A 230,686-nucleotide genomic window follows, 5' to 3' on the forward strand; every position below is an offset into this window, starting at 1 on the left:
GTAGAAAACAAACAAACCGACGACAGGGACAAGATGAGAAAAACATACAATATAGACCCTCGCGCGGTCTTTTTTATCATCCCGATATAATAGCACAAAAATCAAAATACAAGTATAACGGAAAGTGAAATCAAACAACGTTTCTTCGAAACGGCCGTAATCCATTCCGGGAGAAAACACATGAGCTGGCTACCTCGCATTAAAATTCGGGAAAACCGCAAATCCGGAGGGAACGCGCAGGACGCGATCGAAGCAAAGCCGGACGACATACTCATACCCTCGTCCCGCAGGCTCGGTTCCTGCATCACGCACCGGCCGGACATTGTCTGGATTGATAGCGATTCGACCAGGGAAGCGATACTCGCGAAAATCAGGGAATATCCGGGATACCATCATTTTCCCGTCTGTTCGGGCACCATCGATTCGGTTATCGGAGTTCTTCCGGTCCGCGATTTTCTGGATTCGCTGCTCATGGCCGAATGGCCCGCGCTGAAAACCCTCGTCAGAAAGCCGCTGTATCTTCCGGAAACGGTCAGCATCCGCAAAGCCCTGCTGCTCCTCCAGGAATCCCGATGCAGGATGGCCTTCATCATCGATGAATACGGCGGGATCGAGGGACTGGTCACGAGAAACGGACTTATCAGCGAGCTTATCGAAGAAACCTCGGCCGATCTAACCGCGAGCGACCCTGAAATACATGAAAGAAGCGACGGAAGCTACCTCATCGGCGGCCAGGTGCGTATGGAGGAAGTGTCGTCCGTCATCGATCTTCCCCCGACCGCGCGGGAAGGCCACGAGTACTATACGCTCGCCGGATACATACTCTCCCTGAACGGGAGCATTCCCAAAACGGGAGACATCATCGAATCGGGGGCCTGGAGATGCGAAATCGTGGACATGGACGGCCACCGCATCGATAAGGTGCTGATCTCGAAAATTCCCGGCTTCGACGGCGAAGAGGATGTGCCGGAATAAGGCCGCTACAGCTTTCGCTGGCGGAATCGCGAAACAAGGCGGGCAAGGGACGAGGCGATAGCGATGCCTACCGCTATGGATGCCGCTGCGGTAAGGGTGCTGAACGCTTTCTGGGCGGCCGCGTCCCCATGGCCGAGCACCACCTCGAACATGGTCTGATACATCCCGCCGCCGGGTACGAATGGAATAATACCCGGCACGATGTACACAGTCGCCGGTTTCCGCGCTACGACCGCGGTGAATTCCGCGCAGAGCCCGACTATGAGCGCCCCTGACAGATATCCGGCAAACTGATTTCCCAATTCATGAGACACGAACAAATACACGATCCAGCCTGCCGCTCCGAATAGGGCCGCCCACAGAATGTCGTAGCGGGTTATATGGTAAAACCAGGCGAAAGCCGCCGTCGCGAGAAAGGCCAGGGCGAAGGAAGCCGGAGGCGCCGTAAGATAGGTCAGATCGGAAACTCCCGGAAGCGAGGGAATGAGAAGCAAGCCGCCTGCCGCTCCGAGGGAGAGCGCTGAAGCGATGACGAAGGCTTCCAGAAGCCGGGCGGAGCCCGCGACAAGGTCCCCGGATATGATGTCCCGAATCGCGTTTACAATGGCGAGGCCGGGCACCAGGGTCATCAAAACCGAAATGCTCACGTTGCCCGCCCCGGGAACCAGCGCCGAGAGGGCGGCGAGGCCGGAAGCGAGAGACACCATCAGACCGCCGATGATGGTGACGATGAAGCTCGAAAGCCTGAGGCTGTTCAGGGCGAACAGAAGAACGCGCAAGCAGGCGCCGATTACAAACGCGCAGGCTGCCTCGGCCGGAGACCCGTTGAACATGAACGAAAAACAATAACAGGAGAGGGCGGTAGCGAAGATGACTCCCGCCTTGCCGTGGAGAGGTTCGTTCCTGATTCGCCGAAGCACCGTTTCGGCCTTTCTCAAATCGGCCGGACGGTCCCGATGATCGACAAGGCGGTGCGAAAGTTCGTTCACGCGGGCTATGCGGCCCAGATTGATGGAGCGGTCCTGAACCCGTTCGATCCGGGTGCGGCTTTGATTGCGAGAATCCACGCAGGTCAGCATGACGACAGTGGGCGTTACGAAGGCAGAAGCATGGGCCGCCCCGAGAGAACAGGCGACGGTTCCCATCGTTTCCTCGGCCCGATAGGTTTCGCCTCCGCTTTGAAGGATAATCAGGCCGGAGTCGAGGGCTATATCCAGAATTCTGTCTTCGTTAGTGCGAATTCCGTCGGTTTGAGCGGAGTGCGTATCTGTATCCGTGCGCGTAGTTTCAGGCATGGTTATTTTTACGCCGAGCGGCAGGCTCGGGTCAATCGGGTTGATCCTTATACATCGCGCCGATTTCCCTGAAAACGGTCTCGACTTCCAGAAAAGCCGTTACTACGTCCGGATCGAACTGGGTTCCGCTTCCTTCGCGGATGATCGAAACGGCCAGCTCGTGGTCGTAGGCATGCTTGTATACCCGAACGGTCGTCAACGCGTCGTACACATCCCCAATGGCCATAAAGCGCGCTTCAAGCGGAATGGCGGTTTCGCGCAGCTTTTCAGGGTAGCCCCGCCCGTCCCAGCGTTCATGATGGCTATATACGATGGCGAGAGCCGTCCGCATAAAAAGCGGGTCGCCCATCTCGACATCGACTCGCTCGAGAGCTTCCTTCCCGTATACGGTATGCTTTTTCATTATTTCAAACTCTGCTTCGCTCAGTTCTCCGGGCTTCAGGAGGATGTGGTCGGGAATGGCTACCTTTCCGATGTCGTGAAGAGGAGCGCACTGCACCATCAACGCGACATAATTGGAATCGAGCCGGCGGTCGGGAAAACGCTTCATATACGCATTCGCCAGCACGTCGATGTATTTTTGCGTGCGCAGAATGTGAAGGCCGGTTTCATTGTCCCGCTTTTGCGCCAGCGACGCGAGACTCGAAACCACCAGAAATTTCGTTTTTTTCAGCTCGTCATGTTCCCGGTGGATAGCTTCGACCAGATTATTGTAGCGATCCTGAAAGTCGGCCAGTTCGCCGGCGCATTCGACGTATATCCGGGACGGATCCGCGGAAGAGCCGGATATTTCCAGGGCGAGAGACATGGTGCGCAGAGGAATCAGAACCCAGCGCCGGGTAACGAAGAGAGCGACGAAGAAGGAGAGAAACAAAACGCCGCTGAGCAGCAAAAAACGCGCGCGCATGACGGAAGAGACTTCCGACTCGACGGCATCAAGCGGAAGCCATGCAGAAAGACGCCCCAGCGGTATGCCGACTTCAAGAGAAAATCTGTACCACTCCTCGTTCTTCTCTATTTTAAACGGACCCGAGGACGAGAGCGTTGCGAATCTGTCGGATACACCATCCATTCCGGAACGGGAATCGTTTCCCGATATCAAGACCGTATTCTGATGGTCGGTAATCTCGAGAAAACCGCCATGAGGAAGAAACTGTTTTTTAACGCGGCGCGACAGCTCCTCCAGGGTTACGTCGATTCCAATTACGCCGAATACGGTCCCGGTCGAATCCTGAAGAGTCCTGACGACTCCGATGTTCACGTCCGTATTCGTTACCGATTGATACGGCCGAGTGAAAACGACGACTCCCGGCTGTTCGACGGCGCTCCGATACCAGGGACGCGAGCGCGGATCGTAACGGCTCGTTCTGGTGCGGGGATGAGAGCGGACGAAGGCGCCGTTTTCGCGGCCCATATACACGGAACTCACGGCGGGATGGCTCGACTTCCAGGAGGAAAAGGTTTCTATGATGCTTAATTCAGCCTGCGAATACTCGTACTTGAAAGTTTCAGGATCGGCGTAGAGAAAAGAAGTGAAAGACTCGTCGTTTCTATTTCGTACGGCGGGGCAGGACGAAAGGAATTGCAATCCTTCGGCGAGGGATTTGAAGAAAAAATCCATATCGGTCCGGGTATCTTCCAGCTGGGTAACATACTGGTCCGAGTAACGGGAAAACACCTCGTTCCGCACAGATACATCGGTTTGGATGAACAGAATTGCGGTTAAAAACGCATACGACAGAATAAAGGCCGCCATGAGACGGATATTGAGCGACTGCTGTTTATTTATTTTCATTCTGCGTGAAGTATTGTCCGGTCCGCCCGGGTTGTCAAACCTTGCCGAAGGCCGAAGATTCCGGTACACTCGGAAAAACTGCTGCGAAAACTCACTTACACAAGGAATGCATGATGGCCAAGATTGCGATGAAAAATGCTATCGCCGAACTTGACGGCGACGAAATGACCCGCGTCCTGTGGGGCGTCATAAAAGAAAAGCTGATACTGCCTTTTGTCGATCTTAAGGCGGAGTACTTCGATCTCGGCCTGAAGGCCAGGGACGATTCCGACGACCGCATCACCTACGAATCCGCGGAGGCCATCAAACGGCTCGGAGTCGGCGTCAAATGCGCTACCATCACCTCGAACGCCGCGCGCGTGGAAGAATACAACCTCAAACAGCTTACCCCCAGCCCGAACGGAATCATCCGGGCTGAACTTGACGGCACCGTATTCCGCAAGCCCATCCTGGCCGCAAACATCAAGGGAACCGTTAGCTGCTGGCAAAAGCCGCTCGTACTCGGCCGCCACGCCTACGGCGACGTCTATAAAAACTGCGAAATGTCCGTCGACGGCCCGGGAAGGGCAGAACTCGTGTTCACCGCGCCCGACGGCACGGTAACCCGGAAAACCATCATGGAAATGAAGGGGCCGGGAGTGCTTCAGGGCATGCACAACCTCGACTCCTCGATAGAAAGCTTCGCGCGGGCGTGCTTTTTCTACGGGCTTTCCGAAAAGATCGACGTCTGGTTCGCGACGAAGGACACTATTTCCAAAACCTACGACGGCAGATTCAAGGAAATTTTCCAGAAAATCTACGACGCTGAATTCAAAGCCCGCTTCGAGGCCGCCGGAATCGAGTACTTCTACACCCTCATCGACGACGCCGTCGCCCGCGTCATGCAGTCGAAGGGCGGCTTCCTGTGGGCCTGCAAGAACTACGACGGAGACGTCATGAGCGACATGGTCGCCTCCGCCTCGGGCTCTCTGGCGATGATGACGAGCGTCCTGGTCTCGCCCGACGGAAAGTTCGAATACGAGGCGGCTCACGGCACTGTTCAGAGGCATTACTATAAATATCTCAAGGGCGAAAAAACCTCGACGAACCCGGTCGCCCTCATATTCGCCTGGACCGGAGCGCTCGCGAAGCGCGCAGAGCTCGACGGCACCGCAGACCTCGCCGATTTCGCCGCGCGACTCGAGAAAGCGACCCTCGGATGCATCGAAGACGGAATCATGACCGGCGACCTCGCGAAGATCGCCTCTCCGGCTGCAACGGAAGTGCTGGATAGCTGGCAGTTCATCGACCGCATCGCTGATCGCCTGAAGTAACAGGAGTTTCCGGCCGCCCTATTCTATCTCGATATCAGGGCCTTCGGGCCCCGGAAACACGGTAACCTCGCAGGCTTCCATGCACACATTCTCGAGGAAAAACTCAAGATCCATCGCGTCGCCTGAAAACAGATCCTCCGGATGCCAGGAAAGCTGCAGGCGCGAGGTTTCGCCTTCCGCTAACGCCCGGGTCCAGGCGCCGTTGAGGGCTACAATGTCCGCCATGAGATTCTCCAGCGACCCCTTCCCTTTTTCCCTCAGCTTCGTTCGGCAGAATTCGATTTGCATCGCTTGGGCCTCCGCATGAGAGTATTCGCGGCTTCCGTCGTCGCCCGAGGACGCAAGATAGGCGCTGAAGTCCTGGAAGAACTGGGAGGGTTTGAGCTTCAATACGCGGAGAAGGGATAAAAACCAGGTGACGGCGCGGCCCTGCGAGTAAAAAACGTCGCAAGCGCGGGCGAGAGAAGCGGCCTTCGCAAGATCCTGAGGCGCGCATTTCGACGTGGATTCGACCGAATACGGCGGATCCTTTTGAAAAACCAGGCCGAGGGCGGAAGCGTCGTCGTATAGCGCGGTTCCGGGAAGAACGGAAAGCCTGAAAATTTCCAGATTGTTGGGATACAGGGATATTGCGTAATCGAGCGAGGTGCGGAACGAGGAAAGAGTGTCGCCGGGGAGGCCGTACATAAGATCAAGGCCGAAGACAACGCCCGAGTCGTTGAGCATCGCTATGCGGCGGGAAAAGGTCTTGAGATCAGAAGGGCGGTTCACCGCCTTCAAAACATCGGGATTCGAGCTCTGAAGACCGATTTGCAGGGAACAGGGAATACGAGAAAAGGCGTTCACCAGATCTTTGTCGAGGAGCTCCGCGCGCACCTCGAAATGGAAATGAATCCCGCTTGTCTTTTTTTCGATCAAATCCAGCAATTTGAGCGCGCGGTCCCGCGAAGCGTTGTAGGTGGGGTCGAGCACGAACACCCGTTCGACTCCGTTTTTCGTAAAATGCTCGAGTTCCTTTTCCAGCCGCTCCAGAAGAAAGGCCCGGATGCGCTTTTCTCCGCGGGACTCGTAGCAGTACGAGCAGGAATACGGACAGCCGCGGGCGAGCTCCCAGAGAGCGCCTCGATGCGCGGAAAAGCCTTCGCAGGCGGAAAGGGTTCCGTCGAGCCAGGGAGAAGAAAGCTTCGCGGGATCCGTTGCGACGCAGCGGTTAGGCGCGAGGACGGACTCGGAAACGGATTCGCTTTTTCTCCAGGCGGTTAACAGGGCGACCGCCGAGGACTCGCCTTCTCCCGAAAGAAGATAGCGGAAGGGATGCTTGAGCGAGGCGACAATTCCCGAAGTCACCTCCGGACCGCCGGCGAACAGCAGAATGTCGGGACGGAGGGAGGAAAGCGCGCGAGCGGCCGCTTCAAGGGCGGGCCGGCTCCACACATAGAGGGAAAAGCCGACTGCCGCGGGAGTACCGTCGTTCGGCAGGAGGGAAGCTAAGGATTCCGCGATGAGAGCGCCCTGCTCTGCGGCGGTTTTACCTGCCAACTGAGGGCTTTCCATGCAGAAATCGCTCAGAACTGGATGAACGCAACCGGATAAAAAGGTGTCGGCCTTTACGGCGGAAGCGATGCAGGCGGCTCCCAGGGGGAGCGCCTGAAACGAAGATTGGACTTGCAGCGAGACAAAGGCCGCGACTGCTTTCGGGGTTGCATTCATGGCCTGAGTCTACACCGGAAGAGAGCGTTTGGAAAAGATCACAACAGGGGGATGCCCGCCTGAGCGCAGGAGTCCTTCATCTTGTCCGGCCATACGGAAACCTGGGTTTCTCCGATATGGGCCTTCCTGAGGAAGAACATGCACAGCCTCGACTGCCCGATGCCGCCGCCGATGGTGAGAGTCAAACCGCCGGACAGAAGGGTTTTATGGAACCACAGCTCGGCGCGTTCAGGGCAGCCGCGGTATTCAAGCTGTTCCTTGAGCGTTTCGGGGCTTACCCGGATGCCCATCGAAGACAGCTCCAGCGCCTGTCCGTGGACCTTGTTCCATACCAGCAGGTCGCCGTTCAAACCGCGATTGCCGTTCCCGGTCTCGGTAATCCAGTCGTCGTAGTCGGGAGCGCGTCCGTCGTGGAGGCTGCCGTCCGCCAAAGCGTGTCCGATGCCGATGATGAAAACGGCCCCGTGCTTGCGGCAGATTTCCGTTTCCCGTTCCTTCGCCGTCATTCCCGGATACATCGCGAAAAGATCCTCGGCGTGGATGAAGGTTATTTCCTCCGGCAGCTCGGGCGCGATGCCCGAATAGTTATCGTAAATAAAGAACTCGGTCCGTTTGAGACAGCGGTATATTTTCCGTACGACGTCGCGAAGGAAATCGATGGTACGATCGGTTTCGTTCAAGGCCATCTCCCAGTCCCATTGATCGACATAGAGCGAATGGATGTTGTCCAGCTCCTCGTCGGCCCGGATGGCGTTCATGTCGGTGTATATGCCGAAGCCGCGCGGCAGGCCCATTTCGGTGACCTTCACCCGCTTCCACTTCGCCAGCGAGTGGACGATCTCCAATTCCTGTTCGTTCATATCCTTGACGGGAAAATGAACCGGTCGCTCCACGCCGTTCAGGTCGTCGTTCAAACCCTTGCCCTTCGGCACGAATAAAGGGGCGGTCACTCGGGTGAGATTCAATTCGGTCGACAACGCAAGCTGGAAAAAATCCTTGATCCTGACGATGGCCTGCTCGGTTTCCTTGACGGAAAGAAGGGGTCGATACCCGGCGGGAACAAACAATTGCGACATACAATACACCTCGATAAGAAATTGGATACAGAGCTGGTATTCTACCGCACAGATTCGGGCTGAGTCCAGTGATCTTGCCAATTTTCACGGCTGCCTTTACACTGGATTCTATGTACACACCACAGATTGACCCGTTTGCAACCCTTGATCTGCCGGAGACCCATCTCAACCTGCCGGTAATATCCTTTTTCAGAAACATAGTCACCCCCTACGCGCGTTCGCTGAAATTCAACGAACCGGAAATACTCCATCCCGAACGCCTCCTTTCCGCATGGAAAGACTTTTCCGATAAAAAAACGCGGCTCATACTCGGATTTCGCCACGCCTACGGTGATGATCCGCAGATGATGGTATACACTATCCACCATGTTCTTCCGAAGCTCGGGCGGAAAAACCGCGCCCGACTGCCGCGCCTGACGCACGCGCATTTTATTTACGGGTCGGAGGTTCCGCTCTGGTCGGGGCCCTTCGTACGCTGGCTGCTTCCGCGGGCGGGAGCCGTGCCCGTGGGGCACGTCCACATGGACTCCAAGGGCATGACCCGCATTCGCAAGATGATCAGCGGAGCCGACTTTCCGATCGCGCTCGCACCCGAGGGCCATGTGACTTACGCGAGCAAACGGGTGCTCGAACTGGAAACAGGAACCGCGCGGTTCGGCTTCTGGGCTATGGAGGATTTGGAAAAGCAGGGAAGAACGGAAGAGGTATGCATTCTTCCGGTATCGACGCACTACCGCTACGCCGATTCCAGCAGGAAAATTCTGTCGCGCTATATCGCCGAAATGGAGAAAATCTGCGGCCTCCCGTGCCGAAGCCGGGATCGCGAACCAGCTTCGCTCGCAGAACGGCTGAGCGGCCTGGGAAGCGCGATCGAAACAAGGCTTCGCTCATGGTACGGCAAGACGGCGCCTCTGCCGGAAGGCGCCGAGCAGAAGGATCTCAGGGACGCGGCGCTCGCTCAGGCTGAGCATATTCTGAGAATCGAAAGTCCGCAGGGCGAGCGCGCGATGGCGAGGCTGTACCGCATACGGGCGAAGGCATGGGACGGCATATTCCGCGAAGACCTGGACGGAATGGACGGCCTTCAAAGGGAACTGGCGAGGCGAACCTGCGGCGAAGCATGGTTCGCCATGCGGCACATGGAGCTCGCCGAACTCCTTGAATACGTGCCGCTTTCCGGAGTAAGCCCGGAGGCGCCGCTCGAAGACCTGTGGGAGACCGCTGACAACTTCCGGGACTACCTCGAGCGGATCAAGGGCGGAACCCTCCGCAACCGGGCGCCTCGGGCCATGAGAACTCCGGTCATCGTTCCGGGAGAGCCCATCCGCATCAACGACTGGGCAGAACTCTACGCAAGGGATAAAAAAGCGGCGCTTCAGGCCGTGACCGATAGAATAAAAGAAGAGTATGAAAAATGCATAAAGGAGTACCTGCATGAGTTCGGCTAAATTATCATTGCGAGTAAAGGCCGGTTTCGGCATCGCGGATCTGGGGGGAAACCTCTTTTTTACCGCGATGGGCTTCTGGGCCCTGAATTACCTGACCGACACGGTCGCCCTTCCGGCCGCCGCCGCGGGCTTCGCCATCATGATCGGAAAATTCTGGGACGCCGTTACCGACCCGCTCGTCGGCTTTCTTTCCGACCGCACTAAAAGCAAAATGGGAAGACGGCGGCCGTGGATACTCTTCGGTTCGATACCGATGGCCCTGTCCATGTGGTACTTTTTCACCAAGCCCGGCGTCTCCGGCGCGACGGAGCTCACCGTCTGGGCCACCTTCGCCCTCTGCCTCCTGAACACAGCCTACACCCTGGTGAACATCCCCTACTCCGCCCTTACCCCCGAACTGACCGACGATTACCACGAGCGCACCAGCCTCAACGGCTTCCGCTTCGGCTTCGCGGTCGTCGGAACGATACTCGGCGCGGCCATCGTGCTGCCGATAGTAAACGCGCTGCCGGACAAGGCTTCGGGGTTCTCTGCCGCGGGAGCCGTGATGGGTTTCATCATGCTCGCGACCGCCCTCGTCACCTTCTTTTCGGTAAAAGAGCCGTCGCACGAAACGCGCGAAATTCCGGCTCAGGGTTTTCTGAAAACCTACCTGGAAGTATTCAGGAACAAGGCCTTCGTCGTTCTCATCCTCGCTTACGCCTGCAACATCATCGCGATCAACTTCCTGCAGGGAATTCTGGTGTATTACTTCAAGTACGTGTACCTGGCGGAATCCAGGACGACCGCGGCGATGGTGATACTGCTGGTGATTGCCATGTTTTTCATCCCGGTTTCGGTACCGGTCTCGAAGCGCATCGGTAAAAAGCTTACCTACCAGATCGGCCTTGCCGCGCTCGCGGCTACCTGCATGATCCTCTTTTTCGCCGGCCACATTCTCGGCATGAATTTCTTCATCGCCATGATGGGACTCGCGGGAGTCGGGCTCGGGCTCACCTACGTCGCGCCCTGGGCCATGGTGCCGGACGCGATCGAATGGGACGCGGTCAATACCGGAAGCCGGAAAGAGGGTTCGTACTACGGAATGTGGACCTTTCTTTCTAAATGCGGCCAGGCTATTTCCATCGGAGCTTCCGGCCTTATTCTCGGGCTGAGCGGCTACGCCGCCGAAACAACGCTCGGACCGAAGGCCATCTTCGCGATACGGCTGATCCTCGGCCCGGTTCCCGCGGCGGTATTCATCGGAGCGATCCTCATTCTTTCCGCTTACCCGATCACCGAGAAAATCTATAATGAAATGATGAAAAAACGCTCGTCCTAGATGTTTCCGCAGTATACGTAGCGCAGGTTCTCGCGGGCAATGTCCGCGAGAGCCATCAGAGCTGGAGCCTCTATGCTTCCCGGAGCGGCCATCTTCCAATCCGGATGATGGCGGTTGAGATGGAGAGGTATGCCGCTCCCGAGAGAGGCGACCCAGGCCGAAAGCGCGCGTATCTCCTCGGGATCCGAGTTGTGTCCGGGGATAACCAGGGTCGTCAGCTCCAGATGGCAGCGCGGAGACGAACGGGCGACCGCTTCGATGGTCTTTTTCACCGGAGACAGCGCTCCCCGGCATATAAACCGATAAAACGAATCGGAAAAAGCCTTGAGATCGATATTCATCGCGTCTACCAGGGGAAGAATTTCGGCAAGCGGCTCCGGATTTATGTAGCCGTTCGTCACGAGAACAACCTGAAGCCCCTTTTCGCGGGCTAACACCGCCGAATCCCTGACATATTCGAAATTGACGACCGGCTCGTTATACGTGAAGGCAAGCCCGATGTTTCCCCGGGATTGAAGCGCGAGAGCCTCGGAAACTAGATCGCCGGGACTGAGCCTCGTCGACCCGGGAATGATCGGAGCAGCGAATCCTTCATCTTCCTGAGCCTCTATCCAATCCCGCGAAATCGCGTGATTCTGGCAAAAACGGCACTCAAGATTGCATCCCCACGAGCCTGCCGAAAGTATTTTCGATCCCGGGTAGAACCGGGCCAACGGCTTCTTTTCTATAGGATCGAGGGCGAGCGCCGATACGCGGCCGTAGCCGAGCGGCTCCAAATCCCCCGACCGGTTGAAGCGCACGCCGCAGAACCCGGCCGAACCGGGAGGAATCCTGCAGCGGCGCGGACACAGAGAGCATTCCACGGTACCGTCCGGAAGGGTTTCCTGCCAGGAGCAGGATCGATGCGCGCTGTCGCCGTTCATCAGCGATGCCTCTCAACGGTGAAGCGCTCCATATCGAAGTGCTCGTCCGGCCCGATTCCCGCCTTCCGGCACGCGATCGCCAGCTGTTCCTCGACTGTGTCGACTCCTTCGAGATCGGGGAGCAGAAGACCGCGTTTATAGCCTGAAGACACGATTACTCCGTAGCGGGACGGATCGAGCTGAGAACGCGAAGCGATTTTTTCGGGTTCGGACAGAATATCTACGCTGATTTCCAGCTCGGCAAGCTCTTCCGGCCGCACTGGATCGAAGCGGGGATCCTCCGAGCACGCGGAGACCGCGTTTCGCATTATTTCGGATTGAAGGGTCTCGCGTACGGGCGAAATAGTGCCGATGCAGCCGCGCAGGGCTCCGTCTTTTTTCAGCGACACGAAGCAGCCGGCCCGCGCCGGAAATTCTCTCTTCTCAAGTTTCAGAAAGGCCGAGGGGTCGGGGCAATTCCCCGTGCGCACAAAGGATTCTATGGTCGTCCGGGCAATGCGGACAGGATCCGAACAGCTTGCTGAAGACAGGCAAATCCCGGCTACGGCATAGCCGATGCCGAAGGGCGCTTCGTAGGATGACAGCGTCGAGCGCAGGCCTTGAGGGAGCGAATCGGAGGGCGAAAGTCCGTTGTCGGCATAGAGGGCTCCGAGAGCCGTGAGAAGGGAATCAAGCCCGCATTCGGCCGCCGCTTCCCGGAAAGACGAGGGGAGATCAAGAAGCCGGGAAAAGTCGCCCGACTCGAAGGCGCCGGTTACGAGCCGGTCGAATTGCTCGCCTTCGGCTGCCATGCCGTACGGGCTTTCCGCGGAAACCTTGTGCGAAAGATCGCCGCTCGCTATGACGCATACCCGCCTTCCGGCCGAACGGGCGGCGGCCGCGAGAGCGCTTCCGGCCTTCCAAACCTGCCGGGGCGTGCCGAAGGCCGGAGCGATCGCGACAAGGGCGGCCGAGGGGCAGGCCTTCCTGAGCCAGTACAGCGGAACCAGAACTCCGTGATCGAGAGACGCCCCTCCGTCTATCCGGTCCATCAATTCCTGCCCGGGCCAGCCGGAGGCGATGCCGAGCGACCGGAATTCCCCGACGCACTCGCGAAGATACTCGGTGTCCTGAAACGCCGAAAGAGCGAGCGCGGGAGCGCCGAAGCGCTCGAAGGTGCCCGAAAGGATCCTGTTGTCGTAGGCGAAAATCCAGTCGGAAAACCGGGGAGCGTGCGGGGAAATAATGACGATCGTTTCAGTATCAAGAGATGCCGCAATGCCCGCCGCCTTGCGGCATGCGTCGATGGTCGCCCGGGCCGCTTCTTCCCGGCCGTTGCCGATCTCCCGCAGGATCACCGGAGGATGAGGGAAGAGAAATACTGCGCTTATGCGGCCGTTACGGTCGTCGACACGATCTTTCATATCTCAAGTATATGATACCGACAGAAAAAAAGTGACAAGAGCGAGGAAAAACCGTACAATCTGTGTATGACCGGCTCATCAGATATTCTTGCTCAATTCAACCGCCTCGAACAGGCCGGAGCGATAGACACCCTCGGGGAACTCCGCAGGGAGAACAGAGAGCTCGACCGCATCATCACCGACGCGGCGCTCATGGTTTCCTACACCGACGTAAACTCCATGCTTTCGTTCGTCATCGGCCGCCTGCTCGACCACTTCATACCCCAGTTTCTGGCCTTTCTGGTCCATCCTCCCCGGGGCGAAAAGCTGAGGCAATACTGCTACCGCAATCTGAAAGAAAGCGAGGATATGATAGATCCCCTGTACTACAATCTCATGAAGGAACGCTTCACGAGGAACCCGGCGCCGGCTACCTTCGCTGAAATCGCGGAGGAATTGGGGCAGGACCTCTTCGGAGACGATATCCGCTCCCTCGGCCCCGATCAGATTTACCCGATGGCCGGCATCGGCGGAGTCTGGGGCATCGTCATCCTGGGAAAAAAGGTCGTGGGAGACTCGTGGACGGAGCTCGAGATGAAATATCTCGATCGCATGTTCCGCTTCCTTTCGGTTTCAATGCAGAACGGGCTTCATTACGAAAGCTCGATAACCGATCCGAAAACCGGCCTGTTCACCCATGATTACTTTGTGCGCCATCTCGATGAAACCGTCGCCCTGTGCCAGCGCCATAAACGAACCGCCGGCATTCTGATGATGGACGTGGATCATTTCAAGAAATTCAACGACACCTGGGGCCATGTAACCGGCGACGTCGTTCTCATGCGGATGGCGAAAGTTCTCAAGCAAACGACCCGGGCAGAAGACTGCGTAGCCCGCTTCGGCGGAGAAGAGTTCTCCGTGCTGATCTCCGAATGCACCACCGAAGGCCTCATGACCGCGGCGGAGCGCATCAGGACAGCCGTGGAAGCCCTGCGCATCCATGTGGACGGCCAGGTTCTTTCGGTTACCATCAGCATCGGCGCGAGGCTGATAGAGCCTGCGGGCGACACCGGATCGCTCATGCTCATCGGGGACGCGGACAAGGCCCTCTACGTATCGAAGTCAGAAGGACGGAACCGCTCGAGCCTCTACATGAGCGGGCTGCTCGACCGGGCAGACTACATCAGGACCTTCAAGAATACTATTTGATCGGAGCCGAACCTTCCGCCCGGACGGCGCATTCATGCGCGCGTTCATGGATTCGCCTATACTCAAGGTACGGATGGAACCATGAATAAACGTCAATTCGAAGGCGAAGTTTCCCAGATCGTCAGGATGCTTTCCGAGCACGCCTATCTTCAATATTCCCCCGCATCTCAAAAAGAATACTCTCAAAAAATCGCCGCGGCCTGGGTGCATTTCCAGGAACTCATGCTCCGCGCCACCCATGTGCTTCTGCCCGAAGACCTCGAAGCGGCAGAAGATTTTTCCCTTGTCCGCAAGGGAACGGCCCACGAAGTGTATCGGCTCTTGAGCCGCGCGGCCGGACGCCATGGACGGAAGGGCGAACAGGAAACGGAAGCGCTTTTCAGAACGGCCGAAGAGCGGTTGAAGCTGATGCGCTGAACCAGCCGTTTTTTTGAAGGAAAGAAGCCCTCGGGAGCCCGGGTGCGCTATACTCTGGAGCATGAAGTATTCAGAGTTTCATCAGTTTTTCCGCAAATTCTTGTCCGAGTGCCCGGAAGAAGAACTTGATCCGGCGCGATCCTACGTCTTTCTCAGCGACCTTCACATGGGGAACGGCGGCTCCCGCGACGACCTGGTCCGCCACCGGGCCCTGATGGAAAACTCGCTCGCGAAGTGGTACCTGGAACAGAACTACATACTGGTTTTGAACGGAGACATCGAGGACAGCAACAAATTCCCGCTCCACTCTATACGAAGCGCCTGGAAGGACCTCCTCGAGATATTCGGTGAGTTCGCGAAACGGGGAAATCTGCGAAAAATTGTCGGAAACCACGACTACGAGCTGTTGGTCGAAAGAAACTACCCATGGAAATTATATGAAGGACTGGTATTCAAGTTCGGCAGCCGTAAAATCTTCGCCTTCCACGGCCATCAGGCGTCGAACCTCTATGTGGCCTTCGACTTTCTCTCTCGCTTCCTTATACGCTGGTTCCTGCGCCCTCTGCACATCAGAAACATCACCGTTTCGCGCGATTCGCGCCGGCGCTTCAGAACCGAGAAACGCATCTACCGGGCGGCGCTTGACTCGGGAATCGTGGCGATAGCGGGACACACGCACCGGCCGCTGTTCGAGTCGATGTCGAAATTCGACCACCTGAAGCTCCTGCTTGAAAACCTCTTGAGCGTGTATGTGAACGCGCCGGAAGAGAAAAAAGAAGAACTCGAACGGCAGATTCTCCTGTACCGAAGGGAGATGGAGGAGCTTGCCCGCGTGAAGGAAAAAAAGAGGAAAACGCAGAGCCTGTACGGCGACGGACCATTCCTCCTGCCGTGCCTGTTCAATTCGGGAAGCGCGACGAGCAAAAACGGATTCAATGCGCTTGAAATCCGGAACGGGATCATTTCTCTGGTGTACTGGACAGAGGGTCGGGACAACAGACCGTATATTCTGGAAGAGAGCAGGGAAAGCGGAACGGTGGACGGAAGGTTTTTCCGCTACACTCTCCAGTCGGACGCCCTCGAGGCGGTATTCACCCGGCTCGAACTCCTGGGGGATTTTCCCTCCGGAGCCGACGAACCGGGAGAGTAACGAACGGACCGGATCGCGTTTTCTGCGATCGGCTGCCGAACAGCCGATCGTCCCGGCAAACTGCTTACCGGCTGCCCATGCCCGGAAAACCGCCCATTCCGCCCATCTGATTCATGAGCTTCTGCGCGAGGCCCTTGTTCTTGGCGAACTTTCGCATGGTAAGGCGGGTCTTTTCGAACTGCTTCAACAATTTATTCACTTCCGCGACCGAGGTTCCCGAGCCCTTGGCGATGCGTTTACGCCGGGAAGGCCCGATGATCAGGTGATTGTTGCGTTCTTTTTTCGTCATGGACTGGATGATCGCTTTCTGGGCCTTCATCGCCTGCGTGTTGATGTCGGCTTCGCTGATCTGGCCGGCCATGCCGGGAAGCATATCGAGCATAGACTGGATCGAACCCATCTTGCCCATCTGCTCGAACTGGTCGAGCATGTCCTGCAGGGTGAAATTCTCGCTCGCCATCTTCTTTTGAAGACGGGCGGCTTCCTCGAGGTCCATCGTCTCCTGGGCTTTTTCGACCAGGCTGACGATGTCGCCCATGCCGAGGATGCGGCTCGCGATGCGCTCGGGATAAAAGGGTTCGAGGTCCTCGGTTTTTTCGCCGACGCCGACGAAAAGGATGGGCTTGCCGGTGATGGTTTTAAGCGACAAGGCGGCGCCGCCCCGGGCGTCTGAATCGAATTTGGTCAGGATGACGCCGGAGAGCCCCACCTGTTCGTCGAAGGATTTCGCGATTTCGACGGCGTTCTGGCCGGTCATGGAGTCCGCGACCAGAAGGGTTTCCACAGGATCAACCGCTTTCTTGATGCGGCCGATCTCGTCCATCATCGCTTCGTCGATCTGGAGGCGGCCGGCGGTATCGACGATCAGAACGTCGTGGCCGTTCTTCTTTGCGAAGGCGAGAGCGTTCTTCGCGACCTTCACCGCGTCCTTCGTGTCCTCGCGGTAGACGGCGACGCCGATCTTCTCTCCGAGTATCGAAAGCTGTTCGACGGCGGCGGGGCGGACCAGGTCGCACGCGGCGAGCAGGGGCTTCCTGCCCTCTTTTAAAAGGCGGGCGGCGAGCTTCGCGGCGCTGGTTGTCTTTCCGGAGCCCTGGAGGCCCAGAAAGAGGATGACGGATTGGGTGTCCGGACCCTTCAGACGGAGATCGGTTTTCGAATCTCCCAGGAGGGCGACCATGCGGTCGTGGACGATTTTAACGAACTGCTGGCCCGGATCGACGGCGCGCAGAACCTTTTCGCCCTTGGCTTCTTCGATGGTCGCGTTGACGAACCGGCGCACGACGCGGAGATTTACGTCCGCGTCGAGAAGAGCCATTTTTATTTCTTCAACCGCGTCCTCGATATTTTTTTCCGTGATGGAAGCCTTGCCGCCGATCTTTCTGAAAATATCGCTGAACGCGGTGGTGACTTTTTCGAGCATCGATTAAATCTCCATTCCGTCGAGAATTTCCTGGATGAACTGGGCAGGCTGCATTTCCTTGTTCAAAATACGGAACAGGCCGTTGCAGATCGGGAGGCGGAGGTTCCGCTCCTGCGCGATCTGATGCACGTATTTGCAGGCGACCGCTCCTTCCGGGAGGTAGCCGATTTCTGAAATGCGGGCGATAAGATCGTCGAGATCGGAGAACTTGTCGAGAATGTTTTTCTGGATGATGTCGTGCCCGAATCGGCGGTTTCTTCCGTATTTGCTGCGGCAGGTAACGTCGAGGTCGCCGACACCCGAAATGGAAGTAAAGGTTTCAGGATGGGTCGCGCCCATCGCCCGGCCGATGATCTGAATTTCGTTCAGGCCGGCAGCTAAAAGGAGGGACTCGGTGTTGTCGCCGAAAACGTCGGACTTTTCCGCGATCGCGTCCAGACAGCCGAAGGCCACCGCGACCACGTTTTTCGCGGCGGCGCAGATCTGCACGCCGATGACGTCGAAGCTGGAATACACCAGGAGGCCCTTCGAGCGGAGCGCCTCTCGAAAGCGGATCGAATTGCGGGGATTTTCGCAGGCGGCGACGAGGCCGGTAACCTTGCCCATCGCGACTTCCTCGGCGTGGCTCGGACCGGCGATGTACACCAGATTCTTCTTGTAGGATTCGGGGAGGACGCCCTCGAGCGTTTCGAGAATGAGCTTGGGAGATCCCTCCGAGGGAATGAAGCCCTTGGTGAGGATGCCGATGCAGGTAGAGCCGTCCGCGATGTTCGGAACATCCAACAGCCCTTTCATGGTTCTCGCGAGATAGAGCGACGGGCTCGCCAGGATGAGAAAGTCCTTCCCGGAGGCGACTTTCTTGATGTCGGCGGAGGCCGTCAGATTTTCCGGAGCGATAAATCCGGGGAGGAATTTCTTGTTTTCGTGAACAGTATTGATAGACTCGACGACGTCGGCTTCAAGAGCCCACAATTCAACTTCCTGGCCCTTTTTCGCCAGGGAGATGCCCATGGCGGTACCCCAGGCGCCCGCGCCGATAATTCCGATTTTTTGGCTCATTTCATGACTCCTTCTCTAGTTCAAAACAGCGCGGTCAATACCACGCCGCGTTTCCGTCATCCCAGGAGACGATTTCATTCGGCTGGAAGAACAGCTTCAATTCGCGTTCCGCGCTCTCGGGAGAGTCTGAGGAATGGATGATATTCAAGTTCGTATGCAAACAAAAATCCCCCCGGATGGTTCCCGGAAGCGATTCGCAGACGGCGGTCGGCCCGCATATTTTACGCACCAGCTGGACCGCTTCGTCGCCTTCGATCACCATAGCGACGACCGGACCGGAAATGATGTACTGAATCAAACCGTCGTAAAAGCTCTTTCCCTTGTGCTCGGCGTAATGAGTCGCGGCGAGAAGGGGCGGAATGGTAAGAATCTTCATTCCTACGATCTTCAAGCCCTTCCGCTCGAAACGCGCGAGCACTTCGCCCACGATCCTGCGCTGAAGCACGCCCGGCTTCAGCATGGCAAAGGTTCTTTGAATTGCCATTTCTATAGTCCTCCAAAATAATTGTCCTACTGTATTATATTCTGCGCGCTTTGAGAACCGTCCGGGCCGCGATGGCGCCCAGAATGATCGCGCCGCCGGCAACCGCGCGGGTACCCGGCAATTCGCCCCAGAACAGGGCCACCCACACCGGGTTCATAACCGGTTCGATCATGGTGATCAGGGAGCAGGAAACGGCCGATACGCCGCATATTCCGCGCGAGTACAAAATGGAGGGAATTCCCATCTGAAAAACGCCGAGCAGGGCGAGGCCGAGCAGTCCGGCGCCGTCGGGAGGGCCGGAACGGATCATGAACGGAAGCGACACCGCGAAGGTGATCAGATGCGCCAGCATGAATGAATCGGCGGGCCGTTCGTTTTGCTGGCGGCGCATGAAAACCGCCGTCATGGCGAAGGTTACTCCCGACGCGATCGCGAGCGCGTTGCCGAGGGCGGAACCGGGAGCGAGATCGTCGAAAAAGAAGAGCACCATGCCGCCGAGCACCGCGGCTACGGCGAACCAGTCGAAGCGGGTAACTTTTTCGTCGGGCAGCAGCCAGAGGCCGAGCAGGATGATGTACACCGGTTCCACATACTGCAGCAGCACCGCGTTCGCGGAAGTCGTCAGCTTGTTCGCCGTAACGAAGAGGATCATGGTGGCGCTGTACGAAAAAGCGGCGAGGATCTGGTTCGCGGAAAACGTGAATTTCGGGCGCTTCAGCAAAATGAGCATGGTGACGAAGCCGAACAGGCTCCGTCCGCCGGCTATCGCGAACGCGTCCCATTGGACGAGTTTTATTAAAATCCCCGCGGTGCTCCAGAGAGCCGCGCAGAGGACGAGGGATCCGATCGCGGACCCCCTTGTCTCACGCATCATAAAAAACTCGGTCCGCTTCTTACTTCAAAGCCCGGGCCGAACGGGCCGCGGAAAGAGCGTACTCGAGAGCCTCGTCCAGAAGATCCTGCGGAACCTGGGGAACGGCGCCGGAGTTTTCGAGCATGCGGCTCACCGAGCGGGCGGCGTCGATATCGGCGCGGGCGCGGTCGTGCACCTCGTCCCAGCTCATCGTTACGCGTGCGACGCCCTCTTCGATCGCCTTCATGGCGACGTCGGCCGCTTCCACGGCGAACACTTCCGTGTCCTCCATGGTCACTACGATATGCTCTGTGTCTATGCCCTTTTTCTCCGAATAATCGGCGATCGAATGCGCGCAGGCGATTGCCATTGAATCGGTGATTTTGCGGCTGCGAACCAGCAGCGCCCCTTTGAGGATTCCGGGGAAGCACACCGAGTTGTTCACCTGGTTCGGGAAGTCCCCGCGGCCGGTGGCGACGATGAATGCGCCCGCTTCCTTGGCCTCGTGCGGCCAAATTTCCGGAACTGGATTCGCGCAGGCGAACACGATGGATTTCTCGGCCATCGAAGCGACCCACTCCTTGCGCACGGTTCCCGGTCCGGGAGTTGAAAGCGCGATGAGCACGTCGGCGCCCTTCACCGCTTCTTCTATCGAAGAAACGCGAGCGGGGTTGGTGGAGAGGCAGAGTTCCCACTTCCGGTAGTAGCGCGTGTCTTTTTCTACGTCGACGCGGCCGGCATGGAGCGGTCCGCGGGAGTCGCAGATAATCATTTTAGCGGGGTCCCCGCCGTCCGCGAGGATGAGGCGGGCGATGGTAGTGTTGGAGGCTCCCGCTCCGAGGAGGACGATTTTCGCCTGGGAGAGGGTTTTACCCGCGAGCTTGAGGGCGTTTAAAAGGCCGGCGAGCGTGATGCAGGCGGTTCCCTGAGCGTCGTCGTGCCACACGGGAATGTCGCAGACTTCGCGGAGCTCGTCGAGCACCTTGAAGCAATCCGGCTGGCTGATGTCCTCGAGATTGACCGCTCCGACCGACGGCTGGAGCATGCGCACGAATTCGATGATTTTATCGGGATCCTGGGAGCCCGCCTTCATGCCCTTTTTTTCGGCTTCGTCTGCACGCACCTTCGAATCGACGCAGAGCGCGATGGAATCGACGCCGCCGAGGTATTTCATCAGCATCGCCTTGCCTTCCATAACGCCGAGTCCGCCGGGCGGAGTGCAGTCGCCGTCGCCGAGCACGCGGGTCGAGTTGCTGACGACCGCGACGAGGTTGCCGCGGTTCGAAAGAGTGAAGGATTCGTCGTTGTCGTCGCGGATCGCCGTAGAGACGGCGGAAACTCCGGGGGTGTACCAGACGTTGAACCAGTTGAATCCTGAAAGCCCGCATTTGGGAACGGTTTGCATCTTCCCGCCGTAAAAACGGTGAGCCAGCAGGGATAGCCGCTTCAGGAACAGGGTTTTTGCCTGGGCTTTTTCAGCCTCGGAAAAGTCCGCCGGAAATACATCGGAAAGATTATTCAGGGTTGGTTCGAGTTTCATGCCGGACAGAATAGCATAGAAACCGTTCTTACTTCAACTGAGAAAGCGTTTCGTTCATGGCGGCTCCCGAATCCTTCATCGATTCGGCCTGCTGCTTGAATTCGCCCATTACGTCCTTCAAACCGTCGAGCATGAGGGACAACGCGGTAACGCCGTCGAATACGCGGCTGGAAATCATGTCGAGTTCGCGCATCGAATGGGCGATTGCCCCGGCGCCTTCGGACATGCTGCCGGCGTTTTTCGTCACGTTCTGCGACACCTCGCCCAGCGTTTTCATGGTGTCGCGCACCTGCTTGCTGTCGCGATCCGAACTGACGAGGGCGTCGGCGAAGTTTTTAATGGTGCTGTACACGATGCCGATATGCGACGCGATGTCTTCGAAGGCCTGTTCCAGGTCGCCGCTCGAAGAGGCCATCTGCGTGATGTTGTCTACTATTTCTTCTATTGAACTGCCGATTTCGCGGGAGCTTTCCGAGCTTGCCTCGGCGAGCTTGGTGATTTCCTCGGCGACTACTGCGAAGCCCTTGCCCTGGTCTCCGGCGTGGGCGGCTTCGATGGCCGCGTTGAGCGCGAGCATGTTCGTCTGCTCGGCGATGTTCTCGATGACGGAGGCCATGCCGTTTATGCGCGAAATGCTCTCGCTGATGAGGGTGATTTTCTGGTAGGTCGACGAGAACAGCTGCTGGCCCTGGTCGGATGAGCGTACAAGATCCTGTATGACCTTTTCGTCCCGATGAAGATCCTCCGCCATGTCGCTGATCACGCCGATCATGCCGTCCACCGAGGACATCGAGCCTTCCACTACTTCCTTCTGGTTCATGATGCCGGCGTCCAGACTGTTGAGCCCGGTGGTTACCCGGTCGAGGCCGGTTTTCACGATCTTCACCTGCTCCTCGAGGGTGATGACTTCGTTTCGGATGCTTTCGATGAAACCGTCCACCACCTCGAAGGTCGAGGAAGTGTTGTCCAGGGACGACGAGAGATTCGTGCTTGTTTCAAGCGTGCGCGAGGCCTCGGCCTTTACCGAGGAAACAAGGCGATGCACCGATTTGACGAAGTCTCCCATGCGCGAGACGGCGTCGTTTCCCGGCTTCTCCGACAGCTCGACGGCGCAGGAGCTGAAGTCGCCGTTGGACATGCATTCAAGCAGGGAGGTTACCTGCCTGGTCGCCCGGGAGACCGAGCGGGAGAGAAGCCATACGGCGAACAAACCCAGCAGCCAGGTCGAGACGATGATTCCGGCGGACACCATGAAGGAGAGAATCCGGTAATCGAGTATGCGTTCGTTCAAGGCCGCAAGCGCGTCTGCGAGAAGGCCGCGGAACGAATCGATGCGCGACGAAAGGGCGTCCGCGGACAGGTACCAGGACGCGCGAAGGCCCTGGTCGGACGGATCGCCCGAAAGATCCTCGTAGCCGGGAAGCACGCGCGAGGAGCGCGACAGAAGGTCTGCCAAATCGGCGGACGAGGACAGTTCGGCTATAAGTGCTTCGTTGCCGAAGGCGAGAAGATCGCCGGGAGAAGCGAGGCGGGAGGCGGAATCCTGCACGGATTGCAAGGAGGCCGCGAGGGCTTCCCGGCGGCTTGGAGCGGGGGCCGAAACCGAGCGGTAGAGCTCGGTCTGAAAATCCGAAAGGGAGCCGTCGAGCGCGACGAGAACATCGTGCGAGCGCTGGATGCGGTTAGCCGGAGACACGACGAGAAGAAATGCCCCTGCCGTACAGCACAGAAGAAAAATAAGCGAAACAGAAAAGAGCGTTATCTTAAAACCGGTTCTCATACGCCAACCCTTTACAGAAAGCTGCTTTGTTTTTACAGTGTCGGTATGAAACTGCTCCATACCGGCGACCTGCATCTGGGAAAGACCCTACATGAAACTCCGCTGATCGACGATCAAAAAAGCATGCTCGAGCAGCTCATCGCGGAACTGGCCCGGGACGACTACGCCGCCCTGCTGATCGCGGGAGACATTTACGACCGGACGATTCCGGGCGCGGACGCCGTCGAACTGTTCAGCTCGTTTCTGGGAAATCTGCGGACGCGCTTTCCGGATCTGGCGGTATGCTTTATCCCCGGAAACCATGATTCCGCTCAAAGGCTCGGCTTCGCGGACACCATCCTGAAAACCCGGAACATCCATGTCGTAAGCGACCCCGAACAATCCTTCCACCCTCTTATTATAACCGGAAAAACCGGCGAGCGTACAGCTCTATTTCTGCTCCCCTTTCTCGCGGCGGGAACCCTCTCGCCTGAAAAGCTCAAAGAAGAAAACGGCGAAGCCGCCGACGCACAGCAAACAACAAGAATCGCGCATGCCGCGACGGAACCGAAAGCCGGGGAATTCGACTTTGGATCGAAGGACGACGATGCAAGCCGGACACGGAGCGACAGCGGCGCCGGTAACGATGAACATCAGGCGTTGATGAGCCAGGGGGAGCTTGCCGCCGAAGCCTCCCGCCGTTTTTCGCGCGTCCTGTCCACGCCTGAAATGAAACAAGTCCCGACGGTCCTGGTCGCCCACCTGTATACGCAGGGAGGACTCCAATCCGATTCCGAGCGGGCGTTTCTGGGAACCGCGGAGCGGGTATCTCCGGAACTCTTCAGGGATTTCAGCTACGTCGCGCTGGGGCACCTCCACCGCCCGCAGAAGGCCGCCGAGCGGATGTACTACGCGGGCTCGCCGCTCGCCTACTCCTTCGACGAGGCCGGAGACAGGAAGGCCTTCCTGAAGGTGGAAATCGACTGCGCCGCGCCGGGTTTTCCGGCCACGGTTACGCAGATTCCCGTAAAGCCCGATCGGGCCGTGGTGCGTCTTTCCGGAGCCTTCGAGGATTTCTATTCAAAGACGACGCACGACCGGCACGCGGCCGATTACCTTGAAATCACATTGACGGACGAGGGAATGGTGGCGAACCCGATGAACCTCCTCCGTCCGAAGTTCCCCTGGCTTTTGAGCATCCGGCAGGGACAGTGCGCCTCCGGTGCGCAGGGATCGAACGGAGACGGTGACGCAGGAAGGGCGGAACCGGCGGCGGCCGAAGCGAAACGGGACCCGGCGGCCGACTTCGACGCTTTTCAAATCATGCTCAGAGGGGAAGCGGACCAGCAAAAAAGCGGTCTATTTCGAACCCTTTTAAAGGAGGCTTCCGATGAGGCCTGAACAGCTTACCCTCGTCAACATCGGGCCCTTTCAGGGAACCCATCGCATCGATTTTTCGGTTCTCGGAGACATCTTCCTGATATTCGGCAAAACGGGGGCGGGCAAAACGACGCTCTTCGACGCGCTTTCCTACGCCTTTTACGGAGACGTTCCCGGAGCCCGGAGCGGAAATCCGAGATCGATGCGGAGCCACTTCGCCCTCGACGGCGAGGAAAGCTCGGTCGAACTGATTTTCTCCCTGAGCGGAAAAAAATACCGCATCACTCGTATTCCCCCGAACGAAAAAATCGGGGTGAGGTCCGGCAAAATTCAGGCGGTTCCGGAAGAAGCCGCGCTCGACGAATGGAGGGACGGCGGATGGATGAGCCGGACTTCGACGAATAAAAGCGACACGGACAAATCGATTCTTTCGCTCATCGGCCTTTCGGCGGAGGAATTTTCCCGGATAGTGCTCTTGCCCCAGGGCGAGTTCGCGCGCTTTCTCAGGCAAAACTCGGCGGAGCGCAAGGAGGTGCTTTCAAAGCTCTTCCCGGTGGACTCGTACGCCCGCGTGATCGAGATCGCCCGTTCGCGCGCGCGGGACGCGGCGGCCGCCCTGAAAGAAACGGAGCAAAACCTCGCTTCGCTCCGGAAGGAGGAAGACGCGCTCCCGGAGGGCCGGTCGAAGGAACAGGCCGCAGAAGCCCTGGCGTCGCTGCGGATCGCGCGCGACGCTTTGCGCAGACAGTACGCCTTGCGTTCGGAAACGGTAGCGGAGGCCCGCGCGGCTTCGGAGCGGAAGCGCCGCATCGGGGAGCTCGAAGAAGAGAAAAAACTCCTCGATTCGCGCAAGGACCTGCTCGACGGTCTGGCCGCGCGCGTCCGCTCGTCGCGGAAAGCCCGGCCGCTCGCTGAGACGGCAGACCGCCTGGACGGCGAAAAAAAGAAGGGAGCTGAGCGGGAGCGGGAGATCGCGGAAACAGAAAAAGAATTGATCAAAACTGCCGAGATCCTTTCCGGCCTCGAAGGCAGGGAAGCGGAAACCGCCCGGCTCGCCGCCGAGCGAGAAGAGCTCGCGCTCAGAAAGGAACGCCTGCGCATCGCGATCGATATCGCGGAAAAAATAGAAGAGTCGGGAGCATCCCTCTCCGAAATGAAGGCGGCGCTCGCACAGGCGAAAAAAGACGAAGAGGTCCAAAAGACCGTTCTCGATGACATAACGGAAAAACTCGCGCTATTAGAAAAAGACGCGGGGAACCTCGACCGGTACGCGCAGGAACTCCAGGACGCGCGCGACGCCCTCGAAGAAACGAGACGAGCGAACGCGCTCGCGGAGGACTGCGAACGCGAGCGGAAGGCCGCAAGCGCGCATCAGGCGGCCTATGAGAAGGTGCTCGCCGAGCTGGAAACTGCCCAGCGCGACGCGGAAATCGCCCGCGCGGAACTCGACGATCTCAGAGAGGGAGCAAGACGCGCAGAGAGGGAGAGCGCGGCGGAACAGCTGGCGGAAAACCTCGCTCCCGGGATGCCCTGCCCCGTGTGCGGCTCGCTCGAGCACCCTGCTCCCGCCGCGAAAAAGGCCGCCGCGATTCCCTGGGCCGAGCGGATCGCCGCCGGAGAGCGGAGACTCGAAGCGCTCCGGAAAAAACTGACGGAACTGCAACGGGAAACCGCCGCGCGTGAGGCTGGAATGAAGGCCGCCCGCGAGCGGCTCGGCGAACTGCTTCCCGGAAACGCGTCCTGCGCAGCCCTTCCCGCCCCGGAAGAAGCCGCGAAACTGCTTGCCGACGCCGTTACCCGGGCGAACGCGGCCGCCGAGCGCGCGGGAAAGGCGCGTACAGCCTGGAGAGAAAGCGAAGCCCTCAGGCAAAAAAGAGAGGCCGCCCAACGGGAAGCGGAGCGGATCGGCGCCCGTAAAACAGACATTAACGCCCGCGCCGCGGAAGCGAAGGCCGCCCTCGAGGCGGCTCGCGGACGCTGGAAAGAAGCCGGGCTTGAAGAAGGAACCGACGCCGGCGAAGCCTTCGAGCAATGCGCCTCGCGGATGCTGGAAATAGAACAGGAAATTTCGTCCCGCCGGGAACGGCTCGAGAACGCGGGAAAACGGAAAACAAGCCTCGAAGCCACCCGTGAAGCCCTTAAAAAGGCGATGGAAGAATCCCTTCCGGAAATTAAGCGGCTGGAAACGGACTTTGCCTCCGCGGCGGCTGCAGCCGGTTTTCCGGACGGCGAAGCCGTGCGAAACGCCCTGTTGTCGCACGAAGAAGAAGAACAGGCGGATCGCGAAATCGCCGCGTGGAACGAAAAGAGGCACTCCCTCGACGGCAGCCTCGAGCGGCTGAAAACCGAGCACTCGCTGTGGAAGGGTCCGTCCGAGGCGGAGGCTCTCGCCGCCCTTGGAGAAACGGAACAGGCGATGCGGGAGGCCGACCGGGAATTAGAAAAAAACACCGCCGCCCTGGCCGCCCTCGAAAACCTCGAACGGCGCAGGTCGGTTCTGGAAGCCGAACGCGCGGAACGCTCGCTCACCGCGGGCCGCCTGCAATCCCTTTCCGACGATCTTTCCGGCAACAATCCGGCGCGCGTGAGCTTCGACGCGTGGATTCTGGGAATGTATCTCGAAGAAATCACCGCATACGCGAACCTCAGGCTCGAGCGAATGAGCGAAGGCCGCTACCGCATCCAGCTGAACGGCTCCTACCGCAGGGGAAACGCCCTTTCGGGCCTTGAACTGGAGATCGTCGACGCGTGGACGGGAAAGGTCCGCCCTTCGGCAACGCTTTCAGGCGGAGAAACCTTCATGGCGTCCATCAGTTTGGCGCTCGGACTCGCGGACTCGATCCAGAGCCGCTCGGGCGGAATCCAGCTCGACGCCATCTTCATCGATGAAGGCTTCGGCTCCCTCGACGAGTCGAGCCTTGAGCGGGCGGTGACCATATTGGACGAAATCAGGGGAAGCCGCATGGTCGGCATCATTTCCCATGTATCCGAATTGCGCACGCGCATCCCCGCCCGGGTGGAAATCGTCAAGACCGGCACCGGATCGCGGATAGAACAGGGAGAACCGGAATGAACGCGAATCCTCTTTTTACCGATTTTTATGAACTGACGATGGCCCAGGGATACTGGAAAAAGGGCTTGAACACGCAAACGGTCTTCGACATGTTTTTTCGCCGCCCTCCCTTCGGCGGCGGGTTCTCCGTATTCGCCGGACTCGATCCGCTTCTGGACACGCTGGAAAACCTGCGTTTCGGGACGGACGACATCGAGTACCTTTCCAGCCTCGGGATCTTCGAGCGGGGATTTCTCGACTACCTCTCCGGTTTCCGCTTTACCGGAGACGTGCTCGCGATGAAGGAAGGCTCGCTCGCCTTCCCGAACGAACCGCTCGTGCGCGTCCACGCCAACGCGATCGAGGCCTCCGTCATCGAGGGGCTGCTGTTGAACATCGTCAATTTCCAGACGCTGATCGCGACCAAGACCGCGCGGATCTGGCTCGCGTCGCGCCGGGGCTCGCTGATGGAATTCGGGCTGAGGAGGGCTCAAGGCTTCGACGGAGCCATGAGCGCAAGCCGCGCGGCGTACATCGGAGGGGCCGCGGGAACGAGCAATACGCTCGCCGGGAAAACCTGGGGCATTCCCGTTATGGGCACCATGGCTCACGCCTGGGTGATGAGCCACCCCGACGAGAAAACAGCCTTCAACGCCTATGCCGAGCAGTATCCGGACAAGTCCGTCTTCCTCAGCGACACCTACGACACCCTCGGTTCGGGGATAGAAGCCGCGATCGACGCGGGAAAAAAGCTTGCCGGGAAGGGAAAAAACTTCGGGGTGCGCCTCGATTCCGGCGACATCCAGTATTTGAGCGTCGCGGTCAGAAAGGCCCTCGACGAGGCGGGACTGACGAAGGCGACCATTACCGTATCCAACGAGCTGACCGAAGAAATCGTCGAGTCTCTGGTATTGAACGGCTCTCCGATCGATTTCTGGGGAGTCGGCACCCACATGGTGACCGGCGGAAGCGAATCGTCCCTTACCGGAGTCTATAAGCTTTCGGCGAAGACGGGAGCCGACGGACGACTGGAGCCGGTCATGAAGCTGTCGGAAAATCCGGAGAAGGCGACGAATCCGGGAGTCAAACAGGTATGGCGGCTCTACAACGAGGACGGCAGCATGGAAGCGGACATCCTCGCGCTCGAAGGCGAAGAGATTAAAACCGGCCGCGAAATGCGATACTTCCACCCGACGAATCAGGGGCAGAGCTTTACCTTCGCCCCGGCGAGCGCGGAAGCGCTTCTCCAGCCGGCGATGCGCGCAGGCAAACGGCTCCGCGCTCCCGCCCCGCTTGCGGAGATCCGGGCCTGGGCCGGAGCTCAGTTCGACCGCATCGACCCTACCTATCTCAGGATACTCAATCCCCATGTCTACAAGGTATCGCTGACTGAAAACCTTCGGGACATGAAATGCGGATTCATCGCGGAATACGGCAGGCAAAAATGACCTTGTTTCCCGGTTTTAAACGTCCTATACTGTAATGATATGGAAAATCTAAAAAGCGACGCAGCTGAAAAAGTCATCGATCCTGAACTCATAAAAAAAATCGAGGAATTCTATCTTCCGCGCCATCTGGTAAAGGCGATATACGACATAGGAGACATACCCGCTTCCTCTCAGGAAACCCAGGTAGGAGTCGGCTTCATCGACATCGCCGATTACACCCGCCTTTCCCGCTATCTCAGCCCCAAGGAAAACCAGATCCTTCTCAACGGACTCTACACCGCGTTCCAGATCGTCCTGGTCCGCCACGGCGGCTTCCTCAACAAGATCGAGGGAGATTCCATGATGTTCCAGTTCGACGACATCCTGGACAAAAAGCTCTGGGACAAGGACAGAAAAGAGCGCATCGCCATCGTCGCGAGGGAGCTCTTCTACACCTGCGTCGAAATGCAGCGGGTGTGCATCCTGTTCAACCAGGCCCACGACGACTTCCTCGAACAGTACGCGACTCCCGAGGCGAAGCAATGCCTCGACGAAGCCTTCAAGATCATCACCCAGCTCAGGTGCAAGGACGATATATCGTCGACCCTGTTTGCGTTTTTCCAGATCCGCATCCGAATCGGCGCGAACATTGGCGAGGTGACGATCGGAAACTTCGGCCCCGAGGGCGCCAAGCAGTGGGACGTGATCGGAATGCCGGTCATCAACGCGAAACGGATGGAAAGCACCGCGCCGATCGGCGGCTTGCGGATATCGGACGAGTTTTATCAGATACTGGAAGAAAACGGCATCACCGAGGACTACTGGATCCATTTCCGCAAGGAAGCCGAACGGATGCACAGCGTCTACCGCGACATCGAGCGGGATGAACTGTTCAAATTTCGCGAAGTGGTCATCCACGAAAAGCACGGGGCGATCTACCGGACCTACAGCGTCCAGGTGTACCCCGGATTGCCGGAATCCCTGAGCCGCCAAACCATGGCCCTTCTCAATCACGGAGAAAAGGGAGTGGCAGAAATCGTCGAGTTCTTCCGCTACTACCGGGCGAACCATTTCATCATCGACGAGCTCGAACGCATGCTCGCGGCCCAGGGCGTGGTATTCCGCAAAAAGGAGATCATCGACCTCATCTTCTCCAAGCTGAATAAAAGCACCAAGCCCAAGAGCGAGCTGAGCCTTTTCAAGATTTTCTCCTACATGGACCGCTATCTGGACTTCGTGCAGAAAAAGCCGGAATCGCAGGATTTCCCGGACTTCATCAGCTACGGCCAGTACACGGCGACCCTGAGGGAGCAGTTCATCGAGAATTTCGAAACCCAGAAACGCATCCAGCTCCAGAGAAGCTGGTTCATCGGAGTCGTCGTCCCCCTCGCCTACGCGAGCCTCGAAGCATCCTTGCTCGAATTCCAGCACCGCAGCGAGGAGCTCGAGGAAGCCGAAGAACTGCTGGACGAGTGAACGGACCGATTACGGCAGGTAGGCGGGTTTTACGTTGCGGAGGGCTTCGAAGAGGCGGGTTTTTTCGGCGTAGCTGCCGCCGGTGAGAGCGTCGAGCTTGCCGCGGGCGGATTTCCGGCCGGAGTTATCCTGATACTCGCAGGTGCAGGTGCTGGAAATGTAGCCCGATTCCGTCGCGTGGCGGACGATCATGGGGATGTCCGCGAAGCATAGCGGCCGGATCACCGTGACCGGATATTTTTCGTATTTCAGACGGGGCGGCATCGTGGACAGCTCGCCCTTCTGCAGGGCGTTCATGAGCAGGGTTTCCAGAATGTCGTCAAGATGATGGCCGAGGGCGATCTTGTTGAAGCCTTCGCGGATCGCGTATTCATTGAGTTCGGTGCGTCGCTGGGTCGCGCACCACCAGCAGTTCATCTTTCTGCCGGGCTTGAGCCGGCCCAATACCGACACGTCTATCGTATGTAGAGGAACGCCCCACGCGCGAAAACGCTCGACGAGCTCGGGAGCGAGGGGCGAGCCTATCTCCGTCGCGACGTGGACAGCCTCAACGGAAAAGCGCGGCCCGCCGTGGCGCGCGAGGCGCAGCAAGCGGGAGCCGAAGTATTCTACGAGGGCGGTGGAATCCTTTCCGCCGGACGCGCCGATCAGGATGCGGTCGCCGTCTTCTATCATGTCGTATTCGGCGACGCCGTGGTCGATGACGCTGAAGAGTTTTGGATTAGCCATGAGCCGACTATAACAGAAATGACGGCCTTCCGTCTCGCTCTTCAGTCCTCCACGCTCTCCGGGACGTCGCCGGAGAACTCGGTCGCCTCCGGGTCAGCCTCGTCCGCCCCCGAGGAAGCGGCTTCGTCCCGCCTGCGGTACCTGACGGGAGAAGAGCCGAACAGCACGCCTTCCCGGGACGCGAGAATTTCAAGAGACAGGCATTCCCGCGCTACGGCGAGCACGCCCCGCTCGTCGGTGGGCATCAGGACGGACTGGTTTTCCAGAGCGAAGCGTTTGCGCAGGAATACGTAGTTTTTCCACAGGGATTGCTTGATCTTCCGGGGCTCGGAGGGAGTGCGAAGGAGATCAAGGACTTCAGTTTTAAGAGACTCCCTTGCGGCGGCGTCGAGCGTATTGACGGCGGCGATCCTTCGCCCGATGCCGTCTGCCTTCGAACGCGAGAGTTCCTGGCAGAGGAATTTGAGCACGTGCCAGCTTTCCACGACAACGGAGGGGCCGGTCTTTTGATCGGAGAAATCCCTGGATTCGAGCCACACCCAGGCGAACATCCGCCTTCGCCAGTCCCACCAGCGGAGGGGGCTTTGCATATCCTGGGCGGGAATGAGGAAAAAGCCGCGCGAGAGGAGGAGGGAGCCGAAGATTCCCGGCGGGTGGCCGAGGCGCTTGTTTTTCAGCGAGGTGCGGTAGACTCCGCAGCTGGGGCTTCCTTCCATGAAGACGAACACTTTCACGCCGCCGCGGACGAGGGTGTCGAGGCAGGCGGCGCAGCCGGCCTTCATTTCGGAGCCGACGTCGCGGCCGCCGCGGGTTTTAAGGGAAGCAGTTCCCTTCCAGAAATCGTCGCCGTTGCCGCCGCGAAGGCTCACGGGGCTGCGGGGAACTCCGAGGCCGCTCATCGCCTCCGGGCACACGGGATGCCACACGAAGTCGCCCCGCTCCCTCCCGATGAAACGGGTCGAGTCGAGGCCCTTGCCGTTATAGCGCACCGGAGCGCCGAACTGGCAGGCGGAAATGCCGATCTGGATTTTTTCGTCGATGAGAGGTTCCATGCTCAACTCCTTTTTTTCCGTTCAGGTTCTTTAGCGACCAGATTCCTGGTCGCGGTTTTAAAGAGAAGGCCCGCGGTGTCCACGAGCATCGAGCGGGTTTCCGGATCGACGTTCTTGAAGGTTCTGATCATGGTGCGCGTGTGCTTGAGCCAATCGGAGGCGAAATCCCGCAAGGTGTGGGCCTTGGTGACTGTGACGATCTCCCAGAGGGAATCGATGAACAGCTCGCGTTTTTCCGGATCGACGGCCGCAAGCCAGTCGCGTATGGTGCGGTCTATGAAACGGCTCGAATCGTCCACCGTATCCACGCGGACGAAGTCCGGCCCTTCCACCGACCATGAGTACGGATCGTGCTGGAGGATGCCGGAGACGCTGCTCGAGACGATCGTATATTCTTCCTGATGCTCCAAAAGCATGCCGATGATCGAAGACTCGGGAACGAAGGCAAAAAGCCGGTTTTCTAATCGTTTAAATCCCGGGCTTGAGAGAACCGACGCGTCGAAGCCGGGGCCGTCGTTGTTGTAGACGCTGTGTATCCGCTTCTGGATGCGGGGATGCGCGAAGGCTGAAGAATACACGGCGAGGTTTCCGCCCTTGGAGTGCCCGCCGACGTAAAGGGGACCGCGGTAAGAGGAGGCGACCCGCTCAAGGTACGACAGGGCTTCCGTCTGGGCGGGTACCGGGCACATGAAGCTCATGTTGAAGTCTTCCTTCCAGCCGACCAGGGAAAGATCGGTTCCCCGGAAGGCGGCGAAAACGCTTTTTTTTCCGAAGCGGAAGCTGATGGCGGAAAACTGTTTTTCCTCCGCGAGGTCTGTACGGTTTACATAGGCGAAGGGAACCGTTTGGCCGAAGCGCCGGGAGAGGCCGCATACGCGCAAAAGCTCAAGATCCATTACGCTGCGGATTTTATCCTTCGGCACCTCCCGCCGCTGAAATTCGCGGGCGATCTCCGACAGGTCGGCGTCGGCGCGCTTGGAGCCGGAATCGACGAGGCCGTCGAAGGGGAGATAGGCAAGGACGCTGAAAATGAGGGCGTCTACGGGATTGAGGGGAGATTGTGAAAAGCTCAAATCCCCCCGCCAGCGCAGGTAATCGAAAATCGTCGTCATACGGTAAAAGCCTCCCCGGCTTCAAGTATACTTCACAAATCGCTGATTTTGTTAAAAACACGACGAGGCCTTCCCTTGACGAGGGCGGAGAAAGCGGATAGGTTTGCGGTGGTTCATTTCAAAGGAAGGGGGTGAAAATCCCCCGCTAAACCCGTAACTGTGAATGGGGACGATTCCGTCGAGGAAAGCCACTATCGCCGTTGCGACTCGAAGCCGTCGGCTTGCGGGACGCGACAGGATGGGAAGGCTGCACGGAAAAGGACGCCGGGAGAAACCCTCCCGCAGACACCCATGAGCCAGGAGACTTTGGTGACCGACCAGCAATTTCAGATCCGCGGGCATACGGAACTGAATGGAGACACCATGAAAAAGATCTCTTCCCTCCCCCTTGTTCTGGCAGCGGCCTTCGTCGCCGCGCTCAGCTTCGCTTCCTGCTCGTTCGACGCGAACACGGACGATCCGATAACCATTCCCGGAGCGCTTGAAGATTTCCCCGCGCTCGTCGGAACCTGGAACGCCTCGAGTTCATCAGACAAATACGTGTTGACGGACTCGACGTTGACCTATCACGATTATTCCGCCGGCGCGCCGGTCGCGTATACAGCCGATATCGAAAACCTCCGTTTTATCGATACCGAAAAAACAAGCGGCTATCTGACGGTGAAAATAACGGATGTAAACGAAGAGCTTACCTACGTATGGGACGGGGTTTCGTATCCGTCCTACACGCTTGAGGTCGGCACATTCATTTGCGTGTATTGGAAGAATCTTGATTCTGTTGCCGGTTCGGTGCAAATGGCGACGCCGTATAAATACGGCAGCAACTGCGACGGACTCGACACGACAGCGGAAGCTGAGGCCGAATACACCGTGGAGAACGAATACTTCGGAATGACCGGCGCCTACGTCCGTGCGAATGATTAAAGTCCGAATGCCCCGCCTCGCGCGGGCGGGGCTCTGTATTGGTTTTTTAATCGCCGCGCCCGGCTTCGCCGAGCTTAGCGAAGCTCTGCCGGCCGGCGATTACACTTCCGGAAGCGAGATTTTCAACGAAGAAGATTTTCCGCTTATATACGGCGACGGCCTGACGGTCGTGAGAAAGGCTCAGGTTACCGAAGACGCCCGGGTCTTGAACGAACAAGAGATACGCGAAATCAAGGCGGCAGACCTGGGAGAGCTTTTGGAAAAAGGCTTATGTATTGCGATCACGAGGAACGGCGGCTACGGCATGGTAAGCACGCCGAACCTGAGGGGATTCGGGTCGGGGCGGGTCGCGGTGCTCGTAAACGGAATCCCGGTAAACTCGGCCCAGAACGGATCCTTCGATCTCTCTTCTATAAATCCCGCCGCCGTCAGAAAAATCGAGGTTTCCCGGGGCGGAACCGACTCGCGCTTTACCGCGAGCGGGGCGATCGGCGGAACAGTGAACATTATTACGGGAACCGGCAACGACCCGGCCGCTCCGGACGGCTCGATCGGATTCAGAGCGGGAGCGTCGAACACGGCCCAGCTGCCGGCCGGAGAAACGGAAGACTACGCCGACACTCAGAATATCAATGTCGCGGTAAACGGAAAAAGCGGAAGACTCGAGTGGTCGGCGGACGCCTTCGCGAACAAGGCGGGAAACCATTACCGCTACGCGGACTCGCTGGGAAGGACGCTCCGCCTTGAGGGGAGCGAGGTTCTCGACGCGGGATTCCAGGGACGGGCAGATTTCAGAGCGACAGGAGCCGCGCGGATAACCGCGAACGGAAGCCTGTACTTCGCGGACAAACACAGCGCGGGGAAAATGAACAACGCCGATTCAGGCATTCAGGGAGACGCGCAGAGCCGGGAATCGGTTTCCGCCTCGCTCATCGGCTTTCCGTTCGCCGCAGCGGACACCGAAGCGACCGCCTCTCATGCGTGGACGCGCATGGACTGGGAAGACGGGTCGGGAAAATCCCGGCACGACCTAAACACCGCGTCTTTCATAGCGCGGCTGGCATGGTACGCCCGGGAAACGACAACCATTCACTTCGGAGCCGAGCTCGCGGGCAACGTTCTGGACTCGACGAATCTGGGATCAGGAATCAGCGCGATAGACGGAGCCGTCTGGACGGGAGGCGAATGGAAGCCGGAGAAGGCCTTCCTTGCGCATCCGTCGCTCAGGCTCGCGTACAGCGCAGGCGACATTGTGCCCATACCGAAAATAGGACTGGCCTGGTTCGGCGACAGCGGCTTCACGCTGAAAGGGAACGCGTTTCGAGTCTACAAAAGTCCCTCCTTCAATGATCTATACTGGTCTTCCGATGTCTGGGCCGAAGGCAATCCGGATCTCAAGCCGGAACACGGAGCGGGTGCGGACGCGGTAGTCGAGTATGCGGGGAATTCTGGTTTCGAGGCGGAAGCGAGCGCGCACGTTTCGCGGCTTTCCGACGCGGTAATATGGAGCCCGGAGGGGACAAAATGGAAGCCGATGAACGCAGGCGATGCGGTGTACTGGGGGCTCGACGCGCGGGCTGAATGGAAGGCGTCAAAACGGTTCAGGTTTGCCGGCGACTATTCGTACCTCGATTCGCGGGTGCTCACCGACGGCAGAAGCTTTTCCGACGGCAAACGCATGCCGTACCAGAGCAGGCACCGGGGCGGCGGAGAAGTCAGAGCGCAGTTCGCGCGCTGGTCGGGTTCGGTACGCGGAAACTGGCTGGGGAGCCGCTTCACCGCCATCGATAATCTGACGGAGCTGCCGGGAGTGTTCACGGTTGATTCGGGAATTACGGTGAAGGCGGGAAACGGGGTCGAGTTCTCCGTGACGGGGAGGAATCTCGGAGGGGCGGAATATGTTCTGGTGGAGGGATATCCGTTGCCGGGGAGAACAATAACTCTTGGGGTACAGTATACCTACCGGTAGGTATAGAAAGCCAGCTTGACATATATTTCCTTCTATACCTACCGGTAGGTATAGAAAGCAAGCTTGACATCTATCCCTCTATACCTACCGTTCGGTATAGAAAGCAAGCTTTACTCGCCCTCCCCCAACGGAACGCCCGCCCTCGAAGGATCGACATGGCAATACCCCATCGGATTCTTCTCAAGATACCGCTGATGATATTCTTCCGCCGGATAAAACTCCCCGGCGGGAGCAACTTCGGTTGTCACCTCGCCGCGGAACCGCCCGGCAGTTTCATACCCCGCTATCAACTCCCGCGCTATCCCCTCCTGCTCGCCGTCCAAAAAGAACACCGCCGACCGGTACTGCGTCCCGCGGTCGTTCCCCTGGCGGTTCAGCGTCGTCGGGTCATGGATCCTGAAAAAGTGCCTCAGCACATCCCGATAACTCAGCGCCTCAGGATCGAAGCGGATTCTCACCGCCTCCGCATGCCCCGTCTCCCCCGAACAAACAGACCGGTAATCAGGATCATCCGATCGCCCGCCCGTATAGCCGACAGCAGTATCCAGCACTCCCGGAACCCGCCTGAAATATTCCTCCAGGCCCCAGAAGCATCCCCCGCCACGATCGCAGTCCCTTCAGCCTCCGGCACGAACCGGAGCGCCGCCGAATTAATGCAATACCTCAAGCCCAGCGGAACCGGCCCGTCGTCGAAGACATGGCCCAAATGCGAGCGCGACGAACTCGACACCACCTCGGTCCTGACCATTCCATGCGAATAATCCGGCTTTTCGCTCAGCGCGTCCTTGAACGCCGGCTGCGAAAAACTCGGCCACCCGCACGACGACTCGAATTTATCGTCGGACGTAAACAGCAGCTCTCCGCTCAACACGTCGAGATAAAAACCCTTCTCCTGATTATTCCAATATGCGTTGCTAAAAGGCGGCTCGGTGCCCTGCTCCCGCGTCACGCGGTATTGCTCGGCAGTCAGCCGCGCGCGAATCTCCTCATCGGAAAGCGAAAAAGTCTTTCTTCGCCGATCGCCCTTGTTATCCATAGCTTACTCCTCAGAGCGTAATATACTGAGAAAATCGCAAAAAGAAAGCGTTAATAAAAAAGGGGAAGAACCTCGACCCGCTGAAGTGCGAAACCTGAGCCTACGCGTCTTCCCCTCCGCGCGCACACGGTCGCGCGCTACCCTATCTTTGAAAAGTCGAAGCCGATGCAGTACAGCGTTTCATTCGCCGTGAACGAACAATTCCCAGAGCGAATAGCCCCACTCCGAACTTCTTGCCATGCCCCGTATGCGGAGGTACCGAGCCGGCACGGGAGAGAACTCGACGCTCTCGATTCCGCCTTCGCCGCCGTTTTTCTCGAAGGCCAGCGACCAGGATTCCCCGTCGGCGGATACCTCTATCGCATAGCGCTTCGCATACGCCGTTTCCCATACGAGTGTGGCTCCCGACACCGTATGAACGGAGCCGAGGTCGACCGTAAGGCTCTGGTCGTCAGTCCAGCCGCTGCTCCACCTCGTGAAAAAATCTCCGTCGACCGCATACCGCGCTTCGTATTGTTCTTCCTCGGCCTTTGTCGAAACAGCTCCCGCGGCGGGAATCATCGAGGCATTCCCGCCCGCCGCGGCGCCGCCTGACGCGGGAGCTGTTATCAGCACGAAGGGATTGAGGGTCGAACTCGCGGCCGAACCGTCGTTCAGATACGCCTTTGCGCTGAGCCGGTGGACTCCGCGCACCGCGGGCGTCCACTGAAAAGCCCACGGTTTTGATTCAACCGAGCCGACGAGGCTCCCGTTGGAAAAATACGAAACCTTTTCCACCGACTCGGCGTTTTCAAGTTCGCACTCCAGCTCGACAGCGCTTCCGAAGCCGAAAGCGACCGGAAGCGATTCGGACCGCATGCGGATACGGCTTGGACGCGGGGGATGGTTGTAGAAAAAATCCGCGATCATGTCGCTCGCAAGACGGGGCCACTGGTGCCCGGCGGCGGGATAAAAAAGACTCGCCGTATCGCAGCGCTCTCCCTTCCAGACAGTCCCCTCGATGCCGTGCGCGTCATAAAATATGACTGGACCGTCCGACACGCCGTTTACGCGCTTCCAGAACTCGACGGAATCTTGAGCGGAAAGCATGTTCCACTCCCCGACCCCGTCGAAGGGCACGTCCTCGTCGTTCCGCGAATGGATATGCAAAACGGATACCGGCTCGAGGTCATCGCGCGGAGCGTCGGAGAAAACGCAGCCGGCGACCGGAGCGATCGCCGCGAATTTTCCGGGAAGACAGGCGGCAAGCTGGTACGCTTTGATTGCTCCTGCGGAATGACCCGCGGCATATATCCGTGCGGAATCGATGGAATACTTTTTCTGAAATTCGGAGATCATAGAGTCGAAGAACGCGGTATCGTCCGGCGATTCCCATCGCCTGTTCTTCCCGTCAGGATACACCATGATGAATTCGAGATCCTCGGCCATAGCGTCGAACGATGCAGTCTTCCGCATCGAGGCCCCGGTACCCGAAGCTCCGTGCAAAACGAACACGAGCGAATACGGCCTCGTTCCGTCATAGAGAGGAGGCACATGCATCGCGCCCCCTCTTCTCCTGCCGTTTACCTCGATCTCGAATCTGGTGGCGTTCTCCGTCACGGACAAACCGGTAAGTGCAGGTTTCCGGGCGCAGGAATAGAAAAGACTAAAAGACAACGCGAGACAAACGGAACAGAGCGTCCTGAAGAGAGAGCCATGAACCGTTTCCGGGCGGCGGATTTGCGCTGCATCATGGGACATATTCATCTCCTTTTTTTTTCGATCCGGGAGCGCTGAAGATCAAGGGTTCCTGAAGCCTTCGTTTTCATTCTCCCGCGCTGACAGTTATTCTTACGCTCGACGAACGTCCGTTCGAGTCGACCGCGGTAACCAGATGCGTTCCGGCGGCCGGAAGCCAGAACAGTTTTCGGCCCGGCTCCGCGCGGCCGACGAAGACGGAATCGGCGAACCAGAACAGTTCCGAAGAGTCTGCGTCGCAGGCCGCATGGAGGACGAGCGTTCTTCGAGATTCGCCTCCCGAACGGATCACGTAGGCGGTATTAGCCAGCGGAGAAATAATATCGGGGGGGAAGCCCGCGCCTCGCGAGTCTGATCCGGAAGAGCCGGGTTCGTAGGGAGGAGGAGAAAGCCGCGGGAGGCCGGCTTCGGCGAAGAGGGACAGAAGGTCGCTCGGCCAGAATTCGCGGACTTCGCGGACAACCGGCCCGCCTTCCCCGGCGTCGGTTCTGTAGCCGGTCCGCGTATCGATATTGATCGCCCGGTGAATCCTGCATGCGGCAATGGGCGAAACGCCGGGGATGTACCAGGAAGAAACAGTTTTCGGGCAATCGGGACCCGGAAGAGCGCCCGATACGGGGCATACCTCGACTCGCGAAACATTTTCAGGATAGGGCTCGGCGAACAACCTTTCTTCCGGAGGCAGGGCGGCGAGCAGGGCGTCTGCGATGTTGAACAATAGAGGCGCCGCCATGCTGCGGCCCAAAAAGGCTGAATTCCCCTGCCCGTCGAAATTGCCGATCCATACCGCGATAACGAAGGGACCGGCGACCGCGACGCTCCAGGCGTCCTTGAATCCAATCGATGTGCCGGTCTTGTACGCTACCGGAACGTCAGCGGCGGTGAGCGACCTCGAGGCGACGGGAAGTTCGTTGCTCTCGAGCATCCTCAACGTGATGAAGGCCGCTTCTCCGGTAAAAAGAGGTTGTCCGTCCGAAGCGCTGCGAGCCGGAAATATTGACGGGGTTCTGAATCTGCCGCCGTTCGCGAGCGCTCCGTACAGACCGGCCAGTTCGTTCATCGTAAGCTCGGCGCTGCCGAGGACGAGAGACAGGCCGTAGTAGTCCCTCCCCTTCAATCCGGAAACGCCGGCGCGTTCGAGCAATCCGTAGAGGTCGTCGTCGCGCGGACCGCCTTTTCCTTCAAGCAAATCACGGGCAAGAGAGATAGCCGGAATATTCCTGCTGTCGGTCAGAGCCTTTTGAGCGCTCACCGGTCCGGCGAAATCGCCGCGGAAATTATCCGGAGTATATTCGTTAAAACCCGTCGGCGTGTCTTTGAGCATTGTCGCCGGATGAACGAGTCCGCGGTCGAGAGCCAGGGCGTACACAAAGGGCTTCAGGGTCGAACCGGGAGAACGCTTGGAAAGCGTTCCGTCGACCTGTCCTGAAATCGCGTCGTCGGACCATCGGGCCGAACCGGCCGACGCCCTTATTTCCATCGACGAACGATCCGCTACAAGCACCGCTCCGTTCGAAACTCCGATCGCTCTATTGCGCTCGATCCAGCGTTCAAGCTCGCGTTCAGCAGTCTTCTGCATGCCTGAATCGAGGGTGGTTCGAACCAGGCCGGAAGTCGAAGGCGCTCCCCGCTTTCCCGGAAAAGAGCCGGCTTCCGCGGAGCGCTGTTCCCGATACGCTCGTTCCGCGAAGTGCGGAGCGGAAAACGGAAAGGCGCAGACCGCGCGGACGGGCAAATCGAGTGCGAACCGGGAATCGGCGTCTTCAGGATGATCGCGAATCCAGGAGTCGAAAAGAGCGTTCCGGGCGGCGAGGGTTTCTTCCGGAACGAACCCGCTGCGCGGCCTGCGGTCGACCGGATCCTGCGGGAGCACCGCAAGGATGAGAAGTTCCGAGAGGTCCAGGGCAGACGCTGGTTTTCCGAAGTAGAACCAGGAGCCTGTCTGAAAGCCCTCGATGTTTCCGCCGACCGGCGCGAGATTGAGATAGGCCTCGAGTATGCTTTTTTTGCTGTAGCAGAGATCCATGGCAAGGGCCGATGCGATCTGCCTGAGTTTCCCGGAAACCGTATCCGTTTTGATGCCGTACGCGAGACGGACGACCTGCATCGTGATGGTCGACGCTCCCATGCGCCTGCTTTTGCGTAGCCAGGTTTCGCGGGCGGCGCGAACAAGGGATACGGGATTCACGCCCGGATGCGCGTAAAAAAAGCGATCCTCCTGCAGGAGAATCGCGTCCACGAATGCCGGCGGAAAATCCGCGACCCGCGTCCGTATGCGATATTGGCCGTCCGCCGAAGGAAACACGCGCAGCAGAGCGCCGTCCCGGTCAGCGTACGCGCGCGAGAACGCGGTGTTTTTCAGAATATCGCCGGAGATGCGTTCGCGCGCGACGAATGCGGTTGCAATGAGCGCGCAGAACGCCGCGGCGAAAACCGCGACGCGAGCCGCTCGACGCGGCGCAAACGGAAAGCCGCGCCGCGCGGGGTCGCGTCGCGCGGGGTCGCGTCGCGCGGGATCGCGTTTGCGAATCCCCTTGCTATGGGAATCAGCGCGCACCGATTTCAATCGGCGGCTGGCTCTTGTACGCCGTCACAGACCGGTCGTACATTGCTTCGGCGAACAGCGGAGGAACGGCGAACTTTCCAGGATTAACCGCGCGAACAGAATAGACGAGGGTTTTGAGGCCGCCCTCGACGGTGCCGTAGAAGACAACCCGATCCTCGCGAATATCGGTATAGTCGGGTTTCCAGGTCGAAGCGAGCGACGGTTGCCTGACGGAGGCGATGTCGGGCTCGAAGCCGGCGGGCAATAGATCAACAATCGCCACGTCCCGGACGGTTTTTCCGTTCGTCGTGCGCAGGCTGATCTTTACGCGCACTTCGTCGCCGGTTTTAATCGAAGTCAGCTTTGCTCCCTTCGCGTCGACGAACTCGCGGAGAATTTCGAGGCCTTCTTTCACCTCGGAAGAAGGCAGGGTTTCGTCGAAGCCGGCGGTCGTCGCCTGATAAAAGAGCGGCTGCTTTCCTCGGTTCTCGATTTCCAGCTCGGCTGCGTTCGGCGGATAGGCGGCGCTGCGCAGAATGTCCCCGGCAAGCTCCAGAGAGGATCGCGCCTTGTCGGCGTCGAGCCAATCGACGGTTACCGAGCCGCTTTCGGCCGAAGGCATCCGATCGAGATAGCTTTCGATCGCCATGAGGGCGTGGTTGGCGGAAAGCGAAGAGGCTTGTTTATGCGAAAGATCCGCCGCGATCGCCTCCAGAAGTTCAGGACCGATGTCTTTCAGACGCGCGGGGAAGTGGCGAGCCGTGATATCAAGATAAACGGACCGGTAGCACAGGGAATCGGCATACAGCGAATCTTCCGGGTTGCGGAGTTCTTTTTTGACTGCGGACAACAGACGGCCCGCTTCGAGATCCTGCCGGAGAATCGCGGAGGTTCCGGCGAGGAAGAGACCGGCGTATCCTTCGGCAGCGTCCTTGTCGGCCTTCATGTCCTTGCGCAGTTTTTCAATATACGGGGTCGCGATGGTGCCGCTCCGCGCGAGCAGATAACAGGCGAACGAACGGTTCGCAAGGGCATACCAGCCGGTATCGCTCGAATTCGCGACCTGAGCTACGCCCCTGAGCGCGGCGTTGTACAGCGTGTCGCTGACGTAGTAGCCGTGGTCCCGCGCATCGATGAGGAAGAGCGTGCAGTAGTTGTTGAGATACAGCTCCGTCGCAGATTCCGACGTCCACACGCCGATGGTGCCGTCCTCGCGGAGGCGGGACTGCAGAACGGAGACGGCCGCGTCGATCTTCGACCGCGCCTCTTCCGGATTAAGGCCGAGCTCTTTCACGAGGTTCGGATACAGGAAGGGCCAGGTCGCGCTCGCGATCTGCTCCGAACACATGTACGGATAGTTTTCCAGATAGAACCACAGTCCTTTCGCGAGACCCGTCGGCAGATACGAAACGCTGGCGTCCCGTACGGCGAATTCGTCGCGCACTCTGCGTTCGAGCTTGACCCGCTCTGTGCCGCCGCGGACTACTCCGGTAATCACGCTGGTCCGGTAGGGCACCGCAGGCCGTACGCTGAGAGAGGCCGCGGCGCTCGAAGTTTCTCCGGCGCCGGAGGCGGTAAAGACGATTTCCGCGTTTCCGCAGACGTCGAGGGCTTTGACGCGGAACGAAACGGTCTCGTCCCCGCCTTCGGGAATCGCGAGGTCGAAGGACGTTTCTCCTGCGACGGCGAGTCCGGATTCAGGGTGGGCCGTAAGCCGAACCTTCGCTCCGCTTCCCGAACCGTCGACCGTATTCGTAACGGTAACGGATACGCCGAACTCGTCGCCCGGAGCCGCCATGACCGGCATGTTCGGCACGACGACGAAGGGAGCCTTCACGGTGAGTTTCTGCTCAGCTGAACCGATGGTGTCGCCGGAGACGGCCACCGCCATGACGCGCACGGTGCCGTTGAACCAGTCGGGAACGCGATAGACGAGAGAGCGTGTCTCGGGCCCTGAATCGACGATCCCCGACCAGTAGGCGACGGGAACGTTCTTTCTGCGCTTGAAGGGATTGAGGTTTCTGCCGAGTTCTTCCGCCATGGCGTCTCCCCCGACCGCGCCGATGGTGCGCAGGATGTTGAACTCGGGAAGCACGAGATCCATGATCTGCTGAGTGCCCACTTCGAGGGCCCGCTTGCGGAAGAAGAAGGAAAGGGGATCGGGTGTCTTGTGGCGGCCGACCTGCAGGATGCCTTCGTCGACAGCCATGATCGCGATTTTTCCTGTCGAAGAAGTCGAATAGTCGATTTTCAGGTCCTCGCCGGGGCGCATGGTCTCGGGCAGTCCGAGCGTAATGCGGTTCGTGCGCTTGTCACGGCTCACGGAGAACGGAACGCTCGCGTAACAGAGCGGACTCATGAAAATTTCATCCGAGGAAATCGAACGGGCCCAGGTAACGGTCACATAGGCATTGCCCTCTATCCCCTCGGGAACGAGAATGCTCTGAACGGTCGAGTTTCCCTTCGAAGAGAACCAGGCGTGGGTATACACCCGGTCGCGCTCGATCGTGATGAGGCCGGATCCCGCGTACGGAGCTTTGATGAACAGTCGCACGTAGTCGCCGTTGCGGTAATCCGCGCGGTCGAGTTTAACGTCCAGTTCGGCGGTCCTGTCGAGGCTGCGCTGGATATTCTTGCCGCCGATTACCGACCAGGCGATTTTCGCGTATTCGAGGCCGTCGACTCCGGAGAGGGTAAGCTCGAAATCTCCCTGTCTGGACGTGGGGATAGCCCATGAAAGGCCGTCGGCGGCGATTTCTACCGGGAAGGACTCAACCGGTTCGCTCTTCTTTACCGATTGGTATTTATACTCGCCGTTGGGCTGCTTGACGAGCATGGAAATATATTTTATTTCCGCGATGTTCGCGGTCAAGCCCTTGACAGCCAGCGCCTTCGCGTCCGGACCGACGGCGATGAGGGAGAGCGTCCGTTCGCTTTCCGCGTTGATATAGCCGAGATCTCCGTCGGCCTTCCAGCCGACGAGATATTCGAGGGGAGAAATCCAGACGGATTCTTCGGTTCTCACAGAACGGCCGGACTCCTTTTCAAAACCTTCCGCGAAAAAGGTCATGCGGTAGGTTGCCTTTTCGAATTTCGCGAGATCTATCGGGAACGAACAGGTTCCGTCAGCGTCGGTTTCGATTAAGCCGAGCGATTCGGTGTAGACTTTTCCGTCGTCCCAGGGATCGGAGAAGCGGTACTCTTTCCATGCCGGGAACGACTGAGCGCCGGGCCGCAAGCTGACGCTCGCCTGAACATCGTTGCCGGCGGCGGCGTTGCCGAAGAGATTTCTCAGCGTCACCCTGCCTTCGATCGCTCCCGGCTTGATCCAGCCGGCGGCGGCGGACGGAGCAAGGCTCGCCCGAATGTTCAGGGTGTCCGGGAGAAATTCTTCTACCTTTACGGTTTCAGAGCCGAGAAACGCGAGCTTGCGTTTCGATTCGTCGACAAGATGATAGAGGGACACGGTGTATTCGCCGGTCGGAGCCCAGTCTTCCGTCTTCCATTCGATTTCCTGAAAGCCCGAGGCCGAGGCCGAAAGATTTTTCGTGAACACCTCGGCGCCGTTCGGATTGACGACGGCGCACACGAGCGGAGTGCGCTCAAGATTGACGCTCCAGTCTCCCGATTTGAGGATCATGCCGATATGCATGGAGTCGCCGGGCCGGTAGATGCTCCGGTCCGAAAAAAGAAAGGCGTTTATTTTCTTCGGGTCGGTCGCTCCCATGACGCCGCCGGTGTCGAAATTCGACAGATCGAGGCTGCGCCCGCCGGCGGCATAGGGCATGAACGAAAGGTCTTCTCCCTTGCGCACAACCCAGGCGACCGGCTGCTTTTCGCGCTGAAAGCCGGATACGTCCGCGAACTCGACGCGGCCTGAAGCGCCGGTGTTCGCCGTAAGGAGGGCGTTCCCGTTGAGTCCTACGACGGAGACTTCCGCTCCCGAAACCGCTTCGCCCGAGCCGATCGACTGCACGAATACGGTATTCGATCCGTCGTAGTTCTTTTTAACATAGAAGCCCAGATCGCTGACCAGGATGAGCCTGCGGTCCTTGAAACGGCGGGTTCTCTCCGTGTCTCCTTCGGCGGAGAACACGAAGAGGCCGTAGCGGAGATTCTTCGAAGGTATCGAGGAAAGGTAGCGCGAAAAGTCGAAGGAGAACCACGACGGGGCGCCGGCCTCGGCGGGAGCAACGGTTGTTTTTTCCGCGTACTGTTCGGTAATATTGTATTCGTTGAAATTATAGTTGTCGAAACTGAAATTGTTGAAGTCTCCGTTCGACTGCGAAATGAGATGGTTGATGTCGTCCGGCCTGACGCGGCCGATGTTGAATTTAACGCCGCCGACGCCGCGCGAATACAGCGCAAGCCGCTTGCTTCCAGTCATCGGCACGATAGAGCCTTCCGACAGGATGCGAATTTCGCGGGGGAATTCTTCGACCCGGAAAAGCGATTTACGCTCTCCTTTTTGCCGATACGAACCGTAGAATTCGAGGCCGTCGTCCACGCGGACGAACACATGGCGTCCTGCCGGAGCTTCGAACGAGAAGCTGTTGACCTCGTTGTTTTCCAGCGCATTCGGCTGCGGCACGAGTTCGAGAGGTTCCGAAACATCGAGCACTGATTGGGTGACGAGATCGATCATGCCCCAGGAAGAATTCTTTTCGCCCTTGATGCCGGGAAGATCGGGACGGTCGACGGGCAGAATCCATGCGCGGGTCCGCTTCGCGATTTCCTTCGCGGAAACCGCGCCGTTTCCCGACAAAACGATCACTCTCCGGTAGCGTTCCTCCGGAGTTTTCACCAAAGCGGTTTCTATGGAATATATTTCCATGAAGCCGACCATGCCGGGTATGGTCGTACTGGCCTGAGAGTCCTCCGCGGTTTTATTTCCTCCGAAGGACGAAGCGATGCCTTTCTTCGCGGAGACCGTCATCGTGACGGAGTCGACGGGCATGCCGACCGGTTCGGAAACGATATACGCGTTCAGCCGGTCCTTGTCGTAGGAAACGCTCGCGCGGTATTCGCGGTTCGCGAGCGTACCCGAGTCGGCCTTCATGTCCGGCTTGATGACGATGTTTTTTTCGACTGTTTCAGGATCGAGCGGCCAGTTCGCGCTGACGGTGGCCAGCACCCGCTTCACCTCGGCGTTTTCAGGATCGATATGGAATTCGCAGTCGCGGACGGAGATTCTGAATTCTTCGGTCGAGAACTCGACTGTCCGGGTTATTTTAAAGTGATCGGGAAAATAATTCTTGGCGAACTCGACTTTGAATGTCTGACCGACAGGCCAATCCTGGTCTGGACGGAAGGACAGCATGCTGTCGCTTACCCAGGTCCAGACTCCCGGGAGATCGGGAGTAAGCGTTATGCCGTCTTCGACCGTGTTCCCCTCTTCACCCGCGGGCACGGCGGAGCCGGAAAAAGAGAAATACGCCGCGGGCACCGGATCGTCCCAGTCGGTTCGGGTATCGGGACCGTCGACCTCGCACGAAATTTCCATCAGTTTCGGCTGTCTCGACTGCCACAGGGAAAAAGCGAAAAAGCCGGCCGCGAGAAAGGCGAGCGCGGCTGCGATGCCGAAGCCTGCCTTCCGGTTTCGGACCAGAAATTTTCCGGCGGCGCCGAATGCGCGGGAAACGCCGTTTGAAAGAAACCTGATGTAGGGAGGCGGAGTCCAGGTTCCGAAAACGAGGGACAGGTTGATTTTTTTCCGTTTGTTTTTTTCTGTATCTGACATAATCATTCCTTTTGAACCATCATAGTATACCGTTCGCGGAGGCTGTACAAGAAAAAAGCGCCCCTTATTTTGTATGGAAAGTTTCCGTTCCGTCCCACTCGGGAGGAGGAGGATTTTTAATATATGCGGCCGCCTGCGAGCGGTACCAGGAGAGCGCCTTGTCCTGCGCGGACGGAGGGAGGTCGGACCAGAGTTCCAGGGAGGCTTCGAAGGCGCGGCCCTGGTAGGCGGCAAGTCCTTTTTCAAAGAGGGAGGCGGAAGCCAGGAGGAGGGGGTCTACCGATCCGGAGGGGCCGAGAACCTCGTAGATGCCGAGCGCCCGGGACTTTCCCTTGGGCCTGATCCGGCCGAGGCCCCGGAAGCTCCAGTCGGGGACGGCAGAGGCAAGGGCTTCGCCAGAGAGAAAGCGGACGCCGAAAAAGCGGGTGAGGCCTTCAAGCCGGGAGGCGACGTTGACGACGTCGCCCATGAGGGTATATTCGAGGCGCTCGCTCGAGCCGATGGTTCCGGCGAGAACGCCGCCGATCTCCGCGCCGAGCGCGACCGCGAAGCCCTCGATCCCGCATTGACGTGCGAGAATCTCAAAATCCGGAATGGCGGCGATGATGCCGTTTCCCGCCTCCAGAACCCGGCGGGGAAAATCGGGAACGGGAGATGGCGCGTTGAAGATGGCCATAAAGCCGTCGCCGAGAAATTTGTTGATGACGCCGCCGCGCGCGGAAACGATGGACTGGCAGCGGGTGAAAAAAGCGTTCAAAAACTGCACGATCTCCACCGGAGACAGGCGCTCCGCCTGGGCAGTGAAGCCGACCAGATCGACGAAGAGAATTCCGGCCTCTCGAAGCTCTCCCTGAGCGCGCCCAGAAAGCGACATGAGATGGTCGCGGACGCGCGAATCCACGGCGCGGCCGAACCGGTCGGTCAGGGTTTGATTGCGCAGCGCGGCGGCGAGAGACGGGACTAGGTCCGCGAGAAAGCGCTGATCGGGCGCGGATAATTCAGCCGGAATGGAAAGGAGCAGGCTTCCCGAGTATGTGTCTCCCTGAACGATGGGAAGATTGTAATGAAAGAGACGCGTCCCGCTTTGAAAGCGGAGAAGAGCGGCGGATTCTTCGTCCAGGGCGATGAAACCCGTACGGGAGAACACTTCCGCGAAACCGGGGTGCTCTATTGCTTCCTCGCGGGAGCTCTGCGGCAGGGTGATCGCGAACGAGTTGTTTCCGCGGTACGCGAGGAGCCGCAATTCCGCGTCCGTAAAATAGAGGGAAAGAAGATCCAGAATCCGGGGCAGAATGCTTTCCTGTTCCAGATTGGAGCCGACGACGGAGCTGATGCGCAGCGTCAGCCTGTTCCGTTTTTCCGCGTCTCCCGCCTGAGTGGCCTGCCTTCGCCACGCCTCGTCGAGGGCCTTGCGCGAGTTCGCGCGCTCGCGGCGGAGCAACAGGGCGAGCGCGGCGGCCGCGAAAACGGAGAAGCAGAAAAGCAGGGCGAAAATCGATTCCTGGTTCATGGTATGAAAGATTGTAACACGACAGCCCTGTTTGAACCAGTTTCGGGCGCGGCACAGGAACGCGGGATCAGATCGGCTCGCAGCGGCGTGCGCTTTTTTTTTATTCTTCTTTAATAAACGGGAGCCTCCCGATATACTCTTTCCATTATGGCAATAATCGAAGCAACAGCTCTATCTAAAACGTATCAAAACGCGGTTAAGGAAGCGGGACTGGCCGGAGCCCTGAAACACTTTATCAAACCGGTATTTACGGAGATTAAGGCTGTAAGCGAGGTACGCCTCTCCATCGAACCGGGAGAAACCGTCGCCTACGTCGGACCCAACGGCGCGGGTAAATCGACCACCATCAAAATGCTTACCGGCATCCTCAAGCCCTCGGGCGGACAGATACGGATAAACGGCATGGATCCCTACCGCGACCGGCTCGAGAACACGAAACGCATGGGCGTCGTTTTCGGCCAGCGAACCCAATTATGGTGGGACATCCCCGTGTCCGAATCCTTTACCCTGCTGAGAGACATTTACGCCATACCCCCGAACCGCTACAAAGAAAATCTCGCATGGCTTTCCGACATGCTCGGCCTCGGCCCCTTCATGGGCTCTTCCGCCAGAAAACTCTCGCTCGGCCAGCGCATGAGAGCAGACCTCGCCCTCGCCTTCCTGCACGATCCGGCGGTCGTTTTTCTGGACGAGCCGACTATCGGACTCGACGTCGCCGTGCGGGAGCGCATCCGCGAATTCTTGAAGCAGATCAACCGTGAGCGCGGAACCACCATACTTCTCACCTCGCACGACCTGGACGACATCCGCGACGTGTGCGACCGCCTCGTGGTCATAGACCGTGGAACCATAATTTACGACGGCAAGCTCCAGGCTCTTCTGGACCAGTGCGTACGCTGCCGCACCATGCATCTCCGCCTCGCCTCCGACGGCCGGGACTTCGCGAAAAAAATCGGCAAGCACCCGGACCTCGAGGTAATCGCCTCGGGACCCTGCGAAGCGTCCATCGAATTCGACCGCTTCGCGCTTTCCGCAAAGGATATCATCAACCTGGCGAATAGCACCGGGGAGGTGGTCGACTTCCGCATCGACGAGCCGGATATCGAGCGCTTCATTAAAAACGTGTACGAAGGAAAGCTCGATATTTCCGAGAACAGGGGACGGGCATGAAAACGGCCCTGAAAAAATACTGGCGGCACACCGCCCTTGCCATGCAGGAAACTCTTGCGTACCGGGTTACCTACATCGTCAACATGTTTTCGATGGTGGTGACCTACACGGTCATCTTTTTCGTATGGTCGGCCGTATACGCGGGGAATCCCGATCTTGAAGGCTATCAGTGGCAGGAAATGAAAAGCTATCTCATCGTTTCGCTGTTCCTGAGTTCGCTCGTTTCGATGTCCAGCGAGTTCAGGATATCCCGGCAGATACGCACGGGGAACATCGCCGTAGAGCTCCTGCGCCCGGCAGACTATCAGAAGGCAAGCCTCGCGATAACGCTGGGGTATTCCATCAGCGAAGGCGTATTGATCGCCGTCGCCTGCCTTGGATTCGCCCTTGCAACCGGCGCGACGGTCGTCCCCGGCAACGCGCTTGCATGGCTTCTGTTCATCGTATCGGTTCTGTTATCGATGGCGACCAAATTCCTCATGGTATACGTATTCGGCCTCGCAAGCTTTTGGACGACGAGCCTTATGGGAATAAGCTGGCTCAGGAGAGGGCTCACCGACTTCTTCTCCGGAGCGCTCATTCCCCTCGCCCTCTTTCCGCCGACCTTGCAGACGGTGACCGACTGGCTTCCCTTCAAGGCGATCGTTTCCATCCCGGCGAACGTATTTACCGGGCGTCTGCACGGCGAAGCCCTTGCCCGCGATTTTGCCGTCGCCTGCATCTGGATAGCCGCGCTCTGGCTGCTCGGCAGGTTCGTCTGGAGCAGGGCGATGCGAAAAGTCACGATACAAGGAGGCTGAGCAATGGACATGCTGACCCGAACGCGGCGCGCGCTTTTTTTGTTTTTCCGCTTCCTCGCGCAAAACACGAAGATCAAGCTCGAATATAAAGCGGATTCGCTCATCCTGTTCTTTTCAGGAGCGGCCCTTCAAGGAATCGGATTCCTGTTTCTTTCGGTGCTCTTTACCCGCATACCCTCGATTCAGGGATGGAGCAAATGGGAGATCGTTTTCATGCTCTCCCTCATCTTTTTTTCCGAGGGTCTTGTCTCCTTCGCTTTCGAAGGCGCCTGGCAGATGGCCTTTCTCATAAACATGGGGGACATGGACCGAATCCTGCTGAGGCCGGTATCGCCGATACTGCAGATACTCACCTTTACCATGGGCATTCACGGAATCGGTAATATGGTCATGGGAGCGGTGCTGTTCGTTCTATCCCTGTCCAACACCCTGATCGCCTGGAGCGCGGCGAAAGCGCTGTTCGTGCCGGTGTTCATTCTCAGCGCATGCGCGATACGCACGGCGATTTCCTTTGCGGCAAACTGCAGCGCGTTCTGGATAAAGGCGATGAGCAACGCAATACCCCTGATGGTCTTTCAGTTGGCGGATTTCGCCAAGTATCCCGCGTCCATGTTCGGCCGGGCTATAGAAAGCGTTATCATCTTCATCGTCCCATACGCTTTTATCAGCTACTTCCCCGCGGTGTATCTGTTCGACAAGGCGCCCTGGGGAGCGATCGCCTGGCTTTCACCCCTTGTCGCGCTCTGGCTTGCCTTCGTCGCGAAAAAGATTTTCTACATCGGCCTTTCTCGATACGAAAGCGCGGGAAACTGAACGACTGCCGAAGGCGTACGTCCGTCATTCATGGGAAGCCGTTCCGACGACGCGGTTGCGGCCCTGTTCTTTGGCTTGGTACAGGGCCATGTCCGCCTGATGTATCCATTCTTCCTGGGTCCAGCCTTCGCTCCAGGTTACGACGCCGAGGCTGATGGTCAGGGATTCGACCGGGAAATCGGAACTGGTTTCCACGAAAAGTCTGAGTTTTTCTGCCGTAAGCAGGGCGTCCTCGTAACCGGTTTCGGTTAATAGAAGCAGAAATTCCTCGCCGCCCCAGCGGAAGCAGAAGTCGCTCTTGCGGACCTTTGCCTGGAGCAAAGCGGCGAGCTGAACCAGCACCTTGTCGCCGGTTAAATGACCGAACCGGTCGTTGATCCGCTTGAAGTGGTCGATATCGACCATGACCAGGGTGGAAGGATTTCCGTATCGCGACCAGCGGAAAATCTCGTGTTCAAGCATTTCGGTCAGCTTGTGCCGATTGAAGAATCCGGTGAGCTTGTCCTGGGCCGACAGGCGCTCGAGCTCTCCGTTCACCTTGAGCAGCTGATCCTGGATCAGGCTCAGGGTTTCGTACTGAGCGTTTTTTTCCGCAAGCAGAGCCTGCATCTTCTGTTCGATTTCCTTGCGGACGGTGATGTCCAGCACCGAGGTGACCACGTGGGGTTCGTCGTCTATTACGATGAGGCGGCCGGAGGTAAGACCGACGAAGGAGGCGCCGTCCCGCCGCCTGAAGGCGAACTCCCGCTGGTCGACCTGGCCTTCCCGGCCGAGTTCTTCCATATACGAAGCGCGGTCTTCCGGCGTAGTCCATAGATCAAGATCGATTATCTTTTGCCCCAGCGCTTCATTCCTGTCATACCCGGTCAGGTTGACGAGCTCGTTATTGGCGTCGACCAGGAGGGAATCGGACATGCGGGTGATCAGCTCGGCCTGGGGACCGATGTTGAAAATAAGGCGCAGTTTTTCCTTCTCCAACTGGACATCGCCGTTCAACCGCTGATTAACCAGCAGTATCAATCCGTAGGTCCACAGCACGCTGCTGATGATCGGCGCGATAAAATTAAGAAGCGCGATCGGATCTTCCTTGACCTGGGAGTATTCTGAATAGCGCGACGGAAGACTATTTGATAGAAGGATTATGAACTCGATCAGGCCGAAAATGAAAAAGACGAGGGCCGTAAAATTGGCCGCGCTGGCGAACTGAGGTTTTTTGCGGCGAAACAGATACGCCGCGGTTGCGAGAGCCAAAAATCCGATAAACGCGTTGAACACCGCCGTTCGGGCGGAAAGATTAGCATCGACGAACAAAAACCAATAGTAACTGATCACGAACGAGGCATATATTGCAGAGAGCATTCGCACAGGAACCGGGCGGTCCAGGAATTTTAGAATGCCGACAATGAGAAAAATCTGGCCGAGATACATGAGGGGATTTCCGAACATGGCAAGCACGTAAATAGGGGGGAACATCACCGCCAGCATGGTCCAAAAACCAACAGACTGGACGATTACCGCGATCAGCCACCACCCCATGCCCCGATACGCCTTGCCGATGCGATATTGGACGATGAGGGCGGCGGTCTGGCAAAGCCACAAAAGCGACGTAACAAACACCAGAGTACCGATATCAAGTTTCAATTTGTCCTCTATTGCAAATAGTATAGTACATCATGTTCGGCCCCGTAAGAGTACGGAACGGTTTGTTGTCGATTTTTAACAATCCCGTGTACAATTTCCGGATTTTGCTTGTAGAATAGTCCTATGAACGATGCACTCGATCAGCGCGCGCTGGAAAGCGTCACCACAATCGGCAGGGAGTTCTATAAGGGAGCCGTCTTCGGCATCCGGACCTCGGACCGGCCCGAGTTGCTGGAGGACGCGTACGGGCAGGATGTATACCAGATCATCCTGATTACCGAAGGAAGCGTCATTCTCTCCGACGGGGATGAAAAAACGGCGTTGCTGCCTCCACAGCTCGCCTGCCTGAGCTACGCCAATCCGATGAAAAAGCTCGAAATTGCCGGCGCGAAGGGATTCAGCATTTTCTTCATTCCCAAGGTGATTAATTACGGACTGTTCAACAGCTTTCCGCAAGCTGCCGGAGAAGGAAGCGGACAGGACGACGCGCTCCTTGCCGAACGGCTGCTGATAAAACCGTTCAAACAGGGCGAAATCAGCAATCCCTTCCATATCGCGGTGAACCCCGCGCTCGAGGAGCGGGTAACCGACATGTACCGGGGACTCCGCGACCAGTTCAGCCTCCAGCCGAACGAATTCTGGCCCTGCCGGGGCAGATCGTATTTTCTTGAACTTTTGATGCTTCTGCAAAACCTGTACGCCTTCGAAGGCGATACCGACCTGAAGCTGGCCCTGCCCACCGGCGATGAGCTCGCGGAACAGGCGGTGCGGCAAATGCTCCTTTCCTATTCCGATTCGCGCCTGAAATGCAGCTCTCTCCGCGGAGAGACGGGACGGTTCGCTTTTTCCGCGAGGTTCCGCACGGCCGCTGGAATGCCGTGCAAAGAGTATCTGAAGAGCATTCGGCTGACGGTTGCGGCGAATCTGATGCGGAACACGATGCTCCCGCCGACCGATATCGCCGAGCGCACCGGATACGCAGACCGCGCCCGCTTCGAACGGGATTTCCGGAAGCGGTTCGGGAAAAAACCGGCCGAGTACCGCGCCGATTTTCCGAACCCCTACGGCTGACGGGCGCGCAAAAGATCCACTCGTAAGCAGCTCATCGCACAGCACGATCAGACTCCTCCCCTGCCGCCTCGTTCGAACGCGGGGGCTCCGCGCGTCCCGATCCCGCGCCGGCCGGCCCTCCCTGCCTCGATTTTGATTCCCAGAAAAAACACAAAACAGACTCAGGAGCGGCAGACGCAGGAATACGGCATCAGGTGCGACGCGAGAGCGTGTCCTGGACCTTTTTTTCGTCGTAGCGAAGGAGGAGGAGGACGCCGGCGACGCAGAAGCCGAGGGCGCAGATTGTGGTGAGCCTGACGCCGAAGACCCCGACGACTTCTCCGTTCGAGGCGGAGGCCCCGAGCATGACCAGGGAGGGGAGAATCACCGCGCCGATGGATTGGCCCATTTTCGACATGAAGGTGCGGAAGCCGAAAAAGACGCCTGCCTTGTGCTGGCCGGTTTCTATCGCCCAGGCTTCGGCCATGTCGGAGATCATCGCGTTCGGGAGAATGCCGAAGACGGCCAGGGGTATGGCGGCGAGAAGCGAGGCGATGAGAGCCTGGACCATGGGGGGAAGCGGCATGATGCCGAAGAGGGATGAAAAGGCGAAGAGCAGGCCGAAGAGGCAAAAGGCGATGATGAGAAGGCGTCGGCGGCCGACCCTGCGGGCGATGATGTTGACCGGCACATAAAAGAGGAAGCTCACGAGGAACATGACGATGAAGAGGAAGGAGTAGGTTTCCTTCGGCAAACCGAGCAGGACGGTGACGTAGTACATGAGGCCGTTGTTGATGAAGTACAGGCTTATCCAGTAGGCGAAGTCGGAAAGCGTGAAGATGAAAAAGTTTTTGTCGGAGATGACGGTTTTAAGAGACGTGAAAAAGCCTTCGTCGCTGGGGACCGATTCGCAGTAGCGTTTTTCGTTTATAAAAATCACCGGCAGGATCATGAGGACGAAGGAGACGACGCCGAAGGCCACCATGGTGAGCTGGAACGAAGTTTGGGCGCTTTTTCCGGAAAACTGGAACATTCCCTGAAAGACGGGAGCCTGGGCTCCGAGCATGGCGCCCACCGCCCAGGTGATGGAAATCATGGTAGAGAGCTGAAGGCGCTCGTCCGGGTCGTGGCCGAGTTCGCTCATCCAGGCGAAGAATGGCGTGACGTACATGGTCATGAACCAATACAGCAGCGTGATGCAGACGAACAGCCACACGCCGTTCGCAGCGGTGTTCGCATCCGCGCCGCTGCCGAAGAGGGGCACGAAGCAGAGGACGGCGAAAAGGGCGAAGGGAGCGGCGGCGACTGCCATGAAGGATCGGCGGCGGCCGAGGCGGGACTTCGAGCGATCGGAGAAGACGGCGATGAGCGGGTCTGTGACGGCGTCGAACACGCGGCCGAACCAGAGGGAGAGGCCGATGACGGTGAGCACGCCGATTACGTAGCCCTGATGGATCATTTTGGGGTAGAGGGCGGCGCCGTTTTCGCTGAAGGGCAGATAGTACTGGTTGAGAAAATTCGCGGCGCCGTAGCTGCCGAGGGACCAGCCGAGCTGGCCGAGGGCGTAGACGATCTTCAGGCGGAAGGGAAGCCGTTCGGCTCTTTTGCGGACGCCGGAGGCGGCGATTGTCGTTTCTTTCATTGAGAGTCTCCTTTGTATTCGATTCCCGCGGCAAGCGCGACGCATCGGTAGGCGCCGGAATACACGCCGGCTTTGTTCGCGTTCAGGATGGAAGCGTTCATCAGGGAGAGGGCTTCCGGGTGTTCGAGCAGAACTGAGAGCATCTGCACAGCCTGTTCCGGGGTCGGGCATTCGATGGTTCCGTCGCCTACTTCGGCTGAGCGGACGGCGCCCCAGGCTTCATGCCCGCCGACGCGGCGGATGTGGAGCTTGGGCACCGGGTAGAACGCGAGTTCGCTCGGCTTGGTGACGAGGATGTCGGACGCGCGCATGAGCAGGTTGGTGATGTAGACGGCTGAGAAAATCTCTCTGTTGTGGAACACGTGCATTCCGCGCGCCGGGCCGTCGAGCGCTTCGCGGGCGTAGGCGGCGGCGTCGTCCCAGTCGCCGTCGTGCAGATACGCTCCGTGGAGCTCCGGCACGTCGCGGAACAAGCCTTCCAAAACGGACTTATGGTCTCCCACGTTGATGAAAAGGGCGACCTTTTCCTGTTTCGCGAGCGGAACGAGGCAGCGCAGAAGGGAGGCGTAAAAATCGCCCTGGGCTCCGGCGCCGCCGACGGCGAGCAGGATGCGCAGGGGCTTGCCCGACGAGAGGCGGTCGATCCGCGCCGCCGTATCGGCTTTGAGGTTCGAGACCAGTTCATGGTCGATGTAGTGTCCCGTGTGGACAAGAGAGCCTTCCGGCATGGGGGCGAGTATGCTCTTCCCGCACATACCGTTGAGGGTTTTGTAGCCGAACCAGGCCGAGGGGGTCTGGACGGCGTGAATCGCACCTTCGGAGAGATGGAGGGCCATGGGCCAGTTGTCGGGGACCGCGTTGACGACGCGGGAGATTCCGGCGTGGACGGCGGCCTGGGACGGCCATACATGGGTCGCGATGAAGGGGATATCGCGCGGCAACAGCGAACAGGGGGTTGCCATGAGCTCGGCGGTTTTCTGGTCGCAGGCATTGTAGGCAAGCTTGCGGAAGCCTTCCGAGTTGAGGGGCTCCCAATAGAAGCGGTTAAAAAGCGCGGATTTCTGGGAGAGCCGGGATCCGAAGGAATACAGGGCGTTGAGCTTGCCGATTATTTTACCGCCGGTGGTTTCCTTGAACGAATGAAGATCGAAGAGGTAGGGAGTAAAGCCCATCGAACGGGCGGCGCTCGCCATCGCTATGGCGATGCGGTAGTGGCCGAAGCCCATGCGGATGTTTCCGATTACCATAGGCTTTTCGCCCGCCGGGAATTCGAAGGCGGCGGGCGAAGAAGACCCGGCGGCGTGTGTTCCGCGCGGCTCGACCTTGAGGTTGCGAATCCCGAGCGCGGCGAGTTCAGGGATTTCCTCCGACGAAAGACAGAAGCCGTTCGATCGGTCGTCCCCGAATTTTTTGAGAAATGCGTTTTTCTGTTTCACCGCCTTGCGGCAGGTAGCTTCACCTATCCTGTTTCCGAAAATGGTGCGCGACCGGTCTCTTGTTTCCGACATGTCGATGTCCTCCTGGATTTCAGTGTCTCATCGATCGAGGGATTAGCGGAACAGGGTATTTTTACTCTTGCGGAGAGTATAATTACCCGCCGCCGAGCATGAAGGATACGAGGGCGGACCGGGACGAGGCGCCGGTTTTTTTCAGCAGGGCCGAGACTCGGTTCGATACGGTTCTGGGCGAGCAGCCGAGGTTCGCGGCGATTTCCTTATCGCCGAGGCCCTGGATCAACAGGGGGACGATGTCCCGGTCGCGGCCGCTGAGCGACAACGAGTCGGCGCGGACCCGCCAATCAAAGGCCGCATTTCCGGAGGAGGCGTCCGACGAATCCCCGCCGAGCGCCCGCTCGACGCGGGCTTGCAGACGCCGGCTTTCCAGGAGGGAGAGGGACGCGAGCGATTTGATCTTCGCTTCAAGCTCGTCGACGCTGAAAGGTTTGCCGATGTAGTCGACAGCTCCGCCTTCGAGGCCGGCGAGCCGGTTGCGGGAGTCCGTTCTGGCGGAAAGAAAAAGAAAGGGAACGGCTGAAAGATCGGGATCCTGCGCGAGGCGGCGGCGGAACTCGAAGCCGTCCATGCCGTCCATCATCACGTCGCAGAGTATGACCCGTGGACGGAAGCCTCCGGAAAGAAGGGAGAGAGCTTCTTCTCCCGAGCACGCGGAGCGGAACGCAAAAACCGGGCCCAGCATCTCCGCCAGAAAGGAGACGATGTCGGGGTCGTCGTCGATAAGCAGCACCGATACAGCGTTTTTCGCCGCCGCGCCCGCGAGACCGGAGGCTCCTGCGGGTTGGGCCGCAGGAGCGGTCCCGGTCGAGCCGGCTGTCACGGGCGAGCCGGCGCCGGAGGAAGTCGCCGCGACTGGCGAGCCTGATGCAATGCCGGCGGCTGAGGAAGTCGCCGGGACCGGCGAGCGCGCCGCCGGCAAAAAGACGGTGAACAGAGATCCAGCGCCGACCTCGCTCGAGACACGGATTTCGCCCCCGAGAGCGCCGACGATTTCCGCGGCGAGGGGAAGGCCGATGCCGAAGCCGGTATGGTCGCGGCAGCTTTCAAGGCCGGCCGCGGCGAAGCGTTCAAAGAGGCGGGGGATGCGCTCTTCCGGAATGCCCCGGCCGCTGTCGCGGACGGAAAAAAATACGCGCCGATCTTCTGCGGCGTTCCCGGCTGCTTCTTCTATTCCGCAATCGACGACGATCGATCCGTCGCGCCTGGTGTATTTGAGAGCGTTCGACAACAGATTCATCGCGGCGGTTTCAAGAAGAACCGGGTCGGTTTCCGCTGCAACAGGCGCGCCGCTGTTCGCGCAAACGAGGGAGATTCCCCGGCGGGCGGCTTCAGGCGCGAAAAGTGCCGAGCAGTTTTCCGAAAATTGTGAAAGGTTCACCGGACGGAGGGAGGGGGCGACGGTTCCGGAGTCCAATCTGAGCAGTTCGAGCAAGCCGTCGGCCAGGCGGCGCAGGCGGTCGCAGTTGCGCTGAATAAGCGTAAACACCGGAGCGTCCCGGGGAACCGCATCGCCGTAGCGGCCTTTCATTATCGCCTCAAGGGGAGCGGCGATGAGGGTGACCGGGGTTCTGAGTTCGTGGGAGCTGGCGGTGAAAAAGCGGGTTTTCGCCTCGTCGATCGCCTTGAGTTCTTTCGCGATGCGCTCAAGATCCTCCGAACGCCTGCGTTGCCTCGAAAGAGTTCCGGAGAGCACCCAGAACTGAAACAGAATAAAAACAATCTGGCCGAGCGGCGTGAGAATGGGAGTCGGGATGTAAAAGCGCGAAACCAGAATGTCGTTCACGCCGGCGGCCGCCAGCAGCAAAAACGAAAAAAGCATGAGGCGGGCGTCCTGCCGTCCGTCCCCGTTCGCGCGGGCGATGAGATATCCGGTAAGGAAAAACTGGAGAATCCAGTAGATCTGCACCGGCACGAGGGTGGCGATGAACAGGGGCACGGGAAGTATGAGCGCGCATGCGACCGAGGCGAGGCCGAACACCAGCATGGCGGCGCGGACTTTTCGCAGGGCATCGCTCGGAAAAAGCCGGGCGAAAAAGGCGGTGTACGCGGGAGCGAGACAGTACAGGGTGAGATATTCGATGCGAACCAGAACAGTCCAGGGAAGAGAGGGAAACAACAGAGCAAGAGGCTTTTCTCCGGTAGCAAGCTGGCGGAAAAAGAAGCATGCGCAGACGGCGGCGAACAAAAGAGAGGAAAGATCCGCCGGACGGCTGAAAAACAGGGCCAGATGGTAGAGGGCGATCACGCAGAAAATGCCTGAAATAAAGGCGTCGCGGATGAGGGCGGCGGAGCGCTCGCGTTCGACGGCCGCCGCAGAACCGATATACACCGGCCCCCAGAGCCCTCCTCCGTTGGAATCTTCGAAATTGGACACCTCGAGAACGATCTCCAGGCGGCTCTCCTCCGGGGGGAGAAGAACGCGGAGGGGAATCACGCGCGGAACGCTTCCCGCCCGAGCCCCGGAGACCTTGCCGAGCCTGGCGGTTTCAACGCCGCCGCAGTAGACGGCCAGAGCGGTTCCGGCCTCCCCTATTTTCAGTGCCAGATCCCCGCGGCGTTCGGGAAGCAGCAAGGTCGTTCTGAATACTCCCCTGCCGAAGGGACCCGAGCGGAAGGCCGAGCCGTCCGCGCCGGAAAAGTTTCGGGCGTTCCAGTTGAAGGGAATCCGCGCCGGCATCCCGGAGGAATCCTCATACGAAAAAAGCCAGCCTTCGCCGAGGCGGATAAGCGAATCTGAATCGAAGGAAGCGGAGCGGAGATCAATGACGCCGGGTTCGGCCGATCCGGCTGGTTCCACGCGGTCTTGCGCCGGTAGAGAACCGAGGCAGGAAGCAAGGGCAAGAGAGAGGAATACTAATGACGCCTGTCCGAGGCGATTACCGGAGAACCGGCGAACAATGCGTGAAAAAGCCACAACAAGCCTCCCTCAAGATGCGATGACTCTACTCTATCATAGTTTCGGATCAGGTCAAAATAAAAGCCGTATAACAACTCAAGCCGGATATGCTATACTATTTGTTCAATGATCGAGACGAAAGACACAGCCCTGGACGCACAGCCGGCAGAGCCGGACACCTCTCCCGTATATCTGCGCATCGCCCTTGACATCGCCCGCCGGATAGCACGGGACGATCTGCATGAGGGAGAAAAAATCTACGGCCGCTCGATTCTTTCCTCCGAATACCGGGTATCTCCGGAAACAATACGCAGAGCGCTCAAGCTTCTTTCCGACATGCAGGTAGTCGAGGTAAAGCATAACAGCGGAGCGGTCGTGCTCTCCCGCAGCGCCGCCAGCGCATATATCGAACGATTCGACGAATACGCCGGAGTCCAGGCGCTCCGGAAGAAACTCAAAAAAACAATGGAAGAACACGCTGTCTTAAGCAAAAAAATCGTTGAACTCGCCAGCGATATTTCCGGCATGACCTCCAGGGTTGCAGAAGGCAGCCCTTTCAGAAACTATGAGATCGACGTGCCCGGCGGCTCCCCCGTCTGCGGACAAACCGAGGACGAACTCAATTTCTGGCAGAAAACCGGAGCCACCATCATTGCCGTCCGCCGCGCGGGCCGACTCATACTATCGCCGGGACCGTATTTTCGCTTCGAAGCCGAGGACGTCATCGTTTTCATCGGCGACGAACCCTCGATTTTCGGCGTTCAGAGCCTTCTCTCCAGCCCTCAGTAATCTTCGCACGCCCGCAAAATCCATTCCCTCACAAGCCCTCTTTTTGCATCAGGCCCGACAATCATCTTTCTCCATGGGTTGACAACTGACAACTTGTTCGTTATTTTTAGTATGTCGGTACTGACAACCTCTGCATTTATTTAAGTATGTCAGTTTAACTCTTTCTATAGACGCCAAGTCTTATTCCTCTGGAGGAAACATGAAAATCGTAAAAACTCTCATTACCGGGGCGGCTCTGTTCCTGATTCTTACCCTGCCGGCAGCGGCGGGCGGAAAAAAGGACGCCGCCGACTCCATTTCGTTCGCCGGCTCGGGCGGATATCCGCCGTTTAATTTCCTTGTGGACGACGGTTCTGTCGACGGATTCGACGTTGACGTCGCACGGGAAATCGCGAAACGTCTCGGCCTTGAAATGAACTACGTTACCACATCCTGGGACGGCATCATCGAAGGCCTGCGCGCGGGCAGGTACGACGGCATTCTGGGCAGCATGGCCGTTACGGAGGATCGTTTGAAAGTCGTCGACTTCTCCGATCCCTACTACTACTCGGGCCCCCAGCTCATTGTGCGGAAGGATTCGGGCCTTACGGACATTTCCCGATTCGGCCCGTCGAATACGGTAGCCCTGGTAACCGGAACGACCTTCGAGAAGGACGCCGCGAACGCGGGGCTGAAGGTGAAGCTCTATGAAGACGACAACCAGACCCTGATGGAACTGCTCAACGGACGGGTCGACGCGGTGATGACCGATCGCATCGTCGGACTGAACGCGATAGCCAAGATGAAAAACGGCGGCGACCTTACCCTCGCAGGCTCAGTCCTCCGCACCGAATCCATGGGAATCGCTTTCAAGAAAGACAGCGATTTGACGAAACGGGTGAACGCGGTCCTGGCCGAAATGCGGGCGGACGGAACGCTTAAAGCGATCAGCGAAAAATGGTTCCCCGGCCAAGACATTACGGTAGAGTAAGGAGCGACCATGGGAGATATTTTTCCATGGGACCTGGCCGTCATCCCGTCGAAGTTTTTTTTCTTCGCGGAAGCGGCCGGATACACCCTGTTCATTTCGGCTCTGGGAATACTGACCGGCATCGTCAGCGGACTGATAGTATCCCTGGCCCGGATTTCGCGTTTCAAGCCGGTATCAAAACTCGCCGGCCTCTACATTTTCGTCGTGCGGGGAACCCCGCTCCTGCTGCAGCTGTTCGTCATCTATTACGGATTGATCGCTCTGGTCACCATCCCGCCGCTTCCCTCGGCGATCATCGCCCTGGGATTTCATAACGGCGCCTACATCGCCGAAATTTTCCGCGGAGCGATCCAGTCGATCCATTACGGACAAATGGAAGCGGCGCTGAGCCTGGGAATGACCCGATCGAAGGCGATGGTGCGAATAATTCTTCCGCAGGCCTTCAAGCGGGCGGTTCCTCCGCTCGGAAATCAATTCATCATCGCGCTGAAGGACAGTTCCCTCGCGAGCACCATCGCGGTGCCGGAACTCCTGCTGCGCGGCCGCCAATTGGGAGCATCGTCGTTCATGTATATGGAAATGCTCATCATCGTCGGCATCTGGTATCTGCTTATGACGGGAGTATTCAGCTACGTCATACACAGAATCGAAAACAAACTGAAAGTGAGTGATCGTGGATAATACAGCTATCGGAAATGAACCCATCCTCAGGATGTCTAAAATACACAAATGGTTCGGAAAGCTTCATGTCCTCAAGGATGTGAATCTCGACGTGAAAGAAGGCGAAGTGATCGTCATAATCGGCGCCAGCGGTTCGGGGAAGAGCACCTTTCTGCGGTGCATCAATTTTCTGGAAGAAGCTGAAAAAGGCGTCGTTCAGTTCCGGGGAAAACCGATTCTGAAGAACCGGAATCTCACGGGAATCCGCAAGGAAATCGGCATGGTGTTTCAACACTTTAACCTGTTTCCCCACATGAACGTGCTGCACAACGTCATGGAAGGCCCGGTGCACACCAGGCATATGAGTCCCCATGACGCAGAAAAGCTCGCCCGCGGACTTCTGGAAAAAGTCGGATTATCCGACAAGGCGAAGGTGTATCCGTCCACCCTCTCGGGAGGGCAAAAACAGCGGGTCGCGATCGCTCGGGCGCTCGCGATGCAGCCGTCGGTGCTTCTCTTCGACGAACCGACGAGCGCCCTGGATCCCGAGCTGGTGGGAGAGGTCGTGTCGGTCATGAAGGACCTCGCGAACGAAGGAATGACCATGATAGTCGTTACTCACGAAATGTGGTTCGCCCGCGAAGCCGCGGACCGCGTAGTGTTCATGGACGAAGGAACGATAATCGAAGAAGCCCCGCCGGAAAAAATGTTCAGCGAGCCCGAAAACGAGCGCACAAAACAATTCCTGAAACAGATACTCAATTCGTCTGACTAAGAAATTCTCCGAGCTCCCGCGCGTACAGTCCGGGAGCGGTAACGAGGCTTCGTCCGTGGCCCGCGTCGGGAACCAGAAGCAGGCGCTTGACGCCCTGCTTCGCGGCGAACAGATCTTCCGACATTTTCGGAAGTATGTAGGAGTCGGCCGAGCCGTGAACGAGAAACAGGGGAACGTTCGGCATGCCGCCGGCTTGCTCTATCGCGCGGATCGGAGAAACCTGCTTCCAGGCGAAGCCGCAGCGGAGCCGGGCGATAGCCGATGAAAGCAGGAGGAAGGGTTCGCGGGGAAGCCCGTAGCGCGACTTCAGATTCCAGGCGAGCTCGTCCGAAAGATCGGAAAAGGGACAGTCCGCGACGACGAAATCCGGCAAAACCGATGCGCCGCTGCTTGCAACGGCGCTGTTGCTCGCAACAGCACTCTGCAGGATAACCGTCGCGGCTCCCATGGATTCTCCGTGAGTGCCGATGCGGCCTGAAAAGCCGGGACGGGAGCGTTCAAAGGCGATGACGGCCGAAAGGTCGTCTTTTTCGAAATAGCCCATGGTCACGCGCTTTCCGCCAGAGTCCCCGCTCGAACGGTTATCGTAGATAATCGCGTCGAAACCCTGTTCCAGAAACAGCTTCATATACTTGATGCTGCCGGCGAGGCACCACCCGTGGCCGTGGCAGAGAACCACAGTGCCCTTCGGGCTTTCCCCCGAGCGGACGCGCAAACCCTTGAGTTCGTACCCGTGCGGAGAAGCGATTGATACCGGCTCCTTTTCCAGCCCTTCCCACCAGGAAAGGGAGAAACCGGCATAGGCCGCTTCGGCTTCCAGCTCGTTGTGCCAGCGATGGCGCGGCCGGTCGGTCACCTGAAGTGAAAGAACGAAACTCACGCCGAGGACGCACAAAACGGCCGCTGTCAGAAAATACGCGATCAATACATTCATGCTTACTTTTTCTCCGGATAGGTTGAGATAATCATTTCCGCGCGGCTCCACGACGCCTTCTCAGGCGATGAAAGGGCTGAGTCGAGGGCTTTAACGAAAAAACCGCGGGTGACTGCGGCGAGGCCGGGAGACGCTCCGTTGACCTCCAAAAGCGACGAGAAGGCGCTGTGCAAGCTTGACTCCTCCGTGCAGGCGATGGCCTCGATGCGGTCGTCTCCCCACGGTTCGGTCGCGACCAGGGCGAAGGTCGACTGAGGCGGCGGAATGACGACGGTCTCTCCAGCGCGCACGGCCGACCCCTCGTGGTAGGAATTCGGAAACAGGAGAATAGTGGTTCCGTCGCTCTGATGGTCCAGAAGGATCAGATGGCAGTCCCGGTCTGCGGTCACCGCGAATGAAATCGTTTCGCCGCCTACGACCACGGATCTCCCGCTTACGGGAGCGAGACTGAGCGAAAATTCCCGCGGAATCTTCGCTTCGATTTTTTGAAGATCCTGAACCGAAGAAAGAGAAGCCTCCCAACGCGTCAAAAGGAGCTGCTGTTCGGAACGAGGGTAGCGGACCATCACCCAGGCCTTCCAGTTTCTGCCGAGAAGCTCGGTGCCCCGATCGGTGATTTCGCAGGAAAGGAGCGCAAACTCCCGGGGAGGCACGAGGCCTGCCTCGCGGATCGCCGGCGTAATCCCGATGCGGTTCATCAGCATGGAACGGGCCGCGTCGAACGCCGCGGCCACCGCTTCCTGTTCGGTTCTATAGCCAGACGCCGACGCCGGTTCGTAGAGATACAGGTCGTCGTCCCGGTGAGGGCTGTCCCACCACCACGGCTGTCCGGCCTGTACTGGAGCAGTATATAGAGCGAGTAGAAAAACGATCAAGGGAATCGCGCTTTTTTTCATTGATCTGCATCTCCCGGATTTTTTGTGTGATTCGAGTATACAACGGTTTCGGGGCGAGTTCCATACGCAAAGCGAAGGGAGAAGTTCGTTCGGTTTCTCTATACCTACCGGTAGGTATAGAGAAACACCGTACAAATTCCCCAACAAGGTCTCGTCCCCGGACTCGCCTCCCGGATTTCCGGGCATTTGAGCTGAAAAATAAAAAAAAAAGACTGTTTCAAAAGAAACAGTCTTTTTCGTGGGCAATACTGGGATCGAACCAGTGACCCCTACCATGTCAAGGTAATACTCTAACCAGCTGAGCTAATTGCCCGGGTCGCGCCGGAAGCCGAATCTCGGCTCCTGAATGCTTGAACACTATATCCAATCGCATTTTTTTGGTCAATACCCCGGGCTTAAAAAAATCACTCCATTGCGGGAACGTCGAACTGGGCGATCCCCTCGCGGGGAAACCGCTCCCGGACCGATGTTACCGCCTTCCGGGCAGCGGGAAAATCGTCGTCTGAAAGATAGGCGATCAAAATGAAATTAAGCTCGGGCCAGGTGGAGGTTCCCAGTTTTCTGTCGCGCTCTCCCCTTCCCTGCGCCTGCGGAATGACCGTATACGCAAAGCCGGGAACCGCGAGTTCAAGAGCCTCTTCCAGCTCCTCCCTGACCGACGCGTTCGCAATGATTTCAAGCCTGTGCATGGGAAGCCTCCTGTGCGCCCGCTTTAAAGGCGCGATTGTTTACTATCGAATAGAGCACCGGGATGAAGAACAGAGTGATGAGTGTCGCCGACGCGAGGCCGCCGAACACCGCCAGCCCGATGGGCTGCATCATCTGGCCGTTCGCCGATGGAAAAAACGCAAGCGGAAACATCCCGAGCAGGGTCGTCAATGTCGTCATCAGAATCGGCCTGAGGCGCGAAACCGCCGCGTCGACGATGGCCTGCCGCATGGGAACTCCGCGGGAGGCGAGCAGATTCGTCTGGTCGACGAGAATGATTCCGTTGTTTACCGCGATTCCCACGAGCATGACGAAGCCGAATGCGGTGAACATCGACAGGTTCTGCCCGGTCAGAATGTATATCGCGACTACTCCGATAATCCCCAAAGGAATGGTGAACAGATTGATGAAGGGATCCCGGAACGATTCGTAGGTTCCGGCCATGACGCCGTACACCAGCAAAATCGCCATGACGATGATGACGAGGAATACCGACCCGGTCTCCCTCACGCTCTTCCACGAGCCCTCCCAGGAAAGAGAAACGCTTTCGGGCAAAATAAGGGTTTCGTCGATGGCTTGTTTAATCGCTTCTTCTACCTGATCCGCCCGGCTGTCGGACAGAATATCCGCGGTGATATGAATCACCCGCTGCTGATTTTCCCGGTTGATGCTCACCGGACCGACTCCCTTTTCCAAACGGGCGAAATTCGCTACCGCGATTCTTCCGGAAGTCCCCTGTACGAAGATGCGGTCGAGGTCGGGAATGCTCGAGCGGTCTTCGTCTTCCAGGACGAGCGTGACCGAATATTCCTTGCCCTCCGATCGATATACCGTCGCCGTAATTCCCTGCACGCTCGCGTTGATTTCGTTCGCGACCGATGCGACGTTCACGCCGAACGAATACGCCCGATCCCGGTCGATAACCACTTCCACCTGGGGAAGGCCTTCCGTCAAGTCGATGCTCGCCTCGGAAACCTCGGGGATTTTTTCCTTCATGAGGGAGGCTATGGAGCGGGCTGCCGCCAGGCCGATGTCAAGATCGTCGGTTCTCAGCGCGATGTCGATGTCCGAGCCGGTCATCTGCCGCATCATTCCGGCGGAGAAACTGAAAGTAACGGACGGATATTCGTCGAAATGAGAGCGGAGCTTTGCCGTAATATCGTCGGCCGAATCGATCTGTTCGTCGGCGTCGGGAAGCTGCACGGACAGGCTTCCCTTATAAGAAGCGTTTCCGGAAGAAAACCCTCCGCCCGAGCCGACGCTCGTCACGATGGACTCCCATCCTTTTGTTTCCTCGCGGACTATTGTTTCAAAAGCGCGAAGCACCGCGTCGGTTTCCTCGAGCTTGGTGCCGATTGGAAGGCTGACGTTCAACGTGATTCCTTCGTCGCGCATATTCGGCATGAGCACGAGATTCAGCTTCGTCGTGAACGCAAGCGAAACCGTCAACAATCCCGCGACGACTATCGCCGTAGCTTTGCGGCGGCTCAACAGATGCGACACCGCGCGGCCGTACCACAATCCGAGCTTCGACAGAATTTTTTCGATTGACTCGTCTGCAGCCTTGAGCACTGGATTCGTCAGCGGTTTTTCTTCCCGGGTCGCCGGCGGAAGAAATTTTCCGGCCAGGACGGGAACCAGGAACATCGCGACGAAGAGGCTCGAAACGAGGGCGAAGATGATGGTGAAAATAAGATCGGGAATCATCTGGCCGATCATCCCCAGTTCGCTTTGAAAAAGGATGATGGGAATGAACACGCAAACCGTCGTGAGGTTTCCGGCGACGACTGACGACAGCACTTCCTGCGTTCCCAGAACCGCCGCCACGGAGGCCTTCGTTCCGCGCTCACGGTACTGATGGATGTTCTCCAAAACGACGACGGACGAGTCCACCACCATGCCGACGCCGAGAATCAATCCCGTCATGGTCATCATGTTCATGGTGATTCCGGCGAACTTCATCGCGAGCAATGTGATGAGTATCGAGAAGGGAATCGAAATTCCCATTATGAGCGTGCTCTTGAGGTTCCGCAGAAACAGCATCAGAACGAGCATCGCGAGAATCGCTCCCTGCAAAGCCGATTCTATCAGAGAGTTCACCGTGTTGCGAACCTGTTCCGAGTCGTCGGAAATGACGTCGAGGGAGATGCCCGCCGGAAGTATTCCGCGAATCTCCTCGAGCTTCGCGTAGACCGCGTCCGCTACGTCCACCGTGTTCGCCGAGCTTTGCTTCGTAATCGACACGTAGACTCCGCTTTCTCCGTTCACATAGGCGTAGGAGCTTACGTCCCCGTATCCTTCGAACGCGCGGCCCACGTCCCTCAGGCGGACCACGTAGCCGTTCCTCTCCGCCACAATCGTATCGTTGATCTCGTCTATGCCGGAAAATTCCCCGACAGTCCTGATGATGTAATTCTTGGAGCCCTCGCCGATCTTTCCGCCGCCGAGCTCCAGGTTCTGCGTCGCGAGGGCGGAGGCCACCGAGGTCATGGTAAGCTCGTACGCGTCCAGCCGATTCTGAGAAATCTCGACGCGGACGATTTTATCGCGTCCGCCTGACACGCTCACGTTCCCGACGCCGGAAGCCTGCAACAGCCGGTCCTCAAGATAATTCTCGGCAATCTCCTTGAGGTCCTCCGGACTCCTGTCGCCCCGGACGGCGATCTTCATAATCGGCATCATGGAAGAGTCGAACTTCATGATGGTCGGCGTTCCCGCTTCGTCGGGGAGCGCGCCCTTCACCCGGTCGAGCTTGTCGCGCACGTCGTTCGACGCGGACTCGAGATCCGTCCCGTAGTCGAACTCGAGCCTGATCATGGAGGATTCCTCGCTCGAGGTCGAGGTGATCGCGTTAAGACCGCTCACCCCGGAAAGGCTGGTTTCCAGCGGCGAGGTGACGGATTTCTCTACGGACTCGGGGCCCGCCGAATCGTAGCTCGTGGAAACCATGAGCACCGGCATCGTCATCTCGGGCATCAACCCGATGGGAATTCCCGATAAGGTAAAAATGCTCATGATTCCGAGAAGGGCGAATACGATGAGAGAGAGAACCGGGTGTTCAGATACTTTTCCGGAAAAACTCATGATTCGCCTCCCAGGGAAGAAGCCGGGTCCCCGATGACTTTTACGGAAGCACCGTCGGAAAGAGAAACGATTCCTTCAACCGCGACGCGCTCTCCGGCTTCGAGCCCGGAAGCGACGACGGCTCTTCCGTCCACCGTTGCGCCGACGGACACATCCCGCCGCGATACGGTGGAATCGGCGTTGACCACATAAAGATAGTTTTCGCCTTCCCCGGCAAGGAGGGCGCTTTCGGGGACGACCACCGCGTTTTCGTTCACCGTGGTATAGAGTTTGACCCGGGCGAACATTCCCGCGTTGATGCGGGCGTCTACCGAATCGAACGCAAGACGGATTTCCTTCGTGCGGGAAACAGAATCAACCAACGGCGAAACAGAGGCCACAGTCGCGGCGAAGATTTCTCCGGGATAGGCTTCCACTGAAACTTCGGCTTTCAGCCCGTTTTTAAGCATGCCGACGTCGCGCTCGGGAATCCTGGCGCTCACCTCAAGCCGGCTGATGTCCCCGATCACGGCGACTACGCTCGAAGCCGAAACCGTCGAGCCTGCGGTAAGCGGAAGGGATGTCACGGTGCCGGAAATCGGCGCGAGAACCTGGCTGATCGCATAGCTCGCGCCGGGCTTCGACGGATCAATTTCAGCGATCGCGTCTCCCTTGCGAACGAACGATCCCAAACCGGCCCGCAGAGATACAAGCCTTCCGGCGATGTCTGGATACACCTCTACGGTGTTGTCCGCTTCCACGTCGCCGTTTGTTTCAATATACGAACGCACATCCGCTATTTCCGCGGCAACGGCGGTGATCCGGAACGACGACGCTCCGGCGGCCGCCCTCGCTCCTGACGGTCCGGCTCCGGGCCGCGTTCCCGCTGCGGATCCGCTTCCCGCAGGTCCGCCGGCGGAAGCGCCGCCGTTTTTCGGCATCACGATAACGAGGGCCGCCGCCGCGGCGAATGCCGCGATCAATACGATGTTTTTCAGTTTCATTTATTTCCTCCCCAGGGTTCCGAAGGGAACTCCCGATGCGTATTCAAGTTCAAGAACAGCCGCCAGGAGCGCATAAGACTGTTGCTTCAACGAGGCCTCAGCCTCCTTCAAGGAATCAGCTGACGACTGCAGGCTTAAAAGATCCTTCGCGCCTTTGAGGTACGCTTCCTCCGTCAATTGATAATTCCGCTTTGCTAGTTCCACGGCGGATGCGCGGGCCGAAAGACTGCTTTTCGATTGGGCGATGCTGCGCAAGAGAGACGAGAGCTCTAGTTCGGCCGAGAGCCGCTCATCCTCGAGCTGAATTTCAAGATCCGCCTGGGCATCGGCCGCAGTCCTGATCTGCTCCGCCCTGGACGAAAACGGCAGGAACGAATCCAGGGAAAGGGAAACCGATGCCGTCAAAGAAGCAGACTCGGTCCATTCGGCGCCCGACGACAAAACCCTGCTCGGATTCATAAGCGCCGAAAGCGAAACAGACGGTAGCCGATTCGTCATAACCGCGCCCTTAAGAGCAGATTCGGCCGCCTTCACGCTGTTTTCGAGCAAGGCGACAGAGGCGGACTGCGCGTCGAGGCCGTCCGCATCGATGTCCCCGATGCCGAGAGCTTCGTCGAGGCCGCCTTCAAGCGCTATCTCATCTGCAGGGTCGATGCCGATCGCCTGTTTGAATGAATCGAGAGAATTCGCGTAGCTAGTCTTGGCGGCTTCATAGTCGGGGACGAGAGATTCGAGCTCGACCCGGGCGGAAAGGGCGTCCACCTCGGGAACCAGGCCTGCATTGCGCTTTTCCAGAGTTTGCTCGTACCGCGCCCGGGCAGTTTCGATAGAGCCTGAAAGGAGTTCAAGATATTCTCGCTGATACAGAAGCGAATAAAAGGTTTTCCTCACCGCGAGCTCGACGTCGCGAAAAGCCTTTTCGCGCGAAATGCGCCCGGCCTCAAGATCGAGCTTCGTCTGTTCAATATCCGCAAAAAGCGCAGGCGAAAGCGTCAACGAAGCAGAAGCGGTCACGCCGACGACCTCCGCAGAGTTCGCCGCGTTTTCCGTCCATGAAGCTCCGACGGACGCCGTAGGCAGAAATTCGTTCCATGAGTTCGCCTCTTTCCGCTCCGCCGCCTGCAGGGAAAGGGCGCTCCGCCTGACCGACGCGTTGTTTTCAAGCGCCGACGCCACCGCGTCCTCAAGGGTCAACGTACGTTCCGCGGAAAATAAAACCGCTCCGGCAAACGCGATTGCCGCCGTAAAAATCAGTTTTTTCAACTGAAACCTCCTGTCGTTAGTACGCGGTAAACATACCCCGGACGACAGGAGAACAGAATGAACAGAGCCTGAACGCTGAATAACTTTTTGTTATATACGGGTTTCCGGGCAGGCAGAAAGATTGCGTGAAAAGAGAAGTTCAGTATACTGAAGGAGTGAAAACAAGAATACTTATAATAGAAGACGTCGCCGAACTCGCGGAGCTCGTCAGCCTTTACCTTGAAAAAGAAGGCATGGAAACCCTGCGTTGCGAATCGGCGGAAGAAGCTCTTGAACGCCTCGACGGATGGAAGCCGGATCTCGTCGTCCTCGATCTGAATCTGCCCGGCATGAGCGGCTTCGATTTCCTGAGCCGATACCGCAAGACTAACTCCGGTCCCGTCCTCATCGTCTCTGCGAGAAACGCGGACGAAGACATAATAGAAGGATTAAGCGGAGGAGCCGACGAGTTCGTCTCGAAACCCTTTTCCCCCCGCGTCCTCGTCGCCCGCGTTCGAGCGATGCTCCGCCGCGCACAGGATTCCGGGACGGAAGCGCGGAATGCCCGCGAAATCTCATTCGGACCCTTCGTCCTCGATGCCGACGCGTGCATCCTCAAAAAAAACGGAAAACGGATTCCCCTCTCGGCCAAGGAATTCGACGTGCTCTTCTGCCTCGCATCCTCTCCCGGAAAAGCGCTCTCCCCCGAACTGATCTACCAGACCGCCTGGGACAACGCCTACGGGGATCTAACCGCGGTCGCGGTCTACATCCAGCGGCTGAGGAAAAAAATCGAGGACGGAAGCGGGATGCGCTTCATCGAAACGGTGCACGGCAAAGGCTACCGCTTCGCGCCGGAAGGAGACGGAGAAGAACAATGAAAATACGGACGCAGTTCGCGGCACTTATCATCGGCATCATTCTGGTTCCCTTCTCGATCATGGTGGGAGCCCTCGTCTTCAGCTGGGCGCGGGAACCGGAAAGAATTCTTATTCCCGGCTATAAGGAAATAAGCGAAATAGCCGGAACCGACATCGATCCGGAGCAATGGAGGGAGCTTGCGAAGATTCTTGAACGGAGGCCGGCAGCGATCGAGAATCTCGTACTCGGAGCGAACCAGACCATCCTCTATTCCGGCTTTGCGCACTACGATGCCGGCCGAACCTTCGGCTACGAGGATTTGTTCAATCTGATGCGGGATACGAGCCATCAATATTTTTATCAGCTCGACCGCCCGACAGAAAAAGGAACCGACGAAGAAGCTTCGAACTTCCTCGTCGTATCCCGCGTCATGCGGAAGGAACGCCGCCCGCCCGACCATATCACGATTCTGTTCAGGGGAATGTCCCTTGTCTTTTTTTCCATACTCGCCTTCTCCCTCGCCATGAGCAGCGTAATCGCGAGATCCATCACCAGATCCGTCACCCTCCTGGACGAACACACCCGGCGCATCGCCTCCGGCGAGCTCGACCTCGCGCTCGAAGCACGGGGAAGCAATGAAATCACCTCCCTTACCGATTCCTTTAACAGAATGCGGCTTGCCCTCAAGGACGCCCAGGTCCGGCGGAACCGATTCATCATGGGAGTCAGCCACGATTTGAAGACTCCGCTCGCCCTCATCAAGGGATACGCCGAAGCCATCTCGGACGGACTCGCGGAAGAACCGGCAAGCAGGGCAAAAGCCCTGGAAATCATCGGAACGAAGGTCGCGCAGCTTGAAGGCATGATCGACGACCTCATCGGCTTCGTAAAGCTCGACTCGGGGGAATGGAGGCAGAATCTCCGCCTCCAGAGCGTCGGCCCCCTTCTCAGGGATTTCGCATCGCGGTTTTCGTCCGACGCGGAGCTTTACCACCGCACGGCGCTCGCGGACATCAACATTCCGGACGACATCCGCGTTCCGCTGGACGATCGGCTATTCGTCAGGGCGCTTGAAAATCTTGCCGGCAACGCCCTCCGCTTTACGGAAGAAGGCGGCACCATACGCATAGACGGACTCGTCTCGAAAGGCCTCGTCAAAATCAGCGTCTCAGACGACGGCATAGGCATTTCGGCGGAAGACCTTCCCCGCATCTTCGACCTCTTTTATCGCGGCACCGCCTCGCGCAGGGAAGAAGGCATGGGCATGGGGCTCGCGGTAGTGAAGACGGTCGCGGACTCCCACGGATGGGAAATCCGCGCCGCCTCCGAACCGGCCAAGGGAAGCGTGTTTACGATCGAAATTCCGTACGATGCCTGATCTCCGGATCAACACGCCGGCAAGTTCGCCCTATGCAACAAATCGCTCGCGAATCGCCATCTTTTATTTGCCTTGCGGCGGAAAAACCCGTAGACTAACTATATGCGCTAAAATAACGCGCGAAAGCCCAATACCCCAACCGTTAAAAAGGAGAAGAAAATGAGCACAGAACCGAAATTCTACATCTGCAAACACTGCGGAAACCTGGTGGGAGTCATCCATGAATCAGGCGTGCCGATAGTATGCTGCGGAGAAAACATGACGGAAATCAAGGCGAACACCGTAGACGCCGCCAAGGAAAAACACGTACCGGTCATCACCGTATCAGGCTCCACCGTCACCGTGGCTGTCGGCTCAGTCGAACACCCCATGACCGCCGAACACTACATCCAGTGGGTCTACATCGAAACCGAAAAAGGCGGCCAGCGCAAATCCTTCAAGCCCGGCGACAAGCCCGTCGTATCCTTCGCCCTCACCGCCGACGACAAAATGGTTGCGGCCTACGAATACTGCAATCTCCACGGCCTGTGGAAGGCGACCGTCTAACAGAAAAAAGGAAAAAGCAGATGCGGGTTTTTCGATTTTCGGGAAACCCGTATTGACTTTTTTTTTGCCCTTTGATAAGTTATCACCGTTGACGGAACGCAAGTTCCTGACGCTGAATGCGGCGATGGTGGAATTGGTAGACACGCTAGCTTGAGGTGCTAGTGGGGCGACCCATGGAAGTTCAAGTCTTCTTCGCCGCATCCACTTAAAAGTCCTTGCTTTGCAAGGACTTTTTTATTTTTTGCCCAAAACCTGCAATCCGGACAAGAATCAAGGCCGAGGCAGGACGCATCACGATCGGCGGAATGCAACGCGCGGAGCCCCCGCGTACGAGAGTCCTTGCAGGGGCGACTCCCAGTTCGCCGGCATGAGGCGGCGAGACGGATTGCGACCGGCTTACTGCAACCCTGTCGTTTTGGAAAGAAACAACTGCAGCTCGAACACGTTGTCCATGGCAAGTACGCGTTCAAACTTGTTGTAGTCCTTTCCGGACAAAACCGCTACCGGCTTGCCGCGCAAGCGAATTTCGGCCGTCTTGTCCTTTAGTTTCTTGTACGTAAAAGGTTTCTCGGTAAAGAGGGGATTTGTATCGTTCATGAGGCTCCTTGTCCCGAATCCGCAGATCGCTCGGCATCGGATTGAGTATACACCGGAAACAGGATTCAGGCACCGGCCTGGTCTGTCCGTGTTTTCGCTTTTGCTTCAATCTGTATTCTTTTTTTCTCCCCGCTGTTCCTTCTTCCAGAGAATCCACGAGTAGAAGCTTGTAGCGCCGATGAGTACGGCGAGGCCGAAGATCAGGGAGACGAAGCGGGCCGTGGGTGATATGAATACGCCGGCGACAAGAACGAGGCCGACTATCATAAAGAGGGCGCCGCCGAAACGGTGGGTTTTGGTCCACACCCGTTCGCTTGCGAGCGTCCAGGGGAGCCTGATGCCGAGGGTGTAGTTGTGCCGCACGCGGGGAAGGTAGTTGCCGATCACGATGAACAGTACGCCGATCGCCGCGGGAACGACGCGCGAGACGTCGGGATTCCAGAGATCGAGAGAGATCGCGATCGTCATCCAGTAGAGGCCGGCCATCAGGATCGTAACCATCGCCATGATGAGACGGTAGGACGGCCAGTGGCGTTCGTAGTTTTCGGATTTCGGGTCGAGCCGGGGAATGACGGCCGCAAGAACGATCATGACGAGCGGAAAGGCCGCGAGCAGGATGGACCAGGGTCGGCTCGCCCAGTTGTCGACCTGGCCCGAAGCGTTCCAGTGGAAGGGTATGGTTTCCGGAAGCGACGGGCAAATAGCGATCGAGGCCGCGAGCTGAACGATGGAGAGAGCTCCGAGAACCGCAAAAACCGGATCAATCTTTTTCATTTTACGTCTCCTTTAATCGAGTAAATCCATTCCAGCACATCCTGGAAAACAGTTGTGTTCAGGCTGTACACGCGCTGTTGGCCTGATTTCGCGCACTGGACGAGTCCGGCCTCCAGCAGAATGCCGAGGTGATGGCTCATGCTCGCGCCGGTGATCCCGAAGTGCGCGCCTATCTCGCCCGCGTTGAGGTCGCCTTCGCGCAGAAGTTCGAGCACACGCCTGCGGGTCGGATCGTCGAGGGCTTTAAACAGCTTGTTCATTGTCAGCGCCTCCTGTATTGCGTCTTTATATTTAGAAGATAATCTAAATATCTAAATAAAACAAGAGATTTTTTCTACTATCAGATTAAATTCCGGATATAAAACGTACGCATTGCCGGTTTAAACCGTACGTATTATACTGATAGAGATGGAGGATTATATGCAGTATAGCGCTACACGGTTGCGGCAGAACCTTTACGCCATATTGGACAGCGTGCTCGAAAACGGGCAGAGCATTGAAATTGAGCGAAAGGGCCATATTCTTCGCATTGTCCCTGAAGAGCGGCGTTCTATCTGGGACCGTTTGGAAGAGCGTAAAATAGTCAAAGGCGACCCGGAGGATCTGGTTTCAATGGACTGGACCGATACCTGGTCGGGAGTTGCCGAGCCGTGATTTTTATAGATACCCACATCGTCGTCTGGTTGTATCAAAAAGACAAGAACCGCTTCTCCGATCTTGCCCTACAGCTGTTGGAAAGCGATGATCTGCGCATTTCGCCTGCCGTTGCGCTCGAGATACAATATCTGTTCGAGACAGGACGATTAACCGAGCGCAGCCGGCCGATACTGGCATGGTTGGAGAGAACAATCCAGCTCAAAGAAGATCAAGCCGCTTTCAGCGCCGTAGTAGAAGCGGCTCTGGACGAATCCTGGACGCGAGACCCGTTCGACCGGCTGATTGTCGCTCACGCGAACCTCTATGGCGCGCCGCTTCTATCCAAAAACCGAACTATCAGGGAACGATACCGTCATGCCCGCTGGTGACGCGTATCCAGCCGTACCCTTCCCTCTTCTATTGCACCATCAGGCCGAGTATGCGCTCGGCGAGTTCCCGCAGTTCTCCGCAGCGGGACTCGGCCTCCGCGGCGCGGCCTTCGCCCTTCATCGCGAACAATTCGCCGGCGAGGCGGTGCGAGCGGGAATGCAGTTCCTTGATCGAACAAGCGGCGGCTTCGGACGGGATGTCTTCGGATTCGCGAAGCAGTCCGCAGAGGCGGCAGGTCTCATGGTCGAATAGGGATTGATCTTCGGCCGTTCCGGAGATGCGGCTTTCTACGGCGGAAGCCCATGAGCGGTGCTCGATGGCGGCTATCAGGTACGGAATGCGGTTTTTGGGCAGCTCCTTCAGATTTTTCCATGCAGGAGGGGCCTGCCAGGTTCCCATCCAGCCGGTAAAAGCCGCGGCCGGCATCGGACGGGAGATGGCGTAGCCTTGCGCCAGCTCACATCCCATGCACAACAGAATTTCCCCATGAGCCACGGTTTCCACGCCTTCCGCTATCAGATTCCTGCGGAACGCGGCCGCGAGCGCGACGACTCCGTCGAGAATCGCGATGTCTTCAGGATCGTCCAGAATATCCCTGATGAAGCTCTGATCGATTTTTATCATCCCCGCCGGAAGCTGTTTCAGATAGAGCAGAGACGAGTATCCGGTGCCGAAGTCGTCGAGGGCGAAGCCGACCCCGAGAGAGCGGCAGGTTTCCATCAGCGCGGAGACGATGCCGATATCGTCGAGGGCGCTCGTCTCGAGTATCTCGAGTTCAAGGTCGCCCGGAACGGCGCCGGGGTGGGCGGAGATCAGATCACGAAGCCGCGGCGCGAAATCGGGGTGCTGCAGCTGGAGGGCGCCGACGTTTACGCTGACGGGGATGCGCAAACCCTCCGCGCGCCAGGCTTCTATCTGGCCGAGAGCGGTGTCGATCACCCATTCTCCGAGCTCTATCGATAAGGGATGGTTTTCGATGATGGGAAGAAAATCCGACGGAGGCACAAGGCCGAGTTCCGGATGCTGCCAGCGGATGAGAGCCTCGGCTCCGATCAGCGCACCGGTATGCATGTTGACTTTGGGCTGGTAATACAGAACGAATTCGCGTGCGGCCAGGGCGTTCTGAATCCGCTTGAGGCTTTCATACCGGCCCCGGACGTTCCGGTCGTGTTCGGAGTCGAAGATATGGAACCTGTTTTTGCCCGACTGCTTCGCCTGGTACATCGCCTGGTCCGCCTGCCTGAGCAGCTGGTCGGCGTCGACTTCGTCCCGTTGCGGGAATACCGACACGCCGAGGCTGGCTGATACCCTCAGCGTGATATCGCCGACCGTTACCGGCTGCGCGGCGGCTTCGAGCAGGCGCGTCAGTATCGGAAGGCTCGCGTCTATCCCGTTCAGATCGACGAGAACCGCTACGAACTCGTCTCCTCCGAGCCGGGCGAGGGTGTCTCCCTCGCGAAGGGCCTGGGTCATCCGGGACGCGAGGGCGGCCAGCAGAAGATCGCCGGTTTCGTGGCCGTGCTCGTCGTTGACCGCCTTGAAGCCGTCGAGATCGAGATAGACGATGGCGATGTGCAGAGCCCGGCGCGGAGCCTGAGCCATGGCCTGCGTCATCCGGTCGGACAGCAGAAGCCGGTTCGGCAGCCCGGTAAGGGAATCGAAATGGGCTATTCTTTCCAGCTGGCTCTGGTATTCCTTGAGCGCGGTGATGTCGGAGAATTGCGCGATATAGTTGCCGGTTTCGCCGGAAGGAGAGCGCACGGAGCTGATGGTCAGCAGTTCGCAGAACACCTTTCCGTCCTTGCTTCGGTTCCACACCTCCCCGCTCCAATGTCCCTCTTCCGCAAGGGAACGCCACAGAGCCGCGTAGAATTCAGCGCCGTGGCGGCCCGATTGCAGCATCCGCGGATTTTTTCCGAGCGCTTCCTCGCGGCTGTACCCGGTAATTTCGGTAAACGCCGGGTTGACCTCGACGATGACTGCGTTCGAGTCGGTGATCAGGATGCCTTCGCTCGAATGGGTGAACACATTGGCGGCGAGGCGAAGCTCGTCTTCGGCCTTCGCAAGCTTGCGGTTTACGTCTATCGATTTGAAGATGCGCCCGACGACGGGAGGAAGCCGGTCGATGAGCTCCGTATCCTTGATGAGATAGTCGGCCGCGCCGAGCTTCATGATCGATACCGCCAGCTGTTCGTCGCCCTGGCCGGTCATCATGACGAACGGAAGCTCCGAGCCCGAGTCCTTGAGACGCCTGACCAGGTCTTCGCCGGTCATGTCCGGAAGACGGTAATCGAGAAGCATGAGGGCAGGATTCAGCCGTTCTATCGCGTCGAGGGCGGAGCGTCCGCTGCCGGCGGTTTCTACCAAGTATCCCTTCCGCATCAGGGCGCGCGAGGCAAGCTCGCAGAGGCCCTCGTCGTCGTCGACAATGAGAATCCAGTCGATCCGCGAATCTTTGCCGCTAGTCTCCATTATACCCTCTCAATGGCATCGATTGCTCTTCTTTATCGGTCGCCATGTACGCCGTTCAAGACGGGAACCTGAACGACCATCAAAAAAAGGCCGAGCTGGCGAACCGCGTTCACGAATGAATCGTATTCTACGGGCTTGGTTATATAGTTGCTGCATCCCAGGGCATGGCAGTTTTCAACCTCGCGGGGATCGTCCGTCGTGGTGATCATGACTACCGGCAATTTGCGCAGTTCCGGATGCGTTTTTATCTGCGCGAGCACTTCTGTTCCAGACATCTTCGGCATGCGGATGTCGAGAAGAAGTATATAGGCTTTGCCCGGTTCGCGATGCGCGCCTTCTCCGCGGCGGAACAGAAAATCGGAAATCTCCTGTCCGTCGCTGAAGCGCAGCACCGGATTTACGATTCCGGCCCGGGCAAGATTCTTCTTGATAAGATCGGCATGTCCGTCGTCGTCTTCCGCGATCAGAATTACTACTTCCTGATTCATTGCATTCTCCCCGTGTGCTGTTTTCATTTCACCCTTTGATTAATCGCCTTCGTTCTTGCGCGCCGGAGGCAGGGAAACGATGAAAACGCTTCCCGTGCCGAGCTCCGATTCGGCGCGGATCTCTCCGTACATCCGGCTCAAGGCCTGTCTCGCGATCGTCAGTCCGATGCCCTCGCCTTCAGATGCATCGGGATCGAGCCGGTGGAACAATTCGAAGACGTGCTCAAGATGATTCTGCGCGATTCCGACGCCGTTGTCCTCGACGCTGTATGTTGCCCGGTCTCCGGCGATGGTTCCGCTGATGCGAATTTTCAGCGGCCTGGCGGGATCCCGGTATTTTATGGCGTTGCCGATCAGGTTCGAAAAAACCTGAGTGACCTGCACCGCGTCCGCCCTGCACGGAGGAAGATTTTCCACGGTCAATTCGACGCCCAGATCCGCAATGGTGTAGGAGAAGGTTTCGATCAGCCGCTCCATGCAGCGGTTCATGTCGATATTCTCGAACTGCAGAGAAGCCCTTCCCTGCCGTGAAAGACGAAGCAGCCCTTTCAGAAGCTTATCCATCTGAGCCGCGCTGACCCTGATCCGGTTGATCGAACTTTTCATCTCCGGAAGTCCGGCGCTCAAGGCCTTTTCGAGCCCGTCCGAGCCGGTTTCCAGCGCGGTTTCAATATCTGCGAGGGAATATTCAAGTTCGCGGCTGTAGCCGTCGACGTTTACCAGCGGAGACCTGAGATCGTGCGACGCGACGTATACGATCTGCTCGAGCTCTTTATTCTTCGAGTCTATGATCGCCTGTATCCGCTTGGATTCGGAAATATCGGTCGTGATGGTCGCGAACCGGTTCTTGCCGGGCGAGACCACCGATACGGCGAAATGCTTGTCCATGGGAGGGAAGTACGTCTCGTAGTGGTAGGGTTCGCCGGTAACGGCCACGCGGGCGAACTCTTCCAGGTACGGCGGCGCTCCGGCTCCGTACACTTCTGTCGCGAGCCTGCCGACGGCCCGTTCCTTCTTGATGCCGGTAATGCGGGTGTACGCGTCGTTGCAGCCGATGATGCGATAATCGACCGGGTTGCCGGATTCGTCGAACACGAGCTCATGAAGGACGACCATTTCAGCCATCGACGCAAAAAGCGCGGCCAGCTTGGCTTCGCTCTCTTTGAGGGCTTGTTCGGCGATCTTCCTGCCGACGATTTCCCAGGTGACGTCCGCGAGGAAGGAAACGGTGCGTACGTCTTCGTCGGTGTAGTCGGACGGTTTATTGCCGATTCCGAGAATTGCGACGATCTTTTGATCCTTGATGACCGGAACGACGAGCTCGCGGACAACCGGCGCATGGCCCTCCGGCAATCCCTTCCGGTGCGGAAGCGAGGCGTAATCGTTATGCACGACCGGTTTGCGTTCGCGCACGCAGTCTACCCAAACGCCTGCGCGGTCGACGCCGTAGTGCATCCCATGGCCTTCGGTCCGGCAGAATTCCGCGAGCGTGCGGGTTGACCAGGCCTGCAGAGAAAGAGTCTTCTGGTCCTCTTCGACGAAGTGATAAAAACCTATCGGGCTCGCCGTCAGTTCACTTACTTCGTCGAGGGCCTTCTGCAGCACTTCTTCAAGCGAGTGGTTCAGGGAATACTCGATCAGGAGGATGCGAAGGTGCAGCATTTTCTCCGATCGTTTGCGCTCGGCGATGTCGATGCCGATGCCGGCGAAATACTGTTTTCCGAAAAGGGTCATCGGCGAGGCGGTAAAGTACATCGGGATCTTCGATCCGTCTTTTCTCTGAAGTTCGGCTTCCGCCTCGCCGAAGCCGGTTTCCATCGTCGTTTTGATGCCGGCAAGGACTGCCTGTTGGCTCTGTTCATCGTCCTTATACCAGTCGAGCAGCGTTTTGCCGGCCATTTCTTCCGCCGTATAGCCGGTCATCGCCTCGTGCTTCCGGTTCCATCTGACGATGCGCCCCTCGTAATCGTAGAGATACAATAAGCCGGGAACGCTGTCGAACACTGCGTCGATGAACGCTTTCTCGCGGACGAGATCTTCTTGGGCTCTCTTGCGCGCGGTTATGTCGTGAAAACTGACGAGGCTCGCCCATACCCGGCCGTCGACGTCGCGGATGGGAGCGCCGAATACCTCAAGCCATGTTTCTGTGCCGTCCGGCCGTTCCACGATCATATCGTCTATGTGCGATGACTCACCGTACATTCCCCGGATGATGGGCATTTCTTCCACCGGGTACGGCTCGGCGTTTCCCGGCTTATGTGCGCGGTATACGTCGGAAAGATTGTGCTTCGAGGCGTCGGCCAAAATGCCCCGACCCAGAAGGCGCTGAGCCGCCTGGTTGGCGATGATCGGTTTTCCGCTCTCGGCTTCTACCATGAATACGCCGCTGGAAAGGTTGTCGAGGAGCGTATTGAACAATTCCAGCTGGCGGTTCAGCGCGGACTCTCGTTCGCCGGCTCGCCGTTTTGTCCGCACGAATAATGCCAGCATCGCAGCGATCAAAAAGACGCACAGCAAGGCAAGGGCATACAAAAACGCTGTAACGGGAGAACCGTTGAAGCTGTCTATATTCATTGATTAAAGTATAGGGATTTTTTCACGCTTGTCGAACGACATTCGGGGGGGCGAAACTATTTTTTATAGATGATGAGCGAATCTTCGCGCCAGGGATTGCAGCGAGTATCCTTGCCGCGAAGCGGGAAGATACTCGCGGAAAGCCCGGCCGCGCCCTGAAACGGGCGCGGCGGCGTCCTGAACTGTTTGAAGTTATCAGGACGCCGGTTTCAGACTACCAGTCGAGGTTGTCGAGATAGATGGTTTCGCTGGAGGCGGAGGCCGCGTCGTTCTTGATCGCGATGATGCTGACTGCGGCGACCTTGGCGACGTCGAAGCCGTCCTCAGTATAGTCGGATGGATTTCCGAAAGCATAGCTCACGGCAGTCCATTCGTCCTTCACGGCGACAGGATTTTCCTTGCCCTGGGACTGTTTTCCGTTCGAGTCGCGGAGCACGAGCTTGACGGCGGTGAGGGCGCTGGAGGCGGGAATGTTCGCCTTCACCGATACGGTTTTTCCGGTCAGATCAACCGGGGCGGAAACTCCGGCCTTGGCGAGATCGACTTTAAACGAGAACTGGGCGACGTTCGTGCTGTATTGGTTCTGGAGCACGGTGGCGGTTACCTTGAGGCTCGCCGCGCCTGAGCTTACCGTTGCGGAATCGGCGCTGAAGGCCATGTCCGAGACTGCCGCGCCGCCGGTAGAAGCGTCGCCCCAGGTTGCGCGGACGTCGCCGGTTTCGGCGGTGAAGCCGTCCGATGAAAGGGCGGCGATATTCGCGGATTCAAAGTCTACCTTGCCGACCAGCACCGGAGCATCCGGCGTATCAGGGGTTTCCGGTGTTTCAGTTGCGTCGGGTTCCGACGAATTTCCGGTGTCGCAAGCCGCGAACGGCAGGATGAACAGGGCCGCAACTGCAAACAGCACCGCTCCGTTGATGATTTTCTTTTTCATGTATCTCTCCTTCGAAATGTGTGTCCGGGGTTTTCGCCCCGGTTTCCCAGTATAAAAGCGATATCCGGGACCGACAGATTCCCTGGGGAGGGTTTTGACCGGTACTAAAGGTACTGGCCCGAGGAGAGCATGTTCGAGCAATAGGCGAAGAAGTCGCTGAAATCCTTTTCGTAGAGAGTGTTTTTTTTACAGGCGAAGGTAAAATCATGGACGATGGAGAAATCCCGTACGTCGATGCGGGCAAGCGCGCCTGAGCGGATCTCCTGTTCGACGGAAATCTCGTACAAAACGGCAATGCCGCATCCCCTTCGAACCAAATCCTTCGCCGCGCCGATGCTCCCGATTTCGAGACAGCGGCTGAATGATTTCAGGGATAAATTGCGCGAGCCGAGGAAGTCCTCTACGAGCATGCGGCCGCCGCTTCCCTGCTCCCGCGCGATGAAGGTTTCGGAAAGCAGCTCTTCGATCTGCGCGCTCTTCCGCGCGAGAGGATGTTCGGGAGGGCACACGAACGCCATGGGGGACGAACACAGGGTGCGCGCGGTATAGGAATCGCGGTCGAAGCGGCCCTCGACGCAGAGAAAATCAAGGGTACCGCGGTCGAGCTCGCGCAGCAGGGCGTCCGTATTATCGACGGCGAGCGACGCCTGCGAGTCGGGATAATCCGCGAGCCATCGGGCGATGAAGCGGGGCATCAGAAATTCGCCGATCGTCCGGGTCGCGCCGAAGCGCAGGTCCTTTCGGCTCTGGACGGCAAGCATGCGTTCGCGGGTGCGCCGGGCGTCGGCCTCGACGGATTCAGCATAGTCCTTCAGGATGCCGGCGGCCTCAGTGGGCCGCACGGTTCGCCCCTTAACCTCGAACAGTTTCACCCCCAGTTCCGCTTCAAGATGCCTGATATGCTGGGTGACCGCAGGCTGGGTTACGAACAAAGCTTCGGCGCTTCGGGTAAAACTGCGAAGGCGGTACACGGAGAGAAACGTATGAAGCCTGAAATCGATCACTGGAACGCTCCTTTTTTATCATAAATTATTCTTATGGATAGATAATAATATATAAATTGTTATTATGCATACCGCTCGATATACTGCGAAACCATGAAATACATACAAACACGATTCGCGCGCCTTTCGCGCCTCCTTCCGGGGATAGCCCTGTCGTTCGCCGCGGGAATCCCGGCCTGGTTCGCGGGAAAAACCTTTCCCATAATAGGCGGAGCTGTCTTCGCGATCATTGCGGGGATCATCGCCGCTGCCGCACTGCGGCCTCGGGCGGGCAAGCCCGGCATCGGCTTCGTATCGAAGAAATTCCTCCAGTGGTCGATTATTCTTCTTGGTTTCGGCATGAACATCGAAACAGTGGTGCGGGTCGGAAGCGGTTCGCTGATCGTTATGGCGTTTACGCTGAGCGCATCCTTCGCAACCGCCGCTCTATTCCGGAAAATCCTGAAGATTCCGGGAAAACAAGCGGCGCTGATCGGAATCGGGACCTGCATCTGCGGAGGCTCGGCTATAGCGGCGGCGGCTCCGGTAATCGGAGCGGACGAACACGATGTCGCTCAATCCATTTCCACCATTTTTCTGTTCAATATCGCCGCAGTATTCCTTTTTCCCGCCCTGGGGAGGCTCATCGGCTTGAGCGATTTCGGCTTCGGCCTGTGGGCTGGAACGGCGATCAACGACACCTCGTCCGTGGTCGCGGCGGCTTCCGCCTGGAGCGAGGCTGCGGGAACCGGGGAAGCCCTCGAATTCGCCGCCATCGTAAAGCTCACCAGAACGCTGTTGATCATTCCGGTGACCGTAGCTCTTTCGGTCTATATGGGAATACAATCGCGCAAAGGCGGAACGCGGGGGGAATTCAACTTGATGAAGATATTTCCCTGGTTCGTCGTCGGGTTCCTCGCGGCCGCTCTGACCGCTTCGTTTTCCGGCATCGATCCGGCGATTCTGAAGCAGCTCGAGGGCGCCGGCAAATTCATGATCGTCGTCGCGATGGCGGCGATCGGACTTTCCACGGACTTTAAGCGAATCGCGCACAGCGGCTGGAAGCCGATCGCCCTGGGCCTCGCGTGCTGGTTCGCGGTTTCGGCTGTCTCTCTGGCCGTGCAGGGGTGCAGCGGATATCTGTGAACCTGAGGAAAGTCTCATGCCGCGATTTATTTTATTACTATTTCCCTAGCTATTCTGCTCCGTTCTGGTATAATGCAGATATGGTAGCACACACGAAAAAAGAGGCCTGTCGCCGCCTTGCGCTGACGGGTATTTTCACGGCGGCTCTGGGCGTTGCCTCGTTCGCGAGTCCGAACGGGACGGGCGCCGTACCGGAGGGATATATGGATTCAGCAAAACACTACGAAGCGATGCTCGAGCGGTCTTTGATGTCGGCGGGCAACAACGCGCGCATGAAGGCGGCGATCGCGAAGGCGGAACGAGGCGAAGACGTGCATATCGCCTATATCGGCGGTTCCATAACTGAGGGAGGAAACGCGTCCGAACCGGAAAAGTCGTGGGCCTATCTTTCCTTTAAAGCCTTTCGCGACCGGTATGCGCCGGCTTCGCCCAATACAGTCCATTACGTAAACGCGGGAATGTCGGGAACCCCGTCCGCGCTCGGCATGATACGCTACGAACGCGACGTCCTCGAGCGGATCGAGAACGGGCCAGACGTGCTGTTCGTAGAGTTCGCCGTGAACGACGGGGACGACCCCACCCGGGGAGCGGCCTACGAAAGCCTCGTCCTCAAGGCCCTGAAGACCGAAAATCCGCCGGCGGTCGTTCTCATGTTCAGCGTATTCAAGTCGCGCTGGAACCTGCAGGACCGCCTCGCACCGATAGGCAGGCTCTACGGCCTTCCGATGATCAGCATCAAGGACGCCCTGGTACCCGAACTCGAAGCGGGCCGAATAGCGGAGGACCAGTTCTTCGCCGACATCTACCATCCCGGAGACTGGGGGCACGAGCTGATGGCGGCCTGCGTAAGTCGCTACTTCGACAAGCTCGACGCCTCGGCCGCGGACTCAGGGATTCCGCTACCGGACGGCATTGCCGTCGGGGACCGCTTCGCCGGTGTGAAGATGATCGACTCGTCTTCCGTGCCGAAGGGCGTAATAATCGATAGAGGAGCCTTCTCCGCAACCGATGAAAACCTGGGAACCTTCATCTACGACCGGAGCCGCAAAACCTTCCCGGACAACTGGCACAAGGCCGGGGGCGCCGGTAACCAACCCTTCACGATGACCCTCGCATGCAAGAACCTTTTGATCGTGTACAAGAAAGCCTCCGGAGGATCCCCCTTCGGCCTGGCAGAAGTTTCCATAGACGGCGAGTTCTACGATGCGTACGACGGCGTCCCTTCAGGCGGATGGAACAACCCGTGGACCTCGGTGCTCATAGACGAAGAAGCGCCGGCAACGCACACGATCACCGTACGCATGGCCGAGGACTGCGCGGATTCAGCGTTTACGATCCTCGCGTTCGGCTACACGGAAAACTGACGAGTCCCTCCAGGGAAAACAATAGGTAAAAATCCTGATGTACGGCAATCGGTAGTCGGTCAAGAATAGCATGATCGGCATAGCCGACTGATTTTGCGGCGAACGCTTTTGTGCGCTGCAGCCGCGCATACGTTCTCTGGAGGAAAAAATGGGTTTCAGGAAAACGAATCTCTTTCTCGCGCTGACGATCTCCTTGATCGCGGCCTTCTCCGCGTCCGCCGCGGACAAGCCGGTCAAGGTGAATTTCTGGCACATCGGAACGGCCGCTACCGACAAGGGCTACTACCAGGGCGTCGCCGACGCGTTCATGAAGGCGAATCCGAATGTGACGATCGAAATGACGATTCTCGAAAACGAGGCGTTCAAGAGCAAGCTGACGACCGTCATGCAGTCCGGCAATCCTCCGGACATTTTCCACAGCTGGGGCGGCGGCGTTCTCGCCGAGTACGCGAAGGCGGGACTGCTGCGCGACATAACCAAATTCACCAAGGGAACCGCCTGGGGAAAATCGATGGCTCCCGGAGTCTGGGACATTTACGCGTATAATGGAAAGCAGTACGGAGCACCCTTCGACATGGGCGCGATCACCTTCTGGTACAACAAGGATCTGCTCGCCAAGGTCGGCTATACATCATTCCCCGCCGAATGGTCCGACTTCCTCAACCTCGTTAAAAAACTAAAAGCAGCCGGAATCGTTCCGATCGCCCTCGGAGGCGGAGACAAATGGCCTGCCATGCACATGTGGACGTATCTTGCTGCCCGCGTCGGCGGCAAGGAAGTTCTCGTGAACGCTGCTCAGGGCAAGGGAAAGGGTTTCAACGATCCGGCCTTCGTCAAAGCCGGCGAAATGCTTGTGGAGCTCGTCAAGCTCGGCGCCTTCCAGGACGGCTTCCTGGGAGCGACCTATCCTGACGAAGCGGCCCTCGTAGGTAACGGAGTCGCGGCCATGGAACTGATGGGACAGTGGGCGCCGAACGTCCAGGTCGATTCATCGGTGAGCAAGAAGGGCATCGGCGATTCTCTCGCGGCCGCACCTGTTCCCGCTGTCGCCAAAGGCAAGGGAAAGGTTACCGACGTAGTAGGCGGCGGAAACGGAATGGCGGTCGGAAAGAACGCTCCCGACGCGGCAGTAGAATTCCTCAAGTTCCTTACCAATGTGGAGAACAACGCCGAGTATGCGCGTGTTGCGGGAATCATCCCGACCGTTAAGGGCGCGGAAGTCGGAATTCCGTCGAACAACGGAAAGATGGTGAAGCAGATCGTCGACAAGACCGAGTTCTTCCAGCTCTATCTCGACCAGTTCTTCTCACCCGCGGTAGGCGGCGCGGTCAACGACGCGGTGCAGACCATCCTCGCGGGAACCGCTACGCCGGCCCAGGCCTGCAAAGCGATCCAGTCCACCTTCGAAATGGAACAATAAACCTGACGACCCGGGACGAGAGTCCCGGGTTTTTCACTTCATCAACAGGAAACAACCAACATGACAAAGAAACCAAGCAACATTCCGCTTTTAACATTCCTGCTTGCTCCGGCTCTGCTGCTCTTTACCCTGTTCGTCGTCATACCGGTTTTCCAGGCGATGTTCTTCAGTCTCTTCAAATGGAACGGGCTCGGACCTCTCGCCGATTTTCGGGGCTTGAACAATTTCAGGCTTCTCTTTAAAAACGCAGTGTTCCACAAAGCGCTGACGAACAACCTCGTCATCATCGTCGTGTCGCTCGCCGTGGAAATACCGATCGCACTCTACGCGGCTCTCATCATCAGCAGAAAAGATTTCAAGCTCGCCGTTTTTTTCAGAACCTTCTTTTTTCTTCCGTACGTTCTTTCGGAGGTAATCGCGGGCTTGCTGTGGCAATTCATCTATCATCCCCAGTACGGTTTGGTAAAGGCGCTATTCGCCTTCTTCGCTCCCGGAACCGACGCGCCGGCATTGCTCGGCGATCCGCGAACGGTTCTCGGCGCCATCATGGTTGCCGTAATCTGGAAATATTTCGGCTTCCACATGTCCATACTTATAGCCGGGCTGCAGGATATTAACGAAGAAGTAAAGGAAGCGGCAAAAATCGACGGGGCCTCGGAGGGCCAGACGACACGTCTGATCATCCTCCCCCTGCTCAAGCCCACCATTATGATATCCGTCTTTTTTTCAATCATCGGCTCCTTCCAGGTATTCGACGTTATCTGGGCGATGGGCAAGGGAGACCCCGTCAACGCGGCGGAAACAATGGTCACCTATCTCTATAAATTCGGCATTCAGCGTTTCAACATCGGCTACGGAAGCGCGGTCGCGATCACGATATTCGGGATCTGCCTGGCTTTCAGCCTCATGTACAACCGGCTTCTCATGAAAAGCGAGGGGGCGAACTCATGACACTAAAATCGGCTTCCATGCAGCGCGCCGTCCTGCGCCTGGCTCATTACGCGTTTTGTTTTCTTCTTCTGGCCGTCGTGCTGGTGCCGATACACATCGGCGTCTTCGGCGGGTTTAAATCGATGGGCGAGCTCATGACCGATCCGCTCGGATTCCCCTCCCCCTTCGACCCGTCGAAGTATCTGGATCTCTTGACCGGCGCGCAGGGCTCGTTCTGGAGGGCTTTGACCAATTCCCTCGTAATCGCGATGTTCACCGTAGCGCTGACTCTCGCCGTATGCGTCATGGCCGCCTTCGCCCTTGCCCGCATCCAGTTCAGGGGAAACGCGCTGTTCAGGAATTACTTCATGCTGGGGCTCCTCTTTCCGCTTGCGGTCGCCATCCTTCCCCTCTACCTGCAGATACGTAACATGCATCTGCTCGACAAGTATCTGGGGGTCATCCTTCCGCAGACGGCATTCCAGATTCCGATGAGCGTCCTGCTGCTCCGCGGCTTTTTCGTCGGAATACCGAAGGACCTGGAGGACGCCTGCGCGATCGACGGATACGGGCCGCTCGGCTTTTTGACCAAGATGGTGCTGCCGCTGTCGACCCCGATTCTTTCGACGGTTGCTATCCTCGTGCTGGTAGCGAGCTGGAACAATTTTTTCCTCCCGCTCCTGATCTTCAACGCCAACATAAAATTCACCCTTCCCATGGGAGTCATGGAATTCCAGGGCCAGCACGCTTCCGAATGGAACATGATCCTGGCGTATCTGATTCTCGCGATGATTCCCGCCGTCGCCCTCTTCGTCGCCGGCCAGAAATACATCGTGGCAGGGCTCACCGGAGGCGCGGTAAAAGGTTGACGTTTCGCCCGGCTCCGGCGGATTCGTCCCGGAGCCGCCGGCGCGCGGCTTTGCGCAATCGAGCGGATTTTTTCTCCCAACTCGCCGGAATCGTGGTATCATTTCGATCATGCCGCGCTCATCGATTATCATCGTCGACGACCACCCCATCTTTTCCAAAGGGCTTGCACAGCTGCTCGGATCGGAAAACTTGTACGACGTTTCCGGCACGGCTACCGATTGCGCGGGGGCGCTGGCTCTCGTGCGGGATGCGAATCCCGATCTGGCGATAGTCGATTTGAATCTCGGCGACGAGGACGGCATCAACCTCATAAAAGACATTAAGCTCGTCAAGAAAGACATCAAGATACTCGTGCTCTCGATGCATGATGAGCGCTATTACGCGGAACGGGCGCTTCGCCAGGGAGCGCGCGGCTACATCATGAAGGATGAAAACGTCTCCAACGTGCTCGAAGCGATACGAACCATACTCGCCGGAAAAATATGGCTCAGCGCGGCCGGCAGGGAACGCCTTTTCGAATACATGAGCAATTGCGATTCGTCGCAAAACGTTGAAAACCGCTTCGCATCGGTCAACAGCCTCTCGAACAGGCAGCTTCAGATATTCAGAATGATCGGAAAGGGACTGGGGACAGCCGACATCGCGGCGCGGCTGAGTTTAAGCCCGAAGACGGTAGACACCCACAAGGAGCACATAAAGCTCAAACTGCACTGCAACACCTCCCAGGAGCTGCGGCAGCTCGCCATTGAACGGGGCGGGGACTAGAGAGGAAGGCGGATTTCCACGAGAGTCCCGTCCTTTGCGGATGAGCGGAACAGATACTGCGCTCCGATCTGATGTGCGCGGTATTCCATAGATTTGAGCCCGATTCCCACATGGGGTTTTTTCTTCGGCCGGGCGGGAGTGTCTCCGGATATGCCCGTGCCGTTGTCGCGCACGCGAATGGCGAGAGCGCCGTCTTCCAGGCGAACGGAAATATCCACCCGGGTGGCGCGGGCGTGCTTTACGGTATTGTGAACCGCTTCCTGGATTATCCGGTACAGATTTATCTCCTGCGCATTGGCGAGCCTGATATCAGCGCCGGCTTCCCAGGAATACCCGCACGCGCAAAGCGTCTGCTTTTGAACCGAGCGGCACAGGCTCGCGACGGCCTCGTTAAGCCCGAGGCTGTCGAGTTCTACGGGAAATGAATCATGGGCGTACTGGCGGGTGCGGTTGAGCGTTTCGTCTATCATTTCAGAAAGTTCGCCGAGATCGCTTCCGCTGTCGAGGCTTTTGCTGTACATCGAAATGCCGGCAAGCCGCTGGCAGATATCGTCGTGCAGGTCGAGGCTGAACCGAAGCCGCTCCATCTCGCTGATATGGAGAACCTCTGCTTCGACCTCGAGCCTTCTCTTCGCCTCCGCCTTGAGCTTCCGGTTGCTTTCAACCAGATCCTTCGTACGCAGAAGCACCTCGCGCTCGAGCTTCCGAGAGCGTTTTTTTTCGTCTTCCAGAATCATCAAACGCCTTACGGTGTTGGCGATGAAGATGGCCGCGCTGCAGAGGTGGGGGTGCGCATAGTCGTCGATTTCATAAACGATGATGCCGAGTTCGTCCGTGCCGGAGGTAAGATTATGGATGCTGGCTGAAGCGGGAATTTTTTCATTCTCGCGGAAAGTCGAGCTGAAGAATTCGGCGAGCGTCGTTCGTTCCCTCCGGTCGGCAAAGGATTTCTCCTCGTTCCTGAACCGCCGGTAAATCAGTTCTATGTCTCCGTTCGTCGCCGTATCGCTTTGGGGAAACAGCAAAAAGAAAAACGTCTTGACGTCGTTGCTGTTGAGAAAGGCCTGGAGATAGCGCACAAGCTCGTGCATCGAACCGACGGTCGTCAACAGCTGGCCGAACGAACTGACGTTCCGCAGATGCTGTTCGGAGAGAAAACTCTGATACTGCACCCGCGACAACACCGCGTCCGGAACTAGGGCCGCGTCGGGCTCGGGCGAACGGCAGCCGCATGAATTGCGGATGACCGGGACCGAATCGAGTTCGCAGATTTCAGGCGCTTCCTTCTTTTCGATAAGGGCATGAATCGTGCGGACTGCGAGGCGGCCCAGTTCCTCCAGCGGCTGCTGCACGGTGGTCAGGGCCGGAATTTCGAGGCGGGCCTGGGGAATGTCGTCGAAGCCCGTCACCTTGCACGACTTCCACCGGGGATCGGAGGCGCTGCGCAGAACCTTGAGGGCGCCGATCGCCATGCTGTCGTTCGCGGCGACGACGGCGTCGAGGGGCGAATCGGGGTGGGTGGCGATATACTCGCGCATGATGTCGATGGCGTATGATTCCCAGAAGCCGCCGTTCCTGACGACTCCCTCGAGGCCGGGAAATTCCGAAGAGCGATTGCAGAGCGTCTCCCTGAATACCGCCTCGCGGACGCTATTGTCCGGATGGCCGGCCGGTCCGCTGATGAAAAGCAGCTTCCTGCAGCCGTGGAACGCAACCAGGTGATCCATGATTTGTTCCATCGATTTTCTGTTTCGTATGCTGATGGAGGGGATTCCCTCGAGGTTATTGCCGATCGAGATCCAGGGAGTCGAACCGAAATAATTCTTGATCGCCGGTATGTCGATGTCGCTCATTTCGGCGAACAAGGCGGATGTAAGGAGCAAGACTCCGTCTACCGGAAGAAATTTTCCCGGAGAGGATAAGCCGCCCTGCATGCAGAAAAGGTCTATGCCGACCCGGGCGGCTTCGGACCGGATTCCCTTGAAAACGGAGATTTGATATTCCTCGTCCAGATTTTTTAAATACAGGCCGACTCGCATACTACAGGTATATCCCATCTTTCCCGGGGTGTAAACGAAAATAAAGCGGCTAGGGAAAATCCCCTACTCCGCCATCGGGTTTTCTTCGGATATGCAGGGGAACCGAATGAATTTAAAATATAAGCACAGGAGCGCGAATACCATGAACGAGAGTGCGAATGCGGCGAGCGCGACCATCGTCCTGATCGAGGACCATCCCATATTCTGCAAGGGCCTGACGCAGCTGATACACGCGAACAAAGAATTCTCGGTCGTGGGCGAAGCCGCGAATTCTCTCGGCGCGGTCAGACTGGTGGAAGAAAAAAAACCGGATCTCGTTCTCGTGGATCTCAATCTCGGGGACGAAGACGGACTCGAACTGATAAAAAACCTGAAGGCGCTTTTTCCCGACCTTCTGATGCTCGTTCTTTCGATGCACGACGAGCGGAATTATTCTGAACGGGTTCTGCGCGCGGGAGCCCGCGGCTACATCATGAAGGAAGAGGCGGGAGACAGAGTCGTGGAAGCGATTAAAACTGTCCTGGCCGGAAAAATCTGGCTCAGCGAATCCGAACGGGAACGCCTGTTCGACTCGCTTTCCGGCGGAGAAGAGTCGGGGGAGGATCGCGGCGATCAGGATTCGTTAAAAGCGCTTTCGGATCGTCAGCTTCAAATATTCTCTTTGATCGGCAAGGGTCTCGGCACTCTCGAAATAGCCGCTAAACTGGGAATAAGCACGAAAACGGTCGGCACGCACAAAGAACACATTAAAACAAAAATGAACTGCGCGTCGCTGAAAGAATTGCGGCAGCTCGCCGTCAGGTTTACGAACCTGTAAGACGGCCGCCGCATTCAGGTCGTTCGTTCTACTCCCAGACCCGGTACCTTCCGCTCAGGGCCAGAAAGGCGAAAAGATACAGGCAATTATCGTAATACCGCCTGTCGCCGGTTCTCAACGGCTCGTTCCAGAATCTTTCGACCCACTCGGCAGCCAGCGCTTTCACGGGATTCGAATCGCGCAGGGAAAGAGGACCTTCAACCGCGAGGGAAGCCTGGGCGGTGGTAGCAAGAATCGCCACCGGATGAAGCGCGCTCTGATCCAGGGGCGTGCCGTCCACCTCGTAAATTCTGTACGGATTGTCCTTGTTGACTACGCCGAGCGCGTATTGCAAGCGTTCTACGGCAGAGCGCTGCCCTTCGTCTTTTTTGCACCATTCATAGTCGAGGCCGATGTTCGCGGCGGTGCGGTAGGCGTCGCTGTAGAACCAGTCGTGCCGGTCCGCCGTCCAGGGGAGCTTCCTGCTCATGGGAGAGCCGTCGAACTCCGCGTATTCGGCGTTCATTCCGGAAACCGGATGGCAGGCCTTGCTCAGATATTCCCTGCTGGCCACGGCAGCCTGGGCGAAAAATTCACGGTCTTCTTCGTACGCCCATTCGGCGAAGCATTCGTAAAAATGCGGCAGATGATACGACGGATCCGTAAAGTCGCTGCCCGGAACGAACAGAATCTGCTTGTTGCCGAGATTCCACATCGGCGTTCCGAATCTGCCGCCGCTTCCCTTGTGCAGGCACGCGCGCAGGATCTCCTTCGCCTCATGGGAATACGCAAAAACGCCTTCGCCGTCGCCCCATCTATGCGACGCGAAGAACAGGGCCAGGGCGAAGTACTCTTCGCCGTCGGGTGCCGGACCGTCGGAATTGCGCACGCCGTTCGTAGCGCAGGACCAGGCGAAATAGCCTTCGTTAAAGCCCTCTTCCATGAACATGTAGGTTTTCGACCATTTCCAGATTCTGTCGAATTCTTCCTTCATATCCAGCTGGACGCACATCATCATGCCGTAGGACATTCCTTCCGTGCGCGCGTCGTGGTTACCCGTATCTTCCAGATAGCCCATGTCGCACCCCGCTGTGAAATATACTTTGTCCGGACCATAAAAAAATTCGTCGACTATGCATCGTAATCTCTGTTCAATTTCCTTTTCGCTCTTCCCGATCTCCGCGAACACGTTGCGATACCTGCGTTCAGTTTTCATTCCTTCACTCCCCCGATGTTCACGCCGACGACGAAATACCGCTGCATGAACGGATAGATGAATAGTATCGGAGCCGATGCGATTACGGTTATGGCGGCGCGGATGCTTACCGGCGTTACGAGGCTCGACGTTTTCGCCAGGGCCATGGCGCCTACCTCGCCTGAACTCCGCGCCTGCGACTGGCTCGACTGCAGATATTCCATGAGCTTGTATTGCAGCGTGTGCAGGTTGACCTTCGAGGAAGCGTAGATGAGCGTATCGAACCAGGAGTTCCAGGAACCGACAGCCACGAACAGGCCGACCGTCGCGAGCACCGGCATGCTCAGCGGAATGATCATGCTGAAAAAGATTTTCAAGTCCCCGCCGCCGTCCATCCTGACTGACTCGATCACGCTTTCCGGGATGGTTTTCAGGTATGTCCTGATGACCAGAAAGTTGAACGCGTTCACCATGCCGGGAATGACATAGACCCAGAACGAATTGAGAAGGCCGAGATTCTTGATGAGGAAGTAGGTCGGTATGAGGCCTGCGTTGATGTACATGGAAATCACCAGAATCATCGTAAACGGTTTACGAAACATGAAATTCGGCCGGGACAGCACATAGGCTATCATCGCGGTCAAAAACACGTTGACGAACATGTTGATCGACGTTCGCGCGACCGAGACGAAAAACGCATGGAAAATGGTACCGGTGGAAAAAACCATTTTATAGTTCTGAAGGGTGAAGCGCCGCGGATACAGCGTAACGCCGCCCCGCACAGTGTCCACCGCCTCGTTGAAGGAAACGGCCACGGTGTTCCAGAACGGATAGAGCATCAGAACGGAGAAGGCGATCATAAAGGCGGTGTTCAGCGAAGTGAAAATCCGCTCCTCGTAGTGTCTTTTTGACGCGATCATATCAGTCGTTCCTCCCCTGCGCGCTTGGCGAATTCATTCGCGAGGAATATCAGCGAAATATTCACCACATTCTTGAAAAGACCGGCGGCTGTAGCGAGCGAATAATTCGACCGCTGCAGGCCGTACATCAGCACGTATATGTCTATCGTATCGGAAACATCCTGGACGAGACCGTTGCGAAGCAGGTATTGCATTTCGAAACCCGCGTCCAGTATATGTCCGACGCTCATAATCAACAAAATGATAATCGTCGGCTTGATGCTCGGCAGCGTGATGTGCAGCATCTTTTGCCAACGGTTGCATCCGTCTATCTCGGCCGCTTCGTAGAGGGTCGGATCGATGCCCGAGATCGCCGCCAGATAGATGATGGTGTTCCATCCCAATTCCTTCCACACGTAGGTTCCCCCGACGACGCCCCAGAAATAGTTCGGCTCGGACAGCCACAGGATGGGTTCGTCGATCAGCTGAAGATACATGAGAAGATTATTGAGCGCCCCGTCTTCCACGGAGAGCATCGTAGAAACCAAACCGGTTACGATAACCCACGACAGGAAGTGGGGAAGATAGGAAACAGTCTGGACAAGGCGCTTGAAGGAAATATTCTTGAGCTCGTTGAGGAGCAGCGCGAACGCTATCGCGGAAATAAAGCCGAGCGTCGTATTTATCAGGCTCATCATTACCGTGTTCCGCACCGTCTGCAGGAATACGGGATCAGAAAAAAGAAATTTGAACCATCTCAGGCCGACCCATTCCTGGTTCAGGAAGGATTTCGCCGGGCGGAAATTCTGGAAAGCCATAGTCCAGCCCCACAGCGGAACATAAGAAAAAAGGATTACATAAAGAATGATTGGAACCGACATTATCAGCAATTGGCGTTGCGTCCCCGCGGTTTTGATCAGTTTCTGGATTCGTATCGACGGAATAATGTGCTTTTGCATGGGACCTCCGGAGTGTATTCCCGCGATAAGATGCGAGACAGGCTGGCGAAAAAGAAAACCCGTACGGGGAGGAGATTCCCGTACGGGCGGAGATTGGATTACTTGGCGCTCCAGGCGGCAATGCGCTTGGAAACCTGATCCTGCATATAGGCTTCGTAGATTTCGATTCCGTTGGCCTTCATCTGGGCGGCGTATTCAGCCCAGACGCCTTCGAACTCGGCGGGAGAAGCAAGAATAACCTTCGGCAGATACTTGCGCATGGTCTGGTCGCAGCGCTGGAGGGCGATCTGAGCGTCCGATCCGTCGGGAGGATTGGGAAGATTCCAGGTGGGATACCAGATGTCGTTCGGCGGAGGATTCTTGTCCATGAGTTCGGCGTTGCTCGTCACGCCGTACGCGGCCCACAGTTCCTTGTCTTCCGGGCGGGCAAGAGCCTCGCGCTCGGGATAGTAGTTGACCAGGTCGGCCGGATAACCGTCGTTGAACGAACCTTCCCAGGTCGGGAATACGTCGCGAATGAGCAGGGCGCGATTCTGTTCCTGCCAGGTGACATTATCCCAGTTGGCGCGCTGCTCGGGAGTGCGATAGGGTTCGCCCTTGTCGTTGCGCTGCCAGTCCTCGCCTTCGATGCCCCATTCGATGGTGCGCTGAACTTCTTCGCTCATCAGGTCGTTCAGGAATTGCACGATGCGGACGGGATCCTTCGCCTTGACGCTGATGCCGACTCCGCGTCCGAGATTGGGCACGGGCACGTCGCGGTAGCGGGGCTTGATGTTTTCGTCGAATACGATCGGAAGCGGAGCCATGGTCCGGTTGTATTCGCCGGAATCGCGGAGGGCGTCGTCGGCTGTCTGGAACTGCCAGCGCTGGTCATGAATGCCGAGCACGCGGCCGGAAGCGATCTTCGCCAGATACTGGTCGTAGTTGTCGGTGAAGGACGCCTTGTCGACGAAGCCCAGGGCGTTCAGTTCGTTGAGCTTCTTGAACCAGCGCTTGGACATGTCCTGTGTAAAGAAAGTCTTGTACGCATGGGTCTTGGGATCCACGACGCCGTTTCCGTCGTTCGGATTTCCGGCGAGGAAGTTCGGCGGGTTCCACATGCAGAACGCGTGCCAGTCGTAGGTCAGAATGGTAAAGGGGATGGTTTTCTGTCCGTTGATGGTCGGATGCTTTTTCGCGTAGTCGATGATCAGATCGAAGTACTGATCCATCGTCTTGATCTTCGGGTATCCGGCTTCCTTCAGAATTTCCTTCTGGATCCACATGGCGGATGCGCCGTAGTACGGGCTTTGATCCTTGTTCCGGGTGATTCCCCAGTTCGTCAGATAGTAGATGTGGCCGTCGGGAGAGCGAAGCTTTTCCCATTGATCGCCGAAATGAGCCTTCACGTTCGGAGCGTATTTCTCAACCAGATCCTCGAGGGGGATCAGGGCGCCGGCATCGATGAACTGGGTTTCGTTGATCTGTATCAGGTCGGGATAATCGCCGCCGGCGATCATGACGCCGCGCTTCTGCGCGATTTCTCCGACGAGGATGTCCCACTCGAAGGTAACGCCGAGTTTCTCCTGCAGATACTTATACACCTTATTGTCGGCGTTCGGCTGCTGCCGCGCGGCCTCGGTGAATACCGTCAGCGTGATCGGCTTCTTCTCGCCCGCCGCGGCTGAATCGGCTTTTTTCGCGCAGGAAACGCTTGCCAACGCCAATACGGCGGTTACGCACAGGAGCGTCTTTTGCAATGTTCTTTTCATTTCATCCTCCTTAAAAAACTCAAAAAATCCGTGTATCGGAACAAGGGCTATTTTACGATCGAATATTTCCGCTTCATATCGGATATTTTACCTATCCTTGATTTTTTCCAACACCTGCGCGTTTTTAGCCGTAGTATATGTATATGGAAACGATGAGGAACGCTTTGCGCATGCGTGTACGGCGTTTTTCGGCGAAGGCGGCAAAGCCCTCGCCTATCGACAGTAAACAACCGGCAAGGCCGGAAAAGGAGTTTTATATGGGAAAGAAAATCATCGCATCATGGATCATCGGATGCGCGGGCATCGCCTTCCTCGTCGTCATGGCAGGCGGCGCCGGAAAAATACCGGCCTTCATCGATTTGCCAGGCTTCATGATCGCGGCGCTGCTGCCGTTCGCAACTGCGCTCGCCTTGTTCGGTACGGGAAAAACGGGAACGGCGTTCTCTGCTCCCTTTAAGCAAGCTGCGCTCAAAAGCGAACTGGAAACCTCCGCGGCGTTCTTTAAAACACTCATGGGTTTCATCGCCGCGTATTCTACGCTCGCCTTTACCGTCGGCTTCGTCATGATCATGATTTACGCGGCGGACGGCGCGAGCACGGGACAGATCGGTGTAAACCTCGCGATCGCCATTCTCAGCTTTTTCTATGCGTCTGTTTGCGCGATTATCGTCGTGCTGCCCCTCTCGGCCGCCGCGCGGATACGGCTCAGCGAATGCAGAGCCGAGGAAGCCGGCGCATGAGCGGAATCACGGATTTGGAAACCCTGCTCGCCTCCCTCGATCCGGTGCTCTGCCCGGCTCGCTACGCCTTCCGTTCATGCGGAAAGGAGGAAGCGTCCGCTTTGATGGCCGCGGATGGAAACGATGAAGAGCCGTTCGCCTTCATCCGCGAGGAGGAAGGCTGGACAGTCATTCTGCCGCTCGGAGAAAATCATCCTGCGGCTGAAGCCGACTCCGCTTCCGCCGCCGCGATGAAGCGAATCACGCTCAACGTCCACTCGAGCCTCGAAGCGGTTGGACTGACGGCCCATGTCTCGCGGGTTCTCGCCGGGCGGAACATCAGCGCGAACGTGGTCGCGGGATTTTACCACGACCACATATTCGTGCCGGAAGACCGCGCCGAAGAAGCGCTCGCGGCGCTTACAACCTAGCCATCATGTCGTGGAGGCCGCCGCCGTTTTCTACGTTGGTAAAACCCATCTGCGCGAGAACGCGGCGCGCGTAGGCGGAGCGGGCCCCGGAAGCGCAGTAGACGATCACTTCCCTGTCCTTCGCGCCGATCAAGTCTTCCGCCTTGTAGGGAAGATCGTCAAGCGGCAAACTGGTTGCGCCGGGAACGGCGCCCATGCTGAATTCCTCCCAGGTGCGCACATCGAGAATAAGAGGGCCCTCGGAAGAAACCTCTCCGGCGTCGCCCGAGCCGTCTTCGCTTCCGGCCGCTTCCGAGCGTTCGTCTTCCACGCTTTTTTTCTCGACCGGAAAGAGTCCTGCTCCGAGCCGGGCGAACGGCAAAGCCCTCGCATGGCGCTCAAGAGAAATATATCCGCCAGAAAGATTGAATACCCGGTCGAATCCCGCGGCCTTGAGCATCCGCAGCGACACATGGCCCTTCTGGCCGTCCTCGCTGATCAGGAGGATGGGATGGTCTTTCGGCAGCTGATCGTAGTTCTCCCGCAAAATGTTCTGGCTCAGATTGTTCGAGCCTTCGAGATGCGCCTTGCGGAACGATAGAGGATCGCGGAGATCGATGACCAGCGGCTCGTTTTCGATCACGAAGGATTCAAGATTCTGAGCCAGCACGGACGGGCTGAATCCGCTGCGATGGTTTTCGCCGGCGAAAGCCGCCATGTGAACCGGGCCGTTGGGACTATTGAACGGAGGAGCGTAGGCAAGATCGAGTTCTTCCAGATCGGAAAGAGCAAGGCCTCCGGCGATCGCCGTCGCGAGCACGTCTATCCGCTTATCCACGCCGACCCGGCCCGCCGCCTGTGCGCCGAGAATTTTTCCGGATTCTTTTTCGAACACCAGCATCAAGCTCACCTTGGAGGATCCCGGATAATACGAGGTGTGGCTTGCCTTATGGACAACCACGGCGTCTGCGTCGAAACCGGCGTCGCGCGCCTGCTTCAGATTAAGGCCCGTGGAACCGGCGACCGCGCCGAAAAGCTTCACAACGGACGTACCGCTCGCGCCTTTATAGCGCTTGTTTCCGCCGACCGCGTTCTCTCCCGCTATCCGTCCCTGTCGATTCGCGGGGCCGGCGAGCGGAATGCGCGTCTTTCGCCCGTTCACGCGATTTTCTATTTCAACCATATCGCCGGCGGCGTAGATATTCTCGTCGCTGGTTTGCAGGCGGTCGTCCACCAGAAGGCCTCCGGCCGTTCCGATCGCGAGCCCCGCGTCCTGAGCCAGCTTGAGGGTCGGACGAACTCCGACCGAAAGCAGCACCATATCGGCGGGGAGAATGCTTCCGTCGCTGATCTTCACACCGTTTTTTTCAATCGCCTGCAAGCCCTTTCCCAGATGCAATGTCACCCCGTAATCGAGGAGCTCCTTCTCCAGAAAGCCCGCCATCTCCGCTTCAAGGAGGGGCATTATCTGAGGGGCCATCTCGACAAGCTGCACCTGCATGCCCCGTTTTGCCAGGGCCTCCACCATTTCAAGGCCGATAAAGCCGCCGCCTACGACGACCGCCGTGCGGGGAGAGTTTTCCTTGATGAAGGAATTGATTTTATCCATATCGTCGAGGGTCCACAGCTGAAACACGTTTTTCCTGTCCACCCCGGGCAGCGGCGGAACAATGGGGTTTCCGCCCTGGGCCAAAATGAGCGCGTCGTATTTGAAAGTCAGTTTCTTTCCGTTCTTTTTATTGACCGCGCTTACCGATTTCGCCGCGCGGTCTATCGCGGACACTTCCGTCGCGGTATGCACGTTCACGCGATACTGATCGTGAAACGTCTCGGGGCTTGCGAGAATCAGATCGGAACGGTTTTTCACGTCGCCGCCGATAAAATACGGCAGCCCGCAGTTGGCGAAGGAAACATCGTCCCCTGCTTCCAAAAGGGTTATATCCGCTTCGCCGTCGAGCCTTCTGGCCCGGGCCGCGGCAGTCGCTCCCGCCGCCACGCCGCCGATGATCAAAATCCGTTTCATGGTGCATCTCCTCTCAATACGTACATCATACGGAATCATGCGGGGCGCTTCAGTGATAAAGTCACCGCAAAGCGGCGCGCTCTTATTGTTTACGCAAACCGCTTCATGATAAACTGCCGGGCATACACAACCCGGCAGAGAGGTAAAAATAATGGCTGTTTCAATACGCGACATCGCGAAAAAAGCAAACGTATCCGCCGCGACGGTATCGCTCGTGCTCAACGACTGCGCAGGAGTCTCGGACGCCACGCGCAAACGCATAAAGGAACTGATCGCGGAGTCAGGCTACGTGCCCAACGCCCGCGCGCGATCCTTCTCCGTCGGCAGGGCCGGCGTCGTCGCCCTCATCACCCCGCCCTGGCAAGCCGCCCTCTCCGACCCCTATTACACCGAAATGATCCGCGGGGCCCTGGAAGCAGTCCGCGAACGCGACCAGCAGCTCATCCTAGAAATCTGCGACCGCCGCTTCACCGAACACAAACTCTGGAAAAGCCTCTTCGACTCGAAAAAAATAGACGGCATGCTCATCGCCACGCCCTACCTCGACCAGGACTATCTTCCGGAACTCTATCGCCTGGGCTACCCCGCCCTCCTCATAAACGGCGAACGCCCCGATCTTCCCCTCATGCCCTGCATCGGCTACGACGACTTCCTCTGCGGCGTGGAGGCAACGAATTTGCTGCTCCAGCTCGGCCATACCCGCATCGCGCACATATCGGGACCGGCGAACCAGGCTTCCGCCATATACCGGGTGAAAGGGTACCGGCGGGCGCTCGACAACGCCGGCGTCTCGATTCCCGAATCCTACATCGCCGACGGAAACTACATGCCCCTGGAAGCCAAGGCGGCCCTCATCCCCCTCCTCGAACTTCCCGCCCACCAACGCCCCACCGCCTTCTTCTGCGCGAACGACACCATGGCGGCTTCGGTCGTCACGGCGCTGCAGGAAAGAGGATTCCGCGTTCCGGACGACTTCTCCGTAATCGGCGTGGACGACAACCGCGTCGCCCGCGAAATCAAGCCCGAACTCACCACCTTCCGCCAGGACATCTACAGCCTCTCGCACAAAGCCACCAACATCCTGCTGGACGCCATCGCCTCCAAGGACCCGACCATCCAATCCACCCGACTCCCCATGGAACTCGTCCAACGTAAATCCTGCGCGAGAAACAGGTAAAAAGTTTTCAAGGACTCAAGGCCGAGGCAGAACAGGCCCCGGCCGGCGCGGGCGGGAAGGCCGGAGCCCCCGGCACGGAGGTCCCTGCAGGGGCGTATCGTTTCGTAATTTTTTCTTCTCAAAACCCGTAAAGCGGGTTACTCTACATTGATTGAATCCGGAAACAAACTTCGCTTCAAGGAGACACAAATGGGCAATCGATTGCAGAGGGCGGGACTGCTCGCGTTATTCATCGCGGCTCTCGCGGCGCCCGCGGCCGCTGAATCGCAGACTATTCAAGTTCCTCCGGGGAAACCCGGCGAACTCGCGTACATCCCCTATCCGGTTACTATAACCGTCGACGGAAACACCTCGGAGTGGGCAGGAATTCCCGCGTACACCGTCGATACAGGCCCCTACGTTTCCGGCGATACAACGGATAACGGACAGTTCGTCTGGTCCATCTGCGCCGATATGCGGAATATCTACATCCGCATGGAAATGCCGGACAAGAAAATCATTGCAGGCAGGCACGGACAGAACTTCTGGAACGAGGATTCTTTCGAATTTTACTTCAACCTCTCCGGAGATCTGGACGCCGCGGCCTACGGCCAGGGAATCGTGCAGGCGAACATCAACGCGACGAATATCGGCAAGGACGATCCGACCGGACTTTCCCTCACCGGAGTCCGCTTCATCGAGGAGGGCTACGATGTATCGGGCTACGCGTTCAAAACGGACTCGGGCTGGGGAGTGGAACTGGCAATGAAACTCGACAACAATCTCGCTCCCTACCATGGATTCACCATCGGCATGCAGTTTCAGGCGAACGGCGCGACGGCTAAAGACCGCGACTCGAAGCTGATCTGGTCGATCTACGATACGGGCGACAACTCCTGGAAAAATCCGAAGCTCTTCGGGACCGGGGTGTTTTATAAACTCGGAAGCGCCGACATTCCCGAACCCTCGCGGAAAAACCTTCCCAAAATCGTCGCGAGAAAGAACCAACCGCTGGACAAGCTCCCGAAAGTGCGGGTCAACCAGCTCGGATACCTCCCCAAGGCGGCCAAGTGGGCAGCGGCGGTCATCGACGCGGCCGAGCCGGTCGACTGGGAGCTCGTCGACTCGAACGGCAAGATCGCCGCGAGCGGCAAAACGATTCCGCTCGGAATCGACTTGAGCTCGAACGACCCCCTGCATAGAATCGACTTCTCCGCCTTCAAAAAAGAAGGAACCGGCTACGTGCTCAAGGCAGCGGGAGCGGAGAGCTTCCCCTTCGACATCGCGGCGGATCTCTATCACGGCCTTTCCAAAGACGCGATGCGCTATTTCTATCTCAACCGTTCGGGAATCGCCCTGGACGAATCCCTTGCCGGAGAGTGGGCCCACGGGCCCTGGTACGCCTCGGACGCGGAAACCAGGCCGTTCTCTGGGAAGGACTCGTTCGGAGTCGAATGGCCGGAGCGCGGCTATGTTTTGAACGCCTCCAGGGGATGGTTCGACGCGGGAGACTACGGCAAGTACGTCGTGAACGGCGGAATCTCGGTCTGGACCCTTCTCAATATCTACGAACGCAATCCGAGTCAGTTCCCCGACGGATCGCTCGGAATTCCCGAGGCGGGAAACAAGATCCCGGACATCCTCGACGAAGCCCGATTCGAGATGGACTTCATGCTCGGCATGCAGGTTCCCGAAGGCTATGATCAGGCGGGAATGGCGCACCACAAGCTCCATGAACCGGTGTGGTCGCCGATGCCGCACCGGCCGGCCGAACGGACGGACGACCGCTTCGCGTTCGCTCCCTCTACCGCGGCGACTCTCAACCTGGCCGCGAGCGCGGCGCAGATGGCCCGCCTGATTAAACCCTTCGACGACGCCTATTCCGCGCGGTGCCTCGCCGCGGCAGAACGCGCCTGGAAGGCCGCGAAGGAAAACCCCGAGTTCAAATACGGCCGCATTCCGGGAAACGGCGGCGGCAACTACGACGACTTCAATCTTGAAGACGAATACTACTGGGCGGCCGCCGAGCTGTTCATTACAACGGGAAGCGCCGTCTACAAGGACGAAATCGCGAAGGCTCTCGGAAGCGACAAGATTCTCGCCGCTCCGATCGGTCCGAACGGACCGATGTACTGGGGCGGAGTCTCGACGCTCGGACACCTCTCGCTCGCCCTCAACGGCGATGCAATCGGCGAAGCGGAACGGGCAACAATCGGTTCGTTGATTATTAACGGAGCCGATCGGTATCTCGGACAAATCAGGGACGAAGGATACCTCGTTCCAATGTTCGAATACGAATGGGGCTCGTCTTCCAGCGTGCTTAATAAAATGATTCTCATGGCCTACGCCTACGACGCGACGGGGACGAAAGAGTATCTCGACGGATTCGCGATATCGATGGATTATCTTCTGGGGCGCAACGCCCTCTGCAAGAGCTTCGTCGCCGGCTACGGCAAAAATCCCGTCCATTATCCCCATCACCGCTTCTGGGCGGACGATCCGGACTCAGGCTATCCGCCGCCCCCTCCGGGAGCGCTTTCAGGCGGTCCCAACGAAAAGGCCAACGACGACGCGACGTCCTTCATGGTCGCTAAAGTTGCACGATCCAAGCGCTACGCGGACGACATCCGATCCTTTTCGACCAACGAGGTCGCCATCAACTGGAACGCCCCGCTCGCCTGGGCCGCTTCCTATCTGGACGAACAATACAATCCGGCCTCCGGCATCAAACCTGCCGGCAAGAAAACCGCATTCCCGGCAGCCGGGGCGATCATCGGAATAATCGGAGCGCTTGCCGCGATCCTTCTCGCAGCCGCCGCCGTCGTTATAAAAAGAAAAAAATGATTGAAAGCCCGGCGCCGTTATAGCGTCGGGCGTATCTCTGCGAATTTCTGATTCTACTGAGTTTATACCCTGAATTTAGACGAGTACACGAAAATTTCCTGGCGGTTGTGGGCCAGCTGGACGCACTGCAGATTTTCGAAGCCGATCTGGCCGAGGCGCTTGAGAAAGAACGGGATATCGGAAGCGTATTTCCAGTCGTTCAGCTTCAGGGTCAAAAATCCGCGGCGGACGGCGAGTTTTTTTCCGTGAATATCGCGGAGCAGGCCGATCACGTGGGAAAGCTCGCCGAGCGCGTCCTTCGGGGGAATGCTCATGTCCATCACGATCCAGTCGGGATTAACGCCGGAAAGATCCGAAGCCTCGGCGTAGCGCGCGGGTTTACGGACGTGGCGGAAGCCCTTGCGCGCCGCGACCGATTCCGCCATGAACTGGGGATCTATCCCGATTACGCTGAAACCGCGGTCCAGAAGAGCAGTCGTCGCGCCGCCGGGCGCGCAGCCTATCTCCAGGGCCTGCCATCCGCTCTGTACGACGGGATTGAAACGGAGAAGCGCTTCTTCGATCTTGAACCAGGCGCGCGAAGGCGAATGGGCCGGCAATTCAAGGGGCGGAATGTTTCCCGGAAAGGGCGAGAGACGGGCCGAATGCAGGTGGCGCCCCAAAAACACATGAAAATCGTCTATCCATATCAGATCGTAGACCCGGTCGCCGGGCGCAAGAGGTGCCGAAGGCGGAAGCTTGCAGCGGGACGCGAGAAAGGCTGAGACTTCCGCAATGGACCGGATTTTCTCGTCAACGGCGTATCCCTCGATTTCGTCTCCCGGAACGAAGCGGTCGCGGTCGAACGCGTGCACGGCAGCTCCTTCGGGAACGCGTGCGAGCAGGGCGGAGAGGGCGGCAGGGTAGCGAGTTTGATCGACCGCTTCCCCCCACAGCCGGGCAAACACCGGCGCCGGCAGGACGAGGGCAGGAGATTCGGCCGCGGAGTCGGAAAGCTCCTCCTTAAAGGTAACGAAGCCCGGCCGGGAAAAGGCGAAGCGGAGGGAAGGATGAACTGAAAGAACCTCTGCTTTCAAAGCCTTCTCGGCTCCGATCTGGCAGGTGGAAAAATAAAAACGTGAATTCATAGCGCGACTATACTCCACTCCGTGGTATCATTACCAGCATGAAAACACTCGACGCGCTTCTCAAAATCGGTTCTTCAAAAAAAATCGGATCCTCCGCGATACCGGAGTGTCTCCCCTTCTCCATCGATCCGCCGGGAGCGACCGAAGCAGTCCTCCTCCTCCACGGCTTCACCGGAAACCCCGCAGAGCTGCGGGCGATCGGAAACGCCCTCGCGGACGCCGGATACGCTGTACACGCGCCCCGGTATCCGGGCCACGGCTCGAACCGCGCGGACTTCCTCGGGACCAAGGCCGCCGACTGGGTGCGCCGCGCCTTCGACGCCAGAATGGAACTCGGAGCGAAGTATAAAACGGTGCATGTCGCGGGCCACTCGATGGGCGGGGTCATCGCCTCGGTCGTCGCCTCCGCCTTTGAAACGCCGCGGCTCATCCTGTTGGCGCCGGCCTTCGTGCTCGGCATCAAGGGAACGAAACTCACCCCATTCATCGCGCCCTTTAAAAAGGTGGGAATTCAAAACCGCCCGCCGTCGCCTGCGGACAAGGATCATCCCGTCCGCTCGGTTCTCCACCGCGAATACTGGATGGACGACATGATCGGCCCGAGCGCGGAACTTCTGGAACTGTCGAAAAAAGCGAAAAAAAATCTTGAACGCATCGAATCGAAGGTGCTCGCTATTCTCGGCTCGAACGACGCGACGGTGCCCCTGCCCGTACAGGACGTGCTCAAGGATAAGCTGATTTCAGCCGCATCGCTCGACATCAAAGTGATCGAAGGAGCCGGCCACCTCTTCCCCTTCGACGAAAGCGCCGCCGAAACGGCTTCCATCGCGGTCAAGTGGCTAAAGAGCTGATGAGTCTTTAAAATCGAGGCAGGGAGCCGGACGGAGGGCGAAAGGGCTCCGCGCGGAGCCCCCGCGTTCGAAAGAAATATCAGGGGTCGATCTTCGTTCCGGCGAACAGGGCTTCCACCGCGGCAAGGTAGGCCTCGGGCGTTTTCGCCTTGAGGATTCCCGGAGGAGCCGCGCCTCCGCGGGGCGCTCCCGAATAGCCGAAGGAGTGGCCCAGATAGCTCCAGATTTCCTTCATTTTGTCCAAGAGGTGTCCCGGGCCGTAGAGATCGCGCCGATACCTGGCGTAGAGCCCTTCGTGATAGGCGCGGAGCTTGGCGAGCTCGTCCTTCGGGCGGGAGCCCGTTTTTATCTGCTCGGGTAAAAATGGATCCATGAGCGCCCCGCGTCCGATCATCCACGAATCTATTGAAGGAAAACGAGAGCGGAGAGACAGAAATCGTTCGTAGTCGAAAATGTCGCCGTTGTAGACGGTTTCGTGCGCGCACAGCTCCAGAGCCTCCGCGAAGCCGTCGAGGTCCACCGTTCCGCGGTACATCTGCTTACCGACCCGCGGATGAACGATGACGCGGGAAAGCGGGTAGTCGTTCAGCACCGGAAAGAGGGCTCTCATGTCGCGCTTGTCCTCGAGTCCGAGCCTGATTTTCACCGAAAGCTTGAACGTCCCTGCGGAACACAGCACGTCCAGGATTGAACGAACAGCGGAGGGATCGGCAAGCAAACCCGAACCCCTGCCCTTCTTGGCGACCATCGAGTAGGGGCAGCCCATGTTGAGGTTGATCTCGTCGTAGCCGAGCTCGACGATGCGCGCGGCGCATTCAAGGAGGGCGTCCCGGGAGCCGGCGAGTATCTGTGGCTCGACTGGAACGCCGGACTGGGCGTCCGGCGCGATGTCCCGGAAATGCTTCGCCTCCGGGCGCGAAGCCGCGGCGGCCGGAATAAAGGGCGCGATCGCCCGGTCGAAACCCGTAAAATGCGAAAACCATTCGTTCCGCACGGTTTTGTTCGTAACCCCGTGAAGGGGAGCTAAATACAATGTCATACGAAAAATGAGTGTATACTAATTGCATGAGTATGACGATAGAACAAAACATTCAGGATTTTCTGCGCGGAGAGGGAAACAACTCAGGTCTCGCGGACGGGTTGTTGATCGAAGAACGGATCTATCACGGACCGCTCATCCTGAACGCCGATCGGCTGGAGCGATGCACGGGGCCGGAGCCGCACATGCGGTATCGGACGGACGCGGAAAACTTTGAAAGGCGGGTCGCGGGAATCATGGACCGCGTGCGGAACGGGGGGAACCTCTTTCCGCTTTTGGTCAATTACGAGCGCGGCCGCTTCACGATCAACGACGGGAATCACCGGCTCGAGGCCTATGCGCGGATGGGAATACAAAAAATCGAGGCGATAGTCTGGATCACCGCCTCGGACGAAGCCTCCCGTTCCGCCTGGGAAGCGGAGACCGCAGCCTTTCTGTGAAGGCGTTCACACGTGAGCTTCACACTCCGGACGGGTTGCGGGGACTATGCTTTAGGCAAGAGAAGGACGATCCTGTATGAAGGATCGCCCTTCCCGAAGGAGCGGCTATGAAAACCATGATTGATTCGATCGATGGAGAGCTCTGCCTCGAGGCAGGCTCGGGATGGATGAGCAGGTTCGAAGCGTCTCAGCTTGCATCGGGCGACGTGGTGCTGTGCGACAATCTCGCCGGACAGGCGATGACGCTCAGCTTCAACGGGTCTTTTTTCGCCCAGGCGGATCTGGTGATTGCAGATCTGGCGGTAGCTGATCCGGCGGCGGCTGATCCGGCGGTAGCTGATCCGGCGGCGGCTGATCCGGCGGTAGCTGATCCGGCGGCGGAACCCGGCGGAAGCCGAAACGCGAATAAAAAGGCGGTGTGCGCCGCGCGCATCAGAAGCTTGACGCCGAACGCTTGGAGCGCGCCGGTTCCCGACCGCGGAAGCGAGGCCTGCGAACTTGTGCCGTTTACGATACGGCTCGCCTGCGCGCGCTACGCGCTGAAAAGCCTCGAGGGCTCAGGAGAGGCGACACTGGTGCACATGAACACGGCGTACACGGAAGAAGGAAACGCGCGGCTCTATATTGCCGGCTTTCCGGCTGCCCGGGGAACGCTGGTCGTGAGGGATGAAAACTGGGGAATCAGGATAGACGAAGCCGAAGGAAGTCTCGCGGCGGGAAGCGAAATCCGGACGACCTCGGCCTATCTCCGCGCCGGAGGCGAGGCGCAAAAGGCGAAAACCTACGACGCCCGCAGGCCCGACTTCGTGACCAAGCCGATGCTGGATCTGTTTTCTGCTGTCCACGAGGAATTCGCGCGGTCGCTCCGGGCGGTGTACCCGGCGGCGAAATCAGTCCGGCTGGTCTCGACCGACCAGCTCGCCTTTTACGAATGGGTTGAACCGAAATCCGGCGCAGAACAGGCGGTCAGCATGCTTTCGATGCGCCCGACCGGCCGGACGGCTCAAAACGAGGCGGCAGGAGAGCTTCCCGCGAAACTCTGCGTGAATCCCGAAATTCGTGCGATTTCGCGCGATACGGGCGATTGCGCGGACTGCGGGCCGGAAGCGGCGCTTCCGCTGTTCGACGACGCCTTCGAAGCCGATTACCGCGCCTGGTGGCGGAACCGCTCGCCGGGAGAAGACGGCTGCTTCTGCCTCTTGAGCTCAGGTCACGCGCTCGCGCGGATCTTCCCGGACGCCGAGGACCGCCAGCAGTTCGCCGCCTGCCTGCGCAACGGCTGGAAGAGATGCCTCGACGCGCGCTTCGCGGAACTCCGGGAATTCCCGGCCGCCGGCGCGTCAAACAATGAGGGAAAAAGCGCGACAGACAAATCGGCCGCCGGCGCGACAGACAAGTCGACCGCCGGCGCGATAGACAAGTCGACCGCCGGCGCGCCTGGATGGAAAAAAGAAGACCTCTACGAAGTTCTCGATGCATGGGCGATGATTCTGACGGCGGTATTCGCCGTGGCGACAGATACCGGGGAGGAAACGTTCGAGCTGGCCTATCCGCTTTCCGCCCTCCAGTCTCTGTGCCCGCGGTTCAGGGCTTAGCAGTGGAGCGGTTCATGACGGACGGCGAAATTCTGGAGCTCGCTGCTTCGCTGTACGGCGAAGCGGTGCCGGGAAAAGAACTCCTGCGCTGCGGAACGCCCAAGACGCACCGGGCGGGGCGCGTGCTCGCCTGCCAGGGCGACGAGGCGACTGAAGCCCACCTTGTGCTCGCCGGCAGGTTCTTCTGCCGGAAATACCGCACGGACGACAGCCTCATCCCCCTGCCGGCGCTCGAGCGGGGCGCCTGGTGCGGAGCCGCGGAATGCGCGGACGGAGGAGCCTACCTCTACGAAGCGATCGCGGCGGAGGAAAGCGTGACGCTCTGTTTCGCGCGGCCCAACTTCGCCCTCTTGCGGCGGAGATGCCCGCTCTTTGATTCTGTCGCGTTGATTCCGTCCCTTTCGCAGGAGCTCAGGCGCCTGCATTCCCGCCTCGCGGACTCAAGCCCTCTCGACCGCCTTGTGAGCTACCTGTTAGCCCAGCGGCGGAGCATCGGAGGCGTGGAAAAGCAGCGGGTTTCGATTACGCAGGCGGAGCTCGGGGCTGCTATCGGCTGCACCCGGGAGACGGTAAACAAGTACCTGGGGCTGCTCGCCGGGCGGGGACTGATCGAACTGGAGCGGAGCTCCGTCGTCGTGCCGAGCTGGGAAAAACTGGCGGATTACCAGTAGAAAAGTGGAAGAGCTTTCTTTCTTCGGGCCAGGGATAGAAGCAGAGACCCCGCAGCGCGGTAGTTCCGCGCGAGGAGTCGCCGCGGATAGCCCGGCGACGAAGGGCCGATGCGGCTGCGCGGAGCGCAGGCGCGGCGGAACTTCGGCGGGACCCCTGATCTTGATGGTATATTATTTGGTGCGGGCGATTTTGCGGCGTTCGACTTCGCTCAACACGATTTTTCGCACGCGCACCGATTTGGGAGTGACTTCGACCATTTCGTCCTCGTGGAGGAGGAGAATCGCGCGCTCGAGGGTCATCGGCTGGATGGGCGTGAGGGTCAGGGCTTCGTCCTTGGTGGTGGAGCGCATGTTGGAGAGCTTTTTTTCCTTTGCGGGATTGACCACCAGGTCGAATTGCAGATTGTGCTGGCCGATGACCATGCCTTCGTATATGGGTTCGCCGGCTACGATGAAGAGCTGGCCGTGGGGTTCGAGGTGGAAGAGTCCGTAGGTGACGCTCGCGCCGTTGTGGTCGGAAACGAGGAAGCCGTTGGAGAACTCGTCGAAGTCGCCGCGGTATTCTTCGAATCCGGTGACGATCGCGTTCATGATTCCGGTTCCCTTGGTGTCGGTGAGGAACTGGTCGCGGTAGCCGATGAGGGCGCGCGAGGGAACCGAGAATTCAAGGTGGACGCGGCCGCCCTGCTGGCTGAGGTAGGAGAGCATGCGGCCCTTGTGGCCTGCGAGCTTCATGGTGACGTTGCCCGCGTACACTTCCGCGCAATCGATGTACACATGTTCGATCGGCTCCATTTTTTTCCCGTCTACGTATTTAAAGATCACCTCGGGCCGCGTTACGCCGAGTTCGTAGCCTTCGCGCCGGAGCGTTTCGATGAGGATGACCAGCTGGAATTCGCCGCGGCCGCGGACGAGAAAGCCGCCGCCGATGTTTTCTTCGTCTACCAGGAGGGAGACGTTTTTAAGCGTTTCCTTTTTCAGGCGTTCGAGCAGCTGGGTTGAGGTGGGGTTCTTGCCTTCGGTTCCTGCTATGGGAGAGGTGTTCACCGAGAAGCGCATGGACACGGTCGGCTCGTCTATGACGATGCGCGGCAGGGCCTTGGGCGCGTCGCGCGTGCACACGGTGTCTCCTATTTTAACGTTTTCGATCCCGGAAAGCACGATGATGTCGCCGCTTTCGGCCGTTTCGGTTTCGACAAGCTTGACGCCGTCGTAAGTTTGCAATTTGGTTACGCTGAGGTTCTTTCTGACGTCCCCTTCGCCGATGCAGGCGAGAGCGTCGCGGGCGTGGGCTTTTCCGTTGATCACCTTGCCGATGGCCTGGCGGCCGAAAAAGTCGGAATAGGAAAGATCGGAGACGAGCATCTGGAAGGGTTCGGCGCTGCTGAAGGAAGGAGCGGGGATTTTCTCGAGTATCATGTCGAAGAGGGCCGAAAGGTCGCCGGTTTCGTAATCGCCTTCCAGGGTCGGCCGGGCGATGCCCCGTTTGCCGACGGCGTACAAGAGGGGAAAATCGAGCTGTTCGTCGTTCGCGCCGAGATCGATAAAGAGATCGTAGACGTCGCTCAAGACAGCGGCGGTGCGCGCGTCGGGGCGGTCGATCTTGTTGACGACCACGATGACCGAGCGGCCGAGGCCGAGGGCTTTGCCGAGCACGAAGCGAGTTTGCGGGAGGGGGCCTTCGGAAGCGTCGACGAGGAGGACGACGCCGTCGACCATGGAAAGCGCGCGTTCCACTTCGCCGCCGAAGTCGGCGTGGCCGGGGGTGTCGAGGATGTTGATTTTCACGTCTTTCCATACTACGGAGCAGTTTTTCGCCGCTATCGTGATGCCGCGCTCGCGTTCAAGATCCATGCTGTCCATGAGCCGCTCAGGCACGTCCTGGCCTGCGCGGAAGGTGCCCGACTGGCTGAACATGGCGTCCACCAGAGTTGTTTTGCCGTGATCGACATGTGCGATGATGGCGATGTTGCGGATTGCGGGGTTCGATGCGTCTGCGTTCTTCAATATAAAACCTGATTTCTCGTATGAGGAGGGTAAAGATTGCTGAAGACTACCCTTTCCCGGCAGAAAAGTATACAGCACCGGCAGCTAACACGCGGGTCGGCGGCTTGCACGCGGGGTGGCGGCTTGAGCCTCGCCGGCGGCTCACACGCGGGCCGGCGGCTTGCAGGCGGGCCGGCGGCTTGCACCCGGGCCGGCGGCTGACACGCGGGCCGGCAGCTAACACGCGGGCCGGCGGCTTGCACGCGGGTCGGCGGCTTCCACGCGGGCTGGTGGCATGCACGCGGGTCGGCGGCTTGCACCCGGGGTGGCGGCTTGCACGCGGGGTGGCGGCTTGCACGCGGGGTGGCGGCTCACACGCGGGCTGGCGGCTTGCACGCGGGCTGGCGGCTTGCGCCCGGGCTGGCGGCTCACACGCGGGCCGGCGGCTTGCACGCGGGGTGGCGGCTTGCACGCGGGTCGGCGGATTGAGCCTCGCAGACCGCTTGCCCGGGAGCCGGCCGATATGAGAAACTGGGGGCGATGAAAACGAAAGCCGATGATTTTGCCTCTCTGCTGCGCTCCTGGGGCGCAAGCGATGTTTCCTGGACGCGAGTAAGCGACGGACCCGGAGGGCTTCCCTGGGCGGTATCGATCGCAGTGAGGCTCTCGGACGCCGTAATTGACGAAATAGAAACAGAACCCACCTATACGTATTTCCATCACTACCGGACGGCTAACGCCTTTCTCGACCGCCTCTCTCTGCAGGCGGGCCTGCATGTACAGGCTGAGGGGGCGAGCTACATCGCTGTCGCGGCGTCGCAAAGCTCGCCCGACTCGCCGTTCGAGGGCCGTTACTCGCACAAGAAGGCCGCCTGCCTGGCCGGGCTCGGCTCGATGGGGCGCAGCGGACTCTTCCTCCACCGCCGATGGGGTCCCCGCGTAAGGCTCGCGACCCTTTTCACCGACTGGCCGGAGTTGGCCGCGCCTGTTGCGGTAAGAGGGCACAGTGTCGTGCACGGCGACGCGGAGGCGGTATGCGGACACGCAGGCGGGAGCGCAGAATCCGCAAGTGTAAGCGGGCACGCTTTTGCGGCTAGTTGCTCGGAGGCGGTAAGCGGACACGCGGGCGGGAGCGCGGAATCCGCAAGTGTAAGCGGGCACGCGGGCGGGAGCGCGGAATCCGCAAGTGTAAGCGGGCACGCTTTTGCGGCTAGTTGCTCGGAGGCGGTAAGCGGACACGCGGGCGGGATTCTCGCCGAAACGTGCACGCACTGCAGGCTCTGCGTGGATGCCTGCCCGGCAGACGCCATCGGATTCGAATCGGATCGAGCCGTATTCCATCCGCAAAAATGCAGTTCGTGGATGAAAAAGGCCTACCAGCATATCGGCCGCGGAGCCGTCTGCGGAATTTGCATGAAAGTCTGTCCGGCGGGTCGCTGATATCGCGCGCCTGGAAGAGTGCTCTTGCCGGTTCGGCCGAAGCGCATATACTTAAATTCTGATGAATAAAAGATTTGCCCTTTTTTCAGCCATGATCGTTCTCTCGGCGTTCAGCCTTTCAGCCCAACGGTTGTTTACTATCCATGCGCTCAAATACCCTCCGTTTCTGGGAAAAAATCTTCCGGGCCAGGGCATAACGATGGAGATAATCAGGGCAGCTCTCGCAGCGGAAAACGCCCGCGCTGAATGCGTGTTTATGCCGGTCGCGCGGGGAACCGCGCTTATGAAAAGCGGCGAGATACCCGTCGGCATTTTCGGCTTCCAGCTCGACGGTTATCCTCATCTCAAACCGGTCGGCCTCGGTAAGACGAGGGTCAACCTCTATACCTACAATAAAGATCCTCAGCTCGTCTGGAACGAAGCGCTAGATCTTATCAAGTACCGGGTCGGCAGCCTCAGGGGACTCCCCTCGCTTTCAAAACTAACCGACGCAGGAGTCGCCGTCGATATATCGGAAACGCCTGAAGTCCTCATCAAAAAGCTGAGACTCGGCCGCATCGATATCGCGATTCTCATAGACGCGACAGAATTCCATCTCACGACTTCGCTGTATCCGGCAGAGCGGAATTTATTCCGTCCGATGAAAAAAACCTGGACCGAAGTGACGTACGGAGTCGTCTCCAACATCGAAACCGCAGAAGGCAGAGCTTTTTTCGACGCGATGGGCCGAGGAATGAGAACAATAGTCGAAAATGGAACATATCTGAGAATTCTCGAGCAAATCTACGGAAAGGGTCAGGTTCCGCCGGATATGAGAAACCCGCCGGAATTGTGAACGACCGGAAGATCTGAATATTTCGCAGACTCTATGATATTAAGCAAATGAAAAAAATCAAGATTTGAAAGGACCGCAATGGAAAACGACATCCGCTGGATTCAACGATTCGAGAATTTTAAAACGGCTTTCGCGGCTTTGACTGAAGCTGTCGAACTCACCAATGCCCGGGAACTTTCAAAGCTTGAAAAGCAAGGACTCATTCAGTCATTCGAGTTTACGCATGAAATCGCATGGAATGTACTGAAAGACTATCTTCAATGGAAAGGAATTTTCGGCATCGTTGGATCGAAGGACAGCACGCGGGAAGCCTTTAAAAATGAATTGATTTCGGCCGGGGATATATGGATGGAAATGATTACAGCCAGAAATCTCGCTTTCCATACATACAATCAATCCATCGTCGAAGCCGTGTACGCCTCGATCACGCAATCCTTCTTTCCGGCTTTTTTTGAATTTTTGCAACGCTTTCAAGCAATAGCCGAACAGAGCTCCGATGAATAACGACTTTGGTTTAAGCGTCGAAACGATTGCAAAGATTCGCTCGGTTTTTGCCGCGCACCCCGAAATCGAACAAGCTCGCATTTACGGATCAAGAGCAAAGGGAAATTACAGAACGGGATCCGATATCGACGTATGCCTGAGCGGAAACAGCGAACTTATACATGCAAATTTCCACACGCTGCTCAATGAGCTCGACGACGCAATGCTTCCCTACACGATGGATATATCGATATACGATTATATCGAAAATCCGGCCCTGACCGAACATATCGATCGGGTCGGACAACTGTTTTATTCAAAATCAGGCATAGAGTAATTCGCGTCGTCCGAACGAAGCTTCTTTCATTTTCTCGAGGGCGCTCCGGCGGACGCGCTCCTGATGTCGTCGATGACGATGAAACCGGCAGGATCTATCTTGCGGGCGAGAGACTGGATTTTCGAAACATCACGCCGTTTCGCCTGTAGGAACAGAAGAGATACGGCGCCGTCGCGGCCGGAGCCTTCGAACACGGTAACGCGGTATCCGGCCTCGCGCAAGGAAGCGGCCGACTCCTCGCCCTTCGCGGAGAAAATACGAATAACCTGGTCGCCGATCTTGAAAAGGTTTTCGATAGTCATTCCGCAGAATGTTCCCGTCGCGAAACCGAGCGCGAACGCCACGGCGGTCAGGGGATCGCTCATGTCCTTCAATACGCGGGACACCGCGAACACCCAGATAAGCGACTCGGCAAACGCGGCGAAAAAGGCGGGAAGCTTTCTCCCCCGTATCACCATCGCGTGCCTGAACGTTCCGAGAGACACATCCGCCACGCGGGCGATGAAAATCGTCAAAGCTAATAAAATCTGCGGCTGCGAAAACAAGAAAACACCTCGGTGCATGAATTTTGCCGGAGCAATACACATAATATACTCAATCCTCGCCGGCCGGACAAATCCTCGCCAAGCGGAGGCCGGCGGCCGCGGCGATCTCGTTCGCGTATTTCAGCGCGTTCAAATCCTTTCGCTGGTCTTCTTCGGAAAGCGACTCCCAGGGAACAAGATTCGCGTGGAGATGATACTTAGCTTTGAACGCCGAGTACCGGCTATCGGATGAGTCCGCGTACGGCAGATAGCCGGCAAGGAGTTTCTCGGCGGCCCATCGATTATGCTCCATCCTTCCGAGCTGTTCTAAAATCTTCCGCGGATAGGATTCAAGTTCGAACTTCTCGCCGCCATCGCCGCCGGCGGAACCGGAAACAAAGTGCCACCCCAGGAATCTTAGCTTTACCAATAGATGCCGGGCGGCATACCGGTTGGAATCGCGCAGGACGTCCGATAGCCTATCCCATTCCGCATCGATGAGTTCCGAATCCCACCTCATAGATTCGGATGCAAGCCAGCTGAAGTGGATTCCCTTCGCGAGCACGTCGCAGTCTTCCGCGCGGCGCATGATGTCCAATCCGTTCACAAGACCATCGCTGTCGACCAGAACGATGTCCTGGCTGCGAAGATAGCCGCCGCAGCACTCCTCCGACGGGTACGAGCCTTCCCGGCCCAAAGGCGGAATCACAATGATTCTGGTCTGTTTGCCGGCAAGAACGGAAAGCTGCCTCAATACGCGGGCAGTCTCCAAGGCCAGCGACGAATCGTCGAACGAGATGAACGCGACGTCCGGAAGTTCGTTTGAAAAGACATTCTTCCATTGCGATGCTTCGACAACCTCCGCGGAAGCGGCGGCGTCGAAGCCGGGATGCCTCGCCAGAAATTCATCGAACGAGGCCTCGATTCCGCGATCGCAGAGCGAAATGCGCGGAAGAGAGAGATCTCCGAAGTGGGCTGTCTGCGCGATTTCAAATGCGATAGCCTGTCCTATCCCCGCGAATCCGAATACGGCGGCGCGAAGCATTTCGGGATTCGGGAGCGAGCCGAGCACGTGCGTATCAACGATTGCGCGAGCAAGATGAAGTTCAGGATTGAATCTGAAAACCCGAACTGATTCCGATCTTCCGTCCGGGGTATTCTCTGCGGCTTCGTCGAATTCCCGCGCGATCCTGAGCGCGGATTCGTCGGAATACCCGACGAAAATCGAAGGCAGTCTTTTGAGTCCGCCCGCTTTCCTGGATCTCCGGATATTCCGCAAAAAGTCCTCGGCTGATCGGGAAGCTTCCTGAGCCAGGACGTCTGATTCCGTCATGACGAAAAGGCAGCGAGCCCGGCGCAGACCGCACGCGATGAAGGACTGAGAAAAGGCGGATTCCTCGAAGATCGATGCGGCTCCCATTTCAGCCGCGCGCATCGCTTCTTCCGCTGAGCGGGCGATGCACAACACCTTGCGTTCCGCCGAAATATCGGAGGCAAGAGCAGCGGCGCGCTTGTCGAAGCCGTAAAAAACGGCGTGGCCGCGCATCGCGTATCGGGCCGAAAACGCCTGCATGCGCGAACGGAAAAAACTCATCGCGACGAACACCACCGTGCCCGCGACCGCCAGGGGAGAGAGAAAGCGCGCAAGATCTAGAGCGAGGGGAACTCCCGGTTGGTCGAAGCTCGCGTTCACGGTGAAAAGGGTCAACAGCCGGTACGCGACATCTGTCCAGGTGAGGCCGGAGGCGCTGCCCAAGTATTCGATCCAGCCGACGGAACCGAGAACGGCGCTCGATGAGACCAGCAAAGATACGATGATGCCGCCGTAGAAGCGGTCGGAAAACCTTTTCCCTTTTTTCATAAATACGTGTTCGATTCGAGCCGCTGCCGGTACGAACGGGTGAGGAGCACGGCAAGAACGGTCGGTACGCAGGTCATCGTGAGGCAAAAATAAAAGACGGCCGCGAGAGCCGCTTCGTCCGACGCGTTGTATCCGATTACGAGGAACAGCACCCAGCACGCAAAAGAAAAGACGTACAACAGGCGGCCCGTCACGAGCTTCCAAGTCTGCTTTTCAGGCTTGAGATAAAAACGCCCTTCGGCGTCGATGCCGATTTTGTCTTCGCCGTAACGGACTACTATCCTCGCCGCCTGCTGGCTCGCGGTGTCGAGTCTGATTTGCGCGGCGGCCTCGGGGTTCGCCCATCGCGCGGCTGAAAGTTCCTTTCCGGTTTTGAAGAAGAAGCGGCCGGCGAAAAAGAGGGCGGCGACGAGAAGGAGCAGCATGACGACGGAAGAGCTTCCGTGCTCCATCGCGAAGGTATCGTACAAACCGTGGATGAACACGGCAGCGGCGAAACCCTTGAGCACCAGGACGGCAGCGGTCCGCCGGTCGGCGGCGAAGCGCGCGCGCCCGACATAGGCGCCCATGATGACGCCGCAGAACGTATGCAGGGGGATCGCGGTAATCGAACGGGCGACGGCAGTGGCCAGTCCGCCCGAGAGTACGTACAGCACGTTTTCAAAAAGCGCGAAGCCGATGGAGCTCGCCGTAACGTACACGATGCCGTCGTTCTCCTCGTTGAAGTTGCGATTCTTCCAGACGAACAGAAGGATGACCGCGAGCTTGCAGCCCTCCTCCACCGGCGCGACCTGGATGAAGGAGGTTCTGATTATGGCTGGAAGATCATGCTCGCCGAAAAACGGAAGATACGCGAGCAGACCCTCGATGAGAGAAGCCGGAAAGGTGGAGATCACTCCGAGCGCGAGCGCGAACATGAGCATGCCCAGGGGTTCGGGTTCGACGCGGTCCGTCTTGATCAGGTAGGCGAAAAACATCATCGGCGGAGCTATCGCCAGCAGAAGCAGAATAAGCGTGTACATGGTATCTCCCTTAAAATGATAGCGCAACAAATGCACAAAAGTATGCCACGAAACGGACCGAAAAAAAAGAGAATTGACACATTCACGTCGCTGATTCATCATCCGGTGCAAACGCTATGAAAACCGAACGAAACCGATACGTCGACAATCTCAGAATTTTCTGCATCCTCCTCCTCTTTCCCTTCCACGCGGCGATGTGCTTCAACAGCTTCACGCTCGCGTCGGGAAAACCGGAAGGCTTCTACGTCTGGCTCGGGCCCGTCGAATGGTGCTCGCATATCGTGGTAGCGGTCTATCCCTGGTGGATGGCCCTCCTCTTCGTTCTCGCGGGCATATCGACTCGCCGGGCATTGCAGAAGCGGAGCGCGGCGGACTACGCGAAGGAACGCGTCGCGCGGCTGCTGGTTCCCCTGCTCGCTGGACTCGTTCTCGTCGTTCCTCCGCAGGCCTACATCGGCGATGTATTCAACAACGGCTACTCAGGCGGCTTCTTTTCCCACTATCGCAAATTCTTCACGACCCTCACCGACTTTTCCGGAAACGACGGAGCGTTCACGCCCGGGCATCTGTGGTTCATTCTCTATCTCTTTATCATCTCGATGGTTTTTCTTCCGCTGACCTCCCGGTTCGCGAAGCGGAATCCAGAAAGCGGCCCGGGTCGAATCCGGCTCCCGGCCGGGATGTCCTTGCCCGCGCTGACCGCCGGAGGATTTCTGTTCCTCGGGATTTTCTCGCTCGTCGGCAGAATCGGCAACAAGGGGCTCGGCGAATATTCCGCTTGTTTTCTGCTCGGTTTCTTCGTCCTGAGCCGCGCAGAGGTTATTGAAAAAATCTCGAAGAAATGGGCTGTTCTCTCGATCGCCTGGGCCGCCCTCGCCGCGCTCCGCTGCTGGATGTGGGCAGCGCGCTTCCAGGGAGACCTCGCGTGGAATATCGGCTACACAGCGTTTGAATGGATCGGAATTCTCGCAACCCTCTCGCTCGGCTCGCGCTTCTTGAACGTCGACGCGAAACCCCTGCGCTATCTCTCCCGCGCGGCCTTCCCGCTCTACTATTTCCACCAGACGCTTCTGCTCATCGTCGCGTTCGTTCTCTCTTCGCACGTCGCGCGCCCCGCTCCCTTCATCCTGTTGACGACGGCCGCCAGCTTCGCGCTCAGCCTTGCGGCCTACGAACTGTTCCGCCGCTTCCCGATGTCCCGCATCCTCTTCGGCATCAAGAAATAGAATAAAAATCGAGGCCGGAATCTTGAAGCGGGGCGAACGTCCCGCGCCGGAGCCCCCGGCAGGGAGAGTCCTTGCAGGGGGGTGATCTCTATCGGCTGTCGCTAGGAAGAACGAACGATGAAAAATCCGACGGTATCCTTCATGCTTTCAGCCTGGCTGGAGAGTTCCTCCGCCATCGATGAAAGTTGTTCAGAGGCCGTAGCGTTTTGCTGGATTATCTGGTCGAGCTGGTTCAACGCGTCGTTGATTTGTTCTACTCCGGTGTTCTGTTCGTTGCTCGACGCGGCGATTTCCTGAACAAGATGGGCAGTCGACTTGATGTCGGGGATGATCTCGACGATCAGCCTGCCGGCGCGCTCGGCGACTTCTACGCTGGAACCGGAAAGGGCGGTGATTTCGCCGGCGGCGAGCTGGGACCGTTCGACGAGCTTGCGCACTTCCGCGGCGACCACGGCGAAGCCCTTCCCCGCTTCTCCGAGCTCATCGGAACGCCTCCGCATTTTATCAAGAAGTCCGAAATCGTAACCGTCGAGCTTGAAGTCGCCGTCAGCTCACGTCATGAGCAGGGTCGAGAGGCGGGCGCGGGCCTGCTCAAGGCTGATGCTCTTGCGTTTCGCGTAATCTTCCGCCTGGTCGGCGCCGATCTTTCCCACGGTAAAATAGCGGGCCGCGGGATTCGCGTAATACCAGCCGCATACGGAGGCGGCGGGCATCATCATCCAGCTTTCAGTCAGCGAGATGCCGGTATTTTTTTCCGCGCCGAGCAAGGCGAACAACGTCTCTTTCTCGGAGTGCTCGGGGCAGGGAGGATAGCCCGGAGCCGGACGGATGCCAGAGTATTTCTCGCGGAGCAGAGCTTCCTTTCCCAGATTTTCTTCCGGCGCGTATCCCCAGAACTCGGTCCTGACGCGTTGATGGAGCCGCTCGGCGAAGGCTTCCGCCAGGCGATCGCACAGGATCTTCGCCATGATGGAGCGGTAATCGTCGTTCGCGAAACGGGATGAGTACTCGTCGAGGCCGATTCCCGCCGTCAGGGCGAAGGCGCCGATGTAGTCGGTCCTTCCCGAATCATGCGGCGCGATGAAATCCGAAAGCGACAGATACGGGGGAGTCGGGTTCGTCTGCTGGCGCAGATTTCGAAGGAGATATGTAGCGTCTCCGTTATGCACGGCGATGTCGTCGTCCCCGACCGAGTTCGCACGGAAAATGCCGAACACCGCCCGCGCGCGGACAATGCCGGCGGCCGCCATGTCGTCGAGTAGTGCATGAGCGTCGTCTACAACAGAGCGGGCTTCCGAGCCCTTTTCAGGATCGGAAAGGATATCCGGCCACACGCCGCCGATCCCCCACTGCTTGAGGAAGAAACTCCAATCGATATACGAAATCAATTCCGCAAGCGGATACCCGTCGAAGGATCGAATCCCCAGGAATTTCGGGACGGCGATCTCCGCGGTTTTCCAATCGATCGAAAATTTATTGCGCCGGGCGTCATCAAGAGAAGCGAGGGTTCGGGTATTCTGCAGGGCGGCGTGATCTTCCCGGATCTTCCGATACTGCTCTTTGGTTTCTTCGAGAAAGGAGGCCCTGCGCTCTGAAAGCAGGAGCTGAACAACCGGAGGCGTTTTGGAGGCATCCTGCACATGTACGACGCCGAAGGGATAGGCCGATTCGATTCTGAGCGCGGTGTGGAGCCGGGAAGTCGCCGCTCCCCCGATCAATAACGGAATCGTCAAACCCGCTCGATGCATGGCCGCCGCGGTTTCCTTCATTTCGTCCAGCGAGGGGGTTATAAGGCCGGACAGGCCGATCATATCGGCTTTCGCTTCGACGGCCCGCTCGATGATCGCAGAGGCGGGAACCATAACGCCGAGGTCTATCACCTCGTAGCCGTTGCACTGCAAAACCACTCCGACGATGTTTTTGCCGATATCGTGGACATCGCCTTTGACCGTGGCCATCACGATGACGCCCTTGGACGCGATCCGGTTTCCGGCGGCGTTTTCGGCGTCTATGTACGGGGCGAGATGGGCCACCGCTTTTTTCATGACGCGCGCGGATTTAATCACTTGGGGAAGGAACATCTTGCCGGAGCCGAAAAGCTCTCCGACGCTTTTCATACCGTCCATCAGCGGGCCTTCGATGATTTTAAGGGCCTGGGGGTACTCAGCGCGCAGTTCTTCTATATCGTCTTCTATAAACGCATCGATGCCCTTGACCAGGGCGTGGACTACCCGCGCCGCGGGAGCTTCCGCGCGCCAGAGAGCGGCGGTCTTGGGATCTTTTTTATCGTCCGCGACGGACACGGCGGCTTCGAGCAGACGCTCAGCGGCGTCCGGCCGAACATCGAAAATAACGTCTTCTATAATGGTTCTCAAAGAGCCTGGTATTTCTTCGTAGATAGGGAGGGCTCCGGCGTTCACGATGCCCATATTCAGCCCGGCGCGGATCGCGTGATAGAGAAATACCGAGTGGATGCTTTCCCTCAGCGCGTTGTTTCCCCGGAAGGAAAAACTGACGTTGCTGATGCCGCCCGATATGGGAGAACGCGGAAAACGGCCGCGGAGAGTCCGCACCGCGTCGATAAAATCGGCGCCGTACCGGTTGTGGGCTTCGATCCCGGTCGCCAGAGCGAACACGTTGGGATCGAAGATGATGTCCGCGGGATCGTATCCGGCCTCTTCGACGAGCAGGCGGTGAGATCTCGCAAGGATCGACACTTTCCGCTCCGCCGTTTCTGCCTGACCGGTTTCGTCGAAAGCCATCACCACGACCGCCGCGCCGAGCCGCTTGATCAGCCGCGCCTGCGCGAGAAACTCGGGCGCTCCGGCTTTCAGGCTGATCGAGTTGACGATCGCTTTTCCCTGAATGCACTTGAGGCCGCGGATGATCGCGTCGAAGCGTGATGAGTCCACCATGAACGGAACGCGGGCGATATCGGGCTCGCCCGCGCAGTATTTAAGAAAGGTTTCCATTTCGGCGCCGGCGTCTAGCAGGGATTCGTCCATGTTCACGTCGATGATCTGCGCGCCGTTTTCGATCTGCGCGCGCGCGACGGCGACTGCCGCTTCGTAGTCCTTCGCCTTTATAAGCTCGGCGAATTTTTTCGAGCCGGTTACGTTCGCACGTTCTCCGACGTTCACGAAAAGCGAACCGCCCGATATTTCGAACGGTTCAAGGCCGGATAGCAGGGTCGACTCCGCGGGCGCGCAGGGAATCCGCGGAGGGATGTCCTTCAGGGCGGCCGTTACCGCCGCTATGTGTTCGGGAGTCGAGCCGCAGCAGCCCCCTACGATGTTCACGTTCGATGTTTCAGCAAGCTCGCGCAATACGGCCGCCATCGATTCCGGCGAGTCGTCGTATTCCCCGAGAGCGTTCGGAAGTCCCGCGTTGGGATGCATGCTGACGAGGCACTCGCAGCGAGAAGAAAGTTCCCTGACGTAATCCGCCATGTCGCGCGCGCCGAACGCGCAGTTGAAGCCGATGCTGAACGGCTTTGCGTGCCTGAGAGAGGCGTAGAAGGCCGTTGGCGTCTGGCCGGAAAGAGTTCTCCCGCTTTTATCGGTGATGGTTCCGGAAATCATCACGGGCAGGGAAAGGCCCGAATCGGAGAAAAAACCGTCGATCGCGAAAAGAGCCGCCTTGGCGTTGAGGGTGTCGAAGACGGTTTCGACCAGCAGAATATCGACGCCGCCCGAGGCGAGCGCCTCGACCGAGATCCGGTAGGCGGCCGCCAGTTCGTCGAAGGAGATATTCCGCACCGACGGATCCATTACGTCCGGCGAAATCGAAAGCGTCTTGCTTGTCGGGCCGATAATTCCGGCTACGAATTTTACTTCGCCGCTGGCCGCAGTCCACTCGTCCGCTGCTTCCCGGGCGAGCCGGGCTCCGGCGAAAGAGAGTTCCGCCGACAGGCTTTCAAGTCCGTAATCCGCCTGCGAAACCGAGGTCGAATTAAAGGTGTTCGTTTTTAAAATATCGGCGCCGGCCGCAAGGTAGCGGTCGTGGATGGAACGGATTACGTCGGGACGCGTGAGGGACAACAGATCGTTGTTTCCCTTCAGGGGCACGGGATGATCCGTAAAGCGGCGGCCCCGGAAATCATTCTCGGAGAGGCCTTCCTTCTGAATCATGGTGCCCATGGCTCCGTCGAGAAACAGGATTCGCTCCCGGGAGAGTCTCAGGAGGTTTTCCGCGGACTGCTTGTTCATGTGTCGCTCCGCCCGCGGGCCATCAGAAGCTTTCCGCTTCGCACGCTCTCGAGTATGCCGTATTGTTCGAGCATCAGCTGGAAGGCGTTGAGCTTCGCCGATTTTCCGGTGGCTTCGAAGGTAATTGAATCGGCCGTCAAATCCACGCTGCGCGCAGTAAAGTGTTCGGCGAGCTGCATCAGTTCGGTTCTTTTCTCTACCGGACAATCCACCTTGAAGAAGGCTATTTCGCCTTCGATGATTTCTTCCCCGGTATGATCGGCCGCGTGGACTACGTCGACGAGCTTGTCGAGCTGCCGGATGACCTGTGCGAGAATTTCCCGATCGCCCGAGGCGACGATGTTCATGCGGCTGAAAGCCGGGCGATGAGTCGGGGAAACCACGACGGAATCCAGATTGTAGCCGCGCCGGGCGAAGACCTCGGCGATGCGTATCAGGACTCCGGGACGATTCGACACCAGCAGGCTGATGCTGTGTTGTTCTTCTTGGCGATTCATCAGGTGCTCCCTTTCGGTTTTTCTACGGGCCCGTCCGGTCGGGACAACAGCATGGCGCTGTATTCGGCGCCGGCCGGAATCATCGGGAAAACGTTGTCCTCGCGGGACACTTCGGCATGGATGACGCAGGGGCCGTCGTGGTTGAGCGCGGCGGAGAGAATCGAATCGACTTCGTCGACGGAGGAAATCCTGAAGCCCTTCATGCCGTAGGCTTGGGCGAGCATCACGAAGTCCGGATTATTGTCCATCGTTACGCCCGAAAGCCGGTTGTTGAAGAATATGTCCTGCCACTGTCTGACCATTCCGAGGTATTTATTGTCGATGATCAAAATCTTTACGGGCGTTTTTTGAAGCATAGCGGTGGAAAGCTCGAACTCCGTCATTTGAAAGCCGCCGTCCCCTACGATCGCGACGACGAGCTCTCCGGGACGGGCAAGCTGGGCGCCGATCGCGGCGGGAAAGCCGAAGCCCATCGTTCCGGCGCCGCCGGAGCTGATCCAATCCCGGGGAGAACGCGTTTTATAGAACTGGGCGGCCCACATCTGATGTTGTCCGACGTCGGTGGTTACGACGGCGTTTCCCTTGGACAAGGCGTGGATGCGGTCGATGACCATGCGGGCGGATAGCGCGTCCTTCGGATACTCGAGCGGATAGTCCCTCTTGAATCCCGTCACAGTCTCGATCCAGGCGGACGTATCTCCGGGAGAAGCGAGCGAGAGAATCGCCGCGGCGGCTTCTCCGGCGTCAGCGTGAATGAACACATCTACCTTCACCTGGCGGTCCTGTTCCGAAGCATCGATATCGACATGGATCTTTTTCGCGTTCTTGCAAAAGGTTTTCGCGTTCCCGGTAATCCGGTCGTCGAAGCGGGAGCCTATCGACATGATGAGGTCGCAATCGCGGACTGCCATGTTCGCGTACGCGGTACCGTGCATGCCGAGCATTCCCAGGGACAGCTCATGGTCTTCCGGGAAGCAGCCCTTCCCGAGGAGGGTCGATACGACGGGAATCCGCAGCTTTTCCGCGAGGCGGCGGATTTCATCCTTCGCCCCGGAAATCAGCGCGCCGTGGCCGACGAGAAGGACGGGGCGCGAGGCGGCGCCGAGCAGTGCGGCCGCTTTTTCTACAGCGGCTTCGTCGTATCCGCTTTTTACGCGGTAGCCGGGCAGATCCATGGGAACTGAAAAATCGGCATCGATGAGGGCTGCCGATACGTCCTTGGGAACATCGATGAGCACGGGGCCGGGCCTTCCGGTAGTCGCGAGATGGAAGGCTTCTTTCATCACCGCGGGAAGGCTCGAAGCTTTTTTAACGAGATAGGAGTATTTAACGACCGGGTAGCTGATTCCGGAAACATCGGCTTCCTGGAAGGCGTCCAGGCCGAGATTCGCGGTGATCGTCTGCCCGCAGATCACGATGAGGGGAACCGAGTCCATGTGCGCGGTCAGCAAGCCGGTGACGGCGTTCGTAGCGCCGGGACCGCTGGTGACCAGAGCGACGCCGACTTTTCCCGAAGCGCGGGCGAAGCCGTCTGCCATATGGACGGCGCCCTGCTCATGGCGGGACAGGACCAGCTTGACCGGCGAATCGATCAGGGCGTCGAACATCGGAATGTTCGCCCCGCCGGGATACCCGAAAATATGAGTCACTCCGTGCTGTTCGCAGGAAGCAAGAATCGCCTGCGCGCCGGTCATTCGTTGAGCGTTCATCCGGGACCTCCCGCCTGATTCAAATACGGTATGCGGGAGGCGGTCCGTCCGATCTCATCCCTGTGCGAAAGCAGTTCAGCGAGGGTGTCCCAGCTTCCCGAAAGAAAATTGCTGCGGTGCGAGGGGGGCATCGAAACCGGAAAAGACGACGAACCGTAGGACACGGTCATGGAAGCGAGATTTACGGAGATCTCGAGCTTCGGGTCGGCTTCGATCGCCGACTGGAGAGCCGCGACGTCGGAAGCCGCCGCCGTTACCGCCGGCACGCCGATTGCTGCGCAATTTCCGGCAAAAATATCGGCAAAGGATTCCCCGATAATCGCCCGGATTCCCCAGCGGGCAAGAGCCTGCGGAGCGTGCTCCCGGGAGGAACCGCAGCCGAAATTTCGGTTGACCGCGAGTATTCCGGCTCCCGCGCGGGAGCTTTCGTTCATGGGATGCTTTTTTTCAGCGCCGTCGGCATTGAACCGCTCGTCTCTGAAAGCCTGTTCGCCCAAGCCGTCGAACGTCACGCAGCGCAGAAAACGGGCGGGTATGATTCGGTCGGTATCGATCTCGTCGCCGCGCAGGGATATGGCGCGGCCGGTGACTGTTGCTATCTTTGTATCCAGATTCATGGCATATACTCCCGTACATCGCAGATTTCGCCACGAACCGCCGCGGCCGCGACCATGGCGGGACTCATCAGCATGGTTCTACCCGAGGCGGATCCCTGCCTTCCGATGAAATTGCGGTTAGAAGACGAAGCGGAAAGCTCTCTTCCCGAAAGCCGGTCGGGATTCATCGCGAGGCACATCGAACACCCGGCACCTCTCCACTCGAAGCCCGCGTCCATGAAAATCCGGTCGAGGCCCTCGAGTTCAGCGGCGGCCTTCACCTGCTCCGAGCCCGGAACGACGAAGGCGCGTACTCCGGGCGCGACGCGGCGCCCCTTGAGAATTCCGGCGGCGGAGCGGAGGTCTGAAAGCCTTCCGTTGGTACAGCTGCCGATGAAGGCAACGTCGATCTTTGTTCCTATTATCGGTTTGCCTGGAGTTAATCCCATATGGGCATAGGCGGCGCGGGCCGTTTCGGCGCCGTCGGGAAAGGACTCGGGAAAGGGAAGAGAAGCGGTAACCGCGATTCCCTGCCCCGGATTGATGCCCCAGGTAACCTGAGGCTCGAGGCTTGAAACGTCGATAGACACCTCGTCGTCGTAGCAGGCGTCCGGATCGGACGCCATGGAAAGCCAGAACTCGGCGGCTTGTTCGAAGGCCGGCCCCGAGGGAGCGAAGGGCTTCCCGCGCAGATACTCGACGGTAACGCGGTCGGGATTCACGTATCCGCATTTAGCGCCGCCCTCGATGCTCATATTGCAGAGCGTCAAGCGCCCCTCCATATCCAGGGCTTCTATCGCCTCGCCCGCGTATTCATAGGCGTATCCGATGCCGCCGTTCACGCCCAGCCGGGCGATCAGGGCAAGGATATAGTCTTTCGCGCTCACGCCCTTGCCGGGCGCACCGGTGAACACAATCCGCCGGACCTTGGGTTTTCCGACCGCAAGAGTTTGAGTCGCCAGAACGTCCCGTATCTGGCTCGTCCCGATGCCGAAAGCGATGGCGCCGAAGGCTCCGTGGGTCGCCGTATGCGAATCTCCGCACACGATGGTCATGCCCGGCTGGGTGAGGCCCTGCTCGGGACCTACGACATGGACGATTCCCTGTTTGCCGCTTCCCCAATTGAAAAAACGGATTCCGTTTTCCGCCGTGTTCCGTTCAAGGGCGCGCAGCATCTCCTCGGCAAGCTCGTCTTCCAGCGGGCGCGAGACGCTCCGGGTCGGCACAATGTGATCGACGGTCGCGACCGTCAAATCGGGACGGGACACGGCGCATCCGCGCTCTTGTATCATTGCAAACGCCTGCGGCGATGTTACTTCGTGAATCAAATGAAGACCGATGAAAAGCTGATCTTCTCCCGACGGCAGCGTCGCCGTGCGATGAAGATCCCATACCTTATCCAGAAGGGTTTTTCCCATTCATTTCTCCTCTACAGGCCGAAGTTTGCGGCTGTCGGGAGCCAGCCTTATAGTAAGAATACATGAAAAAGTACGTGATTGTCTCGTTTCGGCGCTAAAAGAAATCCTGAAAACTCAGGATGTCACCGGACTACCGCGTCAGACGCGAAACCTGCCGGGATCATTACCGAATCGCGCGCATCGGGCAGTACTTAATGCATTTTCAGCACCGGATGCAAAGCTTCTCGTCAATAACCGGAAGCCCAAAACCCGTTTGATGTATCGCCCCTACAGGGCAGATTCGCGCAGCGGGACATACATGATTCCCCGGGCATCGTCGTTCGTCAACATTCATACGTTTCTCCTTGGATTTACTATTCATCGATTGTATCTTGTTTCAAGGCAAGCTTCCGTGACGAAATCACACAGCTGCGAATGCATAAGCGCATCACTGCTACTTGAAATTTGTTTCTAATGTCACCATATTACCTGTAAGAGGTAGCTTAAAAGAGTCCAATACCGCCGCTACCGCACGACTAGCGCATATTGCTGCGATATTCACCTTCGAGAAGATTGCCAGCATCGAGGCGGTCGGCCAAGCTGGAAAGGCCGGGATGCGGGAATGCGACATAAAAAAATAAAGGGGACAACGGATATGAATAAACCGCTTGAAGGAAAAACAGCGCTCGTAACAGGATCGAGCAGAGGGGTCGGCAGACTCATCGCGAAGGGGCTTGCCGAACTCGGCTGCAGTACGGTGTTCTGCCACGGAAGGACAGAGGGCGCATGCGAAGGAGTCGCGCTCGATGTAAAGAACGCAGGAGCGCGCGCAGTCATCGCCGCCGCTGAACTGTCGAAACCGGATGAGGTCGAACGACTCGCGCAATCGATACTCGCCTCCGGCGGAGTCGATATATTGTACAACAACGCAGCCGTCATGCACCCCTGGCGCGAAAGCGTAGGCGAATTAACAATGGAAGACTGGGCATGGTCGTTCCAGGTGAACGTCTTCGCGCCGGCGCGCCTCACCGCTGCCCTGCTCCCGCCCATGATTGAAAAAAACTGGGGACGCATCGTCAACCTCACGTCCGGAATCGACAAAACGCCGCAGCTCGCTTGCTACGGCGCGTCGAAGCATGCCCTCGACAAGTGGACCGACGATCTTGCGGCAGCCCTCACGGGAACGAACGTCATTGCGAGCCTCCTCGATCCGGGCTGGCTGAAAACCGACCTTGGAGGAGCGAACGCGGACAACGAGCCGGAAACGGTGTTGCCCGGCGCCCTCGTTCCGGCTTTGCTGCCGGACGGCTCCGAATCGGGACGTTTTTTCCGCGCGCAGGAACTCCGCTCCTTTACATTGCCTGAATAAAGGAGCCCGGAAAACGTATCACGGCGTTGCTTACGCCGCGAGCCGCGAAGCATGGTTGCCGCGCCGCCGCTCGCGCAAGCGGCGGCGTCCTGTGTTACGACTCTCCGGGAAGGCGCCTGACCGCGCCCTGGTCGGCGCTTTGAGCGAACAGGGCGTACGCCTGCAAGGCGCGGCTGACTGTCCGATCGCGGGAGACCGGGGTAAAAGCGGCAGATCCCCGCGATTTCTCTTCCGTTCTGCGCTTCGCAAGCTCTTCGGAGTCGACCATAACTGCAAGGCGCCGATCGGGAATCGAAATATCAATGAGGTCGCCGTCACGGATGAGGGCGATGTCTCCGCCGGCTGCGGCTTCCGGACTCACGTGGCCGATGGAAAGGCCGGAGGTTCCGCCTGAGAAGCGGCCGTCCGTTATGAGGGCGCAGGCTTTCCCGAGGCCGCGGCTTTTCAGGTAGCTCGTGGGATACAGCATCTCCTGCATCCCCGGCCCGCCTTTCGGCCCTTCGTAGCGGATGACGACGACGTCCCCCGCCTGCACCTTGCCGGAGAGAATTCCGCCCACGGCGTCTTCCTGGCTTTCGAACACAACGGCAGGGCCTCTGAACGAGAATACCGACGGATCCACACCCGCTGTCTTCACGATCGAGCCGCGCTCGGCGATGTTTCCCGACAACACGGCCAAACCGCCGTCCGCGTAATACGCATGCGCGATATCGCGGATGCAACCGCCTGAACGGTCGGTATCAAGTTCCGCATAGCGCGAATCCTGGCTGCCCAGAACGAGATTGAACTTCCCCGCAGGCGCTGCCTTGTAAAATTCGCGGGCGGCGGGATTGGAGCCCGCGATCAGATCATAGTCACGGAGCGCTTCCTTGAGCGACGGATAGTCTACGCGCGAAACGGAGGCATCGAGGAGACCGCCCCGATCCAGCTCCGCCAGTATGCCCATGATGCCGCCGGCGCGATGAACGTCTTCGATATGATAGTGAGAGTTCGGCGCGACCTTGCTCAAACAGGGTACTTTTCGGGAAAGATGGTCGATGTCTTTCATCGTGAAATCGACTTCGGCTTCGCGGGCTATCGCAAGGAGATGCAGAACCGTATTGGTGCTGCCGCCCATCGCGATATCCAGGCTCATCGCGTTCATGAAAGCCGCCCGGGTCGCGATGCCCCGGGGAAGAAGCCGCTCGTTTCCGGTTCTGTAGTATTCCTCGGCCAGATCGCAAATACGCTCGGCCCCGCGTTCGAACAGCCGCGCGCGCTCCGCGTGGGTAGCCAAAACCGTTCCGTTGCCCGGCAGCGCAAGGCCGAGCGCTTCATTGAGGCAGTTCATGGAATTGGCCGTGAACATGCCCGAACAGCAGCCGCAGGTAGGGCATGCGCTTTCTTCGACAGCCGCGACCTCGGCGTCGCCGATGCGTTCGTCCGCGGCCGACACCATCGCGTCGATGAGGTCCAGAGCCCGGCCGCCCGAATGGCCGGCTTCCATCGGACCGCCTGAAACGAAAATGGTCGGTATGTTCAGGCGCATGGCGGCCATCAGCATGCCGGGAGTGATTTTATCGCAATTCGATATGCAGATCAGGGCGTCGGCCGTATGCGCGTTAACCATGTACTCGACGCTGTCGGCGATCAAATCCCGCGAAGGGAGGCTGTAGAGCATGCCGGAATGGCCCATCGCGATTCCGTCGTCTATGGCGATAGTATTGAACTCGGCCGCGAAAAAACCGCGCGCTTCGATGATCGCTTTCACTTTCTGGCCGACGTCGTGCAGATGCACATGGCCGGGAACGAACTGGGTAAAGCTGTTCGCAATCGCGATGACGGGCTTGCCCATATGAGCGGCCTGCATGCCGTTTGCCCGCCATAAGGCGCGGGCTCCGGCCATTATGCGTCCTTTTGTGGTGACGTCCGATCGTAATGATGGCATAGCGTGACTCCTTTTGTTCTCATAAAAACTGGCGACTATAACCCTTACGGGAATTCGTCATATGAATACCTATCAAACGCCGTTCAGCTTAACGGCGAGCTCGTTCACTTTGGCAGAGGGAGCGAGAACGTACAAGATGTCGTTCGCTTTGACGACAGTGCTTCCCTTCGGGAGAACTATCTGGCCGTCGCGGACGATGGAGCTGATGAGCAGATCCTTGTCGAGATTCATCTCCGAAATAGGGCGGTCGATACAGGGGGAGTTTTCATCAACTCGTACTTCCGCCATTTCGACATTGCTCGAACGCAGGGAATGCAATTCTATCGTGTGCGGGGACTCGAGCCTTCTGCGTTCAGTGAACGAAAACGCCTTTGCCAGCAATCCGAGCGTAGTTCCCTGGATGATGCAGGAAAGAAATACGGCAAAAAAAATGACGTCGAAAATGAAGCCGGACGAATCGAGCCCGGACGCGAGAGGATAGGTCGCGAGAACGATAGGAACCGCACCCTTTATGCCGCCCCACATGAGAAAAACTTTTTCCTTAGCGGAATATTTGAACGGTATGGTCGAAATAAAAAGCGCGAACGGGCGGGCTACGAACATCATGACCGCGACAATGATGAGCGCTTCCTTCCAGACCGCGGCGAAGCGATGGGGAAAGGCAAGAAGCCCGAGCATGATGAAAAGCGCAATATTGAACATGGCGGCAATGCTTTCGAGAAAACCGCTCACGCTGCGCTTCGCCGGGAAGTTCGCGTTGCCGAGCCAGTATCCCATGAAGAAAACAGCGATGATTCCGTTCGCCTTAAGCGCGTCGGAAATTCCGTAGGCAAAGAGAATGCACCCCAGCATGAGAATATTATAGTTGCCCCTGCTCTCCGAATTAAGATGATGGAAAACGAACATTGATATCCTGAACGCCAGGTATCCGATGATGATCCCGCCGGCGAACTGCCACAAGAGAGAGAGAATCGCGATCAGGGGGGACCGGAACGACTGCATGGCGATCTGTATGAATGTTACTGTAAGGATGATCGCCATCGGGTCGTTCGCGGCCGATTCAATATTAAGAGTACTCGCGAGCTTCGATTTGATGGGATTGCTCCGGGTAATCATAAAAACCGCGGCGGCGTCTGTCGATGAAATGATAGAGGAAATCAGGAGAGAATAAATAAGATCGAAGCCGAGCGCGAAATGGATGATCAAACCGAGGATTCCGGAAGTAAGGGCGACTCCGAGCGTCGCGAGCGTAAGCGACGGCCCGGCCACGCTGCGAAATTCTCCCCGCGTAATGCGGAATCCTCCCTCGAAGATGATGAATATCAACAGAATGTCCGCGACGCGTTTCGTCAGATCAGCGTTGTCGAAATACACGAGATTGAGAACATCGCTGCCGACGATGATTCCTATCAGTATGAATCCGATGAGAAGCGGAAGCCCAAAGCGCGAGCTCACCTTGGAGGCCAGTATCGACAGAATTATCAACAGAGAAAGAAAGAGAACCATCGGGCTTTACAACGCCCCCAGTATCGCTTCGAGAATCTCGGGGGAATACCAGGAGCCCCCGACGCGGTTGTAGAAGCCGTAGAGCTCGGAGAAGGAGCCGGAGGAGGGAACCTGGTGATTTCCGTTGTCCCACAGCACGACGGGCATGCCGTAGCTTGCGGCCTTCCCGACATAATACGAGAACCACTCGACCCGGGCGGCGAGGTTGTTCTTGTTCGTCGCGCCGTATTCACCGATGATGACCGGAATCCCGCGCTTCGCCGTAAACGAATCATTGAGATTAGCCATGAAAGTGTCGATATCGGAGCGGTGCTTATCAGTGAAGATTTTCTCGCCGGGATCTTCCATCGCGAAGCTGTAGGGAGTATATGCGTGAACGGAAAGGATGAGCTTGTCTTCCGCCGAATCCTCGGGAACGACGAAACGGGATGAAAGCGCGGCCCAGGGAGATGCGACGTAGGGAGTGATCATCACGTATCGATTTTTGTTATTGCTTCCGGAAGCGCGGACGACGTCCAGGGCGCTCTGTTCGAGTTCCCCGATTATAGAAGCGGCTTTCGTCAATGCAGAATCGGAATCGCTCCAGCCCCATTCGTTCGCGTAGCCCACGAGGCGGGGCTCATTTAAAAGTTCGAATATCAGGTTTTCATCGTAATTGCGGAACGTAAGCGCGATTTGCTTCCACACGCGCGTTACGAAAGCGAGCGAACGCTCTGCGTGTTCGGCGTCGGGAAAGTAATATTCTTTTTCGTTATCGTGATGAATGTTGATGATGACCCGAAGATCCTCGGCAAGCGCGTAGTCTACCACGGTTTTTACCCGCGCCATCCATTCAGGATCGATGGTGAAGGCCTCGTCTGCATGGTTGTGCCAGGATACGGGAATTCTGACGAGATCGATGCCGGAAGCCTTGAGGTTTTTCATCATATCCTGAGTCGTACGCGGTTGGCCCCACGAAGTTTCGCTCGCAAGGCCGGTTGTGCCGTAGGCGTCCAGGGTATTGCCCAGGTTCCAGCCGGTTCCGAGTCCGGATACGAATTCGCGGGCGGACAGGCTGAAATCCCCAGGAAGGGGATCGCCGGGAGTTTCCGGATATGAAGGCTCAGGGGGAATCGAATCTCCTAGCGCCGGCTGGTTCGACGAACAGGATGAAGCAATGACTAAAACAAAAAGCACAAAAGCCGCGAAGGCCGCCGCTAGAAATTTCTTATTGTCCGGCACATGCATATTCACGTAAGTATCCTCCAAAAATAGCGCGAATGCTCACGCGCGTGAGCGAGTATAACATACCAATGGTTTTTTGCTAAAGCTCGTCGTAAGAAATCGTGAGGATTTAAACACTCGGGAAATGAAACGCAAGGATACACACGACCGGCGAAAAAATGACGCAGAAGCAACCCTAAGCGTTCTGCGAAAGCTGTGTCGAGGACTGCATCGACGACGCCCCTGATGCATCTTCCGCTTGAGGGGGCTCCGAAGAAGGACGATCGCTGAAGCGGTACTCCCTGCCTCAATCTTGATTACCTGTATACCTGATAGTATACCTACCGGTAGGTATAGAAAGCGCGCTTTACGCTACCTACCGGTCGGTATAGAAAGCTGACTTTACACCCCCCGATGTTCCTGCAACCATCGACCCGGGGTCGCCCCCGTCTCCCTTTTGAAACAGACCGTAAAATAACTCTGCGACGAAAAACCCAGATGGGCCGCGATGTCCGGTATCGCCAAAGACGAATGGAGCATCAGCCGGCACGCCTCGCGGACACGCTCGCGGCGGAGCCAGATCGTGAACGCGAACCCGGTTTCCCGGCGGAATTTTCTGCTCACATGGGTCGGGCTCAGGTTAACCGCGGCGGCGAGCGCGTCGAGCGTAATATCTTCCGTCAGATGTTTGGAAATGTAGTCGACGCAGCGGGCGATTTCTGCGGATAGCGGCCGCGGCGTGCGATAGCGGCGGACAAGCAGGGCAAAATCGACGAGGCTCTTGCGCTTGAAATCCCGCACGGCATCGTCTGTTGAAAGATTTTCCGCGGCGTTGATCGCTTCGTCGCTGAGGGTGTAGGCATATTCGACCGGAACCCCGCCTTCCACCGCTGCCCTCGTGGCAAGCGTTACAGATGCAATGAAAAGGTTTTTTTCCTGCCGGACATCGGTCTTCGCGATCCGTCCGATTCCCCAGGATTCGAAGCTTGGAGAGCGCTGCCGCAGCGATTCTGCGTCTCCGCGGCGAACCAGGTTCCACAATTCTTGTTCGCTTTCCCAGCTCATGTGAAAGCTGCTGAGTTCCCGTTGAGTGCTCGATTGTTTCGGTTCTTTCGCATTCATGTCGCCATTCTAGCGCGCTTTACCGCGAAACGCAAGAAATTGATATAAAAACGCAAAATAGTAATATAGAAATAAGTTCACCCCAAGCAATACTGGATACAGATTCATAAGAACGCGCAGACTGTAAGCGATGAGGAGAAGATGCTATGGCGAGAGATATTTCGGAACTGGTTTCAAAACTGACGCTGGAAGAAAAGGCGAGCCTCTGTTCGGGGCTGGACTTCTGGCATACCAAGGCAGTCGAGCGGCTGGGGATTCCCTCGGTGATGGTGAGCGACGGCCCTCATGGTTTGCGAAAACAGGATATGAAGGCCGATCATCTGGGGTTCAACGAGAGCATCAAAGCGGTGTGTTTTCCGGCCGGCTGCGCCCTCGCCTGCTCCTTCGACCGTGATCTCGCCCGGGAGCTGGGGGAAACGCTGGGCGACGAGTGCCAAGCCCAGGACGTCGCGGTGCTTCTCGGTCCGGCGGTCAACATAAAGAGGTCCCCCCTCTGCGGGCGGAATTTCGAATATCTTTCCGAGGATCCCTTCCTCGCGTCGAGAATAGCCGCGAGCCATATTGCGGGCGTGCAATCGAAGAATGTGGGAACCTCGATCAAGCATTTCGCGGCGAATAATCAGGAATATCGGCGGATGACCTCGTCCTCGGAACTGGACGAGCGAACGCTCAGGGAAATATATCTGGCGGCCTTCGAGGAAGCGATCAAGGAAGGAAGGCCCGATACGGTCATGTGTTCGTATAACCGGATCAACGGGGTGTTCGCCGCGGAAAACGAGCGTCTTTTAACGAAGATTCTTCGCGACGAGTGGGGTTTTTCAGGGTACGTGATGTCGGACTGGGACGCGGTGAATAATCGGGTTGAAGGACTCAAGGCTGGGCTCGATCTTGAAATGCCGTCTTCTAACGGAGTTACCGACCGCGAAATCGTCGAAGCGGTCCGTTCGGGGAAACTCGCCGAGCGGGTGCTGGACGCCTCTGTTGCACGAATTCTCGAAAAAGTGTTCAAGTTCGCGGACAACCGGAAGGAAAGGAACTTCGACCTTGAAAAACACGACGCGCTCGCCGGGCGAATCGCGGAAGAAAGCGCGGTGCTCTTGAAAAACAACGGCCTGCTCCCCCTCGACCCCGCGAAGGCAGGCGAGGTTCTATACGTCGGTCAGTTCGCGAAGAAACCGCGCTACCAGGGAGGAGGCAGCTCGCACATCAACAGCTTCCGGGTTACCGGAGCCCTTGAGGCCTCGGCGGAAATCGCGCCCGGAGTCCGCTGGGTAGAAGGATTTAAGACCGACTCCGATGCGGAAGATCCCGCGTTGGCGGCGGAAGCCCTTGCAGCCGCGAAACAAGCGAAAGCAGTAGTGATCTTCGCGGGCCTCCCCGATTCCTACGAGTCGGAAGGCTACGACCGCGCGCATATGAGGCTGCCGGAAAACCAGAACAAGCTGATTGCCGAGATCATGAAGGTCCGGCCTGAAACTGCCGTAGTCCTTCATAACGGATCTCCGGTGGAGATGCCCTGGGCCTCCGGCGCGGCGGCGATTCTGGAAGCCTATCTCGGCGGACAGGCGGTCGGCCGCGCGACGAGCCGGATTCTCTTCGGCCTCGCGAACCCTTCAGGAAAACTCGCCGAATCCTTCCCGCTCAAACTCGAAGACACGCCCTGCTTCATCGATTTTCCCGGAGACGGCAAAACGGCTCAGTATAAGGAAGGAGTATTCGTCGGCTACCGCTGGTACGACAAGCGGAAAATGGATGTTCTTTTTCCCTTCGGACACGGACTGAGCTACACGAGTTTCGCCTACTCGGGACTCAAAACCGACAAAACCTCGATCACCGAGGGGGAGACGCTCTCTGTAAGCGTCGATGTCGAAAACACCGGAAAACGCGAGGGCAAGGAAACCGTTCAGCTCTATGTCCGCGACACGACGGGTTCGGCTGTCAGGCCGGTCAGGGAGCTCAAGGGCTTCGCCAAGGTTCATCTGAAGCCGGGAGAGAAGAAGACGGTCTCGTTCGCGCTGGATAAGAGGGCCTTTGCCTGGTACTCGCAGGAGCTCGGCGATTGGTACGCCGCCCCGGGGGAGTATGCGGTTGAGATCGGCAGGTCGAGCCGGGATATAGAGGCGTCTGTTTCCGTGATGTGGAACACCTCGCAGCGGCTTCCGTTCCATGTGGATCTGAACACTACTATAGAAGAGATTTTGGCCGACGAACGGACGGCCGCAGTTCTCAAGCCCATGCTCGATAAAATGGAAGAGATGTTCAAGGGCGGCGGCGGAGAAGCGGCGAACGAGGCAATCACCCCGGCGATGATAAATGCGATGATTGCGAACTTTCCGCTGAGGGCGCTGCGCTCCTTCTCAGGCGCGGGGAACGAGGAGATAGAGGGATTGTTGAAGGCGCTGAATCAAGCGGCTTCGGGAAGATAGTATAGTATACCTACCGGTAGGTATAGCAAGCACGCTTTACGCTACCTACCGGTAGGTATAGAAAGCCACTTTTACATCCCCGCCCTCCCGCTGGACACTCCCGCCCCGGCGGGTACATACTCTCCTCCATGAAAACGCTCACCCCGGCCCCGCGATTAAACCTCATCCACCTCGCCTGGCCCATGTTCATCGAAGAACTCACCGGCGGCATAACCAGCTTCGCCGACACCTGGTTCACCAGCATGATCTCCGACGAAGCCGCCGCGTCAGTCGGCATACTCGGCCCCATCCTCATGCTCGGCTACTTCATCCTCCCCCAGTTCACCTCGGCGGGAACCAGCGTCGCCTCCCAATATATCGGGGCCGGCGAAAAACACAAGATCATCCCCACCTGGGTCGCCAACATCCTCATCAGCACCATATCCGGCACCGTTCTCGCCGCAGTTTTATTCGCATTCTCCGGCAGCATCGGACTCTGGCTCGGCATGACCGAATCGCAGAACGCCCACGCCCAGGCATACCTTTCGGTAATCGCCTTCAACTTCATCATCGTCGGCCTCAGGAATTCCTACGCCTCGATCCTCGCCTCGCAAACCCTCACCCGCTGGAACATGGTCGCTTCGATCGTTACCAACCTCATCAACGTGCCGCTCAACTACGCGCTCATGAGCGGCTGGGGAATCTTTCCGGAAATGGGACTCCGCGGCATCGCCCTGGCGACCGTCATCTCCTACTTCATCGGCTTCCTCATCATCTTCTTCATGGTCCACGTCAAGCTGGGAATCCGCTTCCGCGAAGAAGGCATGGGGAAACGCATCCGGGAAGTCGTCCCGCCCATTCTGAAAGTCGGCATACCCACTGCAATGGAACCGTTCAGCTACACCATGCAAAGCTTCGTCGTCTCGATGATCATCATCCGCCTGGGAACCGTCTCGATGGCGGCGAATACCTACGTCAACAAATTCATCTTCCTCGACCAGGCGGCGTCCTGGGCCCTCACCATGGGCGGCCAGATTCTCATCAGCCACCACCTGGGAGCCAACCGCATCGAAGACGTCAGAAAGGAATTCTGGCGCATCGCCGGAATCATAGCCGGGTTCGCCCTCCTCATCATGCTGCCGATCTTTCTCCTTCGCGGACCTCTGCTCGCATTCTTCACCCGCGATCCTGAAATTCTCGCGCTCTCGGCCGTCCTCCTCGGCTTTTCCGTCCTCATGGAGCCCATACGATCCATGAACATCCTCGGAGGAGTCGCCCTGAAAAGCGTCGGCGACGGAGTTTTCAGCGTCGTCATCAGCCTTGTGTTCATGTGGGGCCTCGTACCCCTGCTCGTACTCGCGGTTTCCGCCGGCTGGGGCATCGTCGGAGTATGGAGCTGCCTCCTCCTCGACGAAACCGTCAGAGCCCTTATCAACGCCTGGAGGTGGAAGAGCGGCCGCTGGATCGGCAAGCGCGTCATCGATGAAAAAGGAAACTAGCATGGAAGAAACTCAAGATCGAGGCAGAACGTCCCTGCCCCTTCGCGATTCAACGGGCGGAGCCCCCGCCGGCGGATTTAAAAGCAGGGGAGCTATCGTCTTCCGCTTTCGTGTCGCCGCGGCGGTACTCGTTGCGATCGCCGCTTTCGGTTTTCTGTTATTGCGCATGCCCGCTCCGTACTCGAGCGAGTGCGATCTCTCCTACTGGCCCAGCGCGAAGCTCGTCTCGGGCGAGTGGACCTGGGCGCGCACGCCCTCGGGCATCGACTATAACCTCTACATTCCCTCCGGCGTCGACATCGAGGACCCGGGCGCGGAACTGCCGCTGATCGTCGTCCTCCACGGTTCGACCGGCAAAGCCATCTCAAAGGACAGATACGGAAGACTCTTCACCCGCGCGGACGCGCAAGCCGCTTTCGGACCAAAGGGAGCCGCCGTAATCGCGCCCCAATCGCGCATCGAATATTATACTGATCCCGATTCGTACGCCCGCTTCATCTACAATATATTGATCGCCTATCCCTGCATTTCCCGGAACCGTATAGCCCTCTGGGGGCATTCGCAGGGGGCGGCCTTTTCGCTCGAGCTGGGGGCGGCGCATCCGGGACTCTTCCGCGCGATCGCTCCGGGAAGCTCGTATTACAGCGCGTCGCCGGCGGAACTTTTCCGCCTGGCCCGGCTCAAGGTCTGGTACGCGACCGCCCGCAACGACTCAGGGATCTGGGAGCAGGGGCACCTCACCGGCCGCATCCTCGCCGCGATCTGCCCGGACTCGCGCTATCTCGAATACCCCACGCGCGGCCACTTCTACATCGAAAACGCAGACGCCTACCCGCCCGGCGATCCCGGCGCGGAAGAAACCTTTATTTCCTGGCTCGTCCGCGCCCTGGAAGACTGACTTTCCGCCGAAACACCGGCCGAGCTCGTCTATCTCTTAAAAACCCCTAACCGCCAATTCATGCCTGAGCGCCGCCGAAAGGGGCGTTCCGGCAGCTTCGCTTTCGTGTGCAAGCCGGGAAGCCTCGCGGAACCAGGTGCCGGCTTCCTCTTCCTTCCCCGAATCTGAAAAGCACAGAGCCGCCCGCAGATAACAGCGTGCGATATCTTCTGCGTTTCCGGAATCGATCGACCGCCAGGCGGCGGCCGCCGCGAGAAAGTCCGAAGCTCCTTGCGAGCGTTTTCCGAAGACCATTTCCGGAATCGCGAGAGAAACGTTTCCCCGGCAGAGCCGCGCCGCAAGCGTTTCGGCGGGAGTCTCTGCGGTTTCTACAGCGGCGTCCAGATAGACATAGGCGTCCGCGATGATCGAAACAGCGGCGAGCGGGGGCGCGTCGGCTCCCTTAAGGGCGAGCAGGGCTCCCTTATAGGCCTTCGCCGGCGAAGAATCATGGCCCCGCGAAAAAGCCTCGTCGAGCGCCGCTTCAGCTTCCGCTCTGAAATCCGCGCGGAAGGCAGCCCCGGCTAAGGCTACAAGATCCTCCGCATCGTTTGATTTCGCGTCGAATGATTCCTTCACGGAAATCCACTCAGCACGGTCTTTCTCGCGTTGCAGCCGTTCCTCTTCGATCGAGGCGAGCCGAAGGAGCTCCGCAGTTTCAGAATCGTACCGCGCCGAGGAACCGGATCGCCCCGGGGAGGCCTCGTCCTTTTTCCGGGAACGCCCGCCCGCCTGAGCCGAACCGGAGTTTCCGCTTAAAGAAACCGCGATCGGAAGGATCCGGGCAGTTTCGAAGTTTTCTTCGTCGAATGAGGAAAGCATCTCCTCCTGCAAAGCTTTCGTAGGAGACGCGATGTCGAATACGGCGGGAGTAAAGAAGGAAGCAGCGCCTCCTATGCGGTCCGAGGCAGCTCCGGCGCCGGCGCTCATGATCGAATCCCTTGACCAGGGAGACCATGCTGCGACATACACGTAGTGGCGCGTCATGGCGGCCGCGTAGAGGAAATGAAGGCGCCGGTCGCGCAGCGGTATACGGATTCTCAGCGTCTTTCCCCCGTCCAGGGCGGACGCTCGGATCGGAATTTCGATTTCCCCGTCGGCCGAGAAAAATACGCCCTCCGCGCCCGAAAGAGCGAACGCGTAATCCCAGGGATGGGAGGGATCGAAGGCGAGGCCTTCCGAGCCGCTTCCGCGCGGTTCGGTCAGGCCGGAAGCGTCTCCGTCGACGTCGATATAGACGCGGACCGCCCGAACAGCTGCGGGCCCCGAGGCGAAGGAAAGAACGAACTGCCAGTATTCGCTTTCCTCCTGCCAACGCGCTCCCCACACCGGCTCATGAACGGTGTAGCGCAGAAGGTCGAGCGAGCCGGGACGGAAATCCCGGTGAGTCGGATAGACAAGGCCCCCGTAGCCGGAATCGTCCCCCGCCGGATCGTAAAAGGTGTGCGCGATTTCTCCGCCCGTATAGCTCGGGTCGATTTCGGGAGACAGAACCGAAGCAAGAGAACGCGCGATAATATCCGAATACATCATGAATGAAGTCGCGCCGCAGAGCGCGGAAGCGAGCATAAGCATCCGGACGGCGTACCAGGAAGCTCCCCCGGCCGCAGGATTTCGCTTCATCTGGGACCTCCGAACGCGATTGAGGCGATGCGGATAAAAGCGTCGGGAATGAATTTTCCCGAGACGATTACAGAGAAGGTGAACGCGGTAAAAACAAAGAGATATTGGGGATCGAGGATTGCTTGAAAATAGGCGCCGAAACGATTTGACGGAGCGTTCTTGGGAACAGGGGAGCAGCCCTTCGCGCGGATGCGCGCGTCCGAGACGGCCTGAAAAGAAAACTGGTAGCGTATCGCCCCCGTCGGACAGACGGACAGGCATTCTCCGCATTTCGCGCAGGTGAGCTCGGGCCGGCCTTTTTCTTCGCGTATCGTTTCCCGATCGATTGCGCAAAAAGAACAGGCTTCGGCGCACTTCATGCAGCCGACGCATTTGTCGACGTCGATGACGACCCTATAAGAGGAGAAGCGGTCCATGAGGGACTGAAAGGCTCCAAAGGGGCACAGGGCGCTGCACTGGGTTCGCTTGCGCGTCAGCAAAGGAAGAACGATTACCAGGCCGAGGAAGAGGCCGATGAATATCACCGTCGCGATCAGGCTCGGAAGGTCGGAGATCTCGGCATACTCGGTGACCAGTTTGAAAGGACAAAACCATTCGCAGTAAACGGACGACATGAAGCCGAGCGACATGAGAACGACGAAAAACAGAAAAGCGAACTGGAATGAGCGAAGGTCCTTATTGCGCGACAGGAGGTTGACCCGCGGCTTTTTCAGAATCCGCGAAGCGCCCTCCTCCCAGCCGCCGTAGAAGCATACCCAGCCGCACCAGCCCCTGCCTATCGTAACGGTCGCGATGAACCACAGCAGTATCATCCCCATAACGGAGGCAAAATGACCGGTCATCCGCGCGGGAAAGATAACCCTGCCGGTCAGGGCGAACGGCGCGATGATCGCGGGAATCACGATTTGGCAGAACGGCACCTCGCCGCTTTGAACCGTATCCTGAGTCAGGCTCATGCTTCCCCGTTCGTCGTACAGGATGCCGATGAATGAAATCATGAAAAGAAGGGCGAACGATACCTGGAAGACCCTGCGCCAGCGGGAGTAGGCTCGGGTATGAATCATAGCCGCGAAAACAGCCAGCATCGAAATCGCGTATATCCAGTGGGCGGGAGAGCCCATGTTGCCGGAAAGGGAAAAAAAGAAAACGACGACGCCCATGAACGCCGAGAAAAACGCTGTTACAGCCATAGCCTACCGTCCAAAGGCAAGCGGAATGAATCCCGCGAATATGATGAAATACGCGCCGATCAACAGCTGCGTTGTCCGGGCTATCCTGCGTAGGCTTTCTCTCCGCGCAGACGCAAAGGGGACACCGGCCAGGGGAAGAAAAAACGGAAGTGTGCCGATATAAAAAAGCGAAAAATAGAGAACGCCCCCTGCGGCCGAAGGCGAAGCGGCCGAGCGGAAGGCGGCTGTCCAGAATGCCGGGCAGATATGGAAGCCTACCGACATTCCTGAAAGAAAGGACACCCGCCGGTCGCCTCCGCCGATCAAGAGCGCCGCTGCCGCGAGCGCGTTTCGGCGCGGATTGAGATTCGATTCAAATTCTGTCGGGAACCCGGGGCGGCGCGAGCCGGTTTGTACGGCGGAATCCGGGGAGAGCGCCGTTTTGCAGGATGCGCAGCGGCCGGCGTAGATTCCTGAAGCCAACACGATGCCGCAGACAAGATAGGCCCCTGAAGAGAGCCGCCGTGCGAGCACCGGATCGAAATACTCCATCGCCAGCAAACCGAGCCGGGACAGCGCGAATCCGATCGCCCCGTAGGCGGCCAGCCGGCCGAGCAGAAAAAAAGCGATCAGGAGAGAGTTCTTTTTATATCCGGATTCATCCCTTCCTAAAAGAAAGGGAAGCAGGACCGGAACGCAGTACATGGCGCACCAGGTCCCGGTGGAAAGTCCAAGGGCAAGAGGCTCGGCGAACGATGAAAAAAACACTTTCATGTTATTCCTCGTATCGGGACAAAAGCATTTCGGCTTCCCGGGCTTCCGCCGAGCCGGGAGACGCCCTTACGCATTCGGAATAACAGGAGACGGCTCCGTCGATGTCCCGCGAACGCGCCAGATAGTGGCCTTCATACAGATACAACGATCCCTGCCATTCAGCGGAAAACTCCGAACGGCGCGCTTTCAGCCAATCGATGTCTGTTTTCATTTCCTTCCAGCGCTTTACCGGTGAATCGCTGCTCACCCCGTAGCTGTTGATCATCCGCAAAAACCGAAGATCGACGTTCTCCGGATCCCGTCTCACCGCTTCGTCGATGAGCTTGCCGGATTTCTTTAAAAGGCCAAGCGCCTTAAGTCCGTTTTTTCCCTCGGCGGCGACCGCCGCCTCGAGGCTGATCGCGCTCCCGTAATAACCGAGCGCGAGCGGATCGCTTTCGATGAGCGGTTCGAGCAGAGCCTTCGCTCTTTCGATTTTTCCCGCGTCCGAGGCTCCCCGCGCTTCGTCGTGCAGCCGGACTCCTTCAAAGAAATCAGCGCTTCGCTCCGCAGCGGACGCGTACATCGCGACGGAACACAGGCAGCAAACAAAAAACGTTCTCATATTCATCGTCGAACTCCTTAATGGAAAAAAATCTTGTTCATTACAAAACCGATCCAGCGCGACCTCGATAATGCGCGCGAAACGTCTTAAAAGCCGGCCGTACCCCACAGGATGAACCGCCCGTCTCCCTCGGGGTTCATGCCCCAGGAAGCGGAGAAATACGCGAACACGGGGCTGTCGAACAGGAGGCGGACAGCCGGTCCTGCGGCGAACCGGGAATCCCGAACCTCGTCGCCGTTAACGGCGGCGTCGCAAAAAATGAAGGGCACTATCCTGCAGTCCAATCCGGGACCGAAGGCCATTGCGGCAACGGAAAGCCGCAACTCTGCGGAGGCGAGCAAAAAAGAGGGAAAAGAAAGCTCATCCCTCCCGTAACCGGATCGAACGGAGCGGTCATCGGCGGAAAAGAGATCGAAGCCGAACATGCCTCTTGAAAGCCCTCCGCTCGCCTTCACGTTGAAGGAGGCGCGTTCCGTTGCATTCCATTTCAGGGCGAAGGAAGCTTCGGCCTTGGCGCTGCCGTCCTGAGGGAAATAATAGATCCTTGCATCGCAACCGGAAAAAACAAAATTTGAACCCTGCCCGCTCAAATCCGGCGCGTCCGATGCTCCCGTCAGACGGGGACTCCGGTATCGGAAATACGGCTGGAGCGAAAAAATACGTTCGCCTGAACGGTCGAGTCCCGTCTGAAGCACGGCTGCGCCGACTCCGATTTGATAGTCCGGCGCGGGCGAATACCCCAGCGTGGCGACAGCTTCAGCGGAGGGTTGCCCTGCCGGCAGTCCGGTCGCGGCGAGCATTCCGCTCCATTCGCCGGGGGCATACAGGGAAACGGCGACACCCGCGAGAATCGGCAGTCCCGCGGCGTTTTCATGCAGAATCTCGGCGCCGTTGCGGTTCCAGCCGGCATAACCGCGCAAAGACAACCGTTCGCCCGAGAGTGCCGAGTAGCCGAAGTAGCCGAAGGACGCGCCGCCGCCGAACCGCCATAAAAAACCTGATGTCAGCGATACCAGGACGGTACGTCCTGCGCAGCCCTTTTTCGAGGGAAGAACAACTGCCTGCGCAGCATAGAAAAGACCGCTTTCCAGAAGCCGGATTTCCGCGTCGCGGCACCGGGATTCCAAATCCGCGGCAATATACAGCCGGCCCGGACGCAGGGCCAAAAAAGACGCTACGATTTGCGGCTTTAACCTCGCAGGCGTTTCGCCGTCGGGTTTCGTTTCCGTTCCAGCTGCAAATTCCGGGCCGGAGCCGTGTTGATTTGCAGAAAAACCGTCGGCAGACCAGTTGAACATTCGTCCGTCGATTTCAATGCGCACAGCCGAAAGGAGAACCCGTTCCTCTTCGGCGGCCGACGCGCCCGGCGCAACCGCGAAACAAAAAAGCGCGCACAAACCGGCGCGAAACAAATCGAATCGCGAACGCATCGCTCGTGAAGCGGCGCGTCCTGCCTCAGGCTGAAACAGGACGCTCATACCTCTGCGCGCACCGAGCCCCATGACGCGATCATCCAGGCGTAGGACGCTTCCATGAGAGGCCATGTCAACAGGCCGACCATCGGCATCCATGCCCACAGAACATTGAGAAATAAATCAGTTCCGAAAAAAGCCGCGTTGACTCCGAAGCACGCAATAGAAATCGCCGCCCAGCCCAAAAAGGCCAAACGCACGGATTCCTTCCTGTCGATAGATATCATCGCGGCGTCACCCGGTTTGGATCGATAGCGAATCCATGCCGCTCCTGCGGGCACCGCATAGCCGAGCCAGCCGGCGGCGGCGACGAACGCGGCGCGGAAGCCGAAACCATGAAACGCGAACCAAATGCCGACTGCGATCATAAACAGGGTTCCATACGCAAGCCCGCCGGCCATCATGACGGCATCAGTCTTGCGGATGAAAATTTTCCGTTTCTGTCCGGACATGGTTTCCATCAATTCTTCCAAATCTCCGAGAGACGCAACCGCGCGGTTGAACGCTTCGTCGAAAGACGATCCGGACGCCGTCTCGTCGGCTATCCGTTCCGTCATATGAGTTTGCAGCTCTTCGCGCTGCTCTGCGATGCGCGGAGTTTCCTGCATGCCGCGAAAAAGTCCGCAAACGTAATAGCGAACGGCGTCCGTCGTTTTTGAATCCATTTCTCTCACTCCCCTATCAAGCGATCTATTATCCGCCGGGCAACAAACCACTCCGCGCGGAGACGATCCAGCGACGCTCTCCCCTCTGCGGTGAGCGAATAGTATTTCCGCCTTCCGCCCTGGGTTTCTCCGCCCCAATACGACGAAACCCAGCCAAGCCCTTCAAGGCGCCTGAACGCCGAGTAGAGCGAGGGTTCCTTAAGTTCGTACTCGCCGCCGGAGCGGCTGAGCACTTCCTTGTACACTTCGTACCCGTACCGATCCTGATCGGACAGCAGTCCGAGGATGATGGTATCGATGTGGCCCCTGATTATTTCTTTGCCGATTAATTCTTCACTCATAGTACTATGTCTGTAATAGTATTATGAGACATTTTTTTTGTCAATCTTTTTTAGTACACTCTTGCCCCGAACGACGCCGACACCGTATATTCCGTCTATGGAATCATGGAAACGCAAAACGGCATTTTTTCTGGCCGGCCAAACCGTATCCCTTTTCGGTTCGTCCCTTGTTCAGTATGCCCTGCTATGGCATCTCACCCTTGAGACCCGCTCGGGAGCCGTGATGACCGGATACATCATCTGCGGTTTTCTTCCCGGACTTGTCCTTTCGCCCTTCGCCGGCGTGTGGGCGGACCGGTACGACCGAAAAAAGCTCATCGTTCTGGCAGACGCCTTCATAGCCCTGGTAACCCTCGCCGCCGCCGTAGCCCTCTTTTCCGGCGCTCCCGAGATTCCGCTTTTCTTCGCGATGGCGGCCCTCCGGTCTGCGGGAGGAGCGGTGCACCAGCCCTGCGTCGGAGCCTTTCTGCCGTCCCTGGTTCCTGAAGAACAGCTCACTCGGGTGAACGGCATAAACGGCGGCATTCAGAGCGCGCTCATGATAGCATCCCCGATGGCGGCCGGCGCCCTCCTCGGCTTCATGCCGGTGTCGGCGATTTTCTTCATCGACGTTTTTACCGCGCTCATAGCCATCGCGATTCTGGCCTTTCTGGTTCCCTCTACCCATCCTCAAACCGGCGCGGAGGCGCCCTCCGGAGGCTATATCGAAGAAATAGCCGCAGGCATGAAATATATACGCGATCACCGGTTTTTGAAGGAATTATTCATTTACATCGGGATTCTCTACGTGCTGGTGTCTCCGGCCGCTTTTCTCACCCCCCTGCAGACGGCGCGCAGCTTCGGGCCGGAATACTGGCGGCTGACGGCGATAGAAATAGCGTTTTCTCTCGGGATGCTGCTGGGAGGAGCGGGGATCGCAATGTATCCGGGACCGAAAAACCGAATGAAAACCATTCTAGCCGCGAACGCCGTAATGGCCGCTTGCACTATCGGCCTCGCGTTAAGCCCCGTGCTTCCCCCTGCCGCCTCATTTTCCGTCTATCTCGGTTTCATGGGTCTGTTCGGCGTGAGCATGCCGTTTCTCAACACGCCCTCTACGGTGCTGATCCAGGAACATGTAGACAACGCCTATCTGGGAAGAGTATTCGCGGTGTTCGGAATCCTCTCGGGTTCGCTCATGCCGCTGGCCATGCTGGTGTTCGGCCCGCTTTCGGACGCCCTCAAACTAGAACCGATCCTCGCCGCGACGGGCGCCGCCATGTTCATCCTCGTTCTTCTGGTTCCGTTGAACCGCCGGCTCAGAAATCCCGCTTCAGCGGAAGAGCGCTGATTCGCCGGCCGCTCTGGAATTGAAATAACCCGGTCCCCGTGCAAAGCACTGGTTTTTTTACTATACTCGAAATGATGAACGCAAAAAACGATCTTGCCCGCGAATTGGAAACGCTCCGATCAGCCCATAACTATCGCGCCTTCATGGCCTTAAGCGGAATGCTTTTCCTCAGCTGCGCTCTATTTCTCGGCCAGCATCTCGTCATGCCCGACTCCTACCCCGAGGACTGGATTCCCCGATTGTACGTAACGCTCTACGCGGGATCCATGGTCTTCGCTCTGGTTTTCAGCGCGCTTTTATACCTCGCCAGAAAAAAAGATTCGCGGACTCTCATACTCGCTCTATCGTTCGTCTTTTCCTTTCTTGCAGTTTCGCTCGGCCTTGCCTTAAGCTTTCTGGATTATCAATACTCGGATAATTTAACAGCCGTGTACATCGCGTCGATCGGAATCTCGGTGATGCTGAGCGCGCCGTACATCCTTCACCTCATTCTGCAGCTTTGGCTCGTTGCATGTTCAAGCGCGGTCTACTTTCTATTCTTGAAGGACACAGCCAATCCCAGCCTCATGATGTCGTTCATCTTCCTCGGAGGTTTAAGCCTCGCCTTCGGCTATTACACCGAGCGGAGCCGATGGAAGACGAATCTTGCGACCATTCAACTGAAGGCCCTGACTCTTCACGATCAGATGACCGGCGCCTACAACCGCATATTCCTGAACGAGTATATGACGAAGCTGCTGGACGCCAAACATCGATACGGAACGCCCCTGTCGTGCATACTTATCGACGTCGACCATTTTAAATCGGTGAACGACACTCACGGACACCTGGCGGGCGACAGGGTGCTTGTCGAACTGGTTCGCCGCCTGAGAGATACCGTCCGCAGCGCGGATATAGTGGCTCGCATGGGCGGCGAGGAATTCCTCATCGTTCTCCCCCAGACTACGCTCGACAAGGCCCTCGTCGTCGCGAACAAGCTTCGCCTTGCCGTAGAACAGACGCCCATAGCGAATCTGTCGATCACCGTGAGCGCGGGAGCGGCGGAAATAGACGATTCGGAAACCTTCGAATCGGCCTTCCACCGCTGCGACGAAGCCCTCTACCGCGCGAAAAAATCGGGCCGAAACCGGGTCGAGGCGAGCATACTGTAAAAATACGTAAACTGCCGGAGACTCTCCTGTACAGAACGCTTTACTCCCCGTATACTATGACGGCTATGTTCATGATGCACCGCCGGATGAAATCGCCATCACTGAAAAAACAAAACGACCTCATGTTCAGCATAACCTTGAGCGTTTCTCTCTTTCTCGTTATTACAATATGTTCCGTAGTAGCAAGCTACTTTTATCTCGAAGAAATCGGAAACCAATCTGATTCAATCATGCGGGAGGTAAACTCCCTTGCGATAGAACTGCAGAAAACGCCCGCCTACGCGGGGGAAACTACGAAAGAGGCCTGGAAAAGGGTCGTTCAACGACAGGAGGAAGCCTCCCGATTTTTCCGTTTCCGCGCTGTTTTAAGCGAACCCCGTTTCACGAACGCTCTCGAAGGAGAGCAATATCGCCTCGAAATGCGTGCCTTCGCCTCGAGAATCAGCTTTAACCGCGGCAAGATATTCCAATGGAACCAGATCATCAATCTGGTGCTCCTTGCAATTTCCTTTTCCGGCATCGTGTTCCAGCTCACCCTCGTCGCTTTGAACCGGAGATCGCTGAAAACCTTTCTTTCCGCGATGGAGCAGGGAATCTCGTCGATAGACGACCTGTTGCAGTTCAAACGGATACAACGGAGCGAACATCCCGGTGAGCGCTTTCCGGAGCTCATAGATCTGTTCACGCGCATCGACCGGGTTACCGCCCTCATCAATCTCGATCACGACATGGGGCGGCTGTCCGGTCTCGGGAATATGGATTTTCTGGTCGACGGCCTTTCTGAGACGATCAATCAGTTCATGCCCTGCCAGCGCCTGGCCCTCGCCTTCAGAACCTCGAATTCGGTCATCACCGCGGAAACGGTGAAAGCGGACTATTCCGACCTCCACCTCGTGCCGGGCCATTCCGAAAGAATAGACGCAGGGTCCCTGCATCAGATAGCGGAACACAGGACCCCCCGGATCATCAATAATCTTCCGGAGTACGCCCACACGCGCGAAGTATCGGTTGCCACGAAGCTTCTGCTGAAAGAGGGAATATTCTCCAGCGTTACGGCGCCGCTCGTCTTCCGTGATAAATGCGTCGGCTTCATTTTTGTTTCTACGCGCGAAAATATCGAGTATCACAGCGATCACGCCCGGGAATTGGCGCGCATCGCGTCGGCGGTGAGCCATACCCTGTACACGGAGTTCCTCTTTCAGGAAACGGTTGCCGAAACGACGCGGGCCTTCGTATCCCTCATGAGCGAGAAGGACAATGAAACAAGCCAGCACCTGGTCAGGATGGCGCGGTATTCGTTCATCGTGGCCCGCAAATATAATCAGACGGTGCGGCGCCTTGAACCCGCTCTGCTGCGCGAGATTCTCTGGTTCGCACCCCTGCACGACATCGGTAAAATCGGAATCACCGATCTGATTCTGCACAAAACCGGGCCGCTCACCGACGATGAAAGAAAAACGATGCAAACCCATGTGTTCATCGGAGAACGGGTGCTCCGGGAGATGGACGCCAGTTTGAAGCAAGTACTCTCCGAATCCCTTCTGAAAACCGCGATCGAGATAATCGGCGGCCACCATGAAAAATTCGACGGTTCAGGATATCCGCGCAGACTTGCGGGAGAGAATATACCGCTCGCCGGAAGAATCGTGGCCGCTGCCGACGTATTCGACGCCCTCACCTCGAAGCGGCCCTATAAGGATGCTTGGCCGGTAGAAAAGGCGGTGTCGTGGATGAAAAACTCGATGCCGGGACATTTCGATCCCGAGGTGTTCGGCTGTCTGGAATCCTCTATAGAAGATATTCTGACGGTCTACGAAGAGCTCAAGGAAGTGTAGACGGGGTTTCTCCGCAGGCAAGCTCGTCCATGCGCCTGAGCCTGCGGGCCAGATCGCGCGCGAGATTCATCATGAACACCGAATACAGCCGCGTATCCAGCTTATAGAGGGCGTACAATCCGGCGTGGCTGAGGCAGGCGGCTGTTGCCGGTTCGAGAGCGGCGATGGTCGCGGCGGAAGGGCGGGTGTCCAGCATTTCGATTTCGCCGAAGCTGTCTCCCTCCCGGAAGTCGATCAGAACAAGGCCCCGGCGGGTGACGCGAACCGAGCCCGAGAGCAGGAAGAAAATCTGATTGTTCGGTTCGCCCTCGGTAAGAAGGAGATCGCCGGCGGCAAACGATTTCGGCTCGAACAGATGCGCGACCTTCGCAAGATCGTCTTGCGAAAAACCGCCGAACAGCGAATGTCTGTTGAAACCCGAAGCATCGATCATAGTTCTAAGAATCGGCCCGGAAGGGCCGATTGTCAAGAAGCGCCGTTTCTAGCGTTTTTTTTCCTTCGTCAAACTTGAAAGCATCAAACTCCAAAAACACAGGGCTATGTTGAATAGCGGAATCTGAAGATTCGACGGCATCGCGTAGATGATGCTGACCATCGGAATCCACACGCCCCAAGTGGAAATGAGGATGGAGAGCACGCGGGGGCCGATGGACGACCACAGCGCGCGGTCCGCAAGAGAAGCGGGGCGGAAGGAGTTTTCAAGCCACCAGTAGGCGAGAATCTGCGTCCAGGCGGCCCAGACGGGATTGTACACGAACTGATCCATCAGCACCTTCGGAATGATCTTCGACGCTTCGGCACCGGCGCCGAACAGGATATCCTGGAAGCGATAGAAAAGATCCACCTCGACTCCCTTCCATGCCCAGAAAGCCGCGAGAAAGAGGCCTGCCTGCCAGGGACGCACCGGCCAGGACGACTGGCCGCTTTTGCGGTTCATCGCGGAGCGCCAGAAAAAAGGAATCAGGCCGCCGAAAATCGCGGTCGCGATCGCCGAATACAGAAATCCTCCGCGGGATTTCAGGGCTCCCAGGGTTTCCAGAGCGTCGGTGACGGGAGAAAAGAAATAATACCCGAGGACGACGGCCATGGCGACGAGCCACAAAACAAGGCCTGGAAGAGCGTTTTCGCGGGCTGACGAGAGTCCGGCGCGGAGAGCCGCTGAAAGGGAAAGACGGGGTGTCGGGAGCGAATCGGTTTCATTCATGATGCGCATCAGTAAACTAAAAAAAACGATTCTAGACAAGATCAACGGGACTGTATCGGTTTTTACAGGAATAAAAAAACCGCGTACAAGAGCGATGCTCGTACGCGGTTATCAAGAGCCGCCGGATGGTTCCCGGGAACCGGGAGGCTCTCCGATCATGACTTGGCGCGCTCGGAGAACGATCCGTCCCGAGTGTCGAGAAGAATGCGGGTACCCATTTCGCAGAACAGGGGAACCTGGACTTCGTAGCCGGTGTCGAGGGTGGCGGGCTTGGAAGCCTTTCCGGAAGTGTCGCCGCGGATGCCGGGTTCGCAATAGGTGATCTCGCGCTCGACCAGGATGGGGAGGCTTACGCCGACGGGCTTTCCGTTATAGAAAGTCAGTTCGACGATGAACTCGTCGCCGTCTTTGATGTAGTTCGCGTTGTCGCCCAGGTCTTCCTTGGAAATTTCGAACTGTTCGTAGGTTTCTTCGTCCATGAAGACATAGTTATCGCCGTCGAGGTAGGACAGTTTTACCTTGTGAAGCTCAAGATCCGCTTCCTGGAATTTCTCGCTTGAGTCGAAACCGACGTCCATCGTCTGGCCGCTGACGATATTCTTGATTCTCAGGCGATACACCATCGAACCGCGGCCGCTTTTGTTGCCCAGCATGCGCTGGACGATCATGGGGTCATTTCCGTTCATGAAAACGGTGCCGACCCGTAATTGGGAAGCTGCTAACATGTTACACTCTCAAAAAATTGCTCTATGCCGCACAGGACGGCCATTGATTCTAACCTGAATCGAGGAAAAAAGTCAGCAGGTTGGCCGCCAGATTTCCGGTTTTTCCCGCTTCCGCAGCCATTTTACGGAACGATTCGCTTAAACTCCGGCCGCAATCCGGTTCGGAAACCGCGCAGGATCTGAAAAACCTGATCAAATCCTCCTCCCCGGGAACCGCCGCGTTAAAATCCCATAGAATTCTCTCCCACAACGCAAAGTCGGCTGTAGCGAAAAAGGGGCGGGCAAAGTCGAGAAATGCTTTAATCTTGGCATGATGGCCGTCTCCGCCGAACGGGTAACACTCCCAGACAAAGGGTTTCCCCGACAATATCGCGCGCGACCAGCTCTCCTCGCCCCGCACGATCAACAGGTCCGCCGAATCGAAAACCGAATCCCATTCGAGCTGGGGAAGCATGGGAAGTTCTTCGACCGGGAAGGGACGGCCCGAACTGTTCCATGCGTCGAGAAAGGGCGAAGCGCTTCGCCCCGCCGCGAGAAGAACGCGCACCGGCCGATCGGCGTGAAAGGCCTTCAAGGCCGACGCAAGCGAAGAAAAGTCGTGCTCGTAGCTGAATAATAGAATTCTGAACTCGCTGCCGCCCGCGTGCAAGCTGCCGTCGGCGTGCAAGCTGCCGCCGGCGTGCAAGCTGCCGTCGGCGTGCGTTCTGCCGCCGACGTGCAAGCTGCTGTCGGCGTGCAAGCTGCCGTCGGCGTACAAGCTGCCGTCGGCGTGCAAGCTGCCGCCGGCGTGCAAGCTTCCGCCGGCGTACAAGCTGCCGTCGGCCTGCAAGCTGCCGTCGGCGTGCAAGCTGCCGTCGGCGTGCAAGCTGCCGCCCGCGTGAGATCTGCCGCCCGCGTGCAAGCTGCCGCCTCCGTGAAAGTCGTCCTCGCTGCGAGGCGCGCTTTCCTCCGAAGGCAGAAGCCCGCCGGTTCCGCTGATGAAACCGGGCATGAACACGTATTTGCGAACTTGAGGAGACCGCGTGAGAGACGGCAAAAGATGGAAATCCCGCGCCCAGCTCTCGGCGGTTAGGTACTCGAGATTCAGCAGCACGCGAATGCCGTCGTCATCTGCATCGAACAGTATTTCCTCGAACCACTCGGGCCTTCCGCACGCGTAGCACTCCAGAATATAGCGCGGCCGCCGGGCGCTGAACTCTGCCAAAGCCTCGGGACCCGGATCGTTCCAGGATGCGACTAGCCAATCGGGAGAGCCGGAGTCAGGCGCCGGGACAGTCTGGAAACCGAACCCTGCGCGAACAGCCGGATAGAGAGCTGAAAAAGCCGCGAGATCGTCCACTATCAATCTGAGACGGAGCGGATCGCCGGCGCCGCCGGGAGTTCCTGAGCGGGCGCGGCACAACGCGCGGGAGAGCCGGTATACGAAGCCGATATCGCCGAGATTGTCGACTACGGAGCAGAGAATATCAATCGTCACGGGAAGGATTCATCACGGCGCCGGCGAATAAAACCATGCCGGTTTGTCCGGCCCGGATACAGAACACGTAGGGCCTGTCGAGAGTCAAAGTCTCGTCGCCGGGACCCGCCGTTCCGTCAACCTGTGCGACGGTGACCGCATACGCAACAGTGCCCGCTTCGTCCGCGATAAGCCCGGCGCGATGTCTCACCCCTGACAGAAAAGCGCCCTGATCCGCGAACATACGCGAAAGGGGATTTCCTTCCGCGTTAAAAACCCTGGTCATCCCGAGCGTTTTTAAATACTCGGTAAGGACGGTGTCTGCTTCATATGAAAGTTTCGGCATCTCGAGTATTCCGTATGCGTAACTGCCCGTCGCAAACCCATCCTCTGCCCGGCCGTCATCGGAGGCGAAGGAATCGCGCCGCGCGACTGTCTCACGCAACGCAGCGTCCAAATCTCTTTTAATGAAATCCGCTATGGAAACGCCTTCGTCGGGGAGATAGAGATCCATATAAAAATAATCGGCCTTATTCGTTCCGTAGAAGATAAGGGCGTTCCGGTATCCCTCCCCTTCGCGTACGAGATGGCGGTACTCGGATCGCATCATGTCCGCGTCGACCAGAGTCCCGTCGGATAATAAGAAGGGCTGGCGCTTCGTTTGGGTACAGTCGAAGGGAGACGCCCAATCGGCCTTGAAAAAAACGGCGTTCGCGATGAAGGCAAGTGTATCGGATGTTATTGAATCGGGTACAATATAGTCTTTTATGTATCCGCCGGTATTTGTCTCGATCCACTCATTCATCACGCCAGCGGCCTCGGTCTGATTACCGAAGCCCAAACCCTCGACCCAGGCGCCGAAACGGGTCTTCGCTCCGTCGGCGAATCCTTCGGCGAGCCTAAGGGAGTTCCTGAAAAATACCGCGTCTGCGGAATTGAAGACGACGCTGCCGTCCGCGGTTAAAAGCTCCCCGAGGGCAGAAGCCGCGCCGCTGACCGCCTCAGGACCGCCGAGAACGTCCAATATTTGGGCTTTGGCCTGATCCGACGCTCCTTCCGACACCAAAGCCAGACAACGGCTCGCGCTGAACGGCGATATCAGCAGGTTGGTCCCCGGATACTCGCGATCGGAAGCGATGAGAGACAATAGATCGACCGCAAAAGCATTTACTCCCTCGGCGTATCCTTCTGAAATCATCCTATCCTGTCCGTTCTGAGGAACAGCATTGTAGATAAAAAGAGTACGGTCCGAAGCAAGAGAACCGGTTTTTGGTTTTGCCTTGTTCTCCGTCGGTCCGGAGATAATACCGGAACAGGACGCAAAAAGGGAGACAAGAATACAGCAAAACATACAGGGGGAAAAACATGCGGCCGCGGCCGATCGGATAAAGCGGTGCTTCAAGCGGAGCCTCCGGCGTCCAGTATAGCACCGTCGGGGATTCGGAGCAAGAAAACGCCCCGGAACGTTCAAGATCCGGGGCGTATGCGTGTTCAATACGCGATCACTTCCTTGATCATGAATTCCCGCCCGCCCAGCAGTTCGAAGCGCGTATCCCCGCAGGCAGGGCAGGATTCGCCGTCAGTCGGCGGATGGAACACCTTTCCGCACGCGGTGCAGCGGCCGTTCGCCGGGAGCACCTCGATGCGGAGCTTGGTGTCCGCAAGGAGGGTTCCGTCGACTGCCGCAGGATAGCATTCTTCGATGAATCGGGGAATCATGGAAGACAGCTCGCCGATCTGGAGAACCAGGGTATCGATCCGCATGAGAGAATTCTCCCGCGCGAAATCCTCAACTGTTTTCACTACTTCTATGACAACGCCGAGTTCATGCATCGATTCTCTACCGCCTTAGGCCTTGCCGTCCGGACGGGGCGCGTTTTTCTCCGAAGGAACGAAGAATGTCGCCGCGGCCTTGAAAGGCTTTAGGGCGACGAGTTTCAGGGCTCGCTTGACCGCATGCTTCTTTACCGCCGGGCGGATCTCTCTGAGCTCGAGGCCCGCCCCGTCGTATACGCGGGTCAGGCTGATCGCGTCGAACTTGCACTTCTGGGTGCAAGCTCCGCAACCGATGCACATGTATTCGTCGACTACGGTAGCGCCGCAGGACAGGCATCGTTCGGTTTCTTTTTTCACCTGCTCCTCGGTGAAGGTGCCGCGGAGGTCGCGGAAGGTCGCCTTGCCGAGATCCCCGTCCACATGGCCGGTTTTCTGGCGGGGAAGGCGGTCGTAGCTGTCGAGATCGAGGCTGTCGCGGTCGAAGGCCTTGTAATCGCGCTTGATGCGTCCGATGACGAGGCTCTGGCCGCGATGTACGAAGCGGTGGATGGAAATGGATCCTTCCTTGCCCTGCGCGATAGCGTCGATCGCGAACTTCGGTCCGGAACAGGCGTCTCCGCCGGCGAAAATATCGGGTTCCGCAGTTTGGAAGGTCGTCGGATCGGCTTTCACCGTCCGGTTGGGATTGAGCTCGACCTTCGTCCCCTCGAGCATGGTGCCCCAGTCGATTCCCTGACCGACGGTTACCAGAACATTGCTCGCCGGAACCGTCATGGTAACGGAATCGTCGAACTTCGGGCTGAAGCGGCGGTTTTCGTCGAAGACCGAAAGACACTTCTTGAATTCCACTCCGGTAGTCCTGCCGTTTTCGGTCAGAATCCTTACCGGACCCCAGGAGTTGCAGATCTCGATGCCTTCTGAAAGCGCTTCCTCGATTTCTTCCTCGAGCGCGGGCATTTCGGTTCGGCTTTCAAGGCAGAACTGCTTCACGGAAGCGGCGCCCGAGCGCATCGCTACGCGGGATACGTCGATCGCGACGTTTCCGCCGCCGATCACGACCGTATCGCCGGAAAGTGAGGGTGCGGAGGATTTGCCCGAACCGGAGAGATTCACGCTTCGGAGGAAGTCCACGCCGGTCATGACTCCGGCGGCGTCCTCGCCGGGAATATTGAGCTTTCGGCCGCTCTGGGCGCCGATCGCGAGATAAAAGGCTTCGTAGCCTTCGGAGCGGAGACCGGGGATGGTAACGTCCTTCCCTACTTCGACTCCGGTGCGAATTTCAACTCCGAGCTCCTTGAGAATCTCGATTTCCGCGTTCACGACCTCTTTTCCCAGGCGGAATTCGGGGATGCCGAGGGTTAGCATACCGCCGGCGAGCTGTTCTTTTTCGAATACGGTAACCCGGTAGCCGTCGAGGGCGAGATAGTATGCGCAGGCGAGTCCCGCGGGTCCGGCGCCGACTACGGCGATCTTGTTTCCGTAGCTATGCCTCTTCTCCGGAACGAAACGGTGCTCCGCGTTCAAATCCTGCTCCGCGACGAATTTTTTTATCTCGTCGACCGCGAGGGGCTCGTCGATTGAGTTGCGGGTGCATTCGCTTTCGCATTTTCTCGGGCAGATTCGGCCGCAGATAGCGGGGAAGGGATTCTCGCGCTTGATCAGCTCGAGCGCTTCCCGGTATTTCCCCTGGGAGGCTTTCTTTATGTATCCCTGGACCGCGATGTGCGCGGGGCAGCCGGCCTTGCAGGGAGCGGAGCCCCCGTCGGCGACTACCTGCCGGTTCGTCCGGTATTCGGGATTCCACTTGTCGCTCGTCCACTTGGTGTCGCGCGGAGTCTCATATTTGGGCGCCTTCAGGGGCTTGTCGTTGCAGAGCTTCCGGCCGAGCTTGAGCGCTCCGACCGGGCAGACTTCCACGCATTCGCCGCAGGCTACGCATTTTTCAGGATCCACTTTGGAAACATAGTTCGAGCGGACCATGTCGTTGTTCTTGAACATGGACGCGGTGCGCAGGGAGAGGCAGGAACAGCCGCAGCAGTTGCAGATGGCGTGCGTTTTCCCGGGACCGTCGGTATTAGGAATCTGGTGCATGAGGCCGTTTTCCTCGGCCCTTTTGATGATTTCGAAGGCCTCTTCCTTGGTCACCTCGCGGCCTCGGCCGGTGCGGATGTAGTATTCCGCCGCGTGTCCCATCTGGATGCACATATCCTCTTTGAGGTGGCCGCAGCCCTCGCCCATGGATTCCCGGGCGGTGCGGCAGGAGCAGTCCGAAACTGAAAAGAGGGTATTCTCGTTCAGGTACTTTGAAATTTCTTCGTAGGAAGCGCGGCGGGTTTCGCCCATGATGGATTTTTCTATCGGAATGACCCGCATGAGGCCGACTCCGACCGGAAACAAACCGGCGGTTTTCGGTCCGCGCACGCGGCCGTAGGCTTCGAAGGATTCGGCAATCTGGGGATACTTGCGGACGTTCTCCTTGTTGTTGGTCATCATTTCCATGACGCCGGGAACCCAGGTGTCCAGCCAGAATTTGTCCACTCCGTCGATCTTGTTTATAAAGCAGACGCCCGCCAGGGCGAGCTCCCACAGGAGTTCAGCTGCCCGGTCGGCCGGCATGCCGCAGAGCGCGGCCGCTTCCTCGGCGCTGCGGGGAGTCCTGAGCGCGAGGCAGAGCCCGATTTCGGCCATTTCCTCGGTCACTACCGGCTCGAGAATGCGGTATTCCGGATCCGTTCCGAGAATTTCGCCCTTCGTTCCGCGCTTGGAGCGGTTGATGTGGTTCGCCAGATCGAGAACGCGCTCCTTCACGGGCGCCGCTTTTTTCTCGCCGGCTCCAGCCGCCGCGGCCTGTTCAACGGATTTCAGTTCTGCTTCGCTCATCATATGTTCTTCCTCCATTCGGAAATTTCAGTTTTAAGCCATTCGGCCCATTCGGGGATTCCCTCGCCGGTCTTCGCGGACACCGGAATAATCCGGATATCGGGATTCAGCGCCTTCACCCGCTCCTCGAGCGCGGACAAGGAAAAATCGAAATGCGGCGCGACGTCTATCTTGTTCACCAGCAGGACGTCGCACACTTTAAAAATATTCGGATACTTCAGGGGCTTGTCGTCGCCTTCCGGCACGCTCAGGATCATGACGTTGCGCGCGGCTCCGGTGTCGTAGTCCGCGGTGCAGATCAGGTTCCCGATGTTCTCGAGCACCACGCAATCGATCCCCGCAAGGCCGGCAAAACGGTCGCCTTCCGCGGTGCCGCCGGCGGTTCCGGGCGCTCCTGAAGCAAGGGCGTCCAGCCCCTGACGCGTCATTTCCGCGTCCAGATGGCACATGCCCCCGGTATGAAGCTGGACTACGCGGGCGCCCGCCCTGGAAACGGTGGCCGCGTCCACATCGGAGTCGATATCGGCCTCCATCACGCCGAGCGCGACCGAGCCTTCAAGGGCCTCGATGGTGCGCACCAGGGTCGTCGTCTTGCCCGAACCGGGAGAAGACATGAGATTCAGGAGAAACACTCCCTTCTCTTCCAGTTCCGAGCGGAGAATCGCCGCGTTGCGGTCGTTCCCCTCCCAGACGCTCTTTTTAATCTCGATTACGCGGAACGCGTCCATGAGACCTCCGTGCTTATTGAAAAATCGGAAACTAGCCTGATCCCACGATATACCAGGTATTCTGGCATGTCAATAAAAATTGCACGATATATACGTAAAATCATGTTATATAACTATTTACAAAGTCAAATTTCTGGTATTATACTTCTGGTACCTGGTCATACCAGTATCAGCGCATGGAGAACGGCTGCAAAAAGGCCGACTCCCCGAACGCGCGCTTAACGCACAAAAAGGACCCGCTATGGACTTTCCGAAACTCAACGCGCCGAGCCTCAAGGAGCTGTTCGTACGCGAACTTGAGCACATGATACTTTCCGGCAAGCTCGCCGTCGGCGTAAAACTGCCGAGCGAACGGGAACTCGCCTCCAGCATGCAGGTCAGCCGGGCGGTCGTGAACGCGGGCTTAAGCGAAATGGCCGCCAAGGGCTTCGTGGAAATCCGCCCGCGCGCCGGAGTCTACGTTGCGGACTTCCGCCGCCGCGGCACCATCGACACCCTTCTTTCCATCATGCGCTACAACGGCGGCGTTCTGCGCAAATCGGAAATCCGCTCCCTTCTGGAACTCCGCCTCGTAATGGAAAACCTCGCCATGGAGCTCGCGATCCCCCGTCTGACCCAAGACGACGTCCAGCGCCTCGGAACCCTCTGCGACAGCTTCGGCGCCTCCGAGGACGATCCCGAACGCGCCGCCGGCTTCGTCTTCGAATTCCACCACGAACTCTGCGTACTCTCCGGCAACACCCTCCTCCCCCTCATCTTCTACTCCTTCCGCGAGCCGGTCATCTCCCTGTGGGAACGCTACCTCCGCCTCCACGGAGTCGCCCGCCTCCACAAAAACACCGCGGACCTCTTCGACTGCATCCGCCGCCGCGATCTCGCCGCCGCCGTCGACTGCTTCACCAGCTCGATCCGCGACACCATCGAAGGCGGAGCCTCGATTTATTTCGACCAGGACTGAGGCAGGCAACGGGACGCAAGGCGAACGGGCCCTGCGCGGAGCCCCCGCGTTCGACAACCTGAGCAGGGGAGAAATCTTCATTCCCCGCCGGCCTGCAGAGATTCCGCTGAAACCTTTCCACGCCTTCCGCTGTTACACTGTAAAATGAAACGCTTGCAAATCATCATAACGATCATCCTCATCGCGGGACTGGCCCTCTTCTCGTCCTGCTCCACAGTGCCCGCTGAATCCAGGGGGCCGCTATCGGACGCCATGGCGCAGGCCCGCGGGGATGAACCTGACAACACGAGCCCCGACTCGCCGCGCAGGCGCGATCCGCCGCGATACAAACCCAACACGGACCGCGGAAACGAGTTTCCGGAGGACAAAAACACTCGACCTCCCGAACCTCGCGCGGACGAGGCGGAACCGCTTCTGGATGCCGAAAACGCGACCCTTTCGTTCGGCTTCCGCGGAGGAGCGAGCCCGCTATCCTCAGGAGAAACGGGAGCAGGAACAACCTGGCAGCTACTCGGCGGCATCAAAGCCGAATCAATGGAATTCCTGGGGTTCCTCGGCCTCTCCGCCGTCTCGCCCGAAACGGGAACAAAGCTCGACGAATCGCTCAAGGGAAACATGGGGTTTCTCTCCCTCGGGGCGGAATTCCGCTGGTTCCCCCTGCCGGAGAGGAAGTGGCTGTCGCCGTGGCTCGGCTTCTCAGGAGGCGGCTTCGTTATGGGATGGGAGTATGAAAACCCGGTAACAGACGGCGGCGAAACCTTTACCGGAGACGGCGTATCAGGGACGGTTCTCGGCATTCCCGCAGGAATAAAGATATTCCGCGGAGAACGCCTGCAGTTCGGAATAAACGTGTCTCCGGAACTCTTCCTCTTCAATGAATTTACCGACGAAGGATTCGAAAACGACGTTTTTTCCGTTCGGGGAGCCCTCGGGATAGCTGCGGAATTAACATTCTGACAGCGAACCGGTATAGTGGAAAAATCATGACCGTACGAATCATCTACTGCCATCCCTCGGACGACAGCCTCACCCGGGAGCTGCTCGACTCCTTCATCGAAGGGCTCGCCGAAGCAGGCCACGAGGCGGACGTCTGCGACCTCTACCGGTCCGGATTCAACCCCCTGCTCTCAGAGGCCGAATACCGCCGGGAAGCCTGGTACGACGGATCGCTTTCCGTCCCTCCCGACGTCGCGCTCCAGCAGGAGGCGATCAACCGCTCCGACGGGCTCGCCTTCGTTTTCCCCCTTTTCTGGACCGACGTTCCCGCCCTCCTCAAAGGCTGGTTCGACCGGGTGTGGACCTGGGGATTCGCCTACGGCTCGTCTCCCTTGCCGGGAACGAAACAATCCGCGGCGCAACCGAATGCCGGAAGGCGCGGGATGAAGACGCTCAAACGGGCGCTGTATCTCTGTTCCGCGGGAAATCCGCTTTCAGTGCTTGAGGAAACGGGCAAGACAGAAGCTCTCGGGAAAATCTGGCTCGACGACCGCATCAACGACCGCGCCGAAACATCCGGCTTCATCGTGTTCGGAGGCACCTCGCGCGAACTGGAATCGAGGGAGTCTCTCCGGGACGCGCACCTCGAACAGGCGCGGAAAGCGGGACGCGAGTTCTTCCAGGCGCAATAGCGGATCGTAATTTATTCACCCAGGCGCTTCCGTCGCACGCCGGCGGACCGGAAACGCAAAAAAAAGGCTGTCCGGCGGATTTCCCGCTGAACAGCCTTTTTTATACCCTCTGTCTCGTTTTGTTAGAACCCGATAACCGGGAGCTCGTCCGCGGCATCGGTTTCCGGCTGGCCGAAGCGTTCGTTCTCGCCGGCTGCCGTGGTTGCCCGATTCGCTCCGTAAATGTCGAACTTTTCCATCGCGGGCTCGATCCCGTCGATGAGCTTCGGCACGGATAACAGCAGGGTGTCCACGGAAAGCGGAACTTTGAGCGTCGCTTCGAAGGGATCCCGTCCGTCGAAGAACTCGATGCGAATAGAGAACTTCTGCCCCTTCACGAGTTCCCTGTCGCGGTCTCCCCGAAGATACTCGACCGGTTCTCTTCCGTTAACCGAAACGGTCATGCCCCGGACGGCCTGCCAGGCTCCGTCCGGATCTGCCTTGTTGTCGATGAGTATCGTATGCGTTCTTCCGGTAAGGAAAAATACGACGAGCAAGGCGACATATACAAAAGCGAGAACAGCGCGTCCGCCGATTTTCTTGATTTTCGCGTCCATTACAGTGCCTCCCCGTCCGTGTCGGTGCGGAGCAGGGCTCTCGCCTTTTCCGCGTCGCGCCGGGTTCTCCAGGCGTGGATGACCAGCGCCAGGGCGATAACGCCGTACCCGATAAACTGCCTGAAGTACTCGCCGATGTTCGCCGAACCGAAGAGGTTCTGGCCGGCCATCGGAACGACGATGTACATCAGATGCAGAAGCAGAACTCCCGCGAACACGTTCGGGATCGTCGCCTTGGAGAGCGTCGCTCCGCCGACGAGAATCGCCGCCGCAGCGAAAAATCCGGTCTGGTCGTGGGCGTTATAGGTGTTCATGTTTCCCATATTCTGCAGAAAAATGATCTGTCCGAAGCAGGCTAACACGGTCGAAATAACGATTGACAGAATCCTCGTCTTCTCTACCGGAATGCCGGCGGAGTGCGAAACGCTCTGATGCTGTCCGACCGCCCGCATGTCCTGGCCGAGCTTGGTCTTCCTGAACCACACGATGAACAGGCACAGCAGCGCGATGATCGCGTACGAAAGCATCGGCAGATTGAACACCCCGATCCTGATCATCCACGCGTCGTCGAGCACCTGGCGCACCGATTCAAGATTCAGCGTATTTCTCACGCCGAAGCCGCGGGACAGGGCGATCGCCTTGTTGTGCAGGGGAATCATCGATCCGAAAAGATAGAGCACGACGAACTGGTAGATTCCGTTGAAAAAGAATCCCAGAATGTAGCTCGTCACCATTTCGCGGCCGCGCGCCTTGTTAAGCACGGTTCCGGCGATCCATCCGAGAAACACCGATATGGGAAGGCCGAGAAGGGCGGCGAAGCCGAGGCCCTGCATTCCGGCGATCCCCCAGTCCATCGCGAATATCAATCCGATCTGGCCGGCCATCGCGCCGAGCACCATGCCGAAGTTGATTCCCATGCCCGCCATGATCGGAAGGATCAGGGAAAACACGAGAAAGGCGTTCCGGCCGATGCGGGTGAGGATGTCGTCGACTATATGCGCCGCCGAAAGTCCTGAAAGCGGAATCGATACGATGGTGAGCATCAGGAAGATGACCGCCACCAGATTGTCCGCGATAAAGGTTTTTAATACGAATTTGTGTTTCATCGGGTCACCTTCGATTTGCGGGTCAGCGCGTACAGAATCATTCCGTTGGAAAGAACTATGCGGATAACCTCGGACATGTCCGTCTGCAGGAGGCTGTTGATGACCGACGGGGTCATGGTGAGAATTCCCTGGAAAAGGATCGTTCCCAGCACGACCTGCAGTATCGTCGCCTTATTGATCGACGCGCCGCCGATCAGCACCGCGGCCACGGCGGGAAACGCCATGTACAACGGAGCGCTGTAGAGCTGGATGAAGCCGAAGCTCTGCTGATACAGCAGAATTCCGAGAGCTCCGAACACTGTGGAAAGAATGACGCTCACTGTGCGCATGCGGTTGATGTTGATGCCGCTGGAGCGGGCGAATTCGGGGTTCGAGCCGACGGCCGTCATCGCCGTTCCCGTGCGGCTTCTCAGGAAAAGCCACATCATAAGGCAGGCGAAGGCCACAAAGAGGATGGAGCCGGTCGGAAACACGAAATTCTCGCCGATGCGGATCGCGAGGAAATCGCTGAGCTGGCGGTTCCAATACCCGTCGAGGGTGATGGTGGTGCGCAAGCCCTTCCCTTCGTATCCCCACACCATGTTCTTATTGGTGTACGGCAGAACCAGCCACATGATGGACATGAACATGACGGCTGCGAAGCCGACGTACATGGCGATCGTCATTTCCTCGCCCTTGACCCGGTTCAACAGCTGGCTATAGAGCCAGCCGAGAACGATGGCGAAGGGAATGGAAAGGCCCATGGCGCCGAAGATCCCGATCCAGCCGGTAAGACCGAACTGGACAGCCATGGTCGAGCCGAGAAGACCTGCGATGACGCCGAGCGAAAGCCCGAAGTTAAGCCCGCAGCCGGACTGGATCATGGGAACCATGGCCAGAACCAGCAGGGCGTTCATGCCGAAGCGGTTCATGATGTCCGAAAGCGAGGCCGCGATGCTCACCCGCACAAAGGGCGCGAGAATGAACAGGGCGACCAGAAACAAGCCGATGATGATGCGCGGCCAGCCGAAGTCGGCGAGAGCGGCGCGGATGCGCGTACGTACGTCTGTCATGGGGTTCGACCCTCCAAAGCGGTGTTTCCGGGGTTTTCCTTCCCGGACTGTTCATGGCGGATGCCGGCCATGTACAGGGCGAAATCTGCCTGGCTCGACTCGGGATCGAGGATGCCCGCGATTTCGCCGTTGGAAACGATGGCGACGCGGTCGCAGATGGAGCGGAGCTCTTCAAGCTCGCTGGATACCATCACGATGGTGGTTCCCTGGTCCCTGTTCACCCGGCGAAGCACGTCGAGAACGATAGACTTCGCGCCGATGTCGATTCCGCGGGTTGGCTCCGAAACGAACAGAAGATCCGGCCCGAGGCAGAACGCCTTTGCGAGGCACACCTTCTGCTGGTTTCCTCCGGACAGCTCCTTGGCCGCCTGGAATGAGCCGGTGCACTTGATCTCCAGCATTTTGATGTATTCGTCGGCGAGTTCCTTCATTGCCTTCTCGTCTCTCTGGGTAAAGAGGCCGCCGAGCCAGGATTTCAGAAATCTGCCTTGAGTCTGCATCGCGGTGAAGGCGATATTCCACTCAAGGGTTTCATCCAGCAGGAGACCGACCCCGCGCCTATCTTCCGATACGAAGGCAAGGCCTTCCAGGAGCGGAACGCGCGGATTCCCGAGAGGAAGGGGCTTGCCCTTGAACATCACGGAACCGCCGGCGGGATAGAGGCTCATGATCCCGTTGGGGATGCCGATCTTGCCCTGGCCAGCCAAACCGCCGATGCCGAATATTTCTCCCTGGCGCACTTCGAAGGAAGCGTTCCGGACGATTTCTCCGGGCATGTCCACCCACAAGCGGTCGACCGACAGAATCGGCTCGCCGAACGAGCGGCCCGCTTCCCGGCGAGCGGCGGTATTCACTTCGCGGCCGACCATGGAAACGGCGATGTCCTCGATGGTGGTCTGCGAGGCGGGAATGTCGCGGACGGATTTTCCGTCGCGCAGAGTCAGCACGCGGTCGCAGATATTCACGATTTCGTGGAGCCGATGGGAAATAAAAATAACCGCGATGCCTGTCTGCGCGAGCTTTTTTACAGCCGCCAGAAGGATTTCCGCTTCCGATTCGGTTAAAACCGCGGTGGGCTCGTCGAGAACCAGAATGCGCACGCGTTCGCGGTCGATTTCTCGCGCGATTTCAGTAAACTGTTTATGTCCGATGGGCATTTCGGAAATCTTCATCTCGGGATCGATTTCGATTCCAAGGCGGGAGATGGCCGACTGAGCCCGGTCCTTCATGGTTTTTCTGTCCAGGGTCCGCATGCGCGGTCCGAAGACGTCTGAGATGATGCCGGGTTTCGATATCTCCCGGTTAAGCATGATGTTTTCAACGGCGGTGAATCCGGGAATGAGAGAAAACTCCTGGTGAACCATTCCGATACCCGCGTCGAGAGCGTCGAAGGGACTGGAAAAGGAGACTTCCTTTCCGTCCACAAGAATTTTTCCGCCGTAACCGCCCGTTTCGCGGATCACCGGCATGCCGAAAAGGATGCTCATGAGGGTGGTTTTTCCCGCCCCGTTTTCGCCGACCAGCCCGAGGATTTCGCCCGCGGCCAGATCAAAGCTGACGTTCTCAAGGACAACGGTTCCGGAGAAGTCTTTGGTTACGCCTTCAAGGCGCAATAGTGGTGTTTCATTAGACATAGCTTCCTGCTGTGGAAAAGCCGATCGGCCTTCCGGCTCCGCGAGGAACCGGAGAGGACTTGAAAACCCCGGCTGCATGAAGCGGCCGGGGTATCATGATCAACCCTTCAAAAAAAGGTGTTTATTTGGAGAACTTGATGTTGTAGTACTTCTCGGGGACTTCGAGAGAAGTCGTGGGCAGATAGCCCTGTCCGAAAATGTACGTATCCATGTACACGAGTGTGTGGTTCTTCGCGCGCACGCCGGTGTTCGCGTCGATATAGCTTCCGCCGTTCCACTTGGCGCCGGGGGTGTATTCGCCCAGCGATTTGTAGAGGTCGCTCATGCTTCCCTTGGTCGCGGTTCCCTCGACGATTCTCTTCGCGTACTCGCCGAGTCCGGCGGTGACGGTGAATCCGTAGGAGAAGGCCCAGGTTCCGAACTTGCCGGCGCCGGCTTTCGCGACGACGGTGGATTCAACCTTCTTGAGGATGGCGGGGAAATTTCCCGCTTCCGCAGAGAGGTCGATTCCGAAAGCTCCCGGATATCCCATGAGGGGAGAAGGAAGATCGGCTTCCACGAACATTCCGCCGAAGGCCGCGATCTGCTTCAGCAGGGGCTCGGTGTGGGCGTCGTTGGTGCAGAAAAATGCGGTTTCCTTTCCGTACTTCTGGATCCACTGGGGAACCTTCTCGAGGATGAACTGCTGGGCGCCCGCGACGCCGACGTCGCTGGTGGGGTCGGGAGCTGTTTCGAATACGAAATTAAGCCCGAGGTCCTTACAAGCGGCTTCCATGATCTGGCGGCGGAGTCCCAGGGATTCATAGGACATATGGCGGGGGAAGGAAATGTGAACGAAGTTCTTCGCTCCCATCTGCTTGGCCGCCCAAATGATAGTGTATCCGCGGGAAATGAAGTCAGCGTTGATCGCGAGATCGGCTGACGACTGGATGACGAGGGGATCTTCGTGGGCTTCGCCTGCGAAGCACAGAATGTCCGGTCTTTTCGCCTTTACGCGCTTGAACGCTTCCGCTGTTCCGGGAACAGCCTGGTTCACGACGATGGCTTTCATGGCGGGGTCGTCGGCAAGGGCGACGATCTGGGAGATGGTGGTCTCCTGCTGGGACATGAAGTCGTCGGGATAGGTGATGTGCTGGATCATGCCGCCGGTCTTAACCGCGCCGTAGCGTTTGATCAGTTCTTCCGCTCCGCGAAGATCGTCTTCGGATTGCGAAACCGTTCCGGTCACCACGCCAATGTGGAAACCACCGGCCTTTGCGGTAGTCTTGCCGGCTTCCTGAGTGCCGCCTGCGAAGACCATGGAAGCGGCAGCTAAAACAGCCGCAAGAGTCAAAAGTCTCTTAGTCATACAGAACTCTCCTTGTTTTTATTCAACCAGTGATATTACTACTCTTTTCCGCCCTCGGTAAACCTAAATTTACAAAAAACGCTGATATCCTCTCTTTTTTTCACTTATGTTAGACAATGTTGACAATATTTTTTTCCTGTGCTTTAGTAGCTGTGGTCTGACTGCAGCAGACCGTCTCTGCGAGCACGTAATTATCGGTGTAAAAAAAAAGCCCCTGTCCGGAATAAACCGGACAGGGGTTCCGCTAAATCAGGTGAGCCCACCAGGGCTCAAGAATCGGAAAGAAATACCGGTCGCTTTCGGGAAGCATGCTGATGAACTCCAGCGGTGCTACCTCTGCAAGATGAGCCGCCGCGTTGTTCATGATCAATTCCCGCGACCGCTCGAGAATCCGTCTTTGCACAGGGAGCAAATGGCTGAACTCCGCGTTCACCAAAGCCATGTACTCCTCAGTCCAGACGACCACCTCGGACATGTTGTTCATACACCCCTCCTGGACACGATGCAAAGGATACTTTCAAACCATCTGGTTTCTTTGGAAGCCGATACTGCGATTCAGAGAGAGTCGATGTCTAGCTAAGATAATACGACAGGCTTCCTGAAAAAAACAGTAAAATCCATTTTTTTTCCAGAATCTCCACACCGTCGTTGCAAAAACAACAGGGTATGATTAATTCGCGATATATCGTCTTTTTTTTAACGAATCCTATTTTCCTACTAAACCGATTGTAGTATATTTCATTCAGGAGGAATCCATGAAAGACCACGTGCGTATCGCTTTTTTCGATACTAAACCATATGACCGGAACTACTTCGAGGCGGGAGCCCGTCAGGAGGAATTTTCGGATATGCGCTTCGAGTTCAGCTTCTTCGAGAGCAAGCTGAATCCCGCCACAGCGGCCCTCGCGAAGGGCCACGAAGTCGTGTGCGCCTTCGTTAACGACAAGCTGGACGCTAAAACAATAGAAGCCCTGTCCGCAGGAGGCGTAAAACTGATAGCCCTCCGCTGCGCGGGATACAACAATGTGGATCTGCAGGCGGTGTGGGGGAAAATCCATGTCGTGCGCGTTCCGGCCTATTCTCCGCACGCGGTGGCCGAACATGCGGCGGCCCTGTTGCAAACCCTGAACAGACGCATCCACACCGCGTACAACAGGACACGGGACGGCAACTTCACGCTCACCGGACTGGTCGGCCGGGATCTCTACGGAAAAACCGCCGGCATTATCGGAACCGGAAAAATCGGCAAGATTCTCGCGACCATCCTTCACGGCTTCGGCATGAAAATCCTGCTGGACGACCTCTATCCGGACCAGGCCTTCGCGCAGTCCATCGGAGGAGAATACGTCAGCCGGGAAAGACTCTATGCGGAGTCCGACGTCATCAGCCTCCACTGTCCGCTCACGCCCGAGAACAAATACATGATCAACGCGGAAACCCTGAAGCTGATGAAAAAAAGCGCAATCGTCATCAATACAGGCCGCGGAGGACTCATCGATACGAAGGCCCTGGTCGATGCGCTCAAGAACGGAAAGATTCGCGGCGCGGGGCTCGATGTGTACGAGGAGGAGGATCAGTACTTTTTCGAAGATAAATCGATGGAACCGATCAGGGACGATGTTCTCGCGCGGCTGATCCAGTTTCCCAACGTCCTGCTCACCTCTCACCAGGCCTTTCTCACCGAGGAGGCACTCGGAGAGATCGCGCGGGTGTCGCTCGACAATGTCAGGCGATGGAAAAAGGGCGAGCCGCAGATTAACGAAATTTGCTACCGATGCGTTGACGCGGGAAAGGCTTCAAGCTGCGCGAAAACGACGGAGGGACGTTGCTGGGCGGAAAGCAAACACTGATGCAGAACGCGAATCAAGGGGCTGCGGAGGGGTCGTAATACAAGACCTCTTCGCAGTCTTCAGGCTTCAAACCCTTCATTATTCGGAGTTCTGCGCGAAAGGCTTCCGAGCGCTCGGCGATGTAGGGTAAAAATCCTGTACAGGCGAGTTTTCTGTTCAATATAAGGCGGTCGACCTGGGCGAGTCCCTGCAAGCGGCAGCACAGGTTTATTCCGTAGCCGACGTAGTCGCGGTATTTGAGCTGGCTCGCTTCCGCCGAAATTTCGTATTTGAACACTTTTTCCGCCACAAGGGCGCCGCCGAGGCCGAGCCCCGGATACGGCTTGAACAGCTCCTCGTTCACGAATTCGGTGTAGGTGTCGAACACCTGCAGCGCCTCGGCGACCGATTCGCGCGTCGTATAATCCCAAATCACCAGGGCGCCGTCTCCCAGCAGCTTGTACCAGGAACAGCCGAAGGCGAATTGATTGACGCAGGAGAGAAAGTTGGAGGTGAAGTCCTTGATCAGACGAAAGACCTCGTCCTCGCGGTTGTTGCGCAGAAAGTTGCTGAAATTGCGGATGTCGACGCAGAGAATCAGAGCGTCGTTCTTTACTTCGTCGAGATAGACGTTGTCGAAAATGTCCACCGGCATTTTGTGAAGGCCTGAAAGAGCCGAAGAATCCAGTTCGAGGGATTGATCCAGGACGCGGATGAGCGCGTGGGGAGACCCCAGCAGGCCGGAAATGCTAGAAATAATAGCGTCGTCTGTAGGAAAACACGCCATCTGAACCCTGCCGATAAGGACAGGATCGGATGAGTCCCCGTCGACAACGACGAGAGAGCCGTCTTCTTCAAAGGCTATCGCGACGGTTCGCTGAGCGAAGGTTTCCGTGTTTTCGAGAAGAAATGACCGGGCTTTCAGGTTCACGAACATACGCCCATGATAACATATCGTAAAAGGATTTGCATCAGCCCTTCACTCGGGATATACTTTTTCAAGCGAGTTTTTTGGAGGCATTATGAAATCCGTACTGATTGCGTACTACACGAAAACCGGTTCAACGAAGGAAACGGCCCAACTCATCGAAAAAACCCTGAAAGAAGCGGGATTGAACGCTGAGGCGAAGGCCGTCTCCGATGATCTTTCGCCCGCCGATTACGACGCGTGCATCATCGGGGGTCCGGTCAACGGCATGCAGTGGGTTCCCCAGGCTGCGCAGTTCGCGTCGAAGTGGGCCGAAATCCTTAAAACAAAGAAGACGGTGCTTTTCTGCCTCTCCTATATTTACCTTACCGGCGGCAGCTTCTGGAAAAACTCGATCGCAAAAATCCTGAAACCCTTCGCCGATTCGACGGACGCGATGGAAACGGCAGTGTTCGGCGGGCGCGTCGAAGGGCCGCTCCCTGCGCCGATGCGATTCATCTTCGGGATAAAAAGGGACAGCCCCCTGGATCTGGTGAACCACGAAGGAATCGCCGCCTGGGCAAAGGAGCTCGCGCCGCGTCTGCAAGACGGAGACTGAGCGGAGACTGCGAGCGGTCCTTATTCTCGGAAATGAAAAACGCTTACGGAAACCGGGATGAAAGGTAGTGATAGCGGCTTCGCAAAATCGCGCTTTTATTCAGGGAATAGGGTTCGTATTTGATAGGCGACGATAAAAGAGTGACCAGGCGGACAGCCTGATCGGATGACAGAGAGGCGACGCCCCGGCGATAGTGATGGCGCGAGGCGGCCTCGATGCCGTAGACGCCCTTTCCCCACTCCGCGTAATTGAGATAGAGCTCCAGAATCCGGTCCTTGTCGAGAATAAGCTCCATCTCCAGAGCGATAATCATTTCCAGATATTTTCTAAGATAGCTTTTTTCCGGCACCAGAAAGAGGGTTCGGGCGGTTTGCATGGTGATCGTGCTGCCGCCGTAGACCGGCTTCTCAAGCTGTTTATTAACCAGCCAGGCGTGTTTCAGGGCTGAGGGTATAATGCCGTGATGGGAATAAAAGGTTCCGTCTTCCACCCGGATAACCATCTGGCGGACTTTCTTCGGAATCTTGCCCAGAGGAAGGAAGCGCATTTCGTTCGAAGGCCACTTATAGGCGATCTTCCGATAGATCATGATGCCGGTCGTCCGGGGATTCGCCGTCCGATACCGGAAGAGCAAAACCGACGTGAACAGCATGAAGGCCACATGAAGAACCGCAATCGCGGCGAGCGCGCGAAGCGCAAACCGCGCAATCTTATTCTGACGCATACAGGGGCTTACTCTAGCTGGTATTGAATACCTGAGCAAGCCCCCGTCAAGGAGACCTTACATCGAAGCGATGTTCATCCCTGCGCGTATCGCGGAAGCGTTCAGCGGCACCAGGGCCTGCTTCGATTTCGGAAAAAAGCCCGTCAGAATCGAGTCTACCGAGTCGAGGGACAGAGCGCCGGTGAGGCGGGCGAGTGCGCCGAGCATCACCATATTTGCGGTTTTGACCGAGCCCAGCTTTGCTGCGATCTCTCCGGCGGCAACCTGTACGACGCGGAAGCGGTCCTTCCAGGAACCGCCCTTTTCGGGAGCGAGTCCGACGGAAGCGGGATCGAGGGCGTCCAGATCCACCAGAGACGAGTTTACCAGCAGAAGCCCGCCTTCGGCGAGTACGGAAACGCAGCCGGACAGGCTGTCCTGATTCATCACCACGACCGAATCGGCCTTGCTGATGATGGGGCTCGCAATGCCCTCGTCCGAGACGATGCAGTTCGCGCGGGCGATTCCTCCGCGTTTCTCGGCTCCGTAGAACGGAAAAAAGCTCACCTCTTTTCCCTCCTTCATCCCGAAATAGCCCCAAATCTGACCCAGGGATATGATTCCCTGGCCGCCGAAACCGGCGAATACCGTCTTTTCGCTCATTTAACGCCTCCTGCCTTTCCGGGCAGCTCGTTTTTCACTATCCCGAGCGGATAGTAGGGAATCATTTCATTTTCCAGCCACTCGACAGCCTGGACCGGCTCCATGCCCCAGTTCGTCCCGCAGGGGGACAGAATCTCAACCATGGAAAAACCGATTCCGTTCATTTGGGCTTCGAAGGCCGTCTTTATGTAGCTTTTCAGCTTGCGCACGTTCGCGGGCGAGTTGACCGCCCCGCGCGCAAGGTAGCGGGTGCCGCCCAGGGTGGCGAGCATTTCCAGGACGCGGATGGGATACCCCATTCCCTGCCCTTCCGGATCGCGGCCCATCGGAGCGGTTGCGGCCTTTTGCCCCACCAGCGTGGTCGGGGCCATCTGGCCGCCGGTCATGCCGTATATCGCGTTGTTCACGAAAATAACCGTAAATTTTTCTCCGCGGTTGGCCGCATGGATGATTTCCGCCGTCCCGATCGCGGCGAGGTCTCCGTCTCCCTGGTAGCAGATGACCAGATGGTCCGGGAGAACCCGCTTGATTCCGGTAGCCGCGGCGGGCGTTCTGCCGTGGGCGGGCTGCACCGAATCGAAATCGAAATAGAGATCGGCCCAGATGGCGCAGCCGACCGGATTGGTGATGACGGCGCGGCCCTGCATGCCCATCTCGTCGATCAGTTCGCAAATTATGCGGTGCACGACTCCGTGGCCGCAGCCGGCGCAGTATTTCGTCTGCACGGAAGCCAGGGAGCGGGGGTGTTCGGCGACTGTGATCATCGGTTTTCCTCCATAAGAGAGCGGATGCGCCCAAGAACTTCATCCTCGGTGGGAACCATGCCGCCGGTGTGGGCAAGCAGATGGACGGGAACCTTGCCGGATACCGCGAGGCGGATATCCTCGCGCATCTGCCCCATGCTCATTTCCACCGATAAAAGAGGCGTTCCCCGCTCGGCGAGGCTCAACAGGCGGGCGGAAGGAAAGGGCCACAGGGTGACCGGGCGGAACAATCCGACCCGGAGGCCTTCCTCCCGGGCACGTTCCACCGCCGCGCGGGAAACCCGTGCGGAAGTTCCGTAGGCAACGATTACCAGCTCGGCGTCGGCGCACTGATATTCATCCGCGCGCGTTTCCTCCGCTTCTACCCGCTCGTAGCGTTTGAAGCGGTCGAACACAAGAGCTTCCAGCTCCTCAGGCACGAGGTTTATAGAAGTAATATGGCGCGCAGGCCGGGAATCGCTACCCATATTGCCGACGGCCCAGGATGCGCCGATGCGGGAGGGAGTTCTCGATTCGGGCAGCGTGATCGCTTCCATCATCTGGCCGATGACTCCGTCTCCCAGAATTAGCACCGGCATGCGCCACTTTTCCGAGAGGTCGAAGGCGAGCACGGTCAGATCGGCGCATTCCTGCACGCTTGAAGGCGCGAGCACGATGACCCGGTAGTCTCCGTGGCCGCCGCCCCGGGTAGACTGAAAATAATCGCTCTGCGCCGGCGCTATCGATCCCAATCCGGGACCGCCGCGCACGATGTTTACATATACAAGAGGAATATCGGCGCCTGCCGCATAGGAAATTCCTTCCTGTTTCAGGCTGATTCCCGGACTCGAAGAGCTGGTCATCGAGCGGGCTCCCGCCGCCGCGGCTCCGTACACCATGTTTATCGCCGAAACTTCGCTTTCAGCCTGGATGAAAATCCTTCCCAGCCGGGGCATCGCCTCGGCCATATAGGCGATAAGCTCGTTCTGCGGCGTTATCGGATAGCCGAAATAGGCCTGGCAACCCGCGCGTATGGCCGCCTCTGCTATCGCCTCGTTTCCCTTCATCAGGGTCCGCTGATTCTCTGTAGTCTTCATGAATGGCTCCCGTCTTCCCGATACACGGTAATCGCGCAATCAGGGCAAACCTGATAGCAGGAGGCGCAACCGGTGCATGATTCCGGGCGCAGGACCGCTGCGGGACAGGTTCCCGAACGGTTCATGGAACTGTCGGGACCGATGACTGAAAAAGGACAGGCTCTGAAACAGAGACCGCAGCCCTTGCATCTTTCCCGGTCGATTCGAATGCTTCCACGTGTCATGTGCTGATCTCCTTTTTCTACTTTATGACACTTTAAGATATTTTGTCAATTTGACATATTGACAAATAATGCACATATGCTATTTTTAGCGTGCAACCATTTCAGACACCGGTGGGTCAAAAAAGGTTGCACCGTACTTTAGAGACAGCAAGGAGTTTTGCGATGGCAGTCGAAATTATTTCTACAGGAAGCTACCTGCCCGCCCGCCGGGTTACGAACGATGAACTTTCAAAGACAGTAGAAACCAACGATGAATGGATCAGAAGCCATACGGGTATCGGTTCGAGGCACATCGCATCCGAAGAGGAAGCGACCAGCGACCTTGCGGTCAAGGCGGCTCTGGCGGCTTTCGAGACTCTCGCTCCCGGAAACCCGGAATCGGTAGCTGAAACGATTGATCTGGTGATAGTGGGAACATCGTCCCCCGATTACTACGGATTTCCCTCGGTAGCCTGCATCGTTCAGGATAAGCTCGGCATCAAGAAAGCAGGCGCCTTCGATCTCGTCGCGGCCTGTTCAGGCTTCGCCTACTCGCTGGAAGCGGCGGCGGGCATGTTGTCGCTCGGAAACAGGAAAAGAGCCCTCGTTATCGGAGCGGACACCCTCACCCGGATTACCGACTGGGAAGACCGCGGAACCTGCGTACTGTTCGGAGACGGTGCGGGAGCGGCGATCCTCGAGCGGACGGACGCCCCGGCGGAAGGTCCGCAGAAAAGGGGTCTCATCCATACCGTGCTCGGCTCGGAAGGAAACGGAGCGCTCGAGCTCTATTGCGAAAAAGGCGGATCCAGGAATCCCTATAAAGACGGGGAGACGATCGAGAAAAAAACGCATATCTATATGAACGGACGCGCCGTTTATACCTTCGCGGTTCGCGCCTTCACCGATACGATGGAGCGGCTTCTCGAAGAAACCGGTCTAACGATGGCAGACATCAAAAAAATCGTGCCGCATCAGGCCAACATGCGCATCATTCAGGCAGCGGCGAAGCGGCTGGGCATTCCCGAAGACAAGTTCTTCATGAACATAGAAAAGTACGCGAATACCTCGAACGCCACGATCCCGATAGCCCTTGACGAATACGCCCGCACCGGAGAATTGCACAAGGGCGACATCATCATGACCGTCGGTTTCGGCGGGGGGCTCACCTACGCGGGAAATATCATTGTCTGGTAAGGATTTCAACAATTCAGGAAATTATTGCCAGATCGAATGACAACCCATGGCAACATTTTCCTACACTTGAATGGATATGCGAAATATGGCACTATTTAGCACGTATTTCCCATATCTTTTTCAAGAGGCATATCATGAAGCGTAACACAAAGCTCTTCCTGGCCATCTTGACGTTTCTGTTTTTCGCAACAGGCGCCATCTTTGCCGAATCCGAAGCTTCCATCACAGAGGTGATGGCTGAATTAGTCCTTCAAATCGGAATAATCCTATTTGCAGTCCGGGCGGGCGGAATCCTTGTCAAAAAAGTCGGAATTCCCTCTGTTCTTGGCGAACTTCTCGCCGGCGTGGTCATCGGACCCTACGCCCTCGGCGGAATCTCTCTCCCGGGATTCCCCCACGGCGTCTTTCCCCTCGGTTCCGGATCGCTCGCGGTAAGCCCCGAGCTCTACGGCTTCGCGACAGTCGCCTCGATCATCCTATTGTTCGCCTCCGGCCTTGAAACCGATCTCGGGCTCTTCCTGAAATATTCGGTAGCCGGCGGAATCGTCGGCATGGGGGGAGTAATCTTCTCGTTCGGCCTCGGAGACCTCGTCGGCATGATCATGCTCGACGCGTCCTTCATGGATCCCCGCTGCCTCTTCCTCGGAATTCTTTCGACGGCAACCTCAGTCGGCATAACGGCCCGCATCCTTTCAGACCAGAAAAAGATGGATTCACCTGAAGGAGTCACCATCCTGGCCGCGGCAGTATTCGACGACGTGCTCGGCATAATCATGCTCGCGGTGGTTCTGGGAATCGTCGCAGTGATGACCGGAACAGGCGGAACCCTGACCGCCGGAGCGATCGGCGGCATCGCAGGCAAGGCGTTCGGAATCTGGCTCGGCTTCACCGCCGCAGGCCTCATTTTCGCGAAGCGCATCGCTTCCTTCCTCAAATATTTCAAGCACAGCTACGACTTCTCGATCCTCGCCCTGGGCATCGCACTTATTCTCGCAGGCGTTTTCGAGCGCCAGGGACTCGCGATGATCATCGGCGCGTACATCGCCGGCCTCTCCCTCTCCAAGACGGATATCGCTGCTGTCATCCAGGAGCGCATCCACGGACTCTACGAGTTCTTCGTGCCCCTGTTCTTCGCGGTAATGGGCATGCTCGTCAACGTCGGCGCCATGTTCTCCGTGGAGGTTCTGGTATTCGGCCTGATTTACACGGCAGTAGCGGTTCTCGCTAAAATAATCGGTTGCGGACTTCCCACCCTGGGACTCGGCTTCAACGTGAAGGGGGCTCTGCGGGTCGGAATGGGTATGATTCCCCGCGGCGAAGTCGCCCTCATCATCGCCGGCATCGGTATGACGGCCGGAATTCTCAACGAAGAGCTTTTCGGCGTCGTCATCATGATGACCCTGCTCACCACCCTCGTGGCCCCGCCGATGCTGAACGCCGTTCTAAAGGCCCCCGGCCGCGGAACGAAGAAGGAAGTCAAGGACGGAGACGCCGAAATAATCGACTGGGTATTCCCCTCCGATGAAATCGCGGATCTCGTCGTCGACACCCTGCTCAAGGACCTGAAGGCAGAAGGCTTTTACGTCCAGATGATGAACATCGACGACGGCCTTTCGCAGGCCAGAAAGGGAGACGTATCCCTTTCCATCACCGAGGTGGAGAACCACGTCACCATCGAAACCGCCCACGAAGACGCCGGATTCGTGCGAAACTCCATGTTCGAGGTAATAGTCAAGCTCAACGAGGCTATCGAACGGCTCAAAGCCGAATCTGATCCAGCGGCATTGAAGCAGAGCCTGATGGATGAGAACGCCCGTACGGACAAGAGCCTTCTCCAGCTCATCGACGCCCGCTGCATCAGCACTGAGCTGAAGGGCGGCACGAAGGAAGAGATCATCGCCGAACTGGTTGATCTCATGGCTCAATCCGGCACTGTCCTGAACCGCGACCAGGTGCTCGCCGACGTGCTCGCCCGCGAACGGACGATGAGCACCGGAATGCAGAACGGCATCGCGCTCCCGCATGGAAAAAGCGACGGCATCGCGAAGCTCAGCGTCGCGATCGGAATCAAGCACGAAGGCGTAAATTTCGACGCCCTCGACGGACAGCCCTCTCGCCTGTTCATCATGGTCGCGTCGCCGAAGAAAACCTCCGGTCCGCACATCCAGTTCCTCGCGGCGATTTCGGGCATACTACGCAATAAGGATATCGTCGAACGCGTCATGAAAGCGAAAAAGGCGATTGAAATCGAAGTGTTGTTGAGTAAACAGGCGAATTAATTTGCCGGAGCCGCGGCGGGAAACTTCCTGCCGCGTTTTTTTTGCTCAGGCCGCTTATAACAATGCAGAAGCGGTCCGGCAAAGACCGGGCGCCGGCCGGTCAGATAGCCGAAGCGGCTTTTTCCAACGCCAGAAAGAATGCTTCCCGCTCGCCATCGATGAGGGTGTACTCGCCCTCGCGCAGGCGGGCCTCGAGAATGATAGCGGTTCTCCACACCTCTCCGAGGCCGAGATTCGCGGATACGCCTTTTATAGAATGCACAATCCGGTACGCGTCTTCCAATTTTCCGGATGAAAGGCAGCTGTCGAAATCTGCGCGGGAATTGCCGTACGAATCGCGGAATTTGATCAGCAGCCGGTCGAGCAGGGCTTCGCTGCCCCCGAGTCGTTCCATAACCTCTGCGTAACCTTCGATGTATCCGCGTTCTTTTTCCATGCGACAGAGTCTACCACAAGCAGAATGATGTTTTCCAGATAAAACACTTCAGGGCTTAAAAAAAAAGAGCCGATGATAAGGAGGGGGTACACCTTGAAGACAGTACAGACAACACGATACGGAATCGCGCTTTTTTCCGCGGCGATGCTCATGTTCGCATCCTGCCAGAGCGCGCCTCGGCAGGCCGAACCGGCGGCTGCGGGCGAAGAAAGCCTGCTCGACCTGATAGCCGGGGGAAAAACGGCGGAGGTCCGCCAGAGGTTCTCTTCCAGCGATTCGGTAAACCAGAAAAACGCACGGGGACAGAGTCTCCTTCACATAGCCGCGCTTCGAAACGATTCGGAAATGATACAGTTTCTCCTTTCAATGAAAGCGGATCCTGCGGTGAAGGATTCAGCGGGAGAAACGCCCCTTGCGGCGGCTCTCGGCGCGGGGTGCTACGACGCGGCCCGCGTCCTGGCGGACGCGGATTCCTCCATATTCGCCGAAAACGCGGCGGGCTCTTCGGTGTGGAAAATCGCCGCATCCCGCGGAACCGAAGCGGTCGAGCCGATATTGAACGAAAAAACGGTTCTGCAGCAGGACAAGCGCGGGCGAACGGTTCTTCATTACGCGGTTGAATCCCGCGACGAAACCTTGGTGAAAGCAGTTCTGGCGAAAAAAGCGAATCCCGGACATGCCGACGCGAGCGGGACAACGCCCCTCGCCCTCGCCTACGCCGACCCCGAGGCAGGCGAAAGCGCACGGATCTCGGCTGAACTTATTTTAGCGGGAGCGGAGCCGCTTCGGGGAGATTTCAGCTATTTCGAAACAGCCGTCCTGAAACGGAATCCGGGAATGCGCTTCGAGGAAGGAAAAACGCCCCTCCACATCGCGGCCGGGAACGGCTACGCGGGATTCGTGAATTACCTCCTCGAGCGGAAGGTTCCGGTCAACGTAAAAGACATCGCAAGCTCGACTCCGCTTCACGAAGCGGTGCGCAACGGCCGTATCGAAACGGCGCGCATACTTCTCGCCTCCGGAGCGGATCCCAATCCCCGCGATTCTTCCGGAAACACGCCGCTCCATCTGGTCATGCCCCTGGCGAGCCGCTCGCAGCTGTTCACCCTGCTTTTGGGCGCGGGAGCGAATCCGAATCTCAAGGACAGCTACGGAGAGACCCCCCTTCATATCGCCGCCCGCCTGGGCATGAGCGAGGACATCATCAGAGCTCTTCTGAACGCGGGCGCCGACACCAACGAGCGGAACAAAAGGGGAATAACCCCGCTTGCCCTGGCGATCGAACGGAACCAGCTGGTGCAGGCGAATCTCTTCGTCAGGCTCGGCGCGGATATACACGCGGAAGACATGGACGGCCACACCGCCCTCTCGAAGGCGATATCATCGGGACCGGAAATGGTTGAAGCAGTTATCGTCGAAACGAACGTGCAAACCAGGGACTCGCAGGGAAGGACTCCCCTTCACATCGCGGTTCTGAACAAAGCTCCCGAACCGATCATCAACTACCTTATTTCCAGGAAAGCGGACATCAACGCCAGGGATAAAAACGGCGACAGCCCCCTCCATATCGCGGTGAGGGGCAACGACCGCGCCTCGGGCGAAATACTGTTGGCCTACGGCGGGGACGTATTCAACCCGAACGTATCCGGCGAATCTGCGCTCAAGATCGCGCTGGCCCGCATGGGCGGCAGGCAGGACTGGGTGCTCAACTCGGCAGTGATTAAAAGCACCGACGGAGCCGGAAACACGCCGCTCCATCTCGCCGCGGAATGGCAGCTCGCGCAGGTCGTCACCTTTATCGGAGAAAAGGGAGGCGATCTCGACGCGAGGAACGCGAACGGGGAAACGCCGCTTTTCAGCGCGGTGAAGGCAGACTCGAGCGAAACGCTCAGAACCATGCTTTCTCCTTCGGCCGAACGCCGGGCGGACATCAATGCCAGGGACTTTCTGGGCAATTCCGCCCTCCACGCCTGCATCCGCTGGTCGGCTCCCCGCGCGGCAGAAGCCCTGCTCGATTACGACGCCCGCAGCAATTCAAAACGCCTCATCAACGCGCGGAATCTCGCGGGCAAGACGGCGCTTCACGAAGCGGCCCGCACCGGAAACCTCGCCTTTCTCAGAACGCTCCTGGCAGCAGGAGCCGACATAAACGCGGCGGACGAATCGGGGCGTACTGCCCTCACCGACGCGATCAAAGCGAACAGGGAAGACGCCATCCGCCTCCTTCTGGACCGCAAGGCATCTCCCGTCATCCAGGACATGTACGGACGGAACGCCCTCCACGAAGCGGTAGACAATTCGTCTCCGGAAATCGTAGCCCTGCTGCGCGCATCCGGCGGAAACGCGATGTCGCGCGATTCGTACGGAAAGACGCCGCTCTCCCTCGCGCTTAAAAAGACGAGCGCGACCATGACCGCGGTGATCGGAAAGGATACGAATATGGTCGATTCCGACGGAAACACCCCGCTGCATATCGCGGTGAGCGAGCACAGCGGGCCTGAGTCCCTGGAAACCCTTCTCGCGTCCGGTTTTCCGGTGAACAACCGCAACCGGACCGGTTCGACCGCACTTCTCCAGGCCGTGCGCGGCGGACAGGAATCGCTGGCAAAGGTGCTGCTAATCGCCGGCGCCGACCCCTACGCGAGCGACAACCAGGGAGAGTCGGCGGTGACCATCGCTCTGGCCGCCTACCCCGCCCTTGTTCCGATGATCGCCGAATACGCCCCGGAGAAAACCGACACTATCGGCGACGGCCTCCTTCACTACGCCGCCCGTTCCGGCGACGCTGAAACCGTGAGAAGGCTGCTCGCGCTTCCGAAAATCGACCGCGGAGCCCGGAACATTTCCGGGGAAACCGCGTACGACATAGCGGTGCGCTGGCAGAGGCCCGAAATTGCCGCATTGCTGAAATAAATCGGCAGGCGAAAAGCTGACTAACAGGGATATGTTTTTTAGGCTGTCCGGCACGAAACCGCCGGACAGCCTTTTTTATTCGGCTCCGAGATCTATCATCGCCTTGAACGGAGAGTTTTCTTTTTTTAATTCTTTGGAACCTCGGGTGATTTTGCACAGGCTCAAACCCAGCTTGCGGGCGATTTCCCGTTGGGTGGTTCCGGCGTCGATCTCCCGTACCAGAGCCCAGCGGCTCGATATCTCCTGCACCTCAGTGGGCGTGAGCAGACAGGACATGAAACCTTCTATCAATTCCTCGTCGTCGGCCCGGGACAAGGCCCTGCAGAGTTCCTGAAAAGCGGTTTTACGGAGTATTTCGTTCTCTTCCATAGAAACAATATACTTGAAGGGGATAAAAAAAACCACTAATATGTGGACAAATGGGCATAACAACAGACAACATCGACGAGAAGTACCGCCAGGTGCTCGAAGAAGAACTGAGGGGACTCCAGCGGCGTCGGGAACATGATTCGTCCTGTACAATCGACGATCTCAAGGGTATACTTAAAAATCTGTATATCTTTGAAGGCAATAATTGGGACGGAAGGAGCGAATTGATGGCGACTTCCCTGGCGGCGACGATCGCCGCCTACGAACGATTCATCGCCGACTGGGAAAAGGAGTCTGATCGATGAGGGCAACAGGGAAAAGAACAACCGTCAGCCTACCCGCTGGTTCCTGCGCACGCTCTTTTCTCTGCTTTATTCTTCCATTCCTTTGGTTTTCCGGTTGCTCCATACAAAAAGCAGCCTACAACGCTGTATCGGACGCCCTCGCTCCCGAGTACGGCACCGTACATAGAGACGAACCCGATCCGATGACGGCCCTCACCGGCGAAAACGACCCCGAACTGGTGGCCGCATTTTTCCCCGCCGCTCTGAAAATCTATGAAATGATGCTCATACAAAACCCGCAGCACCGCGAATTGGGCATAATGACCGGCCAGTTGTGCGTCATGTACGCAAACGCGTTCATCCAGACTCCCGCCGAACGCTTGCCCTCAGATCGTTTCGACGAACAGAACCGGCAGTATCTGCGGGCCCTGAACCTGTATCGCAGGGGTTTCGAATACTCGCTTTCCGGTTTGGAAATCAGAAAACCCGGCATCAGCCGCGCAGTCCATGAAGGCAACCTTGAATTCCTTGAAAAAGCGCTCGAAAAATTCAAGATTACGGATGTTCCGGGCCTCTACTGGACGGGAGCGGGATTGCTGGCGGCTTTCTCCCTCGATCCGCTTAACTCGTATTATTCGCCGAGGGTTCCCGCCGCGGTCGCTCTCCTGGAACGGGCCGCCGGGATTCACCCGGAGTTCAACAACGGAGCGATCTTCGAAGTACTCCTCGCCTTTTACGCCGCCGCTCCGGAAAGCCTTGGAGGCGGAATGGACAAGGCGCTTGAAGCCCGGGACCGGGCCCTTGAAATATCCGCCGGCTCAAGCCCCTCACTCTTCATAGCCTGCGCCAGAAGCATCGCCGTCCCGACCCAGGACTCAGGCATGTTCACTGAAAACATCGACAAAGCCCTTGCGATAGATCCCGATTCGCAACCGGAGAACCGCCTCGCCCTTCTGTTGGCGAGGGAACAGGCTCTGTGGCTCAAAGAACACAAGTCGGAATTTATTCTATTCCCGGAGGATTGATCCTATGAAACCACGGCGCATTGCATCGCTAGCCTTCGCTCTGATACTGGCCGCAGCTTCCGTTCAGGGGCAAAGCAAAATAACGCTTAAAATCGCGTCGGTCGCTCCTGCGAGATCGCCCTGGGACATAGAACAGCGGGCGCTGGCCCAGGAATGGAATAAAATCACCGGAGGGCTGGTGAACATCGTCTTCTTCGACGCCACCGCGCTCGGGGGCGAAAAAGGAGTCATCCAGAAATTCCGCTCGGTCAGGCCCGGCCAGAAAGCCCCGCTCGACGGAGTCATCTTCACCACCATCGGCATGCACGAACTGGCGCCGGCAGCCTCGCTGTACACCTACTCCATGCCCTTTCTCATCAGAAGCCAGGGTGAGCTCGACTTCGTGTTCAAGGCGCATGACGACCGGCTTAAAAAAGCATTCAGGGACGCGGGATTCGAAAGCCTCGCCTGGACGAACGTCGGCTGGCTTTCTTTCTACACAAAAGACCGGTTCGCCAATCTCGACGAACTTAAAAAGATTAAAATAGCCTCTGCGGGACTCGACAGTCCGATTCTCGGAGACACATTCCGGGCCGGCGGCTTCAATATCGAAGACATCCAGGCGGCAAAGCTTCTCCAGGCGCTCAAGGGAGGAAACCTCCGGGGATTCTTCGGCGTTCACATGTACGCCTATGTTACCGGATTCTCCAAAACCATTTCATGGGCCCTCGATACGAAACTGTGCCCGGTCATGGCGGGAGTGCTGCTTTCCAACGAAGCTTGGGCGCAGATTCCCGCTCAGTACCATCCAGAAATGAGGGAAGCGATCGCCAGCATGAAGGTGCGGCTCGACGCCGCGCTCGAAGACACTGACCGGGCCTATATGCAAAGCATGATAGACGAAGGCGTAAAACCGATCCGTCCGACTGAGGCGGAGCTCGCCGATTGGGAAGCGAAATTCAACCGCGATATCGAAATCGCCAACAAAACGGCTCCCGGAGCCTTCGACATGAAGCTCTACGGCGAGCTGAGAAGCCTCCTTTCAACCTATAGAGACCGCGAATGATAAAAAAGACCGTACGCGGAACCGGAATAATCCTGCTGGCGCTGCTCGCCCTCTTTCCTCTTCTGTTCCGCGTATTTTCCGCGATAACCGGAATTCCCATCGCATCCTCCGATTCCGTGCAGGTGAACCTGGTGTTCATGTTTTCAGCGGTCGCCGGAGTCATCACCTCTGCCCAGGACAAACAGCTGAGTTTGGGAATCCTCAACGAGATCATGCCCTTCGGCATACGAAGAATCATTTCTCCGATCCTGACGGCGCTCACCTCTGCCGTGCTCGGCGTTCTGTTTCTTTCGGCCGGCTCCGAACTGTTCATGATATTTACGCCGGAAGAGCGGTTGTGGGGAATTCCGCTTCGTCTCGTATTCGCCTTTCTCCCGCTGATGTATCTGGGGATGCTCTATCTCCTCTTTGCGTCGCGGGAATCGAAGATCGCTCCGCTCGCGGGTTTTATCATCGCCGTTCCGCTCGCCGCGGGCCCCCTTGCGGGCATTTGGTGGTCCCTTACCGGAAACGCGGCCCCCGATTTTTTCAATTCAGTATTCAATCTCTGGATCAGCGTCTCGCACAGCCTTCTTTGGCCAATCATCGGGATTCTCGTGCTGGCGGCCGCCTTCGGACTGCCCATATTCATCGCCATGTCGGGAATCGCGTACGCCGCATTCTCTCAGGGCGGCGGCTATGTGGAAATGATCCCGCTCGAGTACTACGGGATTCTCACCGATAAAAGCATCGCGGCCATACCCCTGTTCACCCTCGCCGGATACCTGCTGGCGGACGGAAGCGCGGGCAAGCGCCTGCTTGAAGTGGTGAGGGAAAGCGTCGGCTGGCTGCGCGGAGGACCGGTGATCGCGGCGGTGATTGTAGCGACGTTTTTCACGACCTTCACCGGAGCTTCCGGCGTCACGATTCTCGCACTCGGCGGCCTTTTAACTATGATCTTGACCGGAAGCGGCTCGAGCAAGGCGAACGCCCAGTCGCTGGTAACCGCGTCCGGATCGATCGGAATGCTGTTTCCGCCGAGCCTCGCGGTCATCATCTACGGCACCACGAATATCTTTTCCGTCGATATTTACGACCTGTTCAAGGGTTCGATCATCCCCGGCGTTTTAATGGCTCTCTCAATGATCGGAATAGGAATATTTCGCGACAGGGGCTCCAAGCGGGGAGCATTCTCGCTTCCGAACCTCCTGAAAGCGCTCGTTAAAGGATTGCCTGAACTGATTCTTCCGGCAGGAATCGTACTCGGATACTTCACCGGCTTTTTTACGCTGATGGAAACGGCGTCTTTCTGCGCGGTCTACGCCTTCGTTCTGGAAGTATTCATCCGCCGGGATTTCAATATCCGCGAAGCGGCCGCAGTCGCGCTCAAGAGCATCCCGGTCGCGGGCGGCGTCCTCGTCATCGTAGGAGCCGCGAAGGCTGTGGCATATTTCATGGTGGACGCCGGAATCCCCTTTCTCCTGACGGATCTGGTGGCCGCCTTCGTGCATTCGCGTCTGCTGTTTCTGTTTTTGCTCAACATCCTGCTCATTCTTGTCGGATGCTTCATGGACCTATATTCCGCAATCCTGGTAGTTTCTCCCCTCATCGTTCCGGTGGCCGAATCCTTCGGCATCCACCCGGTGCATACGGGAGTGATCTTCCTCACGAACCTCGCGCTGGGATTTCTCACTCCCCCGGTCGGAATGAATCTGTTCATTGCGAGCTACACCTTCGAAAAACCGGTCATGAAAATCGCGCGGGATGTGCTCCCCTACCTCGCGGCGCAATTCTTGATTCTTATGCTTATAACCTATATTCCCTGGTTCAGCACCGCGCTGCTGTAGCGTCCTTCTTTCGATCGCGCCGGTGCAACTGCCTGGCGCAAACAGGCTCTACTACCTGACTTCCGCGAGCAGACTGTTCCGGCCCGAGTCCTCCTTAAGACGTTCACAGCGTTCGGAACAGCGCGCGGGTGTTTACAACTTCCTGAACAGCGCGCGGGCGTTCTCCGCGACCAGAACAGCGAGCGATTCCGCGCTCATGCCGAGATATTCGGCGGCGGCCTCGTAGGTATGAGAAATCAAATGCGGCGTGTTCGTCTTCCCCCTATGCGGAGCGGGAGTAAGATACGGAGCGTCGGTTTCCAGGAGAAGCCGGTCGCGCGGAACATAGCGCAACAGGGCGGAGATGCGCTCCCGATCGGCGTTCTTTTTCGCCCAGGTGACGTTTCCGGGAAAGGATATGTGCCAGCCGCGGTCGAGAAAAGCCCTCGCTTCGGATATTCCGTACGACCAGCAGTGGATGACTCCGCGATCCCATCCCACAGAGCGGATGCATCCCAGAGTCGCGTCGAAGGCGTCGCGGGAATGCACAATGACCGGAAGATTACGCGCGCGCGCGGCTTCAAGCTGAAACGCGAACAACTCCTCTTCTCCGCCTGTGTCGAGCGTGCCGGGTCCGTCGCCCGAACCGTCCTGGCCGCGCTCCGCTCCAGAGGGCCCGTTCCAGTAGCGGTCAAGGCCGCATTCACCCAGTGCCTGATAGAGCCTGTTGTCTTCGGGCAGGAAGCCTTCGTCCATAAGCAGATCGAGATCAGCGTTCAAAGCCTTCATCGCGTTGTCGCGGTCGGCGATGACGGCTCCGTCAGGCCAAAGACCGGCTGAGAAATGTATAAAAGAAGGAAGGACGCCGCCGGAGGCTTCGAGTATGCGGTCGCGCCTGAAAACGAGGTCTCCGGGCTTTGTGCCGATATCGAGAAGGAAGGGGACGCTGTCTTCGGCCAGACGCCGCAGCAGAGCTGCAAGATCCTCGCCGCGATCGGCGATATGGGACAGGTGGGCGTGCGTATCGGCGTACATTATTGACCTCCGGAAGAGTTTCGGGCTACTATACTAGCATATCTTGCCGGGGTGGTGGAATTGGTAGACACCAGGGACTTAAAATCCCTTGGCTGGTAACGGCCGTGCCGGTTCAATCCCGGTCCCCGGCAAGAGCGGGGCTTTCCGACAGCAACTGTTGGAAAGCCCCCTTTTTTTTTCTGTTCGCACTTGACACATCGGATTGCGAAAGCTATAGTCTCCTTGTTACTATCAGTAGTAACAAGGAGAACACCATGAAACATTCAATCAGATACGCGCTCGTCGTCGCGGCCGCCGTCCTGCTCGCAGGCGGGTGCGCGAAAAAACAAGAAGCAAAAACCGCCGAAAACCCGTCCTTCAGGATCGGCGTTTCCAAGATAGTATCCCATCCCGCGCTCGACGCGACCGAACAGGGGATTCAGGACGAACTGGCCGCAAGGGGAATCCCGGCAGTCTTCGATCTGCAGAACGCAAACGGAGACGTTAACACCGCAACCCAGATCGCCCAGAAATTCCTCGTCGACAAGGTGGACGCGGTCGTCGCCATCGCCACGCCGAACGCTATCGCCGCGGCGAACACAATCAAGGACAAGCCGGTCGTCTTCTCCGTCATCACCGATCCCGCGGGAGCCGGGCTTGTGGACGCCGATCTCATGGGCAAGGGCAACGTCACCGGACTTTCAGACATGACCGACGTTCTCGACCACCTGAAACTCTTCCAGCGCGTTGCGGGCATTAAAACCCTCGGCTATGTCTACACCAGTTCTGAAGCCAACTCAGCCTCGTCCCTCGCAAGCGTAGAAAAGGCCTGCGCAGAGATCGGAATATCACTCGTCACCCAATCGATCAATAATTCCTCGGAAGTGAAGCAGGCGACCGAGACGATCGTAAAGCGCGTGGACGGAATCTATTTGACTACCGACAACACGGTGTTCTCCGCCCTTCCCGCCCTCATCGAAGTCGCTCTCGCGAACAAAAAACCGGTGTTCTCCTCCGACACCACCAGCGCCGTCGACGGCGGATGCCTGATCGCCAGCGGCTTCGACTACTACAAGGCCGGACGCGCAACGGGAGCAATCCTCGCGGACGTTCTCCAGGGCAAGAAGCCCGCGGACATTCCGGTCAAGTTCCTCAAGGATCCTTCCGAAATGGACTTCATCATCGATCTCGACGTAGCCAAGATCTGCGGAATCGATTTCCCCCAGGACATCCTCGACACCGCGGGGAAAGTCTTCGAGAACGGCAAATTGACCACGCGCAATTAAACAGGATATACTGCCTGCATGATTCAAGGCATATTGATCGAGGGCCTGGTGTTCGGCATCATGGCCCTCGCTGTTTTTATCACGTTCAGGGTACTCGATTTCGCCGACATGACGGTGGACGGATCCTTTCCCCTCGGAGCCGCGATCATGGCGATCCTGCTGACGCTCGGGTGGAATCCCTTTCTCGCGATTCTGTTAGCCTTCGCGGGCGGGGCCGCCGCCGGAGCCATAACCGCCGTCATCCACTCGAAGCTTAAAATTCCCGGACTTCTGGCGGGCATCCTCACCATGACGATGCTGTATTCGATCAACCTGCGTATTCTGGGAAACAAGGCGAACCTCTCGCTTCTCAAATACGAAACCCTGTTTACGAAGATCAAAACGATTGCGGCTCCCTTCATGAAAAGCGACCATGCAGTGCTGTTGTTCCTCGTCGCCGCGGTAGCTCTCATTCTTGTATTGGTAAACCTTTTTTTCCATACCGATTTCGGAATCACCCTGGGAGCGCTCGGATCGAATCCGCAGATGATCACCTCGCAGGGCATGAATCCGGAAGTCGTCAAGCTCATCGGCATCTGCTTTTCGAACGGTCTGGTGGGAATCGCGGGAGCCCTCGCCTGCATGTATCAGGGATTCGCAGACGTCAACTCCGGCACGGGAACCGTCGTCGCGGGCCTCGCTTCCGTCATGATAGGCGAGTTTCTCTTAAAGTCGAACCGCATTGAGCTGCTCACCCTGAGAGTCGTCCTCGGCTCGATCCTCTACCGGGCGATCATGTACGCCGGGCGCAGCTACGGCTACCTCGTCGGACTCACCGCGAACGATCTGAAGCTCATCACCGGCGTGCTGATCATCGCCTGCCTCATCGTCTCGAAGCAGGGGAAAACATCCTTTTTCAAATCGAAGGCGGCGAAAAAATGATGAAGATCGAAAACATCGGAGTGGTGTTCAATCCGGGAACGCCGGATGAAAACAGGGCGCTCAGGGATGTATCGCTCGACGTGAACAGGGGAGACTTCGTAACGGTCATCGGCTCGAACGGGGCGGGAAAAACGACTCTCTACAACATAATAGCCGGAACCTACGCGCCGACCGAAGGAAAAATCTCGATCAGGGATATCGATGTTACGAAAAGCCCCGAGTTCCGCAGGGCCCGGTACATCGGACGCATTTTCCAGAATCCGTTGCTCGGAACAGCCGGAAAAATGAGCCTCGAAGACAACATGGTCATATGCCACAAAAAAGGCTACAAGGGGCTTTCCATAAGCCTGAACAATAAACTGAGGGAATACTTCCGCGAACGGCTGAGAGAGCTGGACATGGGGCTTGAGAACCGCCTGAAGGATAATGTCGAGCAGTTTTCCGGCGGCCAAAGACAGGCGCTCACGCTGTTGATGGCCGTCCTGTCCGAACCCGACATTCTCCTCCTGGACGAGCATACCGCCGCCCTCGATCCGCGCAACGCTGAAATCGTCATGAATCTGACGCGCTCGTTTGCGGAACGATACAACCTGACGGTTATGATGATCACTCACAACATGGGGCACGCGATCGAGTACGGCAACCGGCTGCTCATGATGGACAGCGGCGAGATTGTCCTGGATATCGGAGCGCAGGAAAAATCCCGCCTTACTATCGATCAAATCGTTCAACGCTTTAGAGACATTAAAAAGAAGGAACTGGCGAACGATCAGCTCCTCCTCCACGTATAACGCTGCCCGCGGCGTTTATTTTTAAGAACGCATGCACAGGGGCAAAAAAAACCGGAGTTGCGCTGCAGCTCCGGTTTTTCATTTTTAGGGACTTGTACGTCCCGGACACTTACTTCTTTTCGGTCAGTTTGCCCTTGATGGTAAGCACGCCCTTCTTGTACGCGAACGCGAGATCGCCTTCGTACCAGCGGGAGGCGGCGGGATCTTTAGCGTCGGCTACGAGAGCGATTTTCGACCAGTCGAGATCGCTCATGTTCTTGGCGTCTCCGCCTTCTTTCACGAATTCGGGCTTAAGGACGAATTCGCCGCCGACATTGTCGGCAAGGCCCTTCGCGAATTTCGCGCCGGTCAAAAGATTGAAGCGGCCCTTGGCGTCGGTTGTCAGTTCATAGGCGGTTCCGCGGTGCACATAGCGCACGGTGAGAGCCTTTCCATTCTCCGTCACCTTCAGATCATCGTGGGTAAAACCGGCGAAGTCGTATACGGGAAACAAGAGAAGTCCGCGAAGGCCGACGGGAATCGCGGCTTTCTTGGTGGCGGCGTCGTCGTAGCGAACCTTGTCGAAACCGGCAGTGCTTCCTGCGATGCTCGCTCCGGAGGCCGCGTCGAACTTGTCGGCGACCTTCTGGCTTCCGAGAGTCCAGTTAAAGAAGTTTCCAGCGTCGGCCGCGAGAATATTCATGCGAGCGTCAACTGAAGCGTTTTGAGCAGTCGCGGCGGGAACCGCTACCAGAGCGAGAACGGCTAATACAGCCGCGAAACGAGAAATTTTATTCATTCAAGAACCTCCAAAAAATAAAAGTGTTTCACTAGGATAACTATAACTATCCGCGATATATCTAGTCAATAGAATTAATATAAAAATATCGATAAAAGAAGTACTGCTGTAAAAATAGAGTCCTGCTTAATACACCGAAACTCCGTTACCAGCGCTGATGCACGAGAGGTTTGATATCCACCTCGTAAATCCGGCGTATCTGGGTATGCTCAGCCTGCGGCAGATGCTCGGCTTCCGAAGCAGCGCAATTTCGGGGTATCTGGTCGGGCCGGGAAGCTCCCGGGATGACGCAGGATACTTCCGGATGGTCGAGGATCCAGCGGAGAGAGCGCACCGCCATTGACGGTTCGGGAGGGAATATCTCTCGCAGGCGTTCGACGGCGCGCAGGCCGTCCGGAAGAGGAACGCCCGAGAAGGTCTCGCCCTTGTCGAAGGATTCTCCGTTGCGGTTGAAGGTTCTGTGATCCCCTGCTTCGAACACGGTCGCTTCGGTCATTTTTCCGGCCAACAGGCCGCTCGCCAGCGGAACGCGGACGATGACTCCGATGTTTTTTGCGGCGGCTTCCCGAAAAAAGAGCTCGGCGGGACGCTGGCGGAAAATATTGAAAATGATCTGAACGGTGTCGACATTCGGGTATTCTATCGCCTTCAGCCCTTCTTCCGCCTTCTCGACGCTTACGCCGAACCGGTCGATCTTTCCCTCGTCGCGAAGCCGCTCGAATTCCTCGAAAATTTCAGGCCGATAGTATACGGAAGTCGGCGGGCAGTGAAGCTGAATCAGGTCGAGCCGCTCAAGGCCGGTATTGCGGAGGCTATCTTCCACGAACGAGCGGAGAGAAGCGGGAGTATAGGATTGATCGGTATGAGGATTTAACCGGCGGCCGCATTTGGTGGCGAAACGGACCGAGTCCCTGTGGCGGCGAACGAAACTTCCTACCGAAGCTTCGCTTTTTCCGTCGGAATAGACATCGGCCGTATCGAAAAATGTAATGCCCTGCTCGAGGGCTGTTTCAAGAACGGCTTCGGCCGTCTTTTCGTCGTACGGCTTTCCCCAGCCGCCGCCGAGCTGCCAGGTTCCAAGCGATATTTCCGATACCTTGAAACCGGTTTTTCCCAGGTTACGATATTTCAAAGCTGCCTCCTTTTACGCTTCAGTGTAATGCCGGCGATGCGGAGGCGTCAAATCAGGATGCGTTGTTATTGAAGAGCCTTCGAAAGTTCATTGCCCATCAACTCGATATTCGAGAGCCAATCGGGCGAAAGAGGATCGAGATACACCACCCTCGCCCCGACTTCCCTTGCGATGCGCTCGGCGGCGCTTACCGGAAACTGTTTCTGCACGAAAATCGCGCGGGTGTTCTCTTCGCGGGCGCGCGCTATGAGTTCTGTAAGGACGCGGGGAGTAGGCTCCTTTCCGCCGGTTTCGACTGATTCCTGCCCGATGTCGAACTCGTCGAGAAAATATCCGAATGAAGGGTGAAACACCAAGACCTCCGAACCGGCGAGCGGAGCGAGATCCTTGGAAAGCTTCGCGAATACAGCGTTGATTTCGGCGGTCAGAGAGTCGTAGTTCGCCGCGTACTGCGCGGCTCCGGCGGGATCGATCTTGGTAAGAGCGACGCGGACATGAGCAGCGAGAATCAGGGCAGGCTCCCTGCCGAGCCAGGTATGGCGGTCTATGCTGCCCGGTTGATCGTGATCGGCGGAAGCATCCTCGTTTGAATGGCCGTCGTCATGATCTTCTCCCTCTTCGTCGTGATGATCGTGCCCCTCCATCGAACGGAACGTCACGCCCCGGGTTCCGTCAACCTGGACCAGCGAAGGAAACTGTTTTGCAATTTTCGGCTGGAGGCCTTCTTCGAAATCCGTTCCCGAGAGTATCCACAGCGAGGCCCGGGCGAGATCCGCCATCTGCCGGGGAGTCGGATCGTAGGAATGGGGGCTCTGTCCCTGGCCGACCAATACGAGCACGTCGAACCGGTCTCCCGCGATCCGCTCAACGAAGTATTGCTGCGGAAGTATGCTCACCGCGACGAGGGGCTTAGAAGCTGCCGGCTGCGAATCGGCGTTTCCCGCGGCGTATGCGCCGGTTGCCGCGATAAAAAGAAGAACTGCTATAAGAAGACGATAATTTTTCATGAGTATCTCCTGCTCGAGAAGATACTCAGCATTAACAAAATTTGCAAGTCATTTGCAAAATATTTAAGCATGCCAGGAATGTCGCGCAAGAAAAGCCGGTCGTTCCGGACCGGCTTTTCTATCTGAGCTAAGCAAGCATTCTCGAAGAGAAAGCTTACGAGGCGCGAGCTCGCGGTGTTGCGCGCGAGCTCGCGGTGTTGCGCGCGGGCTCACGGTGTTGCGCGCGAGCTCACGGTGTTGCGCGCGGACTCGCGGTGTTGCGCGCGGGCTCACGGTGTTGCGCGCGAGCTCACGGTGCTGCGCGCGAGCTCACGGTGTTGCGCGCGGGCTCACGGTGTTGCGCGCGAGCTCACGGTGTTGCGCGCAGGCTCACGGTGTTGCGCGCGAGCTCACAGTGTTGCGCGCAGGCTCACGGTGTTGCGCGCGAGCTCACGGTGCTGCGCGCGGGCTCACGGTGTTGCGCGCGAGCTCACGGTGCTGCGCGCGAGCTCACAGTGTTGCGCGCAGGCTCACGGTGTTGCGCGCGAGCTCACGGTGCTGCGCGCGGGCTCACGGTGTTGCGCGCGAGCTCACGGTGCTGCGCGCGAGCTCACGGTGTTGCGCGCGAGCTCACGGTGTTGCGCGCGCAATCGCCGGCTTGCGATTCGCTCGTCCCATCCAGGCGAAAATTCCGACAACAAGAACAAGGAGCGCGCAGGCGAAGACAATCCAGAATGCCTGTCCGCCCGAGGCGATCTGATAAAACAGAGTCGCGACGATCCAGGCGAGCACGGTTAGATACGTCACTGATACGGCTCCGAAGACCGGACCGATTTCCCTCACGATAGCCCCGAGCGCCGCGAAGCAGGGGAAATAAATCAGGATGAACAACAGGTACGCATAGGCCGCGGCCGAGTTCCCTCCGAACGAATTTCTCAGGCTCGTAAACAGGCCTTCGTCGGCCTCGATCTCCTCCGCTATCGTCGATTCATCCTCCGAAACAAGGGACATGCCGGCAGGATCGCGCAAGGTTCCGGCGAGACCCGACAGCCCTTCCGGAATCGAACGGAAGGCCGCCTGAAGCTCCGACATGAGGCTCCATGATTCTTCCGGCGCTGAAGATTCCGCCGTTTCAAGACCATCCGCGCCCGAAGAGGGATTCTCGTCTGTTTCGGCATCTAAAGCGGGCACGGCCATTTGGCCGTACAGACCATTGAGAGTTCCGACGACAGCTTCTTTCGCGAACAAACCGGTGAAAATGCCGACCGTAGCGGGCCAGTTGTCGGCGCTGATGCCCATCGGAGCGAATACAGGCGTGATGGCTCGGCCGACTGAAGCGAGGACTGAAGATTCGGTGTCTTCGTTGCCGATTGAACCGTCTGTTCCGATAGTGTTGAGCATTCCCAAAAGAGCGACAACGATTATGATGACCCGGCCGGCGCGAACGACGAAAGACGACAAACGCGACCAGGAATGTCGGAGTATCGCTCCGAGCCGGGGCAGGTGCCAGGGGGGCAGTTCCATCACGAAGGGAGCGGGTTCGCCCTTGAAGAGGGTGTTCTTCAGAAGAAATCCGGTGAGAACGGCGAGGACGATGCCCGTCAGGTACAAACTCAATACGACGAGTCCGGAAGAAGCGCCGAAAAAGGCCGCGCCGAAGAGCGCGTAGACGGGAAGCCGGGCTCCGCAGGACATGAAGGGAACCATGAAAACCGACAGATATCTGTCGCGCTTGTTTTCAAGGGTTCGGGTCGCCATCACCGCGGGCACCGTGCAGCCGAAACCGACGATCATCGGGATGAAGGCTTTTCCGGGAAGGCCGATAGCACGCAGAGCGCGGTCCATTACGAAGGCGGCCCGGGCCATATAGCCTGAGTCCTCGAGCAGGGACAGCATGAAGAACATCATGAACATGATGGGGACGAAGGTGGAAACAGTCTGAATGCCCGCGCCGACCCCGTTTGCGAGAAGGGCGACCAGCCAGGACGGAGCGCCGCCGCTTTCGAGAAGGAGGGCGAAGCCGTCGACGAATACTGCTCCGAAAAGAATATCGAAGAAATCGATGAATGCGCCGCCGAAATTAATAACCACGGCGAACAGAAGATACATGACGCCGAGGAACAGGGGAATTCCGAGGAAACGGTTAAGAACGAGGCGGTCCAGACGGTCGGCGGCTCGCGCCGAAACCGGCCTGCTTGTTCGGGATGCTCCCGAAGCCGACGCGATGGTTTCATATTTAGCCGAAGCGATGACGGAGTCCGGGGTATCTCCCTCAGCGCTTTCAATTTCCTTCATAGCCCTTTCGATATCCTCGGAGGAAAGTACTCCGGCATCCGCAACGCGCCCGGCGAGGAAGGAATCGCCTTCGAGCAGTTTTATCGAAAGCCAGTCGGGATCGGCCCCGAGACTCGAAGCCACAGGAGCAAGAGCTTCTTTCCACGCAGAAGCCGCTGCGGTTATTGAAGTCGGATACGGAACGATAAGCCGGGAAGGAGAGATCGAGGATGAATCCGCAGCGATCGTCTCGCGCACCCGTTTGACGTCGTCGGCATTAACGGCGCTTATCGCCATAACCGGAACGCCGAGGGATGCAGACAAGGCAGAAGGATCGATTTTGATGCCTTTTTTTTCGGCAAGATCCATCATATTAAGAACGACGATCAGAGGAACGCGCATTTCTATCAGGCTGAGGGTGAGGAAGAGATTCCGTTCAAGATTGGAAGCGTCCACGATGTTCACCACCAGGCCGGCTTCATTGGACAAAAGATAATCTCTGGCTGCCCGTTCGTCGTCAGAATGGGAGGAAAGCGAATAAATTCCGGGAAGATCTACTATCGTGTAGTTTTTTCCGGCATGAGGCATGTCGCCGGTCTTTTTTTCCACTGTTACGCCGGGCCAGTTGCCCACACGCTGGCGGCTGCCGGTAAGCGCGTTGAAAAGGGTTGTCTTCCCCGAGTTGGGGTTTCCGGCGATCGCTATGGTCAACGCCTTGTTTCCGTCTTTCATCCAAGCCTCCGAATTTCGAGCACGTCCGATTCAGCTTTGCGGAGGCTTAACCGGAAACCTCTCACTTCGATTTCCACGGGATCTCCGAGCGGAGCCACGCGAAGAACCTTGAAGGGAGTTCCCTTCGTCAAGCCCATCGCGAGCAGTTTGTCGCGGTACACCGCATCTGAACGGGAGTAGCCGGCGACTTCTCCGGTGCTCCCGATTTCCATATCCTTCAATTTCAGATCCATATCGTAATCTCCTTGCGAGAATAAATTACCCAAAGCTAACAAACTGATGAAAAAAAATCGGAAACACTCGTTTCCGATTACAAGCCTAGCGCACGATCACCTTTCCGGCGATGCCGCGGCCGAGCATAACGCGGCTGCCGAGAACTTCCAGAAGCAAGGGGCCGCCTCCGGCCTTCTCCAGCATGCGCACGGGAACGCCGGGAACAAGACCGAGCTCCAAAAGATGTTCGCGGGCGCCGCATCCGCCTTCGACCCGGACAACAACACCGCGTTTACCGTTCTCAAGTTCGCATAAGCCCATGATGCCCTCCCTATTCCGAGAAAGTCCGCTGTTTCAGAAGACCTTCTATGTTTACTATAACTAACATAAATTGAGACAACTTTATCGAAAAAGTTAGATTAAGTCAACATAAATTCGCATACTTTCTGATATCAAGAATGCTTCTGTCTGAGTCTGTCAAATCGCCGATGAAACAGATCGATATAAATCTCGATAGTTTTGATTGACAGCCCGTAAAAACCGGATTATTCTCAAGAAAAGCTTTTCTTGAGGAGTAAATCCGGATGAATATCAAGGATGTGGCGAAGATGGCGGGAGTTTCGATTTCCACGATTTCGCGCGTAATAAACAACTCCGCCTACGTCAGCCCGGATATCAGGGAACGGATCGAAAAAGTTCTTGCCGATACCGGATACCGGCCGAACTCCCTTGCAAAAGAACTCCTCAGCCATAAGACGAATACCCTCGGCGTCATGCTCCCCCGCATCGACCTGGGAACTTTTTCCGCGATCTTCGACGGAATCTCCGCGGTGGTCACCGCCAACGGATACAATATCATTCTGGCGAATACCTACGACCGCAAAGAAGAGGAGCTGCACTACCTCGATCTGTTTCATGCGAAGCGAGTAGACGGAATTCTGTACTTCGCGACAGGGATCGACGACGATCATAAAAGGGCGATCTCGAAACTGAGGATGCCGGTGGTGATCGTCGGACAGTCGGGAATACAGCTTGAATGCCCAGCGGTGCGAGTCGACAACTTCGGGGCCGCGCGTACCATGGTGAATCATCTAGCGGATTTAGGACACCGGCGCATCGGTTGCATTGCCGTCGGGGATCATGACGAAAACATCGGAAAACTCAGACGCGAAGGATATCGGGCGGCCCTCGAAGATTCAGGCATTTCCTACGATCCTGAACTGGTAGTCACGGGAGACTTCGAGTATCCTTCAGGAAAGAAGGGAGCCGAAAAACTGATGGAGGACGCAGAAAAGCGGCCTACCGCGATATATTGCATTACGGACCGGCTGGCGATCGGAGCGATAGCCTGGCTTACGACGCACGGATACAAGGTTCCGGAAGACATTTCCGTAGCCTGCGTCGACGATCCGGAAGTTCTCGCGTATTGCAACCCGCCGATAACGACGATGAGCTTCGACTATACCGGCACGGGAAACCGTGCAGGAAAGCTCATGGTGGATATAATTAATGGAAAGGAAGCCGGCCCTCTCGAGGTCGTCATGCCCTATACAATGCGGATCCGGGACAGCGTCCGGCCGCTGACTGCGCGCGAGCAGGAGGAGTGAAGATGGAATATGTGGTGGAAATGCTCGGAATTACCAAAGATTTTCCCGGCATCCGCGCGAACAACAACATTACGTTGCGGCTAAAGAAGGGAGAGGTTCATGCCCTCCTGGGAGAGAACGGAGCGGGTAAATCGACCCTGATGAGCATTCTCTTCGGTCTGTACCAGCCCGACGCGGGAACCATTAAAATCAGGGGAAAAGAAGAACGAATCGACAATCCCAACGTCGCAAACGAGCTGGGAATCGGAATGGTGCATCAGCACTTCAAGCTGGTCCACAATTTCACGGTAACGGAAAACATCGTTCTGGGCATCGAGCCCCGTAAGGGACTGTCTCTGGATCTGAAGGACGCCTCCGAAAAAATCCGGAAGCTCTCGGCCCAGTACGGTCTCAACGTCGACCCCGAGGCGCGCATCGAGAACATCTCGGTCGGCATGCAACAGCGCGTGGAAATTCTCAAGATGCTCTACCGGGACGCGGAAGTCCTCATATTCGACGAACCGACCGCGGTTCTCACGCCGCAGGAAATAGACGATCTTCTGAAAATCATGCGGAACCTCATAAGCGAAGGCAAGTCGATCATTCTCATCACCCACAAACTGAGGGAGATCAAGGCGATCGCCGACCGCTGCACCGTCATCAGGCTCGGAAAATACATCAATACCGTCGACGTGCGCGACACCAGCGAAGCCGGAATGGCAGAGATGATGATCGGACGCCAGATATCCTTCGAAATACCGAGAGCCGAATGGAAGCCCGGAGAGGTAATTCTGGAAACGCGCGATTTGAGCGTCATGAACGCGCGGAAGGTTCTCGGCCTCAAGGATTTTTCCATCGAACTCCGCGCCGGCGAAATTCTCGGCATCGCGGGAGTCGAAGGGAACGGCCAGACGGAGCTTGTCGAAGCGATCACCGGCCTGCGCAAGCCTGAATCCGGCTCGATTTTCCTCAAGGGAAAGGACATCACCGGTTATTCGATCCGCGACCGGATCGAAGGCGGCATCGCTCATATACCGGAAGACCGGCATAAACGGGGACTCGTGCTCGATTATTCAATAGAAGAAAACTGCATACTCGAAACTCACCGGGAAGCCCCCTTCTCAAGGAAAGGCTTTCTCAATCATCAAGCGATACGGGAAAACGCGAACCGGATCATCTCGGACTTCGACGTGCGCTCCGGAGAGGGTGCGGTAACGCCGACCCGCAGCATGTCCGGAGGAAACCAGCAAAAGGCCATCATCGGCAGGGAATTCAACCTGAATCCGGATCTGTTGATCGCAGTCCAGCCTACCCGCGGACTCGACGTGGGAAGCATCGTCTACATCCATAAACGGCTCATGGAGCAGCGGGATTCAGGAAAGGCGGTACTGCTGGTGTCGCTCGAACTCGACGAGATCCTGGATCTGTCGGACCGCATTGCGGTCGTCTGCCACGGCGAACTGGTCGCGGTGGTGAACGCAAAAGAAACGAATGAAAAGGAAATCGGTCTCATGATGACCGGAGTGCGAAAGGAGGCCGTTAAATGAGACTTCGAGTCAATAAGGACTTTTCGGTAGGCATCATATCAGTCCTGCTGGGTCTCCTTGCCGGAGGAGTGCTTATGATCTTTTCTGGAAACAATCCCCTTGAAGGATACCGGTATCTGTTCGCGGGCGGACTGATGAACTCCGAACGGGTGGGAAACACGCTCGCGATGGCGACTCCCCTCATCCTCACCGGACTTTCGGTTGCGTTCGCATTCAGAACCGGTCTCTTTAATATCGGAACTCCCGGCCAGGTAATCGCCGGAGGGCTGACCGCGACGGTCATCGCCCTCACCGTCCAGATGCCCCGCCCCGCCCTCCTCGCCTTCATGCTCGCGGCGGCCCTCCTCGCGGGAGCCGTCTGGGGCATCGTTCCCGGATTGCTGAAAGCCCGCTTCAACGTGCACGAGGTCGTCTCCGGAATCATGATGAACTGGATCGCCTACTGGATCGCCTATTACTTCATTCCGGCCTACTTCAAGGGAAGCTTCGAAACAGAATCGCAGCATATACCGAAGATCGCTTCGCTGAAAACGGATTGGCTCACCGGGCTTTTCGCGGGGTCCTACATCAACCTGGGAATTTTTCTCGCGGTCATAGCGGTTGCGATAATCGCCGTAATCCTCAAGGAAACCGTTCTGGGCTATCAGCTCAAGGCAGTCGGTTTCAACCGCCACGCCGCCGAATATTCAGGAATCAGCGTGAACCGAAACATCATACTGTCCATGATGATTGCCGGCGGACTTTCCGGCCTCGCGGGCCTCACGCTCTACACGGGATACACCTCGTCGTTCCAGATCGGAGTCATGCCGAGCCAGGGATTCGACGGAATCGCGGTGGCGCTTCTGGGAGCGACCTCGCCGGTCGGAGTCGTGGGAGCAGCCCTCTTTTTCGGCATACTGCAGTCGGGAAAAGGCTTTATGAACGCGATGACCGATATTCCCGCGGAAATCGGGGACACCATCATCGCCTGCATCATTTACTTCGCCGCGACCAGCGTGCTGATCAACAATCTGATGAACGCATTCGCGAAGAAATTCGCGAAGGGAGGAAACTGACCATGTGGCACATTATATCCACCATATTTCCCTATGCAGTCGCGTTCGCGATGCCGCTTCTCATCACCTCCCTGGGAGGGCTCTACAGCGAACGGAGCGGAGTCGTCAACATCGGTCTCGAGGGGCTCATGGTCATCGGAAGCTTCGCGAGTTCGATCACGACGGTAGCCCTCTATCCGGTAATGGGGACGGGCGCAGTCTGGGTAAGCCTGATCGCGGCGATGGCCGCTGGAGCCCTCTTTTCGCTCCTCCATGCCTTTGCGAGCGTGAGCCTCAACGCGAACCAGGTTATCTCGGGAACCGCCATCAACATGATAGCCGGCGCCCTGACCATCTACCTTGCGCGGGCGATTACCGGCTCTGGAAATATCCAGATCCAGCAGGGGCTTCCCCGCATAGACATCCCCGTCCTGGTGCATATTCCGCTGCTGGGGCCGCTGTTCTTCAAGCAAACCTACGGTTCAACCTGGCTGATTCTCTGCATTCTCGCGGCAGCCGCCTGGGTGCTCTATAAAACGCCCTTCGGCCTCAGGCTCAGAGCCTGCGGAGAACATCCCCAGGCCGCTGACGCGGCGGGAATCAACGTGTACCGGATCCGCTACGCCGCCGTCATGATCTCCGGCGCGATGTCCGGGCTCGGCGGAGCGGCGATTCTGGTGACCTACGCCGGAGAGTTCAGCGGGTCGGTCGCAGGAATGGGATTTCTCGCCCTCGCCGCCCTCATCTTCGGACAGTGGAAACCGCTGGGCATTCTGGGAGCTACCTTCTTCTTCGGTTTCGCGGCGACGCTCGCAAATGCTTCGCAGGCGGAGCCCGCCCTGAAAGTGATACCGGAAGTAGTTCTGAAAGTATTCCCCTACATCGTCACCCTGTTCGCTCTCGTGTTCTTCTCGCGAAGCACCCAGGCGCCCCGCGCGTCCGGCGAACCCTTCGAAAAGGGAAAACGATAAATCTTATTTTTAGGAGACAGTACATGCAATTGAATATGTATATCGATCATACGATCCTGAAGGCTTCCGCGACTGAAGCCGACGTCCAGAAAATCTGCCATGAAGCGAAGGAATTCAAATTCTGTTCCGTTTGCGTAAACTCCGGCTGGGTTCCGTTCGTAAAGAAGGAGCTCGCGGGTTCCGGCGTCAAAGTCTGCGCCGTCGTCGGCTTTCCGCTCGGCGCTATGTCCATGGGAGCCAAGGTGTTCGAAGCGAAGCATACCGCAGACGCTGGAGCCGATGAAATCGACATGGTGATCAACGTCGGCCTTTTAAAGTCCGGACACGACGACGCCGTGCGCGAGGAAATCCGCGCGATTAAGGAAGCGATCGGAACGAAGATTCTCAAGGTTATAATCGAAACCTGCTATCTGACCGACGACGAAAAGAAAAAGGCCTGCAAACTTTCCGTGGAAGCGGGAGCCGACTTCGTGAAAACATCGACCGGCTTCGGAACCGGAGGAGCGACCCCCGAGGACGTCAAGCTCATGCTCGACGAAGTGAAGGGCAAGGCTCTGGTGAAGGCGTCCGGAGGAGTCCGCGACGCGGAAGCCGCGAAAATGTATATCGACATGGGCGTCCGCCGGCTCGGCACGAGCAACGGCATCCAGATCGTCTCGGGCGAAACCGCCAAGGGCGGATACTGAATGGCGGGAATCGATAGAGTAATCATCGTCGTCCTCGACAGCGCCGGGGTCGGCGCCCTGCCCGACGCGGCGCTCTACGGCGACGAAGGGGCGAACACGCTCGGCCATATCGGAGATGCCGGACCTCTTGCGGTTCCGAATATGGAAGCGCTCGGACTGGGAAACATCATACCGATCCGCGGAGTCTCTCCACGCGCAGAGACGCAAGGAGCCTGGGGAAAGGCGGGATCGCTCACCAAGGGAAAAGACACCACTGTAGGCCACTGGGAAATCGCGGGCGTGGTAATGAACGAAGCGCTTCCGACCTGGCCTGAGGGCATCCCGCCTGACGTCGCCGAGCAGTTCGAGGCGGCGATCGGCAGAAAAACGCTCGGACGAACGGTAGCTTCCGGCACTGAAATCATCGATCAGTTCGGAGCCGAGCATGTGCGGACCGGCTTCCCGATCATCTATACCTCGGCTGACTCCGTGTTCCAGATCGCGGCTCACGAAGAGGTTGTTCCGCTCGAGACGCTGTACGACTGGTGCAAAACGGCCCGCAAAATGCTGAACGTCGGGCGCGTCATCGCGCGGCCCTTCGTCGGGAAACCCGGATCTTGGCAGAGAACCGCCCATCGGCACGACTATTCGCTGGAGCCTCCTCAACAAACGATGCTCGACAAGCTCGTCGAAGCGAAGCTTCCGGTTGTCGGAATCGGCAAAATCTCAGACATCTTCGCCGGCAGGGGCATCACGGAAACGCATCCGATTACGTCGAACTCGGACGGAATGGACAAAACCATCAACCTGGTGGCCAAGGGCGGCAAGGGACTCGTATTCACCAACCTCGTGGACTTCGACATGAAGTTCGGCCACCGCCGCGACGTGGACGGATACCGCCGGGCGCTGGAGGACTTCGACGCCGAGCTCGCGAAGCTGCAGGCTGTGATGAAAGACGGCGATCTGTTGATCATCACCGCCGACCACGGCTGCGACCCTGCCTTCAAGGGAACCGATCATACCAGGGAGTACGTTCCTATTCTCGCCGCGGGCAAGCGCGTGAAGCCGGGAACGATAGGAACGCGAAAATCCTTCTCGGACATTGCCGCGACGACGGCGGAGCTTCTCCTGGGCTCGAAGGAAACCGGAAGCTTCGCACGGGAAATTCTGGGCTGACGGCCCGCATTGATACGTTTATTACTCGCGAGGCCGAAAGGCCGAAGGAAAAAGCCGATGTTTTTACCTCAGGAAACCATACGAAAAAAACGGGACAAGATTGCCCTGTCGAAAGAAGAAATACAGGATTTCATCGCCGGCGTGACGAACAACTCCGTAAGCGAAGCGCAGATCGCCGCTCTTACCATGGCGGTGTTTCTCAACGACATGACGAGGGAAGAGTGCGTGCACCTGACCCTGGCGATGCGCGACTCGGGACAGGTAATGGAGTGGAAGAGCTTGAATCTTCCCGGCCCTGTCATCGACAAGCATTCCACCGGAGGAGTGGGAGACACCGTATCCCTCATGCTCGGCCCTCTGTTCGCGGCGGCCGGCGGATTTAATCCGATGATATCGGGGCGAGGCCTCGGCCATACGGGCGGAACCCTCGACAAGCTCGCTTCAATTCCCGGCTACAACCCCTTCCCCGATCCGGCGCTTCTGGCGAAGACGGTCCGCGAGGCGGGAACGGCGATTATCGGACAGACGGGAGCCCTCGCTCCTGCCGACAAGCGAATCTATGCCGCGCGGGACGTGACCGCCACCGTCGAGTCTATTCCGCTGATTACCGCATCCATCCTTTCGAAGAAGCTTGCGGCCGGCCTCGACGCCCTCGTCATGGACGTGAAAACCGGAAACGGAGCCTTCATGCCTACGCAGGCGCGCTCCGAAGCGCTCGCCCGCTCGATCGTGGAAGTGGGAACGGGAGCGGGGCTCGGAGTGAGCGCGCTTCTGACCGACATGAACCAGTCGCTCGCACCCTGCGCGGGAAACGCGATCGAGGTCCAATGCGCCATCGACTATTTGACAGGGAAAAACAAACCGGCGCGCCTTCATGAAGTGACGATGGCGCTCTGCGCGGAAGGCCTCGTCGCGGGAAAACTGGCGAAGACGGTCGAAGAAGCGCGCGTTATTCTGGAAAAAGCGCTCGCCTCAGGCGCGGCAGCCGAGCGGTTCTCCCGCATGGCGAGCATGCTCGGCGGTCCTGCGGACCTTCTTGAGAATCCGCAAAAATACCTTGCCCGCGCGCCGGTAGTCGTTCCCTACGCCGCCGTTTCCGGCGGGTTTATTCGCGGATTCGACACCCGCGCGCTAGGGCTCGCGGTAGTGGCGCTGGGAGGCGGCAGGCTGAGAAGCGACCAGATCATCGATCCGGCCGTCGGCTTGACGGACATTGCGGAACTGGGAGCGAAGGTTTCCAGGGGAGACGTTCTGATGAACATCCATGCCCGATCCCGGGAAGAGGCTGAGGAAGCCGCCCGAATGATCGGCAAAGCGATACACATCGGAGAATCGGCGCCTGAAATGCCGGTCCTCGTCCCCGCGCGCATTACCGCGTCCTGAAGAGGGACGGAAGCCTCGAGTCCGGGGCTCAATCGGCTTGACACGGGATGCAGGCCGAATTAAGATTTTGGTATGTACCATGAAAAGCTTTTCTTGTTTTCCATGGCAACAAATGTACGTGAAGAAGAAAGAGGAGAAAGAGACATGAAGAAGAGCATGCTCGTATGCGCTGTCGCAGCCGCCGCCCTGTTGGTGCCGTCGATGCTGATGACGTCCTGCAGCGGAAAGAAAGAGGCCGCTAAGGAAATGCTGGTCGGTATGGTTACCGACGCCGGAACAATCGACGACAAGTCCTTCAACCAGGGAACCTGGGAAGGCATCCTCCGCGCGGGAAAAGATCTCGGTGTAAAGACCAAGTACCTGAAGCCCACCGGAACCACCGAAGCGGACTACGTTAAAGAGATCACCAATCTCTACGACGCAGGCTACAAGTTCATCGTGACCCCCGGATTCAAATTCGAAACCGCTATTTTCGTGACTCAGGACAAGTATCCCGACGCGAAGTTCGTGCTCATCGACGGCAGCCCCAACAACGGCGCCTGGGACGACACCCGCCAGGAAAAAGTCGGAACAAACACCGTCGCAATCTTCTTCGCGGAGCATGAATCGGGATTCCTCGCGGGTCTCGCTGCAGCCGTCGAACTTAAGACCGGCGACTTCGGCTTCATCGGCGGAATGGAAATTCCCGCTGTTCAGAAGTTCAACTGGGGATTCCAGCAGGGCGTCGCCTACGCGAACGCGAACCTGGGAACAACCGTTACTCTTAAAGCCGAAAACGTCATCTATCAGGGAACCTTCCACGACGTAGCAGCCGGACAGCAGCTCGCCGCACAGATGTACGACCGCGGCGTTAAGGCGATCTTCTGCGCGGCCGGCGGCGTCGGCGTCGGAGCGATCAACGAAGCGAAAGCGCGCGCCGACAAGGGCGTGTGGATCATCGGCGTAGACTCCGACCAGTATGCGCAGGGCGTGTATGCGGAAGGAAAATCCATCATCCTGACCTCCGCCATGAAAGCCGTAGACGTTTCCGCCTTCGACATGATCAAGGCAGAACAGGAAGGCAAATTCCCCGGCGGACAGACCCTCACCTTCTCCGTTGCCAACGACGGCGTCGGCATTCCCCCGGTCAACCCCAACCTCAGCGCGGAAACCGTCGCCAAGGTGGACGAAGTCAAGGCGAAGATCAAAGCCGGATCCTTCAACGTTTCCGCTGTTCAGGGAAGCCTGATCAAGTAACGATTTTTCCGGCATGACCGGACATGCAGTCCGGTAAAAAGGCTGAAGAGCGAAAATTCCTCTTCGGCCTTTTTTTTTGGCCCGGCAATGCGTATTATTAAAGGAGAAAGAAAACAGTTCAACCGGGAGGATTACGTGAAATCATACAGCGTATTGGGGATCATATTCGTATTGACAGGTCTTATCATGCTTTTTGTTCCTGAAGGATTCATTCAGGCGGTAATGGTGAGTTTGGGCGTCGCTGCTTTTTCGAACGGCGTATACATTCTGGTTAAAAGCCGGCATTTAATCGACGCCCGGCCTTTTTTAAACGTCATGACCGTACGGGCCGTATTGAGCATGGTTGTCGGTTTGGTCGCGATAGTCCTTCCCCTCGCGCTGGCGGGCACTCTCTGGCTCATCGTTTCATGGATTCTGGCCGGGTATCTTGTACTCTCGGCTGCCCTTCAAATCTACGGCATTGTAAAGCTTCGCGAGGCGGGAATACCCGCCCCCCTCTTTTATTATGAAACGGGAGTATCCCTCGTTCTCGCGCTGATTCTCTTCTTCATGCCCGGAACGATAGGGATTACGCTGATACGCATCGCCGGGGCGATGGTGCTTCTCGGCGGGATTGGAACCCTCGGCTGGTCCCTGGGTTATTTCGACAGATTCAGGAAAACAATATGAAGGCAGACATAGGATTCATCGGACTCGCCGTCATGGGCGAAAACCTCGTGCTGAACATGGAACATCATGGATTTACGGTTGCGGTTTTCAATAGAACTACCGCAACGGTAGACACCTTCATAAACGGAAGGGCTCAGGGGAAAAAAATCATCGGAACCCGTTCGCTTGCGGAATTGACGCAAAGCATCTCCAGGCCGAGAAAAATCATGATGATGATCAAGGCAGGAGCCGCCGTGGACGCGGTGATCGACGAACTTATTCCGCTGCTCGAAGAAGGAGACATTCTGATCGACGGAGGAAACTCGAACTACGCCGATACCGTGCGCCGGGTCCACAGGCTGAAGGCGCTCGGCATACGGTTCGTAGGCACGGGGGTTTCCGGCGGGGAAGAAGGCGCGCTTAAAGGTCCGTCGATCATGCCCGGCGGCGAGGCCGAGGCATGGCCGGAAATACGGAACATCTTCACGTCGATCGCGGCAAAGGGCCCGGACGGAGACCCCTGCTGCGCCTGGATCGGCCCGGACGGGTCCGGACACTACGTAAAAATGATACACAACGGAATCGAATACGGCGACATGCAGCTGTTGGCGGAGACTTACTGGATCATGAGGGAATATCTCGGCATGAACCACGACGAGATGGCCGACGTATTCTCCCGGTGGAACGAAGGAAAGCTCGACTCCTACCTTGTGGAAATCACCGCGGAAATACTGAGAAAAAAAGACTCGGACGGCGAGCCGCTCGCCCTTAAGATTCTCGATACCGCGGGACAAAAAGGAACCGGAAAATGGACGGGAATCGCAGCCCTCAACGAAGGAACGCCGCTGACGCTTATCACGGAATCCGTTTTCGCCCGCGCACTGTCCTCCCAGAAAGAACGGAGAGTCGCCGCTTCCCGGATATTCCCCGTTGAAAAGAAAACCTTCGACGGAGACAGGAACGCGATGCTCGATGCGCTCCGCGACGCCCTGTACGCCGCGAAAATAGTATCATACGCGCAGGGGTTCGAACTGATAGCGCAGGCCTCCAGGACGAACGGATGGAATCTCGATTTCGCCGGAATTGCCCGGCTGTGGCGGGGAGGATGCATCATACGCTCGGTGTTTCTCGACCGCATCGCTGACGCCTTCACGGCAAATCCCGAACTGTCAAATCTCGTCGAGTCACCGTATTTCTCGGGCGAACTGATCCGCGCGGAAGACGGCTGGCGGAAAACAGCCGCCGCGGCGATATCTGCGTCGCTTCCGGTACCGGCGCTCGCCTCGGCGCTCACCTGGTTCGACGGCTATCGGAGCGCAGAAGGACCGGCCAATTTGATTCAGGCTCAGCGCGATTATTTCGGCGCTCACACCTATGAACGAACCGACGCCGAAAGAGGAAGATTTTTCCACACGGATTGGACGGGACACGGCGGATCCGCTATTTCCGGCTCTTATTCGGTATAACACGCGATACCGCGGCGAGATACAAAAAAAGCCTGCCTGGATCGTATAATCCAGGCAGGCTTTTCTATTCCAGTTTCTAACGGTAAAACGCTAGAGTTTAACGTAGCGTACGGGAGTCATCGATGCAGCGTTGAGCGAACAGGCCCGTCCGTTTTCCATCGGCGGCCAGGTCTCGAGAAACACGCGGTCGTCTTTTGCGAGAGCCTGTATTTCCAGCCGGAGCCGATGAGCCTTCCCCTTTCCAAAACGGCGAAGACAGATGTCCCAATTCAATTCCGGAGCAAGCCAGAAATTATCGGCTATCAGCGAACCCTGCTCGTAAAGCCGGGCGGAATCGCCGAGGTAAGAGAGGGATAAAACCGCGTCGTCGCCGGTCCATTCGGGGACGATGATGTCGTACACTGTTTTCCCGCCCTCGTTCCATAACAGCGAGAATTGCACCGGCGTCGCGGAGCCGAGAGCATCGACGTACGCGTCGCTTCCGTCCTGATAGAGCTCTCCGCTATGCATTACCAGCTTGCCGTCTACCTTCCATGCGTCCAGGGCTTCCTGCCGCGACAGGGTGCGGATGCGGACATCCGCGGGAAGAACGCCGTCCTTAAATCGGTAGAGCTCGCCGGCCTTGCCTTCCTTCAACAGCTTTTCCGCCTGATCGAATGCGGTATAGAACACATACTCGAGGCCTCCGTCCGCTTCGACTACGCACAAGGGCGTCGCGAGAGCCGTTTCCAATACGGCCGAACCGATCTGCATATTGAAGGGCAGGAAGAAGTATTCGCCGTCTCGAACCGTCAAGGGAGGAAACGACAGATCCGTGCCGGGCGCGGCGAAAACCCGCCCTGCATGGTCGTTCTGCTTTTGCCTGCGCTGGAAGTTGTTGATGAATAGATAGCCCCGCCCGTCGGCGCATCTCCAGGAATGCCGCAACTCGGTTCGATTCGCCGGGTACAGCGGATTTTCATCGGGAATACGCGCCGGCATCCGGCAGAGATCCGAACCGAAGTCATGCAAAAACAGGGACAGGAGCTTTATTTCGCGATAGGTGTCGCTGATGCGCCCGTACTCGCCGATAGGCGCGCGGAAATCGTAGGAGAGCTCGGGCAGATCGTTGATCGATCCGGTATCGCGCGTTTCCTGAAGCGTAGTGAGCTTTCCCTTCGGGTTCGTGCCGCCGTGATACATGTAGTAGCCCAGCAAGTTCACCCCGCTGCCCATCTTTGCGAGCGACATCGCGCCGATGTCCCGCGATCGCGCGATCGGACGCCGATGATGGGTCACCTGCAGCCCTCCGCCGAGCTCGGCAGTGAGATACGGAAATTTCTCCAGATCGAAGGTGATGCCCCGGCCGAAGCCGTAGTCGCTTCCGATATTGTGGTCGTTGCGCTCATGAGTGAAGATATAGTTCCCGCTCGGCTCGATATCGGTCAGCCGCTGGTCCCAGGGAGCCTCGCAATAACCGCCCATCACCGGAATCATGCCGCCGGTTACCGCGCCGCCCCAGCCGGTCGCCGTATACAGGGGAACATCGAAGCCCGCGGCCTTCGCCAACCCGGCGAGAGTTCGCATGTGAGACTCGCCTTCTTCTCCGGAAAGGCCGCCGCAATGGCCGAACTCGTTCTCGATCTGAACTCCGATGATCGGGCCTGAGCACTCTGCCCCGGCGCCGGCGAAGCCGTCCTTGAGCATAAGTCCGTGAACCTCGGAAAAAATCTTCTTGTACAGCCGGTCCACTTCCGCGAAGTACCGCTGATCGTTCGCGCTGCGCACCGGAAACGGACGCGCGAGCAGCCAATCGGGAAAGCCGCCGTTGCGCACCTCTGCGTGCACCCAGGGCCCGATGCGAAGCATGAGGGAAAGGCCGCACTCGCCCACCGTCTGCACAAACCGGCGAAGATCCCGGTTTCCGGTAAAATCCCATTCGCCTTCCACCTCTTCGTGGTGAATCCAGATGACGTATGTCGAAACCACATCGACTCCGCCGGCCTTCATTTTAAGAAGCGATTCCTTCCATTGATCGGCCGGAAAGCGCGAATAATGCATTTCTCCCATAATCGGGAACCACGGTTCGCCGTTCTTTTCAAGATACCGCGGGTTGTACGAGTAGCTGTCCATTCGAGTTCATTCCTTATCTTATAAATTGACTACGTAAAAAAAAACGATAGTTATCTGACCGGAGCAAGGAGGAAATCGTCGAGCGATCCCCAGCCTCCCGCGTCGCAGCCGATATAGGCGCCGACCGTTACAGGACCGCCGTCGGCCTGTATCTCCTGGATGACGGGGCTTCTGAAATTCCTCCAGCCGTCCACATCAGTCTCGGCCTTACGCGTTTTCCCTCCGGAAATCGCGTAGATGTACATATTCTGATTTTTTGCGTCTCCGCCGTGAAGGGCTATGGAGAATTTGTAGACGCCGGGCTTGAGATTGCGTACCGTCTGCTCGACCCGGAAGGAGACCTTCCCTTTCGACCAGAAATGGAGCGCGTTTTTACCGCTCTTGGCGTCGGTGAGTTTTTCCTGAACAAACAACTCGGTCGTAACTCCTCCGACGTTTTCGATCTTCCACATCGAAAGATCCTTGTCCTCGAAGCTCGGATTATCGAGATAGTTCGGCTCGACTACTGAGACCAGGGCCGAAGGCGCCGGCGAATCCTGCGAAGCGCCCTCCAAGGCGCCCGTTGCCAGATAATCGCCGAGAGGCGCGCCGCCGATCGTCGAAAGAGGGAACATCTTTCCCGCGTCGGGACCCGAGCCCAGGCGCTTTGCGGACGCATTCCACGAAACAGGCATCGAAACCCGTTCACCGTTGTTCTTGACCACCCATACTTCCGCGGGCATCGCGGCCTTGTCGCCGATGCGCACGCGCACCTTCGCCTCTTCGACGAAATCCGGGCGGACATCCGTTACGGAACCGGTGTACACCAGGCGCCAGACGTCAAGGGACGCAAGAGGCGTGCCGTCGAAGGCGAACATCGCCTGATTATCCCAGCTTGAACCGCCGAAGTATTTTCCGGCGTCCTTCGGATCGTATGCATAGGCATAACTTGAAGCCCAGCCGGAACCATCGCGATCCCAAAGAAGCCGCTGGTCGTCATACGTTTCGCCCGGCACTGGAAGCCACGCGGGCTCCCAGTAGTACACGCCGATTCCCGCCTTTCCGACCGAAGCCACGGCGGCGATGGTTTCGCGCACAGCCGATGCCTGACCCTGAACGGTGATCGGCCACGGCTTTTCGCACATTGTTTCTTCCGAGATCGTGTTGCCGGTTTCGTCGCCGTTTTCATACGTATGCGCGTACGAAACTTCGGCGCACATCACTTCCTTGCCGGAAAGTTCGGCGACGCGCTTCAGCACGGCCGCGAAATTGTCGACCGAACCGTGCCACCACGGATACCAGGAGGAAGCGAACACGTCGTAATCAAGATTCTGCTTTGACAGGATCTGAACATACCGTTCGTACTCGCCTGACTTTTCCGGATTCGTAAAATGCACGGCGATTTTGATGTTCTTCTTCTCTTTCGCCGAAACTTCGCGGACTGCTTTGCTTCCGGCCTTCATGAGCTTCGCGATATTGATCCAGTTGGTCTCGCCGCACATGGCGCCGGTGGTTTCATTGCCGATCTGAACCATGTGAACGTTCACGCCCGCCTTGACAGCTTTTGCCAGACTGGTCTTCGTGTATTCATAGAGGGCATCGGCCTTGGCGTCTATATCCATCCCCGCCCAAGCTCGCGGAGCCTGCTGTTTAGCGGGGTCGGCCCAAAAGTCGGAATAATGAAAATCAAGAAGCACCGGAAGCCCTGCGGCCGCGGCCCGCCTTCCCATAACGATCGCCGCGTCGATGTCGCAGTTGCCGCCGCCGAAGCCCCGGCCCTGATCGTCGAAGGGATTGTTCCACACGCGGATGCGGATGCTGTTCACGCCCGAATCCCGGAGCGTTACGAACAGATCCTGCGGATTGCCGGCCTTGTCCCGGAACACGACCCCGCTTTTCTCGAGCGCTAAAACGCTCGACACATCGACGCCTCGCAGGAAGGCGGCAGGCAGGCCTTCGATCTTTTCCACGAACAATTCCCCCTCCTCGGGGTTTCCTGAGTAGACGGGCAGAGACGCGGCCGCGTTTCCGGAAGAGACGCCGGAGGAAGCGCAGCCGGCGAACGCGACGGCCCCGATGCAGAGAGCGTAAATGGCATGTTTCATAAAAAATCCTTCTTATTCCTTGACTGCCGCTCCGCCGAAGCTCGTAATCATAGCCTTTTGCGTAATGATGAAAAACGCGATGAAGGGTATGGCGACGATGAGGGAGCCGGCGGCGAACGTGGTAAAATCGTTTTTCTTGTCGGTAACGAAACTGAACAGACCGAGAGCGAGAGTCTGCTTTTCGACGGAGCGGAGAACCATCTTCGGGAAGATGTAGTCCATCCACGGAGCGGTGAAGCTCGTGATGCCGAGAAAGGTGATGATAGGCCGGGCGACCGGCATGATGATGGTCGAGTAAATGCGGAAGTGTCCGGCTCCGTCGATGCGGGCCGCTTCGTCGAGGCTGCGGGATACAGTATCCATGTAGTTTTTAACCAGCCAGGTGTTGTACGGAATATTTCCCGCCACGTATACGAGAACCAGGCCCCACAGGGTATCCAGGCCGCCGATGCGAAGCAGAATCACGTAGATGGCGACCATGCCGACGAACGAGGGAAAAATCTGGAGGATGAGCAGGGACATCAGCATGGATTTCTTGAACACGAAGCGGAAGCGCGAAAACACGTAGGCTCCGAGCGACGCGATCATGATGGTTGAAAGAGAGGTGCACACCGCGATGATAAGCGTATTCATGAACCACTTTCCGTACTGCGTCTCGGTGAACAGGTGGACGAAATGCTTTGCGGTAAAGCCGTCGCCGAAGGGCATGATGCTCACCGAGGCTATGCTGTTTCCGGGGGAAAACGCCGAACTGACGACGTACACCAGGGGATATAACACGAAGAACGAAATAATGCCGAAAATGATGTACACGACGAAGCTGTTGATGACGCCGGATGATTTTTTATGGTTCATACCTCGCCCTCCTTGTAAGCCTTTGTCCGGCTGAAGTTGAATATCGCGAACGGAGCGAGCACGATGAAGATCATGACCGCGATGACGGACGCGTAATTGTATTTGAGCAGAGTGATCGTCAGCTTATAAATCCAGGTAACGAGAATGTCGGTGCCGCCGGCGCTCGTGGTCGTACTGTCGGCAACGGTCGGATTTCCTCCGGTAAGGAAGAATATCGCTCCGAAGTTGTTGATGTTGTGGGTGAAGCTCATGATGATCAGCGGCATGGTTTGATACAGTACGAGGGGCAGCGTGATGCGCCTGAGAACCTGGAATTTATTCGCGCCGTCGATGCGGGCGGCCTCGAACAAATCCTGCGAAACCGCGGTCATCGTCCCCATCGTCAAAAGCATGAAGTACCCGAAACCAGCCCACAGATTGACCATTACAACGGTGAACTGGGCAAGCGCCGGATGGCCGAGCCAGGGGATCACCTCGTCGATGAGGCCGAGAGCCATCAGCGTCCTGTTGACGGTGCCGAAGGTTCCGTTGAGGAGATTCTTCCACACGAGCATGCTCACCACCGCGGGGACCGCGTACGGCAGAATAAAGATAATCCTGAAAGCCGGAGCGAATCGGATTTTGCTTTCTTTTAAAAGCACGGCGACAAGCAGACCGCCGAAATAGCAGGTGATCGTCGCCGCGAAGGCCCAGATCAGAGTCCAGGAGGCGACCCGCGCGAATCCGGCAGACCAGGAGGTTTCGCCGCCCAGGAGAGTAGTGAAATTCTCGAAACCGACCCAATCTACGGTATTGTTCGGAGGGATGTTCGACGGAGCGGAATAATTGGTGAAGGCTACGCTCGCTGAAAAAAGGAGCGGAACCAGAACGAATATGAGAATCATGAGGAAGCTCGGAGCGAGGCCCAGAACGGGAAACGCGCTTCCGAACACGCCATTGGCGGATTCCTTGAATGAACGGAAGCTCTTCTTCCGGCAGTATTCCGCGTACGAAGACTGCGCGCTTCGCACGGAAAGAACGTACGTGACGATGAAGATCGCGATGACGGCTAACAGCAGTATGCCGTCGATCAGCATGAAGATGGAATTCCCCCGCTGTTTGATGGGCAGATCCGGCTGCGGCGAGCCGAGCGTCACAAGCTCGACGAGCTTATGGACGATGAAGGGCGAAAAGGCCAGAAACAGGACTTCCGTGAGGGCAAAAAAAACACCCTTTGCGTAATCTTTGAGATGCACAATATGGGCGAGCCCCATGAACAGGGATGCCGTTATCGTAATCTTTTTTTGAGCCGAACCGTCGGCGGGCATTATCGATGCCATTGATCCTCCAGAAAGACGAAAAATCCTGTCGAAGAGACGCGTCCGCGAAGCAATGCCCCGCGGACGCGTCAAACGATCATGATCCGGTAACTCGAATCGAATCCTTACTTGCCGAGAATTGCGGCGTTGCAGGCATCAAGTTCCTTTTTGATGTCGGCTCCGTCCCAGATGTTCTTGCTGGCGTTGTTCATGGCTTCCCAGTACGCGCCCATCTGAGGGATGGAGGGCATGGGGAAGGCATAGTCGAGCTGGGCGAGGAAGCCGCCCATGTAGGGGCTGTCGACCTTGGTAGCGATCGCGGGAAGGGCTCCGGTGATCTTGAAGCGGAGCTGCTGCATTTCGGGGCTCAGCAGGAACTGGGCGAAAAGAGCGGCTTCGTTCGGATAATCGGAATAGGCCGAAACGAACATCGCGCGGGTTCCCGAGAATGAAGCGGCGGGCTTCGCGTCTCCGGGAAGAGCGGGAAGAGGAGCGACGCCGAAATCGACGCCGGCGTCCTTAAAGGGAACTACGTTCCACAGGCCGGTGATATGCATAGCAGCGGTGCCGGAGGCGAACGCGGAGTCCGCTACCGAGGTGGTAAGGTCGGCGGAAGGAACGTTCAGCACGGAGCGGAGATTCTGGAAGAACTGCATACCCTTGATCGACTTCGGGGAATTGATGTTCGTGGAAGAAGTGTCTGTTCCGGTGGGTCCGAAGAGGCGGTTTCCGTCGCTCGTGGTGAATACGATCGTGTAGTAGGCATTGCCCACGTCCATGATGAAGCCGTATTTTCCCGGATTCGCCGCGTTATATTTTTTGGCGAAGGCCGCGACTTCATCCCATGTCTTGGGAACTTCGTTTTCTTTTACGAGAGCCTTGTTGTAAAAGAGCGCATAGGTTTCGGCGGATACGGGATATCCGTACATCTTTCCGCCGAAGGTGAGCGCGCTCGAACACGCACCGAGAACCTGGCGGCGGAGAGCGTCTGCGTTCTGAGAAGGAAGCACATGGCCTCCGGTCGCAAGCTCGCCGAGCTTATCGTGGGGGGCGGCGAAAAGGTCGGGCCCTACTCCCGCGGGACCGTCGAGAGCGATCTGTCCGGCGGCGTCTCCGAGCTCGACATGGACATACTTGATCTCGATGTTCGGGTTTTTAGCGGTGAAAGCCGCACCGGCCTGACGGATGAACTCGTCCGGACCCTTGTCGGATTCCCATACGGTCAGAGTAACCTTTTTCCCGGCCGAACCGGTCGCAGAATCTTGCCCGCCGGCGGCGAACGCCAGAGCAGGTACCAGAAGGAGAGCAATCAGCGCACCTTTCTTCATTTTTTCCTCCTATTATTTACCGGTCCCAGGACCGGTTCATATGCAAAACCCGGATTCTCAAATCCGGGAAGAATCCCGTATTATCAGCCGGTAGGGAACCAGAATTTTCTTCGCGGTCTCCCTGCCGTTCGCCGCGTCGATCAAATTATTCGCGGCGGCGCAGCCGAGGTCATGGATGTTCACATGCAAAGCCGTAATGGACGGAATGTGGTCTTCCATCGCTGCGGAATCATGAAAGGACATGAGCGAAACATCCCTCGGTATCGAATACCCGTGGCGATGAAGCCATGAAAGAGAACGCGACGCGATTACGTCGTCCATGCATAAGAGCGTTCCCGGCGAAGCTTCCATCGCATTGCGCATTTTCCGTTCGATGCCGCTCTTGCTTCCCGCGTTCCACACAACCGAAGCCCGCTCAGCCCCGGCTCCGGATTCGGACAGCGCACGGCAAAAACCGGCAAAACGGTCCTTATTAACCTGATGGTCGGGATTGCCCGCCAACAGAATCACCGGGCCCGCGCGATGCGAAAGCGCGTACAGAGTCGCCTCCCGGCAGCCCGCGTCGTGGTCCGAATCGACCTGCGCGACCAGCTCGTCGCCGCAGTTTCCGATTACCGCGAAGGGCAGTCCCGCGGTTTTCAAAAAAGCTACCGCCTTGTCGTCCGACAGCGGCCGGGTCAGGATGACGCCGTCGACCTTCCGGTTTTTAACCAGCCGCCTGAGCCCGGCGATGTTTCCCGCAGACGTAACGGACACCACGACGTCGTAATCCCGCGCGTTTACCGCCTCGGTGATGCTGTACAGGCACACCTGGAAAAAGGGAATCTCGTGGACATCGGCGTCAGCCGGAATAACGACGGCGATGTTGAAGGTTCTCGATTCCGCCAAACTTTTCGCGATCAGATTCGGCCGATACCCGTGCGCTTCTATATAAGAAAGCACTTTTTCCCGGGTTTCCTTCCCTATCCTGCCCTTCCCGGATATCGCACGGGAAACGGTTGTCTTGGAAACGCCGAGCGCCGCCGCGATGTCGTTTATAGTTTGCAACTGGTTCGGCTCGATTCCTGCTTCTTCCATCGCCGTACAAAATCCTTATCCGCCGCGAACACAAGTCCGCATACGTTCAATTGTAGTTTAGTAAAATCTAAATGCAAGCTTCCGGCGAAAACGACGCTGAAAAGCAAGCAACTCCGCCGAAACCGGAATGTGAAAAAGCCTTGCGCCTCGGATGCGCAACCGGTTGTTCACTCTACGGTAACGTTAACACAGTATAAATCGTCTGTCAAATTTTATTTGCACGCAAACCTACAAAAAAGTAGGAATTAACAATCCGGAATCTTCGCAAATGTAACCTCGCTATTTAGAGAAAAGTTCGAATACCGCAGAAAACCAAGAAAAATATGTTCGAAGGAGCCAATCAAATCCTTACAATACAAGAAATTAATCTTTTATACTCGCGCAACAAGATCACAGGGAACCGAATTGGCACGCTTTTTGCAAAGTAGCATGCATCGGAGCAAGCGCAAGCAAACTCCGAAAACCACCTCCAGGAGAGGACGATGCGCAAGATAGCGATTTATGGAAAAGGCGGAATCGGGAAATCCACAACGACGCAGAACACCGTCGCCGCTTTGGCAGAAATGGGAAAAAACGTGATGGTAGTCGGATGCGATCCAAAGGCGGACTCGACGCGTTTGCTTCTGGGAGGCCTGTCCCAGAAGACCGTGCTCGATACACTGCGCGAAGAGGGGGAAGACCTTGATCTCGAGGACGTGGTGAAAGCAGGCTTCAAAGCCACCCGTTGCGTCGAATCGGGAGGACCGGAGCCGGGAGTCGGCTGCGCCGGACGCGGAATCATCACCTCGATCAATCTGCTGGAACAGCTCGGAGCCTTCGACGAGAAGTACAAGCTCGACTACACCTTCTACGATGTTCTCGGAGACGTCGTGTGCGGAGGCTTCGCCATGCCGATCAGGGACGGAAAGGCCGAGGAAATCTACATCGTCTGTTCCGGAGAAATGATGGCGATGTACGCCGCGAACAATATCTGCAAGGGAATCATGAAATTCGCGGAAGCGGGAACGGTGCGCCTGGGCGGTTTGATCTGCAACAGCCGTAAAACCGATCGCGAGGACGAGCTCATCATGGCGCTTGCGGACAAGCTCGGAACGCAGATGATCCACTTCGTTCCGCGGGACAATATGGTGCAGCGCGCTGAGATCAACAAAAAGACCGTTATCGATTTCGATCCTTCCGTAAATCAGGCGGAGGAATACCGCAAGCTCGCGCGGGCCATCGAGAACAACAAGAAATTCGTCATTCCAAAGCCGCTTCCGATCGACGAACTCGAAAAACTGTTAATGGAATTCGGAATCGCGGACTAAGGCGAAAAGGAGAAACAGATGATATTAATCAGGGCAATAGTGAGACCGGAAAAAACCGACGCGGTAATGGCGCGTCTCATGGCGGAAGGGTTTCCCGCAGTCACCAGGCTGAACGTTACCGGACGCGGAAAACAGCGCGGCATCAAAATAGGGGAAGTGACCTACGACGAAGTGCCGAAGGAACTGTTGATGCTCGTCGTCAAGGACAAGGACAGGGACTTCGTGGTCAAGACGATCATCGAAGAAGCCAGGACGGGAGAAAAAGGCGCGTTCGGAGACGGCAAGATTTTCATCTCGCCCGTGGACGAAATGTACACAGTCAGTTCCGGCGTCAAGGAAACGGGCGCGGAAGGATGAGAACAGCCCCTGGCGGCGGTTCACGCAGAACTGCGGCAATCGACTGTTCTCGAAACGCCGATGATCGGCGCGCGGAGGTTGCAGAATGAAGGAAGTAATGGCGATCGTCAGGATGAATAAAATCAACCAGACGAAACGGGCTCTGTCCGCGGCGGGAATCACCTCCATGCATGCGAAGGACTGCCTCGGAAGAGGGAAAGGCCTGGTGGAGATGATTCAGCTCGGAGGAGCGGAAAAAGAATACGAAGAAAAGATGAACGATCTGGGAAACGCCGGGAGGCTCATCCCGAAAAGAATGATTTCGGTCGTCGTTCCGAACAAGCTCGTCAGGAAAACGATCGACGTGATCATGGAGACGAACCGCACCGGCAAGAGCGGCGATGGAAAAATCATCGTAATGCCGGTGACCGATTCGATCCGCATCAGAACCGGCGAAACGGGTGACGGCACCCTGGACGAATAAGGAGGCTGCGCATGAGCGAAGTTGAAATGATGACGCCGGGAGAAGTCTTTAAGGCCGAGGTGCTGGAAAAATATCCTCCCAAATTGGCGAAGAAACGCGGAAGACAGATAGTCGTAAACGAAGCGGCCGGAGGCGAAGTTCCGGAGATTCTCGCGAACTCGCGGACGGCTCCGGGAATCCTGACCATGAGGGGCTGTTCCTACGCAGGCTGCAAGGGAGTCGTGCTCGGACCTACGCGCGACGTTCTCCAGATCACCCACGGGCCGATCGGATGCGGTTTTTACAGCTGGCTTACGCGGCGAAACCAGACGAAACCGCATACGGCCGAAGCGGTAAACTTCATGCCGTACGCCATGAGCACGGATCTGCAGGAAGACGAAATTATTTTCGGCGGCGAGAAAAAACTGAAAGCGGCGATAGACGAGGCCATCGCACTCTTCCATCCGAAGGCCATCGGAATATTCTCGACCTGCCCGGTCGGACTGATCGGAGACGATGTGCACGCTGTCGCACGCGAGATGGAAGCGAAATATCCGGACGTAAACATCTTCGGCTTCTCCTGCGAAGGATATAAAGGCGTCAGCCAGTCGGCGGGGCACCACGTGGCGAACAACAAGGTTTTCACCGACGTGGTCGGACTCGACGATACGCCGAAGCAGGGAAAGTTCCGCTTCAACATTCTCGGCGAGTACAACATCGGCGGCGACGCCTTCGAGATCGAACGCATCGTGGGAAAATGCGGCATGACGCTCCACTCCACGTTCAGCGGAAACTCGACGTACGAGGAGTTCATCAGCGCGCACACGGTAGACCTGAACACGGTCATGTGCCATCGGTCGATCAACTATCTTGCCGAGATGATGGAAAAGAAATACGGAATTCCGTGGTTCAAGATCAACTTCATCGGCGCCGATTCCACCGCGAAGTCTCTCAGGAAAATCGCCGAGTTCTTCGGCGACGGAGAGCTGACGAAAAGGACGGAGGAAGCCATCGCCGAGGAAATGGAGAAGGTCGAAGCCGTGCGGAAAGAAATCTATGAACGGTGCAAGGGAAAGAAGGCGATGCTCTTCGTCGGGGGATCGCGGGCGCACCATTATCAGGATCTGCTGGGCGAGATCGGAATAGAAACGATAGCTGCCGGATACGAGTTCGCGCACCGGGACGATTACGAAGGGCGCAAGGTGCTTCCGAGCATCGTCGTCGACGCGGACTCGCGCAATATCGAAGAGCTAACCGTGACGGCCGACGAAAAAAGATACCAGCCGAGGATCAGCGAAGCGGAAAAGGCGAAGCGGGAAAAGGAAGGATTCGCCTTCAGCGATTACGACGGAATGATGAAGCAGATGAAGGACAAGACCCTCGTCATCGACGACCTGAACCACTACGAAACCGAAAAGCTCATCGAGATGTACAAGCCGGATCTCGTGTGCGCGGGAATCAAGGAAAAGTACGTGGTCCAAAAACAGGGCGTTCCCATGAAGCAGCTTCACAGCTACGACTATCAGGGACCCTACGCCGGTTTCGAAGGGGCGATCAACTTCTATAAGGAAATAGACCGCATCGTCAATTCGAACGCGTTCCGGCTCGCGAAGGCTCCATGGGCCGACAGTCCGGAACTCTCGGCGTCGTACGGATACACCGGATAAACGGAAGGAGAATCACAATGCTGTTAAGACATACGCCCGAAACGCTGGTCGAAAGAAGCGCGCTTACCGTGAACCCGGCGAAAACCTGCCAACCGGTTGGAGCAATGTACGCCGCGCTCGGCATACACAAGTGCATGCCGCACAGCCACGGATCGCAGGGATGCTGCGCCTACCACCGAAGCGCCCTGACCCGCCACTACAAAGACCCCATCATGGCGACGACGAGTTCCTTTACGGAAGGTGCGTCGGTGTTCGGAGGGCAGGCGAACATACTCGAAGCCTTCGCGAACATCTTCAATCTCTACGATCCGGACATCGTAGCGGTACATACGACCTGTCTTTCTGAAACCATCGGAGACGATCTTCCCCAGATCATCAACAAGGCGATTACCGAGAACAAGATTCCCCCGGGAAAGACGGTGATAGCAGCAAGCACGCCGAGCTTCAAGGGATCGCACATCACCGGATACTCGAACATGGTAAGCGCGATGATCAAATACTTCGCTCGGAACACGGGAAAGAAGAACGGATGCGTCAATCTGATTCCTACGTTCATCGAACCGAGCGACATGGCTGAAATCAAGCATATCGCCGAGTCGATGGGGGCGAAGTACATCATGTTTCCAGATACGAGCGACGTCGTGAACGGACCGATGGACGGAAAGTTCCGCATGTACCCGAAGGGCGGCGCGACCAAGGAAGAAATCGCCTCGTCGGGGGATTCGATCCTGACCATCGGGCTCGGACGCACCGGAACGCTCGAGCCTGCGAAGCTGCTCGACACTCACTGCAAGGTGCCGGCTGAAATAATCGATCTGCCGATCGGCATTACGGCCACCGACGAGTTCGTCGACCTGATTCGCAAAACGGCGGGGGTCAGCGTTCCAGAGGAAATACTCCTGGAACGCGGACAGCTTGTGGACGTTCTCTGCGACATGAACCAGTACACCTACGGGAAGAAGGCATCGCTCGTCGGCGATCCCGATATTCTCGTTGGCCTCGTGCGCCTGTGCAGGGAAGCCGGAATGGAGATCCTGCACGTAGTCAGCGGAACAAAGGCGGGACCGAAGTTCGAGCGCAAGATCAAAGAACTCGCCGGAGAAAAAACAATAGTGAAAACCGGCGCGCAGGCTGACATGTTCTACTTCCATCAGCTCGTCAAGAACGACAAGCCGGATCTCATTCTGGGAAATACGTATTGCAAGTACATCGCCCGGGACATGGACATCCCGCTGGTACGCACCGGTTTCCCGATTTACGACCGGGTCGGGCATTCGTACTTTCCGATCGTCGGCTACCGCGGCGGGCTCAGGCTCCTGGAAAAAATCCTCGACGCGTTGATGGACAGGATCGACCGGGACGCGAGCGAGGAAAAAGTGGAACTGGTGATGTGATCGTTTTGAAAAAGGAGGCATCGGATGATCGGAATACTCGAAGAGCGAAAGCTGCAGGTTTTTGAAAACGGAAAGGATTCCTACGGGATCGAATGCGGCAAATCGAGCGCCGCCGGCTCCGTGAGCCAGAGAGCCTGCGTGTTCTGCGGATCGCGGGTCGTTCTGTATCCGATCGCCGATGCGCTCCATCTCATACACGGCCCGATCGGCTGCGCGGCTTACACATGGGACATCAGAGGCTCCATGTCGAGCGGCCCCGAGCTGCACCGGATGAGCTTTTCCACAGACCTGCAGGAAAGGGAGGTCGTGTACGGCGGCGAAAAAAAACTGTACGCGGCTCTGACGGAATTGATCGCGGAGTACCGGCCGAAGGCAGCCTTCGTGTATTCGACCTGCATTGTGGGACTCATCGGAGACGACGTAGAAAGCGTGTGCCGGAGGGTCGAAAGAGAGACGGGGATACGGGTGCTGCCCGTCCACTCCGAAGGATTCAAGGGGACCAAGAAAGACGGTTACAAGGCTGCCTGCGACGCCGTATTCAAGCTCATGGGGACGGACGACGAAACGCCGGTTTCGCCGTTCAGCATCAACATTCTCGGAGAGTTCAATCTGGCCGGGGAAACATGGATCATAAAGGACTATTACCGGCGCATGGGAATCGAAGTCGTCTCGTGCATCACCGGCGACGGCAGGGTGGACGAAATCGCCCGCGCCCACCGAGCGAAGCTGAACGTCGTCCAATGCTCGGGCTCCATGACATCCCTGGCCAAGACGATGAAGGACGAGTACGGAATTCCCTTCATCAGGGTTTCGTATTTCGGCATCGAAGACATGACAAAAGCCCTCTACGACGTCGCCGCCCGTTTCGACGACGAGCTGATAACGCGCAATACGATCGACCTCGTGAGCGACGAAGTCGGACGGCTGCTGCCGCGACTGGAAAAATATCGGGCGAACCTGATAGGAAAAAAAGCGGCGATCTACGTCGGAGGATCGTTTAAATCCTTTTCGCTGGTGAAGGCCCTGCGCCATCTCGGAATGGAGACGGTAGTCGTGGGATCGCAGACCGGATCGGCCGAAGACTACGAGTATCTGAAAGAAATCACGAAAGAAGGAACCATAATCTGCGACGATACGAATCCGCTTGAGCTTTCCTCCTTCATCCTGAACAAGGGTGCGGACCTCCTCATCGGAGGAGTAAAGGAGCGTCCTATCGCCTATAAAATGGGAATCGCGTTTTGCGATCATAATCACGAACGGAAAGAAGCGCTGGCGGGCTATGAAGGAATGATCAACTTCGCACGCGAAGTGCACGACTCGGTCACGAGCCCCGTATGGAAATTTTCTCCGGCGCGCATCCGCGCCCGGATTTCGCCCGATCAGGGAGGCGCGATATGAAAGGAAAGGAATTCGTTTCGACCAGGAACCCCTGCAAGCTCTGCGCTCCGCTGGGAGCCTCCATCGCCTTCCGCGGAATAGAGGGATGCATACCCCTCGTCCACGGTTCCCAGGGCTGCTCTACGTATATCAGACGGTACGGCATCAGCCACTTCCGCGAACCGATCGACATAGCCTCTTCTAACTTTACCGAATCCTCGGCGATATTCGGCGGAGGCGAAAACCTGAAAAACGCCATCGCCAACGTTTCGAAGCAATACGAACCCAAGGCGATCGGCATCGCATCGACCTGCCTCTCGGAAACGATGGGCGAAAACATACCGATGTATCTCTCGCAATACGAAGCCTCGAGAAAAGGCGAGTCCGGAGGGCCGGCAATCTTCTACGCGTCCACGCCGAGCTACAGCGGCACCCATATGGACGGTTTCCATCAGGCGGTGTTCGCCGCGGTGAAAGCCTTCGCCGGAAAGCCGGACGAAAACGGGGAAAACGTGCAAGCCGCTTGCGACGATCAGCCGCCGGCGGACGCGCGAAAAAAGATAAACATCCTCTCCGGCTTTGTTTCCACGGAAGATCTGCGGGAAATCAGGGATATCGTCGAGTCGTTCGGTGCGGACTGCATTCTCGTTCCCGACTACTCGGAAAGCCTCGACGGGTCGAGCTGGGAAACCTATCAAAAACTGCCGGAAGGCGGCACTAAGATCGCCGACATCAGAAACATGAACCGGGCTGCCGGCACGATCTCCTTCGACGTCTCGGCCAGAGAAGACAGGCGCGCGGGTCTGTGGCTCGAAAAGGAATTCGGGGTTCCCTGCGCGCCTCTATACCTACCGGTAGGTATAGAGCAAACAGACAAGTTCTTCGACGAACTCTCCCGCATCAGCGGAAACCCCGTTCCAGAAAAATGGACGAAAACCCGCGGACGCCTGATCGACGCCTACATCGACGGCCACAAATACTGTTCGGGAAAACGCGCGATCGTCTACGGCGAAGAAGACTTCGTCCTGGCCCTATCCGCCTTCCTCGACGAAATCGGCATAACGCCCGTCGTCGCCGCGACGGGAGCGAAGAACCCTCAATTCGCTCATTGCCTCGCGGCCGCTTCTCCTAACTCGCGCGAAGCCCCCGTCGTCGCTGACGACTCTGATTTCGAAACCGTTCTGAGTATCGCACAGGATATGAAAGCCGACCTCATCATCGGGAACAGCAAGGGCTACCATCTCGCCCGGAATTTAAAGCTGCCTCTCGTCCGCGCGGGCTTTCCCGTCCACGACCGCATGGGCGGCCAGCGCATTCTCCACCTCGGCTACCGGGGAACGCTCTCTCTGTTCGACTCGGTATGCAACGCCCTCATGCAGGCAAAACAGGAATCCGCGGAAAGCGGCTGGACATACATATAGGAGGAACCATGGACTTCTCGAAACACCCCTGCTTCAGCGCGGAAGCGCGCCATACGACGGGACGCATACACCTCCCGGTCGCGCCGAAATGCAACATCCAGTGCAATTTCTGCAACCGGAAATTCGACTGCGTGAACGAATCGCGGCCCGGCGTCGCCAGCACGATACTCTCGCCCGATCAGGCGCTCGGGTATCTGAAGGAGGTAGACGACCGAGTGGAAAACCTCGCGGTCGTCGGCATAGCCGGACCGGGAGATCCATTCGCGAACGCTGAGGAAACGATAGCGACGATGAAAAAAGTCGGCGAAGCCTTTCCGGAGAAAATTCTCTGCCTCGCGACGAACGGACTCGGCCTCCTCGAATACGTCGACGAAATAGCCTCTCTCAACGTCAGCCACGTCACGGTGACCCTCAACGCGGTTTACCCTGAAATCGGCGCGAAAATCTACTCGTGGATCCGCTTCGGTTCGCGCGTCCTGCGCGGGGTCGAAGGCGCGAAGCTTCTGCTCGAACGCCAGACCGCGGCGATTACGGCATTGAAGGCGCGGGGCGTGACCGTGAAAATCAACACGGTAATAATCCCGGGCATCAACGACGGACACGCCGAGGAAGTCGCCCGCTACGCCGCCGCTCTCGGAGCCGACGTTCAAAACTGCATTCCCCTCATGCACGTCGAGGAAACGGCCTTCGCGGACCGGCCGGTTCCGGACGCCGGCGAAATGCAGGCGCTCCGCTTCGCCGCGGGAAAACACCTGCGCCAGATGTCCCACTGCGCGCGGTGCCGGGCGGACGCCGTCGGCAAGCTCGGGGAGGCGAACACGGAAGAAATACAAGCGCTTCTAAAAAAAGCCGCCCGGATAGGGCCCACGGACGAGTGGCCCTTCATCGCCGTCGCCTCGCGGGAAGGACTGTTCGTAAACTGCCATGTCGGCGAAGCGCTTCAGTTATGGATATTCAAAAATGAAAACGGAAAACCGGTTCTCATCGAACGCCGCCCGACGCCGGTTCCCGGCGGCGGAGACGAACGGTGGGAAGCGCTCGCGAAAACGATTCCCGACTGCTTCGCCCTGCTCGCCAGCGGCTGCGGAAACGCGCCCCTGACAATTCTCGCAAAGCGGGGCATCGCGGTAACCGCGGCGGAATGCCTCGTGCGCGACGCCGCCGAACCTCTGTTCAGGGGAGAGCCGATCCCCAAAGTCCTCGAGCGCGCGGCGGGCTCCTGCGGCTCCGGAGCGCTCTGCTCGGGAACCGGAACCGGCTGCGCGTAAAAAGCAATAGGAGTAGACAATGCAAAAACCATCGCACCACATTTTCGTATGCGGATCGTTCCGGATGAACGGCACGCCCCAGGGAGTCTGCGCCAAGGCAGGCTCGATGCAGCTCATGCAGTACCTCGAAGGAGAACTCGCCGACCGCGGCATGGCCGACGTGCTCGTCTCCTCCACCGGATGCCTGAAAGTATGCGACCGCGGACCCGCCCTCGTCGTATATCCCGAAAACTGGTGGTACGGCCGCATCGACAGCGAAGAAGCGATCGACGCGGTCATCGATTCGATCGAAAGCGGCGCGCCCGCGGACGAATACGTCATAGCCTGACCGGAGTTTCCGAATCAGACTGCTTTTTTTCATCAACCTCCGTATCTCCCATGTAAAAAAAATCGTCCCGGCTGCGGTCGCTCTCCCGAAGCCGGGACATCTTTTTTCATAAGACCGAGGCAGGCATGGCATCGATCGAGCGGAGTCGAAACGCGCGGAGCCCCCGCGTTCGAACTATCGGGAAGGGTCGAAATCTTTTTTCGCTTATTTCAGGATGAGCACGCTTTCAGGCGGAATATGCAACACCGTTTGCGTGCCGTCCGCTTCCCCGGCCTTCGGCCGCGCAGAAACGCCGTATTCGCGGATCAGCGGAATCCGCGTTCCGCGGTCGCCACCCGCGAAGCCCGGCGGCGTGCAGGAGACCAGACGCTCGGAAACGGAGTGCGGGCTTTCCACGCGCGAAAGCCGCTCGAACACCTGGCAGTTTGAAAGGTCTCCCCTCGTTCGTTCGCGAATCGCGTGGGGCCTCACTCCGGCGAAAAAATCTCCGTCGGGAACGGGACTAGAAGTCTCTAAAAGCAAACCCCAGTCGGGAACCGCTATCCTTTTTTCGCCCGCGCGAACGGCCCGGCTGATATTGGAACAACCGGTGAGCCGCGCGCACTGGGCGGTCGCGCATCCGCCGAACAACGCGTCCCTGCCGCCCTGCTCCGCCACCGTGCCCGCGTGGACAACGATCATCGCATCGCAAAAGCGGTAGGCTTCGTCCTTGTCGTGGGTTACCAGAACGACGGTGCCGGGAAACGCCGAAAGCGATTCCCGGAGCTCTTCTTCCACCCGTTCCTTAACCACCCTGTCCAAAGCCGAGAACGGCTCGTCGAGAAACAGAACCCGGGGAGACGGAGCGAGCATGCGGGCGAGCGCGAGCCGCTGCTGCTGGCCGCCGGACATGAAGGAAGGCTTGCGGTCGCGCACATCCCAGAGGCCGAACCTGCGCAAAAGATCGTCGGAGATGTTCCGCATTTCTGCCGGAGAACAGGAAAGAGCGAGCTCGATGTTCTTGCGCGCCGACAAACGGGGAAACAGGGCGTAGCTTTGAAAGAGATATCCGCAGCCGCGGAGGCGCGGCGGAAGATTAATTTTCCGGCTCGAATCGAACACCGTCTCGCCGTCGATTTCAATAATGCCTTCGTCGGGCGTTTCGATGCCGGCGATGCATTTGAGCGTCATGCTTTTGCCGGAACCGGATTCTCCGATCAGCGCGATTTTTCCGCCGCCGGCTTCGAAGGAAATGTCCAGCGTCATATTCGATAATTTCTTGGTAAACCGCGCCGTTACGCTCATTTCATTCTCCTCTCGCACGCGTTGAGAGCGGCGACCGAGGCCAGCGATATGCACGCGACTACGGCGACCCACCGCAGGGCCAGATTGTTCCGGCCCGATTCCGCGGCAAAATATATCGCGACGGGAATAGTTTGCGTTTTTCCGGGAATATTTCCCGCGAGCATGAGCGTCGCGCCGAATTCTCCCAGGGCGCGCGCGAAGGCGAGCGCAGTTCCCGCGAGCAGGCCCGGAAGCGCGGAGGGAATCAATACGCGAAGGAAAATCGAGCGTTCGGTCATTCCCAGCGTGCGCGCGGCGGGAACGAGGGAGGGATCGATCTGCATGAAGGCGGCTCGCGCAGTTCTATACACCAGCGGCAGGGCGACTACAACCGCCGCGAGCACGGTCGCTCCCCAGGAAAAAACGACGCGCACGCCGAGCGCTAAAAAGAGCTTGCCCAGCGGACCGTTTTTTCCGAACGCGAGAAGCAGCGCATAGCCGAGAACCGTCGGAGGGAGCACCATCGGAAGCGTGCACGATGCATCGATCGCCGCCCTGGCGAACCCTTTAGCCCTCAGGCTGACTCCCGCTAAAAGGACTCCGAAAACGAAGGCGATCGCCGTCGCCGTCGTTGACGTCTGCAGGGATACGAACAGCGGTGACCAATCCATCAGGGCTCCTTGAATCCGAACGAGGCGAAGACCGCTTGCGCCTCCGGCGACGATAACCAATCAAGGAAGGCTCTCGCTTCCTTCTCGCGGGGTCCTCCCTGCATGGCGGCCGCAGGAAACAGAACAGGAGCATGCGAAACGGGAGGAGCGGCGGCGGCCACCCGTACCTTGACGCTTGAGAGAGCATCCGTCAAATACACGATGCCGGCTGCCGCATCCCCGTTTTCGACATAGGACAAAACCTGACGCACATCCTTGCCGTAGACGGCCTTTTTTTTCGCGTCCTCCAAAATACCGTAAAACCGCAGAACTTCTTCCGCGTACTGGCCGACCGGCACGCTCGAAGGCTCCCCGAGCGCGATGAACGCATGGTTAAGGGCCGGCACATCTTCGAAAGAATCGATGCCTTTTGAATCCTTCGGGACGACGAGCACGATGGAGTTCGCGAGGAGATTCCTCCTGGTTCCCGGCGACAGGAGACCCTGTTTTTCGAGCGCGTCCATAAACCGGGGAGAAGCCGAAATAAACACATCGATAGGCGCTCCCTGGGAAATCTGCGCCTGAAGAGAGCCGGAAGCGCCGAACACAGGCGTAATCCGTACTGAAGGCTCGACATCGGCATAGAGAGCCGCGCACGCGTTCAAGGCGTCCGTAAGGCCTGCTCCTGCCGCGACCGTCAAGGACGTTTCGGTCTTGCCTCCAGCAAAAAGTGGAATACTACACGACAAGGCTGAAAACAATGCTAAGGCGGCTATCCTTTTTTTCACGGTTGCTCCTTCGAGAGAGGTTTAAAAAACTGAAGGCCGCGGAGAATCTCTATCGAAACTCCGCGGCCTTGCCGGATCAGATTCTCATCTGACAGCAGTATACTACTGAAGAAATGGCTCTTTGATCAAGGCGTTTTTGCAATAATATGCAATAAACACGTTTTTTTCTGCATAAATATTGACTTTTACAGAATTCGCTCATACTATACCGGTATGGCTAGTGAACTTGCAGACTGGAGAGCCTTTCTTGAGGAAGGCCGTAGGTATCACCGGACAGCGCAAGGAGGCGTTCGCCGGCCGGATGTATTCACCCCCGCGATTATCCAAAATATCGCGGCGATGGGTATCGAAAAGTATTTCATGTCTATCTTTATGAAGCGAGGAACCCTGCCCCGCAACCACACCATGACCGATCTGCTTGAAGAAGCGGCCTCCTTCATGATTATCCCCGGCGATGTGGAGGCGACGCTGCGGTACATGGATTCGCTTCAGCGAATCTGCTCCATGGACGATTTCCAAATTACGAGTCCGCGAACGGAA

General features: G+C 57.8%; 193 protein-coding genes, 3 tRNA genes, 1 pseudogene and 1 riboswitch (2 of these 198 only partly in view). Of the genes and pseudogenes, 90 read left to right on the forward strand and 107 right to left on the reverse strand.

Going from position 1 to position 230,686, the window contains the following annotated elements:
* Window positions 1-80, reverse strand: partial view of a sensor histidine kinase gene (locus K7J14_RS09640; protein WP_230755674.1) — the start only. The gene continues 1,198 nt to the left of window position 1, outside the view; 80 of the gene's 1,278 nt are visible here — the first part of the coding sequence; it begins with the start codon at window positions 78-80; its stop codon lies off the left edge, out of view.
* 100 nt (window positions 81-180) lie between these two features.
* Between K7J14_RS09640 and K7J14_RS09645 the strand changes: the two genes are divergently transcribed.
* Window positions 181-975, forward strand: coding sequence for a transporter associated domain-containing protein (locus tag K7J14_RS09645; protein ID WP_230755676.1), 795 nt, complete (start codon window positions 181-183; stop codon window positions 973-975).
* A 5-nt stretch (window positions 976-980) separates the two neighbouring features.
* On the opposite strand, the gene K7J14_RS09650 is transcribed toward K7J14_RS09645, so the two are convergent.
* Window positions 981-2,270 (reverse strand): threonine/serine exporter family protein, encoded by a 1,290-nt coding sequence (locus K7J14_RS09650; protein WP_230755678.1) that lies wholly within the window; start codon window positions 2,268-2,270, stop codon window positions 981-983.
* A gap of 31 nt (window positions 2,271-2,301) precedes the next feature.
* Window positions 2,302-4,065, reverse strand: a complete 1,764-nt coding sequence (locus tag K7J14_RS09655) for an HD domain-containing phosphohydrolase (RefSeq protein WP_230755680.1) — start codon at window positions 4,063-4,065, stop codon at window positions 2,302-2,304.
* Window positions 4,066-4,178: 113 nt separating this feature from the next.
* Here K7J14_RS09655 and K7J14_RS09660 point away from each other — a divergent pair, with 113 nt between their 5' ends.
* Window positions 4,179-5,378 carry an NADP-dependent isocitrate dehydrogenase gene (locus K7J14_RS09660; RefSeq protein WP_230758840.1) on the forward strand — a complete coding sequence of 400 codons (1,200 nt, stop codon included), beginning with the start codon at window positions 4,179-4,181 and terminating at the stop codon, window positions 5,376-5,378.
* A gap of 18 nt (window positions 5,379-5,396) precedes the next feature.
* Here K7J14_RS09660 and K7J14_RS09665 read toward each other — a convergent pair whose 3' ends face one another.
* Window positions 5,397-7,088 carry a B12-binding domain-containing radical SAM protein gene (locus K7J14_RS09665; RefSeq protein WP_230755681.1) on the reverse strand — a complete coding sequence of 564 codons (1,692 nt, stop codon included), beginning with the start codon at window positions 7,086-7,088 and terminating at the stop codon, window positions 5,397-5,399.
* A 38-nt stretch (window positions 7,089-7,126) separates the two neighbouring features.
* Window positions 7,127-8,164 (reverse strand): aspartate--ammonia ligase, encoded by a 1,038-nt coding sequence (gene asnA / locus K7J14_RS09670; RefSeq protein WP_230755682.1) that lies wholly within the window; start codon window positions 8,162-8,164, stop codon window positions 7,127-7,129.
* A 110-nt stretch (window positions 8,165-8,274) separates the two neighbouring features.
* On the opposite strand from asnA, the gene K7J14_RS09675 reads away from it, so the two are divergent.
* Both K7J14_RS09675 and K7J14_RS09680 read left to right on the forward strand, forming a co-directional pair.
* Window positions 8,275-9,612, forward strand: a complete 1,338-nt coding sequence (locus K7J14_RS09675) for a lysophospholipid acyltransferase family protein (protein ID WP_230755683.1) — start codon at window positions 8,275-8,277, stop codon at window positions 9,610-9,612.
* On the forward strand, window positions 9,599-10,933 hold the full coding sequence (locus K7J14_RS09680; RefSeq protein ID WP_230755685.1) for an MFS transporter: 1,335 nt from the start codon (window positions 9,599-9,601) through the stop codon (window positions 10,931-10,933). The genes K7J14_RS09675 and K7J14_RS09680 overlap by 14 nt, the downstream gene beginning before the upstream one ends.
* On the opposite strand, the gene amrS is transcribed toward K7J14_RS09680, so the two are convergent.
* Together amrS and amrA are read right to left on the reverse strand one after the other, a co-directional pair.
* Window positions 10,930-11,856: an AmmeMemoRadiSam system radical SAM enzyme gene (gene amrS, locus K7J14_RS09685; RefSeq protein ID WP_230755687.1), complete on the reverse strand. Its 927-nt coding sequence runs from the start codon at window positions 11,854-11,856 to the stop codon at window positions 10,930-10,932. The two genes, K7J14_RS09680 and amrS, sit on opposite strands and share 4 nt — an antisense overlap.
* A complete protein-coding gene (gene amrA / locus K7J14_RS09690; RefSeq protein WP_230755689.1) occupies window positions 11,856-13,259 on the reverse strand; it encodes an AmmeMemoRadiSam system protein A in 1,404 nt (467 codons plus the stop codon). Before amrA ends, amrS begins: the two co-directional genes overlap by 1 nt.
* A gap of 66 nt (window positions 13,260-13,325) precedes the next feature.
* Between amrA and K7J14_RS09695 the strand changes: the two genes are divergently transcribed.
* The 3 genes from K7J14_RS09695 (at window position 13,326) to K7J14_RS09705 (ending at window position 16,014) form a co-directional block, all read left to right on the forward strand.
* Complete coding sequence (locus K7J14_RS09695) at window positions 13,326-14,447, forward strand: GGDEF domain-containing protein (RefSeq protein WP_230755691.1); 1,122 nt, start codon at window positions 13,326-13,328, stop codon at window positions 14,445-14,447.
* A gap of 81 nt (window positions 14,448-14,528) precedes the next feature.
* Window positions 14,529-14,864 (forward strand): hypothetical protein, encoded by a 336-nt coding sequence (locus K7J14_RS09700; RefSeq protein WP_230755693.1) that lies wholly within the window; start codon window positions 14,529-14,531, stop codon window positions 14,862-14,864.
* Between the two features lie 61 nt (window positions 14,865-14,925).
* Window positions 14,926-16,014, forward strand: a complete 1,089-nt coding sequence (locus K7J14_RS09705) for a metallophosphoesterase (protein ID WP_230755694.1) — start codon at window positions 14,926-14,928, stop codon at window positions 16,012-16,014.
* Window positions 16,015-16,078: 64 nt separating this feature from the next.
* On the opposite strand, the gene ffh is transcribed toward K7J14_RS09705, so the two are convergent.
* The 6 genes from ffh to K7J14_RS09735 are packed head-to-tail and all read right to left on the reverse strand — an operon-like array spanning window position 16,079 to window position 23,153.
* On the reverse strand, window positions 16,079-17,437 hold the full coding sequence (ffh, locus tag K7J14_RS09710; RefSeq protein ID WP_230755695.1) for a signal recognition particle protein: 1,359 nt from the start codon (window positions 17,435-17,437) through the stop codon (window positions 16,079-16,081).
* A 3-nt stretch (window positions 17,438-17,440) separates the two neighbouring features.
* Entirely contained in the window at window positions 17,441-18,496 is a 1,056-nt protein-coding gene (locus K7J14_RS09715; RefSeq protein WP_230755696.1) for an NAD(P)H-dependent glycerol-3-phosphate dehydrogenase, read from the reverse strand.
* A gap of 34 nt (window positions 18,497-18,530) precedes the next feature.
* Entirely contained in the window at window positions 18,531-18,974 is a 444-nt protein-coding gene (gene ndk / locus K7J14_RS09720) for a nucleoside-diphosphate kinase (RefSeq protein WP_230758842.1), read from the reverse strand.
* A gap of 40 nt (window positions 18,975-19,014) precedes the next feature.
* Window positions 19,015-19,854: a DMT family transporter gene (locus K7J14_RS09725; RefSeq protein ID WP_230755697.1), complete on the reverse strand. Its 840-nt coding sequence runs from the start codon at window positions 19,852-19,854 to the stop codon at window positions 19,015-19,017.
* 19 nt (window positions 19,855-19,873) lie between these two features.
* The gene (locus K7J14_RS09730; protein ID WP_230755698.1) at window positions 19,874-21,373 is read right to left on the reverse strand and encodes an NAD(P)-dependent malic enzyme; all 1,500 of its coding nucleotides are present in this window, start codon (window positions 21,371-21,373) and stop codon (window positions 19,874-19,876) included.
* 28 nt (window positions 21,374-21,401) lie between these two features.
* Complete coding sequence (locus tag K7J14_RS09735; RefSeq protein WP_230755699.1) at window positions 21,402-23,153, reverse strand: methyl-accepting chemotaxis protein; 1,752 nt, start codon at window positions 23,151-23,153, stop codon at window positions 21,402-21,404.
* A 45-nt stretch (window positions 23,154-23,198) separates the two neighbouring features.
* Between K7J14_RS09735 and K7J14_RS09740 the strand changes: the two genes are divergently transcribed.
* The 4 genes from K7J14_RS09740 to K7J14_RS09755 are packed head-to-tail and all read left to right on the forward strand — an operon-like array spanning window position 23,199 to window position 30,467.
* A complete protein-coding gene (locus K7J14_RS09740; RefSeq protein WP_230755701.1) occupies window positions 23,199-24,533 on the forward strand; it encodes an exonuclease SbcCD subunit D in 1,335 nt (444 codons plus the stop codon).
* The gene (locus K7J14_RS09745; RefSeq protein ID WP_230755703.1) at window positions 24,523-27,585 is read left to right on the forward strand and encodes an AAA family ATPase; all 3,063 of its coding nucleotides are present in this window, start codon (window positions 24,523-24,525) and stop codon (window positions 27,583-27,585) included. The genes K7J14_RS09740 and K7J14_RS09745 overlap by 11 nt, the downstream gene beginning before the upstream one ends.
* Window positions 27,582-29,012 carry a nicotinate phosphoribosyltransferase gene (locus tag K7J14_RS09750; protein ID WP_230755705.1) on the forward strand — a complete coding sequence of 477 codons (1,431 nt, stop codon included), beginning with the start codon at window positions 27,582-27,584 and terminating at the stop codon, window positions 29,010-29,012. Before K7J14_RS09745 ends, K7J14_RS09750 begins: the two co-directional genes overlap by 4 nt.
* 39 nt (window positions 29,013-29,051) lie before the next feature.
* On the forward strand, window positions 29,052-30,467 hold the full coding sequence (locus tag K7J14_RS09755; RefSeq protein WP_230755707.1) for an adenylate/guanylate cyclase domain-containing protein: 1,416 nt from the start codon (window positions 29,052-29,054) through the stop codon (window positions 30,465-30,467).
* A gap of 9 nt (window positions 30,468-30,476) precedes the next feature.
* Here the strand turns inward: K7J14_RS09755 and K7J14_RS09760 are convergent, their stop codons facing one another.
* Genes K7J14_RS09760 through K7J14_RS09770 form a run of 3 tightly spaced genes read right to left on the reverse strand, consistent with a single transcriptional unit; the run spans window position 30,477 to window position 33,360 of the window.
* Complete coding sequence (locus K7J14_RS09760; RefSeq protein ID WP_230755710.1) at window positions 30,477-31,196, reverse strand: tRNA 2-thiocytidine biosynthesis TtcA family protein; 720 nt, start codon at window positions 31,194-31,196, stop codon at window positions 30,477-30,479.
* A gap of 41 nt (window positions 31,197-31,237) precedes the next feature.
* Window positions 31,238-32,248: a DUF523 domain-containing protein gene (locus tag K7J14_RS09765; RefSeq protein WP_230755712.1), complete on the reverse strand. Its 1,011-nt coding sequence runs from the start codon at window positions 32,246-32,248 to the stop codon at window positions 31,238-31,240.
* Window positions 32,249-32,250: 2 nt separating this feature from the next.
* Window positions 32,251-33,360, reverse strand: coding sequence for a DUF2974 domain-containing protein (locus K7J14_RS09770; protein WP_230755714.1), 1,110 nt, complete (start codon window positions 33,358-33,360; stop codon window positions 32,251-32,253).
* A 121-nt stretch (window positions 33,361-33,481) separates the two neighbouring features.
* A riboswitch (cobalamin riboswitch) is annotated at window positions 33,482-33,667 on the forward strand.
* A 2-nt stretch (window positions 33,668-33,669) separates the two neighbouring features.
* On the opposite strand from K7J14_RS09770, the gene K7J14_RS09775 reads away from it, so the two are divergent.
* A complete protein-coding gene (locus K7J14_RS09775) occupies window positions 33,670-34,284 on the forward strand; it encodes a hypothetical protein (RefSeq protein ID WP_230755716.1) in 615 nt (204 codons plus the stop codon).
* Window positions 34,277-36,253 (forward strand): TonB-dependent receptor plug domain-containing protein, encoded by a 1,977-nt coding sequence (locus tag K7J14_RS09780; protein ID WP_230755718.1) that lies wholly within the window; start codon window positions 34,277-34,279, stop codon window positions 36,251-36,253. The genes K7J14_RS09775 and K7J14_RS09780 overlap by 8 nt, the downstream gene beginning before the upstream one ends.
* Window positions 36,254-36,363: 110 nt before the next feature.
* Here K7J14_RS09780 and K7J14_RS09785 read toward each other — a convergent pair.
* The 5 genes and pseudogenes from K7J14_RS09785 to K7J14_RS09805 all read right to left on the reverse strand — a co-directional run bounded on the left by K7J14_RS09785 (window position 36,364) and on the right by K7J14_RS09805 (window position 48,821).
* A pseudogene (locus K7J14_RS09785) lies at window positions 36,364-37,235 on the reverse strand (bifunctional methionine sulfoxide reductase B/A protein).
* Window positions 37,236-37,469: 234 nt separating this feature from the next.
* The gene (locus tag K7J14_RS09790) at window positions 37,470-39,029 is read right to left on the reverse strand and encodes a discoidin domain-containing protein (RefSeq protein ID WP_230755721.1); all 1,560 of its coding nucleotides are present in this window, start codon (window positions 39,027-39,029) and stop codon (window positions 37,470-37,472) included.
* A 64-nt stretch (window positions 39,030-39,093) separates the two neighbouring features.
* Window positions 39,094-41,583, reverse strand: coding sequence for a penicillin-binding protein 1C (gene pbpC, locus K7J14_RS09795; RefSeq protein ID WP_230758846.1), 2,490 nt, complete (start codon window positions 41,581-41,583; stop codon window positions 39,094-39,096).
* Window positions 41,573-47,311 carry an alpha-2-macroglobulin gene (locus K7J14_RS09800; protein WP_230755723.1) on the reverse strand — a complete coding sequence of 1,913 codons (5,739 nt, stop codon included), beginning with the start codon at window positions 47,309-47,311 and terminating at the stop codon, window positions 41,573-41,575. The genes pbpC and K7J14_RS09800 overlap by 11 nt, the downstream gene beginning before the upstream one ends.
* A gap of 64 nt (window positions 47,312-47,375) precedes the next feature.
* Window positions 47,376-48,821, reverse strand: a complete 1,446-nt coding sequence (locus tag K7J14_RS09805) for an adenylate/guanylate cyclase domain-containing protein (RefSeq protein WP_230755724.1) — start codon at window positions 48,819-48,821, stop codon at window positions 47,376-47,378.
* Between the two features lie 147 nt (window positions 48,822-48,968).
* On the opposite strand from K7J14_RS09805, the gene K7J14_RS09810 reads away from it, so the two are divergent.
* The 3 genes from K7J14_RS09810 to K7J14_RS09820 are packed head-to-tail and all read left to right on the forward strand — an operon-like array spanning window position 48,969 to window position 51,604.
* Window positions 48,969-49,991, forward strand: a complete 1,023-nt coding sequence (locus tag K7J14_RS09810; RefSeq protein ID WP_230755725.1) for an ABC transporter ATP-binding protein — start codon at window positions 48,969-48,971, stop codon at window positions 49,989-49,991.
* The gene (locus tag K7J14_RS09815) at window positions 49,988-50,791 is read left to right on the forward strand and encodes an ABC transporter permease (protein WP_230755726.1); all 804 of its coding nucleotides are present in this window, start codon (window positions 49,988-49,990) and stop codon (window positions 50,789-50,791) included. The genes K7J14_RS09810 and K7J14_RS09815 overlap by 4 nt, the downstream gene beginning before the upstream one ends.
* A gap of 3 nt (window positions 50,792-50,794) precedes the next feature.
* Window positions 50,795-51,604: an ABC transporter permease gene (locus tag K7J14_RS09820; protein WP_230755727.1), complete on the forward strand. Its 810-nt coding sequence runs from the start codon at window positions 50,795-50,797 to the stop codon at window positions 51,602-51,604.
* A 24-nt stretch (window positions 51,605-51,628) separates the two neighbouring features.
* On the opposite strand, the gene K7J14_RS09825 is transcribed toward K7J14_RS09820, so the two are convergent.
* On the reverse strand, window positions 51,629-53,245 hold the full coding sequence (locus K7J14_RS09825; RefSeq protein ID WP_230755728.1) for a diguanylate cyclase: 1,617 nt from the start codon (window positions 53,243-53,245) through the stop codon (window positions 51,629-51,631).
* Between the two features lie 123 nt (window positions 53,246-53,368).
* Here K7J14_RS09825 and K7J14_RS09830 point away from each other — a divergent pair, with 123 nt between their 5' ends.
* Window positions 53,369-54,316 (forward strand): helix-turn-helix transcriptional regulator, encoded by a 948-nt coding sequence (locus K7J14_RS09830; protein ID WP_230755729.1) that lies wholly within the window; start codon window positions 53,369-53,371, stop codon window positions 54,314-54,316.
* 190 nt (window positions 54,317-54,506) lie between these two features.
* Here the strand turns inward: K7J14_RS09830 and K7J14_RS09835 are convergent, their stop codons facing one another.
* From K7J14_RS09835 to K7J14_RS09845, 3 genes are all read right to left on the reverse strand, one after another.
* Window positions 54,507-55,937 carry an MFS transporter gene (locus K7J14_RS09835; RefSeq protein WP_230755731.1) on the reverse strand — a complete coding sequence of 477 codons (1,431 nt, stop codon included), beginning with the start codon at window positions 55,935-55,937 and terminating at the stop codon, window positions 54,507-54,509.
* Window positions 55,934-57,445 carry a DUF6937 domain-containing protein gene (locus tag K7J14_RS09840; protein WP_230755732.1) on the reverse strand — a complete coding sequence of 504 codons (1,512 nt, stop codon included), beginning with the start codon at window positions 57,443-57,445 and terminating at the stop codon, window positions 55,934-55,936. The genes K7J14_RS09835 and K7J14_RS09840 overlap by 4 nt, the downstream gene beginning before the upstream one ends.
* An 82-nt stretch (window positions 57,446-57,527) precedes the next feature.
* Window positions 57,528-60,365: an ATP-binding protein gene (locus tag K7J14_RS09845; RefSeq protein ID WP_230755733.1), complete on the reverse strand. Its 2,838-nt coding sequence runs from the start codon at window positions 60,363-60,365 to the stop codon at window positions 57,528-57,530.
* A gap of 108 nt (window positions 60,366-60,473) precedes the next feature.
* On the opposite strand from K7J14_RS09845, the gene K7J14_RS09850 reads away from it, so the two are divergent.
* The 4 genes from K7J14_RS09850 (at window position 60,474) to K7J14_RS09865 (ending at window position 63,541) form a co-directional block, all read left to right on the forward strand.
* Window positions 60,474-61,136 (forward strand): TrkA C-terminal domain-containing protein, encoded by a 663-nt coding sequence (locus K7J14_RS09850; RefSeq protein ID WP_230755734.1) that lies wholly within the window; start codon window positions 60,474-60,476, stop codon window positions 61,134-61,136.
* A 199-nt stretch (window positions 61,137-61,335) separates the two neighbouring features.
* Window positions 61,336-62,106, forward strand: coding sequence for an ABC transporter substrate-binding protein (locus K7J14_RS09855; protein ID WP_230755735.1), 771 nt, complete (start codon window positions 61,336-61,338; stop codon window positions 62,104-62,106).
* Between the two features lie 9 nt (window positions 62,107-62,115).
* On the forward strand, window positions 62,116-62,787 hold the full coding sequence (locus tag K7J14_RS09860) for an amino acid ABC transporter permease (protein ID WP_230755736.1): 672 nt from the start codon (window positions 62,116-62,118) through the stop codon (window positions 62,785-62,787).
* A gap of 31 nt (window positions 62,788-62,818) precedes the next feature.
* Window positions 62,819-63,541: an amino acid ABC transporter ATP-binding protein gene (locus K7J14_RS09865; protein WP_269062490.1), complete on the forward strand. Its 723-nt coding sequence runs from the start codon at window positions 62,819-62,821 to the stop codon at window positions 63,539-63,541.
* On the opposite strand, the gene K7J14_RS09870 is transcribed toward K7J14_RS09865, so the two are convergent.
* The 7 genes from K7J14_RS09870 to K7J14_RS09900 form a co-directional block, all read right to left on the reverse strand.
* Window positions 63,525-64,475, reverse strand: a complete 951-nt coding sequence (locus K7J14_RS09870) for an alpha/beta hydrolase (protein WP_230755737.1) — start codon at window positions 64,473-64,475, stop codon at window positions 63,525-63,527. The genes K7J14_RS09865 and K7J14_RS09870 overlap by 17 nt on opposite strands.
* Window positions 64,476-64,477: 2 nt before the next feature.
* Window positions 64,478-65,371 carry a DUF4384 domain-containing protein gene (locus K7J14_RS09875; RefSeq protein ID WP_230755739.1) on the reverse strand — a complete coding sequence of 298 codons (894 nt, stop codon included), beginning with the start codon at window positions 65,369-65,371 and terminating at the stop codon, window positions 64,478-64,480.
* Between the two features lie 239 nt (window positions 65,372-65,610).
* A tRNA-Val gene (locus K7J14_RS09880) sits at window positions 65,611-65,684 on the reverse strand.
* A 91-nt stretch (window positions 65,685-65,775) separates the two neighbouring features.
* A complete protein-coding gene (locus K7J14_RS09885; protein ID WP_230755741.1) occupies window positions 65,776-66,060 on the reverse strand; it encodes a PG0541 family transporter-associated protein in 285 nt (94 codons plus the stop codon).
* The gene (locus tag K7J14_RS09890) at window positions 66,047-69,163 is read right to left on the reverse strand and encodes an efflux RND transporter permease subunit (protein ID WP_230755743.1); all 3,117 of its coding nucleotides are present in this window, start codon (window positions 69,161-69,163) and stop codon (window positions 66,047-66,049) included. Before K7J14_RS09890 ends, K7J14_RS09885 begins: the two co-directional genes overlap by 14 nt.
* Window positions 69,160-70,146: an efflux RND transporter periplasmic adaptor subunit gene (locus K7J14_RS09895; protein ID WP_230755745.1), complete on the reverse strand. Its 987-nt coding sequence runs from the start codon at window positions 70,144-70,146 to the stop codon at window positions 69,160-69,162. Before K7J14_RS09895 ends, K7J14_RS09890 begins: the two co-directional genes overlap by 4 nt.
* Window positions 70,147-71,409, reverse strand: coding sequence for a TolC family protein (locus K7J14_RS09900; RefSeq protein ID WP_230755747.1), 1,263 nt, complete (start codon window positions 71,407-71,409; stop codon window positions 70,147-70,149).
* A gap of 155 nt (window positions 71,410-71,564) precedes the next feature.
* Between K7J14_RS09900 and K7J14_RS09905 the strand changes: the two genes are divergently transcribed.
* From K7J14_RS09905 to K7J14_RS09920, 4 genes are all read left to right on the forward strand, one after another.
* Entirely contained in the window at window positions 71,565-72,269 is a 705-nt protein-coding gene (locus tag K7J14_RS09905) for a response regulator transcription factor (RefSeq protein ID WP_230755749.1), read from the forward strand.
* The gene (locus tag K7J14_RS09910; protein WP_230755751.1) at window positions 72,266-73,627 is read left to right on the forward strand and encodes a HAMP domain-containing sensor histidine kinase; all 1,362 of its coding nucleotides are present in this window, start codon (window positions 72,266-72,268) and stop codon (window positions 73,625-73,627) included. Before K7J14_RS09905 ends, K7J14_RS09910 begins: the two co-directional genes overlap by 4 nt.
* A 159-nt stretch (window positions 73,628-73,786) precedes the next feature.
* Window positions 73,787-74,173 carry a desulfoferrodoxin family protein gene (locus K7J14_RS09915; RefSeq protein ID WP_230755753.1) on the forward strand — a complete coding sequence of 129 codons (387 nt, stop codon included), beginning with the start codon at window positions 73,787-73,789 and terminating at the stop codon, window positions 74,171-74,173.
* A 118-nt stretch (window positions 74,174-74,291) separates the two neighbouring features.
* Window positions 74,292-74,373 (forward strand) — tRNA-Leu (locus K7J14_RS09920).
* Window positions 74,374-74,569: 196 nt separating this feature from the next.
* Here K7J14_RS09920 and K7J14_RS09925 read toward each other — a convergent pair.
* From K7J14_RS09925 to K7J14_RS09935, 3 genes are all read right to left on the reverse strand, one after another.
* A complete protein-coding gene (locus tag K7J14_RS09925; RefSeq protein WP_230755755.1) occupies window positions 74,570-74,770 on the reverse strand; it encodes a hypothetical protein in 201 nt (66 codons plus the stop codon).
* A 105-nt stretch (window positions 74,771-74,875) separates the two neighbouring features.
* Entirely contained in the window at window positions 74,876-75,544 is a 669-nt protein-coding gene (locus K7J14_RS09930; RefSeq protein WP_230755757.1) for an SdpI family protein, read from the reverse strand.
* Window positions 75,541-75,804, reverse strand: coding sequence for an autorepressor SdpR family transcription factor (locus K7J14_RS09935; protein WP_230755759.1), 264 nt, complete (start codon window positions 75,802-75,804; stop codon window positions 75,541-75,543). The genes K7J14_RS09930 and K7J14_RS09935 overlap by 4 nt, the downstream gene beginning before the upstream one ends.
* Before the next feature lie 160 nt (window positions 75,805-75,964).
* Here K7J14_RS09935 and K7J14_RS09940 point away from each other — a divergent pair, with 160 nt between their 5' ends.
* Entirely contained in the window at window positions 75,965-76,198 is a 234-nt protein-coding gene (locus K7J14_RS09940) for a type II toxin-antitoxin system Phd/YefM family antitoxin (protein WP_230755761.1), read from the forward strand.
* Window positions 76,195-76,569 carry a type II toxin-antitoxin system VapC family toxin gene (locus K7J14_RS09945; RefSeq protein ID WP_230755763.1) on the forward strand — a complete coding sequence of 125 codons (375 nt, stop codon included), beginning with the start codon at window positions 76,195-76,197 and terminating at the stop codon, window positions 76,567-76,569. Before K7J14_RS09940 ends, K7J14_RS09945 begins: the two co-directional genes overlap by 4 nt.
* Window positions 76,570-76,597: 28 nt before the next feature.
* On the opposite strand, the gene K7J14_RS09950 is transcribed toward K7J14_RS09945, so the two are convergent.
* From K7J14_RS09950 to K7J14_RS09970, 5 genes are all read right to left on the reverse strand, one after another.
* Window positions 76,598-79,042, reverse strand: coding sequence for a putative bifunctional diguanylate cyclase/phosphodiesterase (locus K7J14_RS09950; RefSeq protein ID WP_230755765.1), 2,445 nt, complete (start codon window positions 79,040-79,042; stop codon window positions 76,598-76,600).
* Window positions 79,043-79,074: 32 nt separating this feature from the next.
* Complete coding sequence (locus K7J14_RS09955) at window positions 79,075-79,530, reverse strand: response regulator (RefSeq protein WP_230755767.1); 456 nt, start codon at window positions 79,528-79,530, stop codon at window positions 79,075-79,077.
* A 39-nt stretch (window positions 79,531-79,569) separates the two neighbouring features.
* Complete coding sequence (locus tag K7J14_RS09960) at window positions 79,570-82,104, reverse strand: PAS domain S-box protein (protein ID WP_230755768.1); 2,535 nt, start codon at window positions 82,102-82,104, stop codon at window positions 79,570-79,572.
* A gap of 214 nt (window positions 82,105-82,318) precedes the next feature.
* On the reverse strand, window positions 82,319-83,038 hold the full coding sequence (locus K7J14_RS09965; protein WP_230755771.1) for a hypothetical protein: 720 nt from the start codon (window positions 83,036-83,038) through the stop codon (window positions 82,319-82,321).
* Window positions 83,039-83,142: 104 nt separating this feature from the next.
* Window positions 83,143-84,042, reverse strand: a complete 900-nt coding sequence (locus tag K7J14_RS09970; protein WP_230755773.1) for a LysR family transcriptional regulator — start codon at window positions 84,040-84,042, stop codon at window positions 83,143-83,145.
* 93 nt (window positions 84,043-84,135) lie between these two features.
* Here K7J14_RS09970 and K7J14_RS09975 point away from each other — a divergent pair, with 93 nt between their 5' ends.
* The 6 genes from K7J14_RS09975 to K7J14_RS10000 all read left to right on the forward strand — a co-directional run bounded on the left by K7J14_RS09975 (window position 84,136) and on the right by K7J14_RS10000 (window position 90,516).
* Window positions 84,136-85,167 carry a YeiH family protein gene (locus K7J14_RS09975; protein ID WP_230755775.1) on the forward strand — a complete coding sequence of 344 codons (1,032 nt, stop codon included), beginning with the start codon at window positions 84,136-84,138 and terminating at the stop codon, window positions 85,165-85,167.
* A gap of 80 nt (window positions 85,168-85,247) precedes the next feature.
* Window positions 85,248-86,531: an SGNH/GDSL hydrolase family protein gene (locus K7J14_RS09980; protein WP_230755778.1), complete on the forward strand. Its 1,284-nt coding sequence runs from the start codon at window positions 85,248-85,250 to the stop codon at window positions 86,529-86,531.
* 148 nt (window positions 86,532-86,679) lie between these two features.
* The gene (locus K7J14_RS09985; RefSeq protein ID WP_230755780.1) at window positions 86,680-87,951 is read left to right on the forward strand and encodes an extracellular solute-binding protein; all 1,272 of its coding nucleotides are present in this window, start codon (window positions 86,680-86,682) and stop codon (window positions 87,949-87,951) included.
* Window positions 87,952-88,011: 60 nt separating this feature from the next.
* Window positions 88,012-88,902: a carbohydrate ABC transporter permease gene (locus tag K7J14_RS09990; protein ID WP_230755782.1), complete on the forward strand. Its 891-nt coding sequence runs from the start codon at window positions 88,012-88,014 to the stop codon at window positions 88,900-88,902.
* Window positions 88,899-89,750 (forward strand): carbohydrate ABC transporter permease, encoded by an 852-nt coding sequence (locus tag K7J14_RS09995; protein ID WP_230755784.1) that lies wholly within the window; start codon window positions 88,899-88,901, stop codon window positions 89,748-89,750. The genes K7J14_RS09990 and K7J14_RS09995 overlap by 4 nt, the downstream gene beginning before the upstream one ends.
* Window positions 89,751-89,859: 109 nt before the next feature.
* Window positions 89,860-90,516 (forward strand): response regulator transcription factor, encoded by a 657-nt coding sequence (locus K7J14_RS10000; protein WP_230755786.1) that lies wholly within the window; start codon window positions 89,860-89,862, stop codon window positions 90,514-90,516.
* Here K7J14_RS10000 and K7J14_RS10005 read toward each other — a convergent pair.
* Window positions 90,513-92,555, reverse strand: a complete 2,043-nt coding sequence (locus tag K7J14_RS10005) for a substrate-binding domain-containing protein (protein WP_230755788.1) — start codon at window positions 92,553-92,555, stop codon at window positions 90,513-90,515. The two genes, K7J14_RS10000 and K7J14_RS10005, sit on opposite strands and share 4 nt — an antisense overlap.
* 106 nt (window positions 92,556-92,661) lie before the next feature.
* On the opposite strand from K7J14_RS10005, the gene K7J14_RS10010 reads away from it, so the two are divergent.
* Window positions 92,662-93,372, forward strand: a complete 711-nt coding sequence (locus K7J14_RS10010) for a response regulator (protein ID WP_230755790.1) — start codon at window positions 92,662-92,664, stop codon at window positions 93,370-93,372.
* A gap of 28 nt (window positions 93,373-93,400) precedes the next feature.
* On the opposite strand, the gene K7J14_RS10015 is transcribed toward K7J14_RS10010, so the two are convergent.
* The 4 genes from K7J14_RS10015 to K7J14_RS10030 all read right to left on the reverse strand — a co-directional run bounded on the left by K7J14_RS10015 (window position 93,401) and on the right by K7J14_RS10030 (window position 98,155).
* Window positions 93,401-94,567 (reverse strand): glycosyl hydrolase family 8, encoded by a 1,167-nt coding sequence (locus K7J14_RS10015; protein ID WP_230755792.1) that lies wholly within the window; start codon window positions 94,565-94,567, stop codon window positions 93,401-93,403.
* Window positions 94,564-95,466, reverse strand: coding sequence for a carbohydrate ABC transporter permease (locus K7J14_RS10020; RefSeq protein WP_230755794.1), 903 nt, complete (start codon window positions 95,464-95,466; stop codon window positions 94,564-94,566). The genes K7J14_RS10015 and K7J14_RS10020 overlap by 4 nt, the downstream gene beginning before the upstream one ends.
* Window positions 95,463-96,404, reverse strand: coding sequence for an ABC transporter permease (locus tag K7J14_RS10025; RefSeq protein ID WP_230755796.1), 942 nt, complete (start codon window positions 96,402-96,404; stop codon window positions 95,463-95,465). Before K7J14_RS10025 ends, K7J14_RS10020 begins: the two co-directional genes overlap by 4 nt.
* A 98-nt stretch (window positions 96,405-96,502) precedes the next feature.
* The gene (locus K7J14_RS10030) at window positions 96,503-98,155 is read right to left on the reverse strand and encodes an extracellular solute-binding protein (RefSeq protein WP_230755798.1); all 1,653 of its coding nucleotides are present in this window, start codon (window positions 98,153-98,155) and stop codon (window positions 96,503-96,505) included.
* A 257-nt stretch (window positions 98,156-98,412) separates the two neighbouring features.
* On the opposite strand from K7J14_RS10030, the gene K7J14_RS10035 reads away from it, so the two are divergent.
* A complete protein-coding gene (locus K7J14_RS10035) occupies window positions 98,413-98,895 on the forward strand; it encodes a MotA/TolQ/ExbB proton channel family protein (RefSeq protein WP_230755800.1) in 483 nt (160 codons plus the stop codon).
* Window positions 98,892-99,305 (forward strand): ACT domain-containing protein, encoded by a 414-nt coding sequence (locus K7J14_RS10040; RefSeq protein WP_230755802.1) that lies wholly within the window; start codon window positions 98,892-98,894, stop codon window positions 99,303-99,305. The genes K7J14_RS10035 and K7J14_RS10040 overlap by 4 nt, the downstream gene beginning before the upstream one ends.
* On the opposite strand, the gene K7J14_RS10045 is transcribed toward K7J14_RS10040, so the two are convergent.
* The gene (locus K7J14_RS10045) at window positions 99,295-101,307 is read right to left on the reverse strand and encodes an FAD-dependent oxidoreductase (protein WP_230755803.1); all 2,013 of its coding nucleotides are present in this window, start codon (window positions 101,305-101,307) and stop codon (window positions 99,295-99,297) included. The genes K7J14_RS10040 and K7J14_RS10045 overlap by 11 nt on opposite strands.
* A gap of 151 nt (window positions 101,308-101,458) precedes the next feature.
* Here K7J14_RS10045 and K7J14_RS10050 point away from each other — a divergent pair, with 151 nt between their 5' ends.
* A complete protein-coding gene (locus K7J14_RS10050) occupies window positions 101,459-102,484 on the forward strand; it encodes a LacI family DNA-binding transcriptional regulator (RefSeq protein WP_230755805.1) in 1,026 nt (341 codons plus the stop codon).
* A 189-nt stretch (window positions 102,485-102,673) separates the two neighbouring features.
* Window positions 102,674-105,307 carry a glycoside hydrolase family 9 protein gene (locus tag K7J14_RS10055; protein WP_230755808.1) on the forward strand — a complete coding sequence of 878 codons (2,634 nt, stop codon included), beginning with the start codon at window positions 102,674-102,676 and terminating at the stop codon, window positions 105,305-105,307.
* 62 nt (window positions 105,308-105,369) lie between these two features.
* On the opposite strand, the gene K7J14_RS10060 is transcribed toward K7J14_RS10055, so the two are convergent.
* Complete coding sequence (locus tag K7J14_RS10060) at window positions 105,370-106,434, reverse strand: SAM-dependent methyltransferase (protein ID WP_230755810.1); 1,065 nt, start codon at window positions 106,432-106,434, stop codon at window positions 105,370-105,372.
* A 38-nt stretch (window positions 106,435-106,472) separates the two neighbouring features.
* On the opposite strand from K7J14_RS10060, the gene K7J14_RS10065 reads away from it, so the two are divergent.
* Window positions 106,473-107,285 (forward strand): alpha/beta hydrolase, encoded by an 813-nt coding sequence (locus K7J14_RS10065; protein WP_230755812.1) that lies wholly within the window; start codon window positions 106,473-106,475, stop codon window positions 107,283-107,285.
* Window positions 107,286-107,364: 79 nt separating this feature from the next.
* Here the strand turns inward: K7J14_RS10065 and K7J14_RS10070 are convergent, their stop codons facing one another.
* Window positions 107,365-108,324, reverse strand: coding sequence for a tRNA dihydrouridine synthase (locus K7J14_RS10070; protein ID WP_230755813.1), 960 nt, complete (start codon window positions 108,322-108,324; stop codon window positions 107,365-107,367).
* Between the two features lie 26 nt (window positions 108,325-108,350).
* On the opposite strand from K7J14_RS10070, the gene K7J14_RS10075 reads away from it, so the two are divergent.
* The 3 genes from K7J14_RS10075 to K7J14_RS10085 all read left to right on the forward strand — a co-directional run bounded on the left by K7J14_RS10075 (window position 108,351) and on the right by K7J14_RS10085 (window position 111,030).
* Window positions 108,351-108,764 (forward strand): ParB/RepB/Spo0J family partition protein, encoded by a 414-nt coding sequence (locus K7J14_RS10075; protein WP_230755815.1) that lies wholly within the window; start codon window positions 108,351-108,353, stop codon window positions 108,762-108,764.
* Between the two features lie 107 nt (window positions 108,765-108,871).
* Complete coding sequence (locus tag K7J14_RS10080) at window positions 108,872-110,359, forward strand: hypothetical protein (RefSeq protein ID WP_230755817.1); 1,488 nt, start codon at window positions 108,872-108,874, stop codon at window positions 110,357-110,359.
* Window positions 110,360-110,373: 14 nt separating this feature from the next.
* A complete protein-coding gene (locus K7J14_RS10085; RefSeq protein ID WP_230755819.1) occupies window positions 110,374-111,030 on the forward strand; it encodes a Crp/Fnr family transcriptional regulator in 657 nt (218 codons plus the stop codon).
* A gap of 171 nt (window positions 111,031-111,201) precedes the next feature.
* Here the strand turns inward: K7J14_RS10085 and typA are convergent, their stop codons facing one another.
* The gene (typA, locus tag K7J14_RS10090; protein ID WP_230755820.1) at window positions 111,202-113,037 is read right to left on the reverse strand and encodes a translational GTPase TypA; all 1,836 of its coding nucleotides are present in this window, start codon (window positions 113,035-113,037) and stop codon (window positions 111,202-111,204) included.
* 519 nt (window positions 113,038-113,556) lie between these two features.
* Between typA and K7J14_RS10095 the strand changes: the two genes are divergently transcribed.
* The 4 genes from K7J14_RS10095 to K7J14_RS10110 all read left to right on the forward strand — a co-directional run bounded on the left by K7J14_RS10095 (window position 113,557) and on the right by K7J14_RS10110 (window position 116,111).
* A complete protein-coding gene (locus K7J14_RS10095) occupies window positions 113,557-114,456 on the forward strand; it encodes a DUF362 domain-containing protein (protein WP_230755821.1) in 900 nt (299 codons plus the stop codon).
* Window positions 114,457-114,517: 61 nt separating this feature from the next.
* On the forward strand, window positions 114,518-115,291 hold the full coding sequence (locus tag K7J14_RS10100; protein WP_230755822.1) for a hypothetical protein: 774 nt from the start codon (window positions 114,518-114,520) through the stop codon (window positions 115,289-115,291).
* A gap of 78 nt (window positions 115,292-115,369) precedes the next feature.
* Window positions 115,370-115,795, forward strand: coding sequence for a nucleotidyltransferase substrate binding protein (locus K7J14_RS10105; protein WP_230755823.1), 426 nt, complete (start codon window positions 115,370-115,372; stop codon window positions 115,793-115,795).
* On the forward strand, window positions 115,788-116,111 hold the full coding sequence (locus K7J14_RS10110; protein ID WP_230755825.1) for a nucleotidyltransferase family protein: 324 nt from the start codon (window positions 115,788-115,790) through the stop codon (window positions 116,109-116,111). Before K7J14_RS10105 ends, K7J14_RS10110 begins: the two co-directional genes overlap by 8 nt.
* 26 nt (window positions 116,112-116,137) lie before the next feature.
* On the opposite strand, the gene K7J14_RS10115 is transcribed toward K7J14_RS10110, so the two are convergent.
* Genes K7J14_RS10115 through K7J14_RS10125 form a run of 3 tightly spaced genes read right to left on the reverse strand, consistent with a single transcriptional unit; the run spans window position 116,138 to window position 119,518 of the window.
* A complete protein-coding gene (locus K7J14_RS10115) occupies window positions 116,138-116,674 on the reverse strand; it encodes a DUF2179 domain-containing protein (RefSeq protein ID WP_230755828.1) in 537 nt (178 codons plus the stop codon).
* A 31-nt stretch (window positions 116,675-116,705) separates the two neighbouring features.
* Window positions 116,706-118,496, reverse strand: a complete 1,791-nt coding sequence (locus tag K7J14_RS10120; RefSeq protein WP_230755830.1) for a hypothetical protein — start codon at window positions 118,494-118,496, stop codon at window positions 116,706-116,708.
* A complete protein-coding gene (locus tag K7J14_RS10125) occupies window positions 118,493-119,518 on the reverse strand; it encodes a PrsW family intramembrane metalloprotease (RefSeq protein WP_230755832.1) in 1,026 nt (341 codons plus the stop codon). Before K7J14_RS10125 ends, K7J14_RS10120 begins: the two co-directional genes overlap by 4 nt.
* A 116-nt stretch (window positions 119,519-119,634) precedes the next feature.
* On the opposite strand from K7J14_RS10125, the gene K7J14_RS10130 reads away from it, so the two are divergent.
* Complete coding sequence (locus tag K7J14_RS10130) at window positions 119,635-120,744, forward strand: acyltransferase family protein (protein WP_230755834.1); 1,110 nt, start codon at window positions 119,635-119,637, stop codon at window positions 120,742-120,744.
* 101 nt (window positions 120,745-120,845) lie between these two features.
* Here K7J14_RS10130 and K7J14_RS10135 read toward each other — a convergent pair whose 3' ends face one another.
* The 6 genes from K7J14_RS10135 to leuC are packed head-to-tail and all read right to left on the reverse strand — an operon-like array spanning window position 120,846 to window position 129,172.
* Window positions 120,846-121,244: a methyl-accepting chemotaxis protein gene (locus K7J14_RS10135; protein ID WP_230755836.1), complete on the reverse strand. Its 399-nt coding sequence runs from the start codon at window positions 121,242-121,244 to the stop codon at window positions 120,846-120,848.
* A 51-nt stretch (window positions 121,245-121,295) separates the two neighbouring features.
* The gene (gene metH, locus K7J14_RS10140; RefSeq protein ID WP_230755838.1) at window positions 121,296-124,952 is read right to left on the reverse strand and encodes a methionine synthase; all 3,657 of its coding nucleotides are present in this window, start codon (window positions 124,950-124,952) and stop codon (window positions 121,296-121,298) included.
* The gene (gene ilvN / locus K7J14_RS10145; protein ID WP_230755840.1) at window positions 124,949-125,449 is read right to left on the reverse strand and encodes an acetolactate synthase small subunit; all 501 of its coding nucleotides are present in this window, start codon (window positions 125,447-125,449) and stop codon (window positions 124,949-124,951) included. Before ilvN ends, metH begins: the two co-directional genes overlap by 4 nt.
* Complete coding sequence (gene ilvB, locus K7J14_RS10150) at window positions 125,449-127,158, reverse strand: biosynthetic-type acetolactate synthase large subunit (protein ID WP_230755842.1); 1,710 nt, start codon at window positions 127,156-127,158, stop codon at window positions 125,449-125,451. The genes ilvN and ilvB overlap by 1 nt, the downstream gene beginning before the upstream one ends.
* A complete protein-coding gene (leuD, locus tag K7J14_RS10155) occupies window positions 127,155-127,775 on the reverse strand; it encodes a 3-isopropylmalate dehydratase small subunit (protein ID WP_230755844.1) in 621 nt (206 codons plus the stop codon). The genes ilvB and leuD overlap by 4 nt, the downstream gene beginning before the upstream one ends.
* Window positions 127,772-129,172, reverse strand: a complete 1,401-nt coding sequence (gene leuC, locus K7J14_RS10160; RefSeq protein ID WP_230755847.1) for a 3-isopropylmalate dehydratase large subunit — start codon at window positions 129,170-129,172, stop codon at window positions 127,772-127,774. Before leuC ends, leuD begins: the two co-directional genes overlap by 4 nt.
* A gap of 634 nt (window positions 129,173-129,806) precedes the next feature.
* Between leuC and K7J14_RS10165 the strand changes: the two genes are divergently transcribed.
* The gene (locus K7J14_RS10165) at window positions 129,807-130,520 is read left to right on the forward strand and encodes an SDR family NAD(P)-dependent oxidoreductase (RefSeq protein ID WP_230755849.1); all 714 of its coding nucleotides are present in this window, start codon (window positions 129,807-129,809) and stop codon (window positions 130,518-130,520) included.
* Between the two features lie 94 nt (window positions 130,521-130,614).
* Here the strand turns inward: K7J14_RS10165 and ilvD are convergent, their stop codons facing one another.
* The 4 genes from ilvD to K7J14_RS10185 form a co-directional block, all read right to left on the reverse strand.
* Window positions 130,615-132,447 (reverse strand): dihydroxy-acid dehydratase, encoded by a 1,833-nt coding sequence (gene ilvD / locus K7J14_RS10170; protein WP_230755853.1) that lies wholly within the window; start codon window positions 132,445-132,447, stop codon window positions 130,615-130,617.
* Window positions 132,448-132,519: 72 nt separating this feature from the next.
* A complete protein-coding gene (locus K7J14_RS10175) occupies window positions 132,520-133,953 on the reverse strand; it encodes a potassium/proton antiporter (protein WP_230755855.1) in 1,434 nt (477 codons plus the stop codon).
* A gap of 6 nt (window positions 133,954-133,959) precedes the next feature.
* Window positions 133,960-135,180 carry a glycoside hydrolase family 5 protein gene (locus K7J14_RS10180; RefSeq protein WP_230758863.1) on the reverse strand — a complete coding sequence of 407 codons (1,221 nt, stop codon included), beginning with the start codon at window positions 135,178-135,180 and terminating at the stop codon, window positions 133,960-133,962.
* A gap of 378 nt (window positions 135,181-135,558) precedes the next feature.
* Complete coding sequence (locus K7J14_RS10185) at window positions 135,559-136,278, reverse strand: helix-turn-helix domain-containing protein (protein ID WP_230755857.1); 720 nt, start codon at window positions 136,276-136,278, stop codon at window positions 135,559-135,561.
* A gap of 146 nt (window positions 136,279-136,424) precedes the next feature.
* Here K7J14_RS10185 and K7J14_RS10190 point away from each other — a divergent pair, with 146 nt between their 5' ends.
* The 3 genes from K7J14_RS10190 to K7J14_RS10200 all read left to right on the forward strand — a co-directional run bounded on the left by K7J14_RS10190 (window position 136,425) and on the right by K7J14_RS10200 (window position 141,080).
* Window positions 136,425-138,704, forward strand: a complete 2,280-nt coding sequence (locus tag K7J14_RS10190) for a beta-glucosidase family protein (protein ID WP_230755859.1) — start codon at window positions 136,425-136,427, stop codon at window positions 138,702-138,704.
* Between the two features lie 128 nt (window positions 138,705-138,832).
* Window positions 138,833-140,182 (forward strand): MATE family efflux transporter, encoded by a 1,350-nt coding sequence (locus K7J14_RS10195; RefSeq protein ID WP_230755860.1) that lies wholly within the window; start codon window positions 138,833-138,835, stop codon window positions 140,180-140,182.
* 1 nt (window position 140,183) lies between these two features.
* A complete protein-coding gene (locus K7J14_RS10200) occupies window positions 140,184-141,080 on the forward strand; it encodes a hypothetical protein (RefSeq protein ID WP_230755862.1) in 897 nt (298 codons plus the stop codon).
* 36 nt (window positions 141,081-141,116) lie between these two features.
* Here K7J14_RS10200 and K7J14_RS10205 read toward each other — a convergent pair whose 3' ends face one another.
* The 7 genes from K7J14_RS10205 to K7J14_RS10235 all read right to left on the reverse strand — a co-directional run bounded on the left by K7J14_RS10205 (window position 141,117) and on the right by K7J14_RS10235 (window position 147,767).
* The gene (locus K7J14_RS10205; protein ID WP_230755864.1) at window positions 141,117-142,742 is read right to left on the reverse strand and encodes a glucodextranase DOMON-like domain-containing protein; all 1,626 of its coding nucleotides are present in this window, start codon (window positions 142,740-142,742) and stop codon (window positions 141,117-141,119) included.
* Window positions 142,739-143,932: a 4Fe-4S binding protein gene (locus K7J14_RS10210; protein ID WP_230755866.1), complete on the reverse strand. Its 1,194-nt coding sequence runs from the start codon at window positions 143,930-143,932 to the stop codon at window positions 142,739-142,741. The genes K7J14_RS10205 and K7J14_RS10210 overlap by 4 nt, the downstream gene beginning before the upstream one ends.
* Window positions 143,933-143,935: 3 nt before the next feature.
* Window positions 143,936-144,685, reverse strand: coding sequence for an urease accessory protein UreH domain-containing protein (locus tag K7J14_RS10215; protein WP_230755868.1), 750 nt, complete (start codon window positions 144,683-144,685; stop codon window positions 143,936-143,938).
* 1 nt (window position 144,686) lies between these two features.
* A complete protein-coding gene (locus tag K7J14_RS10220; protein ID WP_230755870.1) occupies window positions 144,687-145,295 on the reverse strand; it encodes a hypothetical protein in 609 nt (202 codons plus the stop codon).
* 80 nt (window positions 145,296-145,375) lie between these two features.
* Window positions 145,376-146,767 carry a BamA/TamA family outer membrane protein gene (locus tag K7J14_RS10225; RefSeq protein ID WP_230755872.1) on the reverse strand — a complete coding sequence of 464 codons (1,392 nt, stop codon included), beginning with the start codon at window positions 146,765-146,767 and terminating at the stop codon, window positions 145,376-145,378.
* The gene (locus tag K7J14_RS10230) at window positions 146,764-147,426 is read right to left on the reverse strand and encodes a permease prefix domain 1-containing protein (RefSeq protein ID WP_230755874.1); all 663 of its coding nucleotides are present in this window, start codon (window positions 147,424-147,426) and stop codon (window positions 146,764-146,766) included. The genes K7J14_RS10225 and K7J14_RS10230 overlap by 4 nt, the downstream gene beginning before the upstream one ends.
* A gap of 5 nt (window positions 147,427-147,431) precedes the next feature.
* A complete protein-coding gene (locus K7J14_RS10235; RefSeq protein ID WP_230755876.1) occupies window positions 147,432-147,767 on the reverse strand; it encodes a PadR family transcriptional regulator in 336 nt (111 codons plus the stop codon).
* A gap of 97 nt (window positions 147,768-147,864) precedes the next feature.
* Here K7J14_RS10235 and K7J14_RS10240 point away from each other — a divergent pair, with 97 nt between their 5' ends.
* The 3 genes from K7J14_RS10240 to K7J14_RS10250 all read left to right on the forward strand — a co-directional run bounded on the left by K7J14_RS10240 (window position 147,865) and on the right by K7J14_RS10250 (window position 152,083).
* Window positions 147,865-149,097, forward strand: a complete 1,233-nt coding sequence (locus tag K7J14_RS10240) for an MFS transporter (protein WP_230755878.1) — start codon at window positions 147,865-147,867, stop codon at window positions 149,095-149,097.
* A 71-nt stretch (window positions 149,098-149,168) separates the two neighbouring features.
* A complete protein-coding gene (locus tag K7J14_RS10245) occupies window positions 149,169-150,248 on the forward strand; it encodes a GGDEF domain-containing protein (protein ID WP_230755880.1) in 1,080 nt (359 codons plus the stop codon).
* 86 nt (window positions 150,249-150,334) lie between these two features.
* Window positions 150,335-152,083: an HD domain-containing phosphohydrolase gene (locus K7J14_RS10250; RefSeq protein WP_230755882.1), complete on the forward strand. Its 1,749-nt coding sequence runs from the start codon at window positions 150,335-150,337 to the stop codon at window positions 152,081-152,083.
* Here K7J14_RS10250 and K7J14_RS10255 read toward each other — a convergent pair.
* The 8 genes from K7J14_RS10255 to hypB form a co-directional block, all read right to left on the reverse strand.
* Window positions 152,070-152,516, reverse strand: coding sequence for a Crp/Fnr family transcriptional regulator (locus tag K7J14_RS10255; RefSeq protein WP_230755884.1), 447 nt, complete (start codon window positions 152,514-152,516; stop codon window positions 152,070-152,072). The genes K7J14_RS10250 and K7J14_RS10255 overlap by 14 nt on opposite strands.
* Window positions 152,517-152,564: 48 nt before the next feature.
* Window positions 152,565-153,287 (reverse strand): hypothetical protein, encoded by a 723-nt coding sequence (locus tag K7J14_RS10260; protein ID WP_230755886.1) that lies wholly within the window; start codon window positions 153,285-153,287, stop codon window positions 152,565-152,567.
* A 155-nt stretch (window positions 153,288-153,442) separates the two neighbouring features.
* Window positions 153,443-154,012, reverse strand: coding sequence for an elongation factor P (gene efp, locus K7J14_RS10265; protein ID WP_230755888.1), 570 nt, complete (start codon window positions 154,010-154,012; stop codon window positions 153,443-153,445).
* Between the two features lie 49 nt (window positions 154,013-154,061).
* Complete coding sequence (gene earP / locus K7J14_RS10270) at window positions 154,062-155,489, reverse strand: elongation factor P maturation arginine rhamnosyltransferase EarP (protein WP_230755890.1); 1,428 nt, start codon at window positions 155,487-155,489, stop codon at window positions 154,062-154,064.
* A complete protein-coding gene (locus K7J14_RS10275; protein ID WP_230755892.1) occupies window positions 155,479-156,666 on the reverse strand; it encodes a serpin family protein in 1,188 nt (395 codons plus the stop codon). Before K7J14_RS10275 ends, earP begins: the two co-directional genes overlap by 11 nt.
* A 293-nt stretch (window positions 156,667-156,959) precedes the next feature.
* Window positions 156,960-157,301, reverse strand: coding sequence for a hydrogenase maturation nickel metallochaperone HypA/HybF (locus K7J14_RS10280; protein WP_230755894.1), 342 nt, complete (start codon window positions 157,299-157,301; stop codon window positions 156,960-156,962).
* A 15-nt stretch (window positions 157,302-157,316) separates the two neighbouring features.
* A complete protein-coding gene (locus K7J14_RS10285; protein ID WP_230755895.1) occupies window positions 157,317-160,127 on the reverse strand; it encodes an FAD-dependent oxidoreductase in 2,811 nt (936 codons plus the stop codon).
* A complete protein-coding gene (hypB, locus tag K7J14_RS10290) occupies window positions 160,124-160,852 on the reverse strand; it encodes a hydrogenase nickel incorporation protein HypB (protein ID WP_230755897.1) in 729 nt (242 codons plus the stop codon). The genes K7J14_RS10285 and hypB overlap by 4 nt, the downstream gene beginning before the upstream one ends.
* A gap of 241 nt (window positions 160,853-161,093) precedes the next feature.
* Between hypB and K7J14_RS10295 the strand changes: the two genes are divergently transcribed.
* The 3 genes from K7J14_RS10295 (at window position 161,094) to K7J14_RS10305 (ending at window position 163,438) form a co-directional block, all read left to right on the forward strand.
* On the forward strand, window positions 161,094-161,810 hold the full coding sequence (locus tag K7J14_RS10295; protein WP_230755899.1) for a FadR/GntR family transcriptional regulator: 717 nt from the start codon (window positions 161,094-161,096) through the stop codon (window positions 161,808-161,810).
* 144 nt (window positions 161,811-161,954) lie between these two features.
* Window positions 161,955-162,767 carry a hypothetical protein gene (locus K7J14_RS10300; protein ID WP_230755901.1) on the forward strand — a complete coding sequence of 271 codons (813 nt, stop codon included), beginning with the start codon at window positions 161,955-161,957 and terminating at the stop codon, window positions 162,765-162,767.
* Window positions 162,768-162,793: 26 nt separating this feature from the next.
* On the forward strand, window positions 162,794-163,438 hold the full coding sequence (locus K7J14_RS10305; protein WP_230755903.1) for an NAD(P)H-dependent oxidoreductase: 645 nt from the start codon (window positions 162,794-162,796) through the stop codon (window positions 163,436-163,438).
* 122 nt (window positions 163,439-163,560) lie between these two features.
* Here K7J14_RS10305 and K7J14_RS10310 read toward each other — a convergent pair whose 3' ends face one another.
* The 6 genes from K7J14_RS10310 to K7J14_RS10335 all read right to left on the reverse strand — a co-directional run bounded on the left by K7J14_RS10310 (window position 163,561) and on the right by K7J14_RS10335 (window position 169,658).
* On the reverse strand, window positions 163,561-164,034 hold the full coding sequence (locus K7J14_RS10310; RefSeq protein WP_230755905.1) for a DUF6672 family protein: 474 nt from the start codon (window positions 164,032-164,034) through the stop codon (window positions 163,561-163,563).
* On the reverse strand, window positions 164,034-165,140 hold the full coding sequence (locus tag K7J14_RS10315; protein WP_230755907.1) for an ABC transporter permease subunit: 1,107 nt from the start codon (window positions 165,138-165,140) through the stop codon (window positions 164,034-164,036). The genes K7J14_RS10310 and K7J14_RS10315 overlap by 1 nt, the downstream gene beginning before the upstream one ends.
* A complete protein-coding gene (locus tag K7J14_RS10320) occupies window positions 165,137-166,192 on the reverse strand; it encodes an ABC transporter permease subunit (protein WP_230755909.1) in 1,056 nt (351 codons plus the stop codon). The genes K7J14_RS10315 and K7J14_RS10320 overlap by 4 nt, the downstream gene beginning before the upstream one ends.
* On the reverse strand, window positions 166,189-167,826 hold the full coding sequence (locus tag K7J14_RS10325) for a sugar ABC transporter ATP-binding protein (protein ID WP_230755911.1): 1,638 nt from the start codon (window positions 167,824-167,826) through the stop codon (window positions 166,189-166,191). The genes K7J14_RS10320 and K7J14_RS10325 overlap by 4 nt, the downstream gene beginning before the upstream one ends.
* Before the next feature lie 121 nt (window positions 167,827-167,947).
* Window positions 167,948-169,174 (reverse strand): DUF3798 domain-containing protein, encoded by a 1,227-nt coding sequence (locus tag K7J14_RS10330; RefSeq protein WP_408033985.1) that lies wholly within the window; start codon window positions 169,172-169,174, stop codon window positions 167,948-167,950.
* Between the two features lie 244 nt (window positions 169,175-169,418).
* Entirely contained in the window at window positions 169,419-169,658 is a 240-nt protein-coding gene (locus K7J14_RS10335; RefSeq protein ID WP_230755913.1) for a hypothetical protein, read from the reverse strand.
* A 271-nt stretch (window positions 169,659-169,929) separates the two neighbouring features.
* Between K7J14_RS10335 and K7J14_RS10340 the strand changes: the two genes are divergently transcribed.
* Complete coding sequence (locus K7J14_RS10340) at window positions 169,930-171,024, forward strand: 2-hydroxyacid dehydrogenase (RefSeq protein ID WP_269062451.1); 1,095 nt, start codon at window positions 169,930-169,932, stop codon at window positions 171,022-171,024.
* Between the two features lie 13 nt (window positions 171,025-171,037).
* Here the strand turns inward: K7J14_RS10340 and K7J14_RS10345 are convergent, their stop codons facing one another.
* Entirely contained in the window at window positions 171,038-171,940 is a 903-nt protein-coding gene (locus tag K7J14_RS10345; RefSeq protein ID WP_230755915.1) for a hypothetical protein, read from the reverse strand.
* 85 nt (window positions 171,941-172,025) lie between these two features.
* Here K7J14_RS10345 and K7J14_RS10350 point away from each other — a divergent pair, with 85 nt between their 5' ends.
* On the forward strand, window positions 172,026-172,529 hold the full coding sequence (locus K7J14_RS10350; protein WP_230755917.1) for a flavodoxin domain-containing protein: 504 nt from the start codon (window positions 172,026-172,028) through the stop codon (window positions 172,527-172,529).
* A 43-nt stretch (window positions 172,530-172,572) separates the two neighbouring features.
* On the opposite strand, the gene K7J14_RS10355 is transcribed toward K7J14_RS10350, so the two are convergent.
* From K7J14_RS10355 to K7J14_RS10375, 5 genes are read right to left on the reverse strand one after another with little or no spacing between them, the layout of a single operon-like run.
* Window positions 172,573-173,253 (reverse strand): transglycosylase domain-containing protein, encoded by a 681-nt coding sequence (locus tag K7J14_RS10355; RefSeq protein ID WP_230755919.1) that lies wholly within the window; start codon window positions 173,251-173,253, stop codon window positions 172,573-172,575.
* Between the two features lie 57 nt (window positions 173,254-173,310).
* The gene (locus tag K7J14_RS10360; protein WP_230755921.1) at window positions 173,311-173,895 is read right to left on the reverse strand and encodes a 2-oxoacid:acceptor oxidoreductase family protein; all 585 of its coding nucleotides are present in this window, start codon (window positions 173,893-173,895) and stop codon (window positions 173,311-173,313) included.
* Complete coding sequence (locus tag K7J14_RS10365) at window positions 173,892-174,659, reverse strand: thiamine pyrophosphate-dependent enzyme (protein ID WP_230755923.1); 768 nt, start codon at window positions 174,657-174,659, stop codon at window positions 173,892-173,894. The genes K7J14_RS10360 and K7J14_RS10365 overlap by 4 nt, the downstream gene beginning before the upstream one ends.
* Window positions 174,656-175,735, reverse strand: a complete 1,080-nt coding sequence (gene vorB / locus K7J14_RS10370) for a 3-methyl-2-oxobutanoate dehydrogenase subunit VorB (protein WP_230755925.1) — start codon at window positions 175,733-175,735, stop codon at window positions 174,656-174,658. Before vorB ends, K7J14_RS10365 begins: the two co-directional genes overlap by 4 nt.
* Window positions 175,732-175,959, reverse strand: coding sequence for a 4Fe-4S dicluster domain-containing protein (locus K7J14_RS10375; protein WP_230755927.1), 228 nt, complete (start codon window positions 175,957-175,959; stop codon window positions 175,732-175,734). The genes vorB and K7J14_RS10375 overlap by 4 nt, the downstream gene beginning before the upstream one ends.
* 162 nt (window positions 175,960-176,121) lie before the next feature.
* Between K7J14_RS10375 and K7J14_RS10380 the strand changes: the two genes are divergently transcribed.
* Together K7J14_RS10380 and K7J14_RS10385 are read left to right on the forward strand one after the other, a co-directional pair.
* Window positions 176,122-177,135: a beta-ketoacyl-ACP synthase III gene (locus K7J14_RS10380; protein ID WP_230755929.1), complete on the forward strand. Its 1,014-nt coding sequence runs from the start codon at window positions 176,122-176,124 to the stop codon at window positions 177,133-177,135.
* A 134-nt stretch (window positions 177,136-177,269) separates the two neighbouring features.
* Window positions 177,270-179,414, forward strand: coding sequence for a cation:proton antiporter domain-containing protein (locus K7J14_RS10385; RefSeq protein ID WP_230755932.1), 2,145 nt, complete (start codon window positions 177,270-177,272; stop codon window positions 179,412-179,414).
* A 100-nt stretch (window positions 179,415-179,514) separates the two neighbouring features.
* Here K7J14_RS10385 and K7J14_RS10390 read toward each other — a convergent pair whose 3' ends face one another.
* Entirely contained in the window at window positions 179,515-179,850 is a 336-nt protein-coding gene (locus tag K7J14_RS10390) for an Hpt domain-containing protein (RefSeq protein ID WP_230755934.1), read from the reverse strand.
* A 93-nt stretch (window positions 179,851-179,943) separates the two neighbouring features.
* Here K7J14_RS10390 and K7J14_RS10395 point away from each other — a divergent pair, with 93 nt between their 5' ends.
* Window positions 179,944-182,763 carry an ankyrin repeat domain-containing protein gene (locus K7J14_RS10395; protein WP_230755936.1) on the forward strand — a complete coding sequence of 940 codons (2,820 nt, stop codon included), beginning with the start codon at window positions 179,944-179,946 and terminating at the stop codon, window positions 182,761-182,763.
* Between the two features lie 75 nt (window positions 182,764-182,838).
* Here K7J14_RS10395 and K7J14_RS10400 read toward each other — a convergent pair whose 3' ends face one another.
* Complete coding sequence (locus tag K7J14_RS10400; RefSeq protein WP_230755938.1) at window positions 182,839-183,132, reverse strand: Trp family transcriptional regulator; 294 nt, start codon at window positions 183,130-183,132, stop codon at window positions 182,839-182,841.
* Window positions 183,133-183,182: 50 nt separating this feature from the next.
* On the opposite strand from K7J14_RS10400, the gene K7J14_RS10405 reads away from it, so the two are divergent.
* The 4 genes from K7J14_RS10405 to K7J14_RS10420 are packed head-to-tail and all read left to right on the forward strand — an operon-like array spanning window position 183,183 to window position 187,312.
* On the forward strand, window positions 183,183-183,437 hold the full coding sequence (locus K7J14_RS10405; RefSeq protein ID WP_230755940.1) for a hypothetical protein: 255 nt from the start codon (window positions 183,183-183,185) through the stop codon (window positions 183,435-183,437).
* Complete coding sequence (locus K7J14_RS10410) at window positions 183,434-184,441, forward strand: TRAP transporter TatT component family protein (protein ID WP_230755941.1); 1,008 nt, start codon at window positions 183,434-183,436, stop codon at window positions 184,439-184,441. The genes K7J14_RS10405 and K7J14_RS10410 overlap by 4 nt, the downstream gene beginning before the upstream one ends.
* A gap of 4 nt (window positions 184,442-184,445) precedes the next feature.
* Window positions 184,446-185,486, forward strand: coding sequence for a TRAP transporter substrate-binding protein DctP (gene dctP, locus K7J14_RS10415; RefSeq protein ID WP_230755943.1), 1,041 nt, complete (start codon window positions 184,446-184,448; stop codon window positions 185,484-185,486).
* Complete coding sequence (locus K7J14_RS10420; protein WP_230758872.1) at window positions 185,486-187,312, forward strand: TRAP transporter large permease subunit; 1,827 nt, start codon at window positions 185,486-185,488, stop codon at window positions 187,310-187,312. Before dctP ends, K7J14_RS10420 begins: the two co-directional genes overlap by 1 nt.
* Before the next feature lie 132 nt (window positions 187,313-187,444).
* Here K7J14_RS10420 and K7J14_RS10425 read toward each other — a convergent pair whose 3' ends face one another.
* The gene (locus K7J14_RS10425; RefSeq protein WP_230755945.1) at window positions 187,445-188,326 is read right to left on the reverse strand and encodes a TatD family hydrolase; all 882 of its coding nucleotides are present in this window, start codon (window positions 188,324-188,326) and stop codon (window positions 187,445-187,447) included.
* Window positions 188,327-188,371: 45 nt separating this feature from the next.
* On the opposite strand from K7J14_RS10425, the gene K7J14_RS10430 reads away from it, so the two are divergent.
* From K7J14_RS10430 to K7J14_RS10445, 4 genes are all read left to right on the forward strand, one after another.
* Window positions 188,372-188,457, forward strand: a tRNA-Leu gene (locus K7J14_RS10430).
* A gap of 123 nt (window positions 188,458-188,580) precedes the next feature.
* Window positions 188,581-189,591, forward strand: coding sequence for an ABC transporter substrate-binding protein (locus K7J14_RS10435; RefSeq protein ID WP_230755947.1), 1,011 nt, complete (start codon window positions 188,581-188,583; stop codon window positions 189,589-189,591).
* Window positions 189,592-189,609: 18 nt separating this feature from the next.
* On the forward strand, window positions 189,610-190,512 hold the full coding sequence (locus K7J14_RS10440; RefSeq protein ID WP_230755949.1) for an ABC transporter permease: 903 nt from the start codon (window positions 189,610-189,612) through the stop codon (window positions 190,510-190,512).
* Complete coding sequence (locus K7J14_RS10445) at window positions 190,509-191,303, forward strand: ABC transporter ATP-binding protein (protein ID WP_230755950.1); 795 nt, start codon at window positions 190,509-190,511, stop codon at window positions 191,301-191,303. Before K7J14_RS10440 ends, K7J14_RS10445 begins: the two co-directional genes overlap by 4 nt.
* Window positions 191,304-191,412: 109 nt before the next feature.
* Here K7J14_RS10445 and K7J14_RS10450 read toward each other — a convergent pair whose 3' ends face one another.
* From K7J14_RS10450 to K7J14_RS10475, 6 genes are all read right to left on the reverse strand, one after another.
* Window positions 191,413-192,081: a hypothetical protein gene (locus K7J14_RS10450; protein WP_230755951.1), complete on the reverse strand. Its 669-nt coding sequence runs from the start codon at window positions 192,079-192,081 to the stop codon at window positions 191,413-191,415.
* A 145-nt stretch (window positions 192,082-192,226) separates the two neighbouring features.
* The gene (locus K7J14_RS10455; protein ID WP_230755952.1) at window positions 192,227-193,213 is read right to left on the reverse strand and encodes an aldo/keto reductase; all 987 of its coding nucleotides are present in this window, start codon (window positions 193,211-193,213) and stop codon (window positions 192,227-192,229) included.
* A gap of 65 nt (window positions 193,214-193,278) precedes the next feature.
* Complete coding sequence (locus tag K7J14_RS10460; RefSeq protein WP_230755953.1) at window positions 193,279-194,220, reverse strand: metal ABC transporter solute-binding protein, Zn/Mn family; 942 nt, start codon at window positions 194,218-194,220, stop codon at window positions 193,279-193,281.
* A 609-nt stretch (window positions 194,221-194,829) separates the two neighbouring features.
* A complete protein-coding gene (feoB, locus tag K7J14_RS10465) occupies window positions 194,830-197,205 on the reverse strand; it encodes a Fe(2+) transporter permease subunit FeoB (protein WP_230755954.1) in 2,376 nt (791 codons plus the stop codon).
* Window positions 197,202-197,438, reverse strand: a complete 237-nt coding sequence (locus tag K7J14_RS10470) for a FeoA family protein (protein WP_230755956.1) — start codon at window positions 197,436-197,438, stop codon at window positions 197,202-197,204. Before K7J14_RS10470 ends, feoB begins: the two co-directional genes overlap by 4 nt.
* An 85-nt stretch (window positions 197,439-197,523) precedes the next feature.
* Entirely contained in the window at window positions 197,524-197,739 is a 216-nt protein-coding gene (locus K7J14_RS10475) for a FeoA family protein (RefSeq protein ID WP_230755958.1), read from the reverse strand.
* Between the two features lie 263 nt (window positions 197,740-198,002).
* Between K7J14_RS10475 and K7J14_RS10480 the strand changes: the two genes are divergently transcribed.
* The 10 genes from K7J14_RS10480 to gnd all read left to right on the forward strand — a co-directional run bounded on the left by K7J14_RS10480 (window position 198,003) and on the right by gnd (window position 209,130).
* Window positions 198,003-199,025, forward strand: a complete 1,023-nt coding sequence (locus K7J14_RS10480) for a LacI family DNA-binding transcriptional regulator (RefSeq protein WP_230755960.1) — start codon at window positions 198,003-198,005, stop codon at window positions 199,023-199,025.
* Between the two features lie 2 nt (window positions 199,026-199,027).
* Window positions 199,028-200,551 carry an ABC transporter ATP-binding protein gene (locus K7J14_RS10485; RefSeq protein ID WP_230755961.1) on the forward strand — a complete coding sequence of 508 codons (1,524 nt, stop codon included), beginning with the start codon at window positions 199,028-199,030 and terminating at the stop codon, window positions 200,549-200,551.
* Entirely contained in the window at window positions 200,548-201,606 is a 1,059-nt protein-coding gene (locus K7J14_RS10490; RefSeq protein WP_230755962.1) for an ABC transporter permease, read from the forward strand. The genes K7J14_RS10485 and K7J14_RS10490 overlap by 4 nt, the downstream gene beginning before the upstream one ends.
* A 2-nt stretch (window positions 201,607-201,608) precedes the next feature.
* Window positions 201,609-202,556 (forward strand): ABC transporter permease, encoded by a 948-nt coding sequence (locus K7J14_RS10495; protein WP_230755963.1) that lies wholly within the window; start codon window positions 201,609-201,611, stop codon window positions 202,554-202,556.
* A 23-nt stretch (window positions 202,557-202,579) separates the two neighbouring features.
* Complete coding sequence (gene deoC / locus K7J14_RS10500; protein ID WP_230755964.1) at window positions 202,580-203,242, forward strand: deoxyribose-phosphate aldolase; 663 nt, start codon at window positions 202,580-202,582, stop codon at window positions 203,240-203,242.
* Complete coding sequence (locus K7J14_RS10505) at window positions 203,243-204,397, forward strand: phosphopentomutase (RefSeq protein WP_230755965.1); 1,155 nt, start codon at window positions 203,243-203,245, stop codon at window positions 204,395-204,397.
* Between the two features lie 57 nt (window positions 204,398-204,454).
* On the forward strand, window positions 204,455-205,780 hold the full coding sequence (deoA, locus tag K7J14_RS10510; RefSeq protein WP_230755966.1) for a thymidine phosphorylase: 1,326 nt from the start codon (window positions 204,455-204,457) through the stop codon (window positions 205,778-205,780).
* Window positions 205,781-205,924: 144 nt separating this feature from the next.
* The gene (locus K7J14_RS10515; RefSeq protein ID WP_230755968.1) at window positions 205,925-207,016 is read left to right on the forward strand and encodes a BMP family lipoprotein; all 1,092 of its coding nucleotides are present in this window, start codon (window positions 205,925-205,927) and stop codon (window positions 207,014-207,016) included.
* Between the two features lie 135 nt (window positions 207,017-207,151).
* Complete coding sequence (locus K7J14_RS10520) at window positions 207,152-207,685, forward strand: DUF308 domain-containing protein (RefSeq protein ID WP_230755969.1); 534 nt, start codon at window positions 207,152-207,154, stop codon at window positions 207,683-207,685.
* Window positions 207,682-209,130, forward strand: a complete 1,449-nt coding sequence (gnd, locus tag K7J14_RS10525; RefSeq protein ID WP_230755971.1) for a decarboxylating NADP(+)-dependent phosphogluconate dehydrogenase — start codon at window positions 207,682-207,684, stop codon at window positions 209,128-209,130. The genes K7J14_RS10520 and gnd overlap by 4 nt, the downstream gene beginning before the upstream one ends.
* A gap of 90 nt (window positions 209,131-209,220) precedes the next feature.
* Here gnd and K7J14_RS10530 read toward each other — a convergent pair whose 3' ends face one another.
* The 6 genes from K7J14_RS10530 to K7J14_RS10555 all read right to left on the reverse strand — a co-directional run bounded on the left by K7J14_RS10530 (window position 209,221) and on the right by K7J14_RS10555 (window position 217,884).
* Window positions 209,221-211,242: a beta-galactosidase gene (locus K7J14_RS10530; RefSeq protein ID WP_230755973.1), complete on the reverse strand. Its 2,022-nt coding sequence runs from the start codon at window positions 211,240-211,242 to the stop codon at window positions 209,221-209,223.
* A gap of 50 nt (window positions 211,243-211,292) precedes the next feature.
* Window positions 211,293-213,326: a glycosyl hydrolase 53 family protein gene (locus tag K7J14_RS10535; RefSeq protein ID WP_230755975.1), complete on the reverse strand. Its 2,034-nt coding sequence runs from the start codon at window positions 213,324-213,326 to the stop codon at window positions 211,293-211,295.
* A 12-nt stretch (window positions 213,327-213,338) separates the two neighbouring features.
* On the reverse strand, window positions 213,339-214,181 hold the full coding sequence (locus tag K7J14_RS10540; RefSeq protein ID WP_230755977.1) for a sugar ABC transporter permease: 843 nt from the start codon (window positions 214,179-214,181) through the stop codon (window positions 213,339-213,341).
* On the reverse strand, window positions 214,178-215,500 hold the full coding sequence (locus K7J14_RS10545) for a carbohydrate ABC transporter permease (protein WP_230755979.1): 1,323 nt from the start codon (window positions 215,498-215,500) through the stop codon (window positions 214,178-214,180). The genes K7J14_RS10540 and K7J14_RS10545 overlap by 4 nt, the downstream gene beginning before the upstream one ends.
* Before the next feature lie 104 nt (window positions 215,501-215,604).
* Entirely contained in the window at window positions 215,605-216,807 is a 1,203-nt protein-coding gene (locus K7J14_RS10550; RefSeq protein WP_230755980.1) for a sugar ABC transporter substrate-binding protein, read from the reverse strand.
* Between the two features lie 57 nt (window positions 216,808-216,864).
* A complete protein-coding gene (locus K7J14_RS10555; protein ID WP_230755981.1) occupies window positions 216,865-217,884 on the reverse strand; it encodes a LacI family DNA-binding transcriptional regulator in 1,020 nt (339 codons plus the stop codon).
* A gap of 482 nt (window positions 217,885-218,366) precedes the next feature.
* Here K7J14_RS10555 and nifH point away from each other — a divergent pair, with 482 nt between their 5' ends.
* The 9 genes from nifH to K7J14_RS10600 all read left to right on the forward strand — a co-directional run bounded on the left by nifH (window position 218,367) and on the right by K7J14_RS10600 (window position 227,445).
* Complete coding sequence (nifH, locus tag K7J14_RS10560) at window positions 218,367-219,191, forward strand: nitrogenase iron protein (protein WP_230755982.1); 825 nt, start codon at window positions 218,367-218,369, stop codon at window positions 219,189-219,191.
* 18 nt (window positions 219,192-219,209) lie between these two features.
* The gene (locus tag K7J14_RS10565; protein ID WP_230755983.1) at window positions 219,210-219,548 is read left to right on the forward strand and encodes a P-II family nitrogen regulator; all 339 of its coding nucleotides are present in this window, start codon (window positions 219,210-219,212) and stop codon (window positions 219,546-219,548) included.
* 85 nt (window positions 219,549-219,633) lie between these two features.
* On the forward strand, window positions 219,634-220,011 hold the full coding sequence (locus K7J14_RS10570; protein WP_230755984.1) for a P-II family nitrogen regulator: 378 nt from the start codon (window positions 219,634-219,636) through the stop codon (window positions 220,009-220,011).
* 11 nt (window positions 220,012-220,022) lie between these two features.
* Window positions 220,023-221,657, forward strand: coding sequence for a nitrogenase molybdenum-iron protein alpha chain (gene nifD, locus K7J14_RS10575; RefSeq protein WP_230755985.1), 1,635 nt, complete (start codon window positions 220,023-220,025; stop codon window positions 221,655-221,657).
* A gap of 17 nt (window positions 221,658-221,674) precedes the next feature.
* Complete coding sequence (locus K7J14_RS10580) at window positions 221,675-223,051, forward strand: nitrogenase component 1 (protein ID WP_230755986.1); 1,377 nt, start codon at window positions 221,675-221,677, stop codon at window positions 223,049-223,051.
* A gap of 24 nt (window positions 223,052-223,075) precedes the next feature.
* Window positions 223,076-224,449 (forward strand): nitrogenase iron-molybdenum cofactor biosynthesis protein NifE, encoded by a 1,374-nt coding sequence (gene nifE / locus K7J14_RS10585; RefSeq protein ID WP_230755988.1) that lies wholly within the window; start codon window positions 223,076-223,078, stop codon window positions 224,447-224,449.
* A complete protein-coding gene (locus K7J14_RS10590; RefSeq protein ID WP_230755990.1) occupies window positions 224,446-225,849 on the forward strand; it encodes a nitrogenase component 1 in 1,404 nt (467 codons plus the stop codon). Before nifE ends, K7J14_RS10590 begins: the two co-directional genes overlap by 4 nt.
* 8 nt (window positions 225,850-225,857) lie before the next feature.
* Entirely contained in the window at window positions 225,858-227,117 is a 1,260-nt protein-coding gene (locus K7J14_RS10595; protein ID WP_230755992.1) for a radical SAM protein, read from the forward strand.
* A gap of 19 nt (window positions 227,118-227,136) precedes the next feature.
* Window positions 227,137-227,445, forward strand: a complete 309-nt coding sequence (locus tag K7J14_RS10600) for a (2Fe-2S) ferredoxin domain-containing protein (RefSeq protein ID WP_230755994.1) — start codon at window positions 227,137-227,139, stop codon at window positions 227,443-227,445.
* A 204-nt stretch (window positions 227,446-227,649) separates the two neighbouring features.
* On the opposite strand, the gene K7J14_RS10605 is transcribed toward K7J14_RS10600, so the two are convergent.
* From K7J14_RS10605 to modA, 3 genes are read right to left on the reverse strand one after another with little or no spacing between them, the layout of a single operon-like run.
* The gene (locus K7J14_RS10605) at window positions 227,650-228,729 is read right to left on the reverse strand and encodes a sulfate/molybdate ABC transporter ATP-binding protein (RefSeq protein ID WP_230755996.1); all 1,080 of its coding nucleotides are present in this window, start codon (window positions 228,727-228,729) and stop codon (window positions 227,650-227,652) included.
* Window positions 228,726-229,379 carry a molybdate ABC transporter permease subunit gene (gene modB, locus K7J14_RS10610; RefSeq protein ID WP_230755999.1) on the reverse strand — a complete coding sequence of 218 codons (654 nt, stop codon included), beginning with the start codon at window positions 229,377-229,379 and terminating at the stop codon, window positions 228,726-228,728. Before modB ends, K7J14_RS10605 begins: the two co-directional genes overlap by 4 nt.
* The gene (gene modA, locus K7J14_RS10615; protein WP_230756001.1) at window positions 229,379-230,146 is read right to left on the reverse strand and encodes a molybdate ABC transporter substrate-binding protein; all 768 of its coding nucleotides are present in this window, start codon (window positions 230,144-230,146) and stop codon (window positions 229,379-229,381) included. Before modA ends, modB begins: the two co-directional genes overlap by 1 nt.
* A gap of 213 nt (window positions 230,147-230,359) precedes the next feature.
* Between modA and K7J14_RS10620 the strand changes: the two genes are divergently transcribed.
* Window positions 230,360-230,686, forward strand: the 5' portion of a protein-coding gene (locus K7J14_RS10620; RefSeq protein ID WP_230756003.1) for a hypothetical protein. The gene runs 72 nt beyond the window's last position; only the first 327 of its 399 coding nucleotides appear in the window; its start codon is at window positions 230,360-230,362; its stop codon lies beyond the right edge, outside the window.

Origin of the sequence: Teretinema zuelzerae (genome assembly GCF_021021555.1) — a bacterium.
Classification (GTDB): domain Bacteria; phylum Spirochaetota; class Spirochaetia; order Treponematales; family Treponemataceae; genus Teretinema; species Teretinema zuelzerae.

Bases quoted from the DNA above. Each gene is read 5' to 3' on its own strand.
- K7J14_RS09645 (WP_230755676.1), top strand. From the start codon at position 181: ATGAGCTGGCTACCTCGCATTAAAATTCGGGAAAACCGCAAATCCGGA.
- K7J14_RS09650 (WP_230755678.1), bottom strand. From the start codon at position 2,270: ATGCCTGAAACTACGCGCACGGATACAGATACGCACTCCGCTCAAACC.
- K7J14_RS09655 (WP_230755680.1), bottom strand. From the start codon at position 4,065: ATGAAAATAAATAAACAGCAGTCGCTCAATATCCGTCTCATGGCGGCC.
- K7J14_RS09660 (WP_230758840.1), top strand. From the start codon at position 4,179: ATGGCCAAGATTGCGATGAAAAATGCTATCGCCGAACTTGACGGCGAC.
- K7J14_RS09665 (WP_230755681.1), bottom strand. From the start codon at position 7,088: ATGAATGCAACCCCGAAAGCAGTCGCGGCCTTTGTCTCGCTGCAAGTC.
- asnA (WP_230755682.1), bottom strand. From the start codon at position 8,164: ATGTCGCAATTGTTTGTTCCCGCCGGGTATCGACCCCTTCTTTCCGTC.
- K7J14_RS09675 (WP_230755683.1), top strand. From the start codon at position 8,275: ATGTACACACCACAGATTGACCCGTTTGCAACCCTTGATCTGCCGGAG.
- K7J14_RS09680 (WP_230755685.1), top strand. From the start codon at position 9,599: ATGAGTTCGGCTAAATTATCATTGCGAGTAAAGGCCGGTTTCGGCATC.
- amrS (WP_230755687.1), bottom strand. From the start codon at position 11,856: ATGAACGGCGACAGCGCGCATCGATCCTGCTCCTGGCAGGAAACCCTT.
- amrA (WP_230755689.1), bottom strand. From the start codon at position 13,259: ATGAAAGATCGTGTCGACGACCGTAACGGCCGCATAAGCGCAGTATTT.
- K7J14_RS09695 (WP_230755691.1), top strand. From the start codon at position 13,326: ATGACCGGCTCATCAGATATTCTTGCTCAATTCAACCGCCTCGAACAG.
- K7J14_RS09700 (WP_230755693.1), top strand. From the start codon at position 14,529: ATGAATAAACGTCAATTCGAAGGCGAAGTTTCCCAGATCGTCAGGATG.
- K7J14_RS09705 (WP_230755694.1), top strand. From the start codon at position 14,926: ATGAAGTATTCAGAGTTTCATCAGTTTTTCCGCAAATTCTTGTCCGAG.
- ffh (WP_230755695.1), bottom strand. From the start codon at position 17,437: ATGCTCGAAAAAGTCACCACCGCGTTCAGCGATATTTTCAGAAAGATC.
- K7J14_RS09715 (WP_230755696.1), bottom strand. From the start codon at position 18,496: ATGAGCCAAAAAATCGGAATTATCGGCGCGGGCGCCTGGGGTACCGCC.
- K7J14_RS09725 (WP_230755697.1), bottom strand. From the start codon at position 19,854: ATGATGCGTGAGACAAGGGGGTCCGCGATCGGATCCCTCGTCCTCTGC.
- K7J14_RS09730 (WP_230755698.1), bottom strand. From the start codon at position 21,373: ATGAAACTCGAACCAACCCTGAATAATCTTTCCGATGTATTTCCGGCG.
- K7J14_RS09735 (WP_230755699.1), bottom strand. From the start codon at position 23,153: ATGAGAACCGGTTTTAAGATAACGCTCTTTTCTGTTTCGCTTATTTTT.
- K7J14_RS09740 (WP_230755701.1), top strand. From the start codon at position 23,199: ATGAAACTGCTCCATACCGGCGACCTGCATCTGGGAAAGACCCTACAT.
- K7J14_RS09745 (WP_230755703.1), top strand. From the start codon at position 24,523: ATGAGGCCTGAACAGCTTACCCTCGTCAACATCGGGCCCTTTCAGGGA.
- K7J14_RS09750 (WP_230755705.1), top strand. From the start codon at position 27,582: ATGAACGCGAATCCTCTTTTTACCGATTTTTATGAACTGACGATGGCC.
- K7J14_RS09755 (WP_230755707.1), top strand. From the start codon at position 29,052: ATGGAAAATCTAAAAAGCGACGCAGCTGAAAAAGTCATCGATCCTGAA.
- K7J14_RS09760 (WP_230755710.1), bottom strand. From the start codon at position 31,196: ATGGCTAATCCAAAACTCTTCAGCGTCATCGACCACGGCGTCGCCGAA.
- K7J14_RS09765 (WP_230755712.1), bottom strand. From the start codon at position 32,248: ATGGAACCTCTCATCGACGAAAAAATCCAGATCGGCATTTCCGCCTGC.
- K7J14_RS09770 (WP_230755714.1), bottom strand. From the start codon at position 33,360: ATGACGACGATTTTCGATTACCTGCGCTGGCGGGGGGATTTGAGCTTT.
- K7J14_RS09780 (WP_230755718.1), top strand. From the start codon at position 34,277: ATGATTAAAGTCCGAATGCCCCGCCTCGCGCGGGCGGGGCTCTGTATT.
- K7J14_RS09790 (WP_230755721.1), bottom strand. From the start codon at position 39,029: ATGTCCCATGATGCAGCGCAAATCCGCCGCCCGGAAACGGTTCATGGC.
- K7J14_RS09800 (WP_230755723.1), bottom strand. From the start codon at position 47,311: ATGTCAGATACAGAAAAAAACAAACGGAAAAAAATCAACCTGTCCCTC.
- K7J14_RS09805 (WP_230755724.1), bottom strand. From the start codon at position 48,821: ATGAACCAGGAATCGATTTTCGCCCTGCTTTTCTGCTTCTCCGTTTTC.
- K7J14_RS09810 (WP_230755725.1), top strand. From the start codon at position 48,969: ATGGCAATAATCGAAGCAACAGCTCTATCTAAAACGTATCAAAACGCG.
- K7J14_RS09815 (WP_230755726.1), top strand. From the start codon at position 49,988: ATGAAAACGGCCCTGAAAAAATACTGGCGGCACACCGCCCTTGCCATG.
- K7J14_RS09820 (WP_230755727.1), top strand. From the start codon at position 50,795: ATGGACATGCTGACCCGAACGCGGCGCGCGCTTTTTTTGTTTTTCCGC.
- K7J14_RS09830 (WP_230755729.1), top strand. From the start codon at position 53,369: ATGAACGATGCACTCGATCAGCGCGCGCTGGAAAGCGTCACCACAATC.
- K7J14_RS09835 (WP_230755731.1), bottom strand. From the start codon at position 55,937: ATGAAAGAAACGACAATCGCCGCCTCCGGCGTCCGCAAAAGAGCCGAA.
- K7J14_RS09840 (WP_230755732.1), bottom strand. From the start codon at position 57,445: ATGTCGGAAACAAGAGACCGGTCGCGCACCATTTTCGGAAACAGGATA.
- K7J14_RS09850 (WP_230755734.1), top strand. From the start codon at position 60,474: ATGATCGAGACGAAAGACACAGCCCTGGACGCACAGCCGGCAGAGCCG.
- K7J14_RS09855 (WP_230755735.1), top strand. From the start codon at position 61,336: ATGAAAATCGTAAAAACTCTCATTACCGGGGCGGCTCTGTTCCTGATT.
- K7J14_RS09860 (WP_230755736.1), top strand. From the start codon at position 62,116: ATGGGAGATATTTTTCCATGGGACCTGGCCGTCATCCCGTCGAAGTTT.
- K7J14_RS09865 (WP_269062490.1), top strand. From the start codon at position 62,819: ATGTCTAAAATACACAAATGGTTCGGAAAGCTTCATGTCCTCAAGGAT.
- K7J14_RS09870 (WP_230755737.1), bottom strand. From the start codon at position 64,475: ATGAATGTATTGATCGCGTATTTTCTGACAGCGGCCGTTTTGTGCGTC.
- K7J14_RS09875 (WP_230755739.1), bottom strand. From the start codon at position 65,371: ATGAAAAAAAGCGCGATTCCCTTGATCGTTTTTCTACTCGCTCTATAT.
- K7J14_RS09885 (WP_230755741.1), bottom strand. From the start codon at position 66,060: ATGCACAGGCTTGAAATCATTGCGAACGCGTCGGTCAGGGAGGAGCTG.
- K7J14_RS09890 (WP_230755743.1), bottom strand. From the start codon at position 69,163: ATGAGTTTTTCCGGAAAAGTATCTGAACACCCGGTTCTCTCTCTCATC.
- K7J14_RS09895 (WP_230755745.1), bottom strand. From the start codon at position 70,146: ATGAAACTGAAAAACATCGTATTGATCGCGGCATTCGCCGCGGCGGCG.
- K7J14_RS09910 (WP_230755751.1), top strand. From the start codon at position 72,266: ATGAAAATACGGACGCAGTTCGCGGCACTTATCATCGGCATCATTCTG.
- K7J14_RS09915 (WP_230755753.1), top strand. From the start codon at position 73,787: ATGAGCACAGAACCGAAATTCTACATCTGCAAACACTGCGGAAACCTG.
- K7J14_RS09925 (WP_230755755.1), bottom strand. From the start codon at position 74,770: ATGAACGATACAAATCCCCTCTTTACCGAGAAACCTTTTACGTACAAG.
- K7J14_RS09930 (WP_230755757.1), bottom strand. From the start codon at position 75,544: ATGAAAAAGATTGATCCGGTTTTTGCGGTTCTCGGAGCTCTCTCCATC.
- K7J14_RS09935 (WP_230755759.1), bottom strand. From the start codon at position 75,804: ATGAACAAGCTGTTTAAAGCCCTCGACGATCCGACCCGCAGGCGTGTG.
- K7J14_RS09940 (WP_230755761.1), top strand. From the start codon at position 75,965: ATGCAGTATAGCGCTACACGGTTGCGGCAGAACCTTTACGCCATATTG.
- K7J14_RS09950 (WP_230755765.1), bottom strand. From the start codon at position 79,042: ATGGAGACTAGCGGCAAAGATTCGCGGATCGACTGGATTCTCATTGTC.
- K7J14_RS09955 (WP_230755767.1), bottom strand. From the start codon at position 79,530: ATGAATCAGGAAGTAGTAATTCTGATCGCGGAAGACGACGACGGACAT.
- K7J14_RS09960 (WP_230755768.1), bottom strand. From the start codon at position 82,104: ATGAATATAGACAGCTTCAACGGTTCTCCCGTTACAGCGTTTTTGTAT.
- K7J14_RS09965 (WP_230755771.1), bottom strand. From the start codon at position 83,038: ATGAAAAAGAAAATCATCAACGGAGCGGTGCTGTTTGCAGTTGCGGCC.
- K7J14_RS09975 (WP_230755775.1), top strand. From the start codon at position 84,136: ATGAAATACATACAAACACGATTCGCGCGCCTTTCGCGCCTCCTTCCG.
- K7J14_RS09980 (WP_230755778.1), top strand. From the start codon at position 85,248: ATGGTAGCACACACGAAAAAAGAGGCCTGTCGCCGCCTTGCGCTGACG.
- K7J14_RS09985 (WP_230755780.1), top strand. From the start codon at position 86,680: ATGGGTTTCAGGAAAACGAATCTCTTTCTCGCGCTGACGATCTCCTTG.
- K7J14_RS09990 (WP_230755782.1), top strand. From the start codon at position 88,012: ATGACAAAGAAACCAAGCAACATTCCGCTTTTAACATTCCTGCTTGCT.
- K7J14_RS09995 (WP_230755784.1), top strand. From the start codon at position 88,899: ATGACACTAAAATCGGCTTCCATGCAGCGCGCCGTCCTGCGCCTGGCT.
- K7J14_RS10000 (WP_230755786.1), top strand. From the start codon at position 89,860: ATGCCGCGCTCATCGATTATCATCGTCGACGACCACCCCATCTTTTCC.
- K7J14_RS10005 (WP_230755788.1), bottom strand. From the start codon at position 92,555: ATGCGAGTCGGCCTGTATTTAAAAAATCTGGACGAGGAATATCAAATC.
- K7J14_RS10010 (WP_230755790.1), top strand. From the start codon at position 92,662: ATGAATTTAAAATATAAGCACAGGAGCGCGAATACCATGAACGAGAGT.
- K7J14_RS10015 (WP_230755792.1), bottom strand. From the start codon at position 94,567: ATGAAAACTGAACGCAGGTATCGCAACGTGTTCGCGGAGATCGGGAAG.
- K7J14_RS10020 (WP_230755794.1), bottom strand. From the start codon at position 95,466: ATGATCGCGTCAAAAAGACACTACGAGGAGCGGATTTTCACTTCGCTG.
- K7J14_RS10025 (WP_230755796.1), bottom strand. From the start codon at position 96,404: ATGCAAAAGCACATTATTCCGTCGATACGAATCCAGAAACTGATCAAA.
- K7J14_RS10030 (WP_230755798.1), bottom strand. From the start codon at position 98,155: ATGAAAAGAACATTGCAAAAGACGCTCCTGTGCGTAACCGCCGTATTG.
- K7J14_RS10035 (WP_230755800.1), top strand. From the start codon at position 98,413: ATGGGAAAGAAAATCATCGCATCATGGATCATCGGATGCGCGGGCATC.
- K7J14_RS10040 (WP_230755802.1), top strand. From the start codon at position 98,892: ATGAGCGGAATCACGGATTTGGAAACCCTGCTCGCCTCCCTCGATCCG.
- K7J14_RS10045 (WP_230755803.1), bottom strand. From the start codon at position 101,307: ATGAAACGGATTTTGATCATCGGCGGCGTGGCGGCGGGAGCGACTGCC.
- K7J14_RS10050 (WP_230755805.1), top strand. From the start codon at position 101,459: ATGGCTGTTTCAATACGCGACATCGCGAAAAAAGCAAACGTATCCGCC.
- K7J14_RS10055 (WP_230755808.1), top strand. From the start codon at position 102,674: ATGGGCAATCGATTGCAGAGGGCGGGACTGCTCGCGTTATTCATCGCG.
- K7J14_RS10060 (WP_230755810.1), bottom strand. From the start codon at position 106,434: ATGAATTCACGTTTTTATTTTTCCACCTGCCAGATCGGAGCCGAGAAG.
- K7J14_RS10065 (WP_230755812.1), top strand. From the start codon at position 106,473: ATGAAAACACTCGACGCGCTTCTCAAAATCGGTTCTTCAAAAAAAATC.
- K7J14_RS10070 (WP_230755813.1), bottom strand. From the start codon at position 108,324: ATGACATTGTATTTAGCTCCCCTTCACGGGGTTACGAACAAAACCGTG.
- K7J14_RS10075 (WP_230755815.1), top strand. From the start codon at position 108,351: ATGAGTATGACGATAGAACAAAACATTCAGGATTTTCTGCGCGGAGAG.
- K7J14_RS10080 (WP_230755817.1), top strand. From the start codon at position 108,872: ATGAAAACCATGATTGATTCGATCGATGGAGAGCTCTGCCTCGAGGCA.
- K7J14_RS10085 (WP_230755819.1), top strand. From the start codon at position 110,374: ATGACGGACGGCGAAATTCTGGAGCTCGCTGCTTCGCTGTACGGCGAA.
- K7J14_RS10095 (WP_230755821.1), top strand. From the start codon at position 113,557: ATGAAAACGAAAGCCGATGATTTTGCCTCTCTGCTGCGCTCCTGGGGC.
- K7J14_RS10100 (WP_230755822.1), top strand. From the start codon at position 114,518: ATGAATAAAAGATTTGCCCTTTTTTCAGCCATGATCGTTCTCTCGGCG.
- K7J14_RS10105 (WP_230755823.1), top strand. From the start codon at position 115,370: ATGGAAAACGACATCCGCTGGATTCAACGATTCGAGAATTTTAAAACG.
- K7J14_RS10110 (WP_230755825.1), top strand. From the start codon at position 115,788: ATGAATAACGACTTTGGTTTAAGCGTCGAAACGATTGCAAAGATTCGC.
- K7J14_RS10115 (WP_230755828.1), bottom strand. From the start codon at position 116,674: ATGCACCGAGGTGTTTTCTTGTTTTCGCAGCCGCAGATTTTATTAGCT.
- K7J14_RS10120 (WP_230755830.1), bottom strand. From the start codon at position 118,496: ATGAAAAAAGGGAAAAGGTTTTCCGACCGCTTCTACGGCGGCATCATC.
- K7J14_RS10125 (WP_230755832.1), bottom strand. From the start codon at position 119,518: ATGTACACGCTTATTCTGCTTCTGCTGGCGATAGCTCCGCCGATGATG.
- K7J14_RS10130 (WP_230755834.1), top strand. From the start codon at position 119,635: ATGAAAACCGAACGAAACCGATACGTCGACAATCTCAGAATTTTCTGC.
- K7J14_RS10135 (WP_230755836.1), bottom strand. From the start codon at position 121,244: ATGCGGAGGCGTTCCGATGAGCTCGGAGAAGCGGGGAAGGGCTTCGCC.
- metH (WP_230755838.1), bottom strand. From the start codon at position 124,952: ATGAACAAGCAGTCCGCGGAAAACCTCCTGAGACTCTCCCGGGAGCGA.
- ilvN (WP_230755840.1), bottom strand. From the start codon at position 125,449: ATGAATCGCCAAGAAGAACAACACAGCATCAGCCTGCTGGTGTCGAAT.
- ilvB (WP_230755842.1), bottom strand. From the start codon at position 127,158: ATGAACGCTCAACGAATGACCGGCGCGCAGGCGATTCTTGCTTCCTGC.
- leuD (WP_230755844.1), bottom strand. From the start codon at position 127,775: ATGAATCTGGATACAAAGATAGCAACAGTCACCGGCCGCGCCATATCC.
- leuC (WP_230755847.1), bottom strand. From the start codon at position 129,172: ATGGGAAAAACCCTTCTGGATAAGGTATGGGATCTTCATCGCACGGCG.
- K7J14_RS10165 (WP_230755849.1), top strand. From the start codon at position 129,807: ATGAATAAACCGCTTGAAGGAAAAACAGCGCTCGTAACAGGATCGAGC.
- ilvD (WP_230755853.1), bottom strand. From the start codon at position 132,447: ATGCCATCATTACGATCGGACGTCACCACAAAAGGACGCATAATGGCC.
- K7J14_RS10175 (WP_230755855.1), bottom strand. From the start codon at position 133,953: ATGGTTCTCTTTCTTTCTCTGTTGATAATTCTGTCGATACTGGCCTCC.
- K7J14_RS10180 (WP_230758863.1), bottom strand. From the start codon at position 135,180: ATGCATGTGCCGGACAATAAGAAATTTCTAGCGGCGGCCTTCGCGGCT.
- K7J14_RS10185 (WP_230755857.1), bottom strand. From the start codon at position 136,278: ATGAATGCGAAAGAACCGAAACAATCGAGCACTCAACGGGAACTCAGC.
- K7J14_RS10190 (WP_230755859.1), top strand. From the start codon at position 136,425: ATGGCGAGAGATATTTCGGAACTGGTTTCAAAACTGACGCTGGAAGAA.
- K7J14_RS10195 (WP_230755860.1), top strand. From the start codon at position 138,833: ATGAAAACGCTCACCCCGGCCCCGCGATTAAACCTCATCCACCTCGCC.
- K7J14_RS10200 (WP_230755862.1), top strand. From the start codon at position 140,184: ATGGAAGAAACTCAAGATCGAGGCAGAACGTCCCTGCCCCTTCGCGAT.
- K7J14_RS10205 (WP_230755864.1), bottom strand. From the start codon at position 142,742: ATGAAGCGAAATCCTGCGGCCGGGGGAGCTTCCTGGTACGCCGTCCGG.
- K7J14_RS10210 (WP_230755866.1), bottom strand. From the start codon at position 143,932: ATGGCTGTAACAGCGTTTTTCTCGGCGTTCATGGGCGTCGTCGTTTTC.
- K7J14_RS10215 (WP_230755868.1), bottom strand. From the start codon at position 144,685: ATGAAAGTGTTTTTTTCATCGTTCGCCGAGCCTCTTGCCCTTGGACTT.
- K7J14_RS10220 (WP_230755870.1), bottom strand. From the start codon at position 145,295: ATGAATATGAGAACGTTTTTTGTTTGCTGCCTGTGTTCCGTCGCGATG.
- K7J14_RS10225 (WP_230755872.1), bottom strand. From the start codon at position 146,767: ATGAGCGTCCTGTTTCAGCCTGAGGCAGGACGCGCCGCTTCACGAGCG.
- K7J14_RS10230 (WP_230755874.1), bottom strand. From the start codon at position 147,426: ATGGATTCAAAAACGACGGACGCCGTTCGCTATTACGTTTGCGGACTT.
- K7J14_RS10235 (WP_230755876.1), bottom strand. From the start codon at position 147,767: ATGAGTGAAGAATTAATCGGCAAAGAAATAATCAGGGGCCACATCGAT.
- K7J14_RS10240 (WP_230755878.1), top strand. From the start codon at position 147,865: ATGGAATCATGGAAACGCAAAACGGCATTTTTTCTGGCCGGCCAAACC.
- K7J14_RS10245 (WP_230755880.1), top strand. From the start codon at position 149,169: ATGATGAACGCAAAAAACGATCTTGCCCGCGAATTGGAAACGCTCCGA.
- K7J14_RS10250 (WP_230755882.1), top strand. From the start codon at position 150,335: ATGAAATCGCCATCACTGAAAAAACAAAACGACCTCATGTTCAGCATA.
- K7J14_RS10255 (WP_230755884.1), bottom strand. From the start codon at position 152,516: ATGATCGATGCTTCGGGTTTCAACAGACATTCGCTGTTCGGCGGTTTT.
- K7J14_RS10260 (WP_230755886.1), bottom strand. From the start codon at position 153,287: ATGAATGAAACCGATTCGCTCCCGACACCCCGTCTTTCCCTTTCAGCG.
- efp (WP_230755888.1), bottom strand. From the start codon at position 154,012: ATGTTAGCAGCTTCCCAATTACGGGTCGGCACCGTTTTCATGAACGGA.
- K7J14_RS10275 (WP_230755892.1), bottom strand. From the start codon at position 156,666: ATGATTTCAGAAGGATACGCCGAGGGAGTAAATGCTTTTGCGGTCGAT.
- K7J14_RS10280 (WP_230755894.1), bottom strand. From the start codon at position 157,301: ATGCATGAACTCGGCGTTGTCATAGAAGTAGTGAAAACAGTTGAGGAT.
- K7J14_RS10285 (WP_230755895.1), bottom strand. From the start codon at position 160,127: ATGATGAGCGAAGCAGAACTGAAATCCGTTGAACAGGCCGCGGCGGCT.
- hypB (WP_230755897.1), bottom strand. From the start codon at position 160,852: ATGGACGCGTTCCGCGTAATCGAGATTAAAAAGAGCGTCTGGGAGGGG.
- K7J14_RS10295 (WP_230755899.1), top strand. From the start codon at position 161,094: ATGGACTTTCCGAAACTCAACGCGCCGAGCCTCAAGGAGCTGTTCGTA.
- K7J14_RS10300 (WP_230755901.1), top strand. From the start codon at position 161,955: ATGAAACGCTTGCAAATCATCATAACGATCATCCTCATCGCGGGACTG.
- K7J14_RS10305 (WP_230755903.1), top strand. From the start codon at position 162,794: ATGACCGTACGAATCATCTACTGCCATCCCTCGGACGACAGCCTCACC.
- K7J14_RS10310 (WP_230755905.1), bottom strand. From the start codon at position 164,034: ATGGACGCGAAAATCAAGAAAATCGGCGGACGCGCTGTTCTCGCTTTT.
- K7J14_RS10315 (WP_230755907.1), bottom strand. From the start codon at position 165,140: ATGAAACACAAATTCGTATTAAAAACCTTTATCGCGGACAATCTGGTG.
- K7J14_RS10320 (WP_230755909.1), bottom strand. From the start codon at position 166,192: ATGACAGACGTACGTACGCGCATCCGCGCCGCTCTCGCCGACTTCGGC.
- K7J14_RS10325 (WP_230755911.1), bottom strand. From the start codon at position 167,826: ATGTCTAATGAAACACCACTATTGCGCCTTGAAGGCGTAACCAAAGAC.
- K7J14_RS10330 (WP_408033985.1), bottom strand. From the start codon at position 169,174: ATGACTAAGAGACTTTTGACTCTTGCGGCTGTTTTAGCTGCCGCTTCC.
- K7J14_RS10335 (WP_230755913.1), bottom strand. From the start codon at position 169,658: ATGAACAACATGTCCGAGGTGGTCGTCTGGACTGAGGAGTACATGGCT.
- K7J14_RS10340 (WP_269062451.1), top strand. From the start codon at position 169,930: ATGAAAGACCACGTGCGTATCGCTTTTTTCGATACTAAACCATATGAC.
- K7J14_RS10345 (WP_230755915.1), bottom strand. From the start codon at position 171,940: ATGTTCGTGAACCTGAAAGCCCGGTCATTTCTTCTCGAAAACACGGAA.
- K7J14_RS10350 (WP_230755917.1), top strand. From the start codon at position 172,026: ATGAAATCCGTACTGATTGCGTACTACACGAAAACCGGTTCAACGAAG.
- K7J14_RS10355 (WP_230755919.1), bottom strand. From the start codon at position 173,253: ATGCGTCAGAATAAGATTGCGCGGTTTGCGCTTCGCGCGCTCGCCGCG.
- K7J14_RS10360 (WP_230755921.1), bottom strand. From the start codon at position 173,895: ATGAGCGAAAAGACGGTATTCGCCGGTTTCGGCGGCCAGGGAATCATA.
- K7J14_RS10365 (WP_230755923.1), bottom strand. From the start codon at position 174,659: ATGATCACAGTCGCCGAACACCCCCGCTCCCTGGCTTCCGTGCAGACG.
- vorB (WP_230755925.1), bottom strand. From the start codon at position 175,735: ATGAAGACTACAGAGAATCAGCGGACCCTGATGAAGGGAAACGAGGCG.
- K7J14_RS10375 (WP_230755927.1), bottom strand. From the start codon at position 175,959: ATGACACGTGGAAGCATTCGAATCGACCGGGAAAGATGCAAGGGCTGC.
- K7J14_RS10380 (WP_230755929.1), top strand. From the start codon at position 176,122: ATGGCAGTCGAAATTATTTCTACAGGAAGCTACCTGCCCGCCCGCCGG.
- K7J14_RS10385 (WP_230755932.1), top strand. From the start codon at position 177,270: ATGAAGCGTAACACAAAGCTCTTCCTGGCCATCTTGACGTTTCTGTTT.
- K7J14_RS10390 (WP_230755934.1), bottom strand. From the start codon at position 179,850: ATGGAAAAAGAACGCGGATACATCGAAGGTTACGCAGAGGTTATGGAA.
- K7J14_RS10400 (WP_230755938.1), bottom strand. From the start codon at position 183,132: ATGGAAGAGAACGAAATACTCCGTAAAACCGCTTTTCAGGAACTCTGC.
- K7J14_RS10405 (WP_230755940.1), top strand. From the start codon at position 183,183: ATGGGCATAACAACAGACAACATCGACGAGAAGTACCGCCAGGTGCTC.
- K7J14_RS10410 (WP_230755941.1), top strand. From the start codon at position 183,434: ATGAGGGCAACAGGGAAAAGAACAACCGTCAGCCTACCCGCTGGTTCC.
- dctP (WP_230755943.1), top strand. From the start codon at position 184,446: ATGAAACCACGGCGCATTGCATCGCTAGCCTTCGCTCTGATACTGGCC.
- K7J14_RS10425 (WP_230755945.1), bottom strand. From the start codon at position 188,326: ATGTACGCCGATACGCACGCCCACCTGTCCCATATCGCCGATCGCGGC.
- K7J14_RS10435 (WP_230755947.1), top strand. From the start codon at position 188,581: ATGAAACATTCAATCAGATACGCGCTCGTCGTCGCGGCCGCCGTCCTG.
- K7J14_RS10440 (WP_230755949.1), top strand. From the start codon at position 189,610: ATGATTCAAGGCATATTGATCGAGGGCCTGGTGTTCGGCATCATGGCC.
- K7J14_RS10445 (WP_230755950.1), top strand. From the start codon at position 190,509: ATGATGAAGATCGAAAACATCGGAGTGGTGTTCAATCCGGGAACGCCG.
- K7J14_RS10450 (WP_230755951.1), bottom strand. From the start codon at position 192,081: ATGAATAAAATTTCTCGTTTCGCGGCTGTATTAGCCGTTCTCGCTCTG.
- K7J14_RS10460 (WP_230755953.1), bottom strand. From the start codon at position 194,220: ATGAAAAATTATCGTCTTCTTATAGCAGTTCTTCTTTTTATCGCGGCA.
- feoB (WP_230755954.1), bottom strand. From the start codon at position 197,205: ATGAAAGACGGAAACAAGGCGTTGACCATAGCGATCGCCGGAAACCCC.
- K7J14_RS10470 (WP_230755956.1), bottom strand. From the start codon at position 197,438: ATGGATCTGAAATTGAAGGATATGGAAATCGGGAGCACCGGAGAAGTC.
- K7J14_RS10475 (WP_230755958.1), bottom strand. From the start codon at position 197,739: ATGGGCTTATGCGAACTTGAGAACGGTAAACGCGGTGTTGTTGTCCGG.
- K7J14_RS10480 (WP_230755960.1), top strand. From the start codon at position 198,003: ATGAATATCAAGGATGTGGCGAAGATGGCGGGAGTTTCGATTTCCACG.
- K7J14_RS10485 (WP_230755961.1), top strand. From the start codon at position 199,028: ATGGAATATGTGGTGGAAATGCTCGGAATTACCAAAGATTTTCCCGGC.
- K7J14_RS10490 (WP_230755962.1), top strand. From the start codon at position 200,548: ATGAGACTTCGAGTCAATAAGGACTTTTCGGTAGGCATCATATCAGTC.
- K7J14_RS10495 (WP_230755963.1), top strand. From the start codon at position 201,609: ATGTGGCACATTATATCCACCATATTTCCCTATGCAGTCGCGTTCGCG.
- deoC (WP_230755964.1), top strand. From the start codon at position 202,580: ATGCAATTGAATATGTATATCGATCATACGATCCTGAAGGCTTCCGCG.
- K7J14_RS10505 (WP_230755965.1), top strand. From the start codon at position 203,243: ATGGCGGGAATCGATAGAGTAATCATCGTCGTCCTCGACAGCGCCGGG.
- deoA (WP_230755966.1), top strand. From the start codon at position 204,455: ATGTTTTTACCTCAGGAAACCATACGAAAAAAACGGGACAAGATTGCC.
- K7J14_RS10515 (WP_230755968.1), top strand. From the start codon at position 205,925: ATGAAGAAGAGCATGCTCGTATGCGCTGTCGCAGCCGCCGCCCTGTTG.
- gnd (WP_230755971.1), top strand. From the start codon at position 207,682: ATGAAGGCAGACATAGGATTCATCGGACTCGCCGTCATGGGCGAAAAC.
- K7J14_RS10530 (WP_230755973.1), bottom strand. From the start codon at position 211,242: ATGGACAGCTACTCGTACAACCCGCGGTATCTTGAAAAGAACGGCGAA.
- K7J14_RS10535 (WP_230755975.1), bottom strand. From the start codon at position 213,326: ATGAAACATGCCATTTACGCTCTCTGCATCGGGGCCGTCGCGTTCGCC.
- K7J14_RS10540 (WP_230755977.1), bottom strand. From the start codon at position 214,181: ATGAACCATAAAAAATCATCCGGCGTCATCAACAGCTTCGTCGTGTAC.
- K7J14_RS10545 (WP_230755979.1), bottom strand. From the start codon at position 215,500: ATGGCATCGATAATGCCCGCCGACGGTTCGGCTCAAAAAAAGATTACG.
- K7J14_RS10550 (WP_230755980.1), bottom strand. From the start codon at position 216,807: ATGAAGAAAGGTGCGCTGATTGCTCTCCTTCTGGTACCTGCTCTGGCG.
- K7J14_RS10555 (WP_230755981.1), bottom strand. From the start codon at position 217,884: ATGGAAGAAGCAGGAATCGAGCCGAACCAGTTGCAAACTATAAACGAC.
- nifH (WP_230755982.1), top strand. From the start codon at position 218,367: ATGCGCAAGATAGCGATTTATGGAAAAGGCGGAATCGGGAAATCCACA.
- K7J14_RS10565 (WP_230755983.1), top strand. From the start codon at position 219,210: ATGATATTAATCAGGGCAATAGTGAGACCGGAAAAAACCGACGCGGTA.
- K7J14_RS10570 (WP_230755984.1), top strand. From the start codon at position 219,634: ATGAAGGAAGTAATGGCGATCGTCAGGATGAATAAAATCAACCAGACG.
- nifD (WP_230755985.1), top strand. From the start codon at position 220,023: ATGAGCGAAGTTGAAATGATGACGCCGGGAGAAGTCTTTAAGGCCGAG.
- K7J14_RS10580 (WP_230755986.1), top strand. From the start codon at position 221,675: ATGCTGTTAAGACATACGCCCGAAACGCTGGTCGAAAGAAGCGCGCTT.
- nifE (WP_230755988.1), top strand. From the start codon at position 223,076: ATGATCGGAATACTCGAAGAGCGAAAGCTGCAGGTTTTTGAAAACGGA.
- K7J14_RS10590 (WP_230755990.1), top strand. From the start codon at position 224,446: ATGAAAGGAAAGGAATTCGTTTCGACCAGGAACCCCTGCAAGCTCTGC.
- K7J14_RS10595 (WP_230755992.1), top strand. From the start codon at position 225,858: ATGGACTTCTCGAAACACCCCTGCTTCAGCGCGGAAGCGCGCCATACG.
- K7J14_RS10600 (WP_230755994.1), top strand. From the start codon at position 227,137: ATGCAAAAACCATCGCACCACATTTTCGTATGCGGATCGTTCCGGATG.
- K7J14_RS10605 (WP_230755996.1), bottom strand. From the start codon at position 228,729: ATGAGCGTAACGGCGCGGTTTACCAAGAAATTATCGAATATGACGCTG.
- modB (WP_230755999.1), bottom strand. From the start codon at position 229,379: ATGGATTGGTCACCGCTGTTCGTATCCCTGCAGACGTCAACGACGGCG.